The organism is Natrinema saccharevitans (assembly GCF_001953745.1).
Lineage (GTDB): Archaea > Halobacteriota > Halobacteria > Halobacteriales > Natrialbaceae > Natrinema > Natrinema saccharevitans.
Genome location: NZ_LWLN01000001.1, coordinates 499,684 through 720,150, shown reverse-complemented (window position 1 = coordinate 720,150; position 220,467 = coordinate 499,684). Strand labels below are relative to the sequence as shown.

The following is a 220,467-nucleotide window of genomic DNA, read 5'->3' as shown; positions in this document are numbered from 1 at the left end:
ATCCGTCCGAAACAGGGCGCTTCGTTCCGGTTCGCGTGACGGTCCCGGTCGCGGCTCGAGGCGCTCGAGAGCGGCGGTGCCGGCCAGTTGCAGCGGGTTCTCGCGGACCGGGGCGCGGTAATATCTGATTGTCTCGCCGCGCTAACCGGAACGACCGGCCGGGCTTATGGCTCGATTCGGTCCCGTGGCGAGGGATGGGAGTCCGTACTGCGAACACCGGGCGGGGCCGTAACGGGTGGTGGGCAATCGAACGCGTCGTCGGGGTGGCTGCGCCGGCGGCGACCGTGGAATCGGCGGTCGGTGGGGGCAGCCGATGAGCCGTCGCCGGATCGCTGCGGTCGCGGTGATCGCCGTCGCGATGGTCGCCAGCGTCGTCGCCGTGCCGCTGCTCGGGGGGCTCGAGGGAATCGCCGGGGACGACGCGGGAACGGAGACGGACGCTGCATCGCCTCCCGGTCCCGAAGCGCAGACACAGTTTCAAAACGAGAGCGACGGCGACGCGGCGAGCGGAGACGGGTTCGATCCGATACGGCTGCCGCCGCCCGGTGCGACGGACGAGACGGGAACCGACGCGGACGTCGGCGGGACGACCGCGGAGGCGGCCCAGAGCGAGCGCGAGGACGCCGTCGAAGAGGGCGTCAGCGAGGGAGTCGCGCTCGTCCAGTCCCAGGGAGTCGAGGTGACCCAGGAACAGCGGGCGGCGGCGCTCGAGGGCGCACAGGGGTCGGTGTTGCAGTCCCAGAACGTCGAGGCTGACCAGGTACAGGCGGCGACAACGGGGGCCGTTCACGGAACGTTGATACAGCAACAGTCGGTCAACGTCACGCAGGTGCAGTACGCCGTCGGCGGCGCGACCGGCGGAGCGCTCTCGCAGTCGCAGTCGGCCAACGCGACCCAACTCCAGAGCGCGAGTTGGGGGGCCGCACACGGCGCGGTCGCCCAGCGACAACGTGTCAGCGTCGAGCAGTTGCAGGTGGCCACCAGCGGCGCGGCGGCCGGGGCCGCCAGCGAGGCGGGCGCGAAAGACGTCGGCGCGGTACCGAAGATCCAGGAGGCAGCACAGGGGGCCGCCTACGGTGCCCTGACGCAGTATCAGTCGATCAGCGTCGAGCAGCGCCAGCAGGTGACCCTCGATCACGTCCAGCACGCGGCGGCCGGCGCTGCCGCCGGCGCGCTCGAGGGGAGCGCGACCGCCGCCCTCGAGCAGCGCCAGCGAGTCGACGCCGAGCAGCGCCAGCGGGCGACGATCAAGCAGATTCAGAAGGCCGCGGCGGGCGCGGCGAAGGGCGCGCTCGTCCAGAAACAGCGCGTGTCGGTCGAGGGGACGCAGGCCGCGGCCCGGGGCGCGAGCCGCGGCTCGCTGAAACAGGTCCAGACGATCCGGCTCGAGCAGGTCCAGCGAGTCTCGATCACGCAGGTACAGGAGGCCTCCTTCGGCGCGGCCAAGGGTGCGATCTCCCAAGGTCAGGACGCGAGCGTCGAGGCGATCCAGGCGGCCGCCGACGGCAGCGCCGGCGGGGTCCTGGTCCAGCGACAGTCGGTGTCGGTCACACAGATTCAGGCCGCGGCTGTCGGGGCCGCGGAGGGCGCGGTCACGGCGGCCGTACAGCGGCAGGCGGTGAGGGTCGAACAGGTCCAAGCGGCCGCGTTCGGTGCCGGTCAGGGAGCGGTGACCCAGACGCAACTCGTCGACGTGACGCAGGTCCAGCGGCTCGCGTACGGCGGGGCCAGCGGGGCGCTCGTGCAGGCGCAGGACGCGTCGATCACGCAGGTCCAGATCGCAGCCGGCAGTGCCGTGACCGAGACGGCGCGAGCCGTCCAGTCCCAGCGGATCAGTATCACGCAGCTCCAGACGATAACGCAGGAGAGCGCGGCCGACGCGACCGCCTACGCCGTCGCCGAAGGGACCGACGAGATCGCGGTGATCAGCCAGCACGTCGAGATCGAGGTCGAGCAGCGCATCGAGACGGCCGACCGGATCGAGGGGACCGCATCGATCGACTTCCCCGATCAGGAGAGCGACGGGGACGCGGTCACCGTCGCCGACGTCTCGCTCTCGGAGGGCGGGTTCGTCGCCGTCTACGAGGGTGTCGCCGTCGACGCCGATCCCGACGCGATCGTCGGCGTCTCGAGCTCCCTCGAGTCCGGCGATCACGAGAACGTGACCGTCGACCTCGAGGAGCCGTTGAACGAGAGCGGGCCGCTCGTCGCGGTCGTCCACCACGACACCGACGGCGACGAGGCGTTCGGCTACGTCGAGTCCGACGGTGAGGACGACGTGCCGTACGTCACCGCGGGCGGCGCGCCGGTCCTCGACGGTGCGTTCGTGACCGTTGTCGACGAGCCCGCCGAGCCCGAGGCGACGCTGTCGGTCGACGATCAGGAGGGCAACGGGACGACGCTGACGGTCGACGGGGCCAACGCGACCGTCCCCTACACCCTGACCGCGTCGTACGACGGCGACACCGTCGAGAGTGAGCCGTTCGCGGCCGGTGAGGATGTAACGAACCACGCGCTCGAGTTGGAGCCGCCCCTCGAGGACGACGCGAGCGTCGAGGTGTCGATCGTCGGCGAGGACGGCACGACGCTCGCGAACGACACGATCGAGTACGCCGTCGCGAACGGCTCCGACGGTCCCGAGGCGACGCTATCGGTCGACGATCAGGAGGGCGAGGGAGACACCCTCGAGATCGACGCGACGAGCGCGACGGTGCCGTACGTCGTGACGGCCGAATACGACGGGGAGCGGGTCGACAGCGGCCGGTTCGAGGGCAACGAAACGATCGCCGAGGCGTCGATCGACCTCGAGCCGCCCCTCGAGGACGACGCGAGCGTCGACGTCTCCGTTCGAGCGGCCGCGGGCGACGCGATCCTGGCGAACGACACGATCGAGTACGCGGTCGTCGAGCCCGAGCCCGGCGAGCCGACGGCGAACCTCTCGGTGGCCGACCAGACCGGCGACGGTGAGACGCTGACGGTCACCTCGGCCAACGCCTCGGTCGAGTACGCGCTGACAGTCGCCGACGAGAACGGGACTCGACTCGCGGAGACCGAGCGCTTCGCGGCCAACGAGACGATCGGCCCGCGGGAGATCGACCTCGAGCCGCCGCTGTCGGCGAATTCGACGCTCGAGGCGTCGGTCGTCGCGGCCGACGACGGCACGCCGATCGAGACGGCCGAGGTCGAGTACACCGTCGACGGAGCGGTCCCGGACTTCGACGTCGCGTTCGCGAACTGTTCGCGGGCGGTCGTCGAGGCCGACCTCGAGGCGGGGGATAGCGTCGCGGCGAGTACGGGCTTTTACGACACCGGCGGCTTCGGCAACACCATCATCGAGGACTACGTCACCGTCGGCGAGGACGTCGAGGCACCCTTCGACGGGACGATCGTCTTCGAGGTGGGTGACGAACGGAACGTGACGATCGACGGCGACGAGGTGACCGTCGAGGTGCCCGACTACGGCACCTTCGGGACCTACATCTCCGGGATTAGCTCGCCCGAGGCGGTCCCGTTCGCGTCGATCGATCACCCGAACCCCGACCTCGAGGCCTGCGACGACGAGGCACGGCCCGAACTCCCGTCGCTGTCGATCGAGGAGACGGAGCCCACCGGTGACGGCGACGCGATCGAGGTCACGTTCGGCTACGAGAACCCCAACGACGCGGCGGTCGCCGCGAACAGCGAATTCGTCGAGGGGACGACCGTCGACGAGCCACCGAGCGGGTTCGAACCCGGCGAGAACGCGTTCACCGTCGAGTGGGTCCCCGAGAGCGACGACGAACGGCTCGTCTGGCGGGCCGACTTCGCGAACCACGGCTACGAGGAGCCGGTGACGGTCGCGACGCCGCCCGCCGGCGAGGTTCGGCCGTCCGAGCCCGCCGCGTTCGACGTCTCGATCGCGTCGGTCACCAGTCCGGTCGAGCGAGGACAGACGATCGCAGTCGACGCCGATATCGAGAACGTCGGCGGCGAGGCGGGCACGCAGGAGATCACGCTCGCGATCGACGGGACCGTCGTCGACACCGAATCGGTCTCGCTCGAGGCCGGCGAGAGCCAGCCGGCCGCGTTCGACGCCGTGACCGAAGGACTCGAGCCCGGCGAGTACACGCTCGCGGTGGCGAGCGACGACGAGACCGCGGAGACGACCGTAACCGTCGAGGAGAGCGGTGAGCCGGCGACGATCGCGGTGACCGACCTCTCCGCGCCCGAGAGCGGCGAGGCCGGCCAGCAGGTGACGGTGACTGCGACCGTCGAGAATCAGGCTGATCTCGAGGGGACGGACACGGTGACCTACAGCGTCGACGGGCAGCCGGTCGCCGAGTCGACCGTGACGCTCGCGGGCGGCCAGTCGGCCGAAATTCCGTTCACGTCGTCGTTACCCGATGGCGCGTCGACGCATACGGTCACGACCAGCGACGACGAAGCGTCGATGGTGATCGAAGTGAACGCGCCGACGGCGACGGGAGGCGAGTAACGCTCCACGCCCCTCGACGACGACCGATGGTCGCGAGAGCGGGCTGCATACAGTGCGGGTACCGGCGCTGCCTCGAGTGGATCACCGTGCTGCGATCAGAACGTGGTGAGTTCCCGTCGAATCGCGTTCGTGCCGTGTTTTCGAAGGAACGCGAGCGTTTCGCGGACGCTGGGCGCGGATCGGTACGTTCCAAGGGAGTCCGGAACGGTCGGTTCGAACTCGGGGGAATTCAGGTTCGCCAGTCCGTCGATCAGTAGTTCGCTCATTATGGAGGTACGTTGTCGGCGTTTGATCGCGCCGTACGTGTCGTGACTGCGAACGGGAACGTGATCGATAGCGACGATCCGGCCGCCGTCGATTTGGTCGGTGAGTTGCTGGAGGGTCACGCCGACCGACCCCTCGCCGTCGATGTACTCCCAGAGCGGGCCGATTCGTCCTCTGTACTTCCTGATGTCGCCGAAGTGAAACGAGAGAACTCCACAGTCTGGGGCGTCGAGGATCCGGCCCGTGAGGAGTCCGAATCCGAACCGAACCACGACGTCCGTCTCGTCCGCGATCCTGTCGACGACCGGATCGGGGATCGATCGCCAGATTTCGTTTTTCCGGTCCGGTGAACACCGTACCACGTCCGCGTTTGCGAGTGCATCGACGGTCGAGAAGTGACGGGGTTCGTCGTAGGACGGCGGGCCACGGATCGCCCTCGAGAGCTCCGTACCGGCCCACACTGGGAGCCACGCTCCCCAGTTTCGGCTCCGGCCGAGCAGATACCGTATCGATCGATCCCGGAAGCGACGGGACTCGTCGTTAATGACGACGAGGGGGATTTCGACGGCAGTCCGATCGACCAGTTCCCGCAGCGCCGTTGCTCGATACGCAGGCAGAAAGTCGTCTTCCAACAGCACGCAGACAGTCTCACAACGCATTCGGGCTAGCTGACACGGAATTGTGCCTTCAAATTCGCCTCCGATTGCCGGTTCTGAAGGCGGAGTGAACTACTATGTAGTCCCGTGTTCGCTTCGGACGTTTGTCTACACGATTCCCCCGGCGAGGGAGGGGTTCGATCTTTCGGCCTTCGCCCTCCGACTTCCGGAGTCGAGGGGCGATCGGACCTCCGTTCCCGGTTGACCCGTACCGAGCGATCACCACCGTCGCAAATCGAGTCGACACTCGTGGTACGACAGCGTTCACACGGCCGCTAAACCCCACTCCGACGGTGTTCAACGGGGCCGGTACCGTTTGCTATAGACGGGACTCCGCTCGCGGGGGCGACGGGCGAAAACGGGCTGCGAAGAACTCCGGCGCGGGACCGACCGTCGCGGCCGTCAGTGCTGGTGGCCGGTCGCTTCGCCGAACGTGACGCCGAATCGCTCCTCGAAGAGGTCCATCACGCGTTCCTCCTGTGCCTCGAGTTCCGGATCGGCGTCCTCGCCGTGGTGGACGATATGGTGGGCGCGGCTGGCAAAGGAAAGGAGCATGACGTCACCGATCGTCTCGGCGTCGGTCTGGTCGCCCTCGGCGACGAGGTCGACGAGTCCCGACGGCACCGTCACGTCGTCGGTCGCGCCGTCTTCGGAACTGATCGAGAAGGTCGTCGTCTCGACTTCGTCTGTCATACTCCTACGGTCGGGAACCGCACCTAAAGGTGCTGTGGCTTGCATCGACGGCCCAGTCACCGATCGTCCGCCGCGAAACGGGTCCCTCGTGGCGTTTTTGCCGATCGACGGTGAACGATCGGGTATGCCATCCGTCGAACTCGAAGCGGAGACGATCGAACGGCTGGACGAGCTACGGGTCGACGACGAGTCCTACGACGAGCTGGTGACCGAACTGATCAACATCTACGAGACCAGCGAGTACACGATGTTTCACGCCGGTGACTGAGCGGCCACACCGGCGTCGGTGCCGTCGGCTCAGCTCCCGTCGGCGACGCTCTTCCGGACCGACTCCCAACGGCCCTTCGACTCGAGGTGTGACTGGAGTTTCTCCGCGTACTCCTGAGTGAGCTGTTCGGCCGCCTTCCGCTGCTCGTCCTCCGAGGGGCCGCTGTCCCCGCCCACGCCGAGCGCGCCCATGATCGAGTCGACGATCCCGCCGTCCGACGAGTCCGATCCGCCGGGCCCGCCCGGCCCGCCGGCCATCGCGCCCATGCCGGCCTGGACGCTCTCGAGTTCGGGGATGACGCCGTCGAGTTTGTCCGTGTCGGCGACGATCCGCGCCCGGTCGGGCTCGTCGGGGTGTTCGATCTCGAACTCCGTGGCGGTCATGATCAGGCTCCACTGCTGGTTGGAGAACCGGGACTCCTCGATCCGCGCGGCGAACTCCTGATCGACGGTCATCCGCTCGCCGACGATCCGGTCCGTCCACGGGTTGTCGCTCATGCCCCTCGGTTGGGGCGACCGCTGTATCAGCGTTTCCCTCCTGCTCGCCCGCGAACGGTAGCGAGCCGGTCGCGAAACCGTCAGCTTGACCGACGGTCGTTCCTGTCGGAAAAACGTTCATGTAGTGGTCTGTTGTATGGCATCACATAGCACAATGTACGACTGCATCCTCGTCCCGACCGACGGCTCCCGCGAGGTCGAACGGGCCCTCGAGTACGCGTTCGACCTCGCGCAACTACACAACGCGACGATCCGCGCGCTCTACGTCGTGAACGCGGCCGGCTACGGCGGGCTGCCGATGGAGACCGCCCTCGAGGGCGTCAGCGACGCGCTTCGGGGCGAGGGGCGGGCGGCGGTCGACCGGGTCGCGGAACTCGCGCCGGACGACGTCACCGTCGAGACCGAGATTCGGGAGGGGTCACCGAGTCAGGTCATCATCGACGAGGCCGGGCCCGAGGCCTGCGATCTGATCGTGATGGGGACACACGGCCGCGGCGGGATCGACCGGCTGCTGCTCGGCAGCGTCACGGAACGAGTCGTCAGGCGCGCCTCGGTGCCGGTCCTGACGGTACGGGTCGATCCTGACGATCTCGAGGACTGGCCCGAGGAGCCGCGACTCGCCGCCAAGTGAGGTGCGGAACCCCGAAGTCGATGCAGTCGTCTCGTTTCCTCCCGCCGCTCGAGACCGCTATACCGGTCGGAGGTGTTCGCAGTCGCCCGCCGACACCGTCTCCCGCCCGTCCTCGGTCTCGATCACGAGCGCCCCCGATTCGGTCACGTCGACCGCCTCGCCGACGATCTCGCCACCGGGGCGGTCCACCCGTACCCGCTGGCCGAGCGTCAACGCCAGCTCGCGCCACGCGGGGACGACGCCCTCGAGGTCGTTGCGGTGGTCGTCGAAGGACTCGAGCAGGCGCTGGACGAACCGCCGGCGGTCGACGTCACCCGCCTCCTCGCGGATGCTGGTCGCGCTCTCGGGCAGCGTGTCGGCGTCGATGTTCGCATTGATGCCGGGCCCGACGATGACCCACTCGACGCGATCGGTCTCGCCTTCCATCTCCGTGAGAATCCCCGAAAGCTTTCGATAGTCGCCGTCGTCGCCGACCGGGACGACCACGTCGTTGGGCCACTTGATTCGAGCATCGACACCCGCCTCGCGGGCCGCTCGCGCCGTCGCGACCGAGATCGCGAGCGTGTACAGCGGGGCCTGCGCGGGTGCGATATCGGGCCGGGTGACGACGCTCAGCCAGACGCCGCCCGGCGGTGCCGTCCACTCGCGCTCGAGGCGGCCGCGGCCGCCGGTCTGTTCGTCCGCGAGGACGACCTCGTCGGTCGCGCCTTCGCCCGCGAGTTCGCGCGCCCGGTCGTTGGTACTCCCCACTGAGTCGTGGTACTCGACCGAAAACGGGGCCTCGAGGCCGAACTCGACCGCGGGGCCGTTGTACGCCGTCACCTCGCTGAGTTCGTACCCGTCTGCCCCGCTCTCGATCTCGAAGCCGGCCTCGCGTAACGCCTCGATGTGCTTCCAGACGGCCGCCCGCGAGACGTCCAGCCCGTCGGCCAGGTCCGGGCCCGAGACCGGGCCGTCGGAAAGCGCCTCGAGGACCGCCCGTCGCGTGTCGTTCATACCCTCGAGAGGGGGCCGCGCCCACTTCAATCGGCTGGATCGCCGGCAACGTGATCGCGGGCGACGCGCCCGCGACGAAACACGAGAAAATGACCCCGCCATACCGACTGCTGTCGGTCGGTTCCGGCGCGACCACCACCGTCCTGCGGCTGCGTCGGGAACCCGGTACGGCCGACCGTCTCAGTCCCGGAGTTCGCGCAGCTTCTCGCGACCGGGCGCGATCAGTTCGTCGAGGTAGGTCGCCAGCGTCCCCTTCGCGTCGGCGGGGTGGAGTTCGCCGGACTCGAGGTCCGCGGCGAGGCCCTCGTAATCCTCGTAGGTCAGGTCGCCGCCGTACTTCTCGGGGCGTTCGACCACGACCTCGTCGAAGCGGGGGAAGACGTGGTACTCGAAGAGTTCGAGGACCGGGTTCTCGCGCTCGTTGCCCTCGTCGTCGGGCTCCGGGTCGCGCGTCGGCGGGCAGTACGCCGAGTTGACCTTCTCCTCGAGGTCGTCGGTCGAGTCCTCCATCGAGATCGTGATCCCCTCGCTCGAGGACATCTTCCCCTCGCCGGTCGTGAGGTCGGCGAGGATGGGGGTGTGGATCGCCGGTCGGACCTCGTAGTCCAGTTCCGGCAGTTTCTCGCGGGCGAGCATGTGGACCTTCCGCTGGTCGAGCCCGCCAACGGCCAGGTCCAGATCGAGGTACTCGATGTCGAGCGTCTGCATCAGCGGGTAGACCAGATGGCTCACCTTGGCCGTCTCGTCGCCCTGAATCTCGGCCATCGCGCGCTGGGCGCGGTTCATCGTGGTCGCCTGCTCGAGGGTGTGGAGATCGCGGGTGTACTCCTCGTCGAACTGGAACGTCGAGCCGTAGACGAACTCGGTTCGGTCCTCGTCGAGGCCGTACGCGAGGAACTGGGCTTTCATCTGCTCGGCGGTCGCCCGGATCTCCTCGAGCGACCCCTTCTCGTTGAGGTAGGCGTGGGCGTCCGCCAGCAGGATCACGACCTCTAGACCGGCCTCCTGGAGGTCGATGAGCTTGTTCGCGGTCAGGAGATGCCCCAGATGGAGGACGCCGGAAGGTTCGTAGCCGACGTAGGCCCGCTTGCCCTCGGGCTCCTCCGCGAGGTCGCGGACCTCATCGTCGGTAACGACCTCCTCGGCGTTTCGCGTGAGTAACTCGTAGGCGTCCATGTGTAGTGGCAACCGGAGGAGGAATTTATACCTCCTGAAAGGCGCTCGCGTCGTCGCGCCGGACCCGACCGGCGGATCCGGATCGAAACGGGGCCGGAATCGGCTCGAGAACGTTCCGGCCGAGCCACCGAGTCAGCGGTGTGCGATCAGAGATCGCCCGATCGGATCCGCTCTTCCGCCGCCTCGAGCGCGCGCTCCCGGTCGAAGCCCTCGATAATCGCCCGGAGGGCGTCCTCGTCGGCGTCGGCCAGTTCGCGCGCGTGATCGGTGATGTTCGGCACGGCCCGGATGATGTTGTCGACGATCGGGACGTCGGCGACCTGCGGCGACCGCGAGAGGGGGTTGAGATCGATCACGATCTCGGTCTTGTCCATCGCATCGAGGGCCTCGGCGCGGTCGCCGTCCTCGAGGGGGACCAGCACGACGTCGGCCGCGTAGATCCCGTCGGCGTCGACCTTCGCCCGCTGGTGATCGAGGTTCGGGATCCGCGCGTCGGCCTCGAGCCCTTTCACGTCGTCCGCGCCGTGTTCGCGGAGGTGCTCGGCGATGGCCTCGATTCGCTCGGGCGTCCGGTTGAAGAGGTTGACCTCGAGGTCCGCGTCGACGGTGTCGGCGAGGGCGGCCATCTCGCCGGGAACCAGCGCCGCGACGTTACCGTTGATCGAGAGGACGGGCCGCTCGGCGAGCAAGAGGTGTGCCGCGGCCGCCCGTTCGGCGTCGTCGGCGCTGGGAATCGTCTCCTCGCCGAGCAGGTAGTCGAAGGCGCTGCCCCGCCCTTCCGCGTGCATCCCCTGGAGGTGGGTGATCCCCTTTTCGACGCCCCGCTCGATCCGGTGGCGAGTGAGTAGATCCTGATATCTGGGGTGGTCCTCCGGGATCTCCTCCTCGTCCTCGACGTCGGCGGAGACGCTGTCGTAATCGCTCACGATCGATCACTGGGTTCGATCGATAAAAAACGGCCCGATCGCTCACCGAGTCGGCTCGAGAGTGGGAACCCGCGTTCCTCGCGGGCAAACGGACCGGTCAGGGGTCGAGACGAGCCGCGGGCGCGGTCACTCGGTGAAGGTGATCCAGCCGTCGGGGGCCTGTGCCTTCACGTCGTTCATCGCCTCGCGGGCCTCGGTGCGGTTCTCGTAGGTCTGGGTGCTCTCGGCCATCGTCGCGCCGTACTCGTCGATGAGCTGCCAGACCCAGCCGTCCTCCGCGGTGTGGAGTTCGAACGAGACGCTGTCGATCTCGAGGATGCTGGCGGACTCGATCAGGCCGCGGACGTCCGCGAGGGCGTCGCGGGCGTCGGCGGCCGTCTCGTGGGTCTCGGAGCCGGTCGCGACGGTCCGGCCGTCCTCGTCGATGAGCCGCCACCGCCAGCGGTCGTCCTCGTCGGCGACGAGTTCGAAGGAGGCGACGTCGAAGTCGACCCGGCCGGCCATCGGCGCGAGCTGACGGACTTCCTCGATCGCCTCGAGCAGGGCGTTCCTGTCGGGTTCGGAATCGACCGCCTCGGCGATGACGGTCCGGTCGGCGTCGACGAGATCCCACGACCAGCCGTCCGCATCGTCGACACGGATCGCCGCGTCCTCGATCGCGAAGATCGGCGCGTCGGCCGCGTGTCGCTTGAGGCCCTCGACGCCGTCCATCGCGGCCTCGCGGTCGCCGTAGGAGACGGTCGCGTCGGCGATCTCCTCGCGGTCGCGATCGAGCAGTCGGAAGTACCACTCGTCGGTGCCATAGAGCTGGACCGAGACGTCGCCGATCGTGTGCCGGCGCGCCGACACAGCGGCCTCGCGCACGTCGTCGAGGCTGTCGACCAGTTCGTCCCGTGTCGGGTGTGCCTCGCCGGCGGCGGCGACGGTCTCGCCCGACGGCAGGACGAACCGCCAGTGCCAGTCCTCGGTCGCGTACGGCTGGAAGATCGCCCGGTCCATCGTCCGCACGTCCGAATCGAGATGCTCGAGCAGGCGGTTCATCGCCTGGCGGGCGGCCCCGCGGGTCGGGTGGGTCGCGGGGTCCTCGGCGACGAGCTTGCCGGCCTCGTCGATGAGCCGCCAGCCCCACTCGTCGGCCTCGTTGACGAAGAGTTCGAACGCGGCGGTTTCGATCTCGAGCAGTTCGGCGTCGGGTGCCTGCTCTTTCAGCGTCATCATCGCCTCGGCGGCCTCGCCGCGGGAGGTGTGTTCCTCGCCGCTGTCGGCCAGGACGTTGCCGTCCTCGTCGATGAGCCGCCAGCGCCACTCGCCGGAGTCGGCCTCGTAGACCTGGAAGGCGGCGTTCTCGAACTCGATGAGTTCCGCCTCGCTGGCCTGCTGGCGGACCCGCTCGATGGCGTCGGTCGCCGACTCGGCGTCGGGATGGGGTTCGGTACTCGCGGCGACGACGTCGCGGTCGTCGGTGACGAGCCGCCAGTGCCACGGGCTCGGGTCCTCGGCGTCGGGAGCGTCGACGGCCGTCCCGCCGTCTGCCGCCGGCTCGGGTTCTTCGATGGCCGCGGGGAGGTCGTCGTCGGGCGTCGAGGCGGCGCTGCCGGCGTCGACGTCCTCGGCCGGGAAGACCTCGTACTCCGCGTCGTCGATCTCGACGACGTCGGCGTCGGCGGCGTTGTCGCCGAATTGTTCGGTCCACGTATCGACCGCGAGGCGGTCGTCGGTCCCCTCGGGACTGCGCGCGACGACGTGTTCGTTCTCGTCGACGAGCCGGTAGCGCCACTCTGGGCCGGATTCGTAGCATTCGTAGGTCGGCTCGCCGGCCACGGTGACCGACGCCGACTCGAGTTCGGGCAACAGCGCTTCGGCGGCCTCCTCGGCGTCGCGCCGGGAATCGAAGGCGTCGGTACTGGTCGCGAGGACGTCGTCGGCGGCGTCGACGAGCCGCCAGCTCCAGCCGTCGGCCCGCTCGCGGAGTTCGACGCCGACGTGCTCGACGTCGAGGACCCGCGCCCGGTCGAACCGCTCGGCGAAGGTCCGGGCGGCCTCCTCGGCGCGTTCCTGCGTCGAGTGGCCCGTCTCGCTCGAGGCCAGCGGGACGCGGTCGTCGTCGACCAGTTGCCAGTACCACTTGTCGCGGCGCTGCTCGTAGGTGAACGCGGCCCCCTCGATCTCGATCACGTCGGCGTCCGGCCCCTCGTCTTTGAGGAAGCTCACCGACTCCTCGGCCCCGTCGCGCTCGTCGAACTCGCCGGCACAGGCACCGACGATCGAGCCGTCGTCGCGCGCGAGCGTCCACTGCCAGGTGCCGTCGCGGTCCTCGTAGAGCCGGAACGCGGAGGTCGTCAGCTCCATCAGCCCCGCGGAGCTGATCTGGGACTTCACGCGCTCGATGCCCTCCGTGGCCTCCGGCCGCGTCACCGCGCTCTCCGTACTCCGGGCCAGTGCCTCGAGGTGGAGGACGTGCCACTGCCAGTCGCCGTTGTCGTCACGGAAGGCGGCGAACTGGGCGCTTTCCATCTCGTCGCCGGTGAGGATCGGCGGGTCCTCGGTCTGGCCCTCCTCCTCGACGAACATACCGCGCTGGCCGGTCAGAACGGGAACGAGGGCCGTCACGCCCGCGATGATACCGATCCCGAGGGTGTAGACCGAAATCACCTCGACGCTGTAGTCGACGCCGAGTTCCCGCCAGTTGTTCGGATACGCCCAGCCGAAGAAGCCGACGCCGGCAAACGAGACGAGCAGACCGACGAAACTCGCCTGAATCCCCCGTTTTCGTACCGGTAACATCAGTACGATCCCGAACAGACAGAGCGCGAGCCCGGTCGCGGCGGTGATCCCGGAGGCCCTGATCAGCGTGTACGGCTCCCCCTCGCCGGCGTACCCGACGACGAACGTCGCCACGCCCGCGGCCCCGATGACGTAGCCGACGATGAACAGCCAGTAGCCGTAGACGTCCTTGCTCGAGTCGGGTTCACCGACGTAGTGTTCGTACAACTGAAACAGGCTTTGGTGAATGTCAGTGCGTGAAGCCATTTCGAAACTTGGCCCGATAACTCGAACGTACCATAATAAATTTTTGGCCAATGTTTTCGCTTTTGGTATTTCCCGTGACCGACGCTCTCAGCGAAATCGACCGGTCGATCGCCGGCGTCGGCCGCTCACTCTCGAGACGATGGAACGGTAGGAGATAGCCTGAGACGGGTTCTAAGACCCGCACATACCACGTTCATCGATGGAACGACCGGCGGTCACGCTCCCCCATCGACGGTCAATCTCCAAAAGCGAGACGGATTCGTTTCGCCTTCCTGCGATTTCTCGGCATAAAAATATACTAGTTGACATAGGTGTCCTGCACTTAAATACGACGAACTGCACGGAGGGTCGGTAACAAGGCTCCGACGCCGTCGACGGAGCGTGGACGCTTTTCCCCTTGCGGACGCGACACTCACCGGAGAGCAACAGCGACCGACCGCCGCAGTGCCAGCGTCCGGCTCACTTCAAAACCGCACCGGCAGGGTGGGTCGCACAGACCGACGGTTCGTAGCCGGCATCGGAGAGGCCGGTCCCGAGCGCGAAGACCGTCTCGCCGAGCATCGCCATCGAGGCCTGCCCGTCGGCGTCCGACACCTCGGCGATCGTCTCGCGGACCCGATCGGTCAGCAACTCGGCGTCGCGGGCGAACAGCCGCGAGGCGTACATAAAAGACAGCAGCGTCGGCTCCTCGACGACGCGGGAGAGCGCCTCCTGTCCAGCCGCGGTCAACTGCTCGGTATCGCCCGAGAGAACGTCGGCCGTCGACAGTTCGCCGAAGGTAACGTACTCGACGCGCGCCCGGGCGGGGATGGCATCGAGTTTGTTGTCCTGCGGGCCCCCCGGCTCGAGGCGGATCGGGACGCCGCCGTGGGCCTGTGCGACGACGTCGCCCAGCCCCGTCCCGGCCTGTACCTCGGCCCCGTGAGCGATCGTGACGAGTTCGTTCATCGAGAGCTTGCAGCCGAACACGCGGTTCGCGGCCAGCGCCGTTCCGAGCGCCATCGCCCCCGAGACGCCGAACCCGGACCCGATCGGCAGCTCCGAGGTCGCGTCGATCCGAGCGGTCACGCCGAGCGTCTCGAGGACGGTCTCGACCGGTTCGATCTCGATCTCGACGTCGTCGAGGAAGACCGTCGTCGCCGCCGCTCGTTCGACCGTTACCTCGACACCGTCCGTAAGCGTCAGTCCCGCGCCCCGTGAGCCCGCCTTCGTCGGGTCGTCGTCCGGGTGGGTACTGAAAAAGCCCGTGACGTGGCCGGGAACGAACGCCGTCGCCTCCTCGCGCATTACGCCCCCGCTTTCTGCCCGAACGATATAACCTTGCAGGTTCGCGCCCGCACGGGCCCTCTGCGTCGGCTCCCCGTCGAACGAAATCGCCGACCGTGGGTGGTGCCGACGGACCCGGGCGTCCGAACGCGAACCGCGATCTCGACCGTCCGCGTCGATGGGTAAACGGCTGCTAGGTCTTGAATACGCTCTGTATAGAGCAGCAATCTACAATCATCGGTTCGTGGAAGTACCGAAACGTCATGACGGACAATGACACCCTCGACGGGGGCCGGACCGCGACTGAAGCGACGACCGACCGACGGACGCTCCTCAAGGCCGCCGGCACGACGCTGATCGGCGGTGCGGGACTGGCCGCCGCCTCCGGCTCGGCGTCCGCACAGTTCCTCGGCCCGGACACGATCGAGGTCGACGACGGCTGGTTCGGCTGGAGCGCCGACGGCGACCTGCCGGTCACGGATGAACTGCTGGTCTTCATCCACGGCTGGTTCGGCGATACCACCGTCTCGAGTCAGGCCACCGACGTCAGGGACTCGCTCGTTGCCGGCGGCTATACGCCCGACGAGACCGTCGCGATCGAGTGGCCAGCCACCACGCTCAACTACTTCGGTGCCGAAGGCGACACCGAGGACGTCGGCGGAGTCGTCGCCGGCCTCGTCGAGGACTTCTCCGACGCCGGCGGCGGGAACGTCCGTCTCGTCGGTCACTCGCTGGGCGGTCGCTGCGTCTACTGGACGGCGGCCAAACTCGGCAGCGGGTACGAGATCGAGACCGTCGCCGGTCTCGGAACGGCCGCCGACGGCTCCGAGATCTGTGGCGATCCGTGGAATCCGGGCCTCGGAAACGCCTGTGAGGTCCGGAACTATCACTCCGAGAACGACTCGACGGTCGGGTCGGCCTACGGCGGCTTCGGCGACACCGCCTTGGGTACCGAGGGCGCGGGCTGTGACCCCGCTTCGAACTACGCCGACGTCGACGTGACCGACAGCGTCGGCAGTCACCTGGCGTACCTCGGCGACGACGCCGTCGGTTCGGATCTGGCAGCTGCCATTAACAGCGGCTCCTGCGACGGCAGCAGCGGCGACAAGTAGGAAAGCTGACGCTCACGAGTCGGCCGCCGTGAGAAGTACTGGCTCGAGGCTGCGGACTCGAGACCGTTCGCGCTCGCTCGAAGCGCGTCAGACGTTGCCGATCACGCAAGACTTGAGCAACGCGGGAGTCTTGCTGGTGCTCAGGTCTGTCGCCTACGGCGACGGACGCTGGCGATCTCGAGGAAACCGACTCGCGCTACGCGCTCGTGGTTTCCACGCGCTCCCAGAGACGTCGTCCTACGGACTCAGTCTCTGGCGATCTCGCGGGAAGAGAACCGCTTCCCGGATGTTGTCCAGTCCGAGGATGGTCATGAGCAGGCGCTCGCCGCCGAGGCCGAAGCCGGCGTGGGGCGGCATGCCGTACTTGAACATCTTGGTGTAGTACTCGAACTGGTCGGGGTCGAGCCCCTGCTGTTCGAAGCCCTCGATGAGCTTCTCGTGGCGGTGTTCGCGCTGGCCGCCCGAGACCAGTTCCATCCGCGGGTGCATCAGGTCGAAGCCGGTCGAGAGCTGCGGATCGTCGTCGTGGTCCTTGATGTAGAAGGGCTTGATCTCGCTGGGCCAGTCGGTGATGAAGTAGTGGCCGCCGACGTCCTGTCCGAGGGCTTCCTCGGCCGGCGTCGAGAGGTCGTCGCCCCAGACGAGCTGTTCGTCGAGTTCGCCCGTGGCGTTGATGCGCTCGATGGCGTCCTCGTAGCTGATACGCGGGAAGTCACCCTCGGGGACTTCGAACTCCGCGGCGAGGTCGAGGTCCTCGAGTCGGTCGCCGAAGTTCTCCTGCACGGACTCGTAGGCAGCTTTGACGATGCCTTCGGCGACGTCCATGGCGTCGGTGTGGTCACAGAACGCGCCCTCGAAGTCGATCGAGGTGGCCTCGTTCAAGTGCCGCGGCGTGTTGTGTTCCTCCGCGCGGAAGATCGGGCCGATCTCGAAGACCCGCTCGACGTTCGAGCCGGCGACCAGTTGCTTGAACAGCTGTGGCGACTGGTTCATGAAGGCCTCCTCTCCGAAGTAGGTGATCGGGAACAGTTCCGTCCCGCCTTCGGTCCCCGTCGCGACGATCTTCGGCGTGTTGATCTCCGTACAGTCGTAGTCGCGGAACTGGTCGCGGACCGCACGCAGCACGTCCGAACGGATTTCGAAGACCGTCTGGACCTCGTCCTTGCGCAGGTCGAGGGTACGGTTGTCCAGTCGCGTCGAGAGGTCGGCGTCGACCTTCCCGGACGGATCGAGCGGCAGTTCGGGGTCGGCGGGAGCGACGACCTCGAGCGACTCGGGTGTGACCTCGACGCCGGTCGGCGCGCGGGGCTCCTCCTCGACGTCGCCGGAGACCTGGATGACGCTCTCGCGGGAAACGTCGAGTCCCGTCTCGACGAGATCGTCATCCATCTCGTCTTTCTCGAACTTGATCTGGATCTTTCCGGTGGTGTCCCGGAGAATCAGGAAGGCGATCCCGCCGAGGTCGCGGATCTCGTGGACCCAGCCGGCGACGGTGACGTGGTCGCCCGGCTCGGCGTCGGCCGTGTAGGTTCTGTCCTGCATACCACTCGATTCACGCAGGTACAACTTAAGCCCAGCCGTTCGGACTCGCGGCAGCCGGTGTCCGTGAGTGCGCGAACGATGCCGGTCTCGTCACCGCTCGTGGACAGTCATCGGAATCTCGTGTTTCGGCCGCGCGGTCACCGTCGCCATCAGGTCCAGGTCCGTCCCGGGGACGAGTTCGAGGTGGTAGTCGCGGTAGACCATCGCGAGGATGAGCCGTGCCTCGAGCATCGCGAAGCGGTCGCCGATACAGCGACGCGGACCCGCCGCAAACGGGAAGTACGCCAGTTTCGGGAGTTCGCTTTCGAGGTCGTCGGTCCAGCGATCCGGCCGGAACGCGAGCGGATCGTCGTACCACCGGTGATCGCGGTGGACGACCCACTGGTGCATCCGGACGGTCGATCCCGGTTCGATCTCGTAGCCGTCGATGACGTCCGGTTTGACCGGTTCGCGGACGATTCCCGGCACGGGCGGATAGAGTCGCATCGACTCCTTGACGACGCGTTCGGTATAGGGAAGCTCCGAGAGATCGTCCATCGTCGGCGTCCGGTCGCCGAGGACATCCTCGAGTTCCGCGACGAGCCGTTGCTCGACGTGCGGATTCCGCGAGAGGAGATACATCGTCAGCGTCAGCGACAGCGCCGTCGTCTCGTGGCCGGCCAGCAACAGCGTGACCACCTCGTCCCGGATCTGCTCGTCCGACATCCCGGTACCGCGGTCGTCGGTCGCCTCGAGCAGTTTCGAGATGACGTCGTGATCCGTCGGGTTGGTCCGCCGTTGTTCGATCAGCCGGTAGACGACTTCGTCGAGGTCTTCGCGAGCGCGCTGGATTTGCCGTCTGGCCGGCGTCGGAACCTTCGGAGGCAGGACGTAGTTCGAGAGGCTCTCGGAGGCTTTCATGAACCGCTCGAGCGCCGAGCCGATGGTGTCGACGTGATCGTCGACGTCGACACCGAAAAGCGCCCGGGACACGATCTTCAGCGTCACCTCCATCATGTCCTCGTGGACGAGCCGCGTCTGGCCGTCGTCCCACGATTCGAGGGCCTCTCCGGTGAACTCGGTCATCATCGTCGCGTACTCCTGAATCCGGTCAGGATGGAACGCGGGCTGGATCAGGTGGCGGTTGCGCCGCCAGACCGCGCCCTCGCTGTTGAGGATGCCGTTACCGGTCAGCGGCCCGAGGACGTCCTGGAAGCGTTCGCCTTTGACGTAGTTCTCGTTGTTCTGGACGAGTACGTGTTCGATGTAGTCGGGGTGGTTCAGCTGGTAGACCCGGCCCTCGGGATCCTTCCAAGAGGCGATATCGCCGTACTCTCGGGCGGTTCGCGTCATGAAGCCGTACGGATCGCGGAGGAACGCGACCTGATTGCCGAGCAGCGGAAGTCCGTCCGGTCCCGTCGGATAGCCGTCAGCGGTCGCAGATGTGTCGTGGCGCATTCGTCTGGAAGGAGGATCTCCGGCCACCTTTCCGTATGGGCGAGTATGCTAGGTGTTTTTAAACTGAGGGCCGATACGGACCGCTATGCGTTCGTCCACCTCTTCGATCTCGAACGCGCTGAACCACGACACTGGCGGTGGTCGGCGATGAGATACGCTACGATGGTGCTAACGTGGGCCGACGGCCGGCTCAACGCGATCGACGACCACTTCAGCCGCAGCGACGCGGTCACGATCGAGGCGGTTCGCTACCTGAATCCGATCCACGAACGGCGGTACGTCGAACTCCTCGCGCTCCGTGGCGACCTCGACCGGGCCCGCGCGTTGCTCGCCGACAGTCCGGAGGCACTCGAGTACGACGTCGCCGGCGCGGACGGCCGCGGCGTCGCCTACGTGAAGTGCCAAATCGTCGAGCCAGTCGACGACCTGCTGTCGATCCTCCGCGAGCACGAAATCGTCCTCGACTGGCCGATGACATACGTCGACACCGACGCCGCTCGCGGACTCGAGGTGACGGCGCTCGGGACGAGCCGGGCGCTCCAGCGCGCTGCGGCGGCGTTACCCGAAGGGGTCGACGTCGACCTTCAGCGGCTGGGCGAGTACGATCCCAGCGGTGGCAGCTCCGCGCCGACGCTGACCGCCCGCCAGCAGGAACTATTCGACCTCGCCGTCAGCGAGGGGTACTACGAGGTGCCACGCGAGACGACCCACCGGAAACTGGCCGAGAAACTCGATCTCGCGCCGGGTACCGTCAGCGAACACCTCCAGCGGATCGAAGCGACGCTGGCCGCCAGATACACGTCGACGGTGCGATAGTCGAGTGGCTGATCCGCCTCGCTTTTATCCATCGCCCGTCGCTCTCTCGATATGGATAACGTCGAGCGACTCGCGACCGCCGTTCGGAACGCGGACACCGCCGTCGCCTTCACCGGTGCGGGAATCTCCGCGCCGTCTGGCGTGCCGACGTTCCGGGGCGACGACGGCGTCTGGGAACGGTTCGACCAGGGGCAGTTCGCGTACGGCCGATTCCAGCGCGATCCCGAGGGGTTCTGGGCCGATCGAGTCGACCTCCAGCGGGCGATGTTCGACGGGGATTTCGAGCCGAACGCGGCCCACGAGGCGCTGGCCGCGATGGAACGGGACGGCCTCCTCGAGGCGGTCCTGACCCAGAACACGGACGGGCTCCACGGCGACGCCGCGGCGGCGGTCGGCGAGGGGGACGACGCCGGAACGGACGGCGATTCAGACGCGCCGGTCGCCGGCGAGCCGACGGTCCTCGAGTTACACGGCAACTCCCAGCGGGTCCGCTGTACGGACTGCGGGAAACGCAAGGACGGCGACCAGATCTTCGATCGGGCGGCCGGCGGCGAACTGCCGCCGACCTGCGACTGCGGCGGCGTGTTCAAACCCGACGTGGTCCTCTTCGGCGAGCAGTTGCCCGGTGCGGTCCTCCAGCGGGCGCGGTCGCTCGCGCGCGCGAGCGACGCCTTCCTCGCGATCGGCTCCTCGCTGGTCGTCGAACCCGCCGCGTCGCTGCCACGGCTGGCCGCTTCGACCGGCGCGACGGTGGGGATCGTCAACCTCGAGTCGACCCCGTGTGACGACGTCGCCGCCGCGGTCGTCCGCGAGGACGTGACCGAGGCGCTCCCCCGCCTGCGTGATCTGGTCCGCGAGTAGTCTCCCGACGGCGACCCGGTCAGTCGACGACGTGCGCGTCGACCAGCCGCGCCTGCCCGCGTCGCAGCCGTTCGCTGACCGCCTGGTTCGAGATCTCGAGTTGGGCGGCGAGCTCGGCCAGTTCCGCCTCGCGGGGGACCTCGAAGAAGCCGCGTTCGTGGGCCAGTGACAGGGCCTCCCGCTGGCGGTCCGTCAGCGTGGGGTCGCCGGCTCGTCGCGAGTGCGCGTCGGTCTCGGCGAGTCGGTGGAGGGTCACGGAGACGCCTTCGTCGACGAGAAAATCGTGGTACTGGCCGAACGACGCCCGGTCGGGAAACCGCATCTCGACGTCCCAGCGGCCGTCCGCGCCCCGGCACTCGAGCAACTCGCCGCCGGCGGCAACCCACTGGCGGTACGCCCCGACGACGTCCGTCTCGCTCCGCTGCAGTCGGTAGCGGTGGTGGCCGTCGAGGCCGGCGATCCTGTCGAACCGCGCGACCGTCGGGTCGGCGGCCAGCGCCCGCTCGAGTCGGTCGCGATCCCGACAGCGGACCACGCAGAACGCGATCGGCCGCGCGGGATCGAGCGCGTACTGGCGCTCGAGGTCGACCTCGAGCGATGGGAGGGTCTCGAGGGTCGGGGCGAGGACCAGCGACGGCGACGACGCCTCGAAGGCGACGTGGAGACTCATGCGGGGCCGTCCACCGCGAAGCGACAAAACAGTTGAGGCCACTGTCGGGTTCGCCAACCGGTCCGGTCGCGTCGTTAGGCGTCGTTGGCCGCCTCGACGGTCTCGCGGACCGCCTCGATCCCCTCCTCGTGTGCGAGGTCGCCGACGACGACGACGTCGGCGTACTGGGCCATCGAGTACGCGGAGTCGTAGTCGTGGATGCCGCCCCCGTAGAACAGCGTCGACTGGTCGGTCGCCTCGCCGGCGGCCTGGACGACGCCCTCGTCGCCGAGGGTGCCCGAGTACTCGACGTAGACGATCTCCTGGCCGAACATGTGTTCCGCGACGGTCGCGTAGGCGGCGACGTCGTCGGCCCCGAGGTCGCAGTTGGCCTCGGTCAGTTCCGCGACGTCGGCCTCGGGGTTCAGCACGATGTAGGCCTCCGTCGTCGTCCGTTCCCAGTCGAGATCGCCCTCGAGGCGGACCCACTCCTTGTGGGCCTCGGTGATCCAGAACGGCGAGCCGGCGTTGAAGACGGTCGGAATGAGATAGCCGTCCAGCGCGTCGTCCTCGAGGACGACTTCGGGGTTGGAGGGCTCCTGATAGAGGGCGACGTCGTGTTCGGCACAGGCCTCGATGACGGCGCTCATGTTCTCCTCGGTGATACCCATGGTGCCGCCGACCTCGATGGCGTCCGTTCCGGTCGCACAGAGGTCACCGTAGGTCACACCCTCGGGTAACTCCTTGTCGGGATCGAGTTTGAGAACGTGATTCCAGTCGTCCCAGGGGGTAGTCATACCGCGTCGTTTCCCGACAACCAGCAAAAACGCTACGGAACGCCCCCGTCCCGAGGGAAAGGGTCGTAAGCGCCGGCAGCGGCCGGGCGACTCGAGTGCGCCATGACCGACTCGAGCGCGCCGTGGCCCTCGGGCGCGACGCTTCCCCCGCCCGGTCGCTGGCGGGCCGGCGTCGGCGCGCCGATGGCGTCTCGAACGGCGGCAAACACGTCGAGCGAGGGCGATCCGTCCTACAGTTGTTCGGCGCTGACGGCCCGCATCGAGCTGTCGTTCTCGACCTCCCAGATCCGTAGCACCAGATGTGCCTTACAGTAGTATTCGGCAGTCTCGAGGCCAGTCTCGCCGTTCTCGAGGACGAGCTGGCACGTGACCCCGTTCGAACACTCTGGTGAATGTTCACACATTTGAACTCGGTCCGTCTACTCGTCTCGGAGTCAAGACCTTATCGGTGACAGCGTTCGGCTCCGTTTCCGACTGGACGCCCGATAGCGGTTACAGCGGGTGCATTCAGCGGTATTACCCGGTACTGGGTGGTGTCTAAATTCCCTGTCCCATCAGGTGGCTGCGCAAGACGTCGGCCTCCTTGTTGCCCGCACCGGTGTTGACGATCACGACCGTTTCGTCGCCGTCGAACGCACCGCGGTCGGCGAGTTCCCACGCGCCGCTGGCGGCCGCCGCCGCGCTCGGGGTCGGCTCGAGTCCGGTCGTCTGGGCCACTCGCACGGCGCTCTCGAGGATGTCGGGATCGTCGGTCGCGACCGCGCCGCCGTCGGTCTCGCGCAGCGCCTCGAGGACCCACGATCCCGCCGGCGGATCGGGGATCTCGAGTTCGCCACAGATCGTGTCGGGCCGTTCGACGGGAGCGTGGTCGTCGCGGCCGTCGGCGACGGCGTCCGCGATCGGGGCACAGCCCGACGCCTGCGCGGCGTAGAGTGCCGGCGTCTCGTCGATCAGTCCCAGTTCCTCGAACTCGCGGGCGGCCTTGGCGAGGCCGACGATCCCCGTCCCGATTCCCGTCGGGTAACAGATCGCGTCCGGCACGTCCCACTCGAGGTCTTCGACGAGTTCGTAGAACAGCGTCTTGATCCCCTCGTGGCGATACGGCGTCTCGAAGGCCCGCAGCGAGTACCAGTCGTCGTGTTCGGCGAGCGCCTCCTCGTACGCACCAACCGCGTCGCCGTAGCGGCCGCCGACGACGTTCATGTCGCCGCCGTGGACGTTGACCATCGCCTTGTTCGTAAAGCCCGAGCGCGAGGGGAGATAGGCGTGGGACTCGAGGCCGGCCCGGCCCGCGTAGGCCGCCGCGGCCTGGCCGCCGTTGCCCGTCGACGGGAGCGCGACGTCGGCGGCGTCGCTTCGGGTCGCGGCCGTGACCGCGACCGACGCGCCGCGGTCGCGGACCGAGCCCGTCGGGTTCCGGCCCTCGTCCTTGATCAGGACCCGTCCGACGCCGAGTTCGTCTGCCAGGTCGGGACAGTCGACCAGCGGCGTCGCGCCCTCCCGGGTCGTGACAGCCGTCTCGCGAGCGAACGGCAAGAGTTCGGTGTAGCGCCACTGCGAGTCGGCCGGCCGGCCCTCGAGCGTCCCGCGATCGAGATCGATCGCGTCGTAGTCGTAGCTCGCGTCGAGCGGGCCGTCACACTCCAGACAGCGGTGGGCCTCGGCGGTGGCCTCGATAGCGGCCCCGCAGTCGGCGCACTCGAGCCCCGCGAAGGCGTCAGTCGTCTCCATACGCGACCCTTCGGGGCGGCGAACTAAGGGTTGTTCATCGGCGGCTTGGCATGCCCGCGTTACGATGTTATAGCCGCCGGCTATGCAGCTGGAGTACGAAAGGAGAGGGAGAGAAATCGATCAGTTGTCGCCGGACTTCGACTGCCACTCGTAGCCGCGGCGCTTCGCGGACTCGCCGAAGCCACACGACGAGCAGACCTTCTTCTTGGTGTGGTAGGACTTCTCTCCGCAGCGACGACACTTGGTGTGGGTCGTCTTGTTCTTCTTTCCTTGGCTCGGGGTTCCTGCACCAGTCATGGAGTAATCGAGACGACGTTGTCGCCGCGTATAATGGTTGTGTCTTCGGCCGGAGCCTCCTGATCGACGCCCTCGACGGGGATCGTCACGTCCTCGAGGACGAGGTTCATGTGCTGATCGTACCCGGCGAGGTCGCCGACGTACTCGTCGCCGCTCTTGAGTCGTACCGTAACGCGTTCGCCGAGCGACGCCTCGAGGACGTCCAGCGGTCGTCCACTCATACGCAACACGGCTGGTGATGGACACTTAATCGTACCGGTCCCGGCTCCGACGGGGGCCGTTCAGCGGCGAACAACACGACGTTTCCCGCCCGGTCTCGGAACCTCGTATAGTAGCCGCTGAAATGATTCACACACTGATCGCAGCGCTGTCGTACGATCAGGTGTGCAATGACTTTCAGTGGCTACTATAGCTGCTACTGACGGCGGTCTGACCGCTCTCGGTACGGCTGGCGATTCGACGCGGTCGGCCGGCGCTCGAGCCGATAGCCGGCCCGTACACCGCTGCTACCCCGTACCTAACCAAACGGCTAAGTGTGTACTCGTGGACCGTTCGCCCATGGGAGATAAAAAGTTCACTCTCGTAGAGTTGCATATCGACAACCCCCGCATCGGCTTCGGCTCGATCGGCGAAGCGCTGCCGATCGGTGCCACGGAATCGGCGTCCGAAGCCGACCTCGAGACCGAGTCCGACGCCGACGAGAGCGACGAGGAGTCCGGCGGCACGGGGAAAAGCGCCGTCGGTGCGCTGGTCGCGCTGGTCGTCCTCGTGGGCATCGCCGCGGCCGCCAAGAAGTTCCGCGGCGACGACGGGGAGGACGACCTCGAGGCCGAGGAGGAACCAGACGTCATCGTCAACTGATCGGCGGCCAGCAGCGGGTTATCCGCCGGCGAATCGGCCGACTCGAGCCGAACGCTTTTGCGGGTCCTTCCCCTATTCGGAGTTGTGAATCTCTATCGTAGCGCTCGGGCAGTCGCCGGGGCGTCCGGCGACGACGCGATCGACTGGCGATCCGCCGCGGAGGCCGCCAAGGCCGCGACCGACCCCGGCTCGCTCGCCCTCGAGGCCGGCGAACGCGAGGCCTACGCCCGCGACGTGCGCGACGCCAGAGCGGCCGTCCGCTCCGTCTCCGGCGCCGACTTTGACGTGCCCGAGACGATCGAGATCCAGAACCGTCACCACTGGATCGACGCCAACGTCGCCACCTTCGAACGGGTCATGGGCGCCCTCGAGACCCACACCGGTACGTTCCCCGGGATCGCGCGGACGATCAACACCGGAACGATGACCGTCATGCTCTCGTTCCTCGGACGGAACGTCCTCGGCCAGTACGATCCGCTGTTGCTCGCGGAGGCCCCCGCCGACGACCACGCGCTGTATTTCGTCCGGCCGAACATCCTCAACGCCGCCGACCAGCTCGACGTCGACGCCGACCGGTTTCGCCGCTGGATCGCCTTCCACGAGGTGACCCACGCCGCCGAGTTCGGGGCCGCGCCGTGGCTCTCCGACCACCTCGAGACCCGGATGGAAGACGGGATCGCGACCCTCTCGGAGGGGTCGTTCGACCGCGAGGCGTTCCGCGACCTAGACGCCGCGATGACCGTCGTCGAGGGGTACGCCGAACTCCTGATGGACCACGCCTTCGACGACGAGTACGAGGACCTGCGACGCAAACTCGACGAGCGCCGGCAGGGGCGGGGCCCGATCCAGCGGGTCTTCCGACGGCTGCTCGGGCTGGGGCTGAAAGAGCGCCAGTACGAACGCGGCAAGGACTTCTTCGAACACGTCGTCGCGGTTCGGGACCTCGAGACGGCCAGTCTCGTCTGGGAGGGGCCGGAGTACCTGCCGAGCCACGACGAACTCGACGCGCCGGGGACGTGGCTCCGGCGCGTCGACCGCTGACGCGGATCGGTCCGTTTTCCCTCGCGTGGTGGTCGTCCGGACCGGGTCAGTCGGTCGTGATCCAGATCAGGTACCAGAGCAACGCGCTCCCGGCGACGGTGCCGCCGAGGATCGCCGCGCCGATCACGACCAGCGACGCCTCGCCCTGAAACGCGACCAGCCCGCCAGACAGGCCGACCAGCAACACGAAGGCGGCCTTGAGCTGAGTGGCCGCGCCCGTGATGTCGCTCGAGCGCGGTGCCCCGCGACCCCGCCCGCTCATAGCTCGTGGGGGGCGCTGACGTGCACGAGCGCGAACTGCCAGTCGGGCGCGCTCGAGTCGTCTGCCGGAACCAGCGTCCCGCTCCAGCGGCTGTCGAACCGGCGTCGGTCGCCGCTGTTCGTGTCGGTCCAGGCTATCGTCGCCTCGTCGGCGAAGGTCGCGACCGCCTCGCGTCGCTCGACGACGAGGCGGCGGCTCTCGATCGTCCAGTCGGCGGTCGTTGCGGTCTGTTCCTCGAGGGCCGAACGGACAACCTCGCCGCCGAACAGCGCCTCGCTGATCCCGAACTTCACCGTCGACTCGTCGGCGAGGAAGTACGGCTCGAGGGGGTCGCCGTTCCGGAGCGCGTCGTAGTAGTCGCGGACGACGGCCTCGGGGCTCGCGGTCGCTGACATGGCTGTATCCTCGACGGCCGTTTTCAAAGAGCCATCGGACGCGGATGCGGGAGCGGTCTCGAACGAGGGAAAGCGTTTTGCATACGCATACGTACTCCCATACATGGGAGACACGTCGATCCGCGTTTCTGACGAAGCGAAAGACCGACTGGATCTCCATAAGCGTGAGGACGAAAGCTACGAGGACGTGATTCTACGACTCACGGAAGGCGACAAGTGGGCCGGGTTCGGCGTCCTTTCGGAAACGGACACGGAAACGCGGGCGGGGCTGGAGACGATGCGAGAAGAGTTGCGGGCGGGAACGAGGGACCGAATCGAGGAATCAAAGTAGATGCTCGTACTTGATAACAACCTCCTCAGCGATTATCTCGACGGAACCGACGACGCTCGTCGCTTCCTGCAGCGGTACGAACAGGAGGCGTGGGGAGTGCCGTCGATAGTCCTCTACGAGGCGTACATGGGTGCCGTACACGGCTACATCGACGGTACCCCGGACGCGATCCGACGGGCCGTCACGTCGTCGATGGACGTACTCGACGTGACCGCACGGACGGCCGACGAGGCCACATCGTTGCAGCGCGAATTGCTGGATCGAGGCGTCCCGGCGGACCACCCGGACGCGCTCATCGCGGCGGTCGCTCGCGAACACGGAGCGACGTTCGCGACCGCCGAGAAACACTTCTGGGACGACGAGGTGCAGTCGGTCCTCTCCGTTGCGGAATACGATCCGTACTGAACGCGAACGCCTCGACCGCGGTCCCGACCGCTACATGAAGCCGCGATCGACCTCGTCGGTCTCGATCAGGTCCTCGAGTTCGGCGTCGAGCAGTTCGTCGGCCTCCTCGAAGCGGTCGGCGAGGTCGGCGAGTTCGTCGGGCCGGTCGTACTGGTCGTACTCCATGGGGCCGAAGGCCGGGCTCTCGAGGGCCTCCATCACGTCGTCGAACAGGTCCTGCGGTCGGGTCGGCGCGTCCGCGTGGGTTTCCAGCACCGTCTCGAGGCGCTTGCCGACCGTCTCGGCCTGCGCCTCGTCCTCGGGGGGCGACTGGACCGCGAAGCGGCCGCCCGTGTCCCGCTCGGGCATGAACGATCCGATCTCGTCGTCGAGATTCCGGGCGACGCGGGTGCCGACGCCCCGTACCTCGAAGGGATTCTTGGCGTACGTTTTCAGGAAGAAGACGCCGGCCCGGGGATGCGCGAGGTACATGTCTTCGCCGACGCCGCCGGCGCGGTCGCCGGCGACCGCGCGCCAGTCCTCCGGATCGACGTCGCGCTCCGTGACGTCCTCGAGTACGTCCTGCCACTCGCGTATCCGCATACGCGACGGTTGGGCCGCCGGTAGAAAGAACGTGTCGGTTCCACCGAAAGACGCCGAGAACGGACTGTTCCGCCCCGCAACGGGCCGTTCCGGAACCGAAAGGAATACACCGGGTCCGCCGACAGGGACAGTAACCGACGCTTTCCCCATGTCAACTCGTCGCTCACCGCCGCTCGTCGAGCTGTTTCGCGTCGCACCCGCCAAGAGTTCGCTGCTGACGGTCGCGCCGCTGGCGCTGGCGCTTGGCCAGCTCTGGAACAGTTACGTCAACGGCGTCTCGCCGGCCGTCTCGATCGGTTTCGCCGTCGTCATGGTCGCCTTCTCGGTCGTCGCGATGGGGCATCACGCCGCCGAGTACCGGCTCCGCCGGCTCGAGGCCGGCCGCTAGATCCCCGTGCCGGAGTCGGTCGCGACCGTTCGCGCCTCGCGGGCCTCGTAGGCGTTGTACCCCGCGAGCCCGGCGATCAGGAGCCCGGTCACGAGCGTGCTCCAGAACAGCCCGCCGGTCATCCCGAGCAGGGCGGCCGAGACGATCAGCCAGATCCCGAGGAGGGCGACCAGCGAGGCGATGGCGGGACTGAGCGGGATGTCGTTCGTCACGCGATAGTAGTTGTAGCCGGCGGCCAGCGCGACCGCGAGCCCGACGAGGACGTCGTTCGACGCGGGGGCGCCCCCGCTCTGGAAGACCAGCACCGAGAGGGCGACCCACGCGCCGAGAACGGCGACCAGCAGACTGACGACCGACGTCTTGCGCCGTCGTTCCTCGCTGGCGACCTGCGTCGACTCGTCCCGCGGGTCGCGTCCGCCGGTGCGCTCCCCGTCGCCGATCCCGGTTCCGGAACCGACGTCGGCCGACGCCGACTCCGGTCGGTTGACCGGGCCCTCGTCCGTCGGCGGCTCGTCGCCGGTTCCGGGACCGTCGCCCCGCCGACGATCGTCGCCGTTCGGGTCACCCATAGTACCGGTCGTTCGGGTCGCGATTCCAAAAACGACCCGTCCGTTCCACTCGCAGCCGGCCGGAGACGGATCCCGGGAATGACGGTAACTGAATGTTATCGTGACCGTCGCGCCAGCGAGCAAAGGACGGGCCGGTCGCCGTCGGGACCGATAGCGTTTTTGATCGCTCGCTCGTGACGATAGCTGTGTACGTACGCGGAACCGTCGCCGGCGAAGTCGACGTGCGAACGGTGTCGACGAGCCACGGCGAGAGCGACCTCGCCGAGGTGCCGCTCCGCCTCGCGACCGACGGCGAAGACGCCGCGGACGCCGCCGCGGCGATGAGCGACGGCGGCGCGGCGGCCGTCGCGGACGCCGACCCCACGACGGTCACCCTCTGGAACAAGTGGACCGAATCGGCCGAACTGCTCGAGCCGGGGATGGAACTGGTCGTCACGAACGCGAAAGAAGAGGAGTATCGGGGCGAGACGACGTACGCGACGACGGGCGACTCCTACGTCGTCGTCGAACCCTCGTTTCTCGTCAGCGTGACCTCGATCCGCAACTGGGTGGAGTGTCCCCGACTCTACTACCTGAACAAACTCTCGGGGGTACCGCTGAACTACCCCGTGGTGAAGGGGACGCTCGTCCACGAGGTCTTCGGCGACCTGTTGCGGGGCCGGGACATAGCGGAGTCGATCGACGCCCGCATCGAGGAACGGGGCCTCCAGCTCGGCCTGCTCGGGGAGTCACCCGACGCCGTCAAAGAAGACATTCGGGAGAACGCCACGGCGATCGAGGGCTGGCTCGAGCAGGGCCGGCTGACCGAGGAAGACAGTTGGCGTTCCGAACAGCTCTTGATCAGCGAGACCTTCGGCATTCGGGGCCGGGCCGACGCCGTCCGCCGGGGCGCGCCGGTCGAACTCAAGACCGGCAAGAACCTCAAGAAGGAACCGCGGTTCAAGGACAAGGTGCAGGCCGCCTGTTACGCGCTCTTGCTCGAGGAACACGGCGGCGACGTCGACATCGGCACCCTGCTCTACACGAAGAACTCGGCGCTCGATCGCAACGAGGAGACCGGCGACCTGACCCCCGCCAAGGAGTTCTCGATGGGCGACGGACTCCTGAAGTACGTCGTCCGCCTGCGCAACGAGATCGCGGCCAAAGAGATGGCCGGCGAGATCCCGACCGGCTACGAGGCCGACGCGAAATGCGAGTACTGCTTCGAGCAGGACACCTGCATGGTCGTCTCCGGCCGGCTCGATCAGGAGTCGAAGGCGGGCCAGATCGGCCAGTCGCTGCCCGACGCGGAGATCGAGTACTTCGATCGGTTCTACCGGGCGATCGAGGAGGAGCGCCGGGAGGTCCACCGCGAGTACGCCAAGCTCTGGGAGCAGACCGCCGAAGAACGGGCCGCCGACGACCGCGCGCTGATCGACCTCGAGTTCGTCGCAAAACGGCCGCTCGAGGGCGGGCGCTGGGAACTGCGGGCCCGGCGGACCGGCGGCGCGAACTCGAAGCTCCGCGAGGGCGATCTGGTGCTGGCGAGCGACGGCGACCCGGTCCGGGGCGACTCGGAGTTGGCGCGGATCGAGCGGTTAGACGACGAGGTCGTGATCACGGCGGACGAGCCGGTCGAAGTCACCCGGCTCGACGTCTACCCCTCCGAGCTGACGACCGATCGGCTGCTCGTCGCGATGCACGACGCGCTTCTCAAGGGCGACGAGCGGCGCAAGGACGTGCTGTTCGGCCGGGCGGAGCCCGAGTTCGAAGAGGTCGAGGAGACCTTCATCGACAACAACGAGCGCCAGAACGAGGCCGTTCGAAAGGCCGTCGGCGCGGAGGACTGCGCGCTCATCCACGGCCCGCCCGGCACCGGAAAGACCTACACCATCGCCCGGGCCATCCGCGCCATGGTCGAGCGCGGCGAGCGCGTCCTGCTCTCGGCCTTTACGAACCGCGCCGTCGACAACGCCCTGGAGGCCCTGCTCGAGCAACTCGAGGACGTCATCGACGAGGACAGCGTTGCGTCGGAGACGCAACGGAGTGGAGACGGCGAAGCCGTCGACGTCGTCCGCGTGGGGTCGGAGAGCGGGGTCAGCGACGAGATGGAGCCCTACCGGCTCGAGCGGGCGGGCGAGCCCGCCGAGCGGGTCGCCGAACTCGAGGAGGCACAGGTGGTGGCGGCGACGACCGCGACCTGCGGCTCGCGGATCATGAAAGAGCAGTCGTTCGACGCCGCGCTGGTCGACGAGGCCGCCCAGTTGACCGAGCCGGGCACCTGCGCGGCGATCAACCTCGCCGAGCGGTTCGTACTGGTCGGCGACCACGAGCAGCTGCCGCCCGTCGTGCGGGCCGAGAACGACCTCACCGAGTCGCTGTTCGAGCGGCTGGTCGAACGGTACCCCGACGCCGGCGTCATGCTCGATCGCCAGTACCGGATGAACCAGCGCATTCAGGCCTTCGCGTCGAACGAATTCTACGACGGCCGGTTGCGGCCGGCGACCCCCGAGGTGGCCGGGCGAACGCTGGACGACCTCGAGGGCGTTTCCAGGGACGTCCTGCCATCCGAACTCCGCGATCCCGTCTCGTTCGTCGACGTCGAGGGCGACCGGAGCCAGTACACCGACGGCGAGGAGGCCGCGCGGATCGCGGACCTGATCGAAACGTACGAGGCCGCCGGGATCGATCGCTCCGAGATCGGCGTCATCGCCCCCTTCCGGGCGCAGGTCTCGGAGATATCGATGCACGTTCCCGACGACGTCACCGTCGACACCGTCGACCGCTTCCAGGGCTCGAGTCAGGAGGTCATCGTCGTCTCCTTCACCGCGACCGGCTCGCTCGAGGGGCCGATCTTCGAGGACTATCGGCGGATCAACGTCGCTCTGACACGGCCCAAGCGGGCGCTGGTACTGGTCGGCGACTCGCGGGCGCTCGCGAGCGATCCGGTCTACGAGCGGATGCTCGAGTGGGCGCGGCGGTGACGAGTACAGAGCAGTATAGTAGCTCTTGAAAGTCAATGCACACCCGATCGCAGGACAGCGTTGTGATCGGTGTGTAAATCGTTTCAAGAGCTACTATATTGACCGCCGGGCCAGAAGCGAGCGCCGTCGAACCGAACCCGACGGCTGTGTCGGGACCCGCGAACCGTGTCCGTCGAAACGAACGTTTAGGTAGCCGACGCGTCACGTGCCAGCCGAGATGCGACTCGAGGCCCAGAGCGAGGCGATTCGGGGCATCGTCCCGGCCGAGTACGCTGACCTGGTCGTCTTCGTGACGGAACTCGGCGGGACGACCGCGCTGATGGTGCTGCTCGCCGTGCTGTTCTGGTGTGTCGACCGCCGCCGCAGCGCGCTCGTGATCAGCTACGCGGTGGCCGGACTGGCGCTGTTGCTCTCGCTCAAGGCACTGTTTGCCCTCCCCAGACCGCCGGCCGACGCGATGTTGGTTCCGCTCGAGGCAGAACGCGAGGGCTACGGCTTCCCGAGCGGGCACGCCTTCGCCGCGGCGGTCGTCTACGGCGGTCTCGTCTCGGCGTACGACCGGGCGGGTGAGCCGCGGGCGCTGGCGGCCGCCGGCGCGCTCGTCGTCCTCGTCTCGCTCTCGCGGGTCGTCCTCGGCGTCCACTACCTCGGGGACGTGATCGTCGGCGCGGCGCTCGGGATCGCCTTCGTCGTCGCCATGGATCGCGTCACGCGCGGCGATCCGACGATCGGATTCGCGATCGCGCTCGCCCTCTCGGTGCCCGCGTTCGTCATCGCCGGCGGGCGAGAAGACGCCCTGCTCGGCCTCGGTGGCTCGATCGGCGGCCTGCTGGGCTCGCAGCGGCTTCCCGCCCTGCCGGCGCTGCGCTCCCGACTCGAGGCGGCCCTCGTCCTCGTCGTCGGCGTCGGGTTCGTCGCCCTCGTTCGCGGGCTCGCGTCCGCCGTCGCGACGGTCGAACCGCTGCTGGTCGTCCTCTACGCGGTGCTCGTCGCCGGTATCTTCCTCGCCCCGGACGCCGTTGGGCGACTCGAGGTCGGCCCGCTCGAGTCGACGCGGCCGTGAGCCGATCCCGGTCGGAGCTGGCGCCCGCGCGGACGGCCCGGACTATCAGACGGCAGCCGATACGACGCCGGTCACGAATGCGGACACGTCTCTGATGCCGGGATCGACGGGGATTTACAGGCGGTACGAGCGTAGGAGCGGTATGTTCGAGGCGTTTCGTCCGCGTCGGTCCTTGCCGTTTCGCTGGTCGTCCTCGGTCCGGCGACGCTCGGCGCGCTGTCGGCCCGCGGCGGGAACGGGGGCTAGTCGTCCGCGTCGGCCCGCTCCCAGAGCGGGTAGAGGTCGTCCTGGATCGGCTCGACGATCGACTCGCCGTCGAGAACGAGTGCCGGTTCGCCCCCCTCGAGGCCCCGTGCCGTCCCGATTTTCGCGGCCTCGATTCCCGCGTCCGAAAGCGCCTCGAGACGGTCGTCGACGGCGTCGCCGGGAACGGTCGCGATCAGCGCGCCGGAGCCGAAGATCCGCAGCGGATCGACCCCGGCGGCGTCACACAGCTGCGCGGTCGTCCCGCGGACCGGGACGGTCTCGCGGTCGACCTCGAGGCGGACCCCGGAGGCGCGGGCCACCTCGAGCAGGCCGGCCGCGACCCCGCCCTCCGTGGGGTCGTGCATCGCCGTCGCGTCAGCGCGGACGAGTCGAGCCTCGGGAGCGACGCTGATCTCGTCGAGAAACGACTCGGCGCGCTCGCGCGTCTCGGGATCGATCCCGAGGTCGTCGCCGAAGTCGGCCGCGAGGACGGCCGCCCCCTCGAGGCCCGCCGCCTTGGTCAGGATCACCGCGTCGCCGGGCTCGGCCCCGCCGGTCGGGACGTACCGGTCGGTCGCCCCCATCGCCGTCAGCGAGAGCAGCGGCCGCTCGAGCTGGTCGACGTACTCCGAGTGGCCGCCGACGATCGACGCGCCGATCTCGCCGGCGGCGGCGTGGAGGTCGTCGGCGATTTCCTCGAGGAGGGAGCCGTCGGCGTCGCTCGGGAGCAAGACGACGGCGGTCAGCCAGCGCGGGTCCGCGCCGGAGACGGCCACGTCGTTCGAGGCGACGGAGACGGCGAGCCTGCCGACCGCCGAGGCGGCCAGCGAGATCGGGTCGGAGCTGACCACGAGCGTCCCCTCGCCGTCGGGCCAGTCGATCGCGGCGGCGTCCTCGCCGTCCGCGGGCCCCTGAATCACCGTCTCGTCGGCCGTTCCAGTCCGCTCGAAGACGTGCGCGAGCAAGTCGTCCGGACTCACCTTGCCGGGCATACTACGATCTGGGACGATTCGGGTTTGTAGCTGTCGAAGGCGTCGCTTCTCGAGGTCGTGTCCGAAACAGCGGCCCTACTGGACTCGCGATACCGGTGAAACGGAACGAAACCGGGCCGCTCCAGCCGATGTCAGTTCTCGGGCGCGACCGCCTTCATCGTCTCGCGGACCTGGTCCTCGTCGGCCCCGCGCGGGAAGCTGACGGCGATGGCGTCGAGGCCGTCGACGGCCTCGTAGCGCTCGAGTTGCTCGCGGGCGGTCTCGGGACTGCCGGCCGCACAGAGGTCGTCGAGGATGTTCTCGTCGACCAGTTCGAGGGCGTGTTCGCGGTCGCCGTCCTGCCAGGCGTCGTAGATCTCGGTCGCCTCGTCGTAGCCCTGTCGCTCGAGGGCGTCGCGGTAGAAGGTGCCCATGCCGCCGACGTAGAAGCCGACGTGCTGGCGGGCGAGCGCGCGGGCCTCGTCGGGATCATCGAGTGCGCAGACGGTGACGCCGGCGGTGACCTGCACGTCCGACGGGTCGCGGTCGCCGAGGTCGGCACCGCGTTCGATGTCCGCGATGCGCTCGTCCATTCCGTCGGGGGTGAGCATGATGCCGTGCCAGCCGTCGGCGAACCGGCCCGCGAGTTCGACGGCCTTCGGCCCCATCCCCGTGACCTCGATCGGTGGTTTCGTTTCCGGCGGGTCACAGCGCAGTCGGAACCCCGAGAGTTCGAAGTCGTCGCCGTCGTAGTCGACTGTCTCGCCGGAGAGGACCTCGCGGACGATCTCGACCGTCTCGCGGGTGCGCTTGAGCGGGTTGCCGAACTCGACGCCGTGCCAGTTCTCGATCACGACGGGGCCGCTCGGACCGAGCCCGAGACGGAACCGGCCCTCGGAGAGTTCCTGCAGCGTCGCTGCGGTCTGGCCAAGCAGCGCCGGCGACCGCGAGTAGGTGTTGAGAATGCTCGAGCCGATATCGATCTCCTCGGTGCGCTCGGCCATCGCCGAGAGGACGGTCACGCCGTCCCGACCCCACGTCTCGGGGAGCCACGCGCAGTCGTAGCCGCCGTCCTCGGCGGTCCGTGCGTAGTCGACGATCGAGTCGATCGTCGGCTGTGCGGCGACCGGAAGGTGGACATCTCTGTCTGTCATCGTTGTTCACAGACGAAACCATCCCTTTTGGGTGTATGGGAACCGGCGGCGTGGGGACGGCCGTTTACGCACTCCACGGGGGGGCCGTACCCGGCGGTCGTCCGCGGAGCGGTCACCGCTCGAACGTCGGGAGCCGACGTGAGCGCGTGTCCCCGGCTACACGTCGTGGTCTTCTTCGATCTGCGGGACGCCCTGAGCCGTGATCGTCTCGCCGACGATGTACGACGAGGCCGGACTGGCGAGGAACTGGGCGAGGTCGGCGATCTCCTCGACGGTACCGATCCGCCGGGCGACGTCCGTGCGATCGATGTCGTCCGCGGAGACACCCATCTGGCTCTCGACGCCGGGCGTGGCGACGAAGCCGGGCGCGATACAGTTGACCCGCACGTCGTCGTCGGCCCACTCGTAAGACAGCGTCGTCGTGAGGTTGATGATCGCGGCCTTGGCCGCGCCGTAGGGGCTCATCAGGGGCGAGCCCCGCTGGCCGGCGACGCTGGCGAGGTTGATCACCGCGCCGCCGCCGTCCTTGAGATGCTCCGCGGCGGCGTGGGTGCAGTGGTAGGTGCCGTTGACGTTGATGTCCATGATCGTCTCCCAGCCGTTCGGGGAGATCTCGTCGAAGTCGGCCATGAACGAGGCCCCGGCGTTGTTGACCAGTACGTCGAGTCCGCCGAACTCCTCGACGGTGGCCTCGACGAGCGCCTCGACGGCCTCGCGATCGGTTACGTCGCACTCGACAGCTAGCGCCCGACCGGGACTGTCGCTCTCGTTGATCCCCTCGGCGACCGGATCGACGTTGGCCTGTTCGCGCGAGCAGACGACCACGTCGACGCCGTCCGCGGCGAACCGCTCCGCGATCGACTTCCCGATCCCGCTCGAGGAGCCCGTGATAACGGCGGTTTCGCCGTCGACGCTGAACTGTCCGGTACTCACACGTGGTCACCTGCGATTCGAAGGCTAGTTACCATTGTTAGATGCAGACTCCTGTTCGGAGCAGCTGTTAATAAAGATGGCCGTAGATCCCGCACCGTTAAGTGAATGGGAATCACTGCCACAGATATCCGCGCGACGGCAGTGCGACCGTCGTCCCGAAACACAGTCATGTCATCAGACTCTCCCGATTACGGACCGGATCGACAGGCCGAGGTCTATCTCAGCGGTATGCTCGAGGACGATCCGCCCGAGTTCCCCGTCTCCTACGAGGACCTCGTGGAACGCGCTCGCGAGGAACTCAGCGACGAGGCGTTCGCCTACGTGGCAGGCGGCGCGGGCTCGGAATCGACCGTCGAGGCGAACGACCGCGCCTTCGACGAGTGGCAGATCGTCCCCCGAATCATGCGGGACATCTCCGAGCGCGATCTGTCGGTCGACCTCTTCGGTCACGAGTACCCGTCGCCAGTTCTGCTCGCGCCCATCGGCGTCCAGTCGATCCTCCACGACGAGGCCGAACTGGCCGTCGCCCGCGCGGCGAGCGCGTTCGGCGTGCCGATGATCTGTAGCTCCGTCTCCTCGTACTCCATCGAGGACGTCGGCGACGAACTCGGCGAGAGTCCCGGCTGGTTCCAGCTCTACTGGAGTTCCGACCGAACCGTGGCGGCCAGCTTCCTCGAGCGCGCCGAAGACGCGGGCTACGAAGCCGTCGTCGTCACGCTCGACACGCCGAAGATGGGATGGCGCGAACGCGACGTCGAACTCGGCTACCTCCCCTTCCTCGAGGGCGAGGGCCTGACGAACTACTTCGAGGACCCGGCCTTCCGCGACCGGCTCGAGGCGGGCCCCCGAGACGACGAGGAGGCGGCGATCGCGTCCTGGCAGTCGTGTTTCGGCGACGCCACGCTGACCTGGGACGACCTCGAGTGGCTGCAGGCACGGACCGATCTCCCCGTCGTCATCAAGGGCGTACTCCACCCCGACGACGCCCGCGAGGCGATCGAGCGCGGCGTCGACGGGGTGGTGGTCTCGAACCACGGCGGCCGACAGGTCGACGGTTCGATCCCGGCGCTCGACGCGCTGCCGGACGTAGTCGATGCGGTCGAAGACGCGGCCGAGTCCGACGAGGACGTGCCCGTCCTCTTCGACAGCGGCATCCGGCGCGGGAGCGACGTCGTCCGCGCGATCGCGCTCGGGGCCGACGCCGTCCTGCTGGGTCGACCCTACGCGCTCGGACTCGGTATCGGCGGCGAAGACGGCGTGTGCGCCGTCCTCGAGAATCTGCTGGCAGATCTGGACCTCACGGTCGGACTGTCGGGGTGTGCGAGCCTCGCGGAGGTCGACCGCGGGACGGTTCGGAGGGCCGAGCGATGAGCGAAGACGCGACCCGAGACGGCGACACAGCGGAACCCGGTGTGGGCGAGTGGGAGGCCGTCTTCTGGGACATCGGCGGCGTCATCCTCGGGCTCGAGTCGGTACAGAGTGCCCACGCCGAGTTCGTCGCGGGCCTCTGTGACCGCCACGACCTCGAGACGACCGTCGACGAGGCCGTCGAGACCTGGCGGACGACGGTAGGAGATTACTTCCGCGAGCGCGACGGCACCGAGTTCCGGTCCGCGCGCGAGGGGTATCACCGCGCCGTCGCGGCCATCGTCGGCGAGGACGTCCCCCGCGAGGAGTGGGAGCCCCGGTTCGAGGAGATCGTCGAGGCGTCGATCGAACCGGTTCCGGGTGCCGTCAAAGCGATCGAACGGCTGGCCGACCGGGACCTCCACGTCGGCGTCGTCAGCGACGTCGACGACGCCGAGGGGAAACGGATGCTCGAGCGGTTCGGCGTCCGCGAACACTTCGACTCGATCACCACCTCCGAAGAGGTCGGCTACACCAAGCCCGATCCGGCGATGTTCGAGACGGCCGTCGCGAAGGCCGGCGTCGTCCCGGAGCGGTCGCTGATGATCGGCGACCGCTACGATCACGACGTGAAGGGAGCCGCGGAAGCGGGCATACACGGCGTCGCCTTCGGTGCCGAGGACGGTCCCGCGGTGGCCTATCGGATCGAGTCGCCCGAGGAGATCCTCGAGATCGTCGACGGGACGCGGGACGAGTAGCGCTCGGCCGCGGCGAATCGAAACGACGGGCCGACGGCCCTGACGACCGACCTGCGCCCGATCGGCTGGTCGACTCTTCCCGTCCGACCCGCGGACGGTCGTGCCGTACGGTAACTTCCACTACACAAACATTGTAAAAGAGAATTCGCGGCGTAACTATTTTCGTAAAGGGGGAGATACAGTAGCACACGACAATGTCCACTGCGAAGCGAACCGCCACGAACGACACCGCACCGGCCCGCGACGCCGGCCGTACCACTCCCCTGCCATGAGCGATAGCTACTACGAGCGCCTCGTCGACGAGGACGCGCTGGCGGCGTACCTGACGGACCACCTCGGCGAGGTCGACGAGTACGACATCGAGCGCCATCAGGAGGGCCACTCCAACGAAACCCTGTTCGTCACGTGGGGCGATCGGGAACTCGTGATCCGGCGACCGCCGCCGGGCGAAACCGCCGATACGGCCCACGACGTCCTCCGGGAGTACCGCGTCACGAACGCGGTGGCCGACACCGACGTCCCGGTACCGACCCCGCTGCTGGCCTGCGAAAACCACGACGTCATCGGCAGCGACTTCTACGTGATGGAGCAACTCGAGGGGACCGTCCTCCGAGAAGCGGAGCCGGAGCGGTTCGCCGATCCCGACCACCGCGAGCGCGTCGGCGAGGAACTCGTCGACACGCTGGCGGAGATCCACGACCTCGACTACGAGGCGATCGGGCTCGGCGAGTTCGGCCGCCCCGAGGGATACACGCAACGCCAGGTCGACCGCTGGGGCAAACAGCTCTCGTGGGCGTTCGAAGTGACGGAGGACGAACGCGAGGTTCCCGATCTCCACGAGGTCGGGGGCTGGCTCCGCGACAACGTCCCCGAGGACCATCCCCACACGCTCGTCCACGGCGACTACAAACTCGACAACGTGATGTTCGGGCCGGGAACGCCGCCGGAACTGGTCGGCGTCTTCGACTGGGAGATGGCCACGCTGGGCGATCCCCGGGCCGACCTCGGCTGGATGCTGTCGTACTGGCGCGACGCGAAGGACCCCGATCCCGAACTCCCGGAACTGGTCACCCGGTTCATGGAACGGGAGGGGTATCCGACCCGCCGCGAACTGGTCGACCGCTGGGAATCTCGCACCGGCTACGAGTTCGAACACGAGCGGTTCTACCGCGCGCTCGCGGTGTACAAACTCGCCGGGCTCGGCGAGATGTTCTTCCGGCGCTACCTCGAGGGCAACAGCGACGACCCGATGTACCCGAAGATGCGCGATCGCGTGCCGGCGCTGGCTGCGCGCGCGAAACGGATCATCGAAGGCGACGAACCGCTGTAGGGCCTCGAGCCGGGTCGATTTCCTCCGAAGGGCGACTCGCACAGCCGCCGCAGTAGCCGCGAGGTTGGCCGGCGTGCGTTCGCGGCCGCCCGAACGATCGTACGGACAGCCGAGACGCGTGCCACCGCGGTCGGTCGGCAGCTCGATCTCCCGACCACGGCCGCTATCGAGCAGTCGTTACCGACGTTCGACACAGGCCCAAATCGACGTACGCGCTGTACAACGGCCGACAACGGGCTTAACATTGCTAATACGGTTCGGTGGTATTAAGACGGTTCCCGGCAATGGGACGACCATGTCACTGGACAGCATCGACCGCGTGGCAGTGCTGGGCGCGGGCAACATGGGACACGGAATCACCGAAGTGACCGCGATGGCCGGCTACGATGTCACGATGCGTGACATCAAAGACGAGTTCGTCGAGGACGGCTACGAGTCGATCAAGTGGAGCGTCGAGAAACTCGAGGAAAAGGAGCTAATCGACGAGACGGCCGAGGAGGTCCTCGACCGGATCGACACGACGACGGACTTAGAGGAGGCCGTCGCCGACGCCGACCTCGTGATCGAGGCCGCGCCCGAGGATCTGGACCTGAAACACGAGATCTTCACCGACCTCGAGGAGTACACCAGCGGCGACACGCTGCTTGCGACGAACACCTCGAGCCTGCCGATCTCCGACATCGCGGAGGTCGTCGACTCCTCGGAGCGCGTGCTGGGACTGCACTTTTTCAACCCGCCGGTGAAGATGGACCTAGTCGAGGTCATCTACGGCGAGGACACCAGCGACGAGGCGGCGGAAGCCGGATACGAGTGGGTCGAGTCGATCGACAAGACGCCGATCTACGTCCGCAAGGACGTCCGCGGCTTCGTCGTCAACACGATCGTCGGCCCCTTCGGCGGCGAACCCGCCTTTATGGTCTCGAACGACGAGGCGACGATCCGCGAGGCCGACGCGACGATGGTCCACGAGCGGGGCTACCCGATGGGGCCGTTCGAACTCGGCGACCTCACCGGTATCGACGTCGGCTACCACGTCCGAAAGGAAGGCGACAGCCCGATCCCGCCGATCACCGAAGAGAAAGTCGAGGCCGGCGATCTCGGCCAGAAGACCGGCAAGGGCTTCTACGACTACGAGGACGGCGACGGCGCGGACTACGAGCCCGAGGACGCGGGCGACTTCGACTGGCTCCGCGTCGAGGCCCGCATGATAAATCGTGCGGCCTTCCTCGTCGGCGAGGACGTCGCGACCCCCGAGGAGGTCGACACCGGCGTCCAGCTCGGCCTGGGCTTCCCCGAGGGCATCTGCCGACGCGGCGACAAGATCGGCCTCGACACGGTCCTCGAGAAGCTCGAGACCCTCTCCGAGGAGACGGGCGCGGACCGCTTCGAGCCCCACCCGTACCTCGAGCAGCTCGTCGAAGAGGGCAAGACCGGCGAGGAGGCCGGCGAAGGGTTCTACAGCTACGACGACGACAGCCTCGGTCCCTACCACGACCTGAACTACGACCTCGAAGACGGCGTCCTGTCCGTCGAACTCGACCGGCCCTCGCGGATGAACGCGCTCTCGGACGACCTGCTCGCCGAGATCGACGACCTGTTCTCGAACGTCGACACTGACGAGGTCCGCTGTGCGACCATCGAGGGCGCGGGCGATCAGGCGTTCTGTGCCGGCGCGGACGTCTCCGGCTTCAGCGACGCCGATCCGACCGACCTGATGGACGTCACACCCGCCTTCGAGACGGTCAACGACTTCGAACGGCCCGTGCTGGCGAAGATCGACGGCTTCTGTCTCGGCGGCGGCCTCGAACTCGCGCTGGCCTGTGACCTGCGGGTCGCGACCGAGCGCTCCTCGTTCGGCGCGCCCGAGATCAACCTCGGCCTGATCCCCGGCGGCGGCGGCACCCAGCGGCTGACCCGAATCCTCGGCGAGACCCGCGCGAAGGAACTGGTCTTCCGGGGCAACCACATCGACGCCGACCGCGCCGAGGAGTGGGGCCTGATCAACCGCTCGGTCGAGCGCGAGGACTTCGACGACACCGTCTCCGAGTTCGTCGACGACCTGGCCGGCGGCCCGCCGATCGCCCTCAAGATCGCAAAGAAGGTCATGAACGAGGGCGAGGACGCGAGCATCGAGGCCGCGATCGCCATGGAGAGTCAGGGCTTTGGCCTGCTTTCCAGCACCGAGGACGTCCTCGAGGGTACCGCGGCGTTCGCCGAGGACCGCGAGCCGGAGTTCGAGGGCAAGTAACATGACCGACGGACCGTCGGACGCACCGGGCTGGCCGGAGTGGGCGTCGTTCGTCCAGCGACACGGCTACTTGTCGTGGCTCGATATCGAGGTCGAGTCCCTCGCGGACGGCCGGGCGGTCCTCGTCCTCGAGCGCAACGAGGAGTTCGAGAACCCCATCGGTACCGACGGGCCGGATCCGGTCCACGGTGGCATCGTCGCGACGCTGATCGACACCTCGAGCGCGTTCGCGTTGCGGAGTACGTTCGAAGACCCCAGCGAGTCCCATCTGACGACGACCGATCTCAACGTCTCGTATCTGCGGCCGGCGACCGGTGACCTGCGGGCCGAAGCGGAGGTCCTCCGGGTCGGCGGTTCGACCGGCGTCACGGACGTGTCGGTGACGGGCGACGACGGCGAGGCTGCCGTCGGTCGCACTACCTATCGACTCTTCCGGGACGGGATCGGCGACGAGTAACGCCGTCGTTCGCAGGCGTCTCGAGCCGCCGTTTCCCGTCTCCTGGGGTCGTGGCCCCGGCTGTCGAGGCCAGCAGTGTCGTGCGTTCGATTTCTCGAGCGTCACCGCGAGAACGGCTATCGGTCCTCGCCCAGTTCCTCGTAGATCCGCGGATCGGTCTGGAACTTGAGGACGTTGTGGACCGCCGAGTTACGGATGTTGGCGATGACCGCGCCGTGTTCGGAGTAGCAGTCGTGGATCCACTGGGACACTTCCTGTCGGTCCCGGAACATCATGACCGTCTTCCACTGGTACTCCCCGTCCGAGAGGAAGAAAAACAGGGTGTGTTTGTCCTGTTTGATGTACTCCATCGCGTCGCGCCAGTACTCGTCGAAGTGTTCGGGATTGAACTTGAACTCGAACAGCGCGAAGATGTAGTACTCCTCGTTGGGGATGATCGCCTCGCGAAAGACGCCCTCGTCGCGCATTCGCCGGATCGACTCGCTGACGGTGACGTGAGAGACGTCGATGTCGTACTCCGATTCCAGTACTTGGGTCAACTCGCGTGAAGACAACTGAGGGTCGGTCGAGAGTTCGCTCAGGATCGCGATGTCGCGGTCCTTGAACTCCCAGTTCGGTGGATCGCCGCTCATGTTGTCGTGAGTATCGTCCCGGGCATGATTTTACCGTTGCGCTCCGGACAGAAACGCACGGAGGCGCTCGGCGTACGCGTCCGATCGATCCTCGGGGACCCAGTGATAGGCCTCCGACAGCGGTGCGAGTTCGGCGTCGGCGACGTCATCGGCCAGCCGTTCGGCGTAACCGTAGGGCTGCATCACGTCGTCTTCGCCCCACAGAAGCAGCGTCTCGGCGTCGATCGCCCCGTAGTCGATCTCGATCGTGTGGTTCGTGTTCGTCGCGACCGCGTTGCGAACCAGCGACAGGTGACCGTCGTCGGTCAGCCACGGTGCTTTCATGCCCCCGACGAACTCGGGATCGGCCTCGCCGTAGGCCCCCTCGACGAACGCCGCCTCGAGGCGGCCCTCGAGTTCCTCGCGATCGATGTCGGCCGTCGACGGCAGGCCGAGGTTCGAGACGAACTCGACAGGCCAGGAGTCGTAACAGACGGCGTTCGAGAGAACGAGCCGGTCGACGACGTCGGGGTTGTGCGCGGCGAAGCGCAGGGCGACGCCGCCGCCGATGTCGTGGCCGACGAGCGCGATCTCCTCGATTCCGAGATCGTCGAGCAAGGCCTCGAGGACGCCCTCCTGAGCGCGGATAGAGCGGTCGAAGCCGTCGTACATTGCGGAGTTGCCGTAGCCGGCCATATCGAGCGCGATCGTCCGGCGATCTTCGGCGACCGGCGGGACGACATCGCGCCAGAGATACGACCACGTCGGGATACCGTGGACGAAGACGACCGGCGGTTCGTCGGCGTCTGCGGGGCCGGCCTCGTGGTAGGCGATCTCGAGGTCGTGGCCGTCGACCGATACCGTCGTGGCCGACTGCTCGTCGGACCAGGTCTCGTGGTCGACCATCTATCGACCACCCGCGGTCGCCGTGCGGTCGGGTTCGCGGACGGACCCGCTACTTCCAGCGCCGTGTTGTATGGTAAATCCTCGCATTATCATTGGTGACAGCCGCTACTTCAGTTTCCAACATAAAGTCAGTTTGGGAGGACCCTACCGCTGTTAACCCGATCGACGGACGACGGCGGGGACGCGGCTTCGTCGACCGGACCGGCGGCCGCTATTCGTCGTCCGATCCGGCGGTAATGCCCGCCAGCGACTCCTCGCCAATCTCCTCGAGGACCCGTTCGTGAAACGACTGTAAGGCCGCGCTCTCGTCCTCGGCGAGGACGACGTCGCTGGCCGACAGCGTGGCCAGCCCGAACGCCCTCGGGGTGGGGGAGTCGAGCAACTGGCGGCTGATCTCGAGGTCGCCCGCGTCGATCGCGTCGACGATGGCCTCGATCTCAGCGACGTTGAGTTTGTCCTCTAAGATCTCGCGGTAGGTCTCCTCGATCACCGCGAACTCCTCGAGATCCTCGGCGAAGCCAAGCAGCATCTCGCTGGAGACCTGCTGTTCGCTCGCCGACTTCTCGTAGCCCTTGTAGCGCTTGAGGATCAGCAGCGCGCGGGTCGCGTTGATCCGGAAGTACCGCTGGAGCAGGTCGGTCCCCGACAGCGAGGCCCGGAGGTCGTCCCGTACTTGCTCGGCCTCGAGGTCGGCAAGGATCCCCTCGAGGTCGACCTTGCGGTTGAGCGGCATCGAGAGGACGAAGCCGTTGTCCGCGACCGCGACGCGGACGTTGGCCGTCGCCTCCTGGGCGCAGCGATAGGCCAGCAGCCGCGAGAAGCCGTCGTTGACCTTCCGGCCGTAGGTAGAGTGGACGTAGTAGTGGCGCTCGTACTCCTCTCGGTCGCGGACGACCTCGACGGCGAGCCGGTCGGGCGTGCTGACGCTCTCGGGACCGGCGTACCGACACTGATGATCGAACAGACGGGCGATCGCGCGCACGCTGTCGTCGTCGAGGGGGAACTCCCGGAGCCACGCGCGGACCCGCGGCGGTCCCCCGGCCGCGTAGCGCTCGAGGAGTTCTCCCTGGAAAGCCAGGATCTCGTTGCCGAGGTCGTACGACAGCGGCAGACGTTCGGAGTACCACGAGGGAACGGTCGGCCGGGCACTCGTCCGGTCGACGTAGACCTTCGAGCCCCGACGGTAGCGGAACTCGAAGTGGTCGCCCCCGAGGACGAAGACGTCGCCCTTCTCCAGGGTGTCCAGGTAGTTCTCGTCGAGCTGGCCGACCCACTCGTCGCTCGCGCGCGTGTAGACATCGCAGGTAAAGGAGTCCGGGATCGTCCCGATGTTGGTCATGTAGATGACCCGCGCGAGGCGGCCGCGCTTGCCGATCAGGGGTTCGCCGACGGGGAACGCCTCGTGGTGGTGCTGGCCGTCGGGCGGGTCGTTCTCGTCGCGCCAGACCTTCGCGTAGACGTTTTTCTCCTCCAGCCCGGCGTAGTCGGCGGTGAGATAGCGCATGAGCGACTCGTACTCCGCCTCGGTGTAGTTCCGGTAGGGATACGCTCGCCGGAGCGTCGCCGTCAGTTCGGACTCGGGGCGGATCTCGGCGATAGCCATCCCGTAGACGTGCTGGGCGGCCACGTCCTGGGCGTTCTCGGGGATCGACACCGAGTCGACGAATCCCTCCTCGGCCTTTGTGAGCATGACGGCACACTCGAGGAGTTCGTCCCGGTCGAGCGCGATCACGCGGCCGGTGACGGTCTGGCCGACCCGGTGGCCCGCGCGGCCGACCCGCTGGAGGAGGGAAGCGACGGACTTGGGCGAGCCGACCTGAACCACGAGGTCGACGTGGGGCATGTCGATCCCCAGCTCGAGGCTGGTCGAGGAGGTGACGACGTCGAGGTCGCCCGACTTCAGGCGGCCCTCGATGTCCTGTCGGACCTCCTTCGAGAGGCTGCCGTGGTGACAGCCGGAGTTTTCCTCGTCGTAGGCGTCGAATCGCTCGCGAAGGTTGTGCAGGACCCGCTCGGCCCCCGATCGGGTGTTGGTGAACACGAGCGTGTTCGTGTGGTTCTGCACGTGATCGTCGAGCAGCCGGTAGAACCGGTTCTGGACGACCTCGCGGGGCGTGTTGATCAAGTCGTCGGTCGGACACTCGAGTTCGATGTCGAACTCGCGGGCGAAGCGGGCGTCGACGATCTCGTAATCGCGAGAGCGTCCGCCCGGTTCCTCCCGCCCCACGAGGAACTCCGCGACCGCCTCGAGCGGTTCGATCGTCGCCGAGCAGCCGATTCTGGTAATGTCGTGCTCGGTCATCGACTCGAGTCGCTCGAGGCTGACCGAGAGGTGGGTGCCGCGCTTCCCCGCGGCCAGCGAGTGGATCTCGTCGATGATGACGTACTCGACGGTGCGGAGCTTCTCGCGGAACTTCGGCGAGTTGAGCAGGATGGCGAGCGTCTCGGGGGTCGTGTTCAGGATGTGGGGCGTCTCCTCGAGCATCTTCTGGCGCTCGCTATCGGCGGTATCGCCGTGACGGATGGCGTGGCGGATCTCGCCCATCGACTCGCCATCCCGGCGGTCGACGACGGACGCGATCCCCTCGAGGGGGACCGTCAGGTTGCGGTGAATGTCGTTAGCCAGCGACTTGAGCGGCGAGACGTAGAGACAGTAGACGGAGTTCTCGAGGCCGCCGGGAGACGCCGTCTCCCGAGCGGACGGACTTCGTCCGTCGATCTCGTCGGCGTCGCGGTCCCGTCGATAGAGTTCGTCGATGATCGCACAGAAACTGGCCTGCGTTTTGCCCGACCCGGTCGGCGCACAGATCAGCGTGTTCGTCCCCGACTGGACGTTCGGGATCGCGCCCCGCTGTGGCGGCGTGAAGAAGCCGCCGTTCTCGGGGACGAACTCGCCGAACTCCTCGAGCCACCACTCCTGGACGGCGGGCTCGAGCGAGTCGAAGACGTCGCGGTCGGCGATCGTCGTGACGTCGGGATCGAAGGGCAACTCGGCGTCGGCGATCGGCAACTCGAGGCCGTCGTTCCCGTCCATGCTCGTCGTCTCAGGGGGCGGCGTGTAAGAGGGTTTGGGCGGCACAGTGAAAGTGAAACCGCTGGCAGGGACCGCGCCGACGGCAGTCGCGCCGGGAGCCGACGGACCACACAGTCACGGCGGAGCCACAACACAGATACCCCCTCGTTCGTGACTGTCAGGAAATGCTATCGTCGCGAGCCCTGACCGTCTTCGTTCTCGTCATCGGCCTGGTCACGGCGGGTGTCGTGGCGGGAACGACGGTCGTCGACCTCGACGGCGACGGACGACCGGTAATCGAAGAGGTGCGGGACGGGACCGCGCCGTTCGATGCCGACACCGACGGCGACGGACTCGACGACGACGTAGAGGGCCGGTTGGGGACGGATCCGACCGTGGCCGATACCGACGGCGACGGGCTCGAGGACGGCACCGAGGTCGACGAGTACGGCACCGACCCGACGGCGGCCGATACCGACGGCGATGGCCTCGACGACGGGGCGGAGGTCGGCGAGTACGAGACCGATCCGACGGTCGCGGATACGGACGACGACGGCCTCGAGGACAGCCTCGAGATCGAGGTCGGCACGGACCCACACGACAGCGACACGGACGACGACCGGCTACACGACGCCGCGGAACGCCGCGAGTACGGCACCGACCCGACCGATCCGGATACGGACGGCGACGGGCTCGAGGACGGCGTGGAGCGGCGCTTGTACGGCACGGATCCGACCGCGGCCGATACCGACGACGACGGGCTCGACGACGGTGTCGAGGTCGACGAGTACGACACCGATCCGACCGCGGCCGACACCGACGGCGACGGCCTCGCGGACGGTACGGAGGTCCACCGAGAGGACCGGCTCCCCGACGCGGACCCGCTCCGAACGGACGTCTACGTCGAGATCGATTCCATGGAGGGAACCGACCTCTCGGAGGCGGAAGCCGACCGGATCGTCGAGCGGTTCGAAAACGCCCCGCTCGAGAACCCGGACGGGTCGACGGGTGCGGACCTCCATCTCGTCTTCGACGAGACGCTGCCCCGGGAGGACGAGACGGACGTCGACGACCTGACGCGGTACCGGTCCCAGTACTTCGACGGCTCGGGCGCGGGGTATCACTACCTGGTGATCGTCGACGACGTCGCGGGCGGGACGGCGACGACGAACGTCATCGGGAAGGCGACGCTGGGGACCATGATGGTCGAGGACCAGCCCGAACGCCACGAGACCGGCTCGACGGCGATGCACGAACTCGGCCACTCGCTCGGTCTCACCAACGGTGACTTCGAGGGAATCGACTCGGATCAGTACGCCTTCCCACAGTACCCGAGCGTGATGAACTACAACGCGCCGAGTGACTACTACGGCTTCTCTACCGGCGGCGGCTACCGGGACTTCGACGACTGGGGCTATCTGGCCGAGTCCCTGTTCACGCCGGATACGACGGCCGTGACGGTGGAGTAGTTGCCACGGCCGAGCCGGGCCCTTCCGGCCGGATCGACGCCGCGAACCGTCCCGTCCCGGATCAGTTCTCGTTTTCGCTCGGCGTCGACCCCGTGGCCGAGACGTCCGCGGAGAGATCTATCTCGCCCGAATCGTCGATATGGATCCGATGCCCGCGATAGGAGAATTCGACGGCGACGGGCGTCCGAGATCCGTCGCCGACCGGCCGATACAGCGCGTCCAGCGCATCGGTATCGACGACCGCGTGCAACGGCGGCTCGAGATCGATCGGATCGACGCCTTCGCGTGCCGCCACCCCCTGTACAACCCGAGTGCTGGTCGGAACCGTCGTGGGCATATGTCAGCGGCCAACGACGACGTAAATAAGCCCCTCGATCCTTTGCTGACGCACGGCAGACGAGCGTCAGACACGTATCAGCTCACGTATCTTCCGTGGTCGACTCGAGCAGTCGGCCCCGAACGGTTACCGAGGATAGAAATTCCCAATACGTTTATACCCGTTCTCCTTACACGTACATAGCCCAGCAGAGCTGGTGCCACCGTCGCCCGGCACCAGTGGGCTGTCAGAGGCATTCCACCCACCGCCGAACGACCGTCTCTCGGGCGTCACGACGGCCGTTCGGTCACGCTTCCGGGCGTCGCGTTGCCGATTTTTCGTTCACGGTTCGGGACGGACAGCCGCCGATCAGATCGTGACCTCCCGCTCGAGAACGATCGACTCCGAATGCGACGTGTACGCGACGCCGGTGAGTTCGATCGTGGTGTCCCCCGCGGACCTTTCTTCGACGGTGATCCGCTCGCCGCTTTCGGTGGCGGTTCGTTCGATCGACGAGTCCGTCGTCGCGCCGTCGGTGATGTCGTCACCGCCGGTTTCGGCCGTGATCTCGACGCGATCGCTCGAGCCGATATCGAGGACGACTACCGTCACCGAGCCGTTATCGGTGCCGGGCGCGACCTCGGTTTCGACCGCGGCCCGGGCACCGCCGTCGAGCAGGTCGCCGAAGCCGAGGAAGTACGTCCCGATAGCGGCCGCCAAGACGATCACGACCGCGACCATGAGAACGGTCGAGATGACCGGACTCAACCCCCGATCGTCCGATCGCCGTAACAGACTGTCGTCGGTCATCGACCCACCCCTGGATCGATACGTCGCATGGCCCGCGAGCCCACCCCGGCTCGCGTCGGGCTGCGACGGTGGCGCGTTGTGGCGTCAATGGCCGTCGGCATCCACCAGCTGGTGTCGCCACCTGTTTCCCCCGGATCGATCGTCGCGTCCTCCATTGTCCAACCACCCCGCAGCCCCCGGACGGCCCTCGTCGCTCACGTTGGAGCGCGGTCGAGTCCCCGCTCGACCGCTGTCGTTCGATTCCGTCCGCGACGGCTGCGACTGTATCCAGCCGGTGGAAGCCTCATATAGGTACCAGATAGTGAAGACCATCCGGCCGAGCGATACGGTGCGGGCGTTTTCAGACGTGATAATCAGGGGTGACTGGAGCGGTTACAGCACGGGCTTGAAGCCCCACGGCGCGCGATCGATTCGCCATGCGGTGGTCGAAAGCGGTGTCTCGAGCGAGCCACGGACGCGGCCCCCCGGAACGGGGGCAAGCGGACGCTATTCGGCTCTTCGAAGCAAATTCCCTAACGCTAGCAGTAGATATAAGCCACTTCGTGATAACAATCCGAACGGAAGCCAGTCTCCAACCGCGAACGCGACGGGGGCACGGTCGAAATGCCCCGGGTGCAGGAACACCCGAGACGTGGCTTCCAACCCTGCAAGGGGATTTGAAAGCCATGCTCGAGTTCGTTCTAGCGGGATATAAACGTCCCGCACGACAGTGGAATCAACCCCGACGACCGACGCCGACTGCCACCCGCGGGGTCAGCCATGGGTGAGGACCGGCCCTCGAGCGGGGACGACCAATCCGACGACGAGTGGTCGATCCCCGACTGCCCCCGCTGTGGCCGCCCCGTCTGGATCGTGACCGTCTCGGGCCCCGGCCCGGGCACCGCCTCGCCGTGTGGCTGTCCCGTCGCGTCCAAACTGCTCGCGGACGACCACGACCGCGAGCGGTAGGGACGGCGGGCGGCTCGAGGGAAGTTATTCGATCGTTCGACTCACGAGTGCTCGTCGGTACCGCCATCGCCCATCGAGTAGGTTCCGACCGTCGGCGGTCCGGCCCACCTCATCTGCGAACGTGATTTTGAGTTGCTGGCTTTGGATCGCCTCCCGACTCGAGTCGTGGAATCGCAACACTGGAATACATTCAAGATGACGCTGTAGCTCGGATAGCATCCGCTGATTTTCAGCTTTGAAACCCGATCAGTTCATGAGAATCTTACTAACTTTCATGTATATTAGCAGTAGCGTCTTGGCTACAAGCACCAAGCGGAACGGCAGGACGGCGCGTCGGTTGGTCGAAGACTCCCAATCTGTTCTATCACACGCACTCCTGGGCGGTAACCGCCTGCCGCCGTGTGCGTCGGTCGCTCGGTGGGCCGAGCGGGCGATGGGCGTCTGGTTCTCGACATCGGACAGTTCGCTCGCACGGATGGACCCGCGATACATCGGCCTCACCTCCGCGTCGACCGTCGACGGTCTCCCCTTATTCCGCTGGCACGGCGGGTAATCACCACGGATCCAACAGACAAAGCTCTCCATCGATTCGAGATCCAGGGCGTGATCGGGCTGCCTATATGAGATCGTGAGGACGCTTCGCGCCGTACTCGCGCAACTCAGCGTCGAACGAAACGAGCGTTGCGTCGACCGCATCGGCTGCTGCGAGTGTGAGGGCATCCATCGGATACAGGAGTGTCTCGTTCTGCAATTGATTTGCCGCGACAATATCTGAGGCGTCAGGGAACGTAACAGTTGCCCGGGACCTTATACGCTGTTCGATCTGTTCGACGCGGTCCCGTTCGAACGCCTTCTTCTTCGTGAGGACGGTTCGAAGTTCCACGAGGTTCAGTATGGAAGTATACGTCTCATCGAGCTCATTGAGTGCCTGCACAGCAGTTTCGGACCGATCAGTGTCCTTGGTGACCGCGGCAACGATGACGTTCGTATCGAGAAAGAGCTTCATATCCGCTCACGAACATCGCGGACCTCTTCGACAGCGTCAACCTCGACGTCGACAGCCAGCTCGTTGAGTGCATCACCCAGTGGCACTGTCTCCTCGTCCTCCGGGTCGCCGGCCATGAATTCGGCGAAGTCGTCGGTAGTGAGGCCCATGGTCTACGGCTACGGTCCCCTTTGCAAAAGCCTGCTGGTGAGCGGGATTCTCACTCCGTCTTCGTGATGATCTCGGTGTCGATTTTGAAGTCCACCGCTCGAGTCGACACGGTCTCGGCGACCTCCCGGCGTTGCTCGTGCGTGAGGTCATCGCTCTCGAGAACTCATAGCGGACCCTCCCGCGCATTCCGAAGCGCACGCGCACACTCGGGACAGAGCCGACAAAGCGCGTCGACGCGGTCACTTGGACAATTTCGAATGAGACCGCGGTCGTAGCGAGGCTGCACCCACGTTTCTCTACTCACGGCACAGCGGTCGCGTCGCTCCCTCGTTCGTTGCGTCGCGAAAAGTGGAACAACCGAGGTGCCCAATGGGGCACCTCGTCGTCCCTCATTTTGCTTCGCAAAAGTGGGACCGCCGAGAATTGAACTCGGGTCCTACGGACCCCATCCGCAGAGGATACCACTACCCCACGGTCCCGCACGTGAATCGATGGCCGTCTACCGCTTAAGAGTGTCGTTTCGAAGGCGGTGCGGTACCCGGTTTCGTACCTCTAGACGAGGACTCGCTCGAGGTCGACGACGACGCCCTCATCGGCGTCCGGGCTCGCGACCAGTTCGCCCAGACAGACCGCCGCGTCGTCGGGCGTGTAACAGGCGACCAGCGAGCCCTGCTCGATCCCGTCGTCGGCCTCGACGACGCCGGGGCCGTAGACCGGCGCGCCCTGCGCGATTTCGCGGGCGGCCGACTCCGCGACCACGACGCCGGGGATTCCCTCGAGAATGCGTTCGGCGGGGTCGACCACTTCGAACAGCGGCTCGGGGTCGTCGTCCTCGACCCAGAAGGCCAGCGCGTCGAGGAAGTCGTGGGCCGAGTGCAGCGTCCGGTCGTCGAACGGATCGGTGGCGGTCCGGCGCAGGTGGCCCATGTGGCCGCCGGTGCCAAGCGCCAGCCCCAGATCGTGACACAACTTGCGGACGTAGGTGCCGCTTTCACAGCGAATCCGCAACAGGAGCCGACGCTCCTCGGCCTCGAGGACCTCGAGGTCGTAGATCTCGCGCACACGTAGGCGACGCGCGACGGCGCTTTTCCGCGGCGGCTTCTGGTAGACCGGCCCCTCGAACTCGGCGACGACCGATTCCGCGTCGGCCGGCACCGGCGCGTGACACTCGAGGACGGCGACGTACTCCTTTGGCCCCTCGAGAAAGACCTGTGCAAGGCGGGTCGCATCGCCGAGCATGACCGGCAAGCAGCCGGTCACTTTGGGATCGAGCGTTCCGGCGTGGGCGGCGCGATCGATCGTCGCCGTCGCTCCGCGATCGGCGAGTGTCTCCGCGACCGCGTCACGAAGCCACCCGCTGACCTGATGCGAGGACGGCCCGGGCGGCTTGTCGAGGTTGACGACGCCGAAGGTGAGCAGTTCGGCGGGCGAGCGCTCCGCCGGTGGGCCACGGAGGGTCATTCGAAGCCGTTCTCGAGTTCGACGCGTGCTTTCCCCTCGTCGCCGTCGGCCTCGTAGCGTTCGACGGCGGTGACGAGCATATCGAGGACCGCCTCGGGCTCCCAGCGAGCCGTGTTCACCGACAGATCGTAGATCGTCAGGTCTCGGATATCGATGCCGTAGTACTCCTGATAGCGCTGGGCCTCGCTGGCCTCGCGGGCCTTCGTCTCCTCGGTCGCTCGAGCGGGGTCCTTCTCCTCGCGCTCGGCGATGCGTTCGCCGCGGACCCGCGCCGGCGCGTCGAGCCAGAACCGGAAATCGGCCTGATCGCCGGCCAGCCACCCGGCGAGTCGCGACTCGAGGACCAGATCGTCCTCCTCGACGGCGATCTCTCGCAGCCGCCGGTCGAGATCGCGGTCGATCTCGTCGTTTTCCTCGGCGAGCTTGTTGAACTCGAGCGGGGTATACCCCCGCTCGTCGGCGAGTTCGCGGAAGATGTCACCGCCGCTGACGTGGTCGAGGTCGAAGGTATCGGCGAGCAACTCCGCGGTCGTACTCTTCCCGCTGCCCGGCGGGCCGGAGACGGTGAGTAACATATCTTATCTGGGGAGGGAGACACTAATGAGACTTTTCGTCTCCGCTGTCGGCGGAATTCAGCTATCGGCGGCTGTTCGAACTGAAGCGGGGCGTGGCGGGTTCACGACGGAGACATGTCGATATCGAGTGCCTTCCGGATGAGTTGGTTGCAGGCCATCGAACACAGGAAGTACCAGAAGAGCCACACCGGGATGAAGCCCTGCAAGCGGTCACCCCACGAGACCTCGCCGGCCAGCGGGATGACGACCATCTCGCCGCTGATCCCGCCGTACATCTTCCAGTACATCCACAGGAACATCGGGATAGTAAAGAGCATGATCCAGACCATCGGACGGAACTGCTCTTTGAACATCCCGAGGTTGTCGGCCATGGCTTCCATCTGCTCTTCGCGCGCGCGTTCGATTTCGTTCTCGAGGCGCTCGATCTCGGCCTCGCTCGCGCCGCGTTCCTCGGCCTCCTTTTTCTCCTGTCGGAGTTCCTTCTGCTCTTCCTGGACGGCTTTCATCCGTTCCTGGTACTTCCCCATGATCTCGGGGTTCATCAGGTTCGCCTGGAGCAACGAGGAGTAGAGGCCGGTGATCAGTGCAACCGAGAGGATCACGGCGTAAAACGGCAGCGCCGCGTCGAGGGGACCGAGGGCGAGATCGAGCGTGTTCCCGACGACGTTGCGGATCGAGTCGAACCAGTAGCCGGGCATCAACAGCAACGCACCGACGCCGGCGAGTTTGTCCCACTGCGACCAGCTCGATGCCTCCTCGTCGATATCGATGTCGGCGGCCGCGCCCCCGCCGTCGCCATCGCCGTCGAGCGCCCGGTCGAAGGCCTCGCGATCGGCGATCTCGAACCCGTCGTCGCCGTCGACTAGAACGCCTTTTTCGATCAATCGCCCCCACTGTCCGCTCGTCAGGTCGTCGCTGACGTCGGCCCACTGAACCTCGCCGCCGTTCCTGTCGGCTGCCTCGCGGATGGCCTCAAGGGCCGCGGCCATCGAGGAATCCTCGCGGACGAGGGCGTCGATCTTTTCGGCTGTACGCGTCATCTGCTTGGGCTAGGGCACGTCGGCTATACAAGTGTTTTTCTTCGGTCTCCAGTTCTCGACTCCGTTCAAAATAATCACTCGTACAGAACAATGATAGGCCGTATTCTGACATGAGTCACGGTAGAACGAGGTCTGCAGGGCCCCACGTTACAATATTCTAACCTTTCTATCCACACAGTTTTATAGCAGTATCATCGTATATAAGAACGAATGACCCGTCTCGGTGGATCTCCATCCGGTACTCGATCGATGGAGCGTGGAGTGAGTCCGCAAGTCGCGATCGTGCTTCTGATCGGATTCGTCCTCGTCGGCGCGCTACTCGTGTTCACCGTCGGTATGGGGGCTCTCGATTCGATTCAGACGCAGGCGACGGACGAGCGCGAACGACAGACCCTCCAACAGTTCGATCACGACTTATCGGGGTTGACGACCGACGCAACAGGGTCCGTGTATCTCGAGGAAGGGCAGTACAATATCTCCAACTCGAGTACGATCCACATCAATAGCTCGAACGGGTTCGAGGAACTCTCGAATTACTCGATTGAGATGGGGACGCTGCGCCAGAGCGGCGATTCCGGCACCGAGTACGGGTATCAGGCCGGGGGTATCTGGCGCAACGACGGCGGGGGAACGACCGTCGTCTCGGAGCCCGATCTCCGATACTACAAGGACGGCGATTACGGTCGGATCGACTTCTCTATCATGAGCCTCAGCGGGAACGCCGGCTCGGGCGAGAACACCGTGACACAGTATGATTCGTCACGGCCGTCGGTCGACACCCCGAGCAAAGACGAGTTCGTGAGCCACGTCGAAATCACCGTCGAGGGAACGCAGTATCACGACGGGTGGTACGAGTTCATGAGCGACGAATTCGACGCGACCGATATCGACACGGTCGCGCGCTCGAAGCCGACCGATTGTAATTTCGATGCCGACGTGAGCTTCGAGCAAAATCTCGTCTGTCACGACCGAGACGACCAAACGGTAACCGTCATCGCGACGATCGACGGCAACAATCCGTTCGCCCACCACGTGGGAATCGAGCCGACGATCTACGGCGGACTCTCCGCCGACAGCATCGAAGACGGGACCGTCGAATCCAACCTGGCGGTTTCAGGGTACACCAACGACACGACGAATACCTCCGACGACCTGTTCACCGTCGAAGACGGATTGGAACTCGAGGACGATGCAGATATCGAGGGGTACCCGGTTCTCAATGGAATGATCGATCCGTCCGCCGAATCGGCGGTCGATCCGATATCGTACGTCTGGGATCCGAACTTCAAAACGAATACAGCGGCCGTCGTCGACGACGATGACGACCAATACAAACGGAACGAGACGTGGATCGCACATCTAACCGACGACGTGATCGCGGCGAACATGTCCCGCCCGTTCGAGACGCACGAGGGCATCGACGACGAGATCAACGACGGTGCGCTGGGCTATCTCAGGGACAACGTCGGCAGTGACATGGTCACCGAGTTCGACAGCACGAGAGACACGATCGACGAATCCGGCCGGTACTACACGAGCGATTTCGACGTCGACGAAATCGATACGTCGGACGGGGACGTTCATATCGGCGTCGGTGACTTCGAAGACGATACGCTCTCGGGTCTGACCGTCACGGGTGAGAACCAAGCGTACATTTACACTGATACCGACGACATGGAAATTACGGATGACGGCGGCGACAAGAGCGTCTCGGTCTCCGGTACTCGGAAGGGGAACTTCTGGCTGTACGGGACGAGCGCTACCGAGATCACGTTCGACGACGGGACAGCTTTCGACGGCGTCGTGTACGCACCCGATAGTGAACTCACTCTGGAGGAAGACGCCACGATCACTGGGGCGATCGTCGCTGGAGAGACCACTATCGACGACGACGTGACGATCAACTTCGATCGGAAACTCCGAACCGACATCCCAATTCCGGAGGAGAATCAGGACATCACGATCGAAGAGGCTCGAGATCCGCTCGACGTGACCTTCGTCCTCGACGGCTCCGGTTCGATGGGCACAGTATACCGTAGCGGAACCGTGACCGATACACGAGAAGAACCACCATTCAGTACGTCGTGGGATACTGATGCAACAGTGGATCCCGACTCGAAATACGCTATCGAGGTTGAGAGGTGTTCGTTCTGGGGGGGATGTACGACCACGACCGTCGAACCAGGAGAAACGACTAGCTTCATCAACAGTGATGATGTTCGAGTTGCCAACGAGAGCTGCAACGGATGTGAGGTTACGGTCTTCGAAACGACTGGAAACGATCCGCTAGAGATCCGTGCCGATGCGACACAAGACTTTATCAATGCATTAAACGAGTCGAACGACGATCGTGCCGGCGTGTTCGAATTCGACACTAACGGACGGACCTTACACAGCCTGAGTTATGACCTCTCGAGCGTCAAGAGTTCAGTTTCGGTCGAGGCAGACGGGGGGACGGAGATGGCAGCAGGAATGTCACCTGCCCTCGATCAGTACAGTAGTTCGAACGACAATGAACGCGTCATGGTTCTGCTGAGCGACGGTAAAAACAGCTATGGAAATGGTGCAACCGAGGAGGCAGTCGACGATGCGATCGACAAAGACGTCACGATCTATACGGTCGGTCTCGGTAACGACCTCGACGAAGAGTTATTGAAGGAAACTGCAACCAAAACCGGCGGCGAATACTACACCGCTGACGATGCCGGGGAACTGAAAGACAAATTCGGTCTAATTGCCGAGCGCGAAATCACTGACAAGGAAATCACGTTCGAGGTCGGGGATCTCCCCGATCCGGGAGAATCCTCGAACGACTACGTGGTCAATATCGAGACCCAGCAGGTTCGTGTCGAAAACTAACCACTCCGAATCGCTGCCAGCGTCGCATCACGATCCGTTCTAAGCGCCGTTTCGGACGGAATACGACGGTCCTAAGGGGGAAGTCATCGCCGTCCGTCGATGATCCTCGAGCAAACGACTACGACGCGTCCTCGATCGTCGACTTGACGTCCGCCCAGACCGCGTCGGGGGCCTGCTCGCCGTCGATCCGCTCCAAGTCGCCCTGCTCGTCGTAGTACTCGATGACCGGTTCCGTGTTCTCGTGGAAGACCGACAGTCGCTCGCGGACCGTTTCCTCGGTGTCGTCGTCGCGCTGCTCGAGCCGTGCTTCCACTTCGGGGTCCTCCGGCGGGTTGTACTCGACGTGATAGATTTCGCCCGTCTCGGGGTCGAGCCGGCGGCCGGTCAGCCGGTGGACGAGTTCCTCCTCGCCGACGTCGAGATAGAGGACGACGTCGAGGTCGGTCATGTCCTCGAGTTCCTCGGCCTGTTCGAGGTTCCGCGGGTAGCCGTCGAGGACGAAGCCGTCGGCCTGGGAAAGCGCCTCGTCGACGATCGCGTTGACGACGTCGTCGGGGACGAGTTCGCCCTGATCCATGTACTCGCCGGGCGTGTCGTACTCGGTGTCCATGTCGGAGATGTCCATCTCCTTGTTCGATCGCAGCGCGTCGCCGGTCGTGATGTGATCGACGTCGAACTCCTCGATGATCTTTGCGCTCTGGGTGCCCTTCCCTGCCCCGGGCGCACCGAGGATCAGGATTCGTGGCTGTGCCATACGCCACCATTTACGGGCGTCACATAAAGGCTTAAAGAATCGGGCACGTCCGTCGGTGTATGACCCGCTTCGACGCCGCCGAACCCGCCGAGCGCCGGAAACTGTACGTCGACACCATCACCGCCCACCGCGAGCGTGGGAGCGCGTTTTGTACTCTCGAGGTCGACGAGAGCGCACTCGAGGCCGACGACGAATCGGCAGCGGACGTGGCCGGCGCGACCGACGAGCCGGCCACCGATCTGGGCACCCCCTGGATCCAGTTCGGCGACGATACGATCAACCTCGACTGTACCGATGCGGAACTCGAGGAGTTGAAGGCCCGCCTCGCAGAGTTCCCCGCGTTCAAGATCGACGATCTCCATCGCCCCGAGGAGGCCGAGGGGGTCAACGTCCGGATCAGTGCCAAAGCGGATCCGAACCGGATCGCACAGTTTCTCGACGACGTCTTCCTCGAGGTGTACGACCTGTCGTCGACGGGTCGTGTCTGGGCAGTCGAAGTGTAAGCGCGCGGGCACGCACAGGAGTGCGGGTTCGTTCAATTCGGGTTCGTGTCGCCTCCGACATCGAAACCGAATATATCCGCCAAAACGGTTATATTGACGAGAGCAATGTATACGCGAGGACACGAACTCGATCCGGCAGCGACAGAAAAAAGGGCATCGGGCCCAATCAAACAGCGGTGAACCGATGCCGTGGGAGAAGTTGTCACCGATCGAGTCGGGTAGACGATGCGATCGACAGCCCACACCAGTTGGGCGGTTTCCAAATAGATAAGTGCCCCCAGCAATCATCCTCCGACATATAACCGGCATTCAAAAGAGATGAACACACTTTACAGCGCACTCATCGCTCCGATGCAGCGGACCCGCGTCGACGTGTTCGAGAATATCTTTCTGGTATTCCTCGGACTCGGGACGCTCGTCGGTATCGTCGTGGTCGCATACACCTTGTACAACGCATACAAGTATCGCGACACCGGCGAGCCTACGGGCGACGACGAGGATCTGCCATCGGTCGGGGAGTTACCGACGGGCGGAAAGGGCGGCAAGAAACTGTTTCTCTCGTTCGGCATCAGCGCCGTCATCGTCATTTCGCTGGTGATCTGGACGTACGGGATGCTGCTGTACGTCGAAGATCCGGGCACTGACGGCACACAGGATTCGATCGAGGTCGAAGTCACCGGAGAAGGCTTCGCCTGGTTCTACGAGTACGAGAACGGGATCGAAGCGACCAGCACCCTTCGAGTCCCCGCCGGGGAACGGGTCTGGTTACAGGTGACCTCGGGTGACGTCTGGCATGCGTTTGGGATCTCCGATCAACGGGTGAAAGCCGACGCCATCCCGGGCGAATACGACGAGACGTGGTTCCAGGCCGACGAGCCCGGCGAGTCCGAGATCGAGTGCTTCGAACTCTGTGGCGAGTACCACACCTCGATGGTCGGCACGCTTCAGGTCATGGAGCAAGACGAGTTCGACCAGTGGATGGACAACCAGCTGACGATGCAGTTCACCATGGTCGACGGAAACGAGTCCCGAGTCACCGAAGGCTACGAGATGACTCTCGACCACCAGGAGAACGACTCCATCGAGGACCGCACCCTCACGGCCGAGGAGTTCGATAACGGGACGATCGAGATCACCGACATCGAACAGGCCGGCCAGTACAACGTGACGATCGAGTCGACCGACGGGCAGTTCGAGACGGTCGAAGACCAGTTCGACATGACCGGCCCGGTCGACGAGACCTACACGCTCGAGATGAACGAGAGTGAAAACAATGCAAGCGAGACGAACGACGGAGGTGAGAACTGATGGGTGACCTCCCGCCGAAGCGCTCGATCAAGCGGTGGCTGGTCACGACCAACCACAAGGACGTCGGCATTCTCTATCTGACGACGGCGATGTTCTTCCTGCTGTTCGGTGGCGTCCTCGCGCTGCTGTTTCGCGCCCACCTGTGGCAGACGGGCGGCACCGGACTGCTGACGAACGACCAGTACTACCAGTCCGTCTCCGGACACGGACTCATCATGGTCTTCTGGTTCCTGTCGCCGATCGCGAGCGGCTTCGCGAACTACTTCGTGCCGCTTCAGATCGGCGCGAAGGACCTCGCGTTCCCCCGGCTGAACGCGCTGAGTTACTGGTTCTACCTGTTCTCGGGCGTTCTCATGGGGATCTCGTTCTTCCAGGGCGGCTCGTTCTCCGGGGGCTGGACGATGTACGCCCCGCTGAACGTGCCGACCTACACCCCGGCGATGGAGGCGATGACCGGCGGTAACGCGATGGTCCTTGGCCTGGTCTTGTTCTGTATCTCCATCACGATCGGGACGGTGAACTTCCTGACCACGATGCACCGATCCCGTGCAGAGGGGCTCGGTCTGTGGAACATGCCGATGTTCTCGTGGTCGTGGCTGCTGACCGCCTGGATGATGCTGTTCGCGTTCGCGGCACTGCTTGCAGCCGTGCTGTTGCTCTCGGTCGATCGGCTGTTCCTCACGCAGTACTTCGCGACCGATCAGGGCTCGAGCCTGCTGTGGGCGCACATCTTCTGGTTCTTCGGCCATCCGGAGGTGTACATCGTCTTCTTCCCGGCACTGGGAATCATGTTCGAGACGTTCCAGACGTTCACCGGACGACGACTCGTCGGCCGGAAGTGGGTCATCATCGCGATGGTACTGGTGGCCGTGCAGTCGTTCCTCGTCTGGATGCACCACATGTTCCTGTCGACGATCAACCTCCCGATCAAGACCCTGTTCATGGCGACGACGATCGGGATCTCGTTACCCTTCGACCTGATGGTCTTCGCGCTGATCTATACGATGGTCAAGGGTCGCGTTCGGTTTACGACGCCGTTCCTGTTCTCGCTCGGCGCGCTCGTGTTGTTCATCCTCGGTGGCATCACCGGGGTCTTCCTCGGAGCCGTCGTGCTCGACTACGAGTTCCGGGGCACCTACTGGGTCGTCGCCCACTTCCACTACGTGATGGTCTCGGGCGTCACGGCCCTGATGGGTGGTATCTACTACTGGTGGCCGAAGATTTCCGGGAAGATGTACTCCGAGCGGCTCGGAAAGCTCAACTTCGCGGTCTACTTCGTCGGGTTCAACCTGCTGTACTTCCCGATGTTCATGGCCTGGGAGACGCCGCGCCGCGTCTTCCACTACGGCGAGAGCGCACAGCTCTACCACCAGCTGGCGACCGTCGGGGCGTTCGTGTTCGGGGCCTCGTTCCTGATCATGTTCTTCACGCTCGGGAAGAGCTTGATCTCCGGCCCCGACGCGCCCGATAACCCGTGGACCTACTCCCGGACCGCGGAGTGGGCGATCCCGTCGCCCCCGCCGCTCGAGAACTGGTCCGACCGGCCCAGCTACGCCAGCGGCCGCCTGGAGTTCGTCGACGACACCCCGACCGCGACCGACGGCGGTGTCGCACAGGAAGCGACCGGGGTGGCGACGACGAGCCACGAGGAGGAACACGCCGACCACGCCAGCATCTGGCCGCTCGGGATCGGTGTCGCGACGTTTACGTTCTTCCTCGGACTCAGCGGCATTACGCCGTACGTCTTCTCGTTCGTCGAGTCCCACATCACCAGCGATGTCGGTAGTTTCGTGACGCTCGATTCGGCACCCCCACAGAACATCATCTATCCGGTTCTGGTGGCCCTCGGCGTGGTACTGCTCGGGATCTCGCTGTTCCAGTTCGGCCGCGAGCAGTTCGACGCGCCCGAGATGGCGGTCGCCGAACGCTGGCCGTTCGGCGGCATCAGCAACGAGAAGATGGGCGTCTGGGTCTTCCTGGCCTCGGACGTCGTCGTCTTCGGTGCCGCAATCGGAGCGTACGTCTTCATGCGTCTCCACATGGGCTGGGGCGCCTGGCACCTCGACGCCATCACGAACGCCGGCCTGTTCAACACCTACGTCCTGCTGACCTCGAGTTTCACGGTCATCCTCGCACACGTGATGGCCGAGCGCGGGAACAAGAAGGGACTGCTCGGCGCGCTGAGCGCGACGGTCCTGCTCGCCCTCGTGTTCATGGGCGTCAAGGCCTTCGAGTACAGCAGCAAGTTCGCCGACGGTCACTACTGGTTCAGCGGAATCGAGTACTCGTTGTACTTCGTGACGACCGGGCTCCACGCCCTGCACGTCATCCTCGGCGTCCTGGTCGCGCTGTTTATGATCTACCGCGTCGTCTCGGTCGATGCCTACCTCGAGAACCACGCGCCCGTCGAGTCCTTCGGACTCTACTGGCACTTCGTCGACATCGTCTGGGTCTTCCTGTTCCCACTGTTCTACCTGATGTAAGGCCCGCGCCGACGCGGGCTTTCGGCGTTCGGTCGTGATTTGCCGCTCGAACGACACGGGCGCTCGAGCGGTCTCGATTCGCCTGTTACCGATGGCCTATCGACAGGCAACGGTCCCGCGGCCACTAGAACCACGTACTACGGGCCCGTACTGCGAGTATGAGCGGGGCGATTCCGGTAACCGTGATCACCGACGAGGGCGAACGCGTCATCGAGGTCGAGTCCGGAACGATCCTTCGGGACGCGCTGCTCGAACACGGGTTCCCCGTCTACGGGACGATATCACGAGTTGCCAACTGCGGGGGGCGTGGGCTGTGTTCGACCTGTACCGTCGAGGTCGAACCCGCGCCGGAACCGACCCACTGGCACGACGCCGCGGCGGTCCGGTTCGGCTATCCGCGCCTCTCCTGTTGTCTCGCGGTCGAGGAGCCGCTGACGGTCCGATGTCTCGACAAGCACGTTTGGGGGCAGGTCCTCCCGCGTCGGCCCTCGTCGAGGTAACCCCACTGCGTACGGTTGTCGTCGCTCGATAGCCGCCGTAGTTACGCTCCGTCGGTCCGAGACCGTGCCAGAACGACAAGCACTAGACGGATCGTAACGAGCGCGACGCTCGCGCCGACGACGGCCATCGGGAACGGGTCTTCGTCGGCGGTCGGTTCGGCGTCGGTCGAACTATCGGCAGGCGGCCCACTTGCCCCGGCGACGGGCGCGATCGAGTCCGCGGCGGCCGTTCCGGCGTCGTCGGTACCGGCCGCCCCGAGCGCGAACGGCACGCCGAGGGAAACGGGCAGGACGCAAGTGATGCCGAGGGCACCGACGATGTCCCGGCGACGGCGGCCAGTGGCCACGTGACCGATACTGTGTAGTCAGCGGGCAAAGGGATTCCGGAGAACGAACCAGTCGGCGAACCGCACGAGCTATCCGGCCCAGACGAGCGCGTAGATGAACGTAAACAGGAAATAGACGAGAAACACCGAGATAGCGGCCTTGAAGTGAAACGTGAACAGGTCGTACTCCTCGTCGTCGCGTTCCTCGTCGAAGGCCTCGCGCTCTGCGTCCGTACACTCCTCGGCGTGTTCGACCCCGATGTGGAAGGTGACGTAGCGGTCGGCGCGAAACGGCCGTCCACAGTACGGACAGGTCGCTGCCGGGCCGTCCGCCGGCACCTCGTACTCCGACTCGAGCGTGCGATCGGTCGCCATTCGGTCGGTCGTTGCGGCGGCGCGAAGAAGTGATTGCCGGTTCGGAATCCCGAGCCGATCGGCCAGCACCACGACGGGGCGTCGATCGGGCGACCCGTCAGCTCGGGACGTACGGCGGACTCATCGAGCCCTGCGAGACGAGATACAGGCTCGCCATCGTGAAAAAGACCATCACGACGATCAGCGGGTACTGGCTCCTGATCGCCTGTAGCTTGCCGGGAAACAGGTCGAAGGAGACAGTGTGACTGACCCACACCGCGAGGACGTGGCCGAGCAGGATGCCGGCAATCTCGACGTAGCCGAACCAGCCCGGCAGGGCATAGCGCGTCGGGTTCGGCGGCGGGTTCAGCGGCATCGCCACGGCGTCGACCAGCGACGGCCACAGCGAGAGCCCGAAGCCGACGTAGTGTGCGAGGTGGTAGCCGGCCGCGATGGCGAGCAACGGGGCGGCGAGCCTGAGCCCGAGGTAGGTTCGGGAAAGATACGTCTCGGCTCGCTCACGGGTTCGATCGACGGCGAGCCAGTAGATCTTCCAGAAGACCGCGAACCCGCCCGCCAGCAGCGCCAGATAGACCAGCCCCGGCGGCAGACCGATCCCGACTACCGTCTCGATCGTCCGAACGCCGATCGGCGTGACGATGAAGCCGCTGTAGGTCAGTTCCCAGATCAGTGCCAGGACGAAGGCTACGAGCGACCGGTCGGTCACGAGGTCGGTCTCGCTCAAGCGCGCGCCCGGGAACCGCACCTCGAGCCCGTCGTCGGTCCGCTGGATCGGTGCGACGGCCCCGTAACACCGGAACCACAGCGAGAGCGGGTCCCCGCGACGAAACCACGTCTCGGGGGAGAACACGAACGCGCTCGTGAGCGTAAACGACGAGTACAGCAGGAGGACGAGAACCAGCGCCTGCGGCGACGACGTCAGCGGCGCGACGATCTCGAGCCAGACGAAGACCAACAGCGCGATCACGGCGGGCCAGGAGCCGTACGCCTCCGGGTAGGGCTCGTCGGCGCTCGGCAGGGCCTCGGCGATCCGTCGCCAGGGGTTCAGCGCGGGCCAGGGGTTCCCGACCGTGTACGCGAAGATGGTCAACAGCGCGCGGCCACCGGCGAACGTCACGAGAACCGTCGCGCTGACCAGCCCGATATTCGGTCCGAGGACGCCGACGACGAGGATTCCGGCTAGTCCGAGCAGGCCGACGACGCCGAGCAATAGGGCACCGGCCGATTCGATCCGCTTCGCGGGCGACTCGAGGGCGCGATCGTGGTAGGTTCCGATGACGTCCCGGTCGGTCACGAGCATGGTCAAAAGCGCCGAGGCACCGACCGTACCGCCGCCGGTCGCGAGGTAAAGCCACGTCGGCACGGAGACGTCGCTGCCGCCGGTGAGACCGGCGGCGACGTTGCTGGCGGCGGCGACGCCGGCACCGACAGCCAGCGCGACGAACGCGACCGCGAGGCCGATACCGCATCGACGGACGAACGCCGACCGTCCACTCATTGCCGGTCGTTCGGACTGGGCGTCTATTTACGTGTCGCTTCCGCTCCCGCGGCCCCGATCACGAGACGGCCGAGCCGTCGCTCCGCGGAAACTCCCGCCTCGAGGGGAGGCGCATGAGGAAGGTATAAGTATCCGTCGCTCACATTCCCCACTAATGGCGAGCCTTCGGACGTACAGCCTGATTTACGTGGCACTGCTACTGCTGGCTACAGGGAAGTTCGCCTTCTTCCACTTCCCCGAGATCTTTAGCGAACAGGTTGCGATCGCCGGGACGATGGTGTTGGCGGTCATCAAGGTCTCGCTGATCGCCGGCTACTTCCAACACCTGAAAGACGAGCCCCGCTCGATCACCTACATGATGCTCACCGCGGCGTTCATGGTCGTCCTGCTGACCCTCGCCGCCGGGTACTCGATTCAGTAACCGCGACGTCTCGTCGAGACGATCGGGCACGTCCTTTCTTCTTCCAACGGGTTGGGATTTCTGACAGCGCCGTCGAGTAGTCTCTCGGCCGTTACAGCCGCGAGACGCGGCCGGCTGTCACCAGGGTCCCGCCCGTCGACTCGAGTCGGCCGCTCCGGAGCGTTCGTCTACCCGGACGCGCCACGTTCCGGAGCCGATGAACTACGACCAGGAGAACCGCCACTGTCGGACCTTCCGGACTCCACCGCTGGTAAACGAAGGCAGCGAAATTTGCCGAACGAATCGCACTTGAGTTGAGCGAGTCTCGTTCTCGACGGTCCACGCTATCGGGCGCGCTCGAGGGCGAATTCGACTGTTCGGCCTCGACACGAATCTCCACGTCCCGATTACGTGCTCTCGATCCGCTCAGAATCACGACACCGACTGAACCGCGGAGGAACCGAACCGGTCGCCTTCTACTGGCGTTGCTGATTCCCCGGTCAGAACCGTCTCGACGGAGCCCGGGAACTGCCGTTATCGAGGTGGCCGTCCCGACCGGAGAACGAACCGATCCGTCCCGCGCACCCTCGGATCGATCGCGCGATTCCTCGAGAGCGGACGAGAGAAGCGGCGATCGAACCTCGAGAAGAGCGCCGCTATCGGATGGACGAAGACGGTCGGAGAAGTCGAGTCGGTGAGACGCGGTGTTCGGCGAACGGGCTTACTCGTTGCCAAACATCTGGCGCATCATCGGATGCATCTCCATGAGCTGTTCCTCGGCGATCTCCTCGTACAGCTTGTACGTGATCGAGACCGCAAGCAGCAGCCCCGTCCCGGAGACGTTACCGATAGTGCCAAGCATGTTCGCCCAGACGGCCAGCAGGCCGACCAGCGCACCGCCGATGACGGTCACCTGCGGAATGTACCGTTCCATGACCTTCTCGATGACGCCGACGTTCTGTCGGAAGCCGGGGATCTGCATCCCGGAGTTCTGGATCTGCTTCGCCGTCGACTCGGGCCCCATGTCGGTCGTCTCGACCCAGAAGATGGCGAAGATCGCACCGCCGACGACCATGAAGGTGACGTCGATGCCGATCCGGATCAGCACCTGCCACGCGTTCTGGGAGACGTTGGCCGTCCACCACATCCAGTCCTGAGGCGAGTAGATCGGTGCCAGATAGTAGAACAGCCCGCCGTCGGGCTGGCCCTGCGAGTAGGTCCCGAGCCAGGTGGGCATCCCGCCCCACTGCCGGTTGAGGATCTGGCCCATGAACTGGACGTTCGCCTGTACGGCGCGGACGAGGATCATCGGCAGGACGCTCGCGTAGATGAGCTTCACGGGGAAGCGACCGCGAGCGCCCTTGACGCGGGCGTGGCTCAGCGGGATCTCGACGCGGACCGACTCCGCGTAGACGACGATCCCGAAGATCAGCAGCGTCGTCACCAGGGCGATGATGTGGCCCTCGTTGATCAGCAGCGTCTGCAGACCGGCCGCCGAGACGAGCGATCCGACGTCGACCTGTCCGGTCAGGATACGGTACCAGTCGAAAAAGAACCCGCCCTGTGCGGGCTGGACGAGACCGGTGACCAGTCGCTGGCTCACGCCGGCGATGATGAACAGGCCGATCCCGCTCCCGACGCCCCACTTGCTGACGACCTCGTCCATGTAGAGGATGAGAACCCCGCCGACGAGGATCTGAGCGAACATCAGGAGCTGAACCTGTGTTCCCTCGAGGGCGAGGCCGCCGAGTTGGAGCGACGACTGGGCTGGCAGGAAGCCGCCGGCGAACACCATCGGCAGCCCGGTCAGGATCACCATCAGGACCACCAGCAGCTTCTGGAGTCCCTGATAGAGGACCTGGTCCCGCGGATCGTCGGTGTCGAGTCCGAGCAGGTTCGCCCCGCCGAGCAGCTGTAAGACGATGCTCGCGGTGACGATCGGGCCGATACCGACCTGCAGCACCGACCCCTGCGAGCCCGCGAGGATCGCGCGGAACTCGCCGAAGAGGTCGTTTGCCCCGCCGGACTGCAGACCGAGCAGCGTGACGTTCGTCAGGAAGAAATACAACATGAGGATGCCGGCCGTCCACATCAGCTTGCGCTTGAAGGGGACGTGCCCCTCCGGACGGCGCACTGCTGGCATCCGCGTTAGGACCGGTTCAGCGGCTTCCTTCCATCCCATGTGTTACTCCTCGTCCTGTTCGGTGTCGGCGTCGTCCGCTTCCTGTGCGCGCTCGGTGAGGACCGCGTCGCCGCCGGCGGCCTCGAGCTTCTCGCGTGCGGCGTCGGAGAAAGCGTCGGCCGTCACGGTCAGCTCGTTGCGGACCTGCCCCGAGCCGAGGACCTTCACCTTGTCCACCTCGTGGCCGTCCTCGACGATATCGCGAGCGTCGAGTTCGTAGCCGCCGTCGGTCTCTTCGGCGAGGTCCTCCGCGACGTAGAGGATCGCGTCCTCGTCTAGCTTCTGGACGTCGATCTCCGCGACCGTCTCGCGGATGTCGTGAGGTCGCTTGAAGCCGTGTTTGCCCTTCGGTTCGTAGTTGTGGAACTCGTGTTTGCTGCGCCCGGCACGGCCGCGGCCACCGCGATGGCCCGCACCGCGTCGATTCTTGTGGGAACCGCCGCTGTGGGTCCGCGATCCGCGCTGGCGTCGTTTTTTGCTCGTCATGGTTATCGCATCGATTCTAGGAGGTCGTTAATCTCCCCTGTTGTATGCTTTCCGAGTTGGCCGCCCTCGACGGTCGGCTTCTTGATACCCTCGTGACCTCCCCGCGGCGGGTGAAGTCGAAGCGTCGGTGACAGTCCCTCGTCACGAAGCGTCGTCTCCTCCGCAAGGAGCGCGTCGGCCAGTACACCGAAGCCGTCGTACTCGGTGTTGTCGGCCAGCCACGCCTCGTCGACATCGGACTGGTCGCCCTCGAGGGGTTCGGCTCGCTTCGCGAGCAGCGTCTCGAGGACGTCGGCGTCGGGTTCGCCGTGGGCGACGTAGTCGTTGACCTTCGCGACCATCCCCTCGTAGGCGTCGGTTTCGGGGACGAGCGCGCAGTGGTTGACGCTGTGGATGTTGAGCATCTCCAGCGTGTCCTGAACGTCTTCCTGTCGGTTCACTTCGCCGCGAACCTGCACGATCGCTTTCATCACTCACTCACCTCGGCTTCCTCGCGGTCGGGTCGACGGCGCGGATGCCGCGACTGCGAGGCGTTCTCGAGTGCGTTGTAGGTCGCTTTCGCGAGGTTGACCGTCGTTCGGGTGTTGCCGTGGCTCTTCGTCCAGGCGTTCTCGATACCGGCCAGCTCGAGGACGTGACGGACGGTGTCGCTGGCGGCCAGCCCCAGCCCTTCGGGGGCGGGGATGAGTTCGACCTCGACGGAACCGGCTTTGCCGGTCGTCCGTCGGGTCAGCGAGTGTGGCCGGTCCGAACGGTCCTCCCAGGACCCCGAGCCGCGGGGCACCTGGATCATGTTCAGCTTCGCGATACCGATGGCCTTCTGGATGGCGGAGCCGACCTGGTCGTCGCGGCCTTCCGCGTAGCCGATGAAGCCGTCGCGGTTGCCGACGGCGACGACACAGCGGAACTTCACGCGTCGCCCGGAGTCGGTCATCCGCTGGACCATGTTGATGTCCAGCACCTCGTCTTCCAGTCCGGGGAGGAGCTGGTCGACGAGTTCGGGCTCCTTCAGCGGGAGGCCCGAGTTGAGGGCGTCCTCCATCGTCTCGATGTCGCCCTCCTGAACCATTCGGCCGAGACGGGTAACCGGTTCCCATCCGCCGTCGTTGTAGTTGTTTCCACTCATTCTAGGATCTCCTCACGTACCTCGTCGAAGTGTTCGGGGAGGTCAGTCGCGTCGAACTCGCCGCTGTAGAGCGGTTCGTCTAGCTGCTCGGCGTACTCGGCGATGTGTTCGCCGCGGGTGCGCGACCAGTCCGCCAGTACGCTGTCGTTGTGCGGGATATCGAGGCCGGCATCGATCGCGCCCTCCTGTACCGCAAACACCTTGTTGCCAGGCGTCGCGGTGTTGAGGCCGATGTCCAGCACTGCTTCCTCGATCCCGGCCTCGACGGCTCGCTGGCCGGCCAGCAGGCCGGTCAGATACGCCGCCGAAATGTTGCTCGTGGGTGCGTCCCAACCGTACTCCTCGAGATCGCTCGAGTGTGCGCTTGCGAGCGTCTCGTCTCCCTGAGGTCCGGGAGTGATCAGCTGCGCCGTAGTATGCTTGTTGCTCTTGCGAGCGACGAGGCGGGGCTTGCCCGATTTCAGCAGGCGCAACCTCTGGTGGTAGTCCGTCCGGACCTCACGGCGACGCCGCATCGGTACTTTGTATCGTGGTCCTGTCGCCATTATTGGTCACCGTAGTTGTCGTCGATGTAGTTCAACAGGTACCGGACGCTACGGAACTCCCCGCCGCCAGCCTTCTTGTAGAGCTCGCGGTACTGCGTGGGCGAGAGTTCGCCCTTGTCGCGGAGTTCACGCAGCTTCCGACGCTGTGCGCGAATCTTGTCCTGCCACTCGTCTTTCTCGTTCTGGCGGGCGCCTTTCTTGCCGCGGCGCTTGCCCTGGCCCTTCTGGTGGCCGTAGGCGCGTTTCGCGTTGCGCTCGCGGGCGCGACCGCGGGAGTTGCCCGAGGGTTCGTCGGCCTGAATGCGACCCTCGTCGACGAGTTCGCGGATCTCGTCGCGGGTGATCGCTTCGGCGATGTCGCCCTGGGCGTCAGGGTCGAGCCAGACGCGGTTCTCGCCGACGTCCAAGACGTCGGCGGCCAGTCGCTTCTGTGCGGAGAGATCAGTCATCTGATTCCACCTCGACTTCCTCGTAGGTCGGGTTCAGGACGCGGACGCCCTGTTCCTCGGCCTGTTCCTCGATGCGTTCGCGCTTGCGCGCGCCGACCGCCGAGGCGATCCGGACCGCCTCGCGGTCGCCGTCGACACCCTCGAGGTCGTCCGTGTTCTCGACGTAGACTTCCTCGAAGCCGCTGGGGTGCTTTCCGCGGACTTCCGTCGGCGTACGGTAGCCGGCCTGGACCTTCGGGCCCTTGCCCTTGACGCCGCGGCGCTGCTTGGACAGCGTGCCGCGGGGTCGACGCCAGGACTCCGGCGTCCGCTTTTTCTTGTGGTAGTCCTGCCGGTTGAACTGCGGCTTCCCCTCCTTTTTCCGTCGGTTGAGGAGTCGCTCCTCGTCCTCGGAGAGGTCGGGCGTCTTCTCGGTCAGCCCGCGGGGCTGCAGTTCGGTTTCGACGTCTTCCTCCGGCTCCGCTTCTTCTGCACCTTCGTCTTCGATCTCGGCCTCGGTCTCCTCGGTGACCTCGAGGTCACCGACGTCAGCCTTGATACGGGCCGCGAGCGCGTTTCCGACGCCGTCGGCCTCGGCGAGGTCGTCCTGATCGGCTTCCTTGACGTCCTGGATGGACTCGAAGCCGGCGTCGCGTAGTGCGTCTGCCTTGCTCGCGCCGACGCCGCTGATGTCCTCGAGTTCCTGGGGTTCGTCGTCTGCCATCTATCAGGCACCTCCCTTGGCGGGTTTGTTGGTGATGTAGACCCCGTCCTGGAAGATACGGGTGTCCTTGCCGCTGACCTTCGTCAGCTGCTCGATGTCCGCCGCCGTCTGTCCGACGTCTTCCTTGCTGGGGCCGGACAGGACGAGCTGCTCGTCGTCGACGGTAACCTCCGTCTCACCGTGGATAGTCGTTCGTCGCGGTGCCTTTTCGCCGAGGAAGTTCTCGATGACGACCTCCTCGCCCTCCACGCGGACCTGCATCGGGAAGTGAGAGTAGAAGACCTCCATCTCGTACTCCCAGCCCTCGGTCACGCCGTGGAAGGCGTTGGTGATGTGGCTCTCGAAGGTGCCGACGGTCGAGTTCGTCTTCGCGTCCTCGGCACCGCTTTCGATGACCACCTGGTCGTCGTCTGTCTCGACGGTCACGTCGGGGTACCAGAGGCGCCGCGAAACGGTGCCTTCCGGACCTTCGACGGTCACGTCGAACCGATCGACCTCGACGGTTACGTTTTCGGGGATTTCCAGTTCAACTCGCATGGTTAGTAGACGTATGCGATCACCTGGCCCCCAATACCCTGCTCGCGTGCCTCGTAGTGGCTCATGATGCCACTGCTCGTCGTGACGACGAGCGCACCGAAGTCTCGAGCCGGGAGATAGCGCTTCTCCCACTTCTCGAAGTCTTCAGCGCCAACGGCGTAGCGGGGCTTGATGGGGCCGCACTCGTTGATCGCTCCTTTCAGTTCGACCTCGAAGTGACCGGCTTTGCCGTCGTCGACGTACTCGAAGCCGTCGATGTACCCGCGGTCGTAGAAGACCTCGAGTACGCTGCCGATCTCGTTCGAGGCGGGCGTTACCTCGTGGGTGAGATGACCCACGCTCTCGGCGTTGTCGAGTCCCGAGAGCGCGTTGCTGAGTGGATCGTTTCCGGTCATGTTATCGATACTTCCTGAATCCCATCTCGCGGGCGATCTCGCGGAAGCACTGCCGGCAGAGATTGATGTCGTACTTGCCGACGAGTCCTTGCTCGCGACCACAGCGCTGACAGGACTCGATCTGTCCCGTCCGCTTTGCGGCGTGCTCGCCCGTGCGGTCGTCGTCCGCTTCTGTTTCGCTTTCACTCATCGTCTGTCTCCACGCTGACGTCGAAGTTCGCCTCGATGAACGCGAGCGCGTCCTCGGGGGTCAGTCGGTGCTTCGACGGGATCGACCGGGTGGCCTTGTCGCGCTTGGCGATCCGGTAGCCCGGACGCACCAGGTTGACGGTGACGTCCAGTCCGAAAATCCCGACGTTCGGGTCGTACTCCTGGCTCGGGAAGTCGGTGTGTTCCTCGACGCCGAAGCTGAAGTTGCCCGTGTCGTCGAACTGCGCCGGCGAGAGTTCCGTCAACGGCAGCGACTTCTCGAGGAACTCGTAGGCGTCGTCGTCGCGAAGGGTGACCTTCGCGCCGATCGGGTCGCCCTGACGAATGCCGAAGTCGGGTTCGGTCTTTTTCGCCTGGGTACGGACGCTTTCCTGTCCCGTGATCTCCTCGATGATGTCTTCTGCCTTGCCGAGTTCGCGACCACCTTGACCGACGCCCATGTGGACGACGACCTTCTCGACGCGTGGTTCGCGCATCTCGTGGAAGTCAGCGCCTGCGTCGCTCTCGCTACTCATCGTCATCACCCGTGAAGTTCTCGTCGATCACGACGACGTACTCCTCGACGGTCTCGAAGCCGCCGTCGTCCGTCGAGACGCCGACCCGGTTCGAGCCGCTGCCCGGCGTGACGTCGATCGCGTCGACCTCGCCGATCTTGCCGCCGTGGTTGCCACGGACGGCCGTCACGAGCGCCCCCTCTTCGTAGGGAAAGTGCGCGACGATCGACTTGTCGTCGTTGTCGATGACGATCGAGTCGTTTGCCTGGTACTCGTCGTCGTCGACGAGGACGTTGGTCCCGTCGTGCAGCGTGAGCTGCGTGTCGCCGCCGGGAACCTGCTGTTTGCCCTCGATCTTGCCGAGGCGGCTCTGGGCCGACTCCTCGTCGATCTCGGTCAGCGCGAGCCGACCGCCCTCGTCGGGGAAGACGCGGTAGTACTCATCGCGTCCGGGGAACGCAACAATGTCGAACATGCCGATCGGGCGCTGTTCGTCGTTGATCGCGTCGCCGTTGATGAGGATCGCATCCTCCGAGAGGGCGTAGCGGGCTTCCTTGCGCGAGTCCACGTAGCCGAGAACGTCCCGCAGGAGGACGACGAGCGGCACGCCGTCTTCGCCGTGGGGACCGGCGTCGGCCTTGACCGTGAAGGTCTCGGTCTTTCGCTCGACCGGCCAGGACTTCGGTACGGATAGTCGTTTCTGGTGTTTCGTCATTCGCTATCACCTTCGAGACGCGCCTCGCGACGCTCGTCCTCGAGGTCGAGGGCCGTGATCCGGACGTTCGACGGATCCAGCGGCCGCGGCACTTCTTCGCCGTCGGCCGTCTCGACGGTCACGTCCTCGACGTGAATCGTTCCGTCCTCGAGAATCGCGCGCATGACCTCGCCTTCCTCGCCGGCGTGGTCGCCGCGCATGACCTCGACCGTGTCGCCCGCGTTGACGCGGGTTCGACGGGTGTCGTACTCCTCGCGGAGGTCGTCGGACAGCGTCGCGTGCAGCTGCTTCTGTCGCTTGTGCAGCGGCGCGCGTTCCGTCTGCGTTCGCTGTTTGTGTGGTTGTTCAGTCATATCTATACGATCATCGTCGCCGTGCTGGCGATTGCTCCGAAGCGCTCTGCGACTTCGCGGGCGATCGGCCCCTTGATCTCCGTGCCGCGGGGCTCCTCGTTCTCGTCGATGATGACCGCCGCGTTGTCCTCGAACTTCAGTCGGGTGCCGTCGGGCCGGCGGATCGACTTCCGCTGGCGGACGACGACGGCCTCGAGGACCTGTCGGCGCATCTCGGGGGTACCCTTGGTGACCGAGACGGTCACCTTGTCACCGATCCCCGCCTTCGGCTGGCGGCTCTTGGTGCCGTGGTAGCCCGCGACGCTGATGATCTTCAGTTCACGCGCGCCGGTGTTGTCGGCGCACGTGACCAGCGAGCCCTTCTTCAGGCCCTGCGTGACGTCGGCCTTCATCGCCTCCATCACTGATCACCCTCTTCGGCGGCGGCGAGGTCCTCGTCGGAAAGCGCCGGCTCAGGCTCGGCCTGGCTGGTCAGCTCCGCGAGGTCCTCGGCGGTTGCTTCGTCGGTTACTTCGACGACCACGTGCGATTTCGTCTTCGACAGTGGTCGGGTCTCTGCGATCTTGACCGTGTCACCGACCGAGAGCGGCTCGAGTACGCCCGGTACGTGGGCCGGGATACGCGAGCGTCGTTTCATGTGTCGGTCGTACTTCGGGACCGCCACATCGTACTCTCGCTCGACGACTACGGTCTTATCCATGTCCGTCGAGACGACCGTCCCTTCGAGGATCTGCCCTCGAACGGAGAGTTCGCCGTAGAACGGACATTTCTCGTAGTCGTATTCCTCCGGGTTTTCGGGTTCCGGAGGGGTTTCAACGTCTAGTCCTATTGCCATGGTGAGTCACCATTCGTTTCCGTGCGTCGGGCGGGTCGTGAGAGCAAGCGCGATCCATCGACCGTAACGTAGGCTACGTCCTCGCCGGCAGCATGGCGGGGATCCCGCGAGGGATCGTCGCCACGGCAGCTGACGGCATCGCCGTCAGCTCGGTCTCGGGCAGCCGATCGCTCGGTGGCCCCAGGTTGAGTGTCGGCCAGTTTGGACGCAGTCCCCGACCCCTTCGTGAGGTCGGCGGCGTCATCTGTGATCGCGAACTCGAATACCGAGCCCGATTTCGGCACCATCACCACCCGAGACTCGCCGTTGTCACGGATTTCCACGGAAAGCGTCTTGGTCGTCTCGATGACGACCCGTCCCTCTATGCCCACCCGCGAAGAGTCGTCGCTCTCGACGACTCGGACGGGGAGCCCGTTGAGTTCGTGTCGCGGCAGTGTCTCGGGTGTCAGTGCCATTGGTGTGTTATCGCGTTATTCGGCGTCCGCTGCGTCCTCGAGGTCGCCCTCCTCGCGCTGGATCGTCTTGATCCGTGCGATGGTACGACCCAGCTCGCCGATGCGGCCCGGGTTCTCCGGGGCTCCACCGGCGGCGAGGACTGACTTCTGGTTCAGCAGTTCCGTCTCGAGTTCCTCGAGTTCTTCTTCCCGCTCGGCCGGCGTCATGTCGCGGATCTCTTCGACGTGGAGGATCGCCATCAGGCGTCACCTCCCTCGTCTTCGTCCGCGTCTTCCATCTCCTCGACGAGTTCCTCTGCCTCGGCTTCGACGTCTTCCTCGAGTTCCTCGAGGTCTTCCTCGACGTCCTCGTCTTCGCCGGGGACCTCGACGTCGTCGAACTCCTCGTCGGCCTCGACCTCTTCCTCGATGACCTCCTCGACGACGTCCTCGTCGAGGTCGGTCTCGGCGTCGGTCTCGTTGGCGTCCGCAACGTCAGCCTCGGCCTCGTCGGCCTCGGGTTCGCCCTCGAGGAGTTCCTCGACGCCGCCTTCCTCGTTGACTTCGACGGCGTCGGGGACGATCTCTTCGGGGTCCATGTCTTCGTTGACCTCGAAGTCGTCGGGCAACTCCGCGCCCGGCGGAATGATCTTGACGTCGACACCGATGGTGCCGAGCTTCATGACCGCGACGCCCTGACCGTGGTCGACGACCGTCTCGGCGGGCTCGCCGTTGTGCTTGATGTAGCCGCGGTTGAACTTCTCGACGCGCGATCGAGCGCCCGTGACCTTCCCGGAGAGGACGATCTCGGCACCGAGCGCGCCGGCTTCCATGATCCGGTCGATCGTCGTGTGACCGGCCTTCCGGAAGTACCAGCCGCGCTCGAGTGCGTTGGCCAGTCGGTCCGCGACGATCCGTGCGTTCAGGTCGGGTTCCTCGACCTCCTGGACGTCGATCTGGGGGTCCTCGAGGTTGAACCGCTCCTCGAGGGCCGTCGTGACCTTCCGGATGTTCTCGCCGCCCTTGCCGATGACCATCCCGGGCTTCTCGGCCTTGAGGACGATCTGGGTTCCCATCGGCGTCTTGGCGACGTCCATGCCACCGTAGCCCGCGCGGCCGAGTTCTTCCTGGAAGAACTCGTCGATCTGGGACCGCTGCAGGCCGTTCTCGATGAATTGATGTTCGTCAGCCATTAGCTATCGTCCTCCGCTTCTGTGTCCTGTTCTTCGACGACGATCTCGACGTCGACCTCCGGCGTGTTCCAGGAGGACGCACGCCCCATCGCGCGGGGCTTGCGGCCCACGGATTCGCCGACCTTGTGGGCGGCGACGTGGACGATCTCCATGGACTCGCCGTCGAAGCCCTGATGGTCAGCGTTTGCTTCGACGTTCTCGAGCAGGTCGAGGAACTCCCCCGAGACCTTCTCGGGGTACTTGCCGGCGTCCCAGCCGTCGACGTCGGAGCGATGCCCCGCGCCGGCGTTGTGGGACTTGAACGGGACCGACTGTTCCCCGTCGATTACGTCACGGAGGTACGCCTGGGCTTCGCCGACGGTCTTGCCCTTGATCTCGCGTGCGACCTCCTTGCTGTGCTTGTTGCTCATATGACGCTCCCGAAGCATGGCTTTCGCCGTGGCGTCCGGGTCCGCGTCGACTGAGTAGTTGATTCCCATGCGATGATCACTTCAGTGGGACGAACTTCGACGATCGGGTCGCGCCGATGCCGGCCTGACCGTGTTCGACGGAGGTCCGCGTCAGCCGGAACTCGCCGAGGTAGTGGCCGATCATTTCGGGTTCGACGCGAACGCGCTCGAAGGCCTGTCCGTTGTAGACCTCGAAGGTCAGCCCGACGAACTCGGGCAGGATCGGCATGTCCCGGAGATGCGTTCGGATCGGGTTGTTCGCCGTCTCCTCTTCGCCCGCCTCGCGGGCCTCCTCGAGCAGCTTCTCCTTCTCGACGGAGAGACCGCGTTCGATACTTCGCCGCTGTCGTGCGGGGAGCAGTTCCACGACCTCGTCGAGCTCCATCGACTGCAGCTCCTCGAGCGTGTGACCGCGGTAGGTAAACTCACCTTCGCGGCCGGTTCGGTACTCCTGACTCATTTGTTGCCACCTCGACCGGTGCGTCGGGACGAGATGTCACCGACTTTCCGTCCCGGCGGGGCGTCCCGCGAGACGGACTTGGGTTTGCCGGGGTGCTGTCGGCCGCCGCCACCGAACGGGTGGTCGACGGCGTTCATCGCGACACCGCGGACGCGGGGCCACTTCGTGCCCCGTGCCTTCATCTTGTGGTACTTGTTCCCTGCCTTGACCATCGGCTTCTCCGTGCGGCCGCCACCGGCGACGACGCCGATGGTGGCGCGACACTGCGGATCGAGGCGCTTGACCTCGCCGCTGGGAAGTTGAATGACCGCCGCCGACCGGTCGTGCGTGATCAGGTCGGCGTTGGTCCCCGAGGCGCGGGCGAATCGACCGCCGTCGCCGGGGTTGGATTCGACGTTACAGACCGGCACGCCTTCCGGAATCTCGGCCAGCGGCAGCGTGTTGCCGGGCTTGATCTCGGCGGAGACGCCGACCTGCAGTTCCTCGCCGACCGAGACGCCCTCGGGAGCGAGGATCAGTCGCTGATCGCCGTCTTCGAACTCGACGGCGGCGACCGGTGCGGATCGGGCCGGGTCGTGTTCGATGTCGACGACCGTCCCGCGTACGACATCGTCGTCTTCCTCTTTCTTGTGATCGAGCTTCGCCTTGTATCGGTGCGACGGGGCACGGAACGTCGAAGTCCCGCGACCGCGTCGTTGGCCCTGAATGCGTCGTCCCATGTTCAGAACACCCCGATTCGCGAAGCGACTTCCTGGGCGTCGTCCTCCTCCGAGAGGCGGACGATCGCCTTCTTTTTGCCGTTCATCGTTACCTGCGTGTTGATGTTCTCGACGGAGATTTCGAACCGCTCCTCGACCTCGTCCCGAATCTCGGGCTTGGTCGCGTCCGGGTTGACGACGAACTGGAGCTTGTTCTCGAAGTCCATGTCGTTCATCGCCTTCTCCGTGACCAGCGGGTGTTCGATGGCCGAACTCATCGCTCGGCCACCTCCTCGAGTGCGCTCTCGGTCCAGACGGTGAGCCGTCCGGGCTGGGCGCCGGGCGCGAGATCCTCCGCGTTGACCTCGGCGGCCGTCGTCACGTCGGCACCGGCGAGGTTCCGGGCCGCTCGCGACGGGCCGGCCTCGCTGGAGGTGACGAAGAGGATCGACGTCGGCGTCTTGTACTTGCGGCCGCGGGCTTTCCCCTGCCCGGAGCGGACGCTGCGACCCTCGTCGGCGCGTTCGATGTCGTCCGCGAGGCCGGCTGCCTCGAGGAAGTCGACGACCTCGCGCGTCTTCTGGAGGTCCTCGAACTCGTCGTCGACGACGACGGGGATCTCGGCGTCCTCGTCGAACTCGTGGCCGCGCTCGGCGACGAGTTCGGCGTCGGTCGTCGCAGCGACGGCGCTGCGGACGGCCAGTTTCTTTGCTTTCGTGTTGATCGATTCGGACTGGTCCTTCTCGGCTTTGGGCGGGTGAGCCTTGCGTCCCTTGACGGCCTGGGGAACGCGGCGAGCGCGACCCTCCTGTCGTGGGACGTGGGCCATCCCGCGGCCGCTACCGAACGATTCGGCCGGCGTTCGGAGGCCGGCGAACTCGTCGGAACCGTAGTCCTGTTTTCGGTTGGCCTGGGCGGCGCGAACGGCACGGGCGATCAGGTCCGGGCGGTACTGGGTCTCGAAGACCGCCGGGAGCTCGATCGTGTCCGCGTCCGAGCCGTCCAGGTTTCGTACTGTTGCGTCCATGTGTTATCCCTGGTTGGATGCGGTGGAGACGTACCGGACCTCGGGATCGAGGCGCGGCTGGTCTCCGGGTCGGATCGCCGGGCGGAAGCGTACGAGACGCTGCTGTGGCCCGGGGAGCGAGCCCTTGATCAACGCGTGCGGGCCGTCGACTTCGCCGTAGTTGACGAAGCCGCCGTCGACCGTCGCGTCGGCGCCCTCGCCGATGTCGACGAGGCGCTTGTTCAGTTCCGTCCGCTGGTGGTAGCCGGTCTGGCCCTGCTGGGGGACCGTCGAGCGGACGCGGGAGGGGTTCCAGGGGCCGAGGTTACCGATGCGGCGACGCCAGCCCTGCCGGGCGTGTTTGCCCTTTCGTTTCTGGACGCCCCATCGCTTGACGGGACCCTGGGTCCCTTTCCCTTTCGTGACGCCGCTCGCGTCGACGTACTCGCCGGCGCGGAACACGTCGTTCATGACGTGTTCGCCGCCGTCGGCGACGATCTCGAGGGCGAAATCGACGCGCTCCTCGACGGAACCGCCGCCGACGCGCGTTTCCATCACGTCGGGTTTCTTCTTCGGCACCGAGGGAATCTCGGCGGGCACCGTATGCGTGATGACGCGGACGTCGTCGACGCGTCCCTCCGCGAGGAGGTCCCGAAGTTCGTCTTCGGCAGTGTCGGGGTCGTAGTCGTCACCGGGCAGGTCCAGGACGCGGTCGAGTTCGGAAACGAACTCGTCGGTCCAGACCTCGGTGATCGGCTTCTTCCCGTACGGTGTGTCTTCGTACGCTCGCAGCGCAACCGCGCGCATCGGCGGCGTCTCCACGATCGTCACGGGGACGGTCTCTTCCATCCCTTCGGTCGGCGAGTTCGCTTTATCGTCGACCATGACGACGTGGGTCATGCCGGCCTTGTAGCCCGCGAAGCCCTGCAGCGTCGGCTGTCCGTCAGTGTCCGGCCACGAATTGAAACGCGGGACCTCGCTGGTCGCACGCTTTCGTGGGCCGAACCCGAGTGAGCCTTTGCGTGGTGTATTTGCTTGTGGCATGCTTTCACTCTCGCAGTGAGAGGGATGCGAGGGTAGCGAACAGAGCCTCCTCCGTTCGCACGACCTCGCTTCCCTGATCCGGAACCGTGTTTAGCCAGAGGTCGAACCCCGGATCGGCTGTGGGTTCGACTCCGTCATCCTCGCCGGCGGCCGCGTCCTGTGCGGTCCCGACGGCGGATGCCTCGATTCCGAGGATATCCGGCAGCCCTCGTTCGGGCGCGCCAAACGCGACGGTCATCCCGTCCCGGTGGACGCGTCCGGCCAGCGTCTCGAGCCGCCCGACGGTGAGTTCTTCACCGAATCGGGAGGCGGCGATACGGACGCCGGCGTCCTCACGGCCGAGTGCTGTCGAAAGGTCCGTCCGCTCGACGGCGAGCCCCGGGAGGGGCTCGTCGACGAGTTTCGCTCGGACCGGTCGTCGCGAAGAGATCCTGACGGTCACGCGCTCCCCCTCTTCGACCGCCATTTTCGGCGGTACGTTGAGGGAGATCGGGTGTTGCAGTCCGCAATTGACCCGGACGCGCCCTTCAGGTCCGACCTCGGTCACGATCCCTTGTCTTGACGACCCCGAACCGTTCGATTCGGAGCCGGTCTGTGACACCGCGCGGAGCGGTGGCAAGACGCCCGCATACTCCAGTTCGTCCCGCATCCCCCACGCCTCGTTGCGGAGGTAGGGGGGCGTCGCGGCGTACCGCAAGACGGTTTCCACGAACCCGCCGTCGAACCGCCCCGTCTCGCCGTCCCGGTCGGGAAAGACGAGCAGGCGGTCGGCCCGGAAGACCGTCGCCGCGCGGGCGACGTATCCGAGTTTGCGAGTCGCCTCGCGTTTGTCCTCGGCTTCCCGGCTGAGCGACGACGGCACGAGTATGCTGACGGTCATGCCGAAACGCTTCGGCGCCGCGTCACTAGACTGTAGCGATGTATTGCGGAGAGGGTCTTAAAAGAATAGCGGATTCGATTCCGGCTGTCAACGGCTCACACCCGCGAATTCGTGGCGAACGGACACACACTCGCGTGTGACGACCAGTCACGCTCGACCGGCGTACTATCCGGCCCATGTTGCTGGCTTTCCCGCGGAACTGTCGCTCCGATAACTCGAGAACCGCCATGCTGCAGCATGCCGATGCGGGCTCGATTCGCAACCCTTATACATCCATCCGACAGTAGGTATGAGTGCAGCGAGGCGCTGCGGGCGCTGGTAGTGTAGTGGTATCACGTGACCTTGCCATGGTCACAACCTGGGTTCAAATCCCAGCCAGCGCACTTCTACGGCGGACAATTCCGGCGAGTACCGCGTAATGCGTACTCGCCATCGCGAGCCGCGAAGTCGTTCTCGATTTGATTCACACGGGTAGCTACTCGATCGTCACGACGTCCGGTCCGGTGTCGGTCTCGCCGCCCTCGTCGGCGAGGTCCTGCAGGGCCAGTTTCAGGTTCCACTTGTTGGCCTTCCAGACGGCGTCGAACGCGACGCCGAGGACGGGAACGGAGCCGATGACTGTGTCGACGCCGACGTTCGCGACCATGCGCACCAGCGTCGACAGCGAGACGCCGAGCCGCGCGGCCTCGGCGACGAGATACAGCGAGACGGCCCCCGCGACGGTGTCGCCCGCGCCCGGCAGAACGCCGACGATCGGATCGAGACCGATCCTGAAGTCCGTCCCCGGGACCGACACCCCCTCGTCGAGGGCGTGTGCGACGACGCGCATTCGCGTGACCGCCGCGTCGTCGACGGCCGCGGGGAGGTCGTCGATGAGTGCCTCGAGGTCTGAACGGCGCTCGGTTGTGTCGGAAGCCATGGGAACGATTGGGCGTCCGTGTGGATAAGGACGCGGACGGACGTGGCAAGCGGACGGGCGTCGTGACGGCGACGGATCCGGAGCGGACGGCCGGTAGACATCGCGAATTCGCGGACGATCGCCGCGCTCGAGCGACCCGGTCGCGATCGGCGCTCGGCAGCAGTCCATCGGGGCAATCGGCGGGCCTAATCGGGACGTTCACGGGACGAGCTCGAGTTGGCCCCGGGCAACGGACGGGAACCGATGCTTACCCCGCTCGAGCGGTCGTGAACGACCGTGATAGACGGCATTCGTCGTATTTGTATTCGATTACTAATCCGCGACTGTATTTCACGTATGAATACTGTTGTCGCCTGCGAGTGGCTTTTATACTATGGATAACTACGTTCTAATACACGATTGAACGCTCAGATATAGCAATGCAGACCGAAACCTCACCCGCAGAGGGTACGGACGATCTCCAGTACGACCAGCCCAACGACCGGTACGTCTTCCACCACGATCCCGACGGTACGGCGACGATCACGACGACGATCGTCCACGCGCTCGCGTCGATCGCTGACACCGACGTCTCCCAGGGGGAGTTCTCCCTCTACGACAGCGTCGACCCGGACGCGCTCGATCGGATCTTCGGCACGAAAGCCGACGGCACCGAACGCACGGGCGGCCACATCGCTTTCACCGCCCTCGAACACGAGGTGTACGTCTACGCGAACGGCGACGTCATCATCTACCCGCCCGCGGAGACGCCCCGAACCCCGACGACGAACTGAGGTCACACGTCCCGCCCTGATCGTTTCTCCGCGACGTTCGCTCCCCAGCACCGCGCCCGGCCGGATCGACGAGCGGTCGCGACGGAACCGGCGCTCGAGCGGGCAGTCCTGACGGCGAAACCGGCCGCATGGCACGGCTTTAGGCCGCTCCCGATCGTCACCGCCGCCCATGACGGTAGTCGCACTGCTGAGCGTCGCACCGGTGATCGAGGACAGCATGGCCGGCGAGGTCGCGAAGGCGGTCGACGCCCTCGAGGACTTCGACGTGAGCTACGAGACGAACCCGATGGGGACGGTGATCGAGGCCGAGAGTACCGACGAACTCTTCGCGGCCGCGCAGGCTGCCCACGACGCGATCGACGCCGACAGGGTGAGTACCGTTCTCAAGATCGACGACAAGCGCACGCGCGAGGTCGACGCCGCCGAGAAGGTCGAAGTCGTCGAAGACCACCTCGGCCGGCCGGCCCGAAGCCGGGACGGGTGAGCGATCGACGAGTCGGTCGTCGGTAGCGTTCTCGAGTCGGGAGCCCCCGGCATCGAGCCGACACCCGTCAGCCACCGGTCAGACACGAACGGACAAACGGTTTTACCCCGGAGGCTGAATCCCGCCCCATGGAAAGTCTCAACCGCATGGCGATCGAGTTGGTCGACGAGGCCCTCGACTACGCCGAGGAGTTGAACATCGGGGGCTACGACCTCGAGAACGAGTCGACCGTCCTGGACTTCGGCCTGGAATTCGACGGCGGCATCGAGGCCGGCCTCCTGCTGACCGAGATCCAGACCGCCGGAATGGCGACGCCGAGCTACGAACTGGGCGAACTCGGCGACGCGTCGATCCCCTACGTCGAACTCTCGACCGACCAGCCGGCGCTCGCGCTGCTCTGTTCCCAGAAGGCGGGCTGGGAGCTGACGACCGAGGACTTCGAGGGGCTCGGCAGCGGGCCCGCCCGGGCGCTGGTGGCCCGCGAGGAGGAGTTTCGCCGAATCGGCTACACCGACGCCTTCGATCTGACGGCGCTTGCCCTCGAGACCGAACGGGAGCCGACCGCGGCCGCGGCCGAGCAGGTCGCCGACCTCGCGGAGGTCGAGACGAGCAGCGTCTTCCTGCTTGCCTACCAGACCGCGAGCCTCGTCGGTTCGATCACCAACGCCGCCCGGGCGGCCGAACTGGCGACGTTCCGGCTCTCGGAACTGGGATACGACCCGCTCGACATCGTCTCCGCGACCGGGCGCGCGCCCGTCGCGCCCGTCGCGGGCGACGAGCGCACGGCCATCGCGCGCACGAACGACGCCATCGCCTACGGCGGCTGCGCCCACCTCACCGTCCGCGAGGACGCCGACGTCTTCGACTCGGTGCCCTCGACGGCCGCCGCGGACCACGGCCGTCCCTTCGGCGAGGTCTTCGACGACCTCGACTGGGACTTCGAGGAGGTTCCCTCCGATCTCTTCGCGCCCGCGACGGTGACGATCGACGTGATCGGCGGTTCCACCTACGTCCACGGCGAGACCGACGAGGAACTGCTCGTCGACTCTTTCGACCTGTAGCCGTGCGGTTCAAGCCGGTCCCCGAGCAGCCCGCCGACCTCGAAACCGTCGAAACGGTCCACCGCGCCCTCCCCGCGACAGTCGGCGAGGTCGACGACTGCTGTGCCCACCTCGTCGAGGAGACCGCCCTCGAGGACCGCGACGAAGCCGCGACGTGGCTCACCTTCCTGCGCGCGCTCGAGCTCGCGGCCGAGGAGTCGGGGAGCTTTCGCCGCCGCGAGACGGGCTCGAGCGGCGACGCGGCCGATCCGGCGGCGCTCGATCGCGGGCGACTCGGCCGGGCGTTCCGGGCGCGCGTGGACGGTGCCGACGCGGTGTGCGCCGCGCTCGAGAAGGCGGACGAGCCACTGACCGTCGCCGAGGTCGCCGACGGGCTCCGCGACGATCGCTCGAGCGACGATCGGCGACGGTCCGGCCGACCTCGAGTCGATCCGGGGCGGACCGAGCGGCTCCTCGGGTGGGCGGTACTGCTGGGGCTCGCCGAGCGAGCGGGTGACGGCTACCGGGCCGCGCTCGCACGCGAGTAGAGAAAAGCGATCTCGAGGAAACCGTTCTCGAGGCGTTACTCGTCCGAGAGCCGGCCGGGCGACCAGTCGGCGTCGAGTTCCTCGTGGGTGAACGGCTTCGCGTCCTCGCCGGCGTAGGTGGCGACGAGCTGGCCGTCGCCCTCGAGGTGGTACTTGTAGGTGGTCAGGCCCTCGAGCCCGACGGGGCCGCGGGCGTGGATCTTGCCGGTGCTGATGCCGACCTCGGCACCGAGACCGAAGCGATAGCCGTCGGCGAAGCGCGTCGAGGCGTTGTGGAAGACGCTCGCGGAGTCGATGCTGCGCATGAAGGTACTCGCGCGCTCGTCGTCCTCGGTGACGATGGACTCGGTGTGTTTCGATCCGTGGGTCGTGACGTGGTCGATCGCGGCCTCGAGCGAGTCGACGACCCGGATCGAGACGATCAGATCGCCGTACTCGGTGTCCCAGTCGTCTTCGGTCGCGGCCGTCACGTCGACGATCTCGCGAGTTGCCTCGTCGCCACGCATCTCGACGTCGGCGGTCTCGTAGCGGTCGGCGATCGCCGGCAGGAACTCCGCGGCGACGTCTTCGTGGACCAGCAGGGTCTCGACGGCGTTACAGACGGCGGGGTACTGGACCTTGGCGTCGTAGGCGATGTCTTCGGCCATCGAGAGGTCGGCCGCGTCGTCGACGTAGACGTGACAGATCCCCTCCGTGTGACCCAGCACGGGGATACTCGTGTTGTCCTGAATGTAACTGACGAATCCGGAGCTACCACGGGGCATGAGGAGGTCGATCGCGTCGTCCATCTCGAGTAGGGCGTCGACGTCCTCGCGGGCCTCGATGTGCTGGGCCCAGCCGTCGGGGACGCCGGCCTCGGCGGCGGCGTCTTCGATGATCTCGAAGAGGATCCGGTTGGAGTGCAGCGCCTCGCTACCGCCCTTGAGGATCACGGCGTTGCCGGATTTCAGCGCCAGCGACGCGATCTGGACGAGCGCGTCGGGCCGGGACTCGAAGACCGTGCCGACGACACCGATCGGGACCGCGACCTTGTACAACTCGAGGTCGTCGTCGAGTTCCCGCGCGGAAAGCGTCTTCCCGAGGGGGTCGTCCTGTTCGGCGACGCTGCGGACCATCTCGGCGATGTCCTCGATCTTCGACTCGGAGAGTTTCAGGCGGTCGACTAGCGCCTGCGTGTACTCGCCCTCCGCGAGCAGCCGCTCGCCTTCCTCGACGTCCGTCTCGTTTTCGGCGAGGATCTCGTCGGTTCGGGCCTCGATGGCGTCGGCGATTTCGTGTAAGGCCGTCTTCCGGTCCTCGTCGGACAGTTTCGCCAGCTCGAGGGCCGCGCCCTGTGCCGCCTCGACGTCGGCTTCGATGTCGGTTTCAGTCATCGCTCTCACCGTTGATGGGGACGAATACGGTTCCCACTGGCTTGGCAGTAGCGATCTTCTCGAGGACGTCGGGCGCGGTCGACTTCGCGATGATCGCCGGCACGCCGTGTTCGCTGACGTCCCGTGCACCCTCGACTTTCGTCTGGATGCCGCCGAAGCCGTCGGACGTGGTCTCGCCGATGATCTTCTGGACTTCGTCGTAGTTGGTGCCGACGGCCTCGATGCGCTCGGCGTCGTCGTCTTCCTTCGGGTTGCCGGTGTAGACGCCGCCGACGTCGGTCAGGGTGACCAGCAGGTCGGCGTCGACGCCCATCGTCGTCGCCGCCGAGAGCATGTCGTTGTCGCCGATCCGGATCTCCTCGGTCGCGACGGCGTCGTTCTCGTTGATGATCGGGACGACGCCCCAATCGAGCAGCGTCTCGATCGTGTTCCGCAGGTTGGTAAAGCGTTCGGGGTTCTCGAGGTCGTGTTGCGTCAAGAGCAGTTGCGCGACCTTCCGGTCGTAGCGGTCGAAGCTCTCGGTGTAGCGGTGCATGAGGAGGCTCTGGCCGACGGTCGAGAGGGCCTGGGACTCCTCGACGGTCCCGCTCGACTGTTCGATCCGGCCCGTCCCGGCCCCGATCGACCCCGAGGAAACGAGAATGACGTCCTTGTCCCGCTTCAGGAGGTCCTCGATGTCGTCGACGAGCTTATCGAGTTTCTCGTCGTCCAGGTTCGAGTTCTCGTCGGTCAGGGAGTTGGTCCCGGCCTTGACGATCACCCGTTCCGCGTCGGCCGCCAGCCGTCGCGCCTCGTCGACGCTCGGCTCCTCGAGTTCCTCACGCATCGTTCTCATCGCCGAACTCGGCGGCCAGTTCCGCGGATCGTTCCTCGGCCGCCCGGACCGCCGCGGCGACGTCCGCGTCGGCGTTGCTGTCCCACAGGACCTCCATTCCTTCGATTGTCGTCCCGTTGGGCGAGCAGACGGCGTCGATCAGTTCCTCGGTGCTGCGGTCCGACCGGAGGACGGTCTCGGCCGCGCCCTTGAACGTCTGGGCGGCCAGCGTCTCCGCGTCCGATTCCTCGAGACCGCCCTCGACGCCGGCCTCGGCCATCGCCTGAATGAGATAGAAGACGAAGGCGGGGCCGCTCCCGTTGACGGCGGTCGCGATGTCCATCTGTGCCTCGTCGATCTCGGCGAACTCGCCGACGGCGTCGAGCAGCTGTCGCACTTCTTCCGGGATGTCGTCGCCGGTGACGGCCGCGGCCATATCGCCCGTCTCGGCGGCGAGGTTCGGCATGACCCGGACGACGTTCGCGTCGGTCCGAGCCTCGACGTAGTCGGTCGGGACGCCGGCGGCGATAGAGAGCAGCGTCTGCTTCGGCGAAAGATCGAGATCCGAAAGCACCGCGCCCACGATGTCCGGCTTCACGGCAACGACGACGACATCGGCGTCGGTCACCGCTTCGGAGACCTCCGAAGTCGTGCGATCGACGTAGTCGGCGACCGACTCGAGTGCGTCGGGATCGAGGTCACACGCGATCACCGTGTGATTCCCCGATCGATGGAGGCCCTTGATCAGGGCGCTCCCCATGTTGCCACAACCGATAACGCTCGTCTGTACCATCTTGTTCTAGCGCAGGAACCGAGACGAACATACAACTTTGGTTTCGACCGGCCGGGACGGCCGTCTCGGTCCGAAGATTCCGGCGACCTCCTCCCCCGTCCTGACCGGTCAGCCGAGTCCAAGGACGACAGTCGAGACCGTCTCGACGATCGTTTCCCAGACCGAAATCCCCGTCAGGAGCTGCAACACGGTATCGAGCCCGAAGAACAGGAACAGTCCCGCACCGGCGAAGTGGGCCAGCCTGGCGTCGAAGCGGTGGGAGAACCGGTGAAAGAAGTACGCGTTGGCCGCGCTCACGGGGACGATCGCGAGCATCTCGCCGACCCAGATCGCGGGTCGAGCCCCGTACTCGATCGCCAGCCCGATCGTGACGAGTTGGGTCTTGTCCCCGAATTCCCCGACGGCCATCAGGACGAAAATCGGGAGGAACCCCCGGAGGTACGGTGGCACGTCGTAGCCGAGCAGCGAGATGTCGACTGCCTCGGCCGTCGCCGTCCCGCCGTTTGTCGCCACCCGTCGCCGACTCGTTCCGGGTGCCGACCGGACGAGCAACACCGCGAAGGCGAGGAACAGGCCCGCCGTGATCACCTCGAGGTAGACGGCGGGTACCACGCCCTGGATCGCCGCGCCGAAGGCGATCTCTACGGCCGTCCAGCCGGCGAAGGCCGTCGCCGCCGCGGCGACCACGATCTTCGGGTCGTATCTGGTCGCCAATCCGGCGATGATGAACTGGACCTTCTCGCCGGGCAGCACCGACAGCTGCAGGACGAACGCGGCGACGAGGACCTCGAGCCAGCCGGTCATGTGAGTCGCAACCACTGCAGACGCTCGACGACGACACCAGTCACGTCGTGGTTTAGCCGCGTCTAATTAATACGTTTTGCGGACGAAACGGTCCAACACCTGCCCGATAAGAACGCGATCGGTGAGCCTCGGTCATTCGGTCGCTCGAGGCGACGAACGGAACCCGAACGCCCGGTCACCCCATCGGAGTGACGTCGGTCACCGTCCCGACGCCCTTGCTGCGGCCCTCGCGGAAGACGAACTTCTGGCCCTCCTCGACGAGGTACGGGCGGAACTTGAACCGGACGGTCGTCGTGCCGGAGTCGCCCGGCAGCAGCCGGCCGTTCTCCGGATAGAAAGCCGCGGCCTCGCCGATCGTCTCGAGGTGGACGACCGGCTCGTACCCCTCGCCGATGCGGGTGGGGTGGTTCAGCACCATGACCTCGGCCTCGAACTCCCGGACGGGGTCGGGGTCGGCGTCGCGGGGCAGCAGGACCATCCCGCGCTCGAGAGCGCTCTCTTTGATCCCCTTCAGCGCGATACCGACGATTCGGCCGGCCTGGGCCCTGTCGACCCGGTGGTAGTGCATCTCGATCGACCGGACCTCGACCTCCTGGAAGCGGCCGTCGGCCATCGGCCCGATCAGGAGTTCGTCGCCGGCCTCGACCTCGCCGGCCATGACGGTGCCGGAGGCGACCGCGCCGACTCCCGTGACCGAGTAGCTGCGGTCGACGTACATCCGGAACTCGCCGGTGTCCTGTGCGGTCTTGGGGAGCCGATCGAACAGTTCGTCCAGCGTCTCGAGCCCGTCCATCGTGATCGCGCTGGTCTCGACGATCGGAACGACGCGCTCGCTGATCTCGTCGACGGCGGCGTCGACGCCGTGACGGCTGACCCGCAGCGGCGACTTGTCGACATCGCGGAGGAGTCGCTCGACCTCGCGTTCGACCTCCTCGACGCGCTCCTCGTCGACGGTGTCGGTCTTGGTGATCGCGACGATCGTCGGGAGGTCGGTGGCCAGCAGAACGCCGAGGTGTTCCCGCGTGGTGCGGGTGGGGCCGTCGTCGGCGGCGACGACCAGCAGGCCGTAGTCGAGTTTCTGGCCGACGAGCCCGCGGATGGTCGTCCGGAGCCACGGCTCGTGGCCGACGGTATCGACGAACGAGACCAGTCGGTCGGCCTCCTGGACGACCTCGGCGCGGTCGGCCTTGCGATTCGGATTTCGGACCCGGACCGGCCCCTCGTCGTCGAAACCGTAGACGGCATACGAGAGGTCGGCGGAGAGGCCCCGTTCGACCTCGTGGGGCTGGACGTCGAGGAAGGCCCGCGTCGCGCCGTCCCCGTCGTCGGCTTTGCCCGTCACCAGCGAGCCGACGAGCGTACTCTTTCCGTGGTCGACGTGGCCGGCGGTCCCGACGACGACGTGTTCGTCGTCGGTCTCGAGGACGCCGCCCTCCCGGACTTGTGCGACCCCGACTAACCCCTCGTTGATGCCCCACGTCTGGACGTCCTCGATGTGGGCGTCGGCCTCCTCCGCGAGCAAGGAGAGAACGTCCATCGTCTCGGAGAAGATGTCGGGATCGATACCGGCGAGGCCGCCGTCGTCGGTGACGCCGACGACGTAGGTCGCCTCGCCGTCGCCCGAGAGGAGTCGATGTCGCAGTTGCGCGGCGAGGCTCTCCCGCCGCCCACCCTCGAGGTGGACATCCCGTGACAATCGCTCTTTGAACTCGACGTTGCCACCGTCCTGTTCGCCACGGTCCAGGGCCCGCTCGAGGAGGGCCCGGTCACGGCTCATGTCCCCTGATAGGGAGGCACACGGCAAAAGACTTCTCGTGGTTTGGGACTATATAGCACGGTACACCTCCCGATCCGGACGATCGGCGGCCGGCCGAACGTGCCGGGCCCGGTTTCAAGCCCCTCGAGCGCGTACCCCCGCTATGAGCGTCAGCGGCCTCTGTCAGATCTGTGAGTCCCGGCCGGCACAGGAGCGGTGTCCCAACTGCGGGACGCTGGCCTGTGAGGTTCACTACGATAACAGCCTGGAGCTGTGTGCCGACTGCGCGTCGCAGGCCCGGCCGGGGCCGGGCGACGACGACGTGGAGATCAACCGGTTCTGAGCGTGACCTCGATCCGCGACCTGCTGGGCGAAGCGCTCGGCGTCGGCGAGCGGTACCGCCTGCGCCTCGAGGAGCGCGACGGCGTCCTCGTCGCCGACCACCCGAACGACGCGAGTCCGATGGACATCGCCGTCGTCGAGGGACTGGACCGGCTCGAGGAGCGACCGCCACCGGAGCCGGTGACGGTCGAGATCGTCGATCGGGTGGTCGACGGGCGGATCGCGGGGCGGGTGGTCGAGTCCTATCGCCGAGACGCGTAGACTACTCCCGGTACTGATTGAGCCGTTTCTTGAGCCGCTTGGCGGCCTGCCCGCTGGCCTTCGCGAAGTCCTCGCCATCGTCCTCGCCGGCGAAGATGATCCCCCGCGAGGAGTTGACCAGCCCGACCCCGCCGGCCAGCCCGTACTCGACGGCCGCCTCGGCGTCGCCGCCCTGCGCGCCGATGCCGGGGACGAGGAAGGGGAGGTCGGGCACCTGCTCGCGCAGGTCCTCGAGTTCTTCTGGTTTGGTCGCGCCGACGACGAGCCCGACGTTGTCGTTCTCGTTCCAGAGGTCGGCCAGTGCGGCGACCCGCTCGTAGACGGGTTCGCCCGTCTCGAGTTCGAGGTCCTGCAGGTCCGAGCCGCCAGGGTTCGAGGTCCGACAGAGGACGAAGACACCGGCCTCCTCGTTCGAGAGGAACGGCTGCAGCGAGTCCCGGCCCATGTAGGGGTTGACGGTGATCGCATCCGCCTTCTCGAGCAGTTGGGCGTACTGGCGGGTCGTGTTGCCGATGTCGGCCCGCTTGGCGTCCAGCAGGACCGGCACGTCCTTGCCGTGGGCGTAGGCGATCGTCTCCTCGAGAGCCCGCCAGCCGTCGGGATCCTCGTAGAAGGCGGCGTTGGGCTTGAACGCGGCGGCGTGTTCGTGCGTCGCGTCGATGATGCGGCGGTTGAACGCCCACCGGGGGAGGTCGCGGTCCTGCAGGTGGTCGGGCAGCCGCGACGGGTCGGGATCGAGCCCGACCGAGACGACGCTGTCGACCGTTTCGATACGGTCGTGCAGGCGGTCGAAGAAGTTCATGGCGGGAGTGGCCCCGCGACGGTCGAAAAGGTTGCTATCCGGCCCGCGCGGGTCGACGGCCTCGACTCGAACGCCGCGAGCGACGGCCGCGTCACGACGCCGTTCCAAATCCTTCAGGCATCACGTACTTCGATCGTATCCTGATCGAACACGGTATGGATAGCCGACGGAAATCGACGTCGCAGTCGCTCTCGAGTCGCCTCCGCGAACGGGTTCGATCGACGCTCGCCTGCAACCGGTAGGGCGCGAGCGCACTGCCGGGATCGTACGGTCTACTGGAAGGCGTTGCCGGCGGGACCGCGACCGCTCTGCGGTTGCACCGGTACGGCAAACCGTATTAGGACTCGAGGACCTCGATCAGGTTCCCCTCGGGATCGCGCAGGAACATGATCGTGGTGTCGCTCTCGGTCGTCCGCGGCCCGCTGATCGTCGACACGTCGTCGGGCAGGTCCGCGGCGAAGGCCTCGAGGTCGTCGACCGAGAGCCCGACGTGGGCGGCTCCCGGCTGGTTGAGCCCCGCCGCGGGCGAGCCCCGGGCTTCCGGCTCGTACTCGACGAGTTCGATCCGGACGCCGTCGGCCTCGAGGTGTGCGAGATCGGCGCTCGCGTCTTCGACTCCGACGGCGTCGGAGAAGGCCTCGCCGCCGACGGCGAACCGATCGGCAACGGTGAGATCGAGGGTATCGCGGTAGAACGCGAGCGTCTCCTCGAGATCGCTGACCGTGAGACCGACGTGGTGGGCACTGAGTGCTGCCATGCGTCGATCCTCCCAGCGCGGCGAAAAAACGCTTCCGTCTGCGTGACGTCCGCCGGCGCGACGCGCCGTCGGCCGGCCGACGATCGGGGGACTCACTCCCCGAGCGAAACGGCCGGCTCGCCGAGCCGAATCCCCATCGGTGGCGGTCCGGACGTCTCGGCTCCCCGGACGTAGCCGAGATAGAGGGCGCTGTTGACGATCCCGATGTGGCTGAACGCCTGCGGGTAATTCCCGAGGTACGCCCCCGTCGTCGGGTCGATCTCCTCCGCGAACAGCCCCAGCGGGTTCAGGTACTCGAGCAGCGACTCGAACCGGGACTGTGCCGCCTCGACGCGCCCGGAGAGCGCGAGCGCGTCGACGAGCCAGCACGAGCAGAGGACGAACGCGCCCTCCTCGCCCGGGAGCCCGTCGTCGCCGTCGTACCGCGAGACGAAGACGTCGTCGTCGCCCAGTTCCCGCTCGATCGCGTCGATCGTCCCGCGGACGCGGTCGTCGTCGAACGGCAGGAAGCCGACGAGCGGGAGCAACAGTCCCGTCGCGTCGAGCGCGTCGGACCCGTAGGACTGGACGAACGCGCCGACGGCCTCGTCGTAGCCGTTCTCGAGGACGTCCGTCCGGATCGCTTCGCGGGTCTCCCGCCACGCCGCGAGCGGGGCGTCGCCGCCACGTTCGACCGCGATCTCGATGCCGCGATCGAGGGCGACCCAGCACATGACATTCGAGTAGACGAACTGTTTCTCCCCGCCCCGTACCTCCCAAATTCCCGCGTCGGGCTCGTCCCAGACGTCGCGGACGTAGTCGACGACGTCCCGAATTCGTTCCCACTCGTCGTCGTCCAGCACCCGGCCGTGCTGGCGCATCTCGTCGACTGCCAGCAGGAGTTCGCCGTAGACGTCGAGCTGGCGCTGCTCGGCTGCCCCGTTGCCGATCCGGACCGGCCGCGAGCCGCGATAGCCCGCGAGGTGGTCGAGTTCCCGTTCCTCGAGGTCCGACTCGCCGTGGAGGCCGTACAGCGGCTGGATCGTGGCCGGATCGGCCGCCCGACAGCGGTCCATGAACCAGTCGAAGTAGTCGCTGGCCTCCTCGACGGTGCCGAGGTTCAACAGGGCCTGCACGGTGAATCCGGCGTCTCGCAGCCAGTTGAAGCGGTAGTCCCAGTTGCGAACGCCGCCGATGTCCTCGGGCAGTGAGGTGGTCGGTGCAGCCGCGATCGCTCCCGTTTCGGCGTGAGTCAGAAGTTTGAGGACGAGTTGTGAACGGACGACCTGCTCGTGCCACGGCCCCTCGAACGCGCAGTCGTCGTCCGGGCCACAGCTGTGTACCCAGTCGCTCCAGTACTCGATCGTCTCAGCCAGCGCGGCCTCGGGATCCGTTGTGGCGTCCTCGGAACCCGTACACCGGAGCAGGAACCACGCCGTCTCCCCCGCCTCGAGCGACGACTCGCCGGTGGCCCGACCGTCGTCGATCTCGAGATCGATCGGACTCTCGAGCAGCGTTCGTTCCTCGGCCCCCGCGGTGAGGATACCCTGCTCGACCGGTTCGATCGCCGTCTCCGCACGGCCGTACTCGAACCGCGGTTCGAGTTCGACGGCGAGATCGACGGCCCCGTCCGTACACGCGGCCTTTCGGTAGAGGACCTTCCGCGGATGGTCGGTACGGTCGGCCGGCGGCAGGAAGTCCGTCACCGTCGCCGTGCCGCCGTCAGCGTAAAAAGTCGTCTCGAGAACGTTCGTGTCGTCGACGTACCGCTGGGCCGTCTCGAAGGCGTCGGTCGGTGCGACTCGAAACCGGCCGCCGCGGTCGGCGTCGAGAATCGCGGCGAAGATACTCGGCGACTCGAGGTGCGGAAAGGGGAACCAGTCGATCGACCCGTCCGGCGCGACCAGCGCACAGGTCTCGCGGTTGCCGACGACGCCGTAGGCCTCGATCGGCGGATACGCGTCGGATTCAGCCACCGCCATCACCCGTCCCGCGGACCGACCCGTCGAGTGCGGTGGCGTCGAGCGACGATGCGACGGACATGAAAGACCGTTCTCGAACCAGTTGGAAAAAGACAGACCACGCAGGAACCGGCTCCGAGACTGCGCGCGCGCGGCTCGCTCCCGCGAACCGGTGGGTCAGCGACGACTAGAGCCGCTCGGTGGTGCCACTCTCACGGGATCAATCGTCGGCCGTCGAGGTGTGATCGCTCGCCCGGTCTCGCAACTCGGCCGGCATCGCGGGAACGTCGCTCGCCGAAACCGACCCTTCGGCCTCGAGTTCCTCGAGGGACTTCGGGAACGCCCGCAGTTCCTTGTGGATCGCGAGTCCGGCCTTCGCGCCCTGGCCCATCGCGACGGGAATCTGGTTGTGGCCGGGCGTCAGATCGCCGACGGCGTAGAGCCCGTCGACGCTCGTGCGGCCGTGGTCGTCGACGGCGACCGTCCCGTCGTCGTTCAGGTCCGCGCCCAGCGACGCCGCGAGGTCGTTGTTGTAATCGCTGCCGTACATGGCGAAGCCGCCGCGGTACTCGCGAACGGAGCCGTCGTCGAACTCGAGCGCCTCGAGCCAGCCGTCGTCGCCGTTTCGGACGCCGGTCACGTCCTCGCGGACGATATCGACGGGATGGCCCTCGAGCAGGGTCGCGGTCTCGTCGCTCCAGGTCGGCTCGTCGCCTCGCAGCAACAGGTCGACGTCGTCGGTGAAATTCAGCATGATCATCGCGACGTAGGCGGCGCTCTCCCCGTGGCCCATCACGTAGACCGACTCGTCGACGAACATGTAGGCGTCACAGTGCAGGCAGTAGTGCAGCCCGCGGCCGGTCCGGGGCAGCGGCGGGTCGGGCCGCTCGTCGCTGAAGCCGGTCGCGAGGACGACGCGGTCAGCGACGGCAGGTCCCTCGGCCGTCTCGAGGTCGAACGAGTCCCCGTCGCGTTCGATACCGGTCACGAACTCCCGCCGGTAGTCGGCACCGTAGAACCGGAGCTGGTCGACGGCCGTCGAGAGGAACTCGTTGCCCGACACCGACTCCGGCGTCCCGATGACGTTGTGTGTCTCCTGCATCATGGCCGCGCGGCCGCCGCCGCGGTCGAAGACGGCGGTCTCGTGGCCGAGTCGCGCGGCGTACAGTGCGGTCGTCAGCCCCGCCGGACCGCCGCCGACGACGGCGACGTCGTACCGGCGGTCTGCTGCGATCGAATCGCTGGTCGTCTCGTCTGACTCACTCATGGTAGCCCGATTACGGCCGCTTACGTATAACTATCAGCTATCGAAGCGGTAACTCGGTTACGTCTCGGTAAGTGGCCCCCACGATAGCAGTTCGGGACCGCCGTCTCCGGAGCCGACGACGGGCCGGCCCGCTCGTTCGACGGTGTCAACTAACTCTCAGTAAGTCGGTTACGAGAAGTAACTATAAACGGCTCCGGAGCCTACTCGCGCACATGGAAGAGTCGCCACGGGAACTCGAGGTCTGGTGTGCGGGCGAGGAGTGGTGTCCGATCACCTCGACCGCGACGCTACTTGGCAAAAAGTGGCACACCGTCATCGTCCACCGGCTGCTCGAGAACGGACCGCTGGGGTTCAACGCCCTCGAGGAGGAGGTCGGCGGTATCTCGAGCAAGGTCCTCTCGGATGCCCTTGAGGATTTAGAGGAGAAACGACTCGTGAACCGCGAGATCGTCAACGAGAAACCGGTCCGCGTCGAGTACTCGCTGACCGACCTCGGCCAGTCGCTCGAGCCGGTCATCACGGCGATGCGCGACTGGGGGCGAGAACACCTCGCGGCCGCGGCGGACGAATCGGATTCGATCGCCTGAGTCAGGCGTCCCCGTGGTCCGGTCCGGGTCCGGACCGCCGCGGCCGGTCAGCAGTTATGTGTCTCCCCGACCACACGGTCGGTATGAGCGATCCGTTCGTCGTCGTCGGCGGTGACGCAGCCGGAATGTCCGCGGCGAGCAAGGCCAGACGCGAGGCTCCCGACCGCGAGATCGTCGTCTTCGAGAAGGGCGAGTGGGTGTCCTACGGAGCCTGTGGGCTGCCCTACTACGTCAAGGGGGAGATCCAGTCGCTCGAGGCCCTCGTTTCGGTCACGCCCGAGGAGTTCCGCGAGGAGCGCGACATCGATCTCCGGACGGGCCACGAGGTCGTCGCGATCGATACCGACGCCCGGACCGTCACCGCCGAACGCGAGTCGGGGACCGTCACGCAGTCCTACGGTGAGCTCCTGATCGCGACCGGCGCGGAAGCCGTCGTCCCGTCGATCGACGGCACCGACCGCGAGGGCGTCTACACCCTCGGCTCGATGAGCGACGGGAAGGAACTCCGCGAGTACGTCGCCCGCGCTCGCGACGGCGAGGGCTTCCAACAGCCCGACCGGGGGCCGGCCTGTCGCTACCTCGAGGACTGTACCGGCCCCGTCGGCGTCGTCGGCGGCGGTTACATCGGGATCGAGATGGCCGAGGCACTCGCGGCCAACGGGTTCGAGGTGAACCTCTTTCAGCGCGGCGACCGCGTCTTGAAGGGCTTCAGCGACGAGACCAGCGAGTACGTCGCCGACCACCTCCGGGAGGAAGCCATCGCGCTCCGTCTCGGGGCCGAGGTCACGGCACTCGAGGGCGGCGACCGCGTCGAGGCCGTCGCCACCGCCGACGATCGGGTCCCGGTCGAGATGGTCCTGCTCGGCACCGGCGTGCGACCGCGGACGGCCCTCGCTGAAGCCGCCGGGATCGAACTGGGCGAGACCGGCGCGATCGCGACCGACGCTTATCGCGAGACGAGCGCCCCCGACGTCTACGCCGCGGGCGACTGCGCGGAGGCGACACACGTCGTCACGGGCGAGCCGACCTACGTCCCGCTCGCGCTGACGGCCAACCGCCACGGGCGGGCGATCGGGGAGACGGTCACCGGAAGCCCGACGGAGGGCGGCGGCGTCGCCGGGACGGCCGCGGTCAAGGCCTTCGAGGTTGAAGCGGCCCGTACCGGAATCCTGGATCACGAGGAGGCCCGGGCGGCTGGGTTCGACCCCGTCAGCGAGACGGTGACGGCGAAGTCGCGGGCGGGCTACTACCCCAAGGGCGGGAACGTCCGGATCACGCTGACCGCCGACCGCGACTCCGGGCGCGTCCTCGGTGCCAGCCTCACCAGCGAGTACGGCGAGGGCGCGGTCCACCGGAGCCACGCCGTCGTCGCCGCGCTCTCGGAAGGAGCGACCGTCGCCGACCTCGAGAACTACGACCTCGCGTACGCACCGCCGTTTAACACCACCTGGGATCCCGTCCTCGTGGCGGCGAAGGTCCTGGGCGGGCACCTCCGGGACTGAGACGGTCGACGGTCCCGATTTCCCGGTGTCCCCACGACCGCTCTGTGGCACTCTCGAGACACGGTGACGAGACTCCGGACGAACCGCTCGCGTCGGCCGCCGCTCGAACGTCGTTACGACGGGCACCGCAGTCGCCGGCGTCGAGACGGGCGTGGGAACGGTATTTAATACGCCGGCTTCGAACCCATACGTATGACTGTCTACGAGAGCGACCTCCCCGGCGTCGGGAAGAAGTTCGAGGTCGAACTCGACGACGGCGAGCGACTCGTCATCGTGACTCACAACACGGGGAAACGCGAGGTCTACCTGAAGCCGGACGCGGACGGCGACAGCGAGAAGTTGTTCGAGACCTCGGACCGACTCGCCCGGAAGATCGGGACGATCCTCGAGGGGGCGTACTTCCAGCCGGTCCAGGCCGAGCAGGTCGAGACGATGCTCTCCGACGACACCTACCTCGAGTGGTACGGGGTCGCCGAGGGTGCCGACGTCGCCGGCCAGAGCCTCGCGGAGGCGAACGTCCGCGATCGGACCGGCGTCTCGGTCGTCGCCATCCAGCGCGGAGAGGAACTGATTTCGCCGCCGACGCCGGAGACCGTCCTCGAGGTCGGCGACACGCTGGTCGTCATCGGCGACCGCGAGGACTGCGCACAGTTCGAGAGCATGCTCGGTACCGGACTCGAGGAGTGATCGGGAGCGTGCGGTTGCCGGAGGTGACCGGTAGTGGCGACTGAGACGGTCCTCGTCGACATCGGACTGCTGTTCACGGCGGTCGCGCTCGTCGGCGTCCTCGCGAATCGGATCGACCAGTCGGTGATCCCGTTCTACATCGTCGCCGGGATGGTACTCGGTTCGAACGTGCTGGGCGAACTCCCGGCGCTTGCCGGCAGCGAAGTCGGGATCGGTCCTCTCACCGCCACCGTTCCCGAGGTAACCATCGCCGGGACCGACCTCCTCGCGGCGGTCGGCGGCCTCGCGCTCGGCGAGACCGACTTCGTCGTCGTCGGCGCGGAACTCGGGATCGTCCTCCTGCTTTTGTTCCTCGGCCTCGAGTTCAACCTGGATCGCTTGCTCGCGAGCAAGGACCGGATCGGGAAGGCCGGGACCGTCGATCTGGTCGTCAACTTCGGTATCGGCCTGCTCTTCGGCTATCTCGTCTTCGGAAACGCTCTCGCGGCCTTGCTGACCGCGGGGATCGTCTATATCTCCTCGAGCGCGATCATCACCAAATCGCTGCTCGATCTGGGGTGGATCGCCAACAGCGAGTCCGAGCCGATGCTGGGGACGCTCGTCTACGAGGACCTGTTCATCGCGGTCTATCTGGCGATCGCGTCCGCGCTGGTACTCGGCGGCGGCGATATCGGCGCGGCCGCGGGACAGATCGCGATCGCGGTCGGGGTCATCGTCGGCCTGCTCGCGCTGGTCACCTACGGCACCGGCTTCTTCCAGCGGTTCCTCGAGGTCGACAGCAACGAGTTCCTCGTCGTCCGCGCGCTCGGCGTGACGATCCTCGTGGCCGGCATCGCGTACGCGCTTGGAGTCAGCGAGGCCGTCGCCGCCTTCTTCGTCGGGATGGCCTTCTCCTCGACCGACCACGTCCACGACTTAGAGCGACTGCTCGAGCCCCTGCGGGACGCCTTCGCCGCGATCTTTTTCTTCTGGATCGGGCTCGTCACCGATCCCGGACTGTTCACGCTCTCGATCCTCGGAACGATCGCCGCCGCCGTGGTCGTGACGACGCCGACCAAACTGGTCAGCGGCTATCTCGGCGGCCGCATCTACGGCCTCGACGACCGCCGCTCGCTCCGTGTCGGCTTCGGGATGGCCACCCGCGGCGAGTTCTCGCTGATCATCGCGAGCCTCGCGCTCTCGGGGGCCGGCGGCGGTCTCGCTCCCGCGACTGCGAACGCGATGTACGCGTTCACCGTCGGCTACGTCCTCGTGATGAGCGTCCTCGGCACCTCGCTCATGCAGTACTCGAGCCGGCTCGAACCGATCGGGATCGCCCTGCTCGAGCGCGGGCGGAGGATCGCCCCTCGAGCGACCGAGGAGTGAGCGACCAACGCGGCCGCTGTGCGGTGGCGCACGCTGTCGGTCGGCCGAACGACGAGTGAGGACGGCCGACGAAACCGTGCGAGCGAATCGGTTGGGGAGGGCGTGGCTACTCCGTGTTGTCACGATAGAAGGCCACACCCCATTCGTCGATCCCGGTCGCGAACCGGCCCAGCAGCCACGGCCCGAAGCTCCGATACAACCGCCGACCGGAAGGGATAGCTTCAATCCGCTCGAGCCCCCTCACATACCCATGCCACGCGCGGTCGTCTTCGACCTCGACTACACGCTCGCCGTCCCCCGGCGGGATCGGACGACCATCCTCGAGGAAGCCGCGACAGCGACGGGCGCGCCCTCGCTCTCTCGCGAGGCCTACCTCGAGGCCCACCGCCGGAACCTCACCAGCGAGACGCGCGAACCGATTTTCGCGGACTTGCTCGCGGGCACCGACAGCGACGCCGACCCGGCCGCCGTCGCGACCGCCTATCGAGAGACGATTTCGGACTCGCTCGAACCCCTGTCCGGCGTCGAGACCATGCTCGCCGACCTTCGGGGGAGCTACCGCGTCGGCCTGCTGACCAACGGCCCCGTCCGCGCCCAGCGGGACAAACTCGAGACGCTGGGCTGGGAGGACGCCTTCGACGCCGCCCTGGTGACCGGCGAACTCGAGGCCGGCAAGCCCGATCCGCGGGCCTTCGCGGCGATCGCCGACGAACTCGGCGTCGCGCCCGGCGAGGCGGTCTACGTCGGCGACGAGGTCGAGGCCGACGTCCGGGGCGCAACCGAGGCCGGGATGCGGGCCGTGCAGGTGCTGCTGTCGGACGGGCCGGCACCGGACTCGCGGGCCGTCGCCCACCTCGAGCAGGGCGATCTCGCGGCGGCGTTACCGGGGGTTCTCGACGGCCTCGAGTGATCGGACGCTGGCACCACAGGTCGCTTTCCCCCGAATATAAGTAGAAATTAGTAGTACTGGAAGACGACCTAACAGTATGGACGACGCGACTCAAGTGCAGTTCAAGCGGCTCTTCGCCGGCGCGGTACTCATGCTGGTCGGGATGGAAGTCGTTTAGACGGACGGAATGAACGGCGGTCTCGTGGCGATAGCGTTTTACGCCGCTATTTTCGGTGCCGGATTGTTCGCCTACGGCTACTTCACTCCGGAGGCGTAACCGCCCCGAAAGGACCGCCGCAGTCCGTTACGTCACGCGTCGGTTCTGTCGTCGGCTTCCTCGAGCGCCCGCCCCACTCGCTGTACGACATCGGTCGCCCGCTTGACCGCGGCCCCGCTCTCGAGAAAGACCAGCGTCTTCGGCGGCTCGGTCGCCTTGGGGCGGACCCGAAGTTCGAGATCGGAGGCCGCGTCGGCCGCTCGGTCCTGTCCCGCCTCGAACTCGAGGTGGGCCCGGTCCTCGTGGACGAACGCGCGGGCGATCCGCTCGTCGCGGTAGGTGACGTCGTAGGCGCGAGCGCCGTCGGCCGACGGCTCGACGTCCCGGTCGGCGTCGGTCACGGCGACGTACTCGAGCAGGCCGTCCTCGCGGCCGTCGAGTTCGCTCGAGAGGAGTTCGGCGATGCGGCGGCCGTCGGTGATCCGGTCCTCGACCATATCCGTGGGTCGGGGCGGTGGGATTTAGTACCAACTGAAACGGGTTCCACGCTGCTCGCACGCGAAGTCGCTCTGAGCGGCCGAATTCGGCCGCTCACAGCCGGCGTATCGCGAGCAGGTGGGCGATAACTTTCAGTCGGTACTAAGAGTCCCCTTCGGTGTCGATGACGGCCTCGCGGGCGATGGGGGCGAGGTCGTCGACGTCGATCCCCTCGCGGCGGGCGTAGACCACCGCGGCGGCCTCGATGGTCAGTCCCAGTTCGCCCTGGAGGGTGTTGATCGCCCCGACTGCCTCGTGTTTCTCCATGCCCTCGGCGACCAGCGAATCGAGGACGCGCTCGAACGCCGACCGTTTCCGCAGGAGGTCCTCGTCGGGGGCGAACTCCTCGGGGATCGTCACCTCGCTCGGCTCGAAGGTTACCGCGAGCCCGTCGTCGGTCCGGTCGAGTACCCCCTCCTCCGTCGCGATGTCGATCAGTCGCTTGGCCTGATCGGGGGAGAACCAGTCCCGATCGAGCGAGAGCGCGACGACGAACTCGTTTTCCTCGAGCCGACGGCTCCCGTGCTGAATGAACGGGGCCGCGACCGCGACGCGGAGACTCATCGGCGACGACTTGCTCGAGCGGCGAGAAAACGATGACGGTTGGCGGTCCGCATCGCGCGCAGCGGCGGTCGCCGGCGATCAGTCGGAGGCGCGGCCGCCACCGCTGTTGCGGTCGGCCCGGGACGGCGGCGGGAACTCGCCGACGGTCGGCTCCGGCGTCTCGGGAAGCACGCAGCGGTCGGGCTCGCGGTTGACGTGGCGGTACTGGTCGGGTGCGTTTGCGAGCGGGTGGGCGGGATTCTGATCGCTGTCGATACGGGCGGCCCGCACTTCGTCGAACCCGTTGAGACGGGCGCGGATCCCGCGCCAGTGATACTGCGTCGCGGTCGGGACGGAGACGGGGCGAGGTGACTTCCCGTCGGGGTGGCGCGTCGCGAGGATGGTACTGTTGACGTTGCTGGCGAGCGCGTCGTGATCGATGAGAACGCCGACCGCGGCGTCCCGCGGCGCTCGCGCGGCCAGAACGTCCAGTCCGAGATGTAACGCGCGATACTCCGCGACGTTGTTGTCCGGCGGCGCGTCCGCGGTCGCGATCCGCGCGACGCGGGTGCCGTCGCGGGTCTCGATAACGGCCCCCAGCCCGCCGCCGGCCTCCCGGAAGGACCCGTCGGTGGCGACATAGAAGTCTCGGTGGTGGGTCCGCGGGGGGTGGGCGATATGAGGCGTGGGCGACTCGTCGAACAGGTCCCGCAGTGCGGGCCGGCCGTGAGCGGCCATATCCGTAGTATGCGGTGTAGGTTTCTTAAAGTTATGCCAGTACTCGGCCGCTGTGAGCGAACCACGGACTGCATCGGGAGAATCAACAAGGTAAACGGCAGAACGTGTACTATATTGTGCAAAATGGCACTATGCTGCCCACAAACAGCAACTGTGCGTTCAATAACCAGTATATATAAATAATGCTATCATAATGTGTGGGTATGGGAGTCACAGACACGACGCGACTCGATCGACGAACGCTCCTGAAACTTACCGGTGTCGCGGGGACGACGGGTCTCGCGGCGATGAGTGGCTGTCTCGGTGATCCATCCGACGACGACGGCACCGACGAACTCACGATCACGCTCTCACAGTTCCCGGATACGGTGGATCCGCTCGATCACATCACGGGGGACTTCTTCAACGTATACGACCACATCTACGAGCCGCTGTTCGACTTCGAGCCCGGGGAAGGCATCTTTTCCCGCGTCGTCGAAGACTGGGAGGCCCAGGGCGACGGGACGACCGAACTCTCCCTCCGGGACGACGTGGTGTTCCACAACGGGGACGATCTGACCGCGGAAGACGTCGCGTGGACGATCAATCGGACCGTCGATCCGGAGATGGGCGTCCCGAGTCCGATCGGGACCTTCGGACTGGGGTCGATCGAAGGTGCGAGCGCGGTCGACGAGACGACGGTGTCGGTCGAGTACTCCGCCGCGCCCGGACTCGCGGAGTTCGAGTTCGGGAACTACGCCCGTGCGATGAACATGGAGTGGGCGATCGAAAACCACGACGCCGAGAACGAGGCGATTTCCGGCGCTGATCCCGAGGTCTTCAACGGGACGGGGCCCTACGAGGTCGTCGACTTCACGTCGGGCGAGGAGATCGTCCTCGAGCGATTCGACGACTACTGGGGCGACGAGCCGCCGTTCGAGCGCGTGACGTTCAACGCGGACGGCGAATCCAGCGGTCGGGTAAACTCGCTCGAGACGGGAGAGACCGACTTGACGATCAACGTTCTCCCGGAGGACGTCGATACGGTTCGGAGCGCCGACGACGTCGAGATCAGGCAGGTAACGAGCTTCCGAAACATCTTCTGTCCGATGAAAAACACCGTCGCGCCGTTCGACAGCCTGGAGTTCCGGCAGGCGATGAACTACGCCGTCGACAACGAGGAGATCGTCGAAACGATCCTCAGCGGGTTCGGAGAACCGCGCGGCCAGCCCGTTGCGCCGGGGATCAACGGCTTCAACGACGAGATCGAACCCTACGAACAGGACGTCGGGATGGCGGAGGGACTCGTCGACGAGAGCGGGTACGGCGGCGTGGAGATCGAACTGACCGCCCCGCAGGGCCGTTACCTCAACGACGCCGACGTCGCCGAGACGGTCGCCGACCAGATCGACCAACTCGAGAACGTCAGTTGCGATGCCAACATCGTCGACTTCGGCATCGTCTCGGACGCGAATCAGGCCGGGGTCGACCCCGACGAGTTCGAGATCCCGTTCTTCATGATCGGCTGGGGGACCATTACCGGCGACACCGACTACGGCGTCCAAGGGTTCTTTACGATCCCGGACAACCCGAACCGGACGTTCGACGACGAGGAACTCAGCGACGCAATCCTGGAGAGTCAACAGATCGAGGACCCCGACGAGCGCCGACAGCAACTCGAGGAAGTCAACCGGCTGGCCCACGAGAAGGCGCCGTTCGTGTTCCTTCACACCCAAGAGAGTATCTACGGCGTGAGAGAGGACATCCAATGGGAGCCCCGCGAGGACGAGACCGTCTACATCTGGGGCATGGAGACGTAACAACGGATCACGCCTGAGAGCGAAAGAGACGGTCCCCTACCCACCAATTTAATGAGACTATCACATGTCGATGGCTAAGTTCCTCGTACGGCGATTACTGCAGGGAATCGTCGTCATCTGGGGAGTCGTAACGATCATGTTCGGACTCCGGGCGGTTGCGCCCGGCGATCCGGCGAACCTGATGCTCGCCGAAGGGGCGACACAGGAGTTAGTGGAACAGGTCAGGCGAGAGGAAGGACTGGACGAGCCGATCTACGTCCAGTACTTGGACTACGTGCGGGAACTGGTCACCGGCGACTTCGGATACTCCTGGCAGTCGAACCGGGAGGTCGAAGCGATGGTCATCGAACGGATCCCCGCGACGATCGAACTGACGATCGCCGCGACGATCGTCGCCCTCGTCATCGCGATCCCCCTGGGCGTGATTTCGGCGACGCGGCGAAACGAGCCAGCAGACTACGGAGCGACGATGTTCTCGCTGCTCGGCATCTCGACGCCGAACTTCTGGCTCGGGCTCATGTTGATCCTCGTGTTCGGCGTCTGGTTCGGAATCCCGTACCCGACCTTCGGCCTGTCGTGGGTCTCGCTGGCCAGCATCAGCGTCCCCTACCCGAGCGTCGGCTTCTACGATTTCCCGACCGGACGTCGACCGGTCGGCTTCGGGGAGGCCGTGCGAACGCTCGTCCGGTACGGGTCGGTCTACGACCTGCTGGTCTGGCTGAAACACATCGCGCTTCCGGCGCTCACGCTCGGAACGTACTTCACGGCGCTCATCACCCGCCTCACCCGGAGCGGTATGGTCGACGAGCTCGGGAAGCCCTACGTCACGGCGAGTCAAGCGAAAGGGCTTCCCTCGGTACTCGTTCGCTACAAGCACGTGCTTCGGAACACGATGATCCCGGTCATTACGGTCCTCGGACTCCAGATGGGGACCCTGATGGGCGGTGCAGTCATCACCGAGACCGTGTTCAATTGGCCGGGCCTCGGGCTCCGGCTCATCGACGCGCTCGGCACGCGAGACTGGCCGCTCATGCAGGGAATCGTGGTGTTCATCGCCATCGCGTTCGTGACGATCAACATCGCCGTCGACGCCGTCTACAACTATCTCGATCCGCGGGTGAGCGAGCAATGATCTCGGACCGAATCAGATCGAATCTCTGGCAGACGTTCAGGAAGAGCCTGCTCCCGAAGCTCGGGTTGGTGCTGCTGGCGTCGATCGTCTTCATGGCGGTGTTCGCGCCGGTACTGGCCACCCACAACCCGACGCGGACGGGCTACTACGACGAGCGGGGCGCGGAGTATCCGCCGCTCGGCTACGAATACACGACGTCGGTCGCGGACGACGGCGATATCGCCGACGTGACGGTCGAGCCGACCACCGAACACGTACTCGGGACGAACAACGTCGGACAGGACGTCTATTCCCGGTTCCTCTACGGCGCGCGAGTCTCGCTGCTCGTCGGTCTCCTCGGGACGGCACTGGCCGTGGTGATCGGCGTTCCGATCGGGCTGGCCGCGGGCTACTACGGCGGCCGCGTCGACGACGGACTGATGCGCATCGCCGACACCATGCTCGCGTTCCCGGCGCTCGTCCTCGCCCTGGCGCTGATCGGCGTCTTCGGGGAGTCACCGATCTACGTCCCCGACCCGATCGTCGCGGTCGGTCTCGTCGACGGGATGCCCGACAGGATTCCGATCCCCGGGACGGTCACGATCGTGGCCGGACTCGTCACCTGGGTCTGGTTCGCTCGCGTCGCTCGCGGCGAGGCGCTGTCGATTCGCAGCGAGGAGTACGTCAAAGCCGCGCGGAGTTTCGGGACGAGCGACGGGGCGATTCTGCTCAAACACGTCCTCCCGAACAGCCTCACGCCGATCATCGTCCTCGCGACGATCCAGGTCGCGGTGATCATCCTGCTCGAGGCCTCGCTGGCGTATCTCGGGTTCTCCGGGACGACGCTCTCGTGGGGCTACGAGATCGAGCGCGGACAGGACGTCCTGCGGACCCGACCGTGGGTCGCTATGGTGCCGGGAATCGGGATCGTCCTGGCGGTGATCAGCGTCAACCTGCTCGGCGACTGGCTCCGCGATGCACTGGATCCGAACATCGAAGGTGAAGGCAGATGACAGAGGAAATACTTCGCGTCTCCGACCTTTCGACGCGCTACTTCACGCAGGAGGGACAGGTAAACGCGGTCTCGTCGCTCGACCTCGAGATCGAACGCGGCGAGGTCTTCGGGATCGTCGGCGAGAGCGGGAGCGGGAAAAGCGTCACCGCCCGCTCCGTCATGGACCTGATCGAGCCGCCGGGCGAGATCACGGACGGCGAGATCCGCTATCGGAACCCGGATCTCGTCGAAGCGATCGCCGACGACCACCCGAACGCGATCGACGGGGAGTTCGTGAAACTGCTCGAACTCCCCGACGACGTCAGGCGGTCGCTGCGAGGGACGTCGTTCAGCATGATCTTCCAGGATCCGGAGAGCAGCTTCAACCCGACGCTCACCGTCGGCGAACAGCTCGCCGAGGCCGTCGAGGTCCAGCGGCGGGCCAGCGCCACCCCGCGATCGACCCGCGCTCGAACCGAGGCCGCGGAGTACTCGCTGGGATCGCTGTTGCTCTCCAACGTCCTTCCCTCGCGGCGGTACGTCAGCGAGGGGAGCCGCGACCGGGCGATCGAACTGCTCGAGCTGGTCGGCATTCCGGATCCGGTCGAGCGAGCCGACGAGTACCCCCACGAGTACTCCGGCGGCATGCTCCAGCGGGCGATGATCGCGCAGGCGCTGGCCGGCGAACCGGACGTGCTGATCGCCGACGAGCCGACGACGGCACTCGACGTGACGATTCAAGCCCAGATCCTCGACCTCCTCGACGACCTCCAGCGGGAAACCGGGATGACGATCCTGCTGATCACGCACAACCTCGGCGTCATCGCCCGCATGTGCGACCGGGTCGGCGTGATGTACGCGGGCGAGATCGTCGAGCGCGGAACCCTCGAGGACGTCTTCGACGAGCAGATCCACCCCTACACGGCGGGACTGCTCGGCTCGGTTCCCGACCTCGAGGGGGGCACGGCGCGACGCGATGCGGATAGTCGAGCGGTCGAGTCGCGAGACGACGCGCCCGACCGACTTCAGCCCATCCCGGGGAACGTGCCGAGCCTCCTCGACCACGAGATGGACGACCGGTGTCAGTTCGCCGATCGGTGTCCGAAAGCGATGGCGTCGTGTCTCGAACACCCGCGGGAGCATCCGGCCGGTGGGAGCGATCACCACCGGGCGCGCTGTGTTCTCGCGCAAGCGGAGTACGACGAGGACGCGGCGCTCCCGGACGGGTACTTCGACGAGGCGGAACGGCCGGTCAGGGACAAACACGCCGGGGCGGAAGCGTCCGAGACCGAACCCCCCGAGGAGCGGTCACGGTCGCCGGCCGAGACCACCGGAGGTGAACACCAGTGAGCGCCGACGACCCGCTCGTCCGCGTCGACGACCTCCGGAAGTACTTCTGGGAGAACGACTCGCTTCTCGATCGGCTGTTCGGGGACGAACCGGTCCCTGTCCGCGCCGTCGACGGCGTCAGCTTCGACATCCACGAGGGGGAGACGCTGGGGCTGGTCGGCGAGTCCGGCTGCGGGAAGTCGACGACGGGGGAAACGCTCCTCCGCCTGCAGGATCCCACCGAGGGGCGCGTCGAGTTCGACGGCGAGAACGTCTACGACCTCAGCGGCGCTGCCCTCACCGACTTCCGCCGGCGTTCCCAGGTCGTCTTTCAGGACCCCTTCTCGAGTCTCGATCCGCGAATGACGATCGGAGACATCGTCAGACAGCCCCTCGACGTTCACGAGGTCGGGACCGACACCGAGCGGCGAGAACGGGTCCGGGACCTGCTGGAACGCGTCGGCCTCTCGGCCGACCAGATCGATCGCTACCCTCACGAGTTTTCCGGCGGCCAGCGCCAGCGGATCGGGATCGCCCGCGCGCTGGCGCTCGAGCCCGAGTTCGTCGTCCTGGACGAGCCCACGTCGGCGCTCGACGTCTCCGTTCAGGCGCAGGTATTGAACCTGCTCGACGACCTGCAAGACGAGTTCGATCTCACGTATCTCCTGATCAGCCACGACCTTTCCGTGATCCGGCACGTCTGCGATCGCGTCGCGGTGATGTACCTCGGCGAAGTCGTCGAGATCGGTCCCGTCGAGGACCTGTTCGCGGACCCGGAACACCCTTACACGCGAGCGCTGCTCGAGAGCGTCCCGCGCGCGTCGACCGACGAACGGGAGCGCGATCGGGAGACGCTCGCCGGCGACGTGCCGTCCCCGCGGGATCCGCCGAGCGGCTGTCGGTTCCGAACTCGGTGTCCGAGGGTGATTCCGCCCGACGATCTCGAGATCGAACGGGGGACCTATCGCGCGCTCATGACGCTCCGCCAGCGGATCGAGCAACGGGACATCTCCCTCGACTCGGTCGGCGAGGACGGCCGGTTCACGATCGACGACGGTGGGGTTCCGGAGGCGGACGTTCCCGCGTTCGTCGCGGCGCTGAAAGCCCGATTGCTCGCGGTCGACCTGCCGGAGCGACACGACGCGATCGTCGAAGACGCCCTCGCCGAACTGGCGACCGGGGACTGGGACGCGGCCGAGGACCGACTTCGGACGGCGTACGAAAGCGTCTGCGAGCGCGATCACCCCGAACTGGGCGACGGATCGCATCCGGTGGCCTGTCACCTCCACGACGATGCGATCGAACGAACACCGGCTCCCGACTCCCTGGACTGACGAGCATCTCGACGAACGTAACAGTCTCGAGAAGGCACATAAACGGCGAATTCGGTATACTGAGCGAGTACAGCGTATCTGGCGACCGGTCCCGAAATCGACGCTCGTTCGCCGGGGACACGGACCCAATCTGTATTGGCAGCAGGTGTAATACCACTGGGTGCCTGCTCGACGTATGAACCAGACGAACGCGAGCCGAATGGAAGCGGCCTGTTCCCTCCTCGCCGAGTCCGAACGCCGGTATCTCCTCTATCAGCTGGCCGAGGACGCGACTGCGAACCTCGAGGACGTCGTCACACAGGTCGCCGCCTGGGAACTCGACGCCCGGCCCGCGACGATCGAGAAGGAGCAGCGACAGCGGATCTACGTCTCGCTGGTCCACAACCACCTCCCGCGGCTCGCCGACTACGACATCGTCGACTACGAACTCCGTAGCGGCGACGTCGTCCTCGACGAGGGGTTCGACGACGTCAAACCCCTGCTCGAGCAGTTCAAACAGACCGAGGAGAAAGTCGAGATCCGCGAACTGCCGTCGCTTTGAGACTGCGGCCCGGTGGCGTCCGGTCGACCGAGCGCTCGCCGCCGGCGTCGACCCGAACCGAAATTCATAGGTCCTTTCTCACGGGAGAGCCACCGTGAGCCGCTATCGGACCCTCTCGCTCTTTCTGGTGCTTGCAGCGTTGTGGGGATCGGCGTTCGTCGCGATCAGCGCCGGCCTCTCGCATCTCCCGCCGATACTGTTCGCGGCGCTGCGATACGACGTCGCCGGCGTCCTGATGCTCGCATACGCGGCCGTCGTCGCCGACTGGCGCCCGCGCGACCGCGCCGGCTGGTGGCAGGTCGCCGTCGGTGCCGGACTCCTGATCGCGGCCTACCACGCCTTCCTGTTCGTCGGCCAGTTGCACACGACCGCCGCGGCGGCCGCCATCGTAGTGAGTCTCTCGCCGGTCCTGAGTACTGGGTTCGCGCGAGCGCTGGTCCCCTCGGACGCGCTCTCGCCCGTCGGTCTCGTCGGCGTCGTCGTCGGACTCGTCGGCGTCGCCATCGTCGTCCGCCCCGATCCGGGCGGCCTGCTCGCGACGGACGCCGTCGCCAAGGGGCTGGTCTTCTGTGCCGCGCTGGCCTTTGCCCTCGGCAGCGTCCTCACCCGCCGGATCGACGCCGACCTCCCGATCGAGACGATGGAGGCCTGGTCGATGCTCGGCGGCGCAGCGCTGTTACACCTCGTAAGCCTCGCGCTCGGGGAACCGATCGTCCCGACCGCCTGGGCCCACCCCGAGGCGATCGGTGCGCTCGCGTACCTCTCGGTGGGTGCCAGTGCCGTCGGCTTTCTCATCTACTTCGAACTGCTCGAGCGGCTGGGTGCCGTCGAGATCAACATGGTCTCCTACGTCGCCCCGATCGTCGCGGCCGTGGTCGGCTGGCTCTACCTCGGCGAGGTCGTCGACGCCGCCGCGCTAATCGGCTTCGGTATCATCATTGGCGGCTTCCTCCTCGTGAAACGCCGAGCGATCCGCCGGGAACTGGGACAGGTCCGGTCGCGCGAGGCGGGCGAGTAGGCAGACCCTACCGGCGATGCGCGTGGCCGACGTACAGCGCCAGCAGGTTGCCGGCGAGCAGGCCGAGAAAGAGTCCGCCCTCGAGCCCCGAGGAGAGACCGGTCGCGAGCAAGGGGAGGTAGGCTGCGGGGAGAACGATCGCCGCCCAGAACCCGACGGCGCGGATCGGCGTCGCCAGTCTCGGGACGGCGCGCTCGAGGACGCCGTGATCCTCGTCGGGACGGTCGTCCGAAACGTTCGAGCCCGCGGATCGTCGATCGTCGAGGGAGGGGGGACTCGCCATCGAACTCGTCGATCGATCGTTGCCCGCCACAGATGATATACCGGGTCGACCGTTTCGTCGGTTACCCCGGATTCAGCTGAACTCACCCGACGGAACGTCACGTTTACCGGCAGAAACGACTCGTTCATCGACTCGCTGGGCGGTACCGAACGAACTCGGTCGGGGGTTTATCCGTGATCGCGGGGCAACGCTCGCCATGAGCGACATCGAACGGATCGAACGGCGGCTGTCGGCCCTCGAGCGCGCGGTCGTCGACGGTGACCCCGAGGTACCGGCGCTCGAGGACCGCGCGTCGATCGCCGCGGATCTCGAAACGGCCGTCGAACGCCTCGAGGCACACGACCGTCGGCTCGCCGACCTCGAGGGACGGGTCGACGCGCTCGAGGGAGCCGTCGGCGGCGGCGACGCGGCAGACGTGGCGGTCGAACGGCGGGCCAACGCGGCCGTGGCGGCGGTCGACCGGCTCGAGTATCGCATCGATGGCCTCGAACAAACTCTCGAGGGGACCCGCGATCGGACAGATCCACGCCCCGGCGTCGAGCCGGGAGACGAGGGGACGCGCGAACGAGCGGTGGCGACGGAAACGGTCGAGGAGCGGGCCGAACGTGATGCGGGCGAGGGGAGATCGTCCGCCGCGTCCACGGACGCGGCCGGGGAAAGCGGTGAGCGTCACGACGTCGAACGGACCGTCGAGGCGATCGTGTCGCCGGCCGACGACGGGGCTCGAGCGACCCCGGTCGGGTCCGGTTCGGACGCCGACGATCGGTCATCATCGGAACCGGTGACGGACGACCGCTCGAGCGACGGCTCGCCGTCGGACGACGAGGCGGACGGCACAGCGGCCGCGGACGGGGCCGACGAGGGGGGCGGCCTCCTCGGCTCGATCCGGGACAGACTCCCGTGAACCGTTACGTCGTCGCCGCCGTCCTGACGGTCGCGCTCGCCGTGCTCGCCGCGCCGGCGATCGATCGGGGTGCGACGCTGAACACGCACCGGCAGGTCGAGACGGGAATCGCGTCGATCGACGACGCCGCGACCGATCTCGTCGAAACCGAGGAGCCCTCGCCCGACGGTCACCCGAATCCCCGGCGCGTCGTCGAGTTGCCGCTCCAGCGTGACTCGCTTACGACCGTCTCCGTCGACCACGTTCGGATCGTCCCGCGGGCCGACCAACGCGCCACCGTCGTTCGATATGCACTCGCGGATGGACGGACCCGTGAAACGGTGATCGACGAACGGATCGTCGGGAACGATCCCGACGGCACCGCCCCGCTCGAGGTCCGTGGCCGTGGCGAGATCAGGGTCGCGTTGACGCTTCGAACCGACGCGGACGGCGACCCGGTCGTCGTCGCGAGCCGGCTGTGAGTTTAAATCGGATGCCGCAGCCAGCGTCGGTATGTTGCAGAACCCACCCGGACGGCTCCGCTCGGTCGTCGATCGCGTCGACGGCACACTGCTCGACCTCGGGGGCCGCTTCGATAGCTGGGGCGACGAGCCGGCCGCCCAGTGTACGTGTCGGACGGCCAGCGAAGGGGAGACGCTCCGGATCGACGCGAGCGACTGTCACGGCCGCCTCGAGTCCGCCGTCCCCTGTCGCCGGACCGCAATCGAGGCGCTCACCGATAGCGAAGCGAACGCGATCGTCGTGCGATCGAACGGCCTCGAGCGGCGGTACGACGACCGCGGCGTGGCCCTGCTGGGCTCGGCCGGCCGGTTCGTCGCGCTGCTGGGCGATCGCGCCGATCGGCTGGCGTCGGCCGCCGCTCGGGACCCGCTCGCCGTCGGCGAGGAGTTGCGGACCCGAGTCGGACCGATCGCCGATATCGGCGTCGAATCGGGCCTCGTGGCGGCCGCCGAGCGCGCCGAGAGCTACGAGTCGACCCTGACCGCGACCGTCGGACTCACGATCGGGCAGTACTTCGTCGATCGGTCGATCGACGAGGGGGCACGGCTCGTCGACGCGCGCTCGCTGCCGACCGGCAGTGAGGCGCGGATCTACGACCGACCCGACGAGACGCCGCGGTACGCTCTCGAGGTCGTCGATACGACCCTCTCGAATAGCGATAGGCGGCTCCTCCTCGCGGGGTACGAGGCGATCGCCGAGGGAGTCGTCGAGGGGGACCGGGCGGGGTCGCGGGCCATCGAACACGCGAACGGGGAGCCGGCCAACACCAAGCTTGCGAACGTTCTCACGAAGCATACGGCCGGCTACGGGATCCTCGAGGACCTGTTCGCGGACCCGCGCGTGACCGACGTCTTCGTGACCTCGCCGGTCTCGGCGAACCCGATCCGCGTCGTCGTCGACGGGGAATCGATGCCGACGAACGTCTCGCTCACTCGGGCGGGGGTACAGGCGCTTGCCTCCCGGGTTCGGCGCACCAGCGGTCGGGCCTTCTCCCGGGCGAGCCCGACCGTCGACGCGACGGCCGCGCTCGAGAACGGGACCGGGATCCGGGTCGCCGGCGTCACCGAACCGGTTGCCGACGGGATCGCGTTCGCGTTCCGGGAGCGGCCGGACGAGCGGTTCACCCTGCCCGCGCTGGTCGCGAACGGAACGATGCCGGCGGCGGCCGCGGCGCTGCTCTCGGTGGTCGTCGAGCGAAACGCCGCCGCCCTGATCGCCGGGACGAGAGGGTCCGGGAAGACGACGCTGCTCGGAACGCTGCTGTACGAACTCCCGCCAGCAACGCGGACGGTCCTGATAGAGGACACGCCGGAACTGCCGGTCGAGACGTTACAGTCGGTTGGCCGCGACGTGCAGGCGCTCCGGACCGGAACCGGCGACGGCCCCGAAATCGACCCTGCAGAGGCGCTCAGGACCGCCCTCCGGCTGGGCGACGGCGCGCTCGTCGTCGGCGAGATCCGCGGGGAAGAAGCAGGGGTTCTCTACGAGGCGATGCGCGTCGGGGCCAATGCCAACGCCGTCCTCGGTACGATCCACGGCGACGGGGCCGCCGACGTCGCCGAGCGGGTCGTCGCCGATCTCGGCGTCGAACACTCCTCGTTCGCCGCGACGGATCTGATCGTGACCGTTCAGACCCACCGGACTCCCGACGGCCGAAGCCGCCGCCTCGCCGCCATCGAGGAGGTGATCGACGACGGCGACACCCCTCGGTTCGAATCGCTGTACGAACTCGAGGGCGAGCGTGCGGTCGCGACCGGCCGGATCGACCGCGGTGAGAGCCGACTGATAAATCGGCTCGCCGGACCGACCGAGGCGTATGCCGACGTGCGCCGAGCGCTCACGTCCCGGACGGACCTGCTCTCGCGGCTCGCCGTCGAGGGCCGAACGAGTCCCCGCGCGGTCACGCGGGCCTACGCCGACCGGACCGGCGGGTGATCTCGAGATGACGTTCGTGCCCGTCGTGCGCGCGCTGGCGGCGCTGTATCCGGCCGAGGTCGACGCCAGCGACGGCCTCACGGAGTCGCTGTCGTTTACCGGCTCGCCCCACGATCCCGAGACGGTCGTCAGAGCGGGCTACGGGACCGGAATCCTCGCCGCCATCTTTCCGCTGGGGCTGTTACTGACGCCGGCCCCGCTCTCGTTCGTCGCGTTTTTCGTCCTCGTGGCGCCGATCACGGCGATCCACGCGGTTCACTCGATCCCCCATCTGCGGGCGGCGTTTCGCCGGACCGAGGCCCTCGGTGACACCCCGAACCTGATCGGCCGGGCGGTGTTGCGCATGCAGGTCCAGCCCGCCCTCGAGAGCGCGGTCCGGTTCGCGGCCGACACCGGCTCGGGGCCGCTATCGCGGAGTCTCGACGCGCACATCGATCGCGCGATGGGGACCCCCGGGACCGGTCTGCTCGCTTTCGCCGAGGAGTGGGCCGAGTGGTTCCCGGCGTTACGGCGGTCAGCACACCTGCTCGCGACCGCCCAGGACGCCCCGGAAGCCGAACGGTTGCGGACCCTCGATCGCGCGCTGTCGGCCGTCCTCGACGGGACGCACAGCCAGATGGCCGAGTTTACGTCGGCCATTCGTGCGCCGGCGACCGGCCTGTTCGCCTTCGGGATCATGCTCCCGCTCGCGCTAGTCTCGCTCGTTCCGACGGTGCCGATGGTCGGCTACGCCGTCAACGTCTGGCTCGTCGTTCTCGTGTACAACATCGTGTTACCCGGTGCGCTCGTCGTGGCCAGCCTCTGGCTGCTCGTCCGCCGCCCGGTCGCTTTTCCGCCGCCGACGATCGGTCACGACCATCCCGACCTCCCCGATCGGCTCCGGCTACGACCGCTCTGGGGCGTCGTCGCCGGCGGCGGAAGCTATCCCGTCCTCGTTGCGGTCGGCCCCGCACACCTCGCGCCCATCGCCGCCGTCGGTATCGGACTCGGAGTCGCACTCCTCGTGACCTACCGGCCGATCCTCGGAGTCAGACACCACGTCCGCGACATCGAGGCACACCTCACCGACGCGCTGTACGTCGTCGGTCAACAGGTTGCCGAGGGGGAGTCCGTCGAGTCCGCCGTCGAACTCGCCGGCGACCGGATCCCCGGCGAAACCGGTGCCGTCTTCGAGCGCGCGGCCGGCCTCCAGCGGCGGCTTCAGACCGGCGTCCGGGAGGCCTTCCTCGGCGAGTACGGCGCGCTCCGACACGTTCCCAGCTCGCGCGCTCACGGGACCGCCGCGTTGCTCGCGATCGCGGCCGACGAGGGGAAACCCGCGGGCCGCGCTATCGTCTCCATGGCCGACCACCTCGAGGAACTCGAGGCCGTCGAGGCCGAAACCAAGCGGAACTTAGAGCAGGTGACCGGGACCCTCGACAACACCGCGGCGTACTTCGCGCCGCTCGTGGCCGGTGCCACCGTCGGCATGGCCGACATGATGGCCAGCGACGCGCTCGTCGCGTCGGGCGAGATCGACGCGGCTACTTTTCCGACGGAGTCGCTCGGAATCGTCATCGGCGTCTACCTGATACTGCTGTGTGTCATCATCACGCCGCTGTCGATCGCACTGCGTCACGGCATCGATCGAGCCCTCGTCGGCTATCACGTCGGTCGGACGCTCGTCTCCGCGATGGTACTGTACGTCGTGACGGTGACCGCCATCGGTGCCGTCCTCTGATCGGCCGGTCTCGCCTCCTTTCGGCTCAGTCTCGAGGATGCGACCCGCGACCGACTGAGGTTTAAATACGAACACGCGGCCAGCGAGGGCATGCACCTGGAAGCACCGATCGACGGCTGGTACGTCTGGCTCGCCGTCTCCATCGTCAGCGCCGCCGTCGGTACCGTCGCGCTCGGTCTACCGACCGGCCCGCCACCGGACGCGAACCGAGCGGCGAACGCCATCGAAGAGACGGCCGGCAGTCCCTACGAGGCGAGTTCGACCTACGACCACGACGCGACTGCGATCGAGTTCACCGGCCGAACCGTCGCGATGCGAAACGAACACGGCACGACGCGAGCGACGCTCACCTACGGTCACGTGGTCCCCGTCATGGGGAACGAGCGACTCGAGAACGTCTCGGCCGGCCGCGCCATCGAAGCGGAGTACGCGGCGGCGATCGAGAACCCGGACCGGAGCGCGGTCGACGCCTTTCTCGCGGATGTCGAATCGGCATACGAGACGAACACGGACGAGTGGCGGACGGCGAACGGACCGTTACGCACCCGAACCGTCGCTACGAGACCGCTGCCGACCGTCAGTGCCGCCCTCGATATCGAACGCGTTCCCGGCGACCAGACCCACGAGGTCACCCTCGAGTACGAATCGACCGCGGAAACCGGGATACGGCTGCGGGCAGACGGGAGTGGCGATCGAGGACGCATCGACGAAACCGTCCGGGCAACCGCGACGAGGCAGGCCGAGACGATCACCCACGACGAGTTCGAGCGGACCTCCTCGATGTCGTTTCCGATCGACGTGCGGGTCGAAGCCGGCGGCACCGAACTGTGTACCGAAACCGTTCGCGCCGAACGGGGCGACGAGACGGTCGCGATCTGTCCGTCCGGCGGACAGACGCTCGAGACGACCGGCGTCGACGATCGAGGCTACGTGAGTCGCGATACGGAGGCCGATTCGTTCTATGTCACGCTCGTCGATGTCTGACCGAGGACAAACCGACCCCCTCGCCGCACTCGTCGCCGTCTCGGCGCTCGTCGCCGGGATCGGTCTCTACGGGCTCTATCTCTCCGACACGCTTCCCGGCACGACCGATCGAACCACCGAAACGACGGCGCTCGATCGGATCGCCGACGACCTCGAGAGCGACGGCGTCGTTCGCGCTCACGACGGTGACCTCGCGGACGGAGTCGAGACCGGATCCTTGCCACACGGCCGGAACGTCTACGTCCGGCTCACGATCGTCGCCGACGGTCACGAAACCGTCGTCGGTACCGCCGTGTTCGGAACCGACGGAACGTCGAATCCGACCGCGATCGATGAGGAGGAACTCGACGGTCCGCCCGAGGAGGCCGGCGTGGCCGAGCGCTCCGTCGCCGTGGCGACGGCTCCCGGCGACGTGCGCCGCGGGACGCTGCTCGTGGGGGTGTGGAACGGATGAGATCGGACCGAGCGGTGAGTACGGTCATGGACGTCGCGATGGCACTGTTGCTCGTCAGCGCGAGCGTCCTGTTGCTCGGTACGCACCTGTACGGAGCCGCACCCGACCCCGACGGCGACCGGGCCGACCACACGGCCGCGGTACTCGGTGCGACGACCATCAGCGTCCAGTACAGCCTCGCCGACGCCGACCCGGTCGCCGAACGACCCGGCGAGTACCACCGGACCGAGTACGGGTCCGCGACCGGCCTGCTCGCGGACGCGGCCGTCGCGAACGCCCGCATCGACGGGACGCCGATCCGTCCTACGGGCGACGAGTTCGAAGCCGCCGTCGCCGCCTCTATCGGGAGCGCACTGATCGGCTCCGATCGCGAGTTCTACGCCGTCGCCGAGTGGGAACCCTACGAGAACGCGTCGATCAGCGGGACGGCGACCGCCGGCGAACGACCGCCGCCGACCGCGGACGTCTCGAGCGTGACCCTCTCCGCCTCGAGCGGCCTGCCGGCCGTCGACGACGACGCGATCGAACGCGCGTACCTCGAGGGCGGAACGGACTGGTACGATCGACTTGAGGGCCGAACCGACCTCGTCGCGGACTCCGACTCGGCCCGCTTCGAGGCCGCGGGAATGGTCCTCGGAGACGCGATCCTCCGCGGCTACTTCCCGCCCGAGGAGACGCAACTGGCCCTCGAGAGCCAGGGGCTGTCCCACGAACTCGCCGTCTTCCAGTACGAGCGTATGGTCGCGCCGCTCGAGTACGAGTTCACCGGGACGACGAACCCCGACCATCACGGTCCGCTCAAACGCGAAGAAGCGGACGCCCTCGAGGCGAACGCGCACGTTTGCCGCGGGATCGCCGACGCCGACCGATTCGGCCGGGAGGGGCTCGGAGAGTGGCTCGCCGAGGACCTGCAGGACGCCTTCGCCGAGGAGACCGCGACGATCGACGACGAGTACAGCGGCGTTGCCCGCGACGAGCGGATCGCGGCGCTGCTCGCCGACGAAACATCGACCGCCGACGTAACCATCACGATTCAGACCTGGTAACATGACCGACCGCCCACACACAGTTTCGATCGCAGCAGACGACCGCGCCCGGATTCCGTTCGCTCTGATCGCAGTTCTCCTGTTGATCAGTAGCATCGCCATCGTCGGCGTCCTCGACTCCAGAGACGCGCCCGAGGTCGACGCCGAACGGGCAGTGGCCATCGACCGCGCCGAATCGGTCGCCGTCTCGGAGTTGCGACGGTCCGTCCTCCGGGCGACCGAGACGGCCGCCAGCGCGCCCGTCACGTCGACCGACGGTGCGAGTCAAACCGTCGAGGCCGCATTCGACGACGACGAACCCGTCTTCGACCAGTATCTCAAACTCCTCGTCTACCGGGAGGTCGCCGAGTCGTTCGCGACCACGTCCCAGCAGGTCGGCCACGACACCACCGCCGGGGCCGCTATGGATCGCATCGACTGGAACGACAGCGACGACCTCTCGGCCGCGATCGACCGCGTCTCGCTCGAGCGACCCGAGACCGGCGTCCTCACCGTCGAGGTCGCGGACGTCGAACTCACCGGAAACGAGATCGACGGCGAGCCGATCACCGAACGCCGCGATCTGACCGTCTCGGTCGCGACCCCGCTCTACCAGCTCAAGGACCGAACCGACGAATTCCAGCGCCAGCTCAATACCGGCTTTTTCGAAACCGACGAGTACGACGGCCTCGGTCGATATACGGCTGCCCGGCTGTTTCCCTACACCTGGGGCAAGGCCTACTACGACCGCCTCTCGAGCAGCCAGCCGGCGTTCGATAACCTGACGCCCAACGACCACACCGAGGTCATGGTCAACGACGCCATCTTCGGCTTGCAGGAGCGCACCTTCGGCACGACCGACCCGTACAAGGACCGCGCCATGCTCCAGCCGACGCTGTGTATGGCCGGCGATCTCGCCTCGAGCGCGGGCGACATCGAGACCGAAGACTTCCTCTCGAACGGGAGTTCCCTCGCCAACGAATCCGACCTCTGTAACGCCGATCTGCTCGATCAGGACGGTGAGCTACCCGACCCACCCACCGTTCAGGAGATTGCACTGACGATGCTCGAGGACAACGTCGAAACCGACGTCGAGATTCAGGCTCATCCGTTCGCCGATTTGGGGTATATGCAGATGGCGGCTGGGATGAAGATGGAGCAGATCGAAGCGGAGTTTAACCACTCACTCAAACAGAATAGTAAATTTAACGACTTTTACCTTAATAGCTACTTCTCTGACAAATTGGGAAATCAAGAAATAGCTGGTAGAATTGGTGATTTTCGACAAGAAGGTGACGGCACTCTATCTGAGTTCGAAGACACATTTTCGAGGGAATATCCGCGTAACTCAGAGATACAGGGAGTTATAAACGATATATATCAGGTAGGTGTAGAAACAAGAGAACGAGATTTGGTCAGGTATAATCGATTACCAGATCCATTATCACCAGAAGACTGGGCACAAAATCCGGGGAATTGGACAGGTCCCTTCAATGTGACCTATCACGCTAGTTCTTCACAGGCAGATGCTGATGTGTCGATTAAGATACCTACAGAGAGTAATGGCACCAGCTTTGATGATCGAGATTTTGCTGAAACAGATATTAGATACGAGAACACCATCGGAGTCAGTGCTGATTGGAAACACGAAGATGAAAATCGATCTCCACATACACATTGGAATTGGGAGGATGATATCACATACAGCGCGAACTATACGATCAGTGGTGATCTCGTTTCCGATGACATCAGTGTGGAACGGGGAAGTCGTGGGATTGAATCACCGTTCCAGACTGACTCATGGGACGAAGAGTATAGATCTGTTGATAACTTCGAAACCATCAGGACGAAAGCAGTCAGGGAAATCTTCGACCTCGACTCAACCACTGTCCGTTCCCAAGAACGTGAACTCGAGCGAGCGCTCGAAGATTCAAGTAGCTCGATAATCATGGAGCGTGATTTCGAGGCGGAGATTCCCTACTCAGCTGATCCCGATATCGATGTCAGTCCACGAAACGAGGACGAACTCTACGAGTGGGCGCTTTCGGAACTCAACCATACCCACTACGAAGTCCTCACGAGTGTCGAGCCACATCGGACGGATCTCTGGAACATGGTCGAGCGACCGAGTCCGCTCGGGAACGTCGAGAGCAATGTAAGAGATGTCGAACGCGAGTCAGTGTATCAGAACGCGTCCGAACCGTACGCCAACACTGCGGACCTCCTTCGAGCGGAAGTCCGTAAACGGTACTTCGAAAATACATACGATAACATCGACAAAGTGAGCGAGTGGCACGACACGACGCTCGGTGAGAGCAGTGCTATACTCAACGATCTTCTCGGTGGACTGCTCGACACGAGCAACGACCTGCTCGGCGGACCGATAAATTTTGTCGACAGAATGATGGATCCCGAAACGCGACCCGAGGATACGCAGGGTTCGCTCAAGGATTCGTCGCTGATGGAGAACGTGAACTATCAAGTCGAGGCATCGCCGACCTATCTCTCTTTGGAAACGGTCAATCGGACCGACGTTCCGGCGGTCCGCCCGAATGGCGGTGAAACGCTTTCGATTGACGATGTTAATAGGACGGAACACGCACCTATGGGGGCAGGGTATCTCGATGGAATCGGTCATCCCGGATTTCCTCTGATGCCCTGGCCATCGTTATTCTATCTTCAGCTCGATGCGTATTATCTCGAAATACAGGGCGAATACGCTCGCTTCGAACTACGAGCTACCGATGGTGAGCCGACGAGTGCTACCGGACTGACGTACGTCCGACAGGACACCGAGACGACAATCGACGTGCCCTCGCGGGCGGATCAGGACGAACTTGCAGTCGGTTCTGTCGAACCGATTTCGTTCGAGAATGAACTTGTAGTTCCGATCATCGTTCCGAGCCCACAACTACTGACAAAAGGCTCCCCTGGCGTCGGCGATCCATGGAGGTATAAATCATCAAATTCGCCACAAAAGAATTGTTCGAGAGGCTGGAACGAGGTCGGTGCTGGCTTCGAGAACAGTAGCGGTTGTATCTCGAGTGGGGACCTTCCAGTGAATAGTTAGGCGTCTTCTATAGCATAGACGTTCCCCTCTGCTGTAGGAACGTAGAGTGTTTCATCAGAAATAGCAGGTGGGGCCCTAATTGATTCACCGCCCTCTTGCCCAAACTCTTTAATTTCCCACGTCACACTTCCATCTTCTGTATCAAATGCAAGTAAATCATAATAGCTAGACACATACACTATATCATCGGTTATTACTGGTTTTGCACTCACACTATAACGGAGGTCTTTTGGATCCCATTCGTAAATTTTTTCATTAATATCTACAGCAAAGAATTTCTGTGCCCCTGCTCCACCGCCGCCGAAATAGACTGTTTCCGGTGCTACTGATGGACTGCACGTTATTGGTTCATCAATTTCTAGTTTCCATCTCTCAGAACCATCTTTGATTGCATACAGGTGTTGGTCCTCTCCACCGACATAGACTGTCTCATTGAAGATAGTTGGATCACTTTCGCCTAATGGTTCTTCTGTAGAACTTTCAAATTGCCATTGAATATTCTCATCCTCAATATCTACTGCATAAATGGTATTTTCGCTAACAAAATACACATTTCCGTTATTAACGGCAGGAACATATGTATATGGATATCCTCCTTGATGGTCACGCATGTCATGGAGGGTACTTTCATTACCATTCTTTAGATCAAAATAGTGGAGGAATAGGTTTTGTATGCCGATGACGCCATCATTCACCGGCACGGGATTGACGCTACTGATTCCGATATCGTTTCGCCATTGGACTTCGCCGTCCTCGAGATCAGCTGCAACGATTCCATCTCTCGTCCCGGCGAACACTCGTTCATTGTCAGCGGCTGGGTGGGCAGCGGGAGACGCGTTGACTTCTTTCTGCCACTCGAGTTCTCCCGTTTCTAAATCGATCGCGTGCAAGCGAGTGGTCGCGATGACATAGAGCGTGCCGTCGACGATGACGGGACTGTTACTGATAGAGCCCTCCCCGTCGAATAGTTTCCGCACTTGTACGTCCTCACTAGTCGGCCCGGTCGCCGTCGGATGATAGCCCGTATTTTGCGGATCGACGCCGTACATGGGCCACGTGTCGGCTGCAAGCGCGTCGTCCTCGGACTCGTCATCGGCCGGTTCGGAACTATCGCTCGTACAGCCAGCGAGGATCGAAATACCGGCAGCAGTACTGGCACAACTCGCCAGCCACGTCCGGCGAGTTCGATTCGTTCTCCAACCCATATTATAGCTACAAAATTAAATTCAGTATATAAATATTTTATCTAGTGTAGGGACTGTTTCACGAGACGGTCCTATGCTAACCAACAGGCGAGACGAAGTACCGAATTCACCGAGAGGGTAACTGAAGACGAGCCAGCACCGACGAGGCTGCCGGGCGGACGTTCAAAAAGGAAGCCGCAAGACTGTCGCTATGATCGCTATCGCAGGAGCGAAAGGCGGTTGCGGAAAGACGGTGACGACGATCGGGCTCGCGGAGGCGGTCGGCCGAGAGACGGCGACGGCGGTCGCGGTCGACGCCGATCGTCAACTGCCGAACCTCCACGTGGCCGGTGGCGTCGATCGAGAGCCGACGCTCGCGGCGCTCGAGTCCGAGTCGGCCGTCGCCGAGACGGTCGTCCAGTCGAGTCCGCGGGCGGACGGCGCGGGGCTGGTCGCGGCACCGGAGCCGTCCGACCGGGTCGACTTCGAGGCGGCGTTCGATCGACTCGAGGGGGCGGTCGAGCGAACGTTCGTGGACTGTCCGTCGGGTGCGGGCCCCGACGTCGTCGAGCCGCTGTCGGCCGCCGACGGGGTGATCGTGGTTACGACGGAGACGGAGCGCAGTCTCTCGGCCGCCGAGACGACGATCGAGATGGCGCGCCGGCTCGAGGTGCCGATACTCGGCGCGGTGCTGAACAAGTGTGACCGCGTGCCGGAGGCGGTCGACTCGTGGACGCGGGTCCCGGTTCTGGGGCGGGTCCCCGAGGCGTCGACACCGCTGACCGACGAGGCGACGCGGGATGCCTACGAGCAGATCGCGCGGACGATAGAGCGGCGATTGGCACCGGATCGGACGCCAGTGGCGTACGACGAAGATCTGTTGCCGACGGGAATCGACGCGCTCGATCGGACGCTCGGCGGTGGACTGGCTCCGGGATCGCTCGTCGCGGTGGTCGCGGAGCCAGCCAGTCAGTCGGAGCAGTTGCTCTACGGGACGACCGCCGTCCGCGGGACGCTCTATCTGTCGACCGAACGGTCGACGGCGAGCGTCTCGCGGGCGCTCGAGGCCGCTACGCTCGAGACCGGGACCCCGACAGTGCGTCGCCTCGGTGGCGAGACGGGGCTCGACGACGCGGCGGCGTTGGTCGAGACGTTGCCGGCGTCGTCGACGCTCATCGTCGATTCGGCGAACGCGATGGAGACCGCGGACCGGGCGACGTACGTCTCCTTTCTCGACGGACTCGTGGAACGGCTGGTCGCGACGGAGAGCGTCGGCCTGTTGCACTGCCTCGAGGGGCCGGCGGTGCCGGCGAATCGGACGGCGACGCTTCACGCCGCCGACGCGGTCTTCGAACTCGAGTCGAGGCCGGCGGGGGACGGGACCGACCACATCCTGTCAATCTCGAAGTTCAGAGGTGACAACGCCGATTCCGAACGGATCCGTCTCGCGTTCGATGGCCGGTCGCCGGCGTCGATCGAGGCGACCGGCAGCCGATCCTGAGATCCGGACCCAGGTATCGGCCGGACGACCGTTCTCGGGTTATTTCGCTCCAGCGCGGCGGACGATCAGTCGTGAGCGTCGATCCGGTCGTCCCGGTGTGTCGTACAGCGCTCGAGCCGCCGAGCGAGGGTGCAAACGGCGTCGACCGCCGGGCAATCGGGTGCGACGGCCGCGATCGGTCGCCCCTGCCGCTGTGCGTCGGCGATCACCGACCGCTCCTCGAGGGAAAGTACCGGGGCGCTGACGGTCCGTTCGATGCGGTCGGCGACGCCGTCGGTGACCGCTCCGGCCGTCCTGTTGAGGGCGACGGCGGCGACCGGCGTCTCGAGGTCGAGCGCGACCCGTCGCGTTCGCACGGCGTCGGCGAGCGCGGGTTCGGTCGGCGTCGCGACGAGAACGGCCACGTGGGCGCTCGCGAGTTGCCGGCCGACATCGCGTGCCAGCCCGGCGGGACAGTCGATCACGACGCGGCCGTACTCGCGCTCGAGTCGCCGAACGACCATCGGAAACGCCGACAGATCGGCCGCGCGGGCACCGGAAAGCGTTCGCCCGCAGGGAAGCAGCCGAACCGGGCCGTGTCTGTCGACCGCCTCGAGCGGGTCGGCGCGGTCGGCCAGCACGTCGTGGAGATCGGGGCCGCCGCCTCGAGGGAGGTCCGCGGTCGTGAGGTCGCCGTCGACGACGACCCCGTCCAGTTCGTGCGCGAGATTCAGTGCGACCGTCGACTTGCCGACGCCTCCTTTCCCGCCGGTGATCGCGACGATCATCGCTCCCGTCCGACGACGGTCGACGTCGGTTTCCACCCGGTCAGCGAGGCGAGGACGGCCGCCGGCCGCGGAGAGCGGTCGCTCGAGACCCGTCGGTGATCGGTTACGGCGAGCGGCGGCTCGACCGGTGATGCCGGGCTCGCGAAGCCGATTCCGTGGCGGCGATCGGGGTCGATCACGCCTTCCCAGGCGGCGTCGGTCCACGCCGCGGGCCGGTCGCCGTCCGTCGGGGGCCAGACCGGGCCCTCGAGTCGGCTCTCGAGTCGGACCCGCTGGGGGGTCGTCGCGGCGATTTCGATCGTCGCCGACACGAGCGTCACGCCGTCGATGCGGTCGGTCTCCCAGTCGAGATCGATCACGGCCGCGTTGGCCGCTCGCTGTCAGATAAAGGTACGCTCCCGGTCACGGCCGAACGGGACCGGTCGAGGCGCGGCCGCGAAGTCGTTATTCGTCCCGGTCGTCGGGGCCGGAGTCCGAACCGGTCTCGAGGTCGAATCCGCCGCCGAGGTCGCCGGGATTCGACTCGAGGACGACGGTTTCGCCGGCGGTCATCGAGTCGCCGATATCGACGGCGACGTCCGCGACGTCGACGGTCGGCGGAAAGAGCAGATCGACGCGGCTGCCGAAGGCGATGTGGCCGACGCGATCGCCGCGCTCGAGGGCGTCGCCGCGCTCGGCGTAGGGGTGGATCCGGCGGGCGAACGCGCCGGCGATCAGGGTCACCTCGGCGTCGGAGTCGGGCTCGTCGGGGTGGGGCGTCGATCCGTCGGTTGCGACCGCGTCGGCGTCTTCGGTGGACGGCAGGTTCGGCGAATCGGTCTCGAGACGGACGTGGACGCGTTCGTTGCGGTCGGACTCCTTCGAGAACGCGGGGCGGTTGGCACCGGAGACGTGTTCGACGTCGGTGACGCGACCGGCGAAGGGGGCGCGGACGACGTGGACGTGCCAGACGTTCATGAAGATCCCCAGCCGGACCCGGTCGCCCTCCTCCCGGAGGACCGAGACGTTCCCGTCGGCCGGCGCGACGACGCCGGTCGGCGGCGGGGTGCGGTCGGGATCGCGGAAAAAGGCGAGGGTACCGGCGCCGACCGCGAGCGCGACGAGGCTCGCGGTGACGCTGATGACGAGTGCGAACGGGGCGGCGAGTAGCGGAACGATGGCGTACTTCCAGGCCCCCGGCGCGAGGTTCATAGGGGAAGTGAGCGACCGAACCGTATGGCCGTTACGGATGGGACGAGTCGGGCAGCGGGTGTAGACGAGGGGCTTTCAGTCCCAGAACGACTGGGTCCGGGCGTACTCCCGTTCTTTCGACAGGATGTCGCGGTAGAACTCGGCCTCGTCCTCGCGGAGTTTGTTGATTATTTGGGCGGCGTTGTGCGGGCCGACCCCGCGGGCGGCCATCGCGATCACGGCCCGCTTGCCGTGGCTCTGAACGAGGCTCGCGGCCCGGAATGCGCGCTCGGTCACTCGTTGCTGTTCCTCGTCCTTTTCCTGGGCTCGGACCGCCCGGACGACCTCGTCGGCCCACGGGTTCAGCGAGGCGATCCGGGTCGAACCGCACTCCGGGCACTCGGGCCGGTCGGCCACCCGCTTGACTTTCGTCTTCACTTTCCACTCCTTGCAGTGGGTACACAGCAGGATGACCCGGTCGTTCTGCAGTCGCTCCCGAACCGTCTCGATGACGCTCGCGTCGGCGTTTTCGGGCGCGAGCAGCTCCTTGCCGCCCGACGATCGGCCGCCCTGCCCGACCGGCGTGCGACCGCGATGGGTCACCAGCTCGAGGTCGCCCGACTGGAGCCGCTCGAGGATCGCACTCGCGCGTTCGATATCGAGGTCCTCGTGGAACACCTCGCGGACCGCCTCCTCGTACATCGGCGTGTCCTCGAGCGCCGCCAGCAGGCGATCGTTCGAGAGCCGGCCCGAGCCCTGCCCCTGCCAGCGTTTTAACGCGCCGAACTTCGCCGAGACCTGCGCCAGCCGGAACGCCAGGGCGTCGGAGTTTTTCAGACCGAGTTCGACGATCGCCTCGACGTGGTCGGGGTCGGTCTCCTCTATGACCTCGAGTACCTCGCTGGTCGCGATCGAGTTCGGCACCTCGAGTTCGATCCGGTAGGGATCGGTCTCGAGGCCGACCGAGGAGCCGGCCCGCTGACCCAACAGCGCCGACAGCACCCGGCCGAGCGTCTCGTTGACCGTGTGGCCGAACGGCGCGTTGAGGACGATCGTTCGTCCCTGCCGCTCGAGGACCAGCCGGTCGGCGGTCGGCATCGGCGCGTCGCCGTCGACCTGGGCCTCGAGTTGGGTGCAGGCCTCGGTCAGCGTGTACTCGTCGGCCGGATACCGGCCGGCGAGTTCCCGGCCGACCGCCGCGGCGTCGGCCCCGGCCGCGAACTGGGGTTCGGCGACGGCGCGGATCTCGCCGACTTCCTCCGCGACTGCGGCGGGGACGGGGATCTCCTGGCCGATCCAGGAGGGGACTTCGCCGGCGGGATCTTCGATCGGGCTGACCTTGACGAGGCCCTCCTCGTCGTCGATCTCGGCGATCCGCCACATCTCGCCCCGTTGGATGAACACCTCGCCGGGCTGGGCGAAGTTGACGACGAACCGTTCGTCCAGGGTCCCGATCCGGCCCCCCGAGGCGATGTCGTGGACCTCGTAGGTCTCCTCGTCGGGGATCATCGAGAGATTCGCGTAGACGTACTGCCAGGTGCCGCCGGTGGTCTCGATGCGGTCCTCGCCCTCGTCGAACCAGAGAATTCGGTTGCGGTCCAGTTCCCCCACGATCTCGCGGATCGTCGCCTCGGGCACGTTTCGGAACGGATAGGAGCGAGTGATCGTCTCGATCGCCTCGTCGAGGGACGTGTCGCCGCGGCTCTGGACGATCGCCGGCAACTGGTTGGCGACCACGTCGAGACTCCCCTCGTGGATCGCCGCCGGTTCGACCTCGCCGTCGCGGGCCCGGCGGGCGATCGACAGCGCTTCGAAGGTGTCGTCGGGCCGCGTCGTGACGATCGTCCCGCTCGAGACCTCGTCCTGTCGATGCCCCGCCCGGCCGATCCGCTGGAGCAGTCGGGTGACCTGTCTGGGACTCTTGTACTGGATCACGTGGTCGACCTGTCCGACGTCGATGCCGAGTTCCATCGACGACGTACAGAGCAGCCCGCCGATCTCGCCGGCTTTGAACCGGTCCTCGACGTCGATCCGGGCCTCCTTCGAGAGCGAGCCGTGGTGGACCCCGATCTGCAGGTCGAGTTCCTTGAACCGCGAGCCAAGCGCCTCGGCGGTCTGGCGCGTATTGACGAAGATCAGCGTCGACTCGTGGTCGGCGACCAGATCGCGGATCAGCCGGACGTGGCTGGCGGTATCGGCTTCGGTCATCAGTTCGCCGGCCAGCCGCTCGTCTTCCTCGGTGATCACGGGTTCGCGGACCGTCACGTCGACGTTGCTCCCCACGTCGATCTCCCGGATCTCGCAGGGTCGGCCCCCCGTCAGGAACTGCCCCACTTCGCCGGGGTCGCCGACCGTCGCCGAGAGCCCGACCCGCTGGACGGGGCCGGCGAGGTCGCGCAGTCGCTCGAGGCCGATCGCCAACTGCGCGCCCCGCTTGGAGGCGGCGAGTTCGTGGACCTCGTCGATCACGACGTGGGAGACGTCGGAAAGCGCCTCGCGCAGGCGCTTGCCGGTGAGCATCGCCTGGACCGTCTCCGGCGTCGTGATCAGCACGTCCGGGGGGTCCTCGGCCTGCTTGCTCCGCTGGTAGTCGGTGGTGTCGCCGTGGCGGACGTCGACCGCGAGGTCCAGGTACTCGCCCCACCACTCGAGGCGCTCGCGCATGTCGCGATTGAGCGCCCGCAGCGGGGTGATGTAGAGCGCGCCGAACCCTTCCGGGGGACCGTCTCCGGTGACCAGGTGATCGAAGACGGGCAGCATCGCCGTCTCGGTCTTGCCGCTCCCGGTGGGCGCGATCACCAGCGTGTTCTCGCCGGCGGCGAGCGGCGGGATCGCCAGTCGCTGCGGTGCCGTCGGCCGCGAAAAACCCCGTTCGGAGAGCGCCCCGCGGACCGTCGCTCCGAGGTGCGTAAACGCCGCGACGTCCCCGTCAGTCATCGGAATACGGTAGGGATGACCGGCGGATAAGCACCACGTTTCCGGTGGACTTCGATCGGTTCGCGGACCGGCTCACTCTTCGGACTCGTCGACCGCCTCGTCGGAGGCGTCGCCGCTCGCGTCCGTCTCGAGGTCGTCGGACTCGGCTTCGCCACCCTCCTCGAGTCCGGTCACGTCGGCCTCGTCGCCGCCCCGTTCTCCGTCGGACGGCGCGACGCCGGGGTCGAATTCAGAGGCCTCGCTCCAGGGCCCGTCGATCGTCGTCCGCGTGATGTCGTCGTCGCCGGCCTCGAGGCGGTTCCGTATCGAGTCGATCGACGAGTCGTCGGGGACGGCGTCGGCGGCGCGGTCCGTGACCCCCTCGGGGAGTATCTCGTTCATTTCGTCCCGTGCCTCGTCGACCGATTGGATGGGAACGTCGTCTCGCGGCCCGAGCAGTCGCAACACGGCGTACGTAACGGTGAGCAGGCCGATTGCGGTCAGGAGATGTCGGGCGAGCCCTCGCAGGCGTGACGCGGTCGTCGGTCCCGCGCCGGCCGTCCGCTGTCGCTCGCGATCGGGTGTTCGAACTCGCATCGCGATCCGTACGGCCCCGGGCTGCAAGTGGCTTCCGCGTGGATACGCCGGCGGAGGTCGTCGCCGTGGGGTGTCGATCGGGATCTCAAGCACTCGAGTCGGTGCTCAGGCCTCGAGGTGTTCGATGCGGGCGTAGCGGCCGGCCCGCCAGCCGGCGACCAGCGCGACAACCGTCCCGACGGCCAGCGCGAGCGCGAAGCCGCCGGCGTAGACCGCGGGCGGCGTCCGGAGCAGTTCGTCGAAGCCCAGCACCGACGCCGAGAGGCGGTTCAGCCCGATCACGGCCGGCGGCGTCGCCGCGAGTCCGAGGAGGCCGCCGAACAGCCCGATCAACAGCCCTTGCATGCCGATCACCCCGGCGAGCAGCCCGCGGGAGAGCCCGATCGCCCGCAGCGCCGCGAGCTGCTCGCGCTGCTGGTGGGCGACCAGCGCGAACAGGTTGGCCGTCAGGACCACCCCGCCGAGGACGGCCAGCCCGACCAGCGTGATCCCGCTGGCGAGGACGATCGATCGCTCCTCGAGGACCGACCGGATCTGGTCGTCGCTGGTCCGAACGTCGTACGCCGGATACTCGGCGTCGAGGTCGGCGGCCACGGTCTCTCGGTCTGCGTCGTCCGCCACGTCGGCGGTGATGAACGTCGCGCGATCGGTCCCCTCGGTGCCGGCGACGGCCTGGAGATCACCGAGCGGGACCGTCACGGCCGGCGAGCCAAGGTACTGCGAGTAGTAGCCCGAGATCCCGATCACCGTGAACTCGTGGGTCGCCGCCGTCTCCCGGCTGGTGCCGACGTGGATCGTGTCGCCGACCGAGACGCCGAGGTCGTCGGCGACCCGCGGATCGATCACGATCTCCTCGCGCTGGGGGTCGTCGGGCGGCGGCGCGGCCGCCGTCTCCCGGTCGACCTCGAACCCGCTGCCGGCCTCGAAGTCGAAGCCGCCGTGGGTCTCCTGGACCCCGACCGCGGGGTGGCGCTGTAGGTTCGAGGGCTCGGTCCCGACGTAGACGTCGTACATCGCGATCGGCGACGCGGCGTTGACGTCCTCCCGGGCCGAGAGTTCGGCCGCCCTCGCGTGTGCCCCCGGGATCGGGTTCGCCGTCCCGCTCGCCGACGGATCGACCGGTTCCCGCGAGATCCAGATGTCCCGCCCGGCGTTGTCAAGCCCCTGCTCCCCTTTGTCGACGACGCCGACGCCCAGACTGGCCAGGACCGTCACCGACAGCACCGCGAGCGTGACCGCGATGACGGTCAGCGTCGTCCGGCCGGGCGCGCGCCGGAGTTGTGCGAGCGCCAGTCCCGCGACGGCTCGTAGCCGGACGACGGCCCCGCGAACGCTCATCGCCCCACCTCCTCGAGGACCGACGTTCGCGCGGCCACGGCGAGCGGGTACGGCACCGCGACCAGCCCCGCCAGGAGGGCCACGGCGATCCCGTAGGGAACGAACAGGGGATGAAACTGCGCGACCGCGCCCGGCGCGACGGTCGCACCGGCGACGGCGTTGACGCCGGCGATTCCCGCCGCGCCGAACGCGACGCCCGCGAGTGCCCCGACGAGCGTGGTGAGTCCCGTCGAGACGGCGACGACGGCCAGGCGGCCACCGACGGGAACTCCGACCGACTCGAGGACCGCCAGCGTCCGTCGGTCCTCGTCGACGGCCATCCCCGCGGTCGTCGCGACGAAGGAGGCACAGATCGTCAGCCCGACGAGTAGTGCGACGGCGCTCGCCGCGAACGCCAGCCCGTCGTCGAACAGCGCGGCCGGGTCCGCGCTTCCGGCCACCGTCACCGACGCGTCCGGGTAGGCGTCCCCGGCGGCCGACGCCGCCGCGGGCTCGCCCCAGACGAGGACCCGATCGGCGAGTTGGCCGTCGTCGGCCCCCGACAGCGACTGGAGTTCGCTCAGGTGGACGATCGCGACCGGCGCACCGCCGTCGCCCCCGTCGGCGACGGCCGCCACGGTCACTGTCGGCACGGCCCCGGACGCGTTCGCCTGATCCCGGCCGGGCATCGACACCGCCACCTCGTCGCCCTCCGAGGCCTCGAGGCGGTCGGCCGCGGTCGGCGAGAGAACGATCCCGCCCGCTCGGGGACCGTCGTAAGAGCCATCGGCGTAATGGGGATCGCCCGCCTCGAGGGGTGCCGTCGGCAGACCGGCGACGGTCCTGGACTCCCCGTCGGGGACGACGCCGACCACTCGAACGGGCCGGGGCTCGCCCGCGTCGGACTCGAGGCGGACCGTCTCGACCAGCACGGGCGAGGCGTGGTCGACGCCCGACGCCGATCGAAGCTCGCGGGCGCGGTCGTTGCTCGCTCCGAGTCGCGGCCCTTCGACGCCGTCGACTGTAGAGAGCGTACTGCCGTCCTCGGCGGTTATCTGCACGGCCGCGTCGTCGTCGCTCGCCGTCCCGCCGTCGGCCAGCGCCAGCGCGACTCCCGTCACGACGAGCAGGAACGCGACCGTCAGCGCGACGGTCGCGATCGTCGACGCGATCCGACCGCCCGTCGTCCGGGTCGCCCGCTGCCACCACCGGGTGACCGTCAGGCCGACGAGCCCGCGCCAGCGCGTCCGGCGGCACGATCCGTCCGGCGTCGCGTCGTCGCCCTCACCGGACATCGTCCACCCGTCCGTCGCGCAGCGCGACGATCCGGTCCGCGACCGACAGCGTGGCCTCGTCGTGGGAGGCGACGATTACCGCCCGATCGCGCCCGACGTCGGTCAACAGCTCGAGAACGGTCCGGCCGGTGGCCGTATCGAGTTCGCCGGTCGGTTCGTCGGCCACGATCACGTCGGGATCGGTCGACAGCGCCCGCGCGATCGCCACACGCTGGCGTTCGCCGCCGCTGAGTTCTCCGGGAAGGTGCGTCGCCCGGTCGCCGAGCCCGACCGCCTCGAGCAGCGACTCCGCTCGATCCCGGCGATCGGCGCGGGGAACCCCTGCCTGCACGAGCGGCAGGGCGACGTTCGCGCGGGCCGACAGCGACGGCAAGAGGTAGAATCGCTGGAAGACGATCCCGATGTGGCGACGCCGCAGTCGGGTCCGCTCCGCGTCCGACAGCACCGTCAGGTCGGTGCCCGCGACCTCGACCCGGCCCTCTGTCGGGACCAGAAGGCCCGCGACCGCGTGTAAGATCGTCGACTTCCCGCTTCCGCTCGGCCCCTCGAGGCCGACGATCGCCCCCCGGGGCACGTCGAAGGTAACTCCCCGGAGCGCGGTCACCGTCCGGTCCCCGCCCGAGCGGAGCCGTCCCCCCGTTCCCCCGTACTCGTGTGTCACGTCCGCGAGGCGAACGGCCGTCGCCGATTCGCGGTCGTCCGTCCGATCCCTCACCGACGATCGCGAACCGCGTACTGACTGGTTTGACATCCTCGGCGATCTCACCGACAGCGACGCCGTCCCGGCTCATTGTTTCGACCCGTCTACCCGAGTCAGACACGTGTTACAGGCACGTTCGCCGATACGAGCGGGTCGCGAGATCGCACGGGAGTCCGCGCTCGAGAACTGTCCGAGCCGCTGGCTCCGGATCCGGGGCCGACTCGAGTCGACCGACGTCGACGACCTGTAGGGAGAGATTGCGTGGACGGAGCCGCCGAAACGGTGTCGTACAGGTCAATGAAGACGAACGTTCTCGCGATCCTCGAGTCGGGACGATCGACTCGGTTACCGCTCGAGACTCGAGGGCCGAGACCACAGTACGCACCGACCGAAAGTGCGATCCGCTACCGGGTCCCGTCGCCAATACGAGGATCGTCTCCGTATCGATGCCGATCGCCGATTCGAGACCGTCCTCCTCGGACGCACCGACCACGTCCTCGAGACGGCGACGCTCGAGGCCGCAACGGGGCGCTCCGAACGCGGCGGTCACGGTGGTCCGGCCGAACTGACTGACTACGGGCGCGATTCGATCGGCTCCCCGTCAGTGGATTTCCGGAAAGGACTGATCGACCTCGAGACACCGCCTGCAGATGGTGTGGGCCACTCTCACAAACGCGACGGGGGAGGCCGCCGGCCGTGACTCAGTTGTCATACGGCCACCGCAGTGCGGACAGTACCGGCTCACGCGACCCACCTCTCAGCTATGGGATTCGCCAGACGGCGCGGACCCCCAACAAGATCCTTGTTCCACTCGGAATTTGCGGCCGCCTCGAGAGGGGTAAAATCGCAAGACGGCAAGCTATTCGGTGTCTGCTGCACTTCGACGGGAAAGAGAGTCCGCCCTCCCCGATTTGAACGGGGGACAAGTCGATCTACAGTCGACTGCTCTACCAGTCTGAGCTAAGGGCGGGCACTCCAACGTAGCCGCCCTTGCCCACATAAGGGTTATTATTCGAGGCGATCACGACGTGTCACGAGGCGTGAACGGCAGCATGATTGATATGGGAGGCGTGGCAAGAGGGGAGGTAGTTCGATCATGAGCAAGATCACGTTCCGCGCCGACGACGATCTCGTCGATCAGCTCGAGGCCCTCGACGTCTCCAAGAGCGAGGCGATGCGCGAGGCGCTCCGGGAGTACCTCGAGGGCGGTCACGGCGAGTCGGCGTCGGAACGTGACGGGGAGACGGCGATCGACGACCTGGTCCGCGCACGCGTGGACGAACGACTCGATATCCGACTGCGAGAGCTAGGACTCGAGGCCGCGGGCTCGCGTGTGTCCGACGAGCCGCGGGACGTGACGATCTCCATCTCGCTGACCGGCGCTCGAGACGGGGCGATCGACGACGTCCGACTCGAGAACGAGCGCCCGCGCGAACCGGTAACTGACGGCCCCGATCACGGGCAACTGGAGCCGCGCGAGGAGACGAATACCGCCTGTAGCCAGTGCGGAGAGGCGCTCGAGGGCGATCACGTCTACTGTCCCAACTGCGGCGAAAAGTCCACCCGGCGACTGTTCTGTGACTGTGGCGACGAGGTCCGCTCGGACTGGTCGTTCTGTCCGGGCTGTGGTCGTCGGACGCCGGCGGCGGACGTCCTCGAGGCGGACACTCGCCAGCGCTGACTGGTGTAAGACACTGAAAGTCAGTCTCGGGGAAAGTTTTATTATCTGTGCCAAACATCGACTTAGTCGCGTAAGACGGATTGTCTTACACCCGTCGGCAAGACGGGAAACCTCCCGACTTCGGGCGGTTTCGGCGTAAGACACGCCGCGTCTGACAGGGGCGCGCCACCGTCTTACCCCCAACGGGGAATACAACCATGGAGCGTGTGACACTGCGAATCCCGAAACAGCAGATCGATGAGGTAGAGCAACTGGTCGACGCGGGCGAGTTCCCGAACCGGAGCGAGGCGATCCGGTCGGCCGTCCGCGAGATGATCAACGAACAGCGGGAGGCTCCCAAGGAGCAGTCCGGAAAACGCAACTGGGCCAAGGTGTAACGATGCAGGATATCGTTCAGGACGCCTTAGAGAACGCGGAGGAAGAGGCCCGGGAGATGGACGTCTCGATGGACGACGATGAGTTCGGCGATCCGCGGATCGTCATCGTCGGCTGTGGCGGTGCCGGCAACAACACCATCAACCGCCTGTACAACATCGGCGTCGACGGTGCCGACACGATCGCGATCAACACGGACAAACAGCACCTCAAGATGATCGAGGCCGACACGAAGATCCTCGTCGGCAAATCCCTCACCAACGGGCTCGGTGCCGGTGGCGACCCGTCGATGGGCGAACGCGCCACCGAGATGGCCCAGGGGACGATCAAGGACGTCCTCGGCGATGCGGACCTCGTGTTCGTGACCGCCGGGATGGGCGGTGGCACCGGCACGGGTGCCGCCCCCGTCGTCTCGGAGATCGCCAAAGAGCAGGGTGCGATCGTCGTCGGCATGGTCTCGACGCCGTTCAACGTCGAACGTGCCCGCACGGTCAAAGCCGAGGAAGGCCTCGAGAAGCTGCGCGAGCAGGCCGACTCGATCATCGTGCTGGACAACAACCGGTTGCTCGATTACGTCCCGAACCTCCCGATCGGGAAGGCGTTCTCGGTGATGGACCAGATCATCGCCGAGACCGTCAAGGGCATCTCGGAGACGATCACCCAACCGTCTCTGATCAACCTGGACTACGCGGACATGTCCACGATCATGAACCAGGGCGGCGTCGCGGTGATGCTGGTCGGCGAGACCCAGGACAAGAACAAGACCGACGAGGTCGTCAAGGACGCGATGAACCATCCGCTGCTTGACGTCGACTACCGCGGCGCGAGCGGCGGACTCGTCCACATCACCGGCGGCCCCGACCTCACGCTCAAAGAGGCCGAGGGCATCGCCGACAACATCACCGAGCGCCTCGAGGCCAGCGCGAACGTCATCTGGGGCGCGCGCATTCAGGAGTCCTACAAGGGGAAGGTCCGGGTCATGGCGATCATGACCGGCGTCCAGAGCGCGCAGGTCCTCGGCCCGACCACACAGAAACAGGCCGACAAGTCCCGCGCGAGCATCGAGGGCATCAACGAGGCCGACTTCGACGCGAGCAACAACGTCGAGGCCGGCGGCTCCGGCTTCGGCGCGCAAAGCGACGGCGGCCGCGAGAAAGTCGACCGCCAGAACGGCGTCGACGTCATCCGGTAACCGACGCGACCACGATCGACACACCACCTGCGATCGGTTCCGTCCGTAGCCGCTTTTTCGCTCGGTTCTCACCGTGAGCGAGCGTCTCCTTCGACGAACTGGGACGGATATTGCTGTTTACGAGCGTATACGAAGCTGAAACGTCGAAATAGAGCCCGCCTCGAGTCAGGCCAGCGACTCGAGCAGCGAACACTTCCGACAGACCTCGCGGGTCGTCGTCGACCCGCACTCGGCACACTCCTGCAGGTCGGCACCGTCGTCGCCGCCGTACTCGTCGGCGGCGATCGACGCGAGATCCTCGTAGCCAGCCAGGATCGAGTGTCGGGTACCGGGGTGGTTCTCCTCGAGATCGTAGAGCAACTGCTGGATCTCGCCCCGGTAGGCCTCGCTGGCGTGGGGACACTCGGCGATGTGGGCCGGCAGGTCGTCGAGGTGGGCGTAGAGGGCGACCTCCTTCTCGGGAACGTCACGCAGCGGCTTGGCGCGGGGGACGAACTCGTCCTGTTCGCCCCGTTCCGAGAGGGGACCGAGGCTGGCGTCGAAGTGTTTCGCGATCTGTTCGACGTCGCCCTCGAGGAAGTTCATCAGGGCAGTCTGGGCCTCGTCGTCGAGATTGTGGCCGGTCAGCAGCAGGTCGGCCTCGAGTTCCTCGGCGTACTTCTCGAGGAGATCTCGCCGGAAGACGCCGCAGTAGGCGCAGGCGGCCATGTTCTCGGGGTCGTCCTCGACGACCTCGTCCATGCGGACGCCGAACTCCTCGGCGTAGCTGACGAGTTCGTGGCGGATGCCCAACTCCTCGCTGAGTTCGACGCAAGCCTCGACGGACTCGTCGCGATAGCCCTCGATGCCCTCGTGGATAGTCAGCCCGACGAGTTCGATGCGGGGGTCCTCGGCGAAGGTGTCGTGGAGGATCTGCGTGAGGACGACGCTGTCTTTCCCGCCGGAGAGCCCGATCACCCACGTCTGCGGGTCCTCGGGCGTCGCGTCGTGGGGGACGAGATCGTCCCGTCGGACGCGCCGTCGGACCCGCTTTTCGACCGACTCGCGGAAGTGATCCGCACAGAGATGGGAGCCGGAGTAGGCGGCGTGCATGACCGCTTCCTCGTCGCATCGGGTACAGTCCATTAGCGGGCCGTTGTCGGTCGCCGCCAATCACGGTTTCGTCTCCGGGAGTACCAGTGGCGTCGCGAGTTACACGGCGTCCGAGCGTTCAGGCCGGGATTCGTTCGCGACGCTCGAGGGCGTCAGCGCCGTCCTCGAGGGCGGCAAGCAGGGGATCGACGTACCGTTCGCGACCCGGCGAGGAGAACAGTTCGTGGCCGCCGTCGTAGAGGACGACGTGGTCGGCGGGCACCCGCTCGCCGATCGGTCGCAGGTTGATGACGGGGTCACGCAGCGAGCAGAAGACGACGGCGTCGTGATCGATCGTCAGCAACTCCTGCTGTGCGCGGCGGGTCTCGCGGACGAAGGCCGGCGACACCCACGACGGAGTCGTCTCGAGCTGGTGGTCGGTCGCCTCCCGACCGAGGTCCTCGCGGTCGAAGCCGCCGGTCGGGAGACAGGGAAACGTCGTCGGGAGCCTCGAGACGGCATCTAACACCGGTTCCGGGAACCCCTCGCCGTACCCCCACCACGGGCTCAGATAGACGTGGTTGTCCGCGCCGTCGAGGGCCTGTGCCACCAGCGAGCCGGCGCTGTGGCCGAGCAACTGATACCCCTCGAGATCGCGGACGTACTCGGCGACGGGCTCGAGCCAGTCGGCTTTGAAGTCCCCGATGTTCGTCGGGAGTTCGAACGCGTGGACCCGATAGCCGGCCTCGGTTAGCCGTCCGATGAGCCAGCTGACGTTCTCGTGGGTCCAGCGGTTGCCCCAGCCCATGACGAAGACGAGGTCCGCGTCGCCGTCCTCGTTGAAGATCCGGTGTCGCATGGGTTTGCGTTCGCCGCGAATCGGTAAAAAACCTGATCTCTCGAGCCATCGCTCGTGACGGTCGTGGCCGCTGACCGCAGGTCGGCGGTCCGAACGATCGCACGCGGTCGCGACTGAGAAACGACTTTGCGCGTCCGGCACCAACGGCGATCGATGAGTGGATTCGATCGGAAAGTGGCGGTCGACCGCCTCGAGGACCTCGTGGAGACCGTCGCGGACGAGCGCATGCCGGTGCCGGTCAGGGAGGTGTGGACATTCGGCGACGTCGCGCTGGGACTCGATCCCGTCGAACGCCTGGACGTCTACGTGACGAAGGACGTTCTCGTGCGCGACGACAGCAGCCCGACCGCTGGCGCGGACGACCACGAGTTGGACCCCGACGCAGCGTTCCGCGACTCCCACGGCGTCGCGGGCGTCGGCAAGTCGGTTCGCGCGGACTGGGCGCGCGAGTATCCCGAATACCTTCGCGCCAACGCGAACGGCCACGCCGCGCCCGAGCAGTGTCTGGCCGCCCACCTCCTCGGAGACGACGAACCGATCCACCTCGAGGTCTGTAACGCCTCCTTCGAGGACAACGTGACCCAGCGACTGCGCGGGGCGCGACTGCGCGAGGACTACTCGCAGTTGCTCGATCCCCGCGGGGTCTGTCTCTGGGCCGAGGGGGCTCGAAGCGACGAGGCGTTCCGAAAGCTCCGGAAGGGCGAACTTGCCCTGCCGACGCTGTCGGCGGCTCTCGAGATGCTCGGACTGGACGACGACGAGGCCAAAACCGCGGCGCGGGAACTCCACGCGTGGCGAGAGCAACAGGACGGCGTGACGGTTCGCGGCGACGTGGTCTGAGACGGCCCGCTAGCTATCGATCGAAACCCCCTGTAGCATGAGGAAATAGCTCCGCGCGCCCCTCGTGGAAAATGACGACCGGAAAGGCGACGTGAACGGGGACGACGGCCGCGATCCCCCTCGATCGAGCCCCGAACCCGCGGGAGCTGCGAGGCGATCACGACCAGCAGGGTCGCACCATCATCGGAACCGGAAGCCACCCCATCGCCGACTGCCAGCAGCGGGCGGTCGGCGAGCCGGTCGCTCCGATCTCGGTGAGCCACGCCGGCGCCAGCGGCACGGCGATCAACAGGAGAAATGCCTCGAGGAAGGGGCCGGGTTCGACGGCGGTCGCGATCCCTCTCGGCCCTGAACAGCCAGAGATACACGGGCAGAAACAGCAGTTGCAGGAGCAGCAGGCCGGCGTCGCCGCCGGCGAGGTCGGTGAACGCGATCACGTAGTCGATACGCGGCGTCAACAACACCATGGACGCGCCGACCAGAACGACGGGCTCGTTCGGGAGGAATCGAGTGAGCCCGTAGACGACGGGGACGACGAGGAAGGTCAGCACGAGCGCGCCGTCTATGAACCGGCTGTTGGTGATCGCGGCGCGAAACCGGACGAAGGCCGCGGACAGCAACACCGCCAGCACGGGCGTGATGAGTCGCTGGAAGATCGACGCTGCAGACGGTCGTCCCAGCCCCGATCCCGTGCGATCGCGACCGCGTAGACGGCGATCTGGTGGCGCTGCAGCCGCTCCTGTGATATCGGACGCTCGTTTGGGCCCCGAACTCGATATGGTAGCGACGGGATCGTCGGCGCGCGGCGTCTCAGGGCGGACTCGGACCGCGACGACCGACTCTCAGACGTCGCGCCGGCGGAACCAGACCTGACTCCCGACCAGCAACGCGACGGTCATCGCCACCAGGATCCCCGCGCCGAGAAGGTCGTAGTTCCCCTCGAGCAAAATGGCGTTGGGATCGTAGTACCGCATCGGTGCGATCGCGCCGACGACCTCGGCGTCGGTCCCCGACAGCAGCGATTCGGAGAGAAAGAGCGCGAAGGTCACGCCCAGGGCCACCCGCTGGGCGGTCGTCGCCCGATCGACGATCACGGACGCGAGCAGGCCGATCCCGGCGCAGGCGAACAGGTAGGGAATCGAGAGCAGGTGGACCGCGAGGACGTCGACGGCGGGGATCGGGTGGTCGATCAGGTGCGCGCCGACGTAGACGACCAGCGGCGGGAGGAGGTTAGCACCGACGATCGGCACGGCCATCGCCCCGAACCGCTCGGCGACCAGTCTCCCTCGGGAGATCGGCATCGCCAGCAACACGTCCATCCGCCCGCGGTCGACGTCGTCGGCGATCGTCCCCGCAGTGCTGTAGGCCAGATACAGCCCCAGCATGATGATCCAGCCGAAGGTGTAGAGTTCGAACGAGAGAAAGCCCGCCAGACTCGTCATCGTCTGGACCCCCATCACCTGGAGGATCGGCTCGGGATAGGCCGCCAGCAGCCCCTCGAGGTCGATTTCGGCCTCGAAGGAGGGATAGACCCAGACGACCATCGCGGCGAGTACGGAGAGCCCGATCGAAAGAGACAGGCTGCCCCGGAGCCGGCGGCGGCCGTCGTACGCGATCAGTTCAAACATCGCTCTCACCCGCATCCGCCGTGCCGGTCCCCGCGGCCAGACCAGCCCCATTCCGTTCACTTCCGCCGGAATCGTCGTAGAACCGCATGAAGACCTCCTCGAGCGGCGCTTCCTCGATCGACAGGTCGTGCAATCGGTACTCCCGGAGGGCCGCGAGCAGGGCGTTGACGTCGCCGGTGAACGTGAACGCGTATTCGGTCCCGTCGCTCGGCCCCGTATCGGACTCGATGCCGTGGACCCCGTCGATCTCGAGGGCGTCGACCGGGATCGCTTCCGCGGCGTGTAACCGGACGAACTTGCCGCTCCTGTCCAGTAGCGATTCCACCGGCTCGACCGTGACGAGCCGGCCGTCACGGATGATGCCGACGCGGTCGCACAGCTTTCGCACCTCGCTCAGGATGTGCGAGGAGAAAAACACCGTCAGCCCGCGCTCCCGTTCGGTCCGGACGAACTCGTTGAACCGCTGTTGGAGGAGAGGATCGAGCCCGCTGGTCGGCTCGTCTAGAATCACCAGATCGGGATCGTGCATGAACGTCGTCACCAGTCCCAGCTTCTCGACGTTGCCGCGCGAGTACTCCCTGATTTCGCGATCGAGCGGCGGATCGAACAGCTCGAGCAACTCCGCGCTTCGCTCGTCGCCCTTGAGCGATGCGTGGAGGTCGAGGACCGCCCGGCCGGTCGCCGTTTCGTCGAACCCCGGATCGTCTGGGAGGTAGCCGAGCCGGCGTTTGGCCGCGAGCAGTTGGGACTCGTCGGTCACGTCGTTACCGAGTAACCGAGCCGTTCCCGCGGTCGGCGAGAGAAACCCGAGCAGCGTCCGGATCGTCGTCGTTTTCCCCGCGCCGTTGGGGCCGAGATACCCGAAAATTTCCCCCTCTTCGACGGCGAACGTGACGTCGTCGTTGGCGAGTACCTCGCCGTAATCTTTCGTGAGCCCCTCGAGTTCGATCGCTGCCATACCGGCACCCTCGGCAGCCACCCGTATATACCATGGCAGCCGTACCCGTCGACATCCGGCCCGACCCGTGTCGACCACGAGGGATATCCTCTATAGTAGCTCTTGAAAGTCAATGCACACTCGATCGCAGGAAAGCGTCGTGATCGGTGTGTAAATCGTTTCAAGAGCTACTATAGTTCGGATCGTTCGCAATCGAATCAGGGAACGATCTGGGTAAGCAGCGTCGCCCCGATCCGTCGCAGGTGGCCGCCGACTGTCCCTCCGGTACAGCCCAGCGCCTCGCCGATGTCCCCGTGTGTCACCGCCCGCGGAACGTCGTAGTATCCCATCTCGACGGCGGTCCGGAGGATCTCCTGTTGGCGACCGGTCAACTGGGAGAACAGCCGGTCCGTGTTCGGTTCGTACCGGCCCGTCTTGAGGAGTTTGAGCCTGATCCCGTCGGGAACGTCCGGAACGGCCTTCTGAAAGCTTTGTACGTCACCGATCATCGTGACCCGGAGGCCGCCGCGGCGCGTGAACTCGAGGGGCGTATCGTAAATGAACTCGAACTCCCTGAGCATGCTCAACAGCCCGACGAGCCGGTCGCCGGCCTCGAGGTGAATGTAGGCGTGGTGTTCGCCGTCGGCGCTCGAGAGTTGGTACTGGTTGGTCATCGACGACGACAGGATCGACTCGTCGGCGAGAGGTTGACGTTGTAGATGAGTTCACGCGTGACGTTCGGGTGTTCGGCGATCCGTCGATCGAGCGGGTGCAATCCCTCGGCATCAGGAATGAGAACACATTTCGCGTATATCATCGTTCGACAGTCACGACATCGAACAGGTATTTTTCAGTATCGGTTGTTTGGATAGAATATCGCCGGATCGCTATCGAACCGCGCGCCGACGCGACCGTCGCGCTCCCGTTGCCGCGCCGGCGGTCGATTCGTCGGTGGTGTCGCCGCGACAGTCGGCATCGTCTCGCGAGCCTCGAGAACTCGACTCGAACTTGGAACGAGAACCGATGTGACCGTCGATTCCAGTTCGGTCCGTTCGCATGGTCCGATACGAGCGATTCGGTCCGATAGGCGTTTTCCCGCGTTTCCACGGCCATTTATGACCGCACAGAATAACGATAGTTCGACTCTCCACGAACGGACGGCGTCCTTTCCCGATTTACAGACATCCATCGTAGCCATAATATTCCCTGCCTGATAGTTATAAATATTCCTGTATACAAAGAGGAAAAATAATTGGGGGTCGTGTTGGGTGTGGACTTGTGGCGTTCGAAATGAGGCCGCGATATCGGAGCGGACACGGTGTGAGCGCAGCGAATAGAACGAAGGTCGCCGAACCGATCGTTCGGGGTGGGTCTAGTATGTATCGCCGAAAGCGACTCGCGACCGGGACCGGCGTGTCGTTTCTGGTCGTCGCCCTCGTCGGTCTCGTCGTCCTCTCGTCGGGGACGGCCTACGCGACGGCGATGGCCACTGCCAGTGGCAGCGGCTTTACCGTCACGGCCGACGAGATCAGATCGGACGACTTCCTCCTCTATCCCAGCATCGGGGAGAATACCGAGGGGACGACGCCGGTCGCCGTCGTCGAACAGCGCGGCGTCGAGATCGACGGTATGGTACTGAGCGGCGAGAAGTCGATACCCATGATCGACGGCTCGATGGAAATCTCCTTCGCCGCCGACGGGACGGTCAAAGCGGACGAGCAGTACATCAAACTCACCGACTTGAAAGCGGAAGAGGCTACGTTCAACGGACAGGTCGTCAACGCTCAGGCGACCGACAATCCGGAACAGCAGTTCCAGCAGACGGCCGGCGGAAACGCCGAGCCCGAGGACGGCTACCTCACGAACATCTCCGGGGAGCGTCCCGGAATGGTACAGGAAGACGTCGAGCTGGAAGCGGTGTATCCCGCCTCGAACGAGATCTCACTCCCCGGTCTCGACGTCGACGTGGAGTACCACCCCGACGGGTGATCTCCCATGTCGCCCGAAAACGGTCAGGCGAGTCCGACACACGTCTCGCGCGGGTCAGGAGCCGGTTGGGCGGAGTCAGTCAGTGGCTTGGATCCCGATAGGGGCGGTTCAACGCCTGGCGGGCCGGACGTCCGTTCCTCGGTGGGCTCCTGCTGTGTCTGGCCGGAATCCTGCTCACCTGGGTACCGATGCAGATCCTGCCGGATCTCGCCTTCATCGGCGGACAGATGGCGGGTTTTCTCGCGATCGGTGCCCTGTTCGGCGTGTTCGTCTTCCTGACGGGGGTCTGCGTGCTTGTCACGCCTGCGCGTGCCGACGTGGCCGGCGTCGTCGGGACCGTCCTGTCGATACTCTCGCTGTTCGGATCCCTCGGCGGGTTGCTGGTCGGCATGCTGCTTGGCATCTTGGGCGGTAACCTCTGTCTCGTCTGGAAGCCACGCGACGAGGCCGTCGACGACGCCGTCTCGGACCCGAGCGTCGTCGACAAAATCGCGGCCCGGATCGACGCGGGGTTCGCTCGCGTCGTCGGAGCGATCCTCCTGCGCTGTCGTGCGGGCATCGAACGCATCAAACGGCGGGAGACCGACGAGTGACGACGAGACGACGTCGACCGAGGGACCGCCGCGACGCATGATACGGGCCGGTACGCTCGCCGTCGTGGTCGCAGTCGCCCCCGGTGGTGCCTTGGTCGGGCCGTCCCACGTGGCCGGTCAGGCCGACGGGCAAACCATTACGGGCGATCTCGGTACGGCCGAGGGCGCGACCGTCTGCGTCGAGCGACTCACGTCGGACACCAACCGAATCGTCGTTCGAAACGAGGACGGGAACGTCACGATCCACCTCGACGAGACCAGACGCGTCGAACTCGGGGAGACGCGGTCCGCCGAGGGGGAGATCGTGTTACGAACGGACCGACGAAACGCGACGCTCAACGACCTCGCGGCGGCCGAGGAGTGTTTCACGGCGCAGCGAACCGACGTCGTCGTCGACGCCCGCTCGGTCGAGTTGCGTAACTTCTCCGTCGCCGGATACACCGTCGATGTCGGCCCGAAACGCGACGTCCCCGAACCGATTCCGTTCGACCCACCGCAGGAAACCGACGGACAGGGCGACGGTGACGACCGGAGCAGCGAAACCGGTAGTCGAAGTAACGAGACCGATGACCTGGCCGACGAAAACGACGGCTCGGGCAACGAAAGCGACGACACCACGAGCGATTCGGTCGGGGATCAACCGTCGAACGAGTCCGATAGCGGGAGTCGGACCGGCGGTGATCAGACGGCGACCGCGACCACCACTGCGGTCGACGATGACGACGCGGAGACGCCAGCGCGGCCGCGAGGCCGATCGACGGACGGCAGCGACAGTGACGAGCGGGTGATCGATCCATGAGCGACCGCGAGACGAACGACGACGAGGAGTACGCGCCGTCGCTGGCGACGATCGACTCGCGACTCGTCCTCGGGGCCGCCGCCGTCGGGGTATTCGTTTCATTCACCTCCCTTCTGGTCCCTGTCTTGACCCGGGTCGGCGGTGGCATCGTCGCCGGGTTTATCGCCGCCTACGCCGCCGGACGGGTCGTGACCGGTCTCGCGTACGCGGTGGTCGCGGGCGCGCTCGTCGGCGGCCTCGCGGGATTTTTCATGGCGTTTCTCGGCGCTCTCACAGGGCTGTAACCGAACCGCCGCTGTTCGTCCTCTCCTCGATCGGGCCGATCAGTCCGGGGCTCTCCGGGCTCGGGCTTCCGAGCGTCGTCCTGCTGGCCGCCGCCTTCTCGCTGCTGGCCGCCATCGACGGACTCGTCGGCGGGCTGGTCGGCAGCGGACTGCGGGCGCTCTCTCCGTGGTGACGAGTCGGTCCTGGGGCGTCGGCTCGGGAAACGCGGCCCGACCTCGAGACGGGTCAGCGAACCGATTCACGACCGCTCGCAACGCGGTCGTGCGACTCGGTCTGCGATACGATCAGTGACGACGATCGGGGACTCTGCCCACGGTAACGAAAAATGGCACCGCCTCCGTCCGGCGATACTCCCCCGCCTCCATCTGCTCGATGACGGTCCGGCCCATCTCCCGCCACGAGCCGCGGAGGTCGTCGTACTCCGCCTCGGTCAACGGCCCCGAGAGCATCGTCTCCCGGTCGTCGGCCAGACCCGCTCCGGTCGCCTTCCGACGGGCGTCCCGCAACGCCCCGTCGCTGTACGGTGGTTCGACCGTCCGGACGTGCTCGTACCGGCGCGTTTCGAGGACTGCGAGCCCCGCCGCCTCGAACGCCTCGCGGGCGTCGGCCCCGAGCGCGACGTCCGTCGGCACGCCGTCGATGTAGGCCCCGCGTGCCCGTCGCTCGAGGTCGTCCTCGGCGTCGACGCTCGAGTCGATCTCGACCGCTGCGTTGTCGGGTTCGACGGCCGCGACGAGGTCCGTCGAGACGCGGGCGAACTCGGCGACTGCGGCCGCGGGATCGGGCAGGTTGATCAGCAGCGCCTGACAAACCATGAGGTCGAACGTGTCGTCCGGAAACGGCAGCCGGAGGGCGTCCCCGGCGACGACCGGAACGTGGTCGCCGGCCGCCGAAAGCAGATCCGGGTCGGCGTCGCAGCCGATCACCTCGCCCGGCGACTCGGCCGCGAGGACGCGGCTCAGTTCGCCGGTGCCACAGCCCACGTCGAGGATCCGTTCGCGGGTCTCGAGGGCCAGCGGCTCGAGGGCCTCCCGGGAATCGGCCCACATTCCCTCGCGGGTTCGGCTGAGGTAGGATTCTGAGAACTCGCGCACGGGCCACGGTACCGCCGGTGCGAGTAAAAACGGGTCGGTTCGGCGACGAATCGGCTACTCGTCGTCTCGCAGTCCCCTGACTTTCTCGATGTTCCACGCGAACCCGCGGCCGTCCTCGGTCGGCGTCTCGAGGGCGAAGGGCAGGTCCCGCAGCTCGGGGTGGTTGACGATCGCGCGCATTCCGTCCTCGCCGATGTAGCCCTCGCCGATGTGGGCGTGTTCGTCCTTGTGAGTACCCACGTCGTGTTTCGAGTCGTTGAGGTGGATGTACTCGAGGTACTCGAGGCCGACCTCGTCGTCGAAGCGGCCGACCGTCTCGTCGACCGCCTCGGGGGTCGTGAGGTCGTTGCCCGCGACGAGCGTGTGGGCCGTGTCGATACAGATCCCGATGTCCGTCTCGGTACGATCGATGATCCCCGCGAGGTGTTCGAACTCGCCGCCGAGTTTCGTGCCGCTGCCGGCGTCGGACTCGATGAGAATCTGGACGCCCCCTGGGACGTCGAGATTGTCGATGACGCTTGCGGCATTGTCGAGGCCGCCCTCGACGCCCGCGCCCGTATGCGCTCCGAGGTGGACGTTGACGTAGGGGATTCCCAGCCGCTGGGCGGCGTCGAGTTCCGCTTGCATGCTCTCTTTTGACTTCCGGCGGAGGTCGTCTTTGGGCGTACAGAGGTTCACGAGATACGAGGAGTGGATCACCCACGGGCCCTCGAGTCGCTCGTCGGACTCCTCGCGGAAGCCGTCGGCGGCCTCGTCGCTGATCTCGGGCTGGGCCCAGACCTGCGGCGAGGTGGTGAAGATCTGTCCGCAGTTGCCGCCGAAGGCGGTCTGGCGGTGGACCGCGTTTCGGACGTCGTCGTAGGGGGGCGTTTCGTCGTCGGAAGAGACGCGCGAACCGGAGATCGAGACGTGTGCGCCGACCTTCATCGTCATGCTTACCGGTCAGTACCGGGCCGTGATAGGTATAACGAACCGCCCCATTCGACCGGTCTCCTCCGGTCGGCCACCGGTCAGCCGTGGCGTGTGCTGTGCCGGATGTCCGTCCTGCGGGGACATCAGGAACCGGTGATACTACTTCGTCTCACTGGTCGCTTGCCTCGAGGACCTCCCGATCGCGGACCCACGCGTCGCTCCCGAACTTCCGGGCGGCGAGGTCGCGGGCGGCCTCGAGTTCACCTTCGCGCCAGGTCGATTCGTCGGCATCGCACCAGTCGCCCAGCGCGGCCGCGATCGTGTCGACGGCCGCCTCGCGGTCGACCCCCGCCTCGTCACGGATGCTCGTTACCCGGTCGGCGAACGTCGATTCCTCGAGATCGGTATCGAAGACGCCGACGTGGGACCGGGGCGCGAGGGCGTAGCTGATCGAGCCGTGCTGGATGACCACGTCGCGCTGGCGGTACTGGGCGTTGCCGCTGATCTTCTTCGCCTCCGTCCCGGCACCGGCGGGGGTGACGATGTCGTGAGCCGGGTTGATATCGCGCAGATAGCAGGAGGGCTGGTAGATCGCGTCCTGCTCGCTCGAGGCGAAGTCGGCGTCGACGCCCAGCCGATCGAAGGCCGCGAGGATCGGTTCGCAAAACAGTTCGTAACAGTCCATCAGATCCCCCGGGACCTCGTCGGCGGGGGCGACGATCGTGTACGAAATATCCGCGAAACGGTCGTGGTAGATCCCGCCGCCGCCGGTCTGTCGGCGGGTGACGTCGATCCCCTCGCGGTCGCAGAAGTCCCAGTCGACGGTGTCGGCGGCCTGTCGGTACCCCAGCGAGAGCGTACTCGGTGCCCACGAGTAGGTCCGGACCGTTCGTAGGCCGTCCTCGAGGGCCGTCCGCGCGGCGATCTCCTCGAGTGCCATCTGCGTCGCCCCGTCGCGGGGCTCGTCCCGGATCAGCCGCCAGTTCCGATCAGCGAGGTCCGTATCGGTCGAACGGTCCGTGGCGTCGCTCATATCCCCCCAGTCGAACTCGAGGGGGTTAGAGGTAGTGTTCGGACGACCGTGACCCGAGTCGGAACGGGGCCGTCCGCGAACGAGCCTCCCGCGCGTTCGATTCTCAGTACCCAAGAACGGCTCGAGGTGTTTATTCACTGTCGTGAACTCGGTCGGCGTATCGATGGCAATGATCTCGGAACGCGTTGCGGACGGCGTCTACCGGTGCGGGAGCGAGCGAGTGAGCTGGTACCTCGTGGAGACGGCCGACGGCATCACGGTCGTCGATACCGGCTTTCCGGCACACTGGGACCAGTTCGCCGCTCAACTCGAGGCGATGGGCTACGGCGTGACGGACGTCGACGCCTGCATACTGACACACGCTCATCCCGATCACGCGGGGTTCGCCGAGCGACTCCGCAGGGAAGCCGGGGTCCCGGTGTGGCTCCACGAAGCCGACGCGGCACACGCTCGCGGAGACGGCGAGATGCCCCTCACCAAGGGACTCGTTCGCCTCTGGCGGCCGGAGATCGCCCGGTATGCGGTCGAGTTCGTTCGCTCGGGTGGCCTCTCCGTCCCGCCGCTGACATCCTTTCGGACGGTCGCGGACGGCGAGACGCTCGACGTACCCGGCTCGCCCCGAGTCGTTCACACCCCCGGCCACAGCGAGGGACACGTCGCGTACCACTTCCCGGAGCAGGAGGTCCTCTTCTGCGGCGACGAACTCGTCACGACCGATTTCGTCGCCGGTCGCGGCCACCGGCCACAACTGCTCGCCGACTGGTTCAACCCGGATCACGACCGCGCGTACGAGTCGCTGTCCCGACTCGAGTCGATCGGCGAGGTCCTCCTCTTGCCGGGCCACGGCGAGCCGTGGCACGGCCACACCGAGAGGGCCGTCGAACTCGCTCGGAAGCGAGAAAAGCGGAACTGACGATCGCCGCGAGCAACGAGATCCGTCGAACCGACGCGCGACCCCGTCGTCGAGAGGACGACGTTCGACACGACCACCACGGTGAAGGGCTGCCGTCCGGAGGAGTAGTACAGCAGGGATAGTCAATTTAGTATACCGATATGTGATTTACCTATACGTGTCAGTAGCCCGGCCGACGAGCGCGCCTCCCTCGCCGGCTGTAACACTCGAGCGTGCGTCACGCCGTTTTTACGTACACGCCGGCTACCGATGCTTATGGTGCGCAACGTCGCCGGGTTGCTCCCGGAACTCGAGGACGAGGACTTCTATCTCCTCTCGGGGGTCGAGCAGGGGATGCGCTTCTCCGAGTGGGTCCAGCGGGAGAAGCTCCCGAAGTTCGCCGACCTGCCCGACGAGGAGGTCGAGTACCGCCTCGAGCGCTGTCTCAAACGCGGGCTGGTCGAGCGAAAGACGATCCAGTACGAGGGCTATACCCTCCAGTTCGAGGGCTACGACACCCTCGCCTTGCGCGCGTTGGTCGAACAGGACACGATCTCGGAGTTCGGCTCGCCGCTCGGCGTCGGCAAGGAAAGCGACGTCTACGAGGTCCGCTCGTACAAGCCCCTGGCCCTGAAGTACCACCGCGAGGGGTACACGAACTTCCGGGAGGTCCACAAGGAACGCGACTATACCTCGGACAACGACCACGTCTCGTGGATGTACACCGCCCGGAAGGCAGCCGAGCGCGAGTACGACATCCTCGAGGAGCTCTACCCCGACGTGGCGGTTCCCCAGCCGATCGGCCAGAACCGCCACGCCATCGTCATGGAGAAGATGGACGGCGTCGAACTCTCGCGGACCCGCCTCGAGGACGAGCAGGTCCTCGGTGTGCTGGGGCTGTTGGTAACCGAAATGTCACGCGCATACGCGAACGGATACGTCCATGCCGACATGAGCGAGTACAACGTCTTCGTCGACGAGGGCGGCGTGACGATCTTCGACTGGCCCCAGGCGGTCCCGACCGATCACGAGAACGCCGGCGAGTTCCTCCGGCGCGATCTGACCAACATCGTGGGCTACTTCCGCCGGAAGTACCCCCAGCACGTCCCCGACGATCTCGAGCCCGACGACCTCGCCCGCGAGATCGAGGCCGGCGAGTTCGACGGGCTCGAGATCGACGCGTAGCCGCCGATACCGGCGGACTACGGCCCCCAAAACGCCGTTCACGCCGACTCGATCGCCCGTTTCGATCGGTCCGTCGACCGGTTCGGTGTCGTTTTCGCCGTCGTCGTCTCGAGCGCAGTCCATTGGGTCGCCTCGGATAGATAGCTCGGTACCGGCCGGCAGCGGGAGAACGCCCGAAAGCGACGGCCTCGCGAGGCCGAAGATCGACGGACCCGACGTTCGGACCAGCCACGAGTGCCACCGAACGGGTCGCGAGCCCCGTCGTCGTACCCCGTCAGATCCGGTGCTGCCGGCGATTCGTCTCGAGCCTGCGCCCGGATGAACCAAATTACGATATACAAAATTGGCTTTCTCGTCGACGGACACACCACGCGATCGGTCGACGGCGCGAGGCCACCCTCGCTCGAGCGATAATTTCCGTTTCGACGCCGCGTTCCCGGAGTTCGAAGCGCTTATACTCGAGAGCCGGGAAGGGTGGGTAGACTCGCTGGTTCGCGGGCATCAGCGGGCACCTGCACGACGCCGCGTCACAGGTCGGGATGTGATCCGCGGGGCTCGGCCCCGGTCGGGATTGAACCAGCAAACGCCCGCGGGTGAATACAATGGCAGAAAGCTTCTATTCCCACATCAAGGACGCATGGAAGGACCCCGACGACGGCAAGCTCGGGGAGCTGCAGTGGCAGCGCAAACAGGAGTGGCGCGACCAGGGCGCTATCGAGCGCATCGAGCGCCCGACGCGACTGGACAAAGCACGCGAACTCGGCTACAAGGCCAAGCAGGGCATCGTCGTGGTCCGGGTCTCGGTCCGCAAAGGGACCGCCCGGAAGGAACGGTTCACGGCCGGTCGGCGCTCGAAGCGCCAGGGTGTCAACCGCATCGGGCGGCGCAAGAACATCCAGCGCATCGGCGAGGAACGCGTCTCCCGGAAGTACCCCAACTTGCGCGTGCTCAACAGCTACTGGGTCGGCGAAGACGGCTCGCAGAAGTGGTTCGAAGCGATCCTCGTGGACCCGAACCACCCCGCGATCGAGAACGACGACGACCTCAACTGGATCTGCGACGACGACCACACCAACCGCGCGTTCCGCGGCCTCACCAACGCCGGCAAGGCCAACCGCGGTCTGAACAACCGCGGCAAGGGCGCGGAGAAGGTCCGTCCCTCCAACACCGGCGGTCAGGGACGCGCGAAGTAACGCGCAGTCACGACGGCCGATTCACAGCACTTCTTTCGCGACTGATATCGACAGCAGCCACGCCGCCGTGTCCGCGCTCACCACGAGACGAACCGAGACTCGACCGCGTACAGGCAAGCGGTGACCGAACGGGTGCCGGCGGCGGCAACTCCCGTCCTGCCGGACTCAGGAGTGGACTTATTCCGCAGGCCGATGTACCAACGCGCATGACGGACAACGTCCTCGTGGCGGTCGACGACTCGAATCAATCGACGGAAGCCCTCGAGTTCGCCTGTCGCGAGTATCCCGAGGCGACGATCACCGCGCTTCACGTCCTCGATCCGGGCGATTTCTACGCCGTGACCGGCGTGGAGGGGACCGCGATGGCCAACTACGACGAGATTCAGGACCACCACGAGGAGCGGGCCGAGGAGATCCTCGAGACGGCGCGAGAGCAGGCTGCCGACCACGGACTCGAAATCGAGACGGACCACGTCGTCGGCGGCATCTCGCGGTCGATCGTAGATTACGCGGCCGAACACGACATGGATCACATCGTGGTCGGGAGCCACGGGCGGACCGGTGCGAGCCGCATCTTACTCGGGAGCGTCGCCGAGACGATCGCCCGGCGGTCGCCGGTTCCGGTGACGATCGTCCGCTGATCGCGGTCGATGCTCGCTCGAGACGACCGATCGAACGATAGCAGCGGCTCGGCGGGTGCGAGAACGGCGGCGAAGAAGACGTGATCGGTCGGCTTACGCCGAGATGGTCTGACTTTCCTGTTCGCTCTCGGTCGAGCGCATATCCAGATCGGCCATCAGCGCGTCGATGGCCTCCTCGGGGTCGGTCTCGGAATCGAAGACCCGATCGAACCCCATCTCGCGGAAGAACTTGCGGGTCTCCTCGAAGTCGTCCTGTCCGACGGCGAGGTTGCCGCCGATGTAGGTCGTGACGTCGAGGTCGGCCTCCTCGATTCGCTGGTGGAAGCCCTCGCAGTCCTGTTTGGCGTGGCCGTAGAGCGACGAGACGAGTACAGCCTCGGCATCGTTGGCGGACGCGGCGTCGACGAACTCCTCCTGGGAACTCTGGACCCCCAGGTTGACGACGTCGAATCCGGCTGCCTCCAGCGCCTGTTCCAGGATGGTGATCCCGACGACGTGAGCGTCGGAACCGATCACGCCGAGGATGACTGTCTCGGTCATGTGCGTACCACCACAAACTGGGGGGACCACCATAAACCTAATGATTAATAATGTGCCAATCGTTCACACGGTTCCCCTCGGGCGATTCCTCGAGGAGTTTTGGCGAACGCGGCGTCGAAAGCAACGGTTCCTCGTTTCCGTTCCGGAACGCTGCGCGTTCGTTCCCTCGACGGACGAAACGCAGTGCGGGCGGTCAGTCGCCCGTTACTCGGTCCGTCGTCGGGGCGACGCTCGTGAGCGCACCGACCGGCGCGTCGGTCCGATCGCGGGCGCGTTCGATGCCGTCCTCGCCGGCGGCGATGAGCGCGAAGACGCCGGCGACGTCGGCTTCGGCGGTGTGGGCGATGTCCAACAGGAGTTCCTGCGTCTCGCCAGAGCGGATGAGGTCGTCGACGACCAGCACCGACTCGCCGGGATCGATGGCCGAGGCGGGCAGGTAGTAGGTGAGTTCGATCCCCGACTGCAGGCGCTGGCGGGCCTCGATGAACTCCTCGACGGCGGTCTCCTTGCTCTTTTTCGCGTAGGCACAGCGGACGCCGTAGTAACTCGCGAGCGCGGCCGCGAGCGTGATCCCGTCGGTCGCGGCGGTGAGAACCACGTCCGGTCGATCGAAGTCGAACCCGTTCGCCACGACCGGCGCGGCCAAATCGAGGAAGGGCTGGTCGAAGACGGTGGCGCTGTTGTCGACGTACCCCTCGTCGTCGACGCGGATTCGCGCCTCGAGTTCCGCCGCCAGCGCCTCCCGGCCGAGTTCCTCGACGACCTCGCGCGCGCGGTCGGTCCCCGGGAGGACGTGCCCGTTGACGTAGCGGTTGAGATCGCCCGCCGGAAGCCCGGTCGTCTCGGCGAGTTCGTCGTAGGTCCGGGTCTCTTTCAACATCCGCAACACGTCGACGGCCCGCAGCTGGAGGGCTGCTTTCTCGGCTCTGTTCATACAGATATGCACGATTCCGCAACTATGGGTATTGCGATCGGCTTCGACGCGCGAAACGTCACGAACGTGGAAGTGACCCGCGCCTGTGGCGGACAACCGCCGAGTCTATCGACTGGAAAACCGACGGTCCGTCCCGATGCGATCGTCGAGGCCGCTACTGCAGGAAGTCCGGTTCCGTCCGCTGCTCGTCGCGTTCGGCCTCGAGGTGAGTACGGAACTCCTCGATCTCGACGTCGTACTCCTGGTCCTCGAAGCGATCCCGAACGGAGATGGTGCCGTCTTCTTCCTCGTTGTCCCCGACGATGATCTGGTACGGAACCCGATCGTCGTGGGCCGCGCGGATCTTTCGCTCGAGCGTCGAGTCGCGGTCGTCGACCTCGACGCGGAAGTCGTCGAACTCGTTCGCCACGCGGTGAGCGTAGCCGAGGTTGTCGTCGGAGATCGGCAGCACGCGGACCTGTTCGGGCGCGAGCCAGAGCGGGAACCGACCCTCGTAGTGCTCGATGAGCATCATGAAGAACCGCTCGTAACTGCCGTAGAGCGCGCGGTGGATCATGACGGGGCGGTGTTCCTCGTTGTCCTCACCGACGTAGTTCAGGTCGAACCGCTCGGGCATGTTGAAGTCCAGTTGGACCGTCGGGCCGTCCCACGAGCGGCCGATGGCGTCCTCGAACGCGAAGTCGATCTTCGGCCCGTAGAACGCGCCGTCGCCTTCTTCGATCTCGTAGTCGTGAGCGCGGTTCTCGAGGACGTTCTCGAGTTGCTCCTCGGCGCGGTCCCAGATCTCGTCGCTCCCGACGGACTTCTCGGGACGGGTCGCAAGCGCCATCTCGTAGTCGAGGTCGAACGTCTCGAGGACGTCCGTGATCATGTCCATGATCTCCTCGACCTCCTGTCTGATCTGGTCGGGCCGGATGAACAGGTGGCCGTCGTCGATGGTGAAGGCCCAGACCCGCGAGAGCCCCGACAGTTCGCCGCGTTGTTCCTTGCGGTAGACTTTCCCGTTTTCCGCGTAGCGGATCGGAAGATCCCGATAGCTCCAGGAGTGGTCCTGGAAGATGGCGGCGTGGCCGGGACAGTTCATCGGCTTCAGGCCGAACTCGTCGTCGCCGACGTCGAAGATGAACATGTCGTCCTGGTAGTTCTCGTAGTGGCCCGACCGGTGCCACAGATCCGTTTTGAAGACGTGGGGCGTCTCGACGTAGTCGTAGCCCGCGTCCTCGTTCAACTCACGCACGAAGTCCTCGAGTTCCGAGAGGACGGTCTTCCCGGCGGGGTGATACAGCGGCAGTCCGGGGCCGGTCACGTCCTGGATCGAGAACAGGTCCATCTCGTTGCCGATGCGGCGGTGGTCCCGCTTCTCGGCCTCGCGCTTGCGCTCGAGGAAGGCCTCGAGATCGCTCTCGTCCTCGAAGGCGGTCCCGTAGATGCGGGTCTGCATCGTGTTGTCCTCGTCGCCGCGCCAGTAGGCCCCGGCGATCTCGAGCAGTTCGACGACGCCGATCTCGCCGGTCGAGTCGACGTGGGGGCCGGCACAGAGGTCCTCCCACTCGCCCTGCCGGTAGAAGCTCACGGTGTCGTTCTCGTCGGCGAACTCGGAGAGCAGTTCGAGCTTGTAGGGTTCGCCTTCGAGGCGCTGCTCGGCCTCCTCGATCGGGACCTCCTCGCGCTCGATCTCGTAGTCTTCGGCGATGATCGCCTCGATCTCGTCCTCGAGGTCGGCGAGGTCCTCCTCGTCGATCTCGAGGTTGTCGAAGTCGTAGTAGAAGCCCTCGTCGGTCGGCGGGCCGATCGCGAGCTTGACCGCCTCGTCGTCGTACAGGCGCTCGACCGCCTGCGCGAGACAGTGGGCCGCGGAGTGGCGCATGACCTCGAGGTACTCGTCGCTGCCGTCGGTGACGATCTCGAGTTCGGCGCCGTCGTAGACCGGTTCCTCCTTGGCGACGAGGTCGCCGTCGAGTTTGCCGGCGACGGTGTCGCTGCCGAGGCCGGGGCCGATCTCGTAGGCGCAGTCCTCGACGGTGGCGTCGGCGTCGACCTCGAGTTCGGAGCCGTCGGGCAGTACGACCGTTATCCGTTCCTGCGACTGGGAATCTGATTCTGACATGGGTGTAGCTGGTGTGGGTGTTGTAACTGCGTGGAAAACGCCGGTGGCGTGTCCGTCGACGGGCGAGCCGATCCCACCGTCTGTCGGTCGATCACGGCCGACACAACAAACGGTAGGTGTGAGTTAGAAGCGGGCATGAGCCCGGCGTGTAAAACGGACACCTACCATCGTGGCTACGCGTAGTCTCGAGTGGGGTAAAAGCGTTGTGATGGTGTGCGATGGGGCCGTTCGGATTCGAAACCGGACCGCGGTGAGATACAGGTTACGGAGCGGGCAACGAGTCCGCACGCTGTACTCGTAACCGGCCGGGCGCTGCTACTGACTATATCTACAGGTACCGGTACTCGTTTTTCCCTTCCCATTGACGATGGGATATGCGCGCCAAGGCCGTCCTTTTCGACTTCGACAACACGTTCTATCCCTACGCGCCGTGTAATCGAGCAGGGAAAGACGCCGCTCGAGAGGCCGCGCGGGGACTGGGCTACGACTTCGATCGCGAGGCGTTCGAGGCGTTCTATCAGACGGGGCGGCGGGCGATAAAGCGTGACGTGTCCGGCACGGCGGCGTCCCACGATCGATTCCTCTATTTCAAACGCGCGCTCGAGTGCCACACCGGTCGACCGAAGCCGACCGAGGCGCTCGCGCTCGGCGAGGCGTACTGGACGGCGTACATCGACGCGATGAAACTCGTTCCGGGCGTCGAAGCGACCCTCGAGGCGGTGCGAGACCGGGGGATCGACGTCGGGATCGTCACGAACTTCACGGCGCGAACCCAACTCGAGAAACTCGAGGCGGTCGGGCTCGCGGACGATATCGACCTGCTGTTGACCTCCGAGGAGACGGGCCGCGAGAAACCCGGCTCGGTCATGTTCACACTGGCGCTGTCGCGCCTCGACCGTCGCCCGTCCGAGGCGGTGATGGTCGGCGACAACGTCGAAGCCGATATCGTCGGGGCCAACGCGGTGGGACTCGAGACGGTGCTGTTCAGCGCCGACGGCGACGACCCCGACGGGCCGCTCGAGGGCCACCGGGAGCCGGACCACCGGATCGGCGCGTTCGACGACCTACTGAAGGTGATCCTGTGATGCTCGAATCCGAACGCCGGGCGGTGGTCGAGTCCGCACCGGAACTCGCGGAACTGACGCCCGGGCGAACGGGTAATTTGAGCGTTCGCGACGGCGAGCGCGGCGACGCCTTCGCGGTCACGCCGACCGGCGTCCCCTACGACGGCTTTGGCGTCGAGGACGTGCCGGTCGTCGCGACCGACGGCGAGGTCCGCGACGGGCGGATGGCCCCGAGCAGCGAGGTCCCGATGCACGCCGCGATCTACCGCCGCGAGGACGTCGGCGCGATCGTCCACACTCACTCGCCGTGGGCGACGACGCTGGCCGTCGCCAGCGAGCCGCTGCCGCCGATCCACTACATGATCGTCGCGGTCGGCAAGCGCGTCCCCGTCGCCGAGTACGCGCCCTACGGCACCGACGAACTCGCAGCGAATATCGTCCGGGCGATGGACGAGGCCGAGGCGACCGCGACGCTCGTCGAAAACCACGGCCTCGTCGTCACGGCGTCGGACATAGAGACCGCACTCGAAAACACGCATCACGTCGAGAGCCTCGCGCGCCTGTACCTCCAGACTCGCGCGGCCGGCCTCGAGCCGCGGACGCTCTCGGAGGCCCAACTCGAGACGGTCCTCGAGCAGTTCGCGTCCTACGGGCAGTGACCGGCAGGGTTCGACGCCCGTGCGGAGCCGCTACTCGTCGGCGTCCCGATCCGCGAGCAGTTCGCTCGCGGTCACCAGCGCCTCCATCTCGACGCCGGCGTCCTCGACGTTCTCGCGGCCGCCTTCCTCGCGGTCGACGACGACCAGCGCGCGCTCGACGGTCGCGCCCGCTTCCCGCAGCGCCTCGACGGCCTCGACGAGGCTCGTCCCCGTCGTCACGATGTCCTCGACGACGACGACCTCCTCGCCATCCTCGAGGCGGCCCTCGACGAGATTAGCCGTCCCGTACTCTTTGCGCTGCTTGCGCGCGATGACGTAGGGGACGCCGGCCGCGACGCTGGTCGCCGCGGCGAGGGGGACCCCGCCGAGGGCGACGCCGCCGAGTTTGTCGTCCGGATCGAGTCGCTCGGCGAAGGCGTCGGCGATGGCCTCGAGACAGTCCGGCTCGGTCTCGAAGAGGTACTTGTCGACGTAGTACTCGCTGGTGCCGCCGTGGGAGAGTTCGAACTCGCCGAACTGCACGGCCTCCGCCGCGCGGAGGGCGTCGATGAGGTCCTGATTCGTCATGCTCGAGAGGGCGCACCGGACCGAAATAAGCGGTGTGGAACGGAATTGTCGGGTACGCTCGAGCCGAATCGAGGCCCGAGATCACCGGTCAGCAGCGGATTCCGGTCTGGCGCTGCAGGTAGCTTTTTGTTCCAGCAGCGAAGTGTGTCCCACGATGACACCGTCCAGCGCCGACGAGCCGCATCCGGACGTGCAGGCGTTTCTGGAACTCTACGAGTCGCTCGACACGCCCGAGTTCAGCGAGATTTCGCCAGTGGAGGCTCGCGCGATGTTCGACGAGATGCGGGTCACCGAGGAGCCGGACATCGAACTCGAGTCCGTCGAGGACCGGACGATCGACGGGCCACGCGGCGACCTGCCGATCCGATGCTACGAGCCCGGCACCGAGGGCGACGACCGGCCGCTCCTTGTGTACTTCCACGGCGGCGGCTGGGTCATCGGAAGTATCGACACTCACGACGGTACCTGCCGGAAGCTGGCCGCTGACTCGGGGTATCCGGTCGTCAGCGTCGACTACGGACTCGCGCCCGAACATCCCTTCCCCGAGGGCCTGCAGGACTGTTATGCGGCCCTCGAGTGGGCGGCCGACGCGGCCGCCGACCTCGGCGCGGACCCGAACAAGCTCGTCGTGGGGGGCGACAGCGCCGGCGGCAACCTCGCGACGGCGGTGTCGCTGCTGGCCCGCGACCGCGGGGGTCCCGATATCGCCTACCAACTGCTGATCTACCCCAGCACGGGGAAGGTGACCGAGACCGAGGCCTACGAGCAGAACGGCGAGGGCTACTTCCTCACGAGAGACGACATGGAGTGGTTCCGCGAGCAGCGCTTCGAGAGCGACATCGATCAGGGGAACGTCTACGCGATGCCCCAGCTCGCGGCGGACCTCTCGGGGCTGCCGCCCGCGACGGTCGTCACCGCCGGCTTCGACCCGCTACGCGACGACGGGGCGAATCTCGTCGAACGCCTCGAGGCCGAGGGTATCGACGTCGCGCACCACCACTACGACGACGTGATCCACGGCTTCTTCAACATGATCTCCGATCCCGTCGACCTCGATCGGGCCCACGAGGCCTACGAGGATGCCGTCGCGGATCTGCAGGCAGCACTGGAGTAAGCGGCCGCAACACTTGTTTTCGCCGCCGCTCGCTCGAGTCGGCCCCGAACGACGTCAGTCGATCGATCGCTCGACGACTGAGACGCCCTCGAGCGCCGCCAGCTCCGCGAACACGCCCTCCAGATGATCGGGACCGCTGCCCGCGAGGCCGATCGTCACGGGGGTCTGATTGGGGTCGTCGACGGCGGTCCGGCGGGCGCGCTCGAGGACGTCGAGTTCGGCTCCCGCGGACTCGACCGTCTCGACCACGTCGCCGACGGTCGCCGGCCAGCCGGCGAGCGCGAGTCTGGCCTCGGCGTAGCGTCCGAGTTCGTGGAGGCCGGTCCGGGTCAGTTCCGCGTGGTCGGTGAGGTCGACGTTGCCGCCCGAGACGACGACCGCGACGCGCTCACCCTCGAGGTCGAGGGCGGCCGAGAGCGCGGCCGCGAGCGGCGCGGCCCCGGCGGCCTCGGCGACGGTCTTGGCCCGTTCGGCGAGCAGGGTCACGGCGGCGGCGATCTCGCGGTCGCTCACGCTGACGACGTCGTCGACCACCTCGCGGGCGATCGCGAAGGTCGTCTCGAGCATGCGCGCGTCGGCGATCCCCTCCGCGACGGTGTCGACCGTCTCGAGCTGGCGGATCTCGCCCGCCTCGAGCGACGGTTTGGCGTGGGCGGCCCCCTCGGGCTGGACGCCGATCACCCGCGTCTCGGGGTCGGCCGCTTTCAGCACCGTTCCGATGCCGCCGACGAGCCCGCCCCCGCCGATCGACACGAGGACGGTGTCGATCCCGGGGAACTGCTCGCGCAGTTCGAGGCCGATCGTCCCCTGTCCGGCGACGACGGCCGCGTCGTCGAAGGGGTGGACGAACGTCGCGCCCGTCTCTTCGGCCCGCTCGAGGGCGTACTCGTAGGAGCGCTCGTAGAGTTCGCCCTCGACGACGACTGCGGCCCCGTAGCCGCGGGTGGCCTCGATCTTCGCGGCGGGAGTGATCTCGGGGACGACGATCGTCGTCTCGATCCCGAGCAGGTCGCCCGCCAGCGCCACGCCCTGGGCGTGGTTGCCCGCGCTCGCGGTGATGACGCCCGCTTCTCGCTCCGCGGTCGAGAGTTGGGCCATCCTGTTGTAGGCACCGCGGATCTTGAACGAGCCGGTCCGCTGGACGGTCTCGAGTTTGAGTCCGACTGCGGCCGCCCCGCTCATCTCAGCGAAGGTCCGGGAGGTGTCCAGCGGCGTCCGGTGGACGACGTCGGAGATGCGCTCGCGGGCGGCCTCGACGTCCGCGAGCGTAACCGGGGGGTCGTCCGCACCGCTCGCCTCGTCGCTCCCGCTCATTCACCGACCTCCGCGCTCGCGTCGTCGGCCGGCGTCGCGTCCCCCGCGTCGGCCTGCGGAACCGGATGCCGGGCCTCGAGTTCCCGAATCGTTCCGACCAGGACGTCGACGCCGTGCTGGAGGCTCCGTTCGTCGACGTCGAAGGTCGGGGTGTGGTGGCTGGTGGGATGGTCGGTGCCGACGATCATGTACGTCGCCAGCCCGCCGTCTTCCTGGACCCGTTCCATCAGGAAGGTGGCGTCCTCGCTCGCGCCGAAGTCGGCGGCCGGCACCACGCGATCGACGCCCGCGACGCCGCCGGCGACCTCGCTCACCAGCGCCTGCAGTTCGGGGTCGCTGTCGGCCCGGGGCGACTCGCTGACGACCTCGACGTCGGCCCGGCAGCCGTGCATCTTCGCGGCGGACCGCATCGTTCGCTCGAGGCGGCGTTTCGTGTACTCCATCAGCGCGGTCGTCTCGCCGCGGGCCTCGCACTCCATGTGGGCGCGTTCGGCGATGACGTTGCTCGCGGTTCCGGCCTCGGCCCTGCCGACGTTGACTCGGGTCATCCCGTCGCTGTGACGGGGGATACCGTAGGCGTTGACGATCCCGGAACCCATGGCGTGCATGGCGTTTGCCCCCTCGTTCGGGGCCTTGCCCGCGTGCGCGGAGGTCCCCTCGATCGTCACGTCGACGTGGCACATCGCCAGCGGCTTCTCGATCCCAGCGATCACCTCGCCCGTGGGGTGATCGAGACCGACGTGGACCGCCAGCAGGTAGTCCAGTCCGCTCGCGAAGTCGCTCCTGGCCATTGGGCACCCCCCGCCGCCGGTCTCCTCGGCGGGCTGGAAGAAGACCACCAGTCGGCCCGCAAAGTCGCTCTCGGCGATGGACTCGAGGACGGCCAGCCCCCAGGTCATGTGGACGTCGTGGCCGCAGGCGTGCATCGTCCCGTCGATCTCCGAGCGAAAGCCCTCGTCGACCGGATCGTGATCCGGATCGGTCGACTCCTCGATGAACAGCCCGTCGATGTCGACGCGCAGGCCGATCGACGGCCCGTCGCCGCGCTCGAGGATCGCCACTGCGCCCGTGTTCCCGCCGGTCATCCGCTCCAAGAGTGACTCGTCCGCACCGCGCTCGCGGGCGCGTTCGATCCACGGCTCGAGGTCGGCGTCGGGGACGGCCATCCGGTCGGCGGGATCGTAGGCGTCGGGGCCGACGGCCAGTTCGTCGACGCCGATACCCCTGATCTCCTCGACGAGACGGGCCGTGGTGGTGAACTCGCGCCACGCGGGCTCGGGGTGGCGGTGGAAACTGCGACGGAGGCTGACGAGACGGTCCTGAATCGGCTCGGTCATGCGAGGGGGTGACGCGCCCCAGCGACTTAATTATACACAATGAGTGTTTACGACGACTACACAAAAAGGATAAGGGAGTCGGTGACGATCGTCGGACAATGAGTCCGGAGCCGGACGTCGTCGTTCTCCGAGAAGGAACGGAAGGGCTGTCGATGGAATCGTACGCCGACCGACTGCGCGAGCGACTGCCGGACCGCACCGTCGCGCTCGCGCGGACCCCGAAGGAAGAACGCGAACTGATCCCGCAGGCCCGGGTCGTAACCGGTATCTCGATCGACGAAGACCTCCTCGAGCGGGCCGACCGGCTCGAGTTGTTCGCGTGTACCTTCGCCGGCACCGATCACGTGCCGATGGACGCGCTGGCCGACCGCCGCGTGACCGTGACGAACGCCGGCGGTATCCACGCCCCCGGCATCGCCGAGCAGACGATCGGCAACATGCTCGTGTTCGCCCGCCGGCTCCACGAGGGCTGGCGGCGCAAGGAAAACAACGAGTGGCGACACTTCCAGTCCCACGAGTTCACCGACAGCACCGTCACGATCGTCGGGCTGGGCTCGATCGGGCAGGCGGTCGTCCAGCGGCTCGAGGGGTTCGAGGTCGAGACGATCGGGATCCGCTACACCCCCGAGAAGGGCGGCCCGACCGACGAGGTACTCGGATTCGAGGAGGACGACGTCCACGAGGCCTTCTCGCGGAGCGACTACGTCGTGCTGGCCTGCCCGCTCAACGACCTGACCCGCGGGCTCGTCGGCGAGGCGGAACTGGCGACGCTGCCCCCGAACGCCGTGATCGTCAACGCGGCCCGCGGCGGCATCGTCGACACCGACGCGTTGCGTTCGGCGCTCCAGTCCGAGGGAATTCGCGGGGCGGCGCTGGACGTCACCGACCCCGAACCGCTGCCGGCCGACCACCCGCTGTGGGACCTCGAAAACTGCCTCATTACGCCCCATACCGGCGGTCATACCCCAAAGCACTGGGACCGGCTTGCGGATATCGTCGCGGGCAACCTCGAGTCGCTCGAGTCCGGCGGCGAACTCGAAAACGTCGTCTTGCGGCCGGGTTCGAGCGAGTGATCGGTCACTCGTCGTCGGTGCGGTCGTCGGTCGTCTCGAACGGGACCGTCGGGGCCGCCCCGTCGGGTCGAGTCGACTCGCCGAATCCGCCGCTCAGGACGTGAGCCAGCGTTTCGTCGACGCGTTCGTCGGTCTCGGTGACGCGGTCGGGATCGGCCTCGACGACGAACCCGGAGGAGACGTTCGGCGCGGTCGGTATAAAGAGGACCGGCCGCCCGTCGGTAGTCGTGTGGCCGGTCTTGAACGCGGGCACCTCGACGCCGTTCCAGTTCTCGACCCTGACCGGTTCCTGCAGCGCCTGTTCCTCGCCGAACGTGGTTTCGGCGGCGACTTTCGACGCGTTGTAGATGACGCGCAACCCCGGAACGCGGTTCGCAACGTGGTCGACGCCGCGCGTGAAGAGGTCACCGACCGTGGTCCGGGTCAGAAACCCGACGGCGACGGTCACGATGGAGAACAACACGAGCGGAACGATCGCGTGTGAGACGTCGACGACCAGCGACCGGGTCGGCGCGTGCGTGATCACCCCGCTCAGTACGGCGTCGATCGGGACCATCGGCACGATGCCGGTTACCAGCGCGTAGACGCGGTAGAGAACGTACAGCGTGACGAGTATCGGACCGATGACGATCAGTCCGCTCGCGAACTCGCGCTTCCACGCCATTGTCGGAGTATGTGACCGGCGGGACATGAGCGCTTCCCTTCACGACCGCGCTCAGCCGGGCGGCGACCGGTTCGAGCTACCGCTGGCGGCCGAAGCCGACTACGGCCAGAGCCCGCGCGTCTCCTTCGCCTCGGCGATCCGGGACAGCGCGACCACGTAGGCGGCGTCGCGCCACGTCAACCCCTCGGCGTCGACCACGTCGCGAAGGTCGGTCCAGGCCTCGAGCATGTGGTCCTCGAGTTCCTCGTTGACGCGCTCGAGGGACCACTGGCGGCGGTTGATGTCCTGGAGCCACTCGAAGTAGGAGACGGTGACGCCGCCCGCGTTCGCGAGGATGTCCGGGATCACCGGCACGTCCCGCTCCTCGAGGACGGCGTCGGCGGCGAAGGTCGTCGGGCCGTTGGCCCCCTCGACGACGATGTCGGCCGAGACGGCGTCGGCGTTGTCGGCGGTGAGGACGTTGCCGACCGCGGCCGGGATCAGGACGTCGACGTCGAGTTCGAGTAGGTCCGCGTTCGAGAGCCGACGGACGCTATCGTCGTCCTTGAGGTCGGTCGCGAAGCTGGTGACCGCCTCCGGTTCCTCGTGATGAGAGGGGATCGCCTCGACGTCGAGGCCGTCGGCGTCGTAGACCGCGCCGTTGACGTCCGAGACGGCGACGATCGACGCGCCCCACTCGTGGAGCAGGCGGGCGGCGTTGGCACCCACACTGCCGAAGCCCTGCACCGCGACCGTGGTCTCCGAGACCTCGCGGTCGTAGTACCGGATCGCCTCGCGGGCGGCGATGGCGGTCGAACGGCCGGGGGCCTCTTCGCGGCCGTAGGAGCCGCCGATGACCGGCGGCTTCCCGGTGACGACGCCGGGGATGGTCTCGCCCTGTTGCATCGAGTAGGCGTCCATGAACCAGGCCATCGTCTGGGCGTCGGTCCCCATGTCGGGCGCGGGGACGTCCTTCGTCGGCCCGACGACGTCGCGCAGTTCCTCGGCGAACCGGCGGGTGAGCCGCTCGGTCTCGTCGTCGGTCAGGGACTTGGGATCGACGGCGATCCCGCCCTTCCCGCCGCCGAAGGGCAGGTCCATCACCGCGCACTTCCAGGTCATCCACATCGAGAGGCCGATACACTCCTCGGCGCTGACCTCGGGGTGGTAGCGCAGGCCTCCCTTGTAGGGGCCGCGGACGTCGTCGTGCTGGGCCCGGTAGCCGGTGAAGACCTCGACGGTGCCGTCCTCTCGCTCTAAGGGGACCGATACCTGCTGGACCCGCGTCGGGTGTTTCAATCGTTCGACGACGCCGGGGTCGACGTCGACGTGGGTCGCGGCGCGTTCCAACTGTCTGCGGGCGGTGACCAGCGCGGATTCGGGTTCGTCCGCCGATTCGGTCTCCGCCGTGGATGGTGGTGTTGTCATTGGATGGTAGTCGGGTTCCAGAGGTTAGTATGTGAGCCGTACCACGTCGGGGCGGACCGCGTTACGTCGTGAACAACTCCCGCGGGAAGTCCGCGAGCGTCTCCGCGCCCGTACTCGTGACGCGGAACGTCTCGCTGATCTCCATGCCGATCTCGTCGGTCCAGATGCCCGGGATCATGTGGAAGGTCATGTCCTCCTCGAGGACGGTCTCGTCGCCGGGACGGATGCTCGCGGTGTGTTCGCCCCAGTCCGGCGGGTAGCCCAGCCCCATCGAGTAGCCGATGCGGTCCTCCTTCTCGAGGCCGTACTGGGCGATCGTCTCGCGCCAGGCCTTCTCGACGGCCTCGCAGGTGACGCCGGGTTCGACGGTATCGAGTGCAGCTTCGATCCCCTCGACGACGATGTCGGCGGTCTCCTGGAGTTCCGCGGGCGGATCGCCGACGAAGGTGGTGCGGGCGAGCGGGGAGTGATAGCGGTGCCGACAGCCCGAGAGTTCGATGATGACCGGGTCGCCGTCCTCGAACTCGCGGTCGGTCCAGGTCAGGTGGGGCGTCCCGGTGTGATCGCCCGAGGGCATCAGCGGGACGATCGAGGGGTAGTCGCCGCCGTACTCCTCGGTGCCCGTGATGAGTTGCTCGTAGATCGCGGCCGCGGCCTCGTACTCGGGAACTCCCTCCTCGATGACGTCCAGCCCCGCCTGCATCGCGTTCTCGGAGATGCGGGCGGCCTCGCGCATGTACTCGAGTTCCTGCTCCGATTTCTTGATCCGGACCCAGCCGACCAAAAGCGTCGCGTCCTCGAACTCGGCCTCTGGGAGGTTCGCCTGGAGTCGGGTGTAGGACTTCGCGGTGAAGTAGGCCGCGTCCATCTCGAGGCCGATCCGGCCGTCGGCGACCTCGAGTTCCTCTAAGACGCCCGCCACGTAGTCCATCGGGTGGAGGTCGTGGGGCGAGTGGACGTGGTCGTCGCTGTAGGCGCGGATGCTGTCGTCGCCGAGGTGGGTCGTCGCTCGCGCGCCGCCGCCGTCCATGTCGCGGCCGATCCAGACCGGTTCGTCGCGGTCGGGTGTGACGACGACGGCCTGATGGACGTAAAAGGACCAGCCGTCGTAGCCGGTCAGGTAGTTCATGTTCGCCGGATCGGCGACGACGATCGCGTCGAGGTCTTCCTCGCGCAAGCGCTCTTTGGTCCGTTCGACCCGTCGTTCGTATTCGGCCTCGTCGAAAATATGCTCTCGTGGCATGGTAACAGGGTCTCTACGAGGAGCATCGATTAGTAGTAATAAAATCTTTTCGTGTATAGTAGATACAGATACTGTTTACAATATGGGCGAGCCGGGCCGACGGCGGCGGGCCGGATCCGCGATCACACCCGGCTCGAGGGCGCGTCGGCCGTCTCGAACCGGTCGGAGCCGTTCGATCGAACCACCGGCCGTTAAGACACGTCGGTTCCTCCCGGCCGATATGGCAGTACTCGAGACGCTCGTGATCGCGTTCTGGGCGATGTTGCCCGCGTACGTCCCCAACAACGCCGCGGTGCTGGCCGGCGGCGGCCGACCGATCGACGGCGGTCGGACCTGGGGCGACAAGCGGGTACTCGGCGACGGAAAGACCTGGCGCGGGACGGCGATGGGCGTCGCGGCGGGCCTCGCGCTCGCGGCCGTGCTGACGGTTATCGCGGGCGACGTCAGTAGCGCCCTCGGTTTCGACGTGCCGGCCTTTACCCCACTCGCGGCGCTCGGCCTCGCCGGCGGCGCGATGCTCGGGGACATCCTCGCCTCCTTTCTCAAGCGCCGGACCGGCCGCCAGCGCGGTGCGATGTTCCCCGGCCTCGACCAGCTGGACTTCGTCGTCGTCTCCTTACCGCTCGCGGCCCTGCTGGACTTCGAGTGGTTCCGCGAGTGGTTCACGCTCGAGGTGATCCTCGTCGTCGTCGTCCTCACCCCGATTCTGCACGTGACGACGAACGTGGCCGCGTACAAACTCGAGTTGAAGAACGAGCCGTGGTAACCGAGCCAACGAATCGTTGATCCGGCGGTCGCGCCGGGAAACTACAGCGGACCGTCTCAGGCCACTTTCGCGCTCGGGCCGACGGCTTCGATCGCCTCGCAGAAGATGTCGACGCCGAGTTCGATCTCGCGCTCGGTCGAGTCCAGCGGCGGCAGCAGTCGGATCGTCTTCTTCCCGCAGCCGAGGGTCAACAGTCCGCGCTCGAGGGCCGCCTCGACGATCGCGTTCCGGCGCTCGGGGGTATCGAACTCGACGGCGAGCATCAGGCCCTTGCCGCGGACGTCCTCGACGTGGTCGGGCACGTCGTCGCGTAGGAGTTCTTTCGCCTGCTCGCCGCGGCGGGTCGCGTTCTCGAGCAGGTCGTGTTCCTCGATGGCCTCGAGCGTGAACGCGCCCATCATCGAGCCCAGCAGGTCGCCGCCGCCGAAGGTCGAGCCGAGCCGGTTCTTCTGGCTGGGGAACACCTCGGAGCGAGAGATGGTCGCGCCGACGCGCAGGGCCTTCGCGCTGGCGATGACGTCGGGTTCGATCGGGTAGTGATCGGAAGCCCAGATCTCGCCGGTCCGGCCGACGCCGGCCTGGATCTCGTCGACGACCAGGGGAATGTCGTACTCGTCGGTGACGGCCGCGACCTCCCCCATGAACTCCTGACTGGGGAAGCGGTAGCCGCCGACGCCCTGGATCGGCTCGAGCGTGAGGAAGGCGACCTCGTCGGGGTCGACGTGGCCGCCCTCGGGCGCGAGCATGGTTCTGAGTTGCGAGCCGCCGCCGGCGAAGAAGCCGCAATCGCAGCTGTCGGCGTCACAGCCCCGGTCGGCGCAGAACGGGACCGTTTCGATCCCGCTGATCTCGGGGTAGTGGCGCGTGTAGACGTCCTTGGACTTCGTGATCGAGAGGGTCCCGAGGGTGCGGCCGTGGAAGCTACCGCCGAATGCGACGCCGTACTTGGCCGGCGCGCGGTAGGCGTTGGTGATCTTCATCGCGTTCTCCATGGCCTCCGCGCCGGAGTTCGAGAGGAAGACCGTGTCCATGCCGTACTGGCTCGAGACCTCGGTCAGCTTCTGCATGAGGTGGCTCGAGCCGGGGAAGTCGGCCTCGTCGGGGTTGGGGCCGGAGCCGAAGTACATGTCCTGGCCCGCGATCTTCATCGGTTCGACGAGGTCGAACTCGCGGACTTTCTCGAGGACCGTCTCGTTGTTGTAGCCAAGCGGTGCCGCGCCGATGTGACAGGTGAAATCGAGCAGGACGTTGCCGTCGACGTCCGTGACGAAGGGCCCGTCGGCCTCGCGGGTCACGTCCCAGACGAACTCGTGAGAGTACTCGCTGGGCGCGGAGTACTCCTGGTGGAAGTCGACCCACTGCTTCGCGTTCGGCCCGGGAAGCGCGTCCGCGTCGGGTTCCGCCGTGTCCCTATCCATACACAGTTTATGTGTATCTCGTACATTAAAACTTGTTATGGATTGGCGAGGATGTGTGGTCGCGACGGCGAAAAAGCGAACAGCATGACGGCCGGCGATAGCCCCGGGCCGGCCGCGGCGGCGTCGACGCGGTCAGTCGTCGTCCGTTTCGACGGTACCGGCGGGGCCGGACGGGGAGTCGGCGTCGGACTGTCGACTCGAGCCGATCAGGACGGTCTCGTCCTGCAGGAGGACGCGACCGTAGCTCGAGCCGAAGTCCTTGATCAGCGAGAGCATCGCGGCGAAACAGACGAACGCGAACGGTGCACCGGTGATGATGACCGCGTTCTGGAGCGCGCTCGTTCCGCCCTCGCCGCCGATGATCATGAGGATCGCGGCGGTCATGCCGAGGACGACGCCCCAGAAGATCCGGTTGATGTTCGAGGGGCTGGCCTTGCCACCGGTGGTCATCATCGAGACGGCGAGCGTCGAGGAGTCCGCCGACGTGATGAAGAACGTCGTCACGAGGATCATGAAGGCGATCATGAACACCGTCCCGAGCGGGAAGGCGTCGAAGAGGATGAAGCCCGACACTTCCGGCGTCTCGTTGGCGATCACGGTGCTGAAGTCGGCCGTTCCGGTGTGATGGTACTGCAGCGCGGTGCCGCCGACGAACGTGAACCACGGGATGGTCGCGGCCGAGGTCGCGCCGATGCCGGTGAAGGCTACTTCGCGGACGGTCCGGCCCTTGGAGATGCGGGCGATGAACAGGCCGGCGAACGGAGACCACGAGAGCGCCCACGCCCAGTAGAAGACGGTCCACGAGTTCATCCACGTCGTCCCACCGTCGGAGCCGGTTCCCGTGTAGAGGCTCATGGACGTGAAGTCGGCGATCATGCCGCCCATGGCCTGCGAGCCCAGCAGGAGCAGGAACAGCGTCGGGCCCAGAATGAACGTCGCGGCCATGAGGATGACGAACAGGATCATGTTGAAGTTCGACAGCCGGCGGATGCCCCTGTCGACGCCCAGCACCATCGAGATCGTAAACAGGAGCGTCATCGTGGTCACCACGAGGAGGATGCCGACGTTCCCCAAGTCGATCCCCCACTGGTAACTGAGTCCGGCGATAAACTGGCTGCCGATGAAGCCGAGCGAGGTGGCCACGCCGCCGATCGTCGCGAAGACGGCGAGGATGTCGACGACCTTCGCGGCCGGGCCGTCGAGGTTCTCCTTCCCGATTATCGGCGTCAGCGCCGACGAGACCCGGAGCGGGACGTCATCGTAATTGTACGCGAAGTAGGAAATAGCGAGTCCCATGATCGTGAAGACAGCCAGTTGGGGCAGCGCCCAGTGGAACAGCGTCTGCTGAATCGCGATCGGGATCGCCTCGCTCGTCCCGCCCTCGACGCCGAACAGCGGCGACGGGTTATTGTAGTAGAACAGCGCTTCGGTCGGTCCCCAGAAGACGACCCCTGCCGCGAACCCGGCGGAGTACAACATCGCGAAGTACGACAGGAAGCTGTACTCCGGATCCGAGTCCCCCATCTTGATCCTCCCCCACGGCCCGACGATCAGGAACAGCAGGAAGAGAACGATCAGGAACACGATCACCAACAGCGCCCAGTTCAGGTACTCGACGACCCAGCCGTACACGGTGTTGATCGTCTCCGTGACAGCACTCTGGTTGATAAAGAACGCCACGATCACGCCGGCAGTCAGCAACGCCCCGAACGCGAAGACGACCGGATCGATCTCCTCGAGGAACTCGTCGACCATCCCCTGGTCCGCGTCGCTCATCCGACCTCACCCCTGTGGATCGCGCGATGGCACGTTGGTTGCCCCGTTCTCCACCGATCGTTCACCATGCTGCGCAATGGCATACCGCGACCATTGACGCCGTATACAATAAGTGTTTCTCACTCGCGGAGATAATAAACGGATTACGTTTACCCAACATTTACCAGTGAAATCCATTATATACCCAATATAAGTGGCCATATGTCTGCACTATGCTTTTTAAAGTGATGGTTGTAATCCTACAGAAGACAGGCGAGGAGATAGCGAACTAGCGACCCGATCAGAAAGCGTGTTCGCGAACGGAGAGCGGTGACGACCGAGGCGACGACGTCCGCCGGGCGCACCGCCTCGCGAACGTGGTCGATCCGTTCAGTGAGAGGCCGGCCGTGCCGACCCCGCGATCACTGCCGACTCGAGCCGAGCGCCGGACGACTGCGTGCCGAAAACGGAATTCGATGACGGCGTCTCAGACGGTCTGTCGTAACGGTTTCCCGGCGCAACCGCGTCCGTCCGGCGGTTGCGCCGGAACTGACGGACAGCGGTCCGTCTCAGTCCGTTAGCTCCTCGACGGCTCGCTCGCGGGCCTCGGTGCTTTCGGTCACTCGATCGGCGAACTCGTCGACCCGGTCTTTGATTTCTGCCCGTGTTTCCGTCGGCGAAAAGTCGTCGGACATCGTCAGCAGGCGGACGAACGCGCGGAGTTCCTCGTCGGTGAGCTGGGCGAACTCCTCGTTTTCCAGTTTGTCGACGACCTCGTCGACGTCGATCTGGCCGACCGGATCGACGTTGAACTCGACGTTGACCATCCGATAGTTCGAGCCCGCCAGGCGCTGTTCGGCCTTGCCGACCCCCTCCGAGAGCATGTCCTTGAACGGCGTGTGATACCCCATCGTCCCGAGATGGAGGAACGCGAGCATGTCCGTGATCCCCTGCGTGTAGGCGTCGCGTTCCTCGTCGTCGGGGTCGAAGACCGTCTCCCGGTCGCGTTCCTCCATGTACTCGAAGAGAATGCTGAAATCGAGAACCGCGTTGCGCACCCGCCGCCGGATGCGGTTTCGTTTCTGTTTCTTGGAGTGGTCGGTGTAGTCGGTCTTCCGGCCGAGCAGGAAATCGCGGTCGGAGGGCGTGAGAATCCCGCGCGGGCGATCCGAGTCCGCCGCCGTCCGCAGCGACTCCGGCACGTCGTCCTGGCTCATGGAGGATACACGGTGGTCGCGCGAATTAACGTTTCCCATTCCGAGAACGTGATTCGACACTGTCAATTCTCGAGTCGGCCGCCGCTCCCGCCTCTCAGTCCCGCTCGTCGTCGCCGTCCCCGTCGGGGAGCCGCCGGATCGCTCGCTCCCACCTGTCGCGAGCCGCCTGTCCGGGGTCCGCGTACGGGTCGTGCGTGATGTCGTCGGCCGTCCCGAGGTGGTCTCGCTCGTCGCCGTCGATCACCCGCCGCCACAGGCCCACCGCCACCGCGACCACCAACAGCGCGAACGGGACGGCGATCAGCACGTCGACGGGCCCCTCGAGTGGAAACACGACGAAGCACAGTACGAGCGACAGGCCGGCCAGCTGGGACGCGTAGAAGAGCAGCCACGGCCAGTCGCTCGAGAAGTCGATCGTCCGGTCCATCTCTCCGTCGGCGTATCGAACTGCAGGCAGATTACGTTTCGGACGACGTCCGATACCGCCGCCGACCGGTCACGACAGCGCGGTCCAAAGCCCGAACAGCAGCGCTTCTGTCGGGAGGTGTCGTCCGTTTCCGGACGGTTCAGCTCGGACCGAGCCCGGCGAGCGAAACCGTGTTCCCGACCGTCGCTACGGCCGCCGCCGGGAGAGCGCGATCGCCGTCTCGGTGAGCAACTCGACCCCGACCTCGAGGCTCTCCTCGTCGACGTCGAAGGTTGGCGTGTGGTGGCTCGTCGGGTGATCGGTCCCGATCAGGACGTACGAGGCGAGCCCGCCGTTGTCCTGGACTCGCTGCATGAGGTAGGTCACGTCCTCGCTCACGCCGAACTCCTCGGTCGGGATCACCCGCTCGACGCCGTCGATCTCCCAGGCGACGTTGCCCACGAGGTCCCGCAGGGCGGGGTGGCTGTCGACGCGCGGGGACTCGCTGATCACCCGCGGGGTAACGTCGCAGTCGTGCATCTCCGCGGCGGCGTAACAGACCCGCTCGAGTTCGGTGCGCGTGTACTCCATCAGGGCGGTCGTCTCGCCGCGGACTTCGGCCTCGATGGAAACCTCCTCGGCGATGACGTTGCTCGCGGTCCCGCCCTCGATCCGGCCGACGTTGACCCGGGTCAGCCCGTCGCTGTGGCGGGGGATGCCGTAGGCGTTCTGGATGGCAGTCGCGGCCGCCTGCATGGCGTTTGCCCCCTCGTTGGGGGCCTTGCCGGCGTGGGCGCTCGCCCCTTCGAAGGTCGCGGTGAGGTGGGCCATCGCCAGCGGCTTCTCGATGCCGGCGACGATCTCGCCGGTCGGATGATCCAGGCCGACGTGCAGCGCCAGTAGGTAATCGACGTCGTCGAGGTGCCCGCCCTCGGCCATCGCCTTCCCCCCGCCGGAGATTTCCTCGGCCGGCTGGAAGAACACCTTGAACGTGCCTTCGAACTCGCTTTCCTTGACGGCCTCGAGCGCGCCGAGCGCCATCGCGAGGTGGGCGTCGTGGCCGCAGGCGTGCATGTAGCCGTCGTGTTCCGACCGGAACCCCTCCGCGGCCGGCCGGTGATCGTCGGCCGTCGACTCCCGCATCGAGATCGCGTCGAGGTCGACCCGCAGCCCTAGACAGGGGCCCTCGCCCTGCTCGAGCGTCGCGACGACCCCCGTGTGCCCGTCGGCGGTCCGCTCGAGGACGTCCGATCGAACCCCGGCCTCGCGGGCGCGCTCGCGCCACGGCTCGAGTTCCGACGCGGGCGGGACCGCCATCCGCTCGTCGGTCGCCAGTGCCTCCCGACCCACGGCGATCCCGTCGACCCCGATCCGCTCGAGTTCCTCGACGACCCGGGCCGTCGTCCGGAACTCGCGCCAGCCGGGCTCGGGGTGGCGGTGAAACGCCCGCCGGAGATCCCGCACTCTGTTTCGCACCTCGTAGGACATTCTTGCCGGTTGTATGCGCGGCGGACACTTAACCGTAGTCAATAATCGTATACTATAGTAGCCGCTGAAACGATTTACACACTGATCGCAGCGCAGTCGTGCGATCAGGTGTGCAATGACTTTCAGCGGCTACTATATTTTCCACGATCGATGTAGAATCGCCGGGAAGCTGTCCCCACGACCGACCGCGAAACGACGGGATGACACGACCCGGCACGCGGGCCGGTCGACGGCGGTCGATCGAGGGGTCGCGTGGAGGGCCGACGGGCGGGTCGAAATCCCCGCACGTGCCCCTCGACAGGGGACGGACGTAAAACCGGGCGCGATTTTGGCGGCCACCAACCGCCGAACGACTCCCCGAACGATCCGGACGGGAACTCGAGACCGGCGCGGCGTCGCTCGAGGGGCGGTCGGCGGCGACCAAAGACGGTCGGGTGTTTATCAGGCGTGCGATCGATAGCGACGGTTCGCATGCCCGCCCTCCCACCGTGGATCGACGAGCGGATCGAATCGGACCCGAACCGCACGCTCACCCAGCGACGGGTCGTCGCGGCGATGCTGGACGGTGAGCGACCGTTCTTTCTCGGTACCGGAGCTTCGAGAACGGATCGGACCGGACGCGAGCGAGGCGACCGTCCGGGAACGGCTCGCGGAACTCCGCGACCGAGGAGTCGTCGCCGCCGAGACGTATCCGTCGTCGACGACGCTGTACTACGTCGATTTCCCCGACGGTACCGGTCGGCCGGCGGCGACGGACTCCCGCCCGTCGGCGAACCCGCTCGACCGGCTCTCGGCGCGGGAGTTCCTGTTGCTCCGGGACTCAGAGGGGATCAGGACGATCGTCCTCGCCGGCTACCAGCTCAGTCTGGTGTGTTTCGTGCTGGGACTGGCGCTGTCCGTCGGCGGGCTCGAGGCACCGTTTCGCGGCGGCCACGGCCTGTGGACCGCCGGGTGGAACCTGCTCGCGGTCTGTGTCGCTCTCCGGATCGCCGAACTGGCCGCCACGCGGATCCGCGAACGCCGCGGTCGGACCTGAGCCGGGGAGAGCCGGGACACGGCCGAAACCGCACGACTGCGCGGCCGTTCAAGCACTCGTTTCTATCCATTGCCCGGTCCTTGGCGGTGGCGGGTTCGGGTTTGGGAGCCGCCAAATTCGTCCCGGGGTTTACTTCGTTCCCGACCGATGCCGGAACTACCCATGACGACCCTCCCGACGTGGATCGAGGACCGAATCGATCCCACGCTCGAGAAGAAACTCACGCAACGACACGTCGTCGAGGTGATGCTCGAGTCGGATCGGCCGTTCTTCTCGATCCGACAGCTCCAGTCCCGCGTGCGACCGACCGTCAGCACGGAGACGGTTCGGAACCGGCTCGACGAACTCCGCGAGATCGACGTCGTCGCGGCGGAAACCTACCCCGAGACGATCACGCTGTACTACGTCAACCACCCCGAGTCCCAGTGGCCGCTCTCGCCCGAAGGCAAGCGCGCTCTCGAGTACGAGACGCCGCTCGAGACGCTGTCGGCGGAGGACTTCCTCCGGCTTCGGAACCCCGCGGGAATCAGAACGCTGGTCCTCGCGGGCTTCCAGCTGAGCTTGGTGCTTTTCAGCGTCGGCGTCGTACTGACCGCCCTGTCGATCGAGGCCCCGGTCAGCGCCAGTCACGGGTTCTGGGTGGCCGCCGGGAACCTCTTTGTCACCTGTCTGGCGTTGCTCGTGGCCGAACGCATCGTTCGCAAGCGCCGCGGCGACGGTGTCGCCGGTTCGGTGCCGGCAGCTGACCGATCGAACCCGAACTAACGAACCGCTTCACAACACATGTCACAACCCACTGCAGCGACCGAACCTGGCCCGTCGATCCTCGCGGAGCGGACGCTACTGGGAATCTTCGTCCACTTCATCGCGATACTGCCGTTCGTCGGGTTCGTCGCCACCGCCGTGATCTATCTAGTATCGACACACGAGTTCACCCGCGCCAACGCCCGAAACGCGCTCAACTGGCACCTGCTGGTCGGCGGTTCGTTCCTCGCGACGTTCGTCCTCCTGTTCGGGCTGGACGCGCTGTTCGAGTCCGTCCCGGTACCGGGCCTCCTCGAGACGGCCGTCTTCGTGCCGGTCTTCCTCCTGACGTTCGGCGCGATCGCCCTCGGATTCCTCAGCGTCTTCGTCTGGATCGTCGCGATGGCGAAGGCGATCTTCGGCGAGGCCTGGGAGTACCCCTTCGCACCGGCGTTCGTCGGTGCCGACGCGGACGGTGATCGGCCGAGTTAACCGAGGTACGCGGTCGCGTCCAGTTCGACGCGGACGTCCTCGGGCAGCCGCGAGACCTCCACGCAGACGCGAGCCGGCGGTTCTGGGCCGATCCGGGCACCGTAGGCCGCGTTGACCTGCTCGTAGTCCTCGAGATCGGTCAGGTAGACGGTCACCTTGACCACGTCGGCGAGCCCGTCGCCGCCGGCCTCGTCGACGACGGCGGCGACGTTGTCGAGTACCCGCTCGGTCTGGGCTTCGATGTCTCCCTCGACGACCGCGCCCGTTTCGGGATCGACGGGACCGTAGCCCGAGACGTACAGCGTGTCGCCGGCGCGGACCCCCTGCGAGTAGGGGTTGTCGTTACTCGGCGCGTCGTCGGTTTCGATGGGTTCGACGTCGGACATGTGGATCGTCGGGACTCGAGTCAGGCGGTCCGTTTCGCCTCGGCGGTAACCGCCTCGATCGCCTCGACGACGACGTCGAGGGCGGTCTCGGCCAGTTCGCGGGTCAGCACCAGCGGCGGCAGGAACCGAAGGACGTTGCCGTGGCGGCCGGCCGTCCAGACGAGGACGCCCCGCTCGAAACAGTACTGCTGGATGGCGTCGACGAGGTCGCCGTCGGGCGTCCCGTCGGCGTCGACGAACTCGGCACCGATGAACAGCCCCTTGCCGCGGACGTCCGCGAGGTGAGCGTTCCCGTCGCCCGCCTCGCGGAGCCGCCCCCGGATGTACTCGCCGAGGTCGCGGGCGTGCGCGAGGAGATCGTGTTCCTGGATGTACTCGATGGCGCGGGTGCCGGCGCGCATCCCGACGACGTGGCCCCGGTAGGTGCCGGCGTGGTCGCCCGAGCCCCAGGTGTCTAAGTCCTCGTGGTACATCGTCGCCGAGAGCGGGAAGCCGACGCCGCCCAGCGCCTTCGCGCTGGTCATCGCGTCGGGGGTGACACCCTCCCAGTCGCTGGCCCACCACTGCCCGGTGCGGCCGAGCCCGCTCTGGATCTCGTCGAAGACCAGCGTCACGTCGTTGTCGTCGGCGATGTCGCGAAGCCCCTGAAGGAACCCCTCCGGGGGCGTGACGATCCCGCCCTCGCCCTGAATCGGCTCGACGATGATCCCCGCGGGGTTCGCGAGCCCGCCGTAAGGATCCTCGACGATCGCCTGGACCTCCTCGAGCGCGTGGTCAACCGCCTCCTGCGGTGCCTTATCCTGTCGGAACGGATGGGGATAGGGCGCGTGGACGACGTCGGCGAGCAGGGGCGTGTAGTCCCCCTTGAACTTCTTGTTCGAAGTGACGCTCATCGCGCCGGTCGTCGCGCCGTGGTAGGCGCCGCGGAACGCGATGAGGCCGTCGCCGCCGGTGTTGTACTTCGACAGCTTGATCGTGGCCTCGACGGCGTCGCTGCCGGTCGGGCCGCCGAAGACGACCTTGTTCTGGCCCCGCAGGCCGTCCGGTGCGATCTCGTCGAGTTTCTCGATCAGTTCGAGGCGCGCCTCGGTCGGGAAGTCGACCGTGTGGACGAACTTGTCGGCCTGTTCGTGGACCGCCTCGAGGACGTACGGGTTCGAGTGGCCCACGTTGAGGACGCCGATCCCCGCGAAGAGGTCGATGTAGGTGTTGCCGTCGGCGTCCCGAACCGTCGCGCCCTTGCCCTCCTCGAAGGCGATCGGGATGTCGTCGGGGTACGCGACGGCACTGCTGTCGATCTCGCGCTGTTTCTCGAGCAAGGCCCGCGTGTTCGGGCCGGGAACGTCGTCGACGGTCGGTGCGTCCGCGAAGTGAAGTTCGTCTATCGGCGGTCCTGCCGTCATACGTAGTGGCAAGGGAACCGATTACAAATAACTTGTCCACGATATTCATGCAGAGGATATACAGATACTGAATACAGATTTGGGTCGGCTGCTCGAGTGTTTCGGGGGCAATCGAGTGGATGAGAACGGGTTGGTCGTGGCGATTCCGCGGCGTCGAAGCCGAACGACCGCGGATCACCCGCGGTGCGGTCCGTGACGGCGGACCGTGGGAGAGCGGTCACAACCGCTTTTCGTAATCAGGGAGTTTATCACCGTCTCCGACACAACACCGGTCAATGAACGCCCGAAGTCGCGCGTGCGGTCCGCCGAGACGGTCGGTATCGAACGCAACCCGCCGGCGCGGGCGCGGATTGGAGCGGGCTACTGCGAGCGGCGTCCGTTCTCCCGTCGCCACCGGAACGCCGAGTCGCGATCTCGAGGGGGCCGAAACGGGCAGGGGTGGCCCCGCATGAGCGGTGACGACGAACTCGCCAAGGACCTCGGGTTGATCTCGGCGATGACGATCGGTATCGGGACGATGATCGGTGCCGGGATTTTCGTCCTGCCCGGCGTCGCCGCGAACGCGGCGGGACCGGTCGTCGTCGTGTCGTTCGTCGTCGGTGGACTGATCGCGATGGTGAACGCGCTGTCCGTCTCCGAGCTCGGCACCGCAATGCCGAAGGCCGGCGGCGGTTATTACTACATCAACAAGTCGCTGGGCCCGATGTTCGGCTCGATCGCCGGCATGGGTGACTGGATGGGACTGGCCTTCGCCTCCGCGTTCTACTGTATCGGATTCGGCCAGTATCTCGCCGTGTTCCTCCCGCTACCGGAGATTGTGTTCCTCAATCCGATTCAGGTGGGGGCGCTGTTCGCCGGCGCGATTTTCGTCGGCGTCAACTACATCGGCGCGAAGGAGACCGGCGGCATCCAAACGATCATCGTGTTCACGCTGCTGGCGATCCTCACCGTCTTCGCCATCGCGGGCTTCGTCTCGTTCGATTACGCGACGCTGGTCGGTGACGGCGGACTCGCACCCTACGGGTCGGGAGCGATTCTACCGGCGACGGCGCTCGTGTTCGTGTCGTTCCTCGGCTACGCGAAGATCGCGACCGTCGCCGAGGAGTTGAAGAACCCGGGCCGAAACCTCCCCATCGCCATCATCGGGAGCGTCGGGATCGTCACCGTCATCTACGCGATCCTCGTGACGACCATGCTCGGGGTCATCCCGTGGCCCGACCTCAGCCAGGACGCACCGGTCGCACAGGCCGCCGAGGTCGCGTTTCCCACTTCGATCGGCCCCGTCGGCGGGCTCGCCGCTGCCGCGACTGGGGTGATGACTCTCGGCGCGCTCCTGGCGACGGCGTCGTCGGCGAACGCTTCGATCCTCGCCTCGGCGCGGATCAACTTCGCGATGGGCCGCGATAAGATCGTCACCAACTGGCTCAACGAGATCCACCCGAACTTCGCGACGCCCTATCGGTCGATCCTCGTCACCGGTGCGCTCATCATCGCGTTCATCACGTTCATGGGACGCGACATCGAGGTCCTCTCGAAAGCTGCGAGCGTCCTCCACCTCATCGTCTACGCGCTGATGAACGTCGCGCTCATCGTGTTCCGGGAGGCTGACGTACCGGAGTACGATCCGGATTTCACGGTTCCGTTCTACCCGATCACGCCGATCCTCGGCGCGGTGTTGTCGCTCGGACTCGTCGCGTTCATGGACGGGCTGGAGATCGCCCTGTCCGGAGCGTTCGTCGTCGCCGCCGTTCTCTGGTACTTCCTCTATGCCCGTACCAAGACGACGCAACAGGGCGTCCTCTCGCACTACGTTCGGAGCCGCGAGGACGAGATGCCGGATCCGGTCGTCGACGCCGCCGACGCGGTCGCACCCAGCGGGACGGACGGGCCGACGATCATGGTCGCACTGTCCAATCCCCGCACCGAAAGCGCACTCATCACGCTCGCCGGCGCGCTCGCCGAACACCGAGGCGGTCGCGTACTCGCGACGCACATCGTGACGGTCCCCGACCAGACCTCGCTTGATGCCGCCGCGAGAAACGGCGGCGGCCTGGACGACGCGTCGGAGAGCCTGCTCGAGGCCGCCAAGCAGGACGCGGCGGCGTTCGAGGTCCCGATCGAGACGAAGACGATCCTCTCACACCGCGGGTTCGAGGAGGTGTACGACGCGGCGGAGTCGAACGACGCCGATACGGTCGTGATGGGCTACGGCGGCACACGGTTCACGGGCGGTCGCGCCGAGAGTACCCTCGAGGAACTGACTCAGGAACTGCCCTGTGACTTCCTCGTCTTGGACACCGAGGAGTTCGATCCGACCGATATCCTCGTTCCCACGGCCGGCGGCGGGTCGTCCGATCTCTCCGCGGAAGTCGCCCTCGCGCTCCGAGAGACGATCGGCTCCGAGGTCACGCTACTGCACGTCGCAGACGACGGCGAGGAGGAAACGGGCCGGGAGTTCCTGCGCGAGTGGGCCGACGGCCACCAGCTGTCGGACGCCGAGTTACGGATCGAGACCGGCGACGTCGAAACCGCGATCGAACGATCCAGTGCCGACTACGGACTCGTCGTCGTCGGCGCGACGGAGCAGGGCCTCCTGTCGCGTATCGTCCGGGGGTCGCTCGTGTTCAACGTCATCGAAGACCTCGACGCACCGGTCCTGCTGACCGAACGGCCGTCCTCGCGGTCGCTCCGCGACCGGATATTCGGTCGTCAGTGAGAAGAAGGGGTTCGGCCGTTCGACCGCTCGAGACGAGGGGATCATTGCGACGGCACCGAGTTCCTCGCCCGCAGGAGACCGTTGCCGAAAAACGGAGGAATCCTCTTGTCGGTCGCGCCCCCAGTAGGGGCTATGATCCCGCCGATCGCGAACCGGTTCGTCGCGGGAGAATCCCCCGCCGAGGCGCTCGCCCACGTCCGGCGACTGAACGACCGCGGCGTCGACGGCATCGTCAACCTGCTCGGCGAACACTACGACGATCGAGGGGCAGCCGCCGCCGACGCCGCCGAATACCGGCGGCTCGTCGCCGACATCGCCGGCTCGCGGCTCGGGGCCTGCATCTCGGTCAAGCCCTCGCAGCTGGGCCTCGAGATCGACGAGTCGGTGTTCCGGCGGGAGCTGGCGGAGATCGTCGCCGCCGCGGCCGAGCGGGACGTCTTCGTCTGGATCGACATGGAGGACCACGCGACGACCGACGCGACGCTGGACGCCTTCGAGGCGGTCGCCCGCGAACGGGGCGGGGGCGGGGTCGGCGTCTGCCTGCAGGCGAACCTCCGCCGGACCCGGGCCGACCTCAGGCGACTCGCCGACGTCCCGGGCAAGGTCCGGCTGGTCAAGGGGGCCTACGATCCGCCGAGCGACGTGGCCTACACCGATTCCACGCGCGTGGATCAGGAGTACCGGACCCTGCTCGAGGCGGCGTTCGAGCGCTACGACGGCGGGATCGCGGTGGGCAGCCACGATCCGGCGATGATCGAACACGCGACGGCGTTACACGAGCGCCACGGCACCGACTTCGAGATCCAGATGCTCATGGGCGTGCGCGAGGACGCCCAGTACGAGCTGGCCGAGGAGTACGACGTCTACCAGTACGTCCCCTACGGCGACCGCTGGCTGTCGTACTTCTATCGCCGGATCGCCGAACGGCGGGAGAACCTCCGGTTCGCGCTTCGGGCCGTTCTCAGTAGCTGACCGGGACCGACACACGGCCGGCCTCGAGCGCGAACTACGGCCGATTTCGGGGTGAATCACGGCTGGCGCGGCTCGCCGAGAGACTGGGGCGCTCGTCCCGTCTCGAGGTCGTGAAGCCGGCACCCGGCACGGCCGTCCCTCCCGTCGCTGCTCCCGCCGCTCGAGATCAAAGGATAGTATAAAGGCGAACGGGTTCATCGTGAGGGACATATGACGACGACGCTCGGTACGGCGAGCGCGGGGCCCGGGGAGATCGATACGGGCCGTCTCGAGGTCGGCGAGACGCGGGATGGCAGTCCGTTCGGACTGCCCGTGGCCGTGGTCAACGGCGCGAAGCCGGGGAAGACCCTCTACATGCAGGCGGCGAGCGACGGCGACGAACTCAACGGCGTCGGCGTCGTCCAGCGGGTCGTGCCGCGACTGGACCCCGCCGAACTCTCGGGGACGATCCTGATCGTGGGCATCGTCAACTACCACGCGTTCCAGGTGGCCGAACACCGCAACCCGATCGACGACACGAAGATGAACAGGGCCTATCCGGGCAACGAGGGCGGCACCTCGACCGAACGGATCGCGGCCGCGACCTTCGAGACCGCCTCGCGGGCCGACCTGATCCTCGATCTCCACCAGGGGTCGACCAGCCGGATGGTAGACGAGGTCCGGGTCCGCTGTGGCAAGCGCCACCGGCTCCACGATCAGTGTCTCGAGCTGGCGAAGGCCTTCGGCTGCGGCTACGTTCTCGACCAGAAGGGGCCGGACGGCCAGCTGGCCCGCGCGGCCCCCGACGAGGGGATCCCGACCGTCGACCCCGAACTCGGCGGGGCCGTCGGCTGGGACGAGGAGAGCGTTCGAAAGGGCGTCACGGGCGTGTTCAACGTCCTCCGGTACTACAACTTCCTCGAGGAGGCCCACCCGCTCGAGGTCCAGACGCGAGCGAAGGGCTTCGAGCAGTACGGGGCCCCGGCCGGCGGGCTCGTGACCCGAACGAAAGACCTCGGGGATCGGGTCCGCCCGGGCGAGACGCTGTTCGAGGTGACGACCCCCTTCGGCGAGCCGAAAGCGGAGGTGACCGCCGACAGCGACGGCATCCTCTGGCGGGCCAGACGGCTCCCGCAGGTCGCGACCGGGGAGTACGTCTGCTCGGTCGGCACCGACGTCGACGAGTACTGATATGGCGGCCGATCTCACCTGCCCCGACTGCGGGACCGTCTACGAGGCCGGACCGGACGAACCCTGGCGCTGTGGCTGTGGCCACGCACTGGAGTTCGACGAGCGACCGCACCCGCAGGGCGATCCGCTCCCGCTGCACAACCTCGACACGACCGAGGGCCTGTGGACCTTCTTCGAGTTCCTCCCGATCGAACAGCACGTCACCTTCTACGAGGGCTTTACGCCGCTGGTCGAGGCCCCCGACTGGGACGCGCAGTTCAAACTCGAGTACGTCTTCCCCACGGGATCGTTCAAGGACCGCGGCGCGACGACGACGCTCTCGCGGGCGGTCGAACTCGGCGTCGAGAAGGTCATCGAGGACTCCTCGGGCAACGCCGGCGCGTCGATCGCGACCTACGCCGCGCGGGCGGGGCTGGACGCGGACATCTACGTCCCCGCCGACGTCAAGCAGTCGAAGCTGATGACGATCCAGCGGGCCGACGCCCGCCCGGTTCGGATCGAGGGCTCTCGGGAGGACGTCACCGCGGCCTGTCACCGGGCCGTCGAGGGCGACGGGGACGGCGAGGCCCCCTTCCAGACCGGCGACGGCTGGTACGCCAGCCACGCCTGGAACCCCGCCTTCTACGCGGGCACGATGACCTTCGCGTTCGAGGTGGCCGCCCAGCAGGGCTGGACCGTCCCCGACGCCGTCGTCCTCCCGATCGGTCACGGGACGCTCTTTTTGGGCGCGTATCGGGGCTTCTCGCTGCTGAACGAGGCGGGCATCGTCGACGGGATGCCGCGGCTACTGGGCGCGCAGGCGGCCGGCTACGCCCCCATCGTCGCCGCGCTCGGCGGGGACACCGCCGACGGCGATGGGACGACCATCGCCGACGGCATTCGGATCAGCGAACCCGCACGCGGCACCGAGATCCTCGAGGCGATCGAGGAAACCGACGGTGACGCCATCTCCCTCGGTGGGGGACCGATCGAGACCACGCTCGACCGACTACATCGCAACGGCTTCTACGTCGAACCCACCTGTGCGGTCGCGCCGGCGGCCCTCGAGCAGTACCGCGAAAACGGCGTCGTCGACGACGGGGACGACGTCGTCGTCCCGCTGACCGGCAGTGGATTGAAGACCCTTTGATACGGTCTGCTGTACGTCAGTTCCGGAGCGACCGCGACGGCCTGGGTCGCACCGGGAAATCGTTACAGCAAACCGTATGAGGACTGCATATCGAACCGTCGATAGATGGTCAGCCGACCCCCGACGTTCTGTCCCGACTGTGGCACCCGCCTCGAGCGGACGAGCGCCGACGACCGCGAGCGAAAGCGCTGCCCGGCCTGCGAGGCGATCGTCTGGCACAACCCCGTCCCCTGTGCCGGCGTCGCCGTCGTCGACCGCTCCCGGCCGGACCCGGCCGTTCTCTGTGTCGAGCGGGGCGTCCCGCCGGGCGTCGGCGAGTGGACGATCCCCGGCGGCCACATGGAGACCGGCGAGGAACCGCCCGCGGCGGCCGCCCGCGAACTCGAGGAGGAGACCGGCGTCGCCGTCGATCCGGCCGACCTCGAGATCCTGTCCGCGTCGGCGATGCCGCCCCGAACGGGCAAACACGTCGTGACGGTCCACTACGTGGCCGACCGGGCCGACGCCACCGGCGAACCGGTCGCGGGTAGCGACGCGACGGACGCCCGGTTCTGGACGCCCGCCGCGTTCGACGCCTCGAGCGAGACGTTTCGGCCGGTCCACGAGGAGCGGTTTCGGGAGGCTGCGCAGTCTCTCGAGTGACGGACGGATCGTCGTCTCGTAGCGAATCCGCAGTGGACATATTTCCCTCGCGGTGGCGCGCGCTGTCGGCCGCCGGAGTGCGAACGGAGGCGGCCGATGACATCGTGCGAGGGATGAACGAGCGCCGGCAGGCGCGAGTGAATCGGCTGGGGAGGCCGTGGCCACTCCGTGTTGCTACGGTAGCAGGACACTTCCCTCCGCTTGTCCACGGTCGAACACAACAGGTTGGAACAGTACGTTCTGACGCGACCCAGAAGCAACGCATCTCGCTAACGTGGGAACGATGAGGACAACACCCTCCCCAACCGATTCGTTCGCTCCTTGCAGTCGCTCGCTCATCCCTCGCGCAGCGTCATCGGCTGCCCTCGCTAACGCTCAGTCAGCCGACAGCGCGCGCCACCGCATATTGGCTGCTCGTGGAGTCTACATACTCGAGTCGCGTTCGGACGAGTTCGAGCCGAAACCCGACATCCCTTTACTCCGGCCCTGAATACGGGCGGGTATGTTCCTTGCCCTACGCGCGGAAGTCGAGGGCGCCCTCGAGGGGGCGCTCGCCGCGCTCGACTTTCCGACGGACGATCTCGGGATCGAAGAACCGCCGGACGACGTCGCGAGCGTGCTGGCCTCGAGCGTCGCCTTCCGACTGGCCGGCGAGGCCGGTGCGCCGCCGCCGCAGGTCGCCGGGCGGGTCGCCGACGAGATCGACGCCGACGAGTTGACCTACGTCTCGGTGGTGCAGACGCAGGGCCCCTATCTCAACTTCCTGCCCAGCGACGCCTACTTCGCCGAGACGCTGTCCGAAGCGACCGACGAGCGCTACGGTCACCTGCCGGACCGCGACACGAGCGTCGTCGTCGAACACACGAGCGCGAACCCGACGGGGCCGGTCCACGTCGGCCGCGCGCGGAACCCGATCATCGGCGACGCCGTCGCCAACCTGCTCGAGTACGCCGGCTACGACGTCGATCGCCACTACTACGTCAACGACGCCGGCCGACAGATGGCCGTTTTCACCTGGGCCTACGAGACCTTCGACGAGGCGGACTTGGAGAGCGAGCCCGAACGCGACCGCAAAGAGTACGACCTCGTGCGCTACTACCGGAAGGGCAACCGGGTCCTCGAGAACGCGCCCGACGAGGAGGTCGAAGCGGCCGAGACCGAGATCGAGTCGATCATGCAGGGCCTCGAGGCGGGCGACGACGAGACCTACGAGCGCGTCAGCGAGGTCGTCGATCAGGTGCTGGGCGGGATGACCGAGTGTCTGGAGCGCCTGCCAGCCGAGTTCGACGAGTTCGTCAAGGAGACCCGCTTCATGCGCAACGGCGACACCGACGACCTCGTCTCGCGGCTCAAAGACCTCGACGAGTCGGTCTACGAGGAGGATGCCTGGCAGCTCGACCTCGAGGATCACGGGATCGACAAGAACCTCGTCTTCCTGCGTTCGGACGGCACCTCCCTCTATGCCACGCGGGACCTGGCCCACCACGAGTGGAAGTTCGACGAGTACGATCGGGCCGTGACGGTGCTCGGCGAGGACCACAAGTTACAGGCCCGACAGCTCCGGACGACGCTGGAGTTGCTGGGCAACGATACCGACGACCTCCGGCAGGTGCTGTACTCCTACGTCAACCTCCCCGAGGGGAAGATGAGTACCCGTCGCGGGACCGGCGTCGATCTGGACGACCTGCTGGACGAGGCGATCGACCGGGCGCGCGAGGAGGTCGAGGACCGGCTCGACGACCGCATCCGCGACGACGAACTCGACGACGACGACATCGAGCGCATCGCCCATCAGGTCGGGATCGGTGCCGTTCGGTACGACATCGTCTCGAAACAGCCGACGAAGGCGATCACCTTCGAGTGGGACCGCGCGCTGGACTTCGAGGCCCAGTCCGCACCGTACGTCCAGTACGTCCACGCGCGCTGTTGTGGGATCCTGGAAGAGGCCGGCCTCGATCCCGATTCCGACCTCGAGACCCAGGACGTGACTCTCGAGGCCCTCGAGGCCGACCTGCTCGGGACCGACGCCGAGCGGGACTTGCTCGAGACGATCGCGCGGTTCCCGGCGGTCGTCGACGAGGCCGGCGACGACCTCGAGCCCCACCGGATCGCGACCTACACTCGCGAGTTCGCCGATCGGTTCAACGGCTTCTACCGGGAGTGTCCGGTGCTGGCCGACGACGTCGATCCCGAGGTTCGCGAGGCCCGACTCGCGCTGGTCGCCGCCTCGAAACACACGGTCGCGAACGCCCTGTCGATCCTGGGCGTGGCCGCGCCGCGGTCGATGTAAGCGGCCGGGACCCCCCGGGGCGGTCGCGGCGGTGCCGGCCGTCGGGACGGTCCCGCGGCTGGGTGGGGCGTGGCCGAAAGAACGACGCCGTCCGCACGGACGTGCGCGCTTACTCGTCGGTGGTCTCGAACACGAGATCGGCGAGTTCGTCATCGTCGATCTCGTCGTTGATGTACTCGATCGCCCACTGGACGTCGACGTAGAACGACATCACCATCGCCCCGTCCTGCTCGAGGACCCAGGTGACGCTGTTGACCTCGGCCGCGAACGCCTCGGGGTCGGTGATCGCCGCCGCGAGCGTCTCCCCGATCGACTGGAGTTCCGCACGCAGGACATCGAGGTCGGTCGTGGTAGTCGTCGCGACGACGTCGACCTCGTCGCCGTCCTTGTTGATGTCCTCGATCGACACCTTCTCGCTGTCGAGTGTCATCGCGTCCGTGTCCATCCCGGGGATGTCGGACTCGTTCTCGTCGTCGGGCTCGTCGGTGTCACCGTTCCCGCCGTCGGACGGCGACCCGTCGTCGTCATCGTTCGATTCGTCGTCGCCGGTTTCGTCGCTGGAACAACCGGCGAGGACCGTTGCGAGCGCAGCGCCACTGCCGAGGAGGATCTTTCGTCGCTCCATGGGCGACCCATCGGGAACAGTCGTGATTAGTAATAAGTTCGTTACCCGGTCAGTCACGAACGGCGACTCGTTCGGATCGAACCGACGGTCGAAACCGCGCGGGAAGGGACCGACAAACAGATCCAAACGTCGGCCATATCGGCTCGAGATCGACCGTACGTGGCGTCAGACCGTCACGCGCTCGTGAAGCTGTCGAACGGCGGTAATCGGCCCGTTCCGAACCGCGGGCGGATACCGACGGCCAATCGCCGGCGGAAGGCACCCGTTACCCGGCGCGTTCGGGCCGCCGATCAGGGATCGGACTCGGCTTCGGTGATCGCACTCGAGACGTCGTCGTGGGCGGCTTCCCGTCCGTCGCCCTCGTCGGCGGCCGCCTCGGACGCCGCGTCCGCCGTGTCGTCTGCGCCCCCATCGGCCGTCCCCGGTTCGTCGTCGGTCGGGACGGGAACCTCGAGGCCGGTTAGATCGGCGGCGAGCCGCCGGTAGGCGACGGCCGCCGGACCGTCCGGTTCGTAGACGACCAGCGGCGTCCCGGCGTAGACGCTGTCCCGGGCCGACGGGTCCTCGGGGATCGTCCCGAGCAGCGACACCTCGAGGCGGTCGGCGAGTTCCTCGTGGGAGACGTCGCCGTCGGGTCGGGTTCGGGTCAGGACGAGGCCCGCGACCTCGCCGCCGGAGCGGTCGGTCAGCTCGACGGTCTTTTTCGTGTCGTGGACGGCGGCGGGCTCGGGCGTCGAGACGAGAACGACGGCGTCGGCCAGTCCGAGCGGCAGGACGGTTTCGTGGCTAATGCCGGCCCCGACGTCGAGCAGGACGTAGTCGAAGCGCGAGCGGAGGTCGTCGACGGCCTCGCGCAGCCCTTCGGGGGAGGTCTCGGCGTACTCGTCGAGGGTCGTCCCGCTCGGCACTGCGACAATGTTGTCGGCCAGTCGGTAGGTCGCGTCCTCGATCGATGCATCGCCGGCCAACACGTCGTGAAGAGTCGTGGAGTCGGGAGAGAGGCTGACGAACCCGGCGAGGTTCGCCATCCCGAGGTCGGTGTCGACGATGGCAACGCGTGCCCCGGCGTCCGCGAGGGCCGTGCCGAGGTTGACCGTCGTCGTCGTCTTCCCGACGCCGCCTTTTCCGCTCGCGATGGCGTAGACAGTCTCGTGAGACATGCGTGGGTACTGTCCGGACAGTGGAACGGCACCCCCTTAAATCGTCACCTCACCGCCCGCCCGCTGGAACGGTCGGTCGACCGGCGACCGAACGCGGCCCGATCGGACGTCGTCGGACCGGGCGGTCGCCCCGGTCGATCGGTGTGTCAAAGGATTCTTACCGACAGACCGGTTTTATACGTGTAATGAGCCAGGAGGGCGAGCAGGAGCAATCCGACCGGAAAAAGTACGAGTTCCGGAAGGTCATCGAGGATCTCAAGGACTACGACGGCTCCGGAACGCAGCTCGTGACGATTTACGTTCCCGACGACAGACAGATCAGTGACGTCGTCCAGCACGTCACGCAGGAACACAGCGAAGCGGCCAACATCAAGTCCAAACAGACCCGAACGGCCGTGCAGGACGCGCTGACGAGCATCAAAGATCGTCTCAAGTATTACAGCACGTACCCGCCCGAGAACGGGATGGTGCTGTTCTCCGGCGCGGTCGACTCCGGCGGCGGTCGCACCGAAATGGTCACGAAAGTCCTCGAGAGTCCGCCCCAGCCCATCGAGTCCTTCCGCTATCACTGCGACTCGGACTTCCTGACCGAGCCCCTAGAGGAGATGCTGGCCGACAAGGGCCTGTACGGCCTGATCGTCCTCGACCGCCGCGAGGCAAACGTCGGCTGGCTGAAGGGCAAACGCATCGAGCCGGTCAAGTCCGCCTCCTCGCTGGTCCCCGGAAAGCAGCGAAAGGGTGGCCAGTCCGCCCAGCGATTCGCCCGCCTGCGCCTCGAGGCGATCGACAACTTCTACCAGGAAGTCGCGGGGATGGCCAACGACCTGTTCGTCCCCAAGCGCCACGAGATCGACGGCATTCTCGTGGGCGGTCCCTCGCCGACCAAAGACGAGTTCCTCGACGGCGACTACCTCCACCACGAACTCCAGGACGAGGTCCTGGGCAAGTTCGACGTCGCCTACACCGACGAGTCCGGCCTGAAGGACCTCGTCGACAACGCCGAGGACGCCCTGGCCGACGCCGAGGTGATGAAGGACAAGAAGGTGATGGAGGAGTTCTTCGAGGAACTCAACGCGGGCGACAAGGCCACCTACGGCTTCGAGCAGACCCGCCAGAACCTGATGATGGGGGCGGTCGATCGCCTGCTCATCAGCGAGGACCTCCGGAAGGACGTGGTCACCTACGACTGTCCCGAGTGTGGCGCGACCGAACGCGAGGTCATCGACCGGCGCAAATCGACGCCGACCCACACCTGTACCGACTGCGGGACCGAGGTCGAGGCGACCGACGAGGACCGCGAGGACGCCATCGACCACCTCATCGAGATCGCCGAACAGCGCGGTACCGAGACCAAGTTCATCTCGACGGACTTCGAGAAGGGCGAACAACTGCTCAACGCCTTCGGCGGGTTCGCCGGCCTCCTGCGGTACTCCACTGGCGTCTAAGCGTCCGTTCTCCGAATCGACATTCTCGTCTCCGGTCGAACGCCCGCTCGCGCACGAGCAACAGCGCCGTCTCGACGCGAAACGCAACTACTTACCAACGGGTCGCTGAATCAGTGCTCATGTCCATCTCGAGTCGACACGTACTCGTCACGGGCGGGGCCGGCTTCATCGGCTCCCACCTCACCGAGCGCCTGCTCGCCGACGGCGCGGCCGTCACGGTCGTCGACGACTGCTCGAACGGCGACCGCGACCGCGTCCCCGACGACGCCGAGTTCCTCGCGGCCGACCTCACCGAGCCCGACGCGCTCGAGGGAGCGCTCGACGACGTCGACCTCGTCTTCCACCTCGCGGCGTCGAAACACGTCGACACGGACCGGCCCCACGGTCAGTTCGACGACAACACGCGAATGACCCGGACCCTCCTCGAGGCGATGGCCGACGCGGGGGTCACGGAGATCGCCTACACCTCCTCCTCGACGGTCTACGGCGAGGCACCGCGGCCGACGCCCGAGGACTACGCCCCGCTCGAGCCGATCAGCGCCTACGGGGCGAGCAAGCTGGCCGACGAGGGGCTGCTCTCGGCGCGGGCCCACAGCCACGATCTGACGGTCTGGAACTTTCGGTTCGCGAACGTGGTCGGACCGCGACTGCGCGGGGCGGTGATTCCGGACTTCATCGAGAAGCTACGGGACGACCCCGAGACGCTGACCATCTTGGGTAACGGCCGCCAGGAGAAGTCTTACCTCCATATCGAGGACTGTCTCGACGCGATGTGTCACGTCGTCGAGAACGCCGACGACGCGATGAACACCTACAACCTCGGCACGCGGACGACGACCTCGGTCGACCGGATCGCCGCCATCGTCGCGGACGAACTGGACCTCGACCCCGCGTTCGAGTACACCGGCGGCGACCGCGGCTGGACCGGCGACGTGCCGAAGATGCGGCTCTCGATCGAGAAGCTCTCGGCGCTGGGCTGGGAGCCCCGGCTCTCGAGCGACGAGGCGGTGCGACGGGCGACCCGGGAAATCGTCTCGGAACTGCGCTGAGCGGCGAGCAGCGCGGTGATCTTCCTCGGCGGAAACCCGCTCGAGCGAGAGCGTCCCGCCCGACCAGAGCAGTTTTAGGTGGGCTTAAATATCTGGGTCCGAAGCATCGGGTATGAGCGACGGGGGCGAGCGAACGGGAGCGGACGCGTCCGGCGACGACGCCGCGAGCGGCGGGATCGCAGCGGCGCTGACCCGCGGTCGGCTGACGATCGCGGGCACGGTACTCGTGGTGGTCGGGCTGTTCGTCGCCCTCCGGGACGTCGACGTCGGGACGGTTCTCGCGGAGATCTCGTCGGCCGACCCGCGCCTGCTCGGGGCCGCAGTCGTCGTCTACGCCGTCTCGTGGCCCCTCCGCGGACGGCGGTACGGCGACGTGCTGGCCGCGATGGGGCGGCGGGCCGGGACGGCGTTCTGTACGGCCGCCGTCTTCGTCAGCCAGACCGCGAACCTCGCGATCCCGGCGCGGGCCGGCGACGCGGCCCGCGCGTACGTGATGGAAACCAGACGGGACGTGCCCTACACCGCCGGGTTCGCGTCGCTGGCCGTCGAACGCGTGTTCGATCTGGCGACGATCGCCGCGCTCGCGGGGCTGGCGACGGCGTGGCTCGCGGTCACCGGCGCGGCCGGCCCGCTCGAGATCGCCGCCGAGGCCGGGGGCGCACGCACCGCGCTGGCGGCCGCGGCGGCCGTGAGTACGGCGACGGTCGGCGTCGGGTTCGTCGTCGTCACCGCCGCGCGGGCGGACCACGGACTGGGCGCACGGTTGCGGGCTCGAGCGGCGGGCCGACCGCGCCTCGAGCGGGCGCTCGCGGCCGCGCTCGGGTTCGCGGGGGACGTCCAGGTGGTCGCCCGGCAGCCGGCGACGGTGGCGCGGATCGGCGCGGGAAGCCTGCTGATCTGGGCGCTCGACGTCCTGACGGCGGTGCTGGTTCTGGGGGCGCTGGGCAGCGGGTTGGCGCTGGGACCGCTGCTGGCGGTCGGAACGCTGGCGGTCAGCGTCGGGAACCTCGCGAAGGTCCTCCCGCTGTCCCAGGGCGGCGTCGGGCTCTACGAGGCCGCGTTCACGGCGCTAGTCGTCGCGCTCACCCCCGTCGGCGCGGGGACGGCGCTGGCGGCGGCGATCGTCGATCACGCGCTGAAAAACGGCGTGACGCTGGTCGGCGGCGCCGGCGCGGTCGCCGCGCTGGGACTTTCCGTGTCGGACGCGACGGCCTCGGAGCCGTCGCGTGAGACCGACAATGTTTTAGGCTCGCCTAAAAAATAGGCGGGCAATGAGTCAGGATATCTGCGTCATCGTCCCGACGATCCGGGAGTACGAGTGCATGCGCTCGTACTTCGCGAACGCCCGCGACCACGGCTTCGACCTCGAGCGACTCCACGTCGTCCTCGTCACCGAGGACTTCTGCGAGACCGAGGAGATGGAAGCCATGCTCGAGGAAGAGGGCGTCTCGGGGGAGGTCTTCGACGGGAGCCGCCGCGAGGAGTGGTACGAGGCCAACGACGTCGCCGAGTACGGTCACGTCGTGCCGGCGGCCAGCCACGCCGAGACGAGTTTCGGTCTGCTGTACATGTGGGCCCGCGACGAGTTCGACTACGGCTTCTTCATCGACGACGACACGCTGCCCCACGAGGACGAGGACTTCTTCGGCACGCACATGGACAACCTCGCGTTCGAGGGCGAGATCGAGGAAGTGTCGTCCGACGAGCAGTGGGTCAACGTCCTCTACCAGAACGCCGACGAGCACGGGCTCTACCCGCGGGGCTACCCCTACTCGGCGATGGGTGAAACCGTCGAGACCGACACGACCGAGATCGACGGCGGCGAGGTCGTCGCCTCGCAGGGACTGTGGACCAACGTCCCCGATCTCGACGCCGTCCGCATCCTGATGGACGGCGACCTCGAGGGTCAGGCCCAGACCCGGACCTCGGGCGAGGACTTCGGCGAGGACTTCGTCGCGGCGCGAGACAGCTACCTCACCGTCTGTTCGATGAACCTCGCCTTCCGCCGCGAGGTGATCCCGGCGTTCTACCAGCTGCCGATGGACGAAAACGAGTGGGACGTCGGGCGATTCGACGACATCTGGTCGGGCGTGTTCCTCAAGCGCGCCTGCGACGTGCTGGGCACGCGGATCTACAACGGCGCGCCGCTGTGTGAACACAACAAGGCCCCCCGCAGCACCTTCGACGACCTGAACAACGAGGTGCCGGGCCTCGAGCTGAACGAACACCTCTGGCGCGTGATCGACGAAGTCGGCGGCGACGCCGACTCCTACGCCGCGGTCTTCGAGGCGATGGCTCGCGAACTCGCCGACGGCGACTGGGACGACTACAACAACGGGGCCTTTTTCAACCACGTCGGCGAGTACATGCTCGACTGGCTCGACTGTCTGGCGACGCTGCGCCCGGCGACCGGCCTCGAGACGGACCGCGGACCGGTCGTCGCTGACGACTGAACCGTCAGCTATAAGTTTTTAGGTCAACCTAAACCAAATATGAACGACGAGAAGGATAATCGAGTGGTTTCACGTCGGCGAACGCTGCAGGTCGGCTCCGCGTTCGGCGCTGCATCGCTTGCCGGCTGTCTCGGTTTCTTCGACGACGACGAACAGAACGCGGAGATTCCGTCGCTCTCGGAGTTCCGCGGATCCGGTTCGCTGGTCGAGGGGCGACCGGCGCCGGGCGGGACCTCCATCGAGGACCTCCCGAACCTCTCGGGGGACCTCGCGCTCTACATCGGCGGCGGCGAGGGCGGCATCTACTACGAGTTCGTGGAGATGCTCCAGGAGATCTATCCCGATTTCGAGGTCCATCCGACCGACAATACCTCGTCCTCGCTGGCCCAGACGATCGTCGAGGAGGTCGACTCCGGCGCGTCCCAAGCCGACGTGTTCTGGTCGATCGACGCCAGTTCGCTCGGCTTCGTCGCGGAGAACGACGCGTACGAACCGCTGTCTGACGACGCCGTCGAAGCGGTCGGAAACAGCCAGTTCGTCGGCGACGACAACGCGTGGGCCGGCGTCGCCGGCCGTGCCCGCGCGGTTCCGTACAACACGAACGAACTGAGCGAATCAGACGTTCCGAACACCGTGCAGGACTTCCCCGAGACCGGCGCACTGCAAACGATGGGGTGGGCACCGACCTACGGTGCGTTCAAGTCGTTCGTGACGGCCATGCGGCTGCTCCGCGATGATGAGGTGACCCGCAACTGGCTCAGTAGCATGAGCGAGGCGGGGACCGAACGCTTCAGCAACGAGTACGCCGTCTCCGAGGCGGTCGCCAACGGCTCGCTGTCGGCCGGGTTCGCCAACCACTACTACGCGATGCGGGTCAAGAACAGTCGGCCGGACGCCCCGATCGATCTGGCCTTTACCGAGGGCGACGCCGGCGCGTTGATCAACGTCGCGGGCGCGCTGAAGGTACAGGGTACCCAGCGCGGCGAACTGGTCGATAACTTCGTCCGCCACCTGCTCTCGTCCGAGGCCCAAGAGTACTTCGCGACGATCAGTTTCGCCTATCCGATGATCGCGGGCGTCGAACCCGTCGGTGGGCTGCCGACCATCGACGAGTTGAGCCCGCCGGACATCGACCTCGCGGACCTGGCCGATCTCGAGCCGACCCTCGAGCTGATGGACGACGCCGGCGTCTCGGGATGAGCGTTCGGGAACGCGTCGCGAAGACGGTCGGGCGAGCCGACGGCAGCGACAGCGGCGCGACCGAAATAGGCCTCGTCCTGCTCGCCGCGGCCATCGCAGCCGTTCTCGTTCTCCCGTTGCTCTGGCTGGTCATCGACGCCGCCGGGCTCGGGACCCGCGCGTTCGAACTCGCCGTCGATTCCCGGACGATCGACGTGCTGATCCGAAGCGTCGCTCTCGTCGCGATCGTGACAGGGGCGAGCGTCCTCATCGGCGTGCCGCTCGCGGTGTTGACGGTTCAGGGCGAGATTCCCTTCCCCCGGTTCTGGACCGTCCTCATCGCGCTCCCGCTGGCCGTCCCGAGCTACCTCGGGGCGTTCGCGTTCGTCTCGGCGTTCGGTCCGCAGGGCGAACTCGTCGGCTTCCTCGAGCCGCTCGGCGTCGACGCCCTCCCGTCGGTCTACGGCTTCGCCGGGGCCGCGTTCGTGTTGACGCTGTACACCTATCCGTACGTGTTCCTGACCACGCGAGCCTCCCTGCTCTCGATGGACGGCTCGCTCGTTGAGGCGGCCCGGACCCTCAACGCGGGCCGCTGGGAGGCGTTTCGCCGGATCACCCTGCCGCAGATCTTGCCGGGGATCGCCGCCGGCGCACTGCTCGTCGCGCTGTATGCCCTCGCGGACTTCGGCACGCCGAATATCATGCGCGTCGAGGTGTTCACGCAGTTTATCTACGCCAGATACAACGCCTTCGACCGCGACTACGCCGCGTTGCTCTCGCTACAGCTGCTGACGGTGACGGCGATCATCCTCGCGATCGAGTCGCGGATCGGCGTCGACGAGTCGGGCGCGTACGAGAGCGGCGGCGATCGGGGCAGCGCCGACCTCGAGTTGGGGGCGTTGCGATACGTGGCCCTCCTGTTGCCGAGCGCGATCGCCCTGCTCGCGCTCGTGCTTCCGGTCGCCATCTTCTGGATGTGGCTGAACACGGGCGGTCCCGGCTACCAGGTCGGGCGGCTGACCTTCGACTGGGAGTACGGGTTCAATTCGGCCTACGTCGCCCTGCTCGCCGCCGTCGTCTCGGTGCTGGTGGCGCTGCCGATCGGGATGGGGTCGGCGACCTCCGACTCGCGAGTGGCGGCGCTGGCAGACCGGGCCCCCTACATCGGCTACGCGACGCCCGGGATCGTGCTGGCGATCGCGTTGCTCAGTTTCAGCCTCGACGTGTTGCCGTCGGTCTACAAGACCGTTCCGCTGCTGGTCTTCGCCTACGTGGTCCGGTTCATGCCGCAAGCGATCGGATCGATCCGGACCTCGACGTTGCAGGTCGACCAGAAGCTGGTCGAGGCGGCCCGCACGTTGGGTCGATCGCGACTGAACGCCTTCCGGTCGGTGACGCTCCCGCTGATCCTGCCGGGCGTCGCCGCCGGGGCCGCGCTGGTCTTTCTCACGACGATGAAAGAGTTGCCGGCGACGCTGATGCTACGCCCCCTCGGGTTCGAGACGCTCGTGACCTACATCTGGCGGGTCGAGGAGGCCGGCCTCTACGGACAGGCGGCAGTGCCGGCGCTCGTACTCGTCGGTATCTCGGGCCTGTCGATGGCGGTGATACTCGCACAGGAAGGGCGGTGAGATCCGTGAGTGAGACGTTCCAACGAGGGCCGGTACCGTGAGACGTCGCCCGTGGCGGCTCGCCGTGGCCGCCGTCGCGCTCGTCGGCGCCGTCACCGTCTGGCTGCTCGCGACGCGGACCTTTCCCTACCACTCGCTCAACCACGACGAAGGGGTCTATCTCCAGCAGGCGGCGATGTTGCTCGAGGGCCAACTCTTCGTCCGACCGCCGGTCGAAGACGTCTTCCGGCCATGGTTCTTCGTCGAGGACGGCAAGCGGCTCTATCCGAAGTACTCGCCGGTCCCCGCGGCGATCTTCGCACTGGGCGAACTCGCGGGCGGCTACCGGCTCGCGCTGGCGGGGATCGGCGCGGCAATCCCCGCGCTCGTGGCGCTGGTCGTGCGGGAGGTATTCGATCGGCGGACCGGCCTCGTCGCCGCCGTCGCGGTGTTGTGTTCGCCGCTGTTCCTGATCGAGACGGCGGTGTTCCTGCCGTACGCGCCGACGGCGATGCTCAATCTGGCCTTCGCCTACGCGTACCTCCGGGCCGACCGGACGGGGGACCTGCGGTTCGCGGGCGCTGCCGGCGCGGCGATCGGGCTGGCCTTTTTCGCGCGACCGTACACGGCGGTCCTGTTCGCCGCCCCGTTCATCGCCCACGCCTGCTGGACGCTGTGGCGGGACCACCGGGCGGCGCTCCCCCGACAGGCCGCGACGGCGGCGTTCGGGCTGGTCGGCGTCGGGCTCGCGCTGGCCTACAACGCCGTCGTGACCGGCTCGCCGCTGGTGTTTCCCTACGAGGCGTTCGCCCCGCTCGACGGGCTGGGATTCGGTCGGCGGCGGATCCTCGAACACGAGATCGAGTACACGGTCGGGCTGGCGCTGCGCTCCAACGCGTTGGTCCTGCGGTCCTTTTTCACGGAGTGGCTCGTCGGGGGGCTGCTCGGCGCGGCGCTGGCCGCGGCTGGACTCGGACTGGTCGTCCGCCGGGGCCTCTCGCCACGCGAGGCGATCCTCGCCGGTCAATTGCTCACGATTACCGTCGGCAACGTCTACTTCTGGGGGAACTTCAACGTCCTCGGCGACATCGACCGCGCCGGCACCGGCCTGATCGCCACCCACGGCCCCTACTATCACTTCGACCTCCTGCTTCCGGCCGCGGCCTTCGCCGCCGTCGGCGCGCTGGCGTTGTTTGACATCGTTCGCCGACGGGCCGACCGCTCTCTGTCACCGCAGGGAGCTCGCGCGGCCGTCGTCGCGGTGTTGCTCGTGAGCGCGCTCGCGGTCGGCGGCGTCACCGCGACGACCCTCGAGGGGAAACTCGAGCGAAACGAGGCCGTCACCGAGACCTACGATCGGGCCTACGATCCGCTCGAGGACGGGGCGATCGAGGAACCGGCGGTCGTCTATCTGCCGACGCCGTACGGCGACTGGCTCGCGCACCCGTTCCAGGCGCTTCGCAACGATCCCGGCTTCGACGGGGACCGCGTCTACGCCCTCGACGAGCGGCCGTTCGACGTGGCCGACGCGTACCCCGACCGCTCGCTGTACCGCTTCGCGTATCGGGGAACCTGGGCCCCGCAGGTGGGGTCGCCACAGGGTGCCCGTCTCCAGCGGGTCGAGCGGGTCGCCGGCGAGACGGTCGCCCTGAACGCGACCGTCGGCGTTCCGGAGGCAGCCGGCAGCGTCAGCGCGACGATTACGACCGACGACGGAAGCGAGACCTACGTCGCCGACGACGTCTCGAGTCCGCTGGCGACCCGGCTGGTCGTGGCCGACGGCGAGGTCCGGTTGCGCGGCGCGGCGTGGAACGCCACCGACTCGATCGCCGTCGACGAGCGAGACGACGTCACGCTGACCGTGTTCGTCGATCGGGGTCCCGGCAACAGCTTCAGCTACCGGCTCGAGTTGCCGGTGCGGGGAGACGACGAGACGGTAGAGGCGCTGACACCCCGGGTCGAGCGATGCAGCGGGATCCGCGACTGTGGCGGCGAGGCAGCGTACCTCCCCGAGAGCGCGCCCGACGGGACGTTCGTCAGAACCGACCTCGCGACGCCCGATCGGGACGGACTGGGTTAAGAAACGAAGCCGCGTCGACTACTGCGTCGGCCGGTGCGGAAGTTCTCGCAGTCGCTCCTCGAGGGGAACTTTGACGATCGAGCGGGCGATCTCGGCCCCGCCTTTGAACGGATCGAGCTTCGTCTGGCCGGCGCGTTCGCGGTACTCGATCGGGTGTTCACGGACGTCGTAGCCGCGCATCAGGGGGCGGAGCAGCAGTTCCGCCGAGAGGCCGGTGTTTTCCGTCCACTCGATGTCCTCGACGACGTCGCGCCGGTAGGCCCGCATGCCGGTCGTGGTGTCGTGGACGCGGGTGCCCATGAGGAGGCTCGCGACCGCGGCGAAGGCGTGGTTGCCGAGGCGGTTGAGTGCCGGCATCGCGTCCGCGCCGTGATAGAGCCGGTCGCCGCTGACGACGTCGTAGCCGTCGTTGATCAGTGCGAGAAACTCCGGGAGCTGCTCCATCGGATAGGTGTCGTCGCAGTCGGTCGTGACGACGATCGGCCGGTCGGGCTCGAGGATCGCTGCGCGCACGGCGACGCCGTACCCCTGTGGCTCCTGCTCGATGACCGTCGCGCCGTGGTCGCGGGCGATCTCGGGGGTGCGGTCCGACGAGCCGTCGACGCAGACGATCTCGGCCGTCCCGTCGGTGACCTCGTCGATGTCGGTCAGTACTTTCCCGATCGCTTCCTCCTCGTTGTACGTTCCCATGACGACGCTGACGTCCTCGAAGGTGTACTCCTCGTCCGAATCATCGGTCGTCGCGGGCTGGGCCCCACTACTCATTGCCGGTACTCTCTGCGCGCCGTATTTATGCTTTTAGGTTTGCCTAAAATAGGGCAATCCGACAGTTACAACCACTCGAGGACGTGGTCGGCGGCCTTCAGGGCCAGCGCCGCGATCGTCAGCGTCGGGTTCATCGCCCCGCCAGTCGGGAAGACGCTGCTCGAGGCGATCCAGCAGTTCTCGAGATCGTGGGTTCGCAGATCGGGTCCGACGACGCTCTCGTCGGGATCGTCACCCATCCGGGTCGTCCCCATGTGATGATAGGCCGGCCCCGTTCCCTCGGGGCCGACCTGCCAGGTGATCTCGGCGCCGAGTTCCGCGAGGATCTCCTCCTGGATCTCGTTGACGCGCTCGATCGTCTCGAGCGCGCGGTCGCCGACGGTCCAGTGGACGTCCGGCACCGGGTTGCCGTGATCGTCGGTCGTCGAGGGGTCGAGGCCGACGTAGCTGTCCTCGCGGGGGAGTTGCTCGACGAGTCCGCCCATCCCGATGTGGGTGCCGTAGTCCGAGCGGAGCCGCTCGAGCAGGTCGTCGCCCCAGTCGTCGCCGGTCAGCGCCATCCCGACCGGCGAGGGGCCGTCGTAGTTGAAGAACTCGATTTTGAAGGGGGCCTGCTCGGCGTCGGCCTCGTCGTAGAACTGGTGGGACTCGCTGGTCAGGAAGCCGACGTGGTTCTGGCGGGTGGGTTCCTCGAGGACGCCGCCGGTGCCCGCGAAGAGGTGGTCCATGAAGTACCGGCCGACGAGCCCGCTCGAGTTGGCCAGCCCGTCGGGGAAGTGACTCGATTCCGAGAGCAAGAGCAAGCGGGGCGTCTCGACGCCGCCGCAGGCGATCACGAAGGCGTCGGCCGACTGGCGGTGGCGCTGGCCGTCCGGCGTCGCGTAGACGGCCGCCTCGATCGCGTCGGGGCCGTGTTCGAGTCGCTGGACCGGCGCGCGGTCGATGACGGTCGCGCCCCTTCGCTCGGCGCGCTCGACGTGGACGGTCGCGTCGTACTTCGCGCCCGAGGGACAGACCGGCTGACAGGTGCCGTAGCCGACGCAGGCGCTCCGATCGTCGTAGGCCTCCGAGTTGCGCGCGTTGGGCACCGAGTGCATCGCGATCTCGAGTTCGTCGCAGGCTTCGGCGAACAGGGAATCGCTGTAGGACGGCGGGAAGGCCGGCATCGGATGGGGCCGCTCCCGCGGCGGGGCGAACGGGTTGTCGTCGGCCCCTGCCACGCCCAGTTCCCGCTCGGCCGCGGCGTAGTAGGGACGGAGGTCCGCGTAGTCGATCGGCCAGTCGGCCCCGACGCCGCGGACGCTCTCGGAGTCGAAGTCGTCCTCGTGGAGCCGCATCACCATCCCCTGCCAGTGCAGCGTCGAGCCGCCGACCCCGCGAGCGCGAGCGTGGTTCAGCGGGTAGAACCGCTCCCCGGAGGATTCGTAGGCATCCCGCTCCGGATCGCCGTCCCAGACGTCCGGGCGGTCGTAGGCGGGCCGGATCGCGCGCTCTTGACGAGCGAGCCGATCGTCGGGATCGAACCGCGGCCCGGCCTCGAGGATCACGACCTCGCGGCCGGCCTCCGCGAGGCGGTCTGCGACGATCCCGCCTGCGGGGCCAGCGCCGATGACGCAGACGTCGGCATCGGGGACGGGTGTTCGATCGGCGTCCGTATCGGCGGCCGGTGCCGCCGAACCGGCCGGCGGCCGCTCCCAGCTCACGCGTTCGGCCCCCGCTGATAGGTCCCGATCCCGCCCGGGTGGCCCTGCGGGTTCTCGAGGCCGACCAGTTCGCCGCCGGTCGGCGAGGCGTACAGCGCCAGCAGGAGGTCGTTGACGACGTAGTACCGGACCCGTTCGCTCGCCGTCCCCGACGGGTTCTCCTCGGCGTCGTCGGCCCCCACGTTCCGCAGGACCTGCTCGCGGTCGGCGGCCGACAGCGCCGCGAACTCCGCGTCGAACCACACGTTCGCGTTCTCGTCCAGTTCCGCGACCGCTCCCTCGAGCCCCGCGACGTGGTCCCGGTCCCCGAGCCGTCCCTCGAGGAAGGCCGCGACGAACGGTTCGATCCCGGACACCTCGCTGGGGTAGACGACCTCGGCGGTCGCGACCAGCGTTTCGCGGAGCCCCTCGACGTCGATCGGCTCCGAGCCGGGCGGGGCGACACAGCCTGCCAGCGTCCCCCCGAGGCCGAGTGCCGACAGCGCGGCGACCGCGTCTCGCCTCGTCAGTTCCATGGAGAAGGATTAGGTGAGCCTAAAACATATATTCGTTGGAACGGGACGGTCGCGCGGCCGTGGGACGGCCGCCGTCACACCGTCTCGACCGGTTCGACCAGCGACGGCTCGTCCGTCGCCGGGTCGTTGACAGCCGTCGAAACAGGATACGCCGTCATCCCGTCGGCCGACCGGGGCGCGAGCAGTTCCCGACCGGCCTCGCCCGACAGCCACCGCCGTTCGTCGTCGGGGTCGAGGATCACCGCCATTCGGTGATGGAGGTCCGCGACGAGGTCGTTTGGCTCGGTCGTGACGATCGTAAACGTCTCGAGGGGACCGTCCTCGCCCGCCGCGTCGACTCCCCCGCCGAAGGCGTCGAGTCCCGTCTGGGTCGTCTCCGACTCCCAGCGCTCCCACAGCCCCGCCATCGCGAACACCCGGTCGTCCTCGAAGGTGACCCGATACGGGCGTTTTCCACCGTCGGATCCCCGATCCGACGAGGATCGCGAATCTCCGATTCCCTCACCGTCTTCGGTCTCGACCCACTCGTAGAATCCATCCGCGGGGACGAGACACCGCCGTCGCTCGTAGGCCTCACGAAAGCTCGGTTTCTCGTCGACGGACTCGGCCCGCGCGTTGATCAGGCCGCCGCTGTCGTCGTCCGCCCACGACGGTACCAGCCCCCACTCGAGGCGTCGAAAGGCCTCGGGCTCCTCGTTCGTGATCACCGGCAGTTCCTGGCCCGGTGCCATGTTGTACCGGGGTTCGAACCCCGAGTCGGACAGCCGGGCGTCGAACCGCGCCTCGAGATCGTCCCCGTCGACGGTGAGGGTGTAGCGACCGCACATACCCGATCCTCGGGTCGACGGCCCAAAGGATTGTCCGGTCGCGGCGCGCCGGCCGCCGTCGCGACGGGGCGTCGGTGGTCCCTCGAGCGGTCGGTCGACGGGTTCGGGGGCGGTAGGAAGCCGTTACTCCCGCCGAACTGCCGGGTACGGACCGCGTTACGATACCCGATCCCGACCGACTCCTCGATGGGGTCGACATGGACGATCGATACGAAATGGTGGTGTGTCAGCGCGGCGCGCTCGAACTCCGGGATCCCGACGACCCCGACTGCTGGATCGCGACCGAATCCCCTGTCGAGATCGAGCGGTAGCGCTCCGGTACCCCTACCCGTTTTCCGCCGTCGGAAGAAACGACTCGCGAGCCGCCGGGTCGCCGTCCGCTCGCGACTCGAGCGCGATCAGTTCCCGTCCGTGATCGTGATCGTTCCGTTTGCGGTCTGGGCCTCGTTTATCGTCACCGCGACGGTGTACTCGCCCGGTTCGGACGGGTTGTCGACCGCGGGGTAGGCCGCGACGACCACGTCGCCGGACTCGAGCGTGTAGTCGGTGTCGAGTTCGATCGTGAACGAGTAGTCGTTGTTGTTGACGCCGCTAACGTGCGTCTCGTTGAACTCCCGGTCGACGACGCCGTCGCCGGTCGTGTCGGCACCGAGTACGATGTCCTCGTGTTGGGCGCTGTCGACGGTGAAGTTCTCGCGCGGGTAGGTCACCGAGAGCGACTCCCACTCGCTGCCATTGACCGACTCGTCGGCCTCGATCGCGATCGACTGGTTGGTGTCCGTCGCCTCGAGCGCCGGATCGCCGGACTCGACGGTGCTGTTGCCGTCTGCGGAGGGCGTTGCCGAGTCGTTGCCCTCCGGCGAGGGATCGGCCGTGTCTCCGCCGAGCCCCGAACAGCCGGCAAGCGATACGAGTACCGCCAGCGTCACGACGAGCAGTATGCGTCGCATCCACGGCCCGGTCACGGAACGACACGTGAAAGCCTTCTGGTCAGTTATTTCAATTTGATCACGGAATCCGGCTTCGTTGTGATGGATTTGTCCACTAATTCACAGCACCAGTAGCTCACAGGACAGACGATCTGTCGCTCACGATGTCGTTCGTGACAGAAACGTCAGGACAGGGAGTTGAACAGTTGTGAGACGGCCTGCCTCACTGCGTTCGGCCGCGTGCGACTCGCGTGTTCAAATCTCGACGTTGTGTTTTCGTCGCTCACGAATTTGTTCGCGACAGAAACGCCAGGACAGGGATTTGAACCACGCCCAGACGATCGCCTCGCTTCGCTCGGCGCTGCGACTGGTCTGATTCAAATCCCATCTGTGGCGTTTCGTGATTTCGAATTACTCGCGCCGCTACGCGTCGCTCGCAGCAAGTGAAATCACGAAAACGCCAGGACAGGGATTTGAACCCTGAATCCCAAAGGGAACACGCTTTCCAGGCGTGCGCCTTACCGTTCGGCCATCCTGGCTCACGCTATCCTAACCGCGTCCCTCGTTTAACCCTTACGAGATCCGTCGCCGCGCCCGCGGTCGAGCGCCCACGCGGCGATCCGGGGCTCGAGCAGGTAGGCCCCCAACCCCGCGCCGATGCCGACCGCGGCCGCGAGTGCCAGCGCGCCCGTGATGCTCACGAGGGGAGCGACAAGGAGGGCGTAGCCCTGCACCAGGACCAGAAAGGAGAGGGCCCCGACGAGCCCCCAGAGGACGGCGGACTTGGTCCGCGGGTCGATCCCCATCTGTCCGGCCGGATAGCCGCTCACGAGACGCTCACCCGGGTCACTCGAGATCGGCGACGGCTTCGATCTCGATCCCGACGCCCTTCGGGAGGGCGGCGACCTCGACGGCGCTTCTGGCCGGCGGTTCGTCGTCGAAGTAGTCGGCGTAGGCCTCGTTCATCGCGTCGAAGTCGTCGATGTCCTCGAGGAAGACGGTCACCTTGAGGATGTCCGCGGACGACGCGTCGGCCTCGTCGAGGACGGCGTCGAGGTTGTACAGCACCTGCTCGGTCTGGGTCGCGATCGGTTCGTCGTCGAGCAACTCGCCGTCGGCCGTCATGGGGATCTGCCCGGCGGTGAACAGCAGCGAGTCGTTCCCGGCGGCCTGACTGTAGGCACCGACCGCGGCGGGCGCGTCGTCGGTCTCGATAATGCGTTTCATACGTGCACGCTCTCGCCGCGACGGCTTAAAAGCGGGCGAAGTCGCCGGCCGACCGCGGCCGCCGGGACGACGAGACGCTACTCCGAGGCACTGAGTCACGGCGAACGATGTCTCACGTCGTACTGGCCGATCAGTGTGTTATTGACTGCTCGAGGGAGCGAAGAGAGGCCGAACATCACCGACTTACAGCAGCAGGATCCCGGACGCAGCGTCCGCAGCAACTATCGATACGGACGTACCTTGATTTTCACGTCTCCTCTACAGTACCGGTGCTGACGTCTCGATGACGGCTAGCGGAACGCCGTTCGTCGTTGAATCCCCGATCCGTTCCGAACGGGTACCCCCGAAGTTCGGTCTGTCGTGTCGTATTCTCCGTTATTCGGTAGGTGGATGCGTACGTGAACGTCTCCGACTCGGACAGTCGCGAGGAGTCGGCGACGCCGCCCCGACACGCTAGCTGAACGCGAAACGCGTCGCTCTCGTTCGCGACCTCGAGCGGAGTACACGCGGTCGTGACGCGCTCGTCGCCGGAGAGTCGGTGGTCGTGGCTCGCGACGAGGTCGTTATAGAACAGGCGCTCTTCGTACGTCGTGGCGTAGTCCGCGACGGTCGAGGAGTTCAACGGCGTCGGTTTCTCGGGCCCGACCGGGACGCTCTCGACGTCCGAAACCCCTCCACCCGGCGTATCGGGCTGGAGCTGGAACGCGACGAACAGCCCCGCTCCCACCAGAAGGACGACGACGAGGAACCCGAGTGGAATGACTGCCCAGTCCGAACCCATTGGTACCAATTACACTTCTGACATAATAGGCGTTCCGCCCCGAAATCGGCGGCCCGAGCGTTACGCCGACCATCGATCGTGGCCGGTCAGGGATCGCTCGAGGCCGTCGCCTTCCGATCAGGCCAGTACGTCGACTTCGTAGCCCGCGTCCCGCAGCGCCGACAGGAACGCGTCGACGTGGTCGGGGCCGCGCATCTCGAGTTCGATCTCGACTTCGGTGTCGCTCATCTCGACCTCGCGGGAGGTCCGGTCGTGGTGGATCGCGTAGATGTTCGCCCGGTGGGCGGTGAAGACGTCGAGGAGGTCCTCGAGCGCGCCGGGGCGGTCTTTCAGCACGGTCCGGATCTTCAGGTAGCGGCCGGTCTCGACGAGGCCGCGGACGATGACGTTGGTCAGGGTGTTGAGGTCGATGTTGCCCCCACAGAGCGCGGGGACGATGACCTCGCCCTCGTCGTAGTCGAACTTCTCGAACAGGACCGCGGCGAGGGGGACCGCGCCCGCGCCCTCGACCACCGTCTTCGAGCGCTCGAGCAGGTAGACCAGGGCGACGGCGATCTCGGGGTCGGAGACGGTGACGACCTCGTCGACGTACTCCTGAATGTGGGGGAAGGTCCGCTCGCCGACGCTGCGGGTCGCGATCCCGTCGGCGATGGTGTCCACGCCGTCGAGCGCGACCCGCTGTCCCTTCTCGAGCGACTTCGCGGCGCTGGAGGCCCCCTCGGCCTGGACCCCGATCACGCGGGCCTCGGGCTTTTGCTCCTTGACGGCGGTCGCGATCCCGCTGATGAGCCCGCCGCCGCCGATCGGAACGACGACGGTCTCGACCTCGGGGCAGTCGTCGATGATCTCGAGGCCGATGGTGCCCTGCCCGGCCATCACGTCCTCGTCGTCGAAGGCGTGGACGTAGGTGCGGCCCTCCTCGCGTTCGATCTCGTGGGCGCGCTCGGCGGCCTCGTTGTAGTCCCGGCCCGCGAGGACGACCTCCGCGCCGTAGCTCTTGGTCGCTTTGACCTTCGAGATCGGCGCGTGTTCGGGCATCACGATCTTCGAGTCGACGCCCGAGCGAGTGGCCGCCAGCGCGACGCCCTGGGCGTGATTGCCCGCGCTGGCGGTGACGACGCCCGCGTCCTTCTGGGCCTCGGAGAGGGTCGCGATCCGGTTGGTCGCCCCGCGGATCTTGAACGCGCCCGTCCGCTGGAAGTTCTCCAGTTTCAGCCGGACGTCGGCTCCGGTCATCGACGAATAGGTGTGCGAGTGTTCGAGCGGTGTGTGCCGGGAGGTTTCCCGGACTCGCTCGCGTGCCTCGAGAATATCCGAGAGTTCGAGCATACCCCCGACTACGGGGCGTGGGGTGTAAGGATTACTGCCAGGGATCCGGGAGGCCGGTGGGGCCCGCCGTTACCCCCAACAGGATGTGTTGCCAGTTCAGCAACACGACAGGGAATACAGGGAATGCACGGCGTGTGACGTGCGACTGGAGAAGGGGACCGTGACCATATAAATCTCATGCACCCGCGGTGAAAGTGAAACCGCACGAAGGCAGCGGGTTGATCGCCACGTCAGACGGAAGGAAGACGGGCGTCATTCGGGGTTCCGTATCACGACATCGGCCCGCGAAACGAACCGGCGAACCCGATCGCCGAACGGGCCATCGCCCGGCCAAGTCGCGTCGACTGCGAGTCGTGCCGGGTCGCCGACGTACACCCACGACCGGTCCGCGGGCGCGCCGGGAGCCGGTTCCAAACTCGCCGTCTCGCTCGAGTCGGCCGGCGAGTCGCCATCATCGTCGAAGATCGGGACCGCAACTCGAACGTACAGTCCGTTGTCGACGCCCTCGTATCGGTCCAGTCGCTCGAGGGCCGCGTCGTCGACCGCGAGCAACCGACCGCCGACGCTGCCACCGGGAACGAGCGTCGGATACCGGCCGTCGACCCGGTGGAGACCCTCGAGGGTCGCGGGACCGACGAACAGCCGAACCGCCTCGGACGGCGTCGTCTCGAGGACCGACGCCACCCGTTCGGGGTCGGTCAGCGTCCCGTAGACGAAGACCGTCACGGGCCGCGGTTCGGCCTCGAAGGACTTGCGCGTATCGCCTGGGACCGGGACGACCATCTCGCGGAACGTTCACCCCAAATTACACAAAGCACTTATACAACTGATCGAACCGTTCGGGCATGAACCGCGAGTCCCTCCTCGCCGTCGCGACGCTCGTGGTCGTCCTCGGGGCGCTCACGACGCTCGCCCTCGCCGGCGCGGTGTCCGATCCCGCTGCGTCCGAGACGGCCAGCGACGGCGAACCCGCTGGCCACGTCTCGCTGACGGAGCTGACGATCAGCGCCGACAGCGTCACCGGCGGCACGGCGACCCTGGCCGTCGACACGTATCTCGACCACCGCGGCGGTCCCGTCGAGAACGTCACCGTCGTCCACCGAGCGATCGATACGGAGAGCGGCCTCGTCGAGGCGACGACCGAACGCGAGGTCGGCCGGCTCGAGGAGGAATCCGAGCGCGTCGTCTCGAGTTCGGTCGCCGTCCCCCGGGAGAGCGGCTACGAGATCGAGACGCTGGTCTATCGGGACGGCAACCGCACCGAGTCGACGAGCCACACCGTCGAGGGCGTCGGTTCGCTGACTCCGGCCTACGCCGACACCGACGTCGAGTTCCACCGGTTCGGCGGCGGGTCGGGCGGGAGCCTCGCTGACGTGCCCGCGATCGGCTACTCGATCGAGTCGACGACCGACGAGCGGGCGACGCTCGCCGTCGATAGCTACCTCACCAACACCGGCGACGACCCCGAATCCGACCTCGAACTCGAGGTCGTCGCCCGTCAGTCGGGGTCGAACGTCGTCGCCGACGCGGCGACCGTCGACCTGTCGACGATCGAGCCCGGGAAGACCGCGTCGCCGACCGCCGAACTCACCGTGCCGGCCGAATACGACTACTACCTCGACGCGGTGCTGTGGCGGGACGGCACGATCGTCAGCACGGACCGCTCGGTCGCCAACCTCGGCCCGGGATCGCTGTCGGTCAACGAGACGACCGCGTCGGGCGGGCTCGAGGTGAGCGACTTCGCCGGCGGATCGACCGCCGCGGACGATGGCAGTGACGGGTCCGACGCGTCCGACGACGCCGCCGACGGCGAGGACGGCAGCGGCGACGGCACGCCCGGCTTCGGGATCGCCGTCACCGCGGCCGCCGTCCTCGCGACGATCGCCCTCGCACGGAGGTTCCAATGACCGAAACACCGACCGACACCGAGACGACGCTCGAGGCACCGCCGGACGACCAGTACCGCGATGAGACGGACGAGGCGCCGCCGACCGCCGAGTCGGACGACGGGCTCGATCCGCGTTCGGCGGCGATCCGGCGATACCTCGTCTGGGGCGGCCTCGCCGTCTGTTCGGTGGTGGCGGTCGTCGCGCTGATCCGGTTCTACGGCAGCGTGACCGACGCCATCGACCTCTGGGTCGACCCCAAGTACCGGCCGCTCGTCCACGCCGCGTTCAACCTCGCCGTCCTGCTGACCTCGCTGATCGGCGTCTCCGTGCTGGTCCGCGAACTGAGCGATCGGTACTAAAGCCGAGGAAAACAGGCGCACGCGATCGAAACCGAACCGAAACGACTCGCGACCGTTACCGCTCTTCGAGCGGGACGAACGCCTGATCCTGCGGGCCGGTGTAGCGGGCGCGCGGCCGGATGAGGCGGTTTTCCGCCTGGTACTCGAGGACGTGGGCGATCCAGCCGCCGACGCGGCTCATCGCGAAGATGGGGGTGTACATGTCGATCGGGATGCCGAGCTGGTAGTAGACCGAGCCGGAGTAGAAGTCGACGTTCGGGGCGATCCCCTTCTCGACGAGGCCCTTCTCCTCGGTGAGGAACTGCTCGATCGTCGTGGTATAGTCGTACCACTTGTCCTCGCCGGTCTCGGCGAGTTCCTTGCTGCGTTCCTGCAGGATCCGCGCACGGGGGTCCTTGACGTTGTAGACGCGGTGGCCGAAGCCGGGGATGCGCCGGCCCTCGGCGGTCGCCTGCTCGACCCACTCGCGGTGGTCGAGGTCGCTCTCGTCGATCTCGATCAGGACTTCCATGACGTCCTGGTTCGCGCCGCCGTGAAGCGGTCCCGAGAGGGCGCTGATGCCGCCGGTGACGGCGCTGTAGATGTCTGCCATCGTCGAGCCGATGACCATCGAAGTGAACGTCGAGGCGTTGAGGCCGTGATCGGCGTGGAGGATCAGCGCCTGATCGAACGTCTCGGCGGCGACGTCGTCCGGCTCCTCGCCGGTCAGCATGTAGAGGAAGTTCGCAGCCAGCCCCAGATCGGAGTTGGGGTCGACCGGCTCCTCGCCCTGGCGGTAGCGTTCGAACGCCGCGAGCGCGGTCGGGATCTTGGCCGTGATGCGACGACCCTTCCGGAGGGTCGCGTCGAGGTCCTCGGGGTCGGCGTCGTCCTCGGGTTCGTAGGCCGAGAACATCGAGACGGCGGTCCGCAGGGCGGCCATCGGCCGTTCGCCGGCCGCGGCCAGCCGCTCCATCGTCTCGAGGACATCGTCGTCGACCTCGCGTTCCTCGAGCAACGCGTCCGTGAACGGCTCGAGTTCGTCCTCGGACGGGAGATGGCCGTTCCAGAGCAGATAGAGGACTTCCTCGTAGCTCGCGCCGCGAGCCAGATCCTCGATGGTGTAGCCGCGATAGATCAGTCGGCCCGCGTCACCGTCGATGGAACTGAGCTCCGATTCGGCAACCAACACGCCCTCGAGCCCTTTCTTGAGGTCGTCAGACATACTCAGGGATTTCGGACGCCAATGGAAAAGTATTATCGTTTAGTCGGTGCCGGCACTCGACACGGCGGATGTCCGTATTTTGCCGGTATCACGAACACGTCCGGGTGGCGTTTTCGACATCGAACGAACAGACAGTCAGTCGAATGCCCGACCGAGTACTATAATTGTCTTTCGTGGGATTCACTCGAGTACCCGGATCGACCCGATCCCGGCCGCGACCGGCGGCCGTCGATGCAGCCGGTCGATCCGGCAGGGGACACCGTCGCCACCACGCTTTTCGAACCCCTTTGCGAAGAGTGCCACCGGATGGAGCGATCGTACTGGCGGACCGTCCTGTTGGTCACGACGTGGCAGATCGCGGCGAGTATCTGTTACTATACGATTTTCGCCGCGACGCCGTTCTTCCGGGACGCCTTCGGGCTCTCTCGGTTTTCGGTCGGGATCGTCGTGACGGCGCTCACTCTCGGCTACGCCGTCTTCCTGCTGCCTCTCGGGGCCCTGACCGATCGGTTCGGCGAACGGACGACGCTGACGCTTGGCCTGCTCGGGCTCGCGACGGGGGCGCTGCTGGTTGCGGGCGCGCCCAGCTACGCCTTGCTGCTCGCGGCGGTGTTCGTCCTCGGATCGCTGTACGGCACCGCGATGCCGGGGACGAACAAGGCCGTCTTCGACAACATCGACCCCGGTCGACAGAACCTCGCGATAGGGATCAAACAGGTCGGCGTCACCGGCGGCAGCGGCATCAGCGCCCTGCTGGTCACCGGGCTCGCGGGCGCGCTGTTCTGGCAGGCGGGCTTTCTGGTCGCCGCCGCCGTCGGGCTGGTCGTCGCCGTCGCCTTCTATCGCCTCTATGCAAGCGACGGCGCGGGTGACGAGCCCGGCTACCCGGACTTCCGGAAACTGCTCTCGAACCCGCCCTACCTCGTGTTGACCGTCGCCGGGCTCTTCCTCGGGGCGGCCCTGTTTACGACCACGGGCTACACCGTTCTCTACGTCGAGGAGTCCGTCGGCGCGTCCGTCGCGTTCGGCGGGGTCGTCCTCGCGCTCGTCCAGCTGTTCGGCAGCGCCGGTCGCGTGCTGACCGGCTGGCTGAGCGACGTCCTCCCCGGCGAACCGCGGGTCAGGATCGGCTCGCTGCTGGTCGCCCAGTCGATCGGCAGCGCCGTCATGTTCGTCGTCGTCGCGTCGACGACGAGCGAACTCGGGGCCGCGATCGCCTTTTCGGTCCTCGGCTTTTTCGTTCTCGGCTACACCGGCGTCTACTACTCCCTGATGGCGACGCTCGTCCGGGCCGACGAGATGGGCGGCGCGACCGCCGGCGGTCAGCTGGCGTTGACGAGCGGCGCGCTCGTCGCCCCGCCCGCGTTCGGCTATCTGGCCGATACGGTAGGCTACCGCAGCTCGTGGCTATTTCTGGCCGCCGTCGTCGTGATCGCGGCCGGACTCCTCGTCCAAGTCGTCCGGACGGAGCCGACAGTGACGAACCCCGCGGCGGTCGACGGGTCGGACCCCTAGAGCCCCGCGGCGGCGCTTACTCGAGTTCTTCGACCAGTTCGACGACGTAGCCGTCCGGATCCTCGACGAACGCGACCCGGACACCGATGTCGTCCATCGTCGTCGGCTCCTCGTGGATCGGCGGATCGGCCCGTTCGACCAGTCGCTCGACGGTCTCGTCGACGCTGTCGACGCCGACCGCGACGTGGGCCATCGTGCCGGAATCGATTTCCGGACCGCCCTCGGGATCGTACTTGAACTGAAACTCCGCGTTCTCGCCGCCGATGTAGGCGTTCTCGACCCCGTCGTCCGTGGCGAACGACCAGTTCTCCTCGAGTCCGAGGGCGTCGACGTAGAACTCTCGGGTACGCTCGAGATCCGAGACCCACAGCGCCGTGTGAATGACGTCCATATGGTCCGGGAGGACGCCGTCGGTCAAAGGGTTACTGGCGGGCTCGAGAGCTGCCGGTTCTCGGGGGGACCGACCCCGTCCCTCGTCGGACGGGCAGGCGTCGCCGTCACGCGATGGGAACCGCCAGTACACCTTTGATGGCGTGGCCCTCACGATCGGACATGTACCACGTTCTTGCCCCGGTCGACACCGACGAGCAGCGCGCGACCGCACAGCTCGAGACGCTGCGCTCGCTCCCGGCCGACCCCGACGACCTGTCGGTGACGGTCCTGCACGTCCTCGAGGAGATCGACACGATCGCCGACGAGGGCGGGACGACGTTCATCGACGACGTCAACGAGTCGCTGTCCGAGATCCGCGACGTTCCCGACACCGTCGCGCTGATCGAGGACGGACTCGCGGACGACGGGATCGACGTCGAGCGGACGGAAATGGTCGGCGAGCCCGCGGACGGGATCCGGCAGGTGGCCGAGGAGATCGACGCCGATTCGATCCTGCTTGGCGTCCGGAAACGCTCCCCGGTCGGCAAAGCGATCTTCGGCAGCGTCAGTCAACAGGTGATCATCGACACGGATCGGCCGGTGATCATCGCGGAGTGACGGGCGGAGAAAACGAATCGCGAGCGACGCCGGCGGCTACGTCTCTTCCTCGAGGATCGCGTCCATCAGCTTCGTCTGGGCCGCCGCCAGATGCTCGGTGAAGGTCGATCGGGCGACGCCCAGTTCCTCGGCGACGTCGGTCGCGTTCGCGCCCTTCGGATAGTCGAAATAGCCCATCTCGTGGGCCGTCTCGACGATTTCCCGTTGTCTGTCCGTGAGTATCCCGCGGTCGACGACGACCGGATCCGCCGAGACCTCCTCGTGGTCCTGTGTCAGCTCCTCGACGAGGACGCCGTCGAACAGCTCCCGCAGGTGATCGACGATGTCGGCGACTTCGGCCAGCTCGAGGGTCCGGAAGGACAACAGCAGGGAGCCGTCCTGTGCCCGGACCGAGGACACCGGAGTGCCGGTCCGTTCGACGACCTCGCAGACGCAGTCCGCCGCGGCGTCGCGCTCGAACCGGTAGATGTCCTCCCGCTCGTTCGACTGCACCGGCGTCAGTTCGACGCCGGCGTCCCCGCTGTCGTCGATCGAAGCGTCGGCGGCGACGCCGAACTCCTCGACGACGGTCCCGTCGGCGGTGGCCCGTGAGGAGCGAGCGATCGAGTCGATCTGCTCGCCGGCCTGTGCCGAGACGGAAGCGACCGGACAGTCTCCCGGCTCGTCGACGACGACCGTTGCACGAAAGCCCGTCATACTCCTCTATACGGGAACGCCGGGGATAACCCGGCCGAGAATTCCCGCCGGGTGAAAACACCTCGAGCGACGCCGATACAGCCGCACGCTCATCACAGCCGCCGCGGCGTCGAAAAACAGCGAGGCGATACCGACCACGAAGGGGTGTTCGACAACGGATCACGGGTTCGGCGGGGCTCGTCCACCCCGTCGCTCAGAGTTTCTGGCCGAGTTTCTCGCGGCTGATCCGGACACCGGTCGGGGTGATGATCATCTGGTCGTCGCCCTTTCGGACGATGTCGCCGTCGACCTCCTGGGCGACCTGCCGCAGTTCGTCGATGACGTGTTCGACCGTGCTGTCCTCGGTCCGGAGCCGCGTGATGTCAGCGATGACGATGTCGCCGTCGTAGACGGCGTCTTTGATGTCGATCGCGTCGGCCTGACTGCCGACCTCCGCGATGTGTACCTGCATCGTCGCCTCGGCCGACCCCGCGTCGACGTCCTCGAGGTCCAGTTCGGCGTAGTCCTCGACGGTGCGGGACTGGTTCCCGCCGAGAATTTTGCTCATCAATCCCATAGGTGTGAGCGTCCGTCGCTGTCTGTATAGTTCTTACGTCAGACACGGTCGCCACAGCCGGCCGTTATCGGTCGATTACGGTCGTTCGGTCGGGAGAGTCGGACGTTTGGACCGGTCCGTCCCGGCGCTTCGATTGGGTACGGTCGGCCCATCGGACGGCCCACTGGGGCCGTCCGTGGCTTTTTAACTCGCCCGTTATAGCTATTCAAACGATGACGTTTAGCATCTGCGTTCACGAGCCCTACGAAACCGAATCCGGGGAGCGCCACCACCGGTTCGGCGTCGCGGTCACGACGCGGCTGCCGGGCGTTGGAACGCTGTGTCCGTTCGTCAGCGAGCAGGGTGCCGTCGCGACCCAGAGTCTCGTCAACGTCGAACTCGGCGAGCGCGGGATCGACTACATCGACGACGGGCTGGCCGTTGACGACGCCCTCGAGGGGCTTCTCAACGCCGACGAGGGCGCGCCCCAGCGTCAACTCCACGGAGTCGATCGAGAGACGACGTTTACGTTCTCCGGCGAAGAGTGTGGCGACTGGTACGGCCATCGCGAGGGCGACAGCTACACCATCGCCGGCAATCTGCTGACCGGTCCGGCGGTCCTCGAGGCGGCCGCCGAGGCCTACGAGGCGACCGCCGTCCGCGACGAGACGGATCCCTCGACCGGTCCGACCGCCGTCACCGCGGACGTCGACACCGACCCGCTCGCGAAGCGGCTGATCGACGCCCTCGCCGCCGGCGACCTCGAGGGCGGGGACAAGCGCGAGGACCTGTCAGTCCAGAGCGCGGCGGTGGTCGTCGAGACGACCGAGTCGCACCCGGTGGAGCCGCCGTACAACGACCTGCGGGTCGACGCGACCGAGACGCCGATCGCGGACCTGCGGGAGACCTACGACCTCGCGGTCCGGGGCTACCGGGACACCCTCGACCGGTACGAGGGCGCCTACGAGGCCGACGACCTCGCGGAAAGCGGCGAGTGAGCGCCGGCCGAACGGGGATCGGTGGGAGGCTCAGTCGCCCGCAGTGAGTCCGGACTCGGCCGACCGATCGACCCGGAGCGGTTCGTCGTCCCACTCGATCTCGAGTCGGTGCCGCGAGAGGTACGGTGCCAGCGTGTGCGCGGGGAGCAGCCCGCGGTACCGGCCGTCGGCCACGACGGGGAGCTGTCTGACCCCGGCGGTTCGCATCCGTTCGGCGGCCGCCGACAGCGTCGCAGTCGGGCCGATCGTCGTCACCGGGTTCGACATGAGTTCCCGAACGACCGGCCGGGCGTCCGTTTCGGCGACCAGTGCGACGATATCCGACCCGGTGACGATACCGACGAGCGAGTCGTCCTCGAGAACCGGGAGCGCGGAGACGTCCGGCCGGCGGAGTCGCCGCGCCGCTGCGGATACCGGGGTCGTCGGTGCGATCGTCGGGGGTGATCGGAGGGCGACCGTTTCGACCGTCGTCCTAATCAGGGGCCGTGATGCCGCACGACACTATATAGAGTCTGTGGACATACGTCTTCTAGATCCTAGTATTGCTAGCACGACCCATAACTAATCGAGGAGTGTGAACGGATTCGCAGCAGTGTTTTGGGTCGACAAGGAAACGATCGTTCTCCCGCCGCCGCGTGACCCGACCGACTCACCCGGTGAACTCGTAGAGGTCGTCGCCGACGTGGTGCAGCGAGTCGACGACCTTCCCCTCGTCGCCGGCCATCTCGGCGCCGTCGACGCGGGCGCGACCGACGGCCAGGACCTTGCCGTGGGACTCCTCCGCGATGACGACCAGATCGTCCGGCGAGATGTCGTCGGTGGCCTCGGTGATTCCGGGTCGCATCACGTCGGCCCCGTCGCTGACGAACGAGACCGCGCCCGCGTCGACCGTCACGAGTCTCTTGTCGGGATCGTAGGCGTTGGCTCCCCGGACCGTCAGGAACGGCTCCTCGTCGAAGTACGCGACCTGCGGCTCGCCGTCGATGAGGACGACCTCCCAGTCGGTGTCCTCGAACTCGACGCGCTCGTAGGCGTCGCCCTCGGGGGAGACGCCCAGCTGTGCCTCGAGCGTGTCCTCGAGGTCCGAGACCGCATCGCTGCGGAGGTGGTGTCGGGACTTGACCTGCATGTCCGGGCCAACGAGCGGTCCGGAAATAAAAGGCCCGTTCCGGGCCCTCGAGCCGCCGGGCGTCGCCGTGGGGCGTACCAATTGCTAAGTGGGTCCACCCCGTCGGACCGCGTATGTGGCCCGCTCGGACCCGAACCGAGACCGTCACCTGTCTCGCCTGTGGCACCGAGTGTCCGCGCGACGAGGCCCGCGAGTACGACAAACACGGGGATCGCTGGGACCGCGCGGACAAGACCTTCGAACACCTCTGTAAGTCCTGTCACCGCGAGCTGTGTCACCACCCGCGGGACGACCTCGAGGCGCTGCTGGTCGAGATCGAGGCCGGAAAGCGCGACCGGGCGGGCTTTCTCGCGAGCTATCTGACGGCGGTCGAGGAGCGGTACGGGCCGCTCGAGGAACGCGAGCGCTAGAGGTCGGTCCTCGCGAACCGCCGGTAGCCGACGGCGGGGGCGAGAACGGCCCAGCCCAGCAGGACCGCGGCACTGAACCGGACCAGCGACCGGTCGGTGTCCGAGCCGGAGCCGATCACGGCGTCAAGCAGCCGTTCGTAGGCGATGCTGGGGGAACACGCACCGACGTACGACGCCCACCACGGTCGCGTCGCCGGCTCCTCGAAGCCGGCCGCGACGTAGGTCAGACCGTCGGGAACGAACCGCCACGCGAACAGGAAACAGAGCAACGCCCCGAAGACGGCGAACGATGCCCACGTCTGCGTCCGCACCGTCGCCGAGATCCCGATCGCGACGGCGAGATACGCGAGTCCCAACCCGGCGCTCGCGAGGGCGTACGCGAGGACGGCACCGACCGGAACCGTGTGCCCGGCGGCGACGACGACGGCCACGCCGGCGAGTACTCCTGTAACGAGGGACGCGAGAAAGACCGCGTACCGGCCGACGTACGTGCCGACGACGATATCGCGTCGATCGTGTGGGAGCCCGAGGAGGAGCGTCAGTTGTCCGTTCGAGCGCCGCCTGACGATCGCACCGGCGGCGAGCAACAGCGCGGTCACCGGGACGAGCAGCATACCGGGAAGCGCGAACCGGTCGACGAGGTCGACGGGAGCGACGAACCCCCGTTCGACTCGTCTGAGATGAAGCACCGCGACGACGGCATAGACCAGCGCGAACGTGCCGGCGATCGCGGGTAACTGTCGGTTTCGAACCGCATCGCCGATCTCCTTCCGAGCGATCAGTCGCCAGTTCACGCCGATCCCTCCGTGTAGGTGACGAACAGGTCTTCGAGCGACGCCTCGCTGCTCGAGAAGTCGCGGATCGTTCCGCCGGCGGCCCGAATCTCGTCTAGGACTCGGAGCTTCGCGTCGGCGCTGCAATCGATTCGCAACGCGCCGTCGCTTACGGTGACCGCCGCGACCCCGTCGACCGACTCGATGGCGGGTGCGATCGCGGCCGGTTCGGCGGCCAGTTCGACGCGGAGTTCGGTATCGACACCGACGGCCTCACGGAGTCCGTCGATCGTGTCGACGGCGACGAGGGTCCCCGAACGGAGGATCGCGACGCGATCGGCGACCGCCTCGACCTGCCCGAGAATGTGACTCGAGAAGAAGACGGTCGCGCCGCGGTCGCGCTCCGCCCTGACGATCTCGCGCATTCGGCGGACGCCGTGGGGATCGAGCCCGGTCGACGGCTCGTCGAGGACCAGCAGGTCGGGCTCGCCGACCAGCGCCATCGCGAGCGCGAGTCGCTGGGTCATCCCCGTCGAGTAATCGGCGGCGACGCGGTCGCCGTCGTCGCCGAGACCGACCCGCTCGAGCAGAGTCGACGGATCGTCGTCGGCGTCCATCGCCTCGATCGCATACGCGAGGTGCTGGCGACCGGTCATCGTCTCGAACGGCGCGAAGTCCTCGGGAAGGACGCCGACGCGTCGCCGGACGGCGATCGGTTCCTCGGCGACGTCACGACCGAGTACCGTGACCGACCCGCTCGAGGGGCGCGCGTAGTGAAGCAAGAGGTCGATCGTCGTCGATTTGCCGGCCCCGTTCGGCCCGAGAAAGCCGAACACTTCGCCGGTCTCGACTGTCATATCGATACCGCGGAGGGCGCGGACGTCACCGAAGCGTTTGGTGACGTCTCGGAGGGCGATCGCGTCCATTCAACGGCATTCGTGTTAGACACAAAGTATATGTTGCTATCGACGATGCCAGCAGGCGGTCCAGCGCCGGGAGCGCTGAGCGGGCCGTCCCGACACGACTTTCACTCTTACGTGCGTAGCCCTCGCCATGAGTGACGACGCACAGGCCGAAGCCGGGACCGTCGAAGGACAGGGTCCCGTCGAGGTCTCCGAGGATCTCGCGCGCCACCTCGAGAACAAGCGCGAGGAACTGTTCGAGAAGTTCGAGTTGCGCGACGAGTTCCCCTCGGAAGTGTTGGCGGAGGCCGAGGCCCGAACGGAGGGCGTGACGGCCGAGATCGAGGAGGAGATCGACGAGCGGACGGACCTCCGGGACCTGACGACGTGGACGACGGACCCGATCGACGCCCAGGACTTCGACGACGCGCTCTCGATCGAGGAACGAGAGGACGAGTACGTTCTCTGGGTCCACATCGCCGACGTGACCCACTACGTCAACCCCGACACGGCGATGTGGGACGAGGCCGTCGAACGGGGCAACACGGTCTATCTCCCCGGCTACACGGTCCACATGCTGCCGCCGGTATTGGCCGAGACGGTCTGTTCGCTGGTCCCCAACGAGGACCGTCTGGCCCACACCGTCGAGATGCACCTCGACAAGGAGAACCTCTCCTACGAGACCATCGAGATCTACAAGTCGGTCATTCGATCCGACGAGCGCCTGACCTACACGCAGGCCGAGAATCGGCTCGAGGACCCCGACGCGCCGCTGCACGAGGAGAACGCCCTGGTCTACGACCTCGCCGAGCAGATGCACGAACAGCGCAAGGAGGACGGCTCGCTCGTTCTCAACCCGAGCCGCGATCGTGCCCACACCATCATCGAGGAGTGCATGCTCAAGGCCAACAAGGCCGTCACGCACGAACTCATGTGGAATCGCGGCGTCGAGGCCATGTACCGGGTCCACCCACAGCCAAGCCCCGACGAGTGGTCCGAGGCGCTCCGGGAGATTCAGGACTTGGACGGCGTCTCGATCCCCGGCAGCACCTGGGACGACCCGCGCAAGGCCGTCAACGCGACGCTCGAGGACGCGCCCGCCCGCCAGCTCGACAAGATCCAGTGGGCGGTGATGAAGGTGATGCCCCGCGCGAAGTACATGAACGATCCGTTCGGCGGTCACCACGCGCTGAACTTCGAGATCTACGGCCACTTCACGAGCCCGATCCGCCGGCTCAGCGATCTGATCAATCACTGGATCGTCTACCAGAACGACGTCCCCGAGAACCTGATCGAACTCTGCGACCGGGCCAGCGACAAGCAGAAAGACGCCGAGCAGTGCGAACGGGAGTACAAGGACTTCCTGCAGGAGGTCGGCCTCGATCCGATGGCGGTCAACAACCGCGGGATCGAAGTCGTGGACGACGAGGAAGCCGAGAAGACGCTATAACGGCCGCCAGACTCCTTATCTTTCCGCTGCTCCGACCGAACTACGTGCGGTGGCGCGCGCTGTCGATCAGGTCCGAGCGACAGCGAGGACTGATCGACGACACTGCGCGAGGGATGAGTGAGCGATTCCGGAGCGAGCGAATCGGTTGGGGAGGGCGTGGCGACTCCCTGTTGCCACGAGAGCAGCACACACGAGTCATCGAGAAACGTCCTCGAGCCACCAGTAACCGCTACAAAAGCGCGTTTCGAGACCGCCAGTAGTGGGAGACCGAGCGGAAACCCGTCGAGCTACAACCTCTCCCGCTCGAGAAAGTCCAGCATAGCGTCGGTAAACCGATCGTCCGGCACCGTGGTCAGGTGGTCTTCGCCCTCGATAACGACGGCCTCGCCGTTCGGAAACCCGTCAGCGAGCGCCGTCGGATCGCCGGCGATGTCGTCGTCGCCGCCGGCCACGATCACCACGGGGTGGTCGACCCCCGCGATGTCGTCCCAGTCGGCGGGCGCGGTCCGGGTCCGGGCGCAGGCCGCCAGCGCCTCGAGGTCGTTGTCGGTCGTCTCCGCGAAGGTGCGAAACCGCGTCCCAGGTCACGTCGTCGGCAACACAGTGTCGGGCACGGAACTGTTCGGTGCCCGGCGAGCGACCGGCTCAAGCCGCGTCCGGGAGCCGTCGCTCGTAGACGTGTTCCTCGAGGCCGTCCCCAATATCCGAGGGTCGGGTCCCGACGCGATCGAATCCACGGGATTCGTAGAAGGCGATCCCGACATCGTTGGCCGCCAGCACCGCCAGCCGGAGCCGCTCGGCGGTCTCCGCGAGGGCGGCCTCGAGTGCCTCGAGCAGGGCGGTGCCGACCCCCTCGTTCCAGACGGCCGGGTGGACGTAGAGGCGGGCGAGAAACGCCACCGAAGTGTCCTCCGGCCACGGGACCGCGTGGGCGAACCCGCAACGGTCGGCGTCCATCCGGGGTTCGTCCCCGCCGTCGTCGTCCGGTCGCTCGGCCACGAGAAACGCGGCGTCCTCGCGGCCCGTCGCCGCCGCGATCGACGACTCGAGGTCGCCGATCGCGTACCACTCGTCGACGACGGCGTCGACCCGCTGGGAGCCGAGAACGTCGTCGTAGGCGGCGTGCCAACTCTCGCGTGCAATCTCGTGGACGGCCCAGACGTCGTCGACCGTGGCCGGACGAACGGTTCGACTCACGGCCGGAGGTAGCACAGCGGTCGGTAAAAAGGGGGTCCCGACTCCCAGCCGTTCGTTACGGTCGCCGCGCCGTGACTTCGGGCCGGGAGAACAGTTACCGACTGGAGGCGACTCGAGCGGGGGACGGATCGCGCCCGTCTCGAGACGGTCGGATCGGAACCGGCGCCGGCCGACTACCGGGAGATGTCCTCGTCCTGCTCTTTGACGACGGTCTCGACCTCGTCGGCGGTGATCAGCGCGACATCGCCGGGGATGGTCCGCTTGAGTGCGGCCGTCGCGGCGGCGTACTCGAGGGCGGTCGGGACGTCGTCGCCGTCGAGTCGGCGGGCGATGAACGCACCCGTGAAGGCGTCGCCGGTGCCGATCGGATCGACGG

The 220,467-nt window shown here is 66.6% G+C and carries 225 protein-coding genes, 4 tRNA genes and 4 pseudogenes (1 of these 233 only partly in view); 96 read left to right on the top strand and 137 right to left on the bottom strand.

The window, feature by feature from the left end; all coding sequences use genetic code 11:
- Positions 1-313: 313 nt before the first annotated feature.
- Entirely contained in the window at positions 314-4,474 is a 4,161-nt protein-coding gene (locus A6E15_RS03745) for a DUF7282 domain-containing protein (protein ID WP_084177331.1), read from the top strand.
- Between the two features lie 95 nt (positions 4,475-4,569).
- Here A6E15_RS03745 and A6E15_RS03740 read toward each other — a convergent pair whose 3' ends face one another.
- Both A6E15_RS03740 and A6E15_RS03735 read right to left on the bottom strand, forming a co-directional pair.
- Positions 4,570-5,397 carry a formyltransferase family protein gene (locus tag A6E15_RS03740; protein WP_076143780.1) on the bottom strand — a complete coding sequence of 276 codons (828 nt, stop codon included), beginning with the start codon at positions 5,395-5,397 and terminating at the stop codon, positions 4,570-4,572.
- A gap of 399 nt (positions 5,398-5,796) precedes the next feature.
- Complete coding sequence (locus tag A6E15_RS03735) at positions 5,797-6,087, bottom strand: DUF7545 family protein (protein WP_076143777.1); 291 nt, start codon at positions 6,085-6,087, stop codon at positions 5,797-5,799.
- Between the two features lie 124 nt (positions 6,088-6,211).
- Between A6E15_RS03735 and A6E15_RS20755 the strand changes: the two genes are divergently transcribed.
- Positions 6,212-6,355 carry a DUF7557 family protein gene (locus A6E15_RS20755; RefSeq protein WP_006179925.1) on the top strand — a complete coding sequence of 48 codons (144 nt, stop codon included), beginning with the start codon at positions 6,212-6,214 and terminating at the stop codon, positions 6,353-6,355.
- Positions 6,356-6,384: 29 nt separating this feature from the next.
- Here the strand turns inward: A6E15_RS20755 and A6E15_RS03730 are convergent, their stop codons facing one another.
- The gene (locus A6E15_RS03730) at positions 6,385-6,852 is read right to left on the bottom strand and encodes a DUF5799 family protein (RefSeq protein WP_076143775.1); all 468 of its coding nucleotides are present in this window, start codon (positions 6,850-6,852) and stop codon (positions 6,385-6,387) included.
- 154 nt (positions 6,853-7,006) lie between these two features.
- On the opposite strand from A6E15_RS03730, the gene A6E15_RS03725 reads away from it, so the two are divergent.
- The gene (locus A6E15_RS03725; RefSeq protein ID WP_076143772.1) at positions 7,007-7,483 is read left to right on the top strand and encodes a universal stress protein; all 477 of its coding nucleotides are present in this window, start codon (positions 7,007-7,009) and stop codon (positions 7,481-7,483) included.
- 57 nt (positions 7,484-7,540) lie between these two features.
- On the opposite strand, the gene A6E15_RS03720 is transcribed toward A6E15_RS03725, so the two are convergent.
- The 5 genes from A6E15_RS03720 to A6E15_RS03700 all read right to left on the bottom strand — a co-directional run bounded on the left by A6E15_RS03720 (position 7,541) and on the right by A6E15_RS03700 (position 14,898).
- On the bottom strand, positions 7,541-8,479 hold the full coding sequence (locus A6E15_RS03720; protein WP_076143770.1) for a biotin--[acetyl-CoA-carboxylase] ligase: 939 nt from the start codon (positions 8,477-8,479) through the stop codon (positions 7,541-7,543).
- A gap of 180 nt (positions 8,480-8,659) precedes the next feature.
- Complete coding sequence (locus A6E15_RS03715; RefSeq protein ID WP_076143767.1) at positions 8,660-9,655, bottom strand: tyrosine--tRNA ligase; 996 nt, start codon at positions 9,653-9,655, stop codon at positions 8,660-8,662.
- Between the two features lie 146 nt (positions 9,656-9,801).
- Positions 9,802-10,581, bottom strand: coding sequence for a 4-phosphopantoate--beta-alanine ligase (locus A6E15_RS03710; protein WP_076143764.1), 780 nt, complete (start codon positions 10,579-10,581; stop codon positions 9,802-9,804).
- Between the two features lie 126 nt (positions 10,582-10,707).
- Positions 10,708-13,611 carry a YegP family protein gene (locus A6E15_RS03705; RefSeq protein WP_076143762.1) on the bottom strand — a complete coding sequence of 968 codons (2,904 nt, stop codon included), beginning with the start codon at positions 13,609-13,611 and terminating at the stop codon, positions 10,708-10,710.
- A gap of 459 nt (positions 13,612-14,070) precedes the next feature.
- On the bottom strand, positions 14,071-14,898 hold the full coding sequence (locus A6E15_RS03700; protein WP_076143760.1) for a pantoate kinase: 828 nt from the start codon (positions 14,896-14,898) through the stop codon (positions 14,071-14,073).
- 242 nt (positions 14,899-15,140) lie between these two features.
- On the opposite strand from A6E15_RS03700, the gene A6E15_RS03695 reads away from it, so the two are divergent.
- Positions 15,141-15,989 carry an esterase/lipase family protein gene (locus A6E15_RS03695; RefSeq protein WP_076143757.1) on the top strand — a complete coding sequence of 283 codons (849 nt, stop codon included), beginning with the start codon at positions 15,141-15,143 and terminating at the stop codon, positions 15,987-15,989.
- A 237-nt stretch (positions 15,990-16,226) separates the two neighbouring features.
- Here the strand turns inward: A6E15_RS03695 and aspS are convergent, their stop codons facing one another.
- Entirely contained in the window at positions 16,227-17,531 is a 1,305-nt protein-coding gene (aspS, locus tag A6E15_RS03690; RefSeq protein ID WP_076143755.1) for an aspartate--tRNA(Asn) ligase, read from the bottom strand.
- Between the two features lie 90 nt (positions 17,532-17,621).
- Complete coding sequence (locus A6E15_RS03685; RefSeq protein ID WP_076143753.1) at positions 17,622-18,968, bottom strand: cytochrome P450; 1,347 nt, start codon at positions 18,966-18,968, stop codon at positions 17,622-17,624.
- 147 nt (positions 18,969-19,115) lie between these two features.
- On the opposite strand from A6E15_RS03685, the gene A6E15_RS03680 reads away from it, so the two are divergent.
- Complete coding sequence (locus A6E15_RS03680; RefSeq protein WP_076143751.1) at positions 19,116-19,784, top strand: helix-turn-helix domain-containing protein; 669 nt, start codon at positions 19,116-19,118, stop codon at positions 19,782-19,784.
- A 51-nt stretch (positions 19,785-19,835) separates the two neighbouring features.
- Entirely contained in the window at positions 19,836-20,645 is an 810-nt protein-coding gene (locus tag A6E15_RS03675) for an SIR2 family NAD-dependent protein deacylase (RefSeq protein ID WP_076143749.1), read from the top strand.
- Positions 20,646-20,664: 19 nt separating this feature from the next.
- Here A6E15_RS03675 and A6E15_RS03670 read toward each other — a convergent pair whose 3' ends face one another.
- The 6 genes from A6E15_RS03670 to A6E15_RS03650 form a co-directional block, all read right to left on the bottom strand.
- Positions 20,665-21,315: a helix-turn-helix domain-containing protein gene (locus tag A6E15_RS03670; RefSeq protein WP_076143747.1), complete on the bottom strand. Its 651-nt coding sequence runs from the start codon at positions 21,313-21,315 to the stop codon at positions 20,665-20,667.
- Between the two features lie 74 nt (positions 21,316-21,389).
- Positions 21,390-22,091: a phosphoglycerol geranylgeranyltransferase gene (locus A6E15_RS03665; RefSeq protein ID WP_076143745.1), complete on the bottom strand. Its 702-nt coding sequence runs from the start codon at positions 22,089-22,091 to the stop codon at positions 21,390-21,392.
- Between the two features lie 230 nt (positions 22,092-22,321).
- Entirely contained in the window at positions 22,322-22,495 is a 174-nt protein-coding gene (locus A6E15_RS20750) for a hypothetical protein (protein WP_006179939.1), read from the bottom strand.
- A 133-nt stretch (positions 22,496-22,628) separates the two neighbouring features.
- Positions 22,629-23,822, bottom strand: a complete 1,194-nt coding sequence (locus A6E15_RS03660; protein WP_076143743.1) for a threonine synthase — start codon at positions 23,820-23,822, stop codon at positions 22,629-22,631.
- Positions 23,823-23,942: 120 nt separating this feature from the next.
- Entirely contained in the window at positions 23,943-24,119 is a 177-nt protein-coding gene (locus tag A6E15_RS03655; RefSeq protein ID WP_076143741.1) for a 50S ribosomal protein L37e, read from the bottom strand.
- Positions 24,116-24,340 (bottom strand): LSM domain-containing protein, encoded by a 225-nt coding sequence (locus A6E15_RS03650; RefSeq protein WP_076143739.1) that lies wholly within the window; start codon positions 24,338-24,340, stop codon positions 24,116-24,118. Before A6E15_RS03650 ends, A6E15_RS03655 begins: the two co-directional genes overlap by 4 nt.
- A 337-nt stretch (positions 24,341-24,677) precedes the next feature.
- On the opposite strand from A6E15_RS03650, the gene A6E15_RS03645 reads away from it, so the two are divergent.
- Together A6E15_RS03645 and A6E15_RS03640 are read left to right on the top strand one after the other, a co-directional pair.
- Positions 24,678-24,980: a hypothetical protein gene (locus A6E15_RS03645; RefSeq protein ID WP_076143737.1), complete on the top strand. Its 303-nt coding sequence runs from the start codon at positions 24,678-24,680 to the stop codon at positions 24,978-24,980.
- Between the two features lie 84 nt (positions 24,981-25,064).
- Positions 25,065-26,021, top strand: a complete 957-nt coding sequence (locus tag A6E15_RS03640; RefSeq protein ID WP_076143735.1) for a zinc-dependent metalloprotease — start codon at positions 25,065-25,067, stop codon at positions 26,019-26,021.
- Positions 26,022-26,067: 46 nt separating this feature from the next.
- On the opposite strand, the gene A6E15_RS03635 is transcribed toward A6E15_RS03640, so the two are convergent.
- The gene (locus tag A6E15_RS03635; RefSeq protein WP_076143733.1) at positions 26,068-26,283 is read right to left on the bottom strand and encodes a hypothetical protein; all 216 of its coding nucleotides are present in this window, start codon (positions 26,281-26,283) and stop codon (positions 26,068-26,070) included.
- Positions 26,280-26,678 carry a nuclear transport factor 2 family protein gene (locus tag A6E15_RS03630; RefSeq protein WP_076143731.1) on the bottom strand — a complete coding sequence of 133 codons (399 nt, stop codon included), beginning with the start codon at positions 26,676-26,678 and terminating at the stop codon, positions 26,280-26,282. Before A6E15_RS03630 ends, A6E15_RS03635 begins: the two co-directional genes overlap by 4 nt.
- A gap of 103 nt (positions 26,679-26,781) precedes the next feature.
- Between A6E15_RS03630 and A6E15_RS03625 the strand changes: the two genes are divergently transcribed.
- Positions 26,782-27,009: a DUF7557 family protein gene (locus A6E15_RS03625; protein ID WP_006649703.1), complete on the top strand. Its 228-nt coding sequence runs from the start codon at positions 26,782-26,784 to the stop codon at positions 27,007-27,009.
- On the top strand, positions 27,010-27,414 hold the full coding sequence (locus A6E15_RS03620; RefSeq protein WP_076143729.1) for a PIN domain-containing protein: 405 nt from the start codon (positions 27,010-27,012) through the stop codon (positions 27,412-27,414).
- A gap of 30 nt (positions 27,415-27,444) precedes the next feature.
- Here A6E15_RS03620 and A6E15_RS03615 read toward each other — a convergent pair whose 3' ends face one another.
- The gene (locus tag A6E15_RS03615) at positions 27,445-27,996 is read right to left on the bottom strand and encodes a hypothetical protein (RefSeq protein WP_076143727.1); all 552 of its coding nucleotides are present in this window, start codon (positions 27,994-27,996) and stop codon (positions 27,445-27,447) included.
- Positions 27,997-28,144: 148 nt separating this feature from the next.
- On the opposite strand from A6E15_RS03615, the gene A6E15_RS03610 reads away from it, so the two are divergent.
- A complete protein-coding gene (locus A6E15_RS03610) occupies positions 28,145-28,384 on the top strand; it encodes a hypothetical protein (protein ID WP_076143725.1) in 240 nt (79 codons plus the stop codon).
- Here the strand turns inward: A6E15_RS03610 and A6E15_RS03605 are convergent.
- On the bottom strand, positions 28,381-28,953 hold the full coding sequence (locus A6E15_RS03605) for an SPW repeat domain-containing protein (protein ID WP_076143723.1): 573 nt from the start codon (positions 28,951-28,953) through the stop codon (positions 28,381-28,383). The two genes, A6E15_RS03610 and A6E15_RS03605, sit on opposite strands and share 4 nt — an antisense overlap.
- A gap of 185 nt (positions 28,954-29,138) precedes the next feature.
- On the opposite strand from A6E15_RS03605, the gene A6E15_RS03600 reads away from it, so the two are divergent.
- Positions 29,139-31,916 carry an AAA domain-containing protein gene (locus A6E15_RS03600; protein WP_076143722.1) on the top strand — a complete coding sequence of 926 codons (2,778 nt, stop codon included), beginning with the start codon at positions 29,139-29,141 and terminating at the stop codon, positions 31,914-31,916.
- Positions 31,917-32,133: 217 nt separating this feature from the next.
- Positions 32,134-32,979: a phosphatase PAP2 family protein gene (locus A6E15_RS03595; protein ID WP_175607198.1), complete on the top strand. Its 846-nt coding sequence runs from the start codon at positions 32,134-32,136 to the stop codon at positions 32,977-32,979.
- A gap of 242 nt (positions 32,980-33,221) precedes the next feature.
- Here A6E15_RS03595 and A6E15_RS03590 read toward each other — a convergent pair whose 3' ends face one another.
- The 3 genes from A6E15_RS03590 to A6E15_RS03580 form a co-directional block, all read right to left on the bottom strand.
- Positions 33,222-34,217: an AIR synthase family protein gene (locus A6E15_RS03590; protein ID WP_076143720.1), complete on the bottom strand. Its 996-nt coding sequence runs from the start codon at positions 34,215-34,217 to the stop codon at positions 33,222-33,224.
- A gap of 131 nt (positions 34,218-34,348) precedes the next feature.
- The gene (locus A6E15_RS03585) at positions 34,349-35,350 is read right to left on the bottom strand and encodes a TIGR04024 family LLM class F420-dependent oxidoreductase (protein ID WP_076143717.1); all 1,002 of its coding nucleotides are present in this window, start codon (positions 35,348-35,350) and stop codon (positions 34,349-34,351) included.
- A 156-nt stretch (positions 35,351-35,506) separates the two neighbouring features.
- Positions 35,507-36,283: an SDR family NAD(P)-dependent oxidoreductase gene (locus A6E15_RS03580; protein WP_076143715.1), complete on the bottom strand. Its 777-nt coding sequence runs from the start codon at positions 36,281-36,283 to the stop codon at positions 35,507-35,509.
- Positions 36,284-36,451: 168 nt separating this feature from the next.
- Between A6E15_RS03580 and A6E15_RS03575 the strand changes: the two genes are divergently transcribed.
- The 5 genes from A6E15_RS03575 to A6E15_RS03555 all read left to right on the top strand — a co-directional run bounded on the left by A6E15_RS03575 (position 36,452) and on the right by A6E15_RS03555 (position 42,423).
- A complete protein-coding gene (locus A6E15_RS03575) occupies positions 36,452-37,654 on the top strand; it encodes an alpha-hydroxy-acid oxidizing protein (RefSeq protein WP_076143713.1) in 1,203 nt (400 codons plus the stop codon).
- Positions 37,651-38,388, top strand: a complete 738-nt coding sequence (locus A6E15_RS03570; RefSeq protein WP_076143711.1) for an HAD family hydrolase — start codon at positions 37,651-37,653, stop codon at positions 38,386-38,388. The genes A6E15_RS03575 and A6E15_RS03570 overlap by 4 nt, the downstream gene beginning before the upstream one ends.
- A 268-nt stretch (positions 38,389-38,656) precedes the next feature.
- Positions 38,657-39,718: a phosphotransferase family protein gene (locus A6E15_RS03565; RefSeq protein ID WP_076143709.1), complete on the top strand. Its 1,062-nt coding sequence runs from the start codon at positions 38,657-38,659 to the stop codon at positions 39,716-39,718.
- A gap of 295 nt (positions 39,719-40,013) precedes the next feature.
- A complete protein-coding gene (locus A6E15_RS03560; protein WP_076143707.1) occupies positions 40,014-41,966 on the top strand; it encodes a 3-hydroxyacyl-CoA dehydrogenase/enoyl-CoA hydratase family protein in 1,953 nt (650 codons plus the stop codon).
- A gap of 1 nt (position 41,967) precedes the next feature.
- Positions 41,968-42,423, top strand: a complete 456-nt coding sequence (locus A6E15_RS03555) for a PaaI family thioesterase (RefSeq protein ID WP_076143705.1) — start codon at positions 41,968-41,970, stop codon at positions 42,421-42,423.
- Between the two features lie 116 nt (positions 42,424-42,539).
- On the opposite strand, the gene A6E15_RS03550 is transcribed toward A6E15_RS03555, so the two are convergent.
- The 3 genes from A6E15_RS03550 to A6E15_RS03540 all read right to left on the bottom strand — a co-directional run bounded on the left by A6E15_RS03550 (position 42,540) and on the right by A6E15_RS03540 (position 46,974).
- Positions 42,540-43,055, bottom strand: a complete 516-nt coding sequence (locus A6E15_RS03550; RefSeq protein WP_076143703.1) for an Lrp/AsnC family transcriptional regulator — start codon at positions 43,053-43,055, stop codon at positions 42,540-42,542.
- Positions 43,056-43,085: 30 nt separating this feature from the next.
- A complete protein-coding gene (locus A6E15_RS03545; protein ID WP_076143701.1) occupies positions 43,086-43,940 on the bottom strand; it encodes an alpha/beta fold hydrolase in 855 nt (284 codons plus the stop codon).
- 211 nt (positions 43,941-44,151) lie between these two features.
- Complete coding sequence (locus A6E15_RS03540; RefSeq protein ID WP_076143699.1) at positions 44,152-46,974, bottom strand: ATP-dependent helicase; 2,823 nt, start codon at positions 46,972-46,974, stop codon at positions 44,152-44,154.
- 164 nt (positions 46,975-47,138) lie between these two features.
- Between A6E15_RS03540 and A6E15_RS03535 the strand changes: the two genes are divergently transcribed.
- Positions 47,139-48,422 (top strand): zinc metalloprotease, encoded by a 1,284-nt coding sequence (locus A6E15_RS03535; RefSeq protein WP_076143697.1) that lies wholly within the window; start codon positions 47,139-47,141, stop codon positions 48,420-48,422.
- A 61-nt stretch (positions 48,423-48,483) separates the two neighbouring features.
- Here A6E15_RS03535 and A6E15_RS03530 read toward each other — a convergent pair whose 3' ends face one another.
- Both A6E15_RS03530 and A6E15_RS03525 read right to left on the bottom strand, forming a co-directional pair.
- Positions 48,484-48,759 (bottom strand): HalOD1 output domain-containing protein, encoded by a 276-nt coding sequence (locus A6E15_RS03530; RefSeq protein WP_076143694.1) that lies wholly within the window; start codon positions 48,757-48,759, stop codon positions 48,484-48,486.
- 348 nt (positions 48,760-49,107) lie between these two features.
- A complete protein-coding gene (locus tag A6E15_RS03525) occupies positions 49,108-49,548 on the bottom strand; it encodes an archaellin/type IV pilin N-terminal domain-containing protein (protein ID WP_076143691.1) in 441 nt (146 codons plus the stop codon).
- Positions 49,549-50,307: 759 nt separating this feature from the next.
- Between A6E15_RS03525 and A6E15_RS03520 the strand changes: the two genes are divergently transcribed.
- Positions 50,308-50,496: a hypothetical protein gene (locus A6E15_RS03520; protein ID WP_076143689.1), complete on the top strand. Its 189-nt coding sequence runs from the start codon at positions 50,308-50,310 to the stop codon at positions 50,494-50,496.
- 616 nt (positions 50,497-51,112) lie between these two features.
- On the opposite strand, the gene A6E15_RS03515 is transcribed toward A6E15_RS03520, so the two are convergent.
- The 7 genes and pseudogenes from A6E15_RS03515 to A6E15_RS03495 form a co-directional block, all read right to left on the bottom strand.
- Positions 51,113-51,502 carry a PIN domain-containing protein gene (locus tag A6E15_RS03515; protein WP_076143687.1) on the bottom strand — a complete coding sequence of 130 codons (390 nt, stop codon included), beginning with the start codon at positions 51,500-51,502 and terminating at the stop codon, positions 51,113-51,115.
- Positions 51,499-51,651: a hypothetical protein gene (locus tag A6E15_RS20745; protein ID WP_175607197.1), complete on the bottom strand. Its 153-nt coding sequence runs from the start codon at positions 51,649-51,651 to the stop codon at positions 51,499-51,501. The genes A6E15_RS03515 and A6E15_RS20745 overlap by 4 nt, the downstream gene beginning before the upstream one ends.
- Positions 51,652-51,701: 50 nt before the next feature.
- A pseudogene (locus A6E15_RS22030) lies at positions 51,702-51,815 on the bottom strand (DUF7692 domain-containing protein); the annotation flags it as partial.
- A gap of 245 nt (positions 51,816-52,060) precedes the next feature.
- Positions 52,061-52,131: transfer RNA gene (locus tag A6E15_RS03510), tRNA-Pro, on the bottom strand.
- A gap of 73 nt (positions 52,132-52,204) precedes the next feature.
- Positions 52,205-53,113, bottom strand: coding sequence for an RNA-guided pseudouridylation complex pseudouridine synthase subunit Cbf5 (locus A6E15_RS03505; protein WP_076143685.1), 909 nt, complete (start codon positions 53,111-53,113; stop codon positions 52,205-52,207).
- Complete coding sequence (gene cmk / locus A6E15_RS03500) at positions 53,110-53,688, bottom strand: (d)CMP kinase (RefSeq protein WP_076143683.1); 579 nt, start codon at positions 53,686-53,688, stop codon at positions 53,110-53,112. The genes A6E15_RS03505 and cmk overlap by 4 nt, the downstream gene beginning before the upstream one ends.
- A 101-nt stretch (positions 53,689-53,789) precedes the next feature.
- Positions 53,790-54,728, bottom strand: coding sequence for a DUF106 domain-containing protein (locus A6E15_RS03495; RefSeq protein WP_076143681.1), 939 nt, complete (start codon positions 54,726-54,728; stop codon positions 53,790-53,792).
- 210 nt (positions 54,729-54,938) lie between these two features.
- On the opposite strand from A6E15_RS03495, the pseudogene A6E15_RS22025 reads away from it, so the two are divergent.
- Positions 54,939-55,646: pseudogene (locus A6E15_RS22025) on the top strand (DUF7289 family protein); the annotation flags it as partial.
- A gap of 114 nt (positions 55,647-55,760) precedes the next feature.
- Positions 55,761-57,587: a vWA domain-containing protein gene (locus tag A6E15_RS03490; RefSeq protein WP_175607196.1), complete on the top strand. Its 1,827-nt coding sequence runs from the start codon at positions 55,761-55,763 to the stop codon at positions 57,585-57,587.
- Positions 57,588-57,705: 118 nt separating this feature from the next.
- Here the strand turns inward: A6E15_RS03490 and A6E15_RS03485 are convergent, their stop codons facing one another.
- Entirely contained in the window at positions 57,706-58,341 is a 636-nt protein-coding gene (locus A6E15_RS03485; RefSeq protein WP_076143677.1) for an adenylate kinase, read from the bottom strand.
- Positions 58,342-58,400: 59 nt separating this feature from the next.
- On the opposite strand from A6E15_RS03485, the gene A6E15_RS03480 reads away from it, so the two are divergent.
- The 4 genes from A6E15_RS03480 to A6E15_RS03465 all read left to right on the top strand — a co-directional run bounded on the left by A6E15_RS03480 (position 58,401) and on the right by A6E15_RS03465 (position 63,135).
- Positions 58,401-58,844 (top strand): hypothetical protein, encoded by a 444-nt coding sequence (locus A6E15_RS03480; protein ID WP_076143675.1) that lies wholly within the window; start codon positions 58,401-58,403, stop codon positions 58,842-58,844.
- A 318-nt stretch (positions 58,845-59,162) separates the two neighbouring features.
- On the top strand, positions 59,163-60,152 hold the full coding sequence (gene coxB / locus A6E15_RS03475) for a cytochrome c oxidase subunit II (protein WP_076143673.1): 990 nt from the start codon (positions 59,163-59,165) through the stop codon (positions 60,150-60,152).
- Positions 60,152-62,635, top strand: coding sequence for a cbb3-type cytochrome c oxidase subunit I (locus tag A6E15_RS03470; protein ID WP_076143670.1), 2,484 nt, complete (start codon positions 60,152-60,154; stop codon positions 62,633-62,635). Before coxB ends, A6E15_RS03470 begins: the two co-directional genes overlap by 1 nt.
- Before the next feature lie 158 nt (positions 62,636-62,793).
- On the top strand, positions 62,794-63,135 hold the full coding sequence (locus A6E15_RS03465; protein ID WP_076143668.1) for a 2Fe-2S iron-sulfur cluster-binding protein: 342 nt from the start codon (positions 62,794-62,796) through the stop codon (positions 63,133-63,135).
- Positions 63,136-63,176: 41 nt separating this feature from the next.
- Here A6E15_RS03465 and A6E15_RS03460 read toward each other — a convergent pair whose 3' ends face one another.
- From A6E15_RS03460 to A6E15_RS03450, 3 genes are all read right to left on the bottom strand, one after another.
- Complete coding sequence (locus tag A6E15_RS03460) at positions 63,177-63,482, bottom strand: hypothetical protein (RefSeq protein WP_076143666.1); 306 nt, start codon at positions 63,480-63,482, stop codon at positions 63,177-63,179.
- A 69-nt stretch (positions 63,483-63,551) separates the two neighbouring features.
- Positions 63,552-63,836 (bottom strand): DUF7410 domain-containing protein, encoded by a 285-nt coding sequence (locus A6E15_RS03455; protein ID WP_076148174.1) that lies wholly within the window; start codon positions 63,834-63,836, stop codon positions 63,552-63,554.
- Positions 63,837-63,933: 97 nt separating this feature from the next.
- The gene (locus A6E15_RS03450) at positions 63,934-65,334 is read right to left on the bottom strand and encodes a hypothetical protein (protein WP_076143664.1); all 1,401 of its coding nucleotides are present in this window, start codon (positions 65,332-65,334) and stop codon (positions 63,934-63,936) included.
- A gap of 154 nt (positions 65,335-65,488) precedes the next feature.
- Here A6E15_RS03450 and A6E15_RS03445 point away from each other — a divergent pair, with 154 nt between their 5' ends.
- Positions 65,489-65,755 carry a cytochrome C oxidase subunit IV family protein gene (locus tag A6E15_RS03445; RefSeq protein WP_076143662.1) on the top strand — a complete coding sequence of 89 codons (267 nt, stop codon included), beginning with the start codon at positions 65,489-65,491 and terminating at the stop codon, positions 65,753-65,755.
- A gap of 700 nt (positions 65,756-66,455) precedes the next feature.
- Here A6E15_RS03445 and secY read toward each other — a convergent pair.
- The 25 genes from secY to A6E15_RS03320 are packed head-to-tail and all read right to left on the bottom strand — an operon-like array spanning position 66,456 to position 80,928.
- Positions 66,456-67,916 carry a preprotein translocase subunit SecY gene (gene secY, locus A6E15_RS03440; protein WP_076143661.1) on the bottom strand — a complete coding sequence of 487 codons (1,461 nt, stop codon included), beginning with the start codon at positions 67,914-67,916 and terminating at the stop codon, positions 66,456-66,458.
- A 3-nt stretch (positions 67,917-67,919) separates the two neighbouring features.
- Complete coding sequence (locus A6E15_RS03435) at positions 67,920-68,402, bottom strand: uL15m family ribosomal protein (RefSeq protein WP_076143659.1); 483 nt, start codon at positions 68,400-68,402, stop codon at positions 67,920-67,922.
- Between the two features lie 2 nt (positions 68,403-68,404).
- Positions 68,405-68,872, bottom strand: a complete 468-nt coding sequence (gene rpmD / locus A6E15_RS03430; protein WP_076143653.1) for a 50S ribosomal protein L30 — start codon at positions 68,870-68,872, stop codon at positions 68,405-68,407.
- The gene (locus A6E15_RS03425; RefSeq protein ID WP_076143651.1) at positions 68,872-69,528 is read right to left on the bottom strand and encodes a 30S ribosomal protein S5; all 657 of its coding nucleotides are present in this window, start codon (positions 69,526-69,528) and stop codon (positions 68,872-68,874) included. The genes rpmD and A6E15_RS03425 overlap by 1 nt, the downstream gene beginning before the upstream one ends.
- A complete protein-coding gene (locus tag A6E15_RS03420) occupies positions 69,525-70,073 on the bottom strand; it encodes a 50S ribosomal protein L18 (protein WP_076143649.1) in 549 nt (182 codons plus the stop codon). The genes A6E15_RS03425 and A6E15_RS03420 overlap by 4 nt, the downstream gene beginning before the upstream one ends.
- Positions 70,073-70,522, bottom strand: a complete 450-nt coding sequence (locus A6E15_RS03415) for a 50S ribosomal protein L19e (RefSeq protein WP_006180001.1) — start codon at positions 70,520-70,522, stop codon at positions 70,073-70,075. Before A6E15_RS03415 ends, A6E15_RS03420 begins: the two co-directional genes overlap by 1 nt.
- Positions 70,515-71,225: a 50S ribosomal protein L32e gene (locus A6E15_RS03410; RefSeq protein WP_076143647.1), complete on the bottom strand. Its 711-nt coding sequence runs from the start codon at positions 71,223-71,225 to the stop codon at positions 70,515-70,517. Before A6E15_RS03410 ends, A6E15_RS03415 begins: the two co-directional genes overlap by 8 nt.
- A 3-nt stretch (positions 71,226-71,228) precedes the next feature.
- Positions 71,229-71,762 carry a 50S ribosomal protein L6 gene (locus A6E15_RS03405; protein WP_006180005.1) on the bottom strand — a complete coding sequence of 178 codons (534 nt, stop codon included), beginning with the start codon at positions 71,760-71,762 and terminating at the stop codon, positions 71,229-71,231.
- 2 nt (positions 71,763-71,764) lie between these two features.
- Positions 71,765-72,157, bottom strand: coding sequence for a 30S ribosomal protein S8 (locus A6E15_RS03400; RefSeq protein WP_076143645.1), 393 nt, complete (start codon positions 72,155-72,157; stop codon positions 71,765-71,767).
- A 1-nt stretch (position 72,158) separates the two neighbouring features.
- Complete coding sequence (locus A6E15_RS03395) at positions 72,159-72,347, bottom strand: 30S ribosomal protein S14 (RefSeq protein WP_076143642.1); 189 nt, start codon at positions 72,345-72,347, stop codon at positions 72,159-72,161.
- Positions 72,340-72,882, bottom strand: coding sequence for a 50S ribosomal protein L5 (locus A6E15_RS03390; protein ID WP_076148173.1), 543 nt, complete (start codon positions 72,880-72,882; stop codon positions 72,340-72,342). The genes A6E15_RS03395 and A6E15_RS03390 overlap by 8 nt, the downstream gene beginning before the upstream one ends.
- Positions 72,875-73,576: a 30S ribosomal protein S4e gene (locus A6E15_RS03385; RefSeq protein ID WP_076143640.1), complete on the bottom strand. Its 702-nt coding sequence runs from the start codon at positions 73,574-73,576 to the stop codon at positions 72,875-72,877. Before A6E15_RS03385 ends, A6E15_RS03390 begins: the two co-directional genes overlap by 8 nt.
- Entirely contained in the window at positions 73,573-73,929 is a 357-nt protein-coding gene (gene rplX, locus A6E15_RS03380) for a 50S ribosomal protein L24 (RefSeq protein WP_076143637.1), read from the bottom strand. Before rplX ends, A6E15_RS03385 begins: the two co-directional genes overlap by 4 nt.
- Before the next feature lie 2 nt (positions 73,930-73,931).
- Positions 73,932-74,330, bottom strand: coding sequence for a 50S ribosomal protein L14 (locus A6E15_RS03375; protein ID WP_076143634.1), 399 nt, complete (start codon positions 74,328-74,330; stop codon positions 73,932-73,934).
- Positions 74,330-74,764 carry a 30S ribosomal protein S17 gene (locus A6E15_RS03370; protein ID WP_066303239.1) on the bottom strand — a complete coding sequence of 145 codons (435 nt, stop codon included), beginning with the start codon at positions 74,762-74,764 and terminating at the stop codon, positions 74,330-74,332. The genes A6E15_RS03375 and A6E15_RS03370 overlap by 1 nt, the downstream gene beginning before the upstream one ends.
- Entirely contained in the window at positions 74,755-75,219 is a 465-nt protein-coding gene (locus A6E15_RS03365) for a ribonuclease P protein component 1 (protein ID WP_076143632.1), read from the bottom strand. Before A6E15_RS03365 ends, A6E15_RS03370 begins: the two co-directional genes overlap by 10 nt.
- A gap of 15 nt (positions 75,220-75,234) precedes the next feature.
- Complete coding sequence (gene rpmC / locus A6E15_RS03360) at positions 75,235-75,459, bottom strand: 50S ribosomal protein L29 (RefSeq protein WP_076143630.1); 225 nt, start codon at positions 75,457-75,459, stop codon at positions 75,235-75,237.
- A complete protein-coding gene (locus tag A6E15_RS03355; RefSeq protein WP_076143628.1) occupies positions 75,459-76,391 on the bottom strand; it encodes a 30S ribosomal protein S3 in 933 nt (310 codons plus the stop codon). The genes rpmC and A6E15_RS03355 overlap by 1 nt, the downstream gene beginning before the upstream one ends.
- Positions 76,391-76,870, bottom strand: coding sequence for a 50S ribosomal protein L22 (locus tag A6E15_RS03350; RefSeq protein ID WP_076143626.1), 480 nt, complete (start codon positions 76,868-76,870; stop codon positions 76,391-76,393). Before A6E15_RS03350 ends, A6E15_RS03355 begins: the two co-directional genes overlap by 1 nt.
- Positions 76,871-76,877: 7 nt before the next feature.
- Positions 76,878-77,300, bottom strand: coding sequence for a 30S ribosomal protein S19 (locus A6E15_RS03345; RefSeq protein WP_076143624.1), 423 nt, complete (start codon positions 77,298-77,300; stop codon positions 76,878-76,880).
- The gene (locus tag A6E15_RS03340) at positions 77,297-78,019 is read right to left on the bottom strand and encodes a 50S ribosomal protein L2 (RefSeq protein WP_076143622.1); all 723 of its coding nucleotides are present in this window, start codon (positions 78,017-78,019) and stop codon (positions 77,297-77,299) included. The genes A6E15_RS03345 and A6E15_RS03340 overlap by 4 nt, the downstream gene beginning before the upstream one ends.
- 2 nt (positions 78,020-78,021) lie before the next feature.
- Entirely contained in the window at positions 78,022-78,276 is a 255-nt protein-coding gene (locus tag A6E15_RS03335) for a 50S ribosomal protein L23 (RefSeq protein WP_006651018.1), read from the bottom strand.
- The gene (rpl4p, locus tag A6E15_RS03330; RefSeq protein ID WP_076143620.1) at positions 78,273-79,025 is read right to left on the bottom strand and encodes a 50S ribosomal protein L4; all 753 of its coding nucleotides are present in this window, start codon (positions 79,023-79,025) and stop codon (positions 78,273-78,275) included. Before rpl4p ends, A6E15_RS03335 begins: the two co-directional genes overlap by 4 nt.
- Positions 79,026-79,028: 3 nt before the next feature.
- Positions 79,029-80,048: a 50S ribosomal protein L3 gene (locus A6E15_RS03325; RefSeq protein WP_076143618.1), complete on the bottom strand. Its 1,020-nt coding sequence runs from the start codon at positions 80,046-80,048 to the stop codon at positions 79,029-79,031.
- Positions 80,049-80,052: 4 nt separating this feature from the next.
- The gene (locus tag A6E15_RS03320) at positions 80,053-80,928 is read right to left on the bottom strand and encodes a putative RNA uridine N3 methyltransferase (protein WP_076143616.1); all 876 of its coding nucleotides are present in this window, start codon (positions 80,926-80,928) and stop codon (positions 80,053-80,055) included.
- A 312-nt stretch (positions 80,929-81,240) separates the two neighbouring features.
- Here A6E15_RS03320 and A6E15_RS03315 point away from each other — a divergent pair.
- A tRNA-Gly gene (locus A6E15_RS03315) sits at positions 81,241-81,311 on the top strand.
- Between the two features lie 92 nt (positions 81,312-81,403).
- Here the strand turns inward: A6E15_RS03315 and A6E15_RS03310 are convergent.
- Positions 81,404-81,847, bottom strand: a complete 444-nt coding sequence (locus A6E15_RS03310) for a DUF4112 domain-containing protein (RefSeq protein ID WP_076143614.1) — start codon at positions 81,845-81,847, stop codon at positions 81,404-81,406.
- 419 nt (positions 81,848-82,266) lie between these two features.
- Here A6E15_RS03310 and A6E15_RS03305 point away from each other — a divergent pair, with 419 nt between their 5' ends.
- The 4 genes from A6E15_RS03305 to A6E15_RS03290 all read left to right on the top strand — a co-directional run bounded on the left by A6E15_RS03305 (position 82,267) and on the right by A6E15_RS03290 (position 84,692).
- Positions 82,267-82,620, top strand: a complete 354-nt coding sequence (locus A6E15_RS03305; RefSeq protein WP_076143612.1) for a HalOD1 output domain-containing protein — start codon at positions 82,267-82,269, stop codon at positions 82,618-82,620.
- Positions 82,621-82,789: 169 nt separating this feature from the next.
- On the top strand, positions 82,790-83,104 hold the full coding sequence (locus A6E15_RS03300) for an MTH1187 family thiamine-binding protein (protein WP_076143610.1): 315 nt from the start codon (positions 82,790-82,792) through the stop codon (positions 83,102-83,104).
- Between the two features lie 128 nt (positions 83,105-83,232).
- Entirely contained in the window at positions 83,233-84,165 is a 933-nt protein-coding gene (mch, locus tag A6E15_RS03295; protein ID WP_076143608.1) for a methenyltetrahydromethanopterin cyclohydrolase, read from the top strand.
- Positions 84,166-84,167: 2 nt separating this feature from the next.
- Entirely contained in the window at positions 84,168-84,692 is a 525-nt protein-coding gene (locus tag A6E15_RS03290; protein ID WP_076143605.1) for a hypothetical protein, read from the top strand.
- Positions 84,693-84,727: 35 nt separating this feature from the next.
- Here the strand turns inward: A6E15_RS03290 and A6E15_RS03285 are convergent, their stop codons facing one another.
- The 5 genes from A6E15_RS03285 to A6E15_RS03265 all read right to left on the bottom strand — a co-directional run bounded on the left by A6E15_RS03285 (position 84,728) and on the right by A6E15_RS03265 (position 90,253).
- The gene (locus tag A6E15_RS03285) at positions 84,728-86,065 is read right to left on the bottom strand and encodes a glutamate-5-semialdehyde dehydrogenase (RefSeq protein WP_076143603.1); all 1,338 of its coding nucleotides are present in this window, start codon (positions 86,063-86,065) and stop codon (positions 84,728-84,730) included.
- Entirely contained in the window at positions 86,058-86,891 is an 834-nt protein-coding gene (proB, locus tag A6E15_RS03280; RefSeq protein WP_076148171.1) for a glutamate 5-kinase, read from the bottom strand. The genes A6E15_RS03285 and proB overlap by 8 nt, the downstream gene beginning before the upstream one ends.
- Positions 86,884-87,672, bottom strand: a complete 789-nt coding sequence (gene proC, locus A6E15_RS03275) for a pyrroline-5-carboxylate reductase (RefSeq protein WP_076143601.1) — start codon at positions 87,670-87,672, stop codon at positions 86,884-86,886. The genes proB and proC overlap by 8 nt, the downstream gene beginning before the upstream one ends.
- A 108-nt stretch (positions 87,673-87,780) precedes the next feature.
- The gene (locus A6E15_RS03270; RefSeq protein WP_076143599.1) at positions 87,781-88,476 is read right to left on the bottom strand and encodes a TMEM165/GDT1 family protein; all 696 of its coding nucleotides are present in this window, start codon (positions 88,474-88,476) and stop codon (positions 87,781-87,783) included.
- A gap of 175 nt (positions 88,477-88,651) precedes the next feature.
- Positions 88,652-90,253 (bottom strand): GTPBP1 family GTP-binding protein, encoded by a 1,602-nt coding sequence (locus tag A6E15_RS03265; protein ID WP_076143597.1) that lies wholly within the window; start codon positions 90,251-90,253, stop codon positions 88,652-88,654.
- 142 nt (positions 90,254-90,395) lie between these two features.
- On the opposite strand from A6E15_RS03265, the gene A6E15_RS03260 reads away from it, so the two are divergent.
- Positions 90,396-90,575: a hypothetical protein gene (locus A6E15_RS03260; protein ID WP_076143595.1), complete on the top strand. Its 180-nt coding sequence runs from the start codon at positions 90,396-90,398 to the stop codon at positions 90,573-90,575.
- Between the two features lie 2 nt (positions 90,576-90,577).
- Positions 90,578-90,835: a hypothetical protein gene (locus A6E15_RS03255; RefSeq protein ID WP_076143593.1), complete on the top strand. Its 258-nt coding sequence runs from the start codon at positions 90,578-90,580 to the stop codon at positions 90,833-90,835.
- Position 90,836: 1 nt separating this feature from the next.
- Here A6E15_RS03255 and pyrF read toward each other — a convergent pair whose 3' ends face one another.
- The 4 genes from pyrF to A6E15_RS03235 form a co-directional block, all read right to left on the bottom strand.
- The gene (pyrF, locus tag A6E15_RS03250) at positions 90,837-91,637 is read right to left on the bottom strand and encodes an orotidine-5'-phosphate decarboxylase (protein ID WP_076148170.1); all 801 of its coding nucleotides are present in this window, start codon (positions 91,635-91,637) and stop codon (positions 90,837-90,839) included.
- Positions 91,638-91,974: 337 nt separating this feature from the next.
- Positions 91,975-92,394 carry a VOC family protein gene (locus A6E15_RS03245; RefSeq protein WP_076143591.1) on the bottom strand — a complete coding sequence of 140 codons (420 nt, stop codon included), beginning with the start codon at positions 92,392-92,394 and terminating at the stop codon, positions 91,975-91,977.
- Between the two features lie 92 nt (positions 92,395-92,486).
- Positions 92,487-94,355, bottom strand: coding sequence for a glycoside hydrolase family 15 protein (locus A6E15_RS03240; RefSeq protein WP_076143588.1), 1,869 nt, complete (start codon positions 94,353-94,355; stop codon positions 92,487-92,489).
- A 199-nt stretch (positions 94,356-94,554) separates the two neighbouring features.
- The gene (locus A6E15_RS03235; RefSeq protein ID WP_076143586.1) at positions 94,555-95,601 is read right to left on the bottom strand and encodes an NAD(P)/FAD-dependent oxidoreductase; all 1,047 of its coding nucleotides are present in this window, start codon (positions 95,599-95,601) and stop codon (positions 94,555-94,557) included.
- A 212-nt stretch (positions 95,602-95,813) separates the two neighbouring features.
- On the opposite strand from A6E15_RS03235, the gene A6E15_RS03230 reads away from it, so the two are divergent.
- From A6E15_RS03230 to A6E15_RS03210, 5 genes are all read left to right on the top strand, one after another.
- Positions 95,814-96,188: a winged helix-turn-helix transcriptional regulator gene (locus A6E15_RS03230; RefSeq protein ID WP_076143584.1), complete on the top strand. Its 375-nt coding sequence runs from the start codon at positions 95,814-95,816 to the stop codon at positions 96,186-96,188.
- Positions 96,189-96,271: 83 nt separating this feature from the next.
- On the top strand, positions 96,272-97,690 hold the full coding sequence (locus A6E15_RS03225) for an FAD-dependent oxidoreductase (protein WP_076148168.1): 1,419 nt from the start codon (positions 96,272-96,274) through the stop codon (positions 97,688-97,690).
- Positions 97,691-97,882: 192 nt separating this feature from the next.
- Positions 97,883-98,377: a cation:proton antiporter regulatory subunit gene (locus tag A6E15_RS03220; protein ID WP_076143582.1), complete on the top strand. Its 495-nt coding sequence runs from the start codon at positions 97,883-97,885 to the stop codon at positions 98,375-98,377.
- A gap of 33 nt (positions 98,378-98,410) precedes the next feature.
- The gene (locus A6E15_RS03215) at positions 98,411-99,742 is read left to right on the top strand and encodes a cation:proton antiporter (RefSeq protein ID WP_076143580.1); all 1,332 of its coding nucleotides are present in this window, start codon (positions 98,411-98,413) and stop codon (positions 99,740-99,742) included.
- A 250-nt stretch (positions 99,743-99,992) separates the two neighbouring features.
- A complete protein-coding gene (locus tag A6E15_RS03210) occupies positions 99,993-100,652 on the top strand; it encodes an HAD family hydrolase (RefSeq protein ID WP_076143578.1) in 660 nt (219 codons plus the stop codon).
- 288 nt (positions 100,653-100,940) lie between these two features.
- On the opposite strand, the gene A6E15_RS03205 is transcribed toward A6E15_RS03210, so the two are convergent.
- From A6E15_RS03205 to A6E15_RS03195, 3 genes are all read right to left on the bottom strand, one after another.
- Positions 100,941-101,345, bottom strand: a complete 405-nt coding sequence (locus tag A6E15_RS03205) for a hypothetical protein (protein ID WP_076143576.1) — start codon at positions 101,343-101,345, stop codon at positions 100,941-100,943.
- A gap of 142 nt (positions 101,346-101,487) precedes the next feature.
- Positions 101,488-101,949, bottom strand: a complete 462-nt coding sequence (locus A6E15_RS03200; RefSeq protein ID WP_076143574.1) for a DUF2240 family protein — start codon at positions 101,947-101,949, stop codon at positions 101,488-101,490.
- A gap of 78 nt (positions 101,950-102,027) precedes the next feature.
- Positions 102,028-102,666: a ribonuclease H gene (locus A6E15_RS03195; protein ID WP_076143572.1), complete on the bottom strand. Its 639-nt coding sequence runs from the start codon at positions 102,664-102,666 to the stop codon at positions 102,028-102,030.
- A 203-nt stretch (positions 102,667-102,869) separates the two neighbouring features.
- Between A6E15_RS03195 and A6E15_RS03190 the strand changes: the two genes are divergently transcribed.
- The 7 genes from A6E15_RS03190 to A6E15_RS03160 all read left to right on the top strand — a co-directional run bounded on the left by A6E15_RS03190 (position 102,870) and on the right by A6E15_RS03160 (position 110,792).
- Positions 102,870-104,465: an ABC transporter substrate-binding protein gene (locus A6E15_RS03190; protein WP_076143570.1), complete on the top strand. Its 1,596-nt coding sequence runs from the start codon at positions 102,870-102,872 to the stop codon at positions 104,463-104,465.
- A 64-nt stretch (positions 104,466-104,529) separates the two neighbouring features.
- Entirely contained in the window at positions 104,530-105,597 is a 1,068-nt protein-coding gene (locus A6E15_RS03185; protein WP_076143568.1) for an ABC transporter permease, read from the top strand.
- Complete coding sequence (locus tag A6E15_RS03180) at positions 105,594-106,589, top strand: ABC transporter permease (protein ID WP_076143565.1); 996 nt, start codon at positions 105,594-105,596, stop codon at positions 106,587-106,589. Before A6E15_RS03185 ends, A6E15_RS03180 begins: the two co-directional genes overlap by 4 nt.
- Positions 106,586-107,920 (top strand): ABC transporter ATP-binding protein, encoded by a 1,335-nt coding sequence (locus A6E15_RS03175; protein WP_076143563.1) that lies wholly within the window; start codon positions 106,586-106,588, stop codon positions 107,918-107,920. The genes A6E15_RS03180 and A6E15_RS03175 overlap by 4 nt, the downstream gene beginning before the upstream one ends.
- A complete protein-coding gene (locus A6E15_RS03170; RefSeq protein WP_076143561.1) occupies positions 107,917-109,233 on the top strand; it encodes an ABC transporter ATP-binding protein in 1,317 nt (438 codons plus the stop codon). The genes A6E15_RS03175 and A6E15_RS03170 overlap by 4 nt, the downstream gene beginning before the upstream one ends.
- 175 nt (positions 109,234-109,408) lie before the next feature.
- On the top strand, positions 109,409-109,774 hold the full coding sequence (locus tag A6E15_RS03165) for a DUF7344 domain-containing protein (protein WP_076143559.1): 366 nt from the start codon (positions 109,409-109,411) through the stop codon (positions 109,772-109,774).
- Positions 109,775-109,868: 94 nt separating this feature from the next.
- Complete coding sequence (locus A6E15_RS03160; RefSeq protein ID WP_076143557.1) at positions 109,869-110,792, top strand: DMT family transporter; 924 nt, start codon at positions 109,869-109,871, stop codon at positions 110,790-110,792.
- A 7-nt stretch (positions 110,793-110,799) separates the two neighbouring features.
- Here the strand turns inward: A6E15_RS03160 and A6E15_RS03155 are convergent, their stop codons facing one another.
- On the bottom strand, positions 110,800-111,075 hold the full coding sequence (locus A6E15_RS03155; protein WP_076148167.1) for a hypothetical protein: 276 nt from the start codon (positions 111,073-111,075) through the stop codon (positions 110,800-110,802).
- Positions 111,076-111,271: 196 nt separating this feature from the next.
- Here A6E15_RS03155 and A6E15_RS03150 point away from each other — a divergent pair, with 196 nt between their 5' ends.
- The 8 genes from A6E15_RS03150 to A6E15_RS03115 all read left to right on the top strand — a co-directional run bounded on the left by A6E15_RS03150 (position 111,272) and on the right by A6E15_RS03115 (position 121,668).
- Positions 111,272-111,979 (top strand): DUF7310 family coiled-coil domain-containing protein, encoded by a 708-nt coding sequence (locus A6E15_RS03150; protein ID WP_076143555.1) that lies wholly within the window; start codon positions 111,272-111,274, stop codon positions 111,977-111,979.
- Positions 111,976-112,440: a DUF7311 family protein gene (locus A6E15_RS03145; protein ID WP_076143553.1), complete on the top strand. Its 465-nt coding sequence runs from the start codon at positions 111,976-111,978 to the stop codon at positions 112,438-112,440. Before A6E15_RS03150 ends, A6E15_RS03145 begins: the two co-directional genes overlap by 4 nt.
- Before the next feature lie 31 nt (positions 112,441-112,471).
- Positions 112,472-114,415: an ATPase, T2SS/T4P/T4SS family gene (locus A6E15_RS03140; protein ID WP_076143551.1), complete on the top strand. Its 1,944-nt coding sequence runs from the start codon at positions 112,472-112,474 to the stop codon at positions 114,413-114,415.
- A 7-nt stretch (positions 114,416-114,422) separates the two neighbouring features.
- Entirely contained in the window at positions 114,423-116,135 is a 1,713-nt protein-coding gene (locus tag A6E15_RS03135; protein WP_076143549.1) for a secretion system protein, read from the top strand.
- Positions 116,136-116,225: 90 nt separating this feature from the next.
- Positions 116,226-117,119 carry a DUF7283 family protein gene (locus tag A6E15_RS03130; RefSeq protein WP_076143547.1) on the top strand — a complete coding sequence of 298 codons (894 nt, stop codon included), beginning with the start codon at positions 116,226-116,228 and terminating at the stop codon, positions 117,117-117,119.
- Entirely contained in the window at positions 117,097-117,573 is a 477-nt protein-coding gene (locus tag A6E15_RS03125) for a DUF7285 family protein (protein ID WP_076143545.1), read from the top strand. Before A6E15_RS03130 ends, A6E15_RS03125 begins: the two co-directional genes overlap by 23 nt.
- Positions 117,570-118,619, top strand: coding sequence for a DUF7284 family protein (locus A6E15_RS03120; RefSeq protein WP_245800526.1), 1,050 nt, complete (start codon positions 117,570-117,572; stop codon positions 118,617-118,619). The genes A6E15_RS03125 and A6E15_RS03120 overlap by 4 nt, the downstream gene beginning before the upstream one ends.
- A gap of 1 nt (position 118,620) precedes the next feature.
- Positions 118,621-121,668, top strand: a complete 3,048-nt coding sequence (locus A6E15_RS03115; RefSeq protein ID WP_076143541.1) for a DUF7286 family protein — start codon at positions 118,621-118,623, stop codon at positions 121,666-121,668.
- Here the strand turns inward: A6E15_RS03115 and A6E15_RS03110 are convergent.
- Complete coding sequence (locus A6E15_RS03110) at positions 121,665-122,873, bottom strand: outer membrane protein assembly factor BamB family protein (RefSeq protein WP_084177329.1); 1,209 nt, start codon at positions 122,871-122,873, stop codon at positions 121,665-121,667. The two genes, A6E15_RS03115 and A6E15_RS03110, sit on opposite strands and share 4 nt — an antisense overlap.
- A gap of 190 nt (positions 122,874-123,063) precedes the next feature.
- On the opposite strand from A6E15_RS03110, the gene A6E15_RS03105 reads away from it, so the two are divergent.
- A complete protein-coding gene (locus A6E15_RS03105; protein ID WP_076143536.1) occupies positions 123,064-124,353 on the top strand; it encodes a DUF7125 family protein in 1,290 nt (429 codons plus the stop codon).
- A 65-nt stretch (positions 124,354-124,418) separates the two neighbouring features.
- On the opposite strand, the gene A6E15_RS03100 is transcribed toward A6E15_RS03105, so the two are convergent.
- The 8 genes from A6E15_RS03100 to A6E15_RS03065 all read right to left on the bottom strand — a co-directional run bounded on the left by A6E15_RS03100 (position 124,419) and on the right by A6E15_RS03065 (position 133,166).
- Positions 124,419-125,120, bottom strand: coding sequence for a P-loop NTPase (locus tag A6E15_RS03100; RefSeq protein WP_076143533.1), 702 nt, complete (start codon positions 125,118-125,120; stop codon positions 124,419-124,421).
- Complete coding sequence (locus A6E15_RS03095) at positions 125,117-125,479, bottom strand: DUF7857 domain-containing protein (RefSeq protein ID WP_076143531.1); 363 nt, start codon at positions 125,477-125,479, stop codon at positions 125,117-125,119. The genes A6E15_RS03100 and A6E15_RS03095 overlap by 4 nt, the downstream gene beginning before the upstream one ends.
- An 85-nt stretch (positions 125,480-125,564) precedes the next feature.
- Positions 125,565-126,311, bottom strand: coding sequence for a protein sorting system archaetidylserine decarboxylase (locus tag A6E15_RS03090; RefSeq protein ID WP_076143529.1), 747 nt, complete (start codon positions 126,309-126,311; stop codon positions 125,565-125,567).
- Positions 126,312-126,386: 75 nt separating this feature from the next.
- On the bottom strand, positions 126,387-129,227 hold the full coding sequence (locus A6E15_RS03085) for a DEAD/DEAH box helicase (protein ID WP_076143527.1): 2,841 nt from the start codon (positions 129,225-129,227) through the stop codon (positions 126,387-126,389).
- A gap of 72 nt (positions 129,228-129,299) precedes the next feature.
- Entirely contained in the window at positions 129,300-129,803 is a 504-nt protein-coding gene (locus tag A6E15_RS03080) for a hypothetical protein (RefSeq protein ID WP_076143525.1), read from the bottom strand.
- Between the two features lie 105 nt (positions 129,804-129,908).
- Entirely contained in the window at positions 129,909-131,141 is a 1,233-nt protein-coding gene (locus tag A6E15_RS03075; protein WP_076143522.1) for an ABC transporter permease, read from the bottom strand.
- Positions 131,138-132,415 carry an ABC transporter permease gene (locus tag A6E15_RS03070; protein ID WP_076143520.1) on the bottom strand — a complete coding sequence of 426 codons (1,278 nt, stop codon included), beginning with the start codon at positions 132,413-132,415 and terminating at the stop codon, positions 131,138-131,140. Before A6E15_RS03070 ends, A6E15_RS03075 begins: the two co-directional genes overlap by 4 nt.
- Positions 132,405-133,166: an ABC transporter ATP-binding protein gene (locus A6E15_RS03065; RefSeq protein ID WP_076143518.1), complete on the bottom strand. Its 762-nt coding sequence runs from the start codon at positions 133,164-133,166 to the stop codon at positions 132,405-132,407. Before A6E15_RS03065 ends, A6E15_RS03070 begins: the two co-directional genes overlap by 11 nt.
- 70 nt (positions 133,167-133,236) lie before the next feature.
- On the opposite strand from A6E15_RS03065, the gene A6E15_RS21630 reads away from it, so the two are divergent.
- Positions 133,237-133,365 carry a hypothetical protein gene (locus A6E15_RS21630; protein WP_277612874.1) on the top strand — a complete coding sequence of 43 codons (129 nt, stop codon included), beginning with the start codon at positions 133,237-133,239 and terminating at the stop codon, positions 133,363-133,365.
- A 646-nt stretch (positions 133,366-134,011) separates the two neighbouring features.
- Here the strand turns inward: A6E15_RS21630 and A6E15_RS03055 are convergent.
- Positions 134,012-134,085: transfer RNA gene (locus A6E15_RS03055), tRNA-Tyr, on the bottom strand.
- Between the two features lie 126 nt (positions 134,086-134,211).
- Here A6E15_RS03055 and A6E15_RS03050 point away from each other — a divergent pair.
- From A6E15_RS03050 to ftsZ, 3 genes are all read left to right on the top strand, one after another.
- A complete protein-coding gene (locus A6E15_RS03050) occupies positions 134,212-134,796 on the top strand; it encodes a double zinc ribbon domain-containing protein (RefSeq protein WP_076143514.1) in 585 nt (194 codons plus the stop codon).
- A 197-nt stretch (positions 134,797-134,993) separates the two neighbouring features.
- Entirely contained in the window at positions 134,994-135,173 is a 180-nt protein-coding gene (locus tag A6E15_RS03045) for a ribbon-helix-helix domain-containing protein (RefSeq protein WP_076143512.1), read from the top strand.
- A gap of 2 nt (positions 135,174-135,175) precedes the next feature.
- Entirely contained in the window at positions 135,176-136,363 is a 1,188-nt protein-coding gene (gene ftsZ / locus A6E15_RS03040) for a cell division protein FtsZ (RefSeq protein WP_006180080.1), read from the top strand.
- 165 nt (positions 136,364-136,528) lie between these two features.
- Here ftsZ and ncsA read toward each other — a convergent pair whose 3' ends face one another.
- Together ncsA and A6E15_RS03030 are read right to left on the bottom strand one after the other, a co-directional pair.
- Complete coding sequence (gene ncsA, locus A6E15_RS03035) at positions 136,529-137,488, bottom strand: tRNA 2-thiolation protein NcsA (RefSeq protein WP_076143510.1); 960 nt, start codon at positions 137,486-137,488, stop codon at positions 136,529-136,531.
- Between the two features lie 85 nt (positions 137,489-137,573).
- Positions 137,574-138,293, bottom strand: a complete 720-nt coding sequence (locus A6E15_RS03030; RefSeq protein WP_076143508.1) for an alpha/beta fold hydrolase — start codon at positions 138,291-138,293, stop codon at positions 137,574-137,576.
- Between the two features lie 153 nt (positions 138,294-138,446).
- On the opposite strand from A6E15_RS03030, the gene A6E15_RS03025 reads away from it, so the two are divergent.
- The gene (locus A6E15_RS03025; protein WP_076143505.1) at positions 138,447-139,133 is read left to right on the top strand and encodes a DUF7095 family protein; all 687 of its coding nucleotides are present in this window, start codon (positions 138,447-138,449) and stop codon (positions 139,131-139,133) included.
- 55 nt (positions 139,134-139,188) lie between these two features.
- On the opposite strand, the pseudogene A6E15_RS21785 reads toward A6E15_RS03025, so the two are convergent.
- The 4 genes and pseudogenes from A6E15_RS21785 to A6E15_RS03005 form a co-directional block, all read right to left on the bottom strand.
- Positions 139,189-139,881, bottom strand: a pseudogene (locus A6E15_RS21785) (arsenic resistance protein); the annotation flags it as partial.
- Between the two features lie 94 nt (positions 139,882-139,975).
- Positions 139,976-140,761: an ABC transporter permease subunit gene (locus A6E15_RS03015; protein ID WP_076143504.1), complete on the bottom strand. Its 786-nt coding sequence runs from the start codon at positions 140,759-140,761 to the stop codon at positions 139,976-139,978.
- The gene (locus A6E15_RS03010; RefSeq protein WP_076143501.1) at positions 140,754-141,719 is read right to left on the bottom strand and encodes an ABC transporter ATP-binding protein; all 966 of its coding nucleotides are present in this window, start codon (positions 141,717-141,719) and stop codon (positions 140,754-140,756) included. Before A6E15_RS03010 ends, A6E15_RS03015 begins: the two co-directional genes overlap by 8 nt.
- A 197-nt stretch (positions 141,720-141,916) precedes the next feature.
- Positions 141,917-142,372, bottom strand: coding sequence for a helix-turn-helix domain-containing protein (locus tag A6E15_RS03005; protein WP_245800525.1), 456 nt, complete (start codon positions 142,370-142,372; stop codon positions 141,917-141,919).
- 703 nt (positions 142,373-143,075) lie between these two features.
- On the opposite strand from A6E15_RS03005, the gene A6E15_RS03000 reads away from it, so the two are divergent.
- The 4 genes and pseudogenes from A6E15_RS03000 to A6E15_RS21320 all read left to right on the top strand — a co-directional run bounded on the left by A6E15_RS03000 (position 143,076) and on the right by A6E15_RS21320 (position 145,363).
- Complete coding sequence (locus tag A6E15_RS03000; protein WP_076143499.1) at positions 143,076-143,687, top strand: DUF6230 family protein; 612 nt, start codon at positions 143,076-143,078, stop codon at positions 143,685-143,687.
- 6 nt (positions 143,688-143,693) lie between these two features.
- Positions 143,694-144,280 (top strand): annotated as a pseudogene (locus tag A6E15_RS02995) (DUF6114 domain-containing protein).
- A 37-nt stretch (positions 144,281-144,317) separates the two neighbouring features.
- Complete coding sequence (locus A6E15_RS02990) at positions 144,318-145,079, top strand: hypothetical protein (RefSeq protein ID WP_076143497.1); 762 nt, start codon at positions 144,318-144,320, stop codon at positions 145,077-145,079.
- Entirely contained in the window at positions 145,076-145,363 is a 288-nt protein-coding gene (locus tag A6E15_RS21320) for a complement resistance protein TraT (protein ID WP_245800524.1), read from the top strand. Before A6E15_RS02990 ends, A6E15_RS21320 begins: the two co-directional genes overlap by 4 nt.
- A gap of 285 nt (positions 145,364-145,648) precedes the next feature.
- Here A6E15_RS21320 and A6E15_RS02980 read toward each other — a convergent pair whose 3' ends face one another.
- The 3 genes from A6E15_RS02980 to A6E15_RS02970 all read right to left on the bottom strand — a co-directional run bounded on the left by A6E15_RS02980 (position 145,649) and on the right by A6E15_RS02970 (position 148,403).
- Positions 145,649-146,458: a class I SAM-dependent methyltransferase gene (locus tag A6E15_RS02980; protein WP_076143494.1), complete on the bottom strand. Its 810-nt coding sequence runs from the start codon at positions 146,456-146,458 to the stop codon at positions 145,649-145,651.
- A 54-nt stretch (positions 146,459-146,512) separates the two neighbouring features.
- On the bottom strand, positions 146,513-147,385 hold the full coding sequence (locus A6E15_RS02975; RefSeq protein WP_076148165.1) for a deoxyribonuclease IV: 873 nt from the start codon (positions 147,383-147,385) through the stop codon (positions 146,513-146,515).
- Positions 147,386-147,539: 154 nt separating this feature from the next.
- Entirely contained in the window at positions 147,540-148,403 is an 864-nt protein-coding gene (locus A6E15_RS02970; RefSeq protein ID WP_076143492.1) for a lipoate--protein ligase family protein, read from the bottom strand.
- A gap of 163 nt (positions 148,404-148,566) precedes the next feature.
- Here A6E15_RS02970 and A6E15_RS02965 point away from each other — a divergent pair, with 163 nt between their 5' ends.
- The 4 genes from A6E15_RS02965 to A6E15_RS02950 all read left to right on the top strand — a co-directional run bounded on the left by A6E15_RS02965 (position 148,567) and on the right by A6E15_RS02950 (position 152,314).
- Complete coding sequence (locus tag A6E15_RS02965; protein ID WP_139326558.1) at positions 148,567-149,316, top strand: MBL fold metallo-hydrolase; 750 nt, start codon at positions 148,567-148,569, stop codon at positions 149,314-149,316.
- A gap of 255 nt (positions 149,317-149,571) precedes the next feature.
- Positions 149,572-150,480, top strand: a complete 909-nt coding sequence (locus A6E15_RS02960) for a serine/threonine-protein kinase RIO2 (RefSeq protein ID WP_076143488.1) — start codon at positions 149,572-149,574, stop codon at positions 150,478-150,480.
- A 602-nt stretch (positions 150,481-151,082) separates the two neighbouring features.
- A complete protein-coding gene (locus A6E15_RS02955; RefSeq protein WP_076143485.1) occupies positions 151,083-151,673 on the top strand; it encodes a 50S ribosomal protein L15e in 591 nt (196 codons plus the stop codon).
- Positions 151,674-151,879: 206 nt separating this feature from the next.
- On the top strand, positions 151,880-152,314 hold the full coding sequence (locus A6E15_RS02950; protein WP_076143483.1) for a universal stress protein: 435 nt from the start codon (positions 151,880-151,882) through the stop codon (positions 152,312-152,314).
- A gap of 93 nt (positions 152,315-152,407) precedes the next feature.
- Here A6E15_RS02950 and glmS read toward each other — a convergent pair whose 3' ends face one another.
- The 3 genes from glmS to thrS form a co-directional block, all read right to left on the bottom strand.
- The gene (gene glmS / locus A6E15_RS02945; RefSeq protein WP_076143480.1) at positions 152,408-152,854 is read right to left on the bottom strand and encodes a methylaspartate mutase subunit S; all 447 of its coding nucleotides are present in this window, start codon (positions 152,852-152,854) and stop codon (positions 152,408-152,410) included.
- Positions 152,855-153,047: 193 nt separating this feature from the next.
- Positions 153,048-153,788 (bottom strand): phosphoribosyltransferase family protein, encoded by a 741-nt coding sequence (locus A6E15_RS02940; RefSeq protein WP_076143478.1) that lies wholly within the window; start codon positions 153,786-153,788, stop codon positions 153,048-153,050.
- Between the two features lie 154 nt (positions 153,789-153,942).
- Positions 153,943-155,895: a threonine--tRNA ligase gene (thrS, locus tag A6E15_RS02935; RefSeq protein WP_076143476.1), complete on the bottom strand. Its 1,953-nt coding sequence runs from the start codon at positions 155,893-155,895 to the stop codon at positions 153,943-153,945.
- A 374-nt stretch (positions 155,896-156,269) separates the two neighbouring features.
- Here thrS and A6E15_RS02930 point away from each other — a divergent pair, with 374 nt between their 5' ends.
- Both A6E15_RS02930 and A6E15_RS02925 read left to right on the top strand, forming a co-directional pair.
- Positions 156,270-156,980 (top strand): HAD family hydrolase, encoded by a 711-nt coding sequence (locus tag A6E15_RS02930; protein WP_076143474.1) that lies wholly within the window; start codon positions 156,270-156,272, stop codon positions 156,978-156,980.
- Complete coding sequence (locus A6E15_RS02925; RefSeq protein WP_076143472.1) at positions 156,977-157,618, top strand: class II aldolase/adducin family protein; 642 nt, start codon at positions 156,977-156,979, stop codon at positions 157,616-157,618. Before A6E15_RS02930 ends, A6E15_RS02925 begins: the two co-directional genes overlap by 4 nt.
- A 30-nt stretch (positions 157,619-157,648) precedes the next feature.
- On the opposite strand, the gene pyrE is transcribed toward A6E15_RS02925, so the two are convergent.
- A complete protein-coding gene (gene pyrE / locus A6E15_RS02920) occupies positions 157,649-158,185 on the bottom strand; it encodes an orotate phosphoribosyltransferase (protein ID WP_076143470.1) in 537 nt (178 codons plus the stop codon).
- A gap of 154 nt (positions 158,186-158,339) precedes the next feature.
- Here pyrE and A6E15_RS02915 point away from each other — a divergent pair, with 154 nt between their 5' ends.
- Positions 158,340-159,299 carry an alpha/beta hydrolase gene (locus A6E15_RS02915; protein ID WP_076143468.1) on the top strand — a complete coding sequence of 320 codons (960 nt, stop codon included), beginning with the start codon at positions 158,340-158,342 and terminating at the stop codon, positions 159,297-159,299.
- A 54-nt stretch (positions 159,300-159,353) separates the two neighbouring features.
- Here A6E15_RS02915 and ilvA (A6E15_RS02910) read toward each other — a convergent pair whose 3' ends face one another.
- Together ilvA (A6E15_RS02910) and A6E15_RS02905 are read right to left on the bottom strand one after the other, a co-directional pair.
- Positions 159,354-160,613 (bottom strand): threonine ammonia-lyase, encoded by a 1,260-nt coding sequence (gene ilvA, locus A6E15_RS02910; protein ID WP_076143466.1) that lies wholly within the window; start codon positions 160,611-160,613, stop codon positions 159,354-159,356.
- Positions 160,610-161,950: an amidohydrolase gene (locus A6E15_RS02905; RefSeq protein WP_076143464.1), complete on the bottom strand. Its 1,341-nt coding sequence runs from the start codon at positions 161,948-161,950 to the stop codon at positions 160,610-160,612. Before A6E15_RS02905 ends, ilvA (A6E15_RS02910) begins: the two co-directional genes overlap by 4 nt.
- A gap of 98 nt (positions 161,951-162,048) precedes the next feature.
- Here A6E15_RS02905 and A6E15_RS02900 point away from each other — a divergent pair, with 98 nt between their 5' ends.
- On the top strand, positions 162,049-163,023 hold the full coding sequence (locus A6E15_RS02900) for an NAD(P)-dependent oxidoreductase (protein WP_076143462.1): 975 nt from the start codon (positions 162,049-162,051) through the stop codon (positions 163,021-163,023).
- 4 nt (positions 163,024-163,027) lie between these two features.
- Here A6E15_RS02900 and A6E15_RS02895 read toward each other — a convergent pair whose 3' ends face one another.
- From A6E15_RS02895 to A6E15_RS02885, 3 genes are all read right to left on the bottom strand, one after another.
- Positions 163,028-163,687, bottom strand: coding sequence for a DUF502 domain-containing protein (locus A6E15_RS02895; protein WP_076143459.1), 660 nt, complete (start codon positions 163,685-163,687; stop codon positions 163,028-163,030).
- Between the two features lie 99 nt (positions 163,688-163,786).
- A complete protein-coding gene (gene gdhB / locus A6E15_RS02890; protein WP_076143457.1) occupies positions 163,787-165,094 on the bottom strand; it encodes a glutamate dehydrogenase GdhB in 1,308 nt (435 codons plus the stop codon).
- 61 nt (positions 165,095-165,155) lie between these two features.
- Positions 165,156-166,337, bottom strand: coding sequence for a M24 family metallopeptidase (locus A6E15_RS02885; protein ID WP_076143455.1), 1,182 nt, complete (start codon positions 166,335-166,337; stop codon positions 165,156-165,158).
- 220 nt (positions 166,338-166,557) lie between these two features.
- Here A6E15_RS02885 and A6E15_RS02880 point away from each other — a divergent pair, with 220 nt between their 5' ends.
- Entirely contained in the window at positions 166,558-167,103 is a 546-nt protein-coding gene (locus tag A6E15_RS02880; RefSeq protein ID WP_076143453.1) for a CDP-2,3-bis-(O-geranylgeranyl)-sn-glycerol synthase, read from the top strand.
- A gap of 56 nt (positions 167,104-167,159) precedes the next feature.
- On the opposite strand, the gene A6E15_RS02875 is transcribed toward A6E15_RS02880, so the two are convergent.
- The 5 genes from A6E15_RS02875 to A6E15_RS02855 all read right to left on the bottom strand — a co-directional run bounded on the left by A6E15_RS02875 (position 167,160) and on the right by A6E15_RS02855 (position 173,387).
- Positions 167,160-168,521 (bottom strand): aminotransferase class III-fold pyridoxal phosphate-dependent enzyme, encoded by a 1,362-nt coding sequence (locus tag A6E15_RS02875; RefSeq protein WP_076143451.1) that lies wholly within the window; start codon positions 168,519-168,521, stop codon positions 167,160-167,162.
- 132 nt (positions 168,522-168,653) lie between these two features.
- Entirely contained in the window at positions 168,654-170,297 is a 1,644-nt protein-coding gene (locus A6E15_RS02870) for a BCCT family transporter (RefSeq protein WP_076143449.1), read from the bottom strand.
- 548 nt (positions 170,298-170,845) lie between these two features.
- Positions 170,846-171,493: a hypothetical protein gene (locus tag A6E15_RS02865; RefSeq protein ID WP_076143447.1), complete on the bottom strand. Its 648-nt coding sequence runs from the start codon at positions 171,491-171,493 to the stop codon at positions 170,846-170,848.
- A gap of 94 nt (positions 171,494-171,587) precedes the next feature.
- Positions 171,588-171,920 carry a hypothetical protein gene (locus A6E15_RS02860; protein WP_076143445.1) on the bottom strand — a complete coding sequence of 111 codons (333 nt, stop codon included), beginning with the start codon at positions 171,918-171,920 and terminating at the stop codon, positions 171,588-171,590.
- Positions 171,921-172,106: 186 nt separating this feature from the next.
- Positions 172,107-173,387, bottom strand: a complete 1,281-nt coding sequence (locus A6E15_RS02855) for an amidohydrolase (protein ID WP_076143442.1) — start codon at positions 173,385-173,387, stop codon at positions 172,107-172,109.
- Positions 173,388-173,952: 565 nt separating this feature from the next.
- Between A6E15_RS02855 and A6E15_RS21315 the strand changes: the two genes are divergently transcribed.
- The 3 genes from A6E15_RS21315 (at position 173,953) to A6E15_RS02840 (ending at position 175,659) form a co-directional block, all read left to right on the top strand.
- Positions 173,953-174,423 carry a hypothetical protein gene (locus tag A6E15_RS21315; RefSeq protein WP_175607194.1) on the top strand — a complete coding sequence of 157 codons (471 nt, stop codon included), beginning with the start codon at positions 173,953-173,955 and terminating at the stop codon, positions 174,421-174,423.
- Positions 174,424-174,585: 162 nt separating this feature from the next.
- Positions 174,586-175,188 (top strand): hypothetical protein, encoded by a 603-nt coding sequence (locus A6E15_RS02845; RefSeq protein ID WP_076143440.1) that lies wholly within the window; start codon positions 174,586-174,588, stop codon positions 175,186-175,188.
- An 18-nt stretch (positions 175,189-175,206) separates the two neighbouring features.
- The gene (locus A6E15_RS02840; protein ID WP_076143438.1) at positions 175,207-175,659 is read left to right on the top strand and encodes a DUF4870 domain-containing protein; all 453 of its coding nucleotides are present in this window, start codon (positions 175,207-175,209) and stop codon (positions 175,657-175,659) included.
- On the opposite strand, the gene A6E15_RS02835 is transcribed toward A6E15_RS02840, so the two are convergent.
- Positions 175,656-176,045 carry a Rid family detoxifying hydrolase gene (locus A6E15_RS02835; RefSeq protein ID WP_076143436.1) on the bottom strand — a complete coding sequence of 130 codons (390 nt, stop codon included), beginning with the start codon at positions 176,043-176,045 and terminating at the stop codon, positions 175,656-175,658. The genes A6E15_RS02840 and A6E15_RS02835 overlap by 4 nt on opposite strands.
- A 20-nt stretch (positions 176,046-176,065) precedes the next feature.
- Positions 176,066-177,448: an aspartate aminotransferase family protein gene (locus A6E15_RS02830; RefSeq protein WP_076143433.1), complete on the bottom strand. Its 1,383-nt coding sequence runs from the start codon at positions 177,446-177,448 to the stop codon at positions 176,066-176,068.
- Positions 177,449-177,896: 448 nt separating this feature from the next.
- On the opposite strand from A6E15_RS02830, the gene A6E15_RS02825 reads away from it, so the two are divergent.
- The 6 genes from A6E15_RS02825 to argS all read left to right on the top strand — a co-directional run bounded on the left by A6E15_RS02825 (position 177,897) and on the right by argS (position 186,367).
- Positions 177,897-180,164 carry an amino acid permease gene (locus tag A6E15_RS02825; RefSeq protein ID WP_076143431.1) on the top strand — a complete coding sequence of 756 codons (2,268 nt, stop codon included), beginning with the start codon at positions 177,897-177,899 and terminating at the stop codon, positions 180,162-180,164.
- Positions 180,165-180,296: 132 nt separating this feature from the next.
- Positions 180,297-181,136 carry a proline dehydrogenase family protein gene (locus A6E15_RS02820; protein ID WP_076143429.1) on the top strand — a complete coding sequence of 280 codons (840 nt, stop codon included), beginning with the start codon at positions 180,297-180,299 and terminating at the stop codon, positions 181,134-181,136.
- A 210-nt stretch (positions 181,137-181,346) separates the two neighbouring features.
- Complete coding sequence (locus A6E15_RS02815; protein ID WP_076143427.1) at positions 181,347-182,306, top strand: succinylglutamate desuccinylase/aspartoacylase family protein; 960 nt, start codon at positions 181,347-181,349, stop codon at positions 182,304-182,306.
- A gap of 1 nt (position 182,307) precedes the next feature.
- Positions 182,308-183,435 carry a pyridoxal-phosphate dependent enzyme gene (locus tag A6E15_RS02810; RefSeq protein ID WP_076143425.1) on the top strand — a complete coding sequence of 376 codons (1,128 nt, stop codon included), beginning with the start codon at positions 182,308-182,310 and terminating at the stop codon, positions 183,433-183,435.
- Positions 183,436-183,540: 105 nt separating this feature from the next.
- Complete coding sequence (locus A6E15_RS02805) at positions 183,541-184,077, top strand: NUDIX hydrolase (RefSeq protein WP_076143423.1); 537 nt, start codon at positions 183,541-183,543, stop codon at positions 184,075-184,077.
- 502 nt (positions 184,078-184,579) lie between these two features.
- Entirely contained in the window at positions 184,580-186,367 is a 1,788-nt protein-coding gene (gene argS, locus A6E15_RS02800) for an arginine--tRNA ligase (RefSeq protein WP_076143422.1), read from the top strand.
- Between the two features lie 109 nt (positions 186,368-186,476).
- On the opposite strand, the gene A6E15_RS02795 is transcribed toward argS, so the two are convergent.
- Together A6E15_RS02795 and minD are read right to left on the bottom strand one after the other, a co-directional pair.
- Complete coding sequence (locus A6E15_RS02795; RefSeq protein WP_076143421.1) at positions 186,477-186,992, bottom strand: hypothetical protein; 516 nt, start codon at positions 186,990-186,992, stop codon at positions 186,477-186,479.
- 290 nt (positions 186,993-187,282) lie between these two features.
- Positions 187,283-188,152 (bottom strand): cell division ATPase MinD, encoded by an 870-nt coding sequence (minD, locus tag A6E15_RS02790; RefSeq protein WP_076143420.1) that lies wholly within the window; start codon positions 188,150-188,152, stop codon positions 187,283-187,285.
- Positions 188,153-188,337: 185 nt separating this feature from the next.
- On the opposite strand from minD, the gene prf1 reads away from it, so the two are divergent.
- The 7 genes from prf1 to A6E15_RS02755 all read left to right on the top strand — a co-directional run bounded on the left by prf1 (position 188,338) and on the right by A6E15_RS02755 (position 197,968).
- The gene (gene prf1 / locus A6E15_RS02785) at positions 188,338-189,597 is read left to right on the top strand and encodes a peptide chain release factor aRF-1 (RefSeq protein WP_076143419.1); all 1,260 of its coding nucleotides are present in this window, start codon (positions 188,338-188,340) and stop codon (positions 189,595-189,597) included.
- Between the two features lie 119 nt (positions 189,598-189,716).
- Complete coding sequence (locus A6E15_RS02780; RefSeq protein ID WP_076143417.1) at positions 189,717-190,646, top strand: NAD-dependent epimerase/dehydratase family protein; 930 nt, start codon at positions 189,717-189,719, stop codon at positions 190,644-190,646.
- 112 nt (positions 190,647-190,758) lie between these two features.
- Positions 190,759-191,910 (top strand): lysylphosphatidylglycerol synthase transmembrane domain-containing protein, encoded by a 1,152-nt coding sequence (locus A6E15_RS02775; RefSeq protein WP_076143414.1) that lies wholly within the window; start codon positions 190,759-190,761, stop codon positions 191,908-191,910.
- A 7-nt stretch (positions 191,911-191,917) separates the two neighbouring features.
- A complete protein-coding gene (locus A6E15_RS02770) occupies positions 191,918-193,099 on the top strand; it encodes an alpha-1 4-glucan-protein synthase (protein WP_076143412.1) in 1,182 nt (393 codons plus the stop codon).
- 39 nt (positions 193,100-193,138) lie between these two features.
- Complete coding sequence (locus tag A6E15_RS02765) at positions 193,139-194,299, top strand: extracellular solute-binding protein (protein ID WP_076143410.1); 1,161 nt, start codon at positions 193,139-193,141, stop codon at positions 194,297-194,299.
- Positions 194,296-195,909: an ABC transporter permease gene (locus A6E15_RS02760; RefSeq protein ID WP_076143408.1), complete on the top strand. Its 1,614-nt coding sequence runs from the start codon at positions 194,296-194,298 to the stop codon at positions 195,907-195,909. The genes A6E15_RS02765 and A6E15_RS02760 overlap by 4 nt, the downstream gene beginning before the upstream one ends.
- A 37-nt stretch (positions 195,910-195,946) precedes the next feature.
- Entirely contained in the window at positions 195,947-197,968 is a 2,022-nt protein-coding gene (locus A6E15_RS02755) for an ArnT family glycosyltransferase (RefSeq protein WP_076143406.1), read from the top strand.
- 18 nt (positions 197,969-197,986) lie between these two features.
- Here A6E15_RS02755 and A6E15_RS02750 read toward each other — a convergent pair whose 3' ends face one another.
- From A6E15_RS02750 to A6E15_RS02700, 11 genes are all read right to left on the bottom strand, one after another.
- Positions 197,987-198,733 (bottom strand): dolichyl-phosphate hexose transferase, encoded by a 747-nt coding sequence (locus A6E15_RS02750; protein ID WP_076143403.1) that lies wholly within the window; start codon positions 198,731-198,733, stop codon positions 197,987-197,989.
- A gap of 65 nt (positions 198,734-198,798) precedes the next feature.
- Entirely contained in the window at positions 198,799-200,436 is a 1,638-nt protein-coding gene (locus A6E15_RS02745) for a GMC family oxidoreductase (protein ID WP_076143401.1), read from the bottom strand.
- Entirely contained in the window at positions 200,433-200,951 is a 519-nt protein-coding gene (locus A6E15_RS02740) for a gluconate 2-dehydrogenase subunit 3 family protein (RefSeq protein WP_076143399.1), read from the bottom strand. Before A6E15_RS02740 ends, A6E15_RS02745 begins: the two co-directional genes overlap by 4 nt.
- Positions 200,952-201,025: 74 nt before the next feature.
- Entirely contained in the window at positions 201,026-201,778 is a 753-nt protein-coding gene (locus tag A6E15_RS02735; RefSeq protein ID WP_076143397.1) for an SOS response-associated peptidase, read from the bottom strand.
- Positions 201,779-202,176: 398 nt separating this feature from the next.
- Positions 202,177-202,728, bottom strand: coding sequence for a hypothetical protein (locus tag A6E15_RS02730; protein WP_076143395.1), 552 nt, complete (start codon positions 202,726-202,728; stop codon positions 202,177-202,179).
- Positions 202,729-203,165: 437 nt separating this feature from the next.
- Positions 203,166-203,246: transfer RNA gene (locus tag A6E15_RS02725), tRNA-Ser, on the bottom strand.
- Positions 203,247-203,273: 27 nt separating this feature from the next.
- Positions 203,274-203,537 carry a hypothetical protein gene (locus A6E15_RS02720; RefSeq protein ID WP_076143393.1) on the bottom strand — a complete coding sequence of 88 codons (264 nt, stop codon included), beginning with the start codon at positions 203,535-203,537 and terminating at the stop codon, positions 203,274-203,276.
- 16 nt (positions 203,538-203,553) lie between these two features.
- A complete protein-coding gene (locus tag A6E15_RS02715) occupies positions 203,554-203,934 on the bottom strand; it encodes a Rid family detoxifying hydrolase (RefSeq protein ID WP_076143390.1) in 381 nt (126 codons plus the stop codon).
- 247 nt (positions 203,935-204,181) lie between these two features.
- Entirely contained in the window at positions 204,182-204,715 is a 534-nt protein-coding gene (locus A6E15_RS02710; RefSeq protein ID WP_076143388.1) for a hypothetical protein, read from the bottom strand.
- Positions 204,716-204,832: 117 nt separating this feature from the next.
- On the bottom strand, positions 204,833-206,044 hold the full coding sequence (gene ilvA, locus A6E15_RS02705) for a threonine ammonia-lyase (protein WP_076143386.1): 1,212 nt from the start codon (positions 206,042-206,044) through the stop codon (positions 204,833-204,835).
- 252 nt (positions 206,045-206,296) lie between these two features.
- The gene (locus A6E15_RS02700) at positions 206,297-206,770 is read right to left on the bottom strand and encodes a gamma-glutamylcyclotransferase family protein (RefSeq protein ID WP_076148163.1); all 474 of its coding nucleotides are present in this window, start codon (positions 206,768-206,770) and stop codon (positions 206,297-206,299) included.
- 119 nt (positions 206,771-206,889) lie between these two features.
- Between A6E15_RS02700 and A6E15_RS02695 the strand changes: the two genes are divergently transcribed.
- Complete coding sequence (locus A6E15_RS02695; protein ID WP_076143383.1) at positions 206,890-207,951, top strand: DUF7490 domain-containing protein; 1,062 nt, start codon at positions 206,890-206,892, stop codon at positions 207,949-207,951.
- Complete coding sequence (locus tag A6E15_RS02690) at positions 207,948-208,292, top strand: hypothetical protein (RefSeq protein WP_076143381.1); 345 nt, start codon at positions 207,948-207,950, stop codon at positions 208,290-208,292. Before A6E15_RS02695 ends, A6E15_RS02690 begins: the two co-directional genes overlap by 4 nt.
- A 55-nt stretch (positions 208,293-208,347) precedes the next feature.
- On the opposite strand, the gene citZ is transcribed toward A6E15_RS02690, so the two are convergent.
- Positions 208,348-209,496 carry a citrate synthase gene (gene citZ / locus A6E15_RS02685; RefSeq protein ID WP_076143378.1) on the bottom strand — a complete coding sequence of 383 codons (1,149 nt, stop codon included), beginning with the start codon at positions 209,494-209,496 and terminating at the stop codon, positions 208,348-208,350.
- Between the two features lie 306 nt (positions 209,497-209,802).
- Here citZ and A6E15_RS02680 point away from each other — a divergent pair, with 306 nt between their 5' ends.
- Entirely contained in the window at positions 209,803-211,011 is a 1,209-nt protein-coding gene (locus tag A6E15_RS02680; RefSeq protein ID WP_076143376.1) for an MFS transporter, read from the top strand.
- Between the two features lie 16 nt (positions 211,012-211,027).
- On the opposite strand, the gene A6E15_RS02675 is transcribed toward A6E15_RS02680, so the two are convergent.
- Positions 211,028-211,402, bottom strand: a complete 375-nt coding sequence (locus A6E15_RS02675) for a VOC family protein (protein WP_076143373.1) — start codon at positions 211,400-211,402, stop codon at positions 211,028-211,030.
- Between the two features lie 161 nt (positions 211,403-211,563).
- Here A6E15_RS02675 and A6E15_RS02670 point away from each other — a divergent pair, with 161 nt between their 5' ends.
- Positions 211,564-212,001 (top strand): universal stress protein, encoded by a 438-nt coding sequence (locus A6E15_RS02670; protein WP_076143371.1) that lies wholly within the window; start codon positions 211,564-211,566, stop codon positions 211,999-212,001.
- 36 nt (positions 212,002-212,037) lie between these two features.
- Here A6E15_RS02670 and A6E15_RS02665 read toward each other — a convergent pair whose 3' ends face one another.
- Positions 212,038-212,697: a helix-turn-helix domain-containing protein gene (locus A6E15_RS02665; RefSeq protein WP_076143368.1), complete on the bottom strand. Its 660-nt coding sequence runs from the start codon at positions 212,695-212,697 to the stop codon at positions 212,038-212,040.
- Positions 212,698-212,890: 193 nt separating this feature from the next.
- Positions 212,891-213,253: a cell division protein SepF gene (locus tag A6E15_RS02660; RefSeq protein WP_076143366.1), complete on the bottom strand. Its 363-nt coding sequence runs from the start codon at positions 213,251-213,253 to the stop codon at positions 212,891-212,893.
- Positions 213,254-213,465: 212 nt separating this feature from the next.
- On the opposite strand from A6E15_RS02660, the gene A6E15_RS02655 reads away from it, so the two are divergent.
- Positions 213,466-214,230, top strand: a complete 765-nt coding sequence (locus tag A6E15_RS02655; RefSeq protein WP_076143363.1) for a DUF1028 domain-containing protein — start codon at positions 213,466-213,468, stop codon at positions 214,228-214,230.
- Positions 214,231-214,260: 30 nt separating this feature from the next.
- Here the strand turns inward: A6E15_RS02655 and A6E15_RS02650 are convergent, their stop codons facing one another.
- Together A6E15_RS02650 and A6E15_RS02645 are read right to left on the bottom strand one after the other, a co-directional pair.
- Positions 214,261-214,710 (bottom strand): CBS domain-containing protein, encoded by a 450-nt coding sequence (locus A6E15_RS02650; RefSeq protein ID WP_076143361.1) that lies wholly within the window; start codon positions 214,708-214,710, stop codon positions 214,261-214,263.
- Between the two features lie 169 nt (positions 214,711-214,879).
- Positions 214,880-215,359, bottom strand: a complete 480-nt coding sequence (locus A6E15_RS02645; protein ID WP_076143359.1) for an RNA-binding protein — start codon at positions 215,357-215,359, stop codon at positions 214,880-214,882.
- A gap of 113 nt (positions 215,360-215,472) precedes the next feature.
- Between A6E15_RS02645 and A6E15_RS02640 the strand changes: the two genes are divergently transcribed.
- Complete coding sequence (locus A6E15_RS02640) at positions 215,473-215,769, top strand: DUF7562 family protein (RefSeq protein ID WP_066302208.1); 297 nt, start codon at positions 215,473-215,475, stop codon at positions 215,767-215,769.
- On the opposite strand, the gene A6E15_RS02635 is transcribed toward A6E15_RS02640, so the two are convergent.
- Both A6E15_RS02635 and A6E15_RS02630 read right to left on the bottom strand, forming a co-directional pair.
- Positions 215,766-216,563 carry an ABC transporter permease gene (locus A6E15_RS02635; protein WP_076143356.1) on the bottom strand — a complete coding sequence of 266 codons (798 nt, stop codon included), beginning with the start codon at positions 216,561-216,563 and terminating at the stop codon, positions 215,766-215,768. The two genes, A6E15_RS02640 and A6E15_RS02635, sit on opposite strands and share 4 nt — an antisense overlap.
- On the bottom strand, positions 216,560-217,468 hold the full coding sequence (locus tag A6E15_RS02630; protein WP_076143354.1) for an ABC transporter ATP-binding protein: 909 nt from the start codon (positions 217,466-217,468) through the stop codon (positions 216,560-216,562). The genes A6E15_RS02635 and A6E15_RS02630 overlap by 4 nt, the downstream gene beginning before the upstream one ends.
- Before the next feature lie 127 nt (positions 217,469-217,595).
- Between A6E15_RS02630 and A6E15_RS02625 the strand changes: the two genes are divergently transcribed.
- Positions 217,596-218,894, top strand: a complete 1,299-nt coding sequence (locus A6E15_RS02625; RefSeq protein WP_076143351.1) for an RNB domain-containing ribonuclease — start codon at positions 217,596-217,598, stop codon at positions 218,892-218,894.
- 287 nt (positions 218,895-219,181) lie between these two features.
- Here A6E15_RS02625 and A6E15_RS21310 read toward each other — a convergent pair whose 3' ends face one another.
- The 3 genes from A6E15_RS21310 to kdgK1 form a co-directional block, all read right to left on the bottom strand.
- On the bottom strand, positions 219,182-219,355 hold the full coding sequence (locus A6E15_RS21310; protein ID WP_245800519.1) for a hypothetical protein: 174 nt from the start codon (positions 219,353-219,355) through the stop codon (positions 219,182-219,184).
- Positions 219,356-219,539: 184 nt separating this feature from the next.
- Complete coding sequence (locus A6E15_RS02615; RefSeq protein ID WP_076143348.1) at positions 219,540-220,091, bottom strand: GNAT family N-acetyltransferase; 552 nt, start codon at positions 220,089-220,091, stop codon at positions 219,540-219,542.
- 173 nt (positions 220,092-220,264) lie between these two features.
- Positions 220,265-220,467 carry the 3' end of a bifunctional 2-dehydro-3-deoxygluconokinase/2-dehydro-3-deoxygalactonokinase gene (gene kdgK1 / locus A6E15_RS02610; protein WP_076143346.1) on the bottom strand. Its footprint extends 751 nt past the window's final position, so only the last 203 of its 954 coding nucleotides appear in the window; its start codon lies beyond the right edge, outside the window — the gene reads right to left on this strand; the stop codon is at positions 220,265-220,267.

What these genes read in the sequence shown, in the direction of transcription:
- A6E15_RS03545 (WP_076143701.1), bottom strand. Translation starts at nt 43,940, where the DNA reads ATGGTCGACCACGAGACCTGGTCCGACGAGCAGTCGGCCACGACGGTA.
- A6E15_RS03350 (WP_076143626.1), bottom strand. Translation starts at nt 76,870, where the DNA reads ATGGGAATCAACTACTCAGTCGACGCGGACCCGGACGCCACGGCGAAA.
- aspS (WP_076143755.1), bottom strand. Translation starts at nt 17,531, where the DNA reads ATGCAGGACAGAACCTACACGGCCGACGCCGAGCCGGGCGACCACGTC.
- A6E15_RS02940 (WP_076143478.1), bottom strand. Translation starts at nt 153,788, where the DNA reads ATGAACAGAGCCGAGAAAGCAGCCCTCCAGCTGCGGGCCGTCGACGTG.
- A6E15_RS02750 (WP_076143403.1), bottom strand. Translation starts at nt 198,733, where the DNA reads ATGAGTAGTGGGGCCCAGCCCGCGACGACCGATGATTCGGACGAGGAG.
- A6E15_RS03655 (WP_076143741.1), bottom strand. Translation starts at nt 24,119, where the DNA reads ATGACTGGTGCAGGAACCCCGAGCCAAGGAAAGAAGAACAAGACGACC.
- A6E15_RS02900 (WP_076143462.1), top strand. Translation starts at nt 162,049, where the DNA reads ATGAGTCCGGAGCCGGACGTCGTCGTTCTCCGAGAAGGAACGGAAGGG.
- A6E15_RS03525 (WP_076143691.1), bottom strand. Translation starts at nt 49,548, where the DNA reads ATGACCGACGACAGTCTGTTACGGCGATCGGACGATCGGGGGTTGAGT.
- A6E15_RS03165 (WP_076143559.1), top strand. Translation starts at nt 109,409, where the DNA reads ATGAACCAGACGAACGCGAGCCGAATGGAAGCGGCCTGTTCCCTCCTC.
- rpl4p (WP_076143620.1), bottom strand. Translation starts at nt 79,025, where the DNA reads ATGGACGCAACAGTACGAAACCTGGACGGCTCGGACGCGGACACGATC.
- A6E15_RS20745 (WP_175607197.1), bottom strand. Translation starts at nt 51,651, where the DNA reads ATGGGCCTCACTACCGACGACTTCGCCGAATTCATGGCCGGCGACCCG.
- A6E15_RS03235 (WP_076143586.1), bottom strand. Translation starts at nt 95,601, where the DNA reads ATGAGTGAGTCAGACGAGACGACCAGCGATTCGATCGCAGCAGACCGC.
- A6E15_RS02690 (WP_076143381.1), top strand. Translation starts at nt 207,948, where the DNA reads ATGACCGAAACACCGACCGACACCGAGACGACGCTCGAGGCACCGCCG.
- A6E15_RS03345 (WP_076143624.1), bottom strand. Translation starts at nt 77,300, where the DNA reads ATGAGTCAGGAGTACCGAACCGGCCGCGAAGGTGAGTTTACCTACCGC.
- A6E15_RS02710 (WP_076143388.1), bottom strand. Translation starts at nt 204,715, where the DNA reads ATGGGTTCGGACTGGGCAGTCATTCCACTCGGGTTCCTCGTCGTCGTC.
- A6E15_RS03610 (WP_076143725.1), top strand. Translation starts at nt 28,145, where the DNA reads ATGTCAACTCGTCGCTCACCGCCGCTCGTCGAGCTGTTTCGCGTCGCA.
- A6E15_RS02975 (WP_076148165.1), bottom strand. Translation starts at nt 147,385, where the DNA reads ATGAAGGTCGGCGCACACGTCTCGATCTCCGGTTCGCGCGTCTCTTCC.
- A6E15_RS03415 (WP_006180001.1), bottom strand. Translation starts at nt 70,522, where the DNA reads ATGACTGATCTCTCCGCACAGAAGCGACTGGCCGCCGACGTCTTGGAC.
- A6E15_RS02840 (WP_076143438.1), top strand. Translation starts at nt 175,207, where the DNA reads ATGTCACAACCCACTGCAGCGACCGAACCTGGCCCGTCGATCCTCGCG.
- minD (WP_076143420.1), bottom strand. Translation starts at nt 188,152, where the DNA reads ATGTCTCACGAGACTGTCTACGCCATCGCGAGCGGAAAAGGCGGCGTC.
- A6E15_RS03270 (WP_076143599.1), bottom strand. Translation starts at nt 88,476, where the DNA reads ATGACCGGCTGGCTCGAGGTCCTCGTCGCCGCGTTCGTCCTGCAGCTG.
- A6E15_RS03725 (WP_076143772.1), top strand. Translation starts at nt 7,007, where the DNA reads ATGTACGACTGCATCCTCGTCCCGACCGACGGCTCCCGCGAGGTCGAA.
- A6E15_RS02990 (WP_076143497.1), top strand. Translation starts at nt 144,318, where the DNA reads ATGATACGGGCCGGTACGCTCGCCGTCGTGGTCGCAGTCGCCCCCGGT.
- A6E15_RS03375 (WP_076143634.1), bottom strand. Translation starts at nt 74,330, where the DNA reads ATGGAGGCGATGAAGGCCGACGTCACGCAGGGCCTGAAGAAGGGCTCG.
- A6E15_RS03065 (WP_076143518.1), bottom strand. Translation starts at nt 133,166, where the DNA reads ATGTCAAACCAGTCAGTACGCGGTTCGCGATCGTCGGTGAGGGATCGG.
- A6E15_RS03700 (WP_076143760.1), bottom strand. Translation starts at nt 14,898, where the DNA reads ATGCGCGAGGAGGCGACGGCGTTCGTTCCCGGCCACGTCACGGGCTTT.
- A6E15_RS02835 (WP_076143436.1), bottom strand. Translation starts at nt 176,045, where the DNA reads ATGTCCGACGTCGAACCCATCGAAACCGACGACGCGCCGAGTAACGAC.
- A6E15_RS03355 (WP_076143628.1), bottom strand. Translation starts at nt 76,391, where the DNA reads ATGGCTGACGAACATCAATTCATCGAGAACGGCCTGCAGCGGTCCCAG.
- A6E15_RS03325 (WP_076143618.1), bottom strand. Translation starts at nt 80,048, where the DNA reads ATGCCACAAGCAAATACACCACGCAAAGGCTCACTCGGGTTCGGCCCA.
- A6E15_RS02630 (WP_076143354.1), bottom strand. Translation starts at nt 217,468, where the DNA reads ATGGACGCGATCGCCCTCCGAGACGTCACCAAACGCTTCGGTGACGTC.
- ncsA (WP_076143510.1), bottom strand. Translation starts at nt 137,488, where the DNA reads ATGGACTGTACCCGATGCGACGAGGAAGCGGTCATGCACGCCGCCTAC.
- A6E15_RS03335 (WP_006651018.1), bottom strand. Translation starts at nt 78,276, where the DNA reads ATGAGTTCGGCCATCGAACACCCGCTGGTCACGGAGAAGGCGATGAAC.
- A6E15_RS03080 (WP_076143525.1), bottom strand. Translation starts at nt 129,803, where the DNA reads ATGCGAGTTCGAACACCCGATCGCGAGCGACAGCGGACGGCCGGCGCG.
- A6E15_RS03680 (WP_076143751.1), top strand. Translation starts at nt 19,116, where the DNA reads ATGAGATACGCTACGATGGTGCTAACGTGGGCCGACGGCCGGCTCAAC.
- A6E15_RS03745 (WP_084177331.1), top strand. Translation starts at nt 314, where the DNA reads ATGAGCCGTCGCCGGATCGCTGCGGTCGCGGTGATCGCCGTCGCGATG.
- A6E15_RS02960 (WP_076143488.1), top strand. Translation starts at nt 149,572, where the DNA reads ATGGTGCGCAACGTCGCCGGGTTGCTCCCGGAACTCGAGGACGAGGAC.
- A6E15_RS03560 (WP_076143707.1), top strand. Translation starts at nt 40,014, where the DNA reads ATGTCACTGGACAGCATCGACCGCGTGGCAGTGCTGGGCGCGGGCAAC.
- A6E15_RS03390 (WP_076148173.1), bottom strand. Translation starts at nt 72,882, where the DNA reads ATGAGTAGCGAGAGCGACGCAGGCGCTGACTTCCACGAGATGCGCGAA.
- A6E15_RS03340 (WP_076143622.1), bottom strand. Translation starts at nt 78,019, where the DNA reads ATGGGACGACGCATTCAGGGCCAACGACGCGGTCGCGGGACTTCGACG.
- A6E15_RS03620 (WP_076143729.1), top strand. Translation starts at nt 27,010, where the DNA reads ATGCTCGTACTTGATAACAACCTCCTCAGCGATTATCTCGACGGAACC.
- A6E15_RS03120 (WP_245800526.1), top strand. Translation starts at nt 117,570, where the DNA reads ATGAGATCGGACCGAGCGGTGAGTACGGTCATGGACGTCGCGATGGCA.
- A6E15_RS03555 (WP_076143705.1), top strand. Translation starts at nt 41,968, where the DNA reads ATGACCGACGGACCGTCGGACGCACCGGGCTGGCCGGAGTGGGCGTCG.
- A6E15_RS03520 (WP_076143689.1), top strand. Translation starts at nt 50,308, where the DNA reads ATGGGTGAGGACCGGCCCTCGAGCGGGGACGACCAATCCGACGACGAG.
- A6E15_RS03000 (WP_076143499.1), top strand. Translation starts at nt 143,076, where the DNA reads ATGTATCGCCGAAAGCGACTCGCGACCGGGACCGGCGTGTCGTTTCTG.
- ftsZ (WP_006180080.1), top strand. Translation starts at nt 135,176, where the DNA reads ATGCAGGATATCGTTCAGGACGCCTTAGAGAACGCGGAGGAAGAGGCC.
- A6E15_RS03370 (WP_066303239.1), bottom strand. Translation starts at nt 74,764, where the DNA reads ATGGCAATAGGACTAGACGTTGAAACCCCTCCGGAACCCGAAAACCCG.
- A6E15_RS03570 (WP_076143711.1), top strand. Translation starts at nt 37,651, where the DNA reads ATGAGCGAAGACGCGACCCGAGACGGCGACACAGCGGAACCCGGTGTG.
- A6E15_RS03320 (WP_076143616.1), bottom strand. Translation starts at nt 80,928, where the DNA reads ATGACCGTCAGCATACTCGTGCCGTCGTCGCTCAGCCGGGAAGCCGAG.
- glmS (WP_076143480.1), bottom strand. Translation starts at nt 152,854, where the DNA reads ATGACCGAGACAGTCATCCTCGGCGTGATCGGTTCCGACGCTCACGTC.
- A6E15_RS03605 (WP_076143723.1), bottom strand. Translation starts at nt 28,953, where the DNA reads ATGGGTGACCCGAACGGCGACGATCGTCGGCGGGGCGACGGTCCCGGA.
- rpmD (WP_076143653.1), bottom strand. Translation starts at nt 68,872, where the DNA reads ATGAAAGCGATCGTGCAGGTTCGCGGCGAAGTGAACCGACAGGAAGAC.
- A6E15_RS03720 (WP_076143770.1), bottom strand. Translation starts at nt 8,479, where the DNA reads ATGAACGACACGCGACGGGCGGTCCTCGAGGCGCTTTCCGACGGCCCG.
- A6E15_RS02855 (WP_076143442.1), bottom strand. Translation starts at nt 173,387, where the DNA reads ATGTCCTACGAGGTGCGAAACAGAGTGCGGGATCTCCGGCGGGCGTTT.
- A6E15_RS03650 (WP_076143739.1), bottom strand. Translation starts at nt 24,340, where the DNA reads ATGAGTGGACGACCGCTGGACGTCCTCGAGGCGTCGCTCGGCGAACGC.
- A6E15_RS03420 (WP_076143649.1), bottom strand. Translation starts at nt 70,073, where the DNA reads ATGGCGACAGGACCACGATACAAAGTACCGATGCGGCGTCGCCGTGAG.
- A6E15_RS03300 (WP_076143610.1), top strand. Translation starts at nt 82,790, where the DNA reads ATGACGGTAGTCGCACTGCTGAGCGTCGCACCGGTGATCGAGGACAGC.
- A6E15_RS03305 (WP_076143612.1), top strand. Translation starts at nt 82,267, where the DNA reads ATGCAGACCGAAACCTCACCCGCAGAGGGTACGGACGATCTCCAGTAC.
- A6E15_RS03385 (WP_076143640.1), bottom strand. Translation starts at nt 73,576, where the DNA reads ATGACGAAACACCAGAAACGACTATCCGTACCGAAGTCCTGGCCGGTC.
- A6E15_RS03005 (WP_245800525.1), bottom strand. Translation starts at nt 142,372, where the DNA reads ATGACCAACCAGTACCAACTCTCGAGCGCCGACGGCGAACACCACGCC.
- A6E15_RS02770 (WP_076143412.1), top strand. Translation starts at nt 191,918, where the DNA reads ATGAGTCAGGATATCTGCGTCATCGTCCCGACGATCCGGGAGTACGAG.
- A6E15_RS03660 (WP_076143743.1), bottom strand. Translation starts at nt 23,822, where the DNA reads ATGGAGACGACTGACGCCTTCGCGGGGCTCGAGTGCGCCGACTGCGGG.
- A6E15_RS03685 (WP_076143753.1), bottom strand. Translation starts at nt 18,968, where the DNA reads ATGCGCCACGACACATCTGCGACCGCTGACGGCTATCCGACGGGACCG.
- A6E15_RS02645 (WP_076143359.1), bottom strand. Translation starts at nt 215,359, where the DNA reads ATGCAGGTCAAGTCCCGACACCACCTCCGCAGCGATGCGGTCTCGGAC.
- A6E15_RS02895 (WP_076143459.1), bottom strand. Translation starts at nt 163,687, where the DNA reads ATGGCGTGGAAGCGCGAGTTCGCGAGCGGACTGATCGTCATCGGTCCG.
- coxB (WP_076143673.1), top strand. Translation starts at nt 59,163, where the DNA reads ATGAACACACTTTACAGCGCACTCATCGCTCCGATGCAGCGGACCCGC.
- A6E15_RS02780 (WP_076143417.1), top strand. Translation starts at nt 189,717, where the DNA reads ATGTCCATCTCGAGTCGACACGTACTCGTCACGGGCGGGGCCGGCTTC.
- A6E15_RS02825 (WP_076143431.1), top strand. Translation starts at nt 177,897, where the DNA reads ATGAGCGGTGACGACGAACTCGCCAAGGACCTCGGGTTGATCTCGGCG.
- A6E15_RS02875 (WP_076143451.1), bottom strand. Translation starts at nt 168,521, where the DNA reads ATGGATAGGGACACGGCGGAACCCGACGCGGACGCGCTTCCCGGGCCG.
- A6E15_RS03535 (WP_076143697.1), top strand. Translation starts at nt 47,139, where the DNA reads ATGCTATCGTCGCGAGCCCTGACCGTCTTCGTTCTCGTCATCGGCCTG.
- A6E15_RS02680 (WP_076143376.1), top strand. Translation starts at nt 209,803, where the DNA reads ATGGAGCGATCGTACTGGCGGACCGTCCTGTTGGTCACGACGTGGCAG.
- A6E15_RS02625 (WP_076143351.1), top strand. Translation starts at nt 217,596, where the DNA reads ATGAGTGACGACGCACAGGCCGAAGCCGGGACCGTCGAAGGACAGGGT.
- A6E15_RS03110 (WP_084177329.1), bottom strand. Translation starts at nt 122,873, where the DNA reads ATGGGTTGGAGAACGAATCGAACTCGCCGGACGTGGCTGGCGAGTTGT.
- A6E15_RS03200 (WP_076143574.1), bottom strand. Translation starts at nt 101,949, where the DNA reads ATGAGTCTCCGCGTCGCGGTCGCGGCCCCGTTCATTCAGCACGGGAGC.
- A6E15_RS02905 (WP_076143464.1), bottom strand. Translation starts at nt 161,950, where the DNA reads ATGACCGAGCCGATTCAGGACCGTCTCGTCAGCCTCCGTCGCAGTTTC.
- A6E15_RS03150 (WP_076143555.1), top strand. Translation starts at nt 111,272, where the DNA reads ATGAGCGACATCGAACGGATCGAACGGCGGCTGTCGGCCCTCGAGCGC.
- A6E15_RS21320 (WP_245800524.1), top strand. Translation starts at nt 145,076, where the DNA reads ATGAGCGACCGCGAGACGAACGACGACGAGGAGTACGCGCCGTCGCTG.
- A6E15_RS03410 (WP_076143647.1), bottom strand. Translation starts at nt 71,225, where the DNA reads ATGGCAGACGACGAACCCCAGGAACTCGAGGACATCAGCGGCGTCGGC.
- A6E15_RS03585 (WP_076143717.1), bottom strand. Translation starts at nt 35,350, where the DNA reads ATGACAGACAGAGATGTCCACCTTCCGGTCGCCGCACAGCCGACGATC.
- cmk (WP_076143683.1), bottom strand. Translation starts at nt 53,688, where the DNA reads ATGTTACTCACCGTCTCCGGCCCGCCGGGCAGCGGGAAGAGTACGACC.
- rpmC (WP_076143630.1), bottom strand. Translation starts at nt 75,459, where the DNA reads ATGGCGATCCTCCACGTCGAAGAGATCCGCGACATGACGCCGGCCGAG.
- A6E15_RS03140 (WP_076143551.1), top strand. Translation starts at nt 112,472, where the DNA reads ATGTTGCAGAACCCACCCGGACGGCTCCGCTCGGTCGTCGATCGCGTC.
- A6E15_RS02815 (WP_076143427.1), top strand. Translation starts at nt 181,347, where the DNA reads ATGACGACGACGCTCGGTACGGCGAGCGCGGGGCCCGGGGAGATCGAT.
- A6E15_RS02805 (WP_076143423.1), top strand. Translation starts at nt 183,541, where the DNA reads ATGGTCAGCCGACCCCCGACGTTCTGTCCCGACTGTGGCACCCGCCTC.
- A6E15_RS03400 (WP_076143645.1), bottom strand. Translation starts at nt 72,157, where the DNA reads ATGACCGGAAACGATCCACTCAGCAACGCGCTCTCGGGACTCGACAAC.
- A6E15_RS20750 (WP_006179939.1), bottom strand. Translation starts at nt 22,495, where the DNA reads ATGTGTGAACATTCACCAGAGTGTTCGAACGGGGTCACGTGCCAGCTC.
- A6E15_RS02915 (WP_076143468.1), top strand. Translation starts at nt 158,340, where the DNA reads ATGACACCGTCCAGCGCCGACGAGCCGCATCCGGACGTGCAGGCGTTT.
- A6E15_RS03220 (WP_076143582.1), top strand. Translation starts at nt 97,883, where the DNA reads ATGACTGTCTACGAGAGCGACCTCCCCGGCGTCGGGAAGAAGTTCGAG.
- proB (WP_076148171.1), bottom strand. Translation starts at nt 86,891, where the DNA reads ATGCGTGAGGAACTCGAGGAGCCGAGCGTCGACGAGGCGCGACGGCTG.
- A6E15_RS03185 (WP_076143568.1), top strand. Translation starts at nt 104,530, where the DNA reads ATGTCGATGGCTAAGTTCCTCGTACGGCGATTACTGCAGGGAATCGTC.
- rplX (WP_076143637.1), bottom strand. Translation starts at nt 73,929, where the DNA reads ATGACTGAACAACCACACAAACAGCGAACGCAGACGGAACGCGCGCCG.
- A6E15_RS02760 (WP_076143408.1), top strand. Translation starts at nt 194,296, where the DNA reads ATGAGCGTTCGGGAACGCGTCGCGAAGACGGTCGGGCGAGCCGACGGC.
- A6E15_RS03210 (WP_076143578.1), top strand. Translation starts at nt 99,993, where the DNA reads ATGCCACGCGCGGTCGTCTTCGACCTCGACTACACGCTCGCCGTCCCC.
- pyrF (WP_076148170.1), bottom strand. Translation starts at nt 91,637, where the DNA reads ATGAACTTCTTCGACCGCCTGCACGACCGTATCGAAACGGTCGACAGC.
- A6E15_RS03265 (WP_076143597.1), bottom strand. Translation starts at nt 90,253, where the DNA reads ATGAGCCGTGACCGGGCCCTCCTCGAGCGGGCCCTGGACCGTGGCGAA.
- A6E15_RS03225 (WP_076148168.1), top strand. Translation starts at nt 96,272, where the DNA reads ATGAGCGATCCGTTCGTCGTCGTCGGCGGTGACGCAGCCGGAATGTCC.
- A6E15_RS03245 (WP_076143591.1), bottom strand. Translation starts at nt 92,394, where the DNA reads ATGGCAGCACTCAGTGCCCACCACGTCGGTCTCACGGTCAGCGATCTC.
- A6E15_RS03230 (WP_076143584.1), top strand. Translation starts at nt 95,814, where the DNA reads ATGGAAGAGTCGCCACGGGAACTCGAGGTCTGGTGTGCGGGCGAGGAG.
- A6E15_RS03240 (WP_076143588.1), bottom strand. Translation starts at nt 94,355, where the DNA reads ATGGCGGTGGCTGAATCCGACGCGTATCCGCCGATCGAGGCCTACGGC.
- A6E15_RS02810 (WP_076143425.1), top strand. Translation starts at nt 182,308, where the DNA reads ATGGCGGCCGATCTCACCTGCCCCGACTGCGGGACCGTCTACGAGGCC.
- A6E15_RS02655 (WP_076143363.1), top strand. Translation starts at nt 213,466, where the DNA reads ATGACGTTTAGCATCTGCGTTCACGAGCCCTACGAAACCGAATCCGGG.
- A6E15_RS03575 (WP_076143713.1), top strand. Translation starts at nt 36,452, where the DNA reads ATGTCATCAGACTCTCCCGATTACGGACCGGATCGACAGGCCGAGGTC.
- A6E15_RS03590 (WP_076143720.1), bottom strand. Translation starts at nt 34,217, where the DNA reads ATGCCCGGCAAGGTGAGTCCGGACGACTTGCTCGCGCACGTCTTCGAG.
- A6E15_RS03445 (WP_076143662.1), top strand. Translation starts at nt 65,489, where the DNA reads ATGGCGAGCCTTCGGACGTACAGCCTGATTTACGTGGCACTGCTACTG.
- A6E15_RS02695 (WP_076143383.1), top strand. Translation starts at nt 206,890, where the DNA reads ATGAACCGCGAGTCCCTCCTCGCCGTCGCGACGCTCGTGGTCGTCCTC.
- A6E15_RS03635 (WP_076143733.1), bottom strand. Translation starts at nt 26,283, where the DNA reads ATGAGCGGGCGGGGTCGCGGGGCACCGCGCTCGAGCGACATCACGGGC.
- A6E15_RS03115 (WP_076143541.1), top strand. Translation starts at nt 118,621, where the DNA reads ATGACCGACCGCCCACACACAGTTTCGATCGCAGCAGACGACCGCGCC.
- pyrE (WP_076143470.1), bottom strand. Translation starts at nt 158,185, where the DNA reads ATGACGAATCAGGACCTCATCGACGCCCTCCGCGCGGCGGAGGCCGTG.
- A6E15_RS03130 (WP_076143547.1), top strand. Translation starts at nt 116,226, where the DNA reads ATGCACCTGGAAGCACCGATCGACGGCTGGTACGTCTGGCTCGCCGTC.
- A6E15_RS03625 (WP_006649703.1), top strand. Translation starts at nt 26,782, where the DNA reads ATGGGAGACACGTCGATCCGCGTTTCTGACGAAGCGAAAGACCGACTG.
- A6E15_RS03730 (WP_076143775.1), bottom strand. Translation starts at nt 6,852, where the DNA reads ATGAGCGACAACCCGTGGACGGACCGGATCGTCGGCGAGCGGATGACC.
- A6E15_RS02675 (WP_076143373.1), bottom strand. Translation starts at nt 211,402, where the DNA reads ATGGACGTCATTCACACGGCGCTGTGGGTCTCGGATCTCGAGCGTACC.
- A6E15_RS20755 (WP_006179925.1), top strand. Translation starts at nt 6,212, where the DNA reads ATGCCATCCGTCGAACTCGAAGCGGAGACGATCGAACGGCTGGACGAG.
- A6E15_RS02730 (WP_076143395.1), bottom strand. Translation starts at nt 202,728, where the DNA reads ATGCGACGCATACTGCTCGTCGTGACGCTGGCGGTACTCGTATCGCTT.
- A6E15_RS03310 (WP_076143614.1), bottom strand. Translation starts at nt 81,847, where the DNA reads ATGGCTTCCGACACAACCGAGCGCCGTTCAGACCTCGAGGCACTCATC.
- A6E15_RS02740 (WP_076143399.1), bottom strand. Translation starts at nt 200,951, where the DNA reads ATGGAACTGACGAGGCGAGACGCGGTCGCCGCGCTGTCGGCACTCGGC.
- A6E15_RS03090 (WP_076143529.1), bottom strand. Translation starts at nt 126,311, where the DNA reads ATGAACCTCGCGCCGGGGGCCTGGAAGTACGCCATCGTTCCGCTACTC.
- A6E15_RS03365 (WP_076143632.1), bottom strand. Translation starts at nt 75,219, where the DNA reads ATGGCACTGACACCCGAGACACTGCCGCGACACGAACTCAACGGGCTC.
- A6E15_RS03540 (WP_076143699.1), bottom strand. Translation starts at nt 46,974, where the DNA reads ATGGACGGGAACGACGGCCTCGAGTTGCCGATCGCCGACGCCGAGTTG.
- A6E15_RS02735 (WP_076143397.1), bottom strand. Translation starts at nt 201,778, where the DNA reads ATGTGCGGTCGCTACACCCTCACCGTCGACGGGGACGATCTCGAGGCG.
- A6E15_RS03495 (WP_076143681.1), bottom strand. Translation starts at nt 54,728, where the DNA reads ATGACGCGTACAGCCGAAAAGATCGACGCCCTCGTCCGCGAGGATTCC.
- mch (WP_076143608.1), top strand. Translation starts at nt 83,233, where the DNA reads ATGGAAAGTCTCAACCGCATGGCGATCGAGTTGGTCGACGAGGCCCTC.
- argS (WP_076143422.1), top strand. Translation starts at nt 184,580, where the DNA reads ATGTTCCTTGCCCTACGCGCGGAAGTCGAGGGCGCCCTCGAGGGGGCG.
- A6E15_RS03695 (WP_076143757.1), top strand. Translation starts at nt 15,141, where the DNA reads ATGACGGACAATGACACCCTCGACGGGGGCCGGACCGCGACTGAAGCG.
- thrS (WP_076143476.1), bottom strand. Translation starts at nt 155,895, where the DNA reads ATGTCAGAATCAGATTCCCAGTCGCAGGAACGGATAACGGTCGTACTG.
- A6E15_RS03425 (WP_076143651.1), bottom strand. Translation starts at nt 69,528, where the DNA reads ATGAGTGGAAACAACTACAACGACGGCGGATGGGAACCGGTTACCCGT.
- A6E15_RS03405 (WP_006180005.1), bottom strand. Translation starts at nt 71,762, where the DNA reads ATGCGAGTTGAACTGGAAATCCCCGAAAACGTAACCGTCGAGGTCGAT.
- A6E15_RS03125 (WP_076143545.1), top strand. Translation starts at nt 117,097, where the DNA reads ATGTCACGCTCGTCGATGTCTGACCGAGGACAAACCGACCCCCTCGCC.
- prf1 (WP_076143419.1), top strand. Translation starts at nt 188,338, where the DNA reads ATGAGCCAGGAGGGCGAGCAGGAGCAATCCGACCGGAAAAAGTACGAG.
- A6E15_RS03645 (WP_076143737.1), top strand. Translation starts at nt 24,678, where the DNA reads ATGGGAGATAAAAAGTTCACTCTCGTAGAGTTGCATATCGACAACCCC.
- A6E15_RS03705 (WP_076143762.1), bottom strand. Translation starts at nt 13,611, where the DNA reads ATGGCTTCACGCACTGACATTCACCAAAGCCTGTTTCAGTTGTACGAA.
- A6E15_RS03465 (WP_076143668.1), top strand. Translation starts at nt 62,794, where the DNA reads ATGAGCGGGGCGATTCCGGTAACCGTGATCACCGACGAGGGCGAACGC.
- A6E15_RS03070 (WP_076143520.1), bottom strand. Translation starts at nt 132,415, where the DNA reads ATGTCCGGTGAGGGCGACGACGCGACGCCGGACGGATCGTGCCGCCGG.
- A6E15_RS03190 (WP_076143570.1), top strand. Translation starts at nt 102,870, where the DNA reads ATGGGAGTCACAGACACGACGCGACTCGATCGACGAACGCTCCTGAAA.
- A6E15_RS03565 (WP_076143709.1), top strand. Translation starts at nt 38,657, where the DNA reads ATGAGCGATAGCTACTACGAGCGCCTCGTCGACGAGGACGCGCTGGCG.
- A6E15_RS03260 (WP_076143595.1), top strand. Translation starts at nt 90,396, where the DNA reads ATGAGCGTCAGCGGCCTCTGTCAGATCTGTGAGTCCCGGCCGGCACAG.
- A6E15_RS02885 (WP_076143455.1), bottom strand. Translation starts at nt 166,337, where the DNA reads ATGCCACGAGAGCATATTTTCGACGAGGCCGAATACGAACGACGGGTC.
- A6E15_RS02765 (WP_076143410.1), top strand. Translation starts at nt 193,139, where the DNA reads ATGAACGACGAGAAGGATAATCGAGTGGTTTCACGTCGGCGAACGCTG.
- A6E15_RS03395 (WP_076143642.1), bottom strand. Translation starts at nt 72,347, where the DNA reads ATGAGTGAAAGCGAAACAGAAGCGGACGACGACCGCACGGGCGAGCAC.
- A6E15_RS03450 (WP_076143664.1), bottom strand. Translation starts at nt 65,334, where the DNA reads ATGAGTGGACGGTCGGCGTTCGTCCGTCGATGCGGTATCGGCCTCGCG.
- A6E15_RS02640 (WP_066302208.1), top strand. Translation starts at nt 215,473, where the DNA reads ATGTGGCCCGCTCGGACCCGAACCGAGACCGTCACCTGTCTCGCCTGT.
- A6E15_RS03670 (WP_076143747.1), bottom strand. Translation starts at nt 21,315, where the DNA reads ATGAGTCTCCACGTCGCCTTCGAGGCGTCGTCGCCGTCGCTGGTCCTC.
- A6E15_RS02865 (WP_076143447.1), bottom strand. Translation starts at nt 171,493, where the DNA reads ATGAGCCAGGACGACGTGCCGGAGTCGCTGCGGACGGCGGCGGACTCG.
- A6E15_RS03175 (WP_076143563.1), top strand. Translation starts at nt 106,586, where the DNA reads ATGACAGAGGAAATACTTCGCGTCTCCGACCTTTCGACGCGCTACTTC.
- A6E15_RS03740 (WP_076143780.1), bottom strand. Translation starts at nt 5,397, where the DNA reads ATGCGTTGTGAGACTGTCTGCGTGCTGTTGGAAGACGACTTTCTGCCT.
- A6E15_RS03675 (WP_076143749.1), top strand. Translation starts at nt 19,836, where the DNA reads ATGGATAACGTCGAGCGACTCGCGACCGCCGTTCGGAACGCGGACACC.
- A6E15_RS03030 (WP_076143508.1), bottom strand. Translation starts at nt 138,293, where the DNA reads ATGCGACACCGGATCTTCAACGAGGACGGCGACGCGGACCTCGTCTTC.
- A6E15_RS03530 (WP_076143694.1), bottom strand. Translation starts at nt 48,759, where the DNA reads ATGCCCACGACGGTTCCGACCAGCACTCGGGTTGTACAGGGGGTGGCG.
- A6E15_RS03455 (WP_076148174.1), bottom strand. Translation starts at nt 63,836, where the DNA reads ATGGCGACCGATCGCACGCTCGAGTCGGAGTACGAGGTGCCGGCGGAC.
- A6E15_RS03155 (WP_076148167.1), bottom strand. Translation starts at nt 111,075, where the DNA reads ATGGCGAGTCCCCCCTCCCTCGACGATCGACGATCCGCGGGCTCGAAC.
- A6E15_RS03085 (WP_076143527.1), bottom strand. Translation starts at nt 129,227, where the DNA reads ATGACTGACGGGGACGTCGCGGCGTTTACGCACCTCGGAGCGACGGTC.
- A6E15_RS02830 (WP_076143433.1), bottom strand. Translation starts at nt 177,448, where the DNA reads ATGACGGCAGGACCGCCGATAGACGAACTTCACTTCGCGGACGCACCG.
- citZ (WP_076143378.1), bottom strand. Translation starts at nt 209,496, where the DNA reads ATGTCTGACGACCTCAAGAAAGGGCTCGAGGGCGTGTTGGTTGCCGAA.
- A6E15_RS02950 (WP_076143483.1), top strand. Translation starts at nt 151,880, where the DNA reads ATGACGGACAACGTCCTCGTGGCGGTCGACGACTCGAATCAATCGACG.
- A6E15_RS03665 (WP_076143745.1), bottom strand. Translation starts at nt 22,091, where the DNA reads ATGACTACCCCCTGGGACGACTGGAATCACGTTCTCAAACTCGATCCC.
- A6E15_RS03715 (WP_076143767.1), bottom strand. Translation starts at nt 9,655, where the DNA reads ATGGACGCCTACGAGTTACTCACGCGAAACGCCGAGGAGGTCGTTACC.
- A6E15_RS02870 (WP_076143449.1), bottom strand. Translation starts at nt 170,297, where the DNA reads ATGAGCGACGCGGACCAGGGGATGGTCGACGAGTTCCTCGAGGAGATC.
- A6E15_RS03045 (WP_076143512.1), top strand. Translation starts at nt 134,994, where the DNA reads ATGGAGCGTGTGACACTGCGAATCCCGAAACAGCAGATCGATGAGGTA.
- secY (WP_076143661.1), bottom strand. Translation starts at nt 67,916, where the DNA reads ATGGGATGGAAGGAAGCCGCTGAACCGGTCCTAACGCGGATGCCAGCA.
- A6E15_RS02965 (WP_139326558.1), top strand. Translation starts at nt 148,567, where the DNA reads ATGGCAATGATCTCGGAACGCGTTGCGGACGGCGTCTACCGGTGCGGG.
- A6E15_RS02955 (WP_076143485.1), top strand. Translation starts at nt 151,083, where the DNA reads ATGGCAGAAAGCTTCTATTCCCACATCAAGGACGCATGGAAGGACCCC.
- A6E15_RS02880 (WP_076143453.1), top strand. Translation starts at nt 166,558, where the DNA reads ATGGCAGTACTCGAGACGCTCGTGATCGCGTTCTGGGCGATGTTGCCC.
- A6E15_RS02860 (WP_076143445.1), bottom strand. Translation starts at nt 171,920, where the DNA reads ATGGACCGGACGATCGACTTCTCGAGCGACTGGCCGTGGCTGCTCTTC.
- A6E15_RS02660 (WP_076143366.1), bottom strand. Translation starts at nt 213,253, where the DNA reads ATGGGATTGATGAGCAAAATTCTCGGCGGGAACCAGTCCCGCACCGTC.
- A6E15_RS03515 (WP_076143687.1), bottom strand. Translation starts at nt 51,502, where the DNA reads ATGAAGCTCTTTCTCGATACGAACGTCATCGTTGCCGCGGTCACCAAG.
- A6E15_RS03435 (WP_076143659.1), bottom strand. Translation starts at nt 68,402, where the DNA reads ATGACGAGCAAAAAACGACGCCAGCGCGGATCGCGGACCCACAGCGGC.
- A6E15_RS03615 (WP_076143727.1), bottom strand. Translation starts at nt 27,996, where the DNA reads ATGCGGATACGCGAGTGGCAGGACGTACTCGAGGACGTCACGGAGCGC.
- A6E15_RS02820 (WP_076143429.1), top strand. Translation starts at nt 180,297, where the DNA reads ATGATCCCGCCGATCGCGAACCGGTTCGTCGCGGGAGAATCCCCCGCC.
- A6E15_RS03075 (WP_076143522.1), bottom strand. Translation starts at nt 131,141, where the DNA reads ATGAGCGTTCGCGGGGCCGTCGTCCGGCTACGAGCCGTCGCGGGACTG.
- A6E15_RS03135 (WP_076143549.1), top strand. Translation starts at nt 114,423, where the DNA reads ATGACGTTCGTGCCCGTCGTGCGCGCGCTGGCGGCGCTGTATCCGGCC.
- A6E15_RS03470 (WP_076143670.1), top strand. Translation starts at nt 60,152, where the DNA reads ATGGGTGACCTCCCGCCGAAGCGCTCGATCAAGCGGTGGCTGGTCACG.
- gdhB (WP_076143457.1), bottom strand. Translation starts at nt 165,094, where the DNA reads ATGACAACACCACCATCCACGGCGGAGACCGAATCGGCGGACGAACCC.
- A6E15_RS03010 (WP_076143501.1), bottom strand. Translation starts at nt 141,719, where the DNA reads ATGGCAGCGATCGAACTCGAGGGGCTCACGAAAGATTACGGCGAGGTA.
- A6E15_RS03485 (WP_076143677.1), bottom strand. Translation starts at nt 58,341, where the DNA reads ATGGCACAGCCACGAATCCTGATCCTCGGTGCGCCCGGGGCAGGGAAG.
- A6E15_RS03015 (WP_076143504.1), bottom strand. Translation starts at nt 140,761, where the DNA reads ATGTTTGAACTGATCGCGTACGACGGCCGCCGCCGGCTCCGGGGCAGC.
- A6E15_RS02845 (WP_076143440.1), top strand. Translation starts at nt 174,586, where the DNA reads ATGACGACCCTCCCGACGTGGATCGAGGACCGAATCGATCCCACGCTC.
- A6E15_RS03595 (WP_175607198.1), top strand. Translation starts at nt 32,134, where the DNA reads ATGCGACTCGAGGCCCAGAGCGAGGCGATTCGGGGCATCGTCCCGGCC.
- A6E15_RS03050 (WP_076143514.1), top strand. Translation starts at nt 134,212, where the DNA reads ATGAGCAAGATCACGTTCCGCGCCGACGACGATCTCGTCGATCAGCTC.
- A6E15_RS03100 (WP_076143533.1), bottom strand. Translation starts at nt 125,120, where the DNA reads ATGATCGTCGCGATCACCGGCGGGAAAGGAGGCGTCGGCAAGTCGACG.
- ilvA (WP_076143466.1), bottom strand. Translation starts at nt 160,613, where the DNA reads ATGAGCGGGAGCGACGAGGCGAGCGGTGCGGACGACCCCCCGGTTACG.
- A6E15_RS02775 (WP_076143414.1), top strand. Translation starts at nt 190,759, where the DNA reads ATGAGCGACGGGGGCGAGCGAACGGGAGCGGACGCGTCCGGCGACGAC.
- A6E15_RS03205 (WP_076143576.1), bottom strand. Translation starts at nt 101,345, where the DNA reads ATGGTCGAGGACCGGATCACCGACGGCCGCCGCATCGCCGAACTCCTC.
- A6E15_RS02665 (WP_076143368.1), bottom strand. Translation starts at nt 212,697, where the DNA reads ATGACGGGCTTTCGTGCAACGGTCGTCGTCGACGAGCCGGGAGACTGT.
- A6E15_RS03505 (WP_076143685.1), bottom strand. Translation starts at nt 53,113, where the DNA reads ATGACCCTCCGTGGCCCACCGGCGGAGCGCTCGCCCGCCGAACTGCTC.
- A6E15_RS03480 (WP_076143675.1), top strand. Translation starts at nt 58,401, where the DNA reads ATGACCCGCTTCGACGCCGCCGAACCCGCCGAGCGCCGGAAACTGTAC.
- A6E15_RS02795 (WP_076143421.1), bottom strand. Translation starts at nt 186,992, where the DNA reads ATGGAGCGACGAAAGATCCTCCTCGGCAGTGGCGCTGCGCTCGCAACG.
- A6E15_RS03195 (WP_076143572.1), bottom strand. Translation starts at nt 102,666, where the DNA reads ATGGCCGCTCACGGCCGGCCCGCACTGCGGGACCTGTTCGACGAGTCG.
- A6E15_RS03025 (WP_076143505.1), top strand. Translation starts at nt 138,447, where the DNA reads ATGAGTGGATTCGATCGGAAAGTGGCGGTCGACCGCCTCGAGGACCTC.
- A6E15_RS02670 (WP_076143371.1), top strand. Translation starts at nt 211,564, where the DNA reads ATGTACCACGTTCTTGCCCCGGTCGACACCGACGAGCAGCGCGCGACC.
- ilvA (WP_076143386.1), bottom strand. Translation starts at nt 206,044, where the DNA reads ATGCTCGAACTCTCGGATATTCTCGAGGCACGCGAGCGAGTCCGGGAA.
- A6E15_RS03180 (WP_076143565.1), top strand. Translation starts at nt 105,594, where the DNA reads ATGATCTCGGACCGAATCAGATCGAATCTCTGGCAGACGTTCAGGAAG.
- A6E15_RS02970 (WP_076143492.1), bottom strand. Translation starts at nt 148,403, where the DNA reads ATGAGCGACGCCACGGACCGTTCGACCGATACGGACCTCGCTGATCGG.
- A6E15_RS02930 (WP_076143474.1), top strand. Translation starts at nt 156,270, where the DNA reads ATGCGCGCCAAGGCCGTCCTTTTCGACTTCGACAACACGTTCTATCCC.
- A6E15_RS03285 (WP_076143603.1), bottom strand. Translation starts at nt 86,065, where the DNA reads ATGACTGAAACCGACATCGAAGCCGACGTCGAGGCGGCACAGGGCGCG.
- A6E15_RS03550 (WP_076143703.1), bottom strand. Translation starts at nt 43,055, where the DNA reads ATGAGCGGCGATCCACCGAACTGGGAGTTCAAGGACCGCGACATCGCG.
- A6E15_RS03630 (WP_076143731.1), bottom strand. Translation starts at nt 26,678, where the DNA reads ATGTCAGCGACCGCGAGCCCCGAGGCCGTCGTCCGCGACTACTACGAC.
- proC (WP_076143601.1), bottom strand. Translation starts at nt 87,672, where the DNA reads ATGGTACAGACGAGCGTTATCGGTTGTGGCAACATGGGGAGCGCCCTG.
- A6E15_RS02715 (WP_076143390.1), bottom strand. Translation starts at nt 203,934, where the DNA reads ATGAAACGCATTATCGAGACCGACGACGCGCCCGCCGCGGTCGGTGCC.
- A6E15_RS03735 (WP_076143777.1), bottom strand. Translation starts at nt 6,087, where the DNA reads ATGACAGACGAAGTCGAGACGACGACCTTCTCGATCAGTTCCGAAGAC.
- A6E15_RS03105 (WP_076143536.1), top strand. Translation starts at nt 123,064, where the DNA reads ATGATCGCTATCGCAGGAGCGAAAGGCGGTTGCGGAAAGACGGTGACG.